Annotated in this window: 215 protein-coding genes, 6 tRNA genes, 3 pseudogenes and 1 riboswitch (2 of these 225 cut by a window edge); of the genes and pseudogenes, 68 read left to right on the top strand and 156 right to left on the bottom strand. The window is 75.2% G+C overall.

The window, feature by feature from the left end:
- On the top strand, positions 1-617 hold the 3' portion of the coding sequence (locus tag ACWPWW_RS14455) for an NADP-dependent oxidoreductase (protein ID WP_454051047.1). Its footprint begins 322 nt before the window's first position; 617 of the gene's 939 nt are visible here — the last part of the coding sequence; its start codon lies beyond the left edge, outside the window; the stop codon is at positions 615-617.
- A gap of 38 nt (positions 618-655) precedes the next feature.
- Here ACWPWW_RS14455 and ACWPWW_RS14450 read toward each other — a convergent pair whose 3' ends face one another.
- The 9 genes and pseudogenes from ACWPWW_RS14450 to ACWPWW_RS14410 all read right to left on the bottom strand — a co-directional run bounded on the left by ACWPWW_RS14450 (position 656) and on the right by ACWPWW_RS14410 (position 11,206).
- Positions 656-2,713: a DEAD/DEAH box helicase gene (locus ACWPWW_RS14450; RefSeq protein WP_454051046.1), complete on the bottom strand. Its 2,058-nt coding sequence runs from the start codon at positions 2,711-2,713 to the stop codon at positions 656-658.
- A 285-nt stretch (positions 2,714-2,998) separates the two neighbouring features.
- Positions 2,999-3,071: transfer RNA gene (locus ACWPWW_RS14445), tRNA-Arg, on the bottom strand.
- A 337-nt stretch (positions 3,072-3,408) separates the two neighbouring features.
- Entirely contained in the window at positions 3,409-4,110 is a 702-nt protein-coding gene (locus ACWPWW_RS14440) for a GAF and ANTAR domain-containing protein (protein ID WP_454051045.1), read from the bottom strand.
- 68 nt (positions 4,111-4,178) lie between these two features.
- On the bottom strand, positions 4,179-4,817 hold the full coding sequence (locus ACWPWW_RS14435) for a hypothetical protein (protein WP_454051044.1): 639 nt from the start codon (positions 4,815-4,817) through the stop codon (positions 4,179-4,181).
- Positions 4,818-4,842: 25 nt separating this feature from the next.
- Positions 4,843-5,952 (bottom strand): fibronectin type III-like domain-contianing protein, encoded by a 1,110-nt coding sequence (locus ACWPWW_RS14430; protein WP_454051043.1) that lies wholly within the window; start codon positions 5,950-5,952, stop codon positions 4,843-4,845.
- A gap of 100 nt (positions 5,953-6,052) precedes the next feature.
- Positions 6,053-6,778, bottom strand: a pseudogene (locus tag ACWPWW_RS14425) (glycoside hydrolase family 3 N-terminal domain-containing protein); the annotation flags it as partial.
- Between the two features lie 70 nt (positions 6,779-6,848).
- Positions 6,849-7,022, bottom strand: a pseudogene (locus tag ACWPWW_RS14420) (glycoside hydrolase family 3 N-terminal domain-containing protein); the annotation flags it as partial.
- A 311-nt stretch (positions 7,023-7,333) separates the two neighbouring features.
- Positions 7,334-10,279 (bottom strand): glycoside hydrolase family 3 N-terminal domain-containing protein, encoded by a 2,946-nt coding sequence (locus ACWPWW_RS14415; protein ID WP_454051042.1) that lies wholly within the window; start codon positions 10,277-10,279, stop codon positions 7,334-7,336.
- A gap of 219 nt (positions 10,280-10,498) precedes the next feature.
- Entirely contained in the window at positions 10,499-11,206 is a 708-nt protein-coding gene (locus ACWPWW_RS14410) for a LytR/AlgR family response regulator transcription factor (RefSeq protein WP_454051041.1), read from the bottom strand.
- A 139-nt stretch (positions 11,207-11,345) separates the two neighbouring features.
- Here ACWPWW_RS14410 and ACWPWW_RS14405 point away from each other — a divergent pair, with 139 nt between their 5' ends.
- On the top strand, positions 11,346-11,996 hold the full coding sequence (locus ACWPWW_RS14405) for a TetR family transcriptional regulator (RefSeq protein WP_454051040.1): 651 nt from the start codon (positions 11,346-11,348) through the stop codon (positions 11,994-11,996).
- 18 nt (positions 11,997-12,014) lie between these two features.
- Here ACWPWW_RS14405 and ACWPWW_RS14400 read toward each other — a convergent pair whose 3' ends face one another.
- The gene (locus tag ACWPWW_RS14400; RefSeq protein ID WP_454051039.1) at positions 12,015-12,995 is read right to left on the bottom strand and encodes an alpha/beta hydrolase; all 981 of its coding nucleotides are present in this window, start codon (positions 12,993-12,995) and stop codon (positions 12,015-12,017) included.
- A gap of 135 nt (positions 12,996-13,130) precedes the next feature.
- Between ACWPWW_RS14400 and ACWPWW_RS14395 the strand changes: the two genes are divergently transcribed.
- Entirely contained in the window at positions 13,131-13,802 is a 672-nt protein-coding gene (locus tag ACWPWW_RS14395; protein ID WP_454051038.1) for an ArsR/SmtB family transcription factor, read from the top strand.
- Positions 13,803-13,805: 3 nt separating this feature from the next.
- The gene (locus ACWPWW_RS14390; RefSeq protein WP_454051037.1) at positions 13,806-14,012 is read left to right on the top strand and encodes a hypothetical protein; all 207 of its coding nucleotides are present in this window, start codon (positions 13,806-13,808) and stop codon (positions 14,010-14,012) included.
- A 2-nt stretch (positions 14,013-14,014) separates the two neighbouring features.
- Here the strand turns inward: ACWPWW_RS14390 and ACWPWW_RS14385 are convergent, their stop codons facing one another.
- The 3 genes from ACWPWW_RS14385 to ACWPWW_RS14375 form a co-directional block, all read right to left on the bottom strand.
- Entirely contained in the window at positions 14,015-14,698 is a 684-nt protein-coding gene (locus ACWPWW_RS14385) for a response regulator (protein ID WP_454051036.1), read from the bottom strand.
- Complete coding sequence (locus tag ACWPWW_RS14380; RefSeq protein WP_454051035.1) at positions 14,686-15,939, bottom strand: sensor histidine kinase; 1,254 nt, start codon at positions 15,937-15,939, stop codon at positions 14,686-14,688. The genes ACWPWW_RS14385 and ACWPWW_RS14380 overlap by 13 nt, the downstream gene beginning before the upstream one ends.
- A gap of 80 nt (positions 15,940-16,019) precedes the next feature.
- The gene (locus ACWPWW_RS14375) at positions 16,020-17,207 is read right to left on the bottom strand and encodes a sensor domain-containing phosphodiesterase (RefSeq protein ID WP_454051034.1); all 1,188 of its coding nucleotides are present in this window, start codon (positions 17,205-17,207) and stop codon (positions 16,020-16,022) included.
- Positions 17,208-17,381: 174 nt separating this feature from the next.
- Here ACWPWW_RS14375 and ACWPWW_RS14370 point away from each other — a divergent pair, with 174 nt between their 5' ends.
- Complete coding sequence (locus ACWPWW_RS14370) at positions 17,382-17,885, top strand: OsmC family protein (protein ID WP_454051033.1); 504 nt, start codon at positions 17,382-17,384, stop codon at positions 17,883-17,885.
- On the top strand, positions 17,885-18,655 hold the full coding sequence (locus tag ACWPWW_RS14365; RefSeq protein WP_454051032.1) for a hypothetical protein: 771 nt from the start codon (positions 17,885-17,887) through the stop codon (positions 18,653-18,655). Before ACWPWW_RS14370 ends, ACWPWW_RS14365 begins: the two co-directional genes overlap by 1 nt.
- An 87-nt stretch (positions 18,656-18,742) precedes the next feature.
- Here ACWPWW_RS14365 and ACWPWW_RS14360 read toward each other — a convergent pair whose 3' ends face one another.
- Positions 18,743-19,735, bottom strand: a complete 993-nt coding sequence (locus ACWPWW_RS14360; protein WP_454051031.1) for an aldo/keto reductase — start codon at positions 19,733-19,735, stop codon at positions 18,743-18,745.
- Positions 19,736-19,909: 174 nt separating this feature from the next.
- Between ACWPWW_RS14360 and ACWPWW_RS14355 the strand changes: the two genes are divergently transcribed.
- The 3 genes from ACWPWW_RS14355 (at position 19,910) to rocD (ending at position 22,712) form a co-directional block, all read left to right on the top strand.
- Complete coding sequence (locus ACWPWW_RS14355; protein ID WP_454051030.1) at positions 19,910-20,464, top strand: hypothetical protein; 555 nt, start codon at positions 19,910-19,912, stop codon at positions 20,462-20,464.
- A 147-nt stretch (positions 20,465-20,611) separates the two neighbouring features.
- Entirely contained in the window at positions 20,612-21,442 is an 831-nt protein-coding gene (gene ddaH / locus ACWPWW_RS14350; protein WP_454051029.1) for a dimethylargininase, read from the top strand.
- A gap of 28 nt (positions 21,443-21,470) precedes the next feature.
- Positions 21,471-22,712 carry an ornithine--oxo-acid transaminase gene (gene rocD, locus ACWPWW_RS14345; RefSeq protein ID WP_454051028.1) on the top strand — a complete coding sequence of 414 codons (1,242 nt, stop codon included), beginning with the start codon at positions 21,471-21,473 and terminating at the stop codon, positions 22,710-22,712.
- Positions 22,713-22,718: 6 nt separating this feature from the next.
- Here the strand turns inward: rocD and ACWPWW_RS14340 are convergent, their stop codons facing one another.
- A complete protein-coding gene (locus tag ACWPWW_RS14340) occupies positions 22,719-23,984 on the bottom strand; it encodes a hypothetical protein (protein WP_454051027.1) in 1,266 nt (421 codons plus the stop codon).
- 186 nt (positions 23,985-24,170) lie between these two features.
- On the opposite strand from ACWPWW_RS14340, the gene ACWPWW_RS14335 reads away from it, so the two are divergent.
- The gene (locus ACWPWW_RS14335) at positions 24,171-24,647 is read left to right on the top strand and encodes an Lrp/AsnC family transcriptional regulator (RefSeq protein WP_454051026.1); all 477 of its coding nucleotides are present in this window, start codon (positions 24,171-24,173) and stop codon (positions 24,645-24,647) included.
- Positions 24,648-24,654: 7 nt separating this feature from the next.
- Here the strand turns inward: ACWPWW_RS14335 and ACWPWW_RS14330 are convergent, their stop codons facing one another.
- The 4 genes from ACWPWW_RS14330 to ACWPWW_RS14315 form a co-directional block, all read right to left on the bottom strand.
- Positions 24,655-25,629, bottom strand: coding sequence for a universal stress protein (locus ACWPWW_RS14330; protein WP_454051025.1), 975 nt, complete (start codon positions 25,627-25,629; stop codon positions 24,655-24,657).
- Positions 25,630-25,732: 103 nt separating this feature from the next.
- Positions 25,733-26,170 carry an HNH endonuclease gene (locus ACWPWW_RS14325; protein WP_454051831.1) on the bottom strand — a complete coding sequence of 146 codons (438 nt, stop codon included), beginning with the start codon at positions 26,168-26,170 and terminating at the stop codon, positions 25,733-25,735.
- 263 nt (positions 26,171-26,433) lie between these two features.
- Positions 26,434-27,213, bottom strand: a complete 780-nt coding sequence (locus ACWPWW_RS14320; protein WP_454051024.1) for a C40 family peptidase — start codon at positions 27,211-27,213, stop codon at positions 26,434-26,436.
- A gap of 2 nt (positions 27,214-27,215) precedes the next feature.
- A riboswitch (cyclic di-AMP (ydaO/yuaA leader) is annotated at positions 27,216-27,383 on the bottom strand.
- A gap of 283 nt (positions 27,384-27,666) precedes the next feature.
- Complete coding sequence (locus tag ACWPWW_RS14315) at positions 27,667-28,389, bottom strand: metal-dependent transcriptional regulator (protein ID WP_454051023.1); 723 nt, start codon at positions 28,387-28,389, stop codon at positions 27,667-27,669.
- Between the two features lie 87 nt (positions 28,390-28,476).
- On the opposite strand from ACWPWW_RS14315, the gene serC reads away from it, so the two are divergent.
- A complete protein-coding gene (serC, locus tag ACWPWW_RS14310) occupies positions 28,477-29,613 on the top strand; it encodes a phosphoserine transaminase (protein WP_454051022.1) in 1,137 nt (378 codons plus the stop codon).
- A 7-nt stretch (positions 29,614-29,620) separates the two neighbouring features.
- Here the strand turns inward: serC and ACWPWW_RS14305 are convergent, their stop codons facing one another.
- The 4 genes from ACWPWW_RS14305 to ACWPWW_RS14290 all read right to left on the bottom strand — a co-directional run bounded on the left by ACWPWW_RS14305 (position 29,621) and on the right by ACWPWW_RS14290 (position 34,293).
- Complete coding sequence (locus ACWPWW_RS14305; RefSeq protein ID WP_454051021.1) at positions 29,621-30,340, bottom strand: peptidase; 720 nt, start codon at positions 30,338-30,340, stop codon at positions 29,621-29,623.
- A 313-nt stretch (positions 30,341-30,653) separates the two neighbouring features.
- The gene (locus tag ACWPWW_RS14300) at positions 30,654-32,450 is read right to left on the bottom strand and encodes a DUF4012 domain-containing protein (protein ID WP_454051020.1); all 1,797 of its coding nucleotides are present in this window, start codon (positions 32,448-32,450) and stop codon (positions 30,654-30,656) included.
- 72 nt (positions 32,451-32,522) lie between these two features.
- A complete protein-coding gene (locus ACWPWW_RS14295; protein WP_454051019.1) occupies positions 32,523-33,845 on the bottom strand; it encodes an MFS transporter in 1,323 nt (440 codons plus the stop codon).
- A gap of 10 nt (positions 33,846-33,855) precedes the next feature.
- Positions 33,856-34,293: a MarR family winged helix-turn-helix transcriptional regulator gene (locus tag ACWPWW_RS14290; protein WP_454051018.1), complete on the bottom strand. Its 438-nt coding sequence runs from the start codon at positions 34,291-34,293 to the stop codon at positions 33,856-33,858.
- 644 nt (positions 34,294-34,937) lie between these two features.
- Between ACWPWW_RS14290 and ACWPWW_RS14285 the strand changes: the two genes are divergently transcribed.
- The gene (locus tag ACWPWW_RS14285) at positions 34,938-35,090 is read left to right on the top strand and encodes a hypothetical protein (protein ID WP_454051017.1); all 153 of its coding nucleotides are present in this window, start codon (positions 34,938-34,940) and stop codon (positions 35,088-35,090) included.
- Positions 35,091-35,838: 748 nt separating this feature from the next.
- Here ACWPWW_RS14285 and ACWPWW_RS14280 read toward each other — a convergent pair.
- The 29 genes from ACWPWW_RS14280 to ACWPWW_RS14140 form a co-directional block, all read right to left on the bottom strand.
- Positions 35,839-37,164 (bottom strand): UDP-glucose dehydrogenase family protein, encoded by a 1,326-nt coding sequence (locus ACWPWW_RS14280; protein WP_454051016.1) that lies wholly within the window; start codon positions 37,162-37,164, stop codon positions 35,839-35,841.
- A 78-nt stretch (positions 37,165-37,242) separates the two neighbouring features.
- Positions 37,243-38,727, bottom strand: coding sequence for an NCS2 family permease (locus ACWPWW_RS14275; RefSeq protein WP_454051015.1), 1,485 nt, complete (start codon positions 38,725-38,727; stop codon positions 37,243-37,245).
- Positions 38,728-38,849: 122 nt separating this feature from the next.
- Entirely contained in the window at positions 38,850-39,338 is a 489-nt protein-coding gene (locus ACWPWW_RS14270) for a hypothetical protein (protein ID WP_454051014.1), read from the bottom strand.
- Positions 39,335-39,697, bottom strand: coding sequence for a response regulator (locus tag ACWPWW_RS14265; RefSeq protein WP_454051830.1), 363 nt, complete (start codon positions 39,695-39,697; stop codon positions 39,335-39,337). The genes ACWPWW_RS14270 and ACWPWW_RS14265 overlap by 4 nt, the downstream gene beginning before the upstream one ends.
- A 73-nt stretch (positions 39,698-39,770) precedes the next feature.
- Positions 39,771-40,226: a chemotaxis protein CheX gene (locus ACWPWW_RS14260; RefSeq protein ID WP_454051013.1), complete on the bottom strand. Its 456-nt coding sequence runs from the start codon at positions 40,224-40,226 to the stop codon at positions 39,771-39,773.
- Positions 40,223-40,606 carry a response regulator gene (locus ACWPWW_RS14255; RefSeq protein ID WP_454051012.1) on the bottom strand — a complete coding sequence of 128 codons (384 nt, stop codon included), beginning with the start codon at positions 40,604-40,606 and terminating at the stop codon, positions 40,223-40,225. Before ACWPWW_RS14255 ends, ACWPWW_RS14260 begins: the two co-directional genes overlap by 4 nt.
- Positions 40,603-41,589 (bottom strand): CheR family methyltransferase, encoded by a 987-nt coding sequence (locus ACWPWW_RS14250; RefSeq protein ID WP_454051011.1) that lies wholly within the window; start codon positions 41,587-41,589, stop codon positions 40,603-40,605. The genes ACWPWW_RS14255 and ACWPWW_RS14250 overlap by 4 nt, the downstream gene beginning before the upstream one ends.
- A complete protein-coding gene (locus ACWPWW_RS14245) occupies positions 41,586-42,770 on the bottom strand; it encodes a protein-glutamate methylesterase/protein-glutamine glutaminase (protein ID WP_454051010.1) in 1,185 nt (394 codons plus the stop codon). Before ACWPWW_RS14245 ends, ACWPWW_RS14250 begins: the two co-directional genes overlap by 4 nt.
- 105 nt (positions 42,771-42,875) lie before the next feature.
- Positions 42,876-44,483: a methyl-accepting chemotaxis protein gene (locus ACWPWW_RS14240; protein WP_454051009.1), complete on the bottom strand. Its 1,608-nt coding sequence runs from the start codon at positions 44,481-44,483 to the stop codon at positions 42,876-42,878.
- Positions 44,483-45,466 carry a multiple monosaccharide ABC transporter substrate-binding protein gene (chvE, locus tag ACWPWW_RS14235; RefSeq protein ID WP_454051008.1) on the bottom strand — a complete coding sequence of 328 codons (984 nt, stop codon included), beginning with the start codon at positions 45,464-45,466 and terminating at the stop codon, positions 44,483-44,485. Before chvE ends, ACWPWW_RS14240 begins: the two co-directional genes overlap by 1 nt.
- 359 nt (positions 45,467-45,825) lie before the next feature.
- Entirely contained in the window at positions 45,826-47,430 is a 1,605-nt protein-coding gene (locus tag ACWPWW_RS14230; RefSeq protein ID WP_454051007.1) for a methyl-accepting chemotaxis protein, read from the bottom strand.
- A gap of 189 nt (positions 47,431-47,619) precedes the next feature.
- Positions 47,620-49,347, bottom strand: coding sequence for a methyl-accepting chemotaxis protein (locus ACWPWW_RS14225; RefSeq protein ID WP_454051006.1), 1,728 nt, complete (start codon positions 49,345-49,347; stop codon positions 47,620-47,622).
- Positions 49,348-49,532: 185 nt separating this feature from the next.
- On the bottom strand, positions 49,533-51,137 hold the full coding sequence (locus ACWPWW_RS14220) for a methyl-accepting chemotaxis protein (RefSeq protein WP_454051005.1): 1,605 nt from the start codon (positions 51,135-51,137) through the stop codon (positions 49,533-49,535).
- Positions 51,138-51,362: 225 nt separating this feature from the next.
- Positions 51,363-51,779 (bottom strand): chemotaxis protein CheW, encoded by a 417-nt coding sequence (locus ACWPWW_RS14215; protein ID WP_154728810.1) that lies wholly within the window; start codon positions 51,777-51,779, stop codon positions 51,363-51,365.
- Positions 51,776-54,142, bottom strand: coding sequence for a chemotaxis protein CheA (locus tag ACWPWW_RS14210; RefSeq protein ID WP_454051829.1), 2,367 nt, complete (start codon positions 54,140-54,142; stop codon positions 51,776-51,778). The genes ACWPWW_RS14215 and ACWPWW_RS14210 overlap by 4 nt, the downstream gene beginning before the upstream one ends.
- 189 nt (positions 54,143-54,331) lie before the next feature.
- Complete coding sequence (csrA, locus tag ACWPWW_RS14205; RefSeq protein WP_454051004.1) at positions 54,332-54,601, bottom strand: carbon storage regulator CsrA; 270 nt, start codon at positions 54,599-54,601, stop codon at positions 54,332-54,334.
- 49 nt (positions 54,602-54,650) lie between these two features.
- Positions 54,651-55,883 (bottom strand): hypothetical protein, encoded by a 1,233-nt coding sequence (locus ACWPWW_RS14200; RefSeq protein WP_454051003.1) that lies wholly within the window; start codon positions 55,881-55,883, stop codon positions 54,651-54,653.
- The gene (gene flhA, locus ACWPWW_RS14195; protein WP_454051002.1) at positions 55,861-57,924 is read right to left on the bottom strand and encodes a flagellar biosynthesis protein FlhA; all 2,064 of its coding nucleotides are present in this window, start codon (positions 57,922-57,924) and stop codon (positions 55,861-55,863) included. Before flhA ends, ACWPWW_RS14200 begins: the two co-directional genes overlap by 23 nt.
- A 55-nt stretch (positions 57,925-57,979) precedes the next feature.
- Entirely contained in the window at positions 57,980-59,161 is a 1,182-nt protein-coding gene (locus tag ACWPWW_RS14190) for an EscU/YscU/HrcU family type III secretion system export apparatus switch protein (protein WP_454051001.1), read from the bottom strand.
- Positions 59,158-59,916: a flagellar biosynthetic protein FliR gene (locus ACWPWW_RS14185; RefSeq protein WP_454051000.1), complete on the bottom strand. Its 759-nt coding sequence runs from the start codon at positions 59,914-59,916 to the stop codon at positions 59,158-59,160. The genes ACWPWW_RS14190 and ACWPWW_RS14185 overlap by 4 nt, the downstream gene beginning before the upstream one ends.
- A gap of 6 nt (positions 59,917-59,922) precedes the next feature.
- Positions 59,923-60,195 (bottom strand): flagellar biosynthesis protein FliQ, encoded by a 273-nt coding sequence (gene fliQ, locus ACWPWW_RS14180; RefSeq protein WP_454050999.1) that lies wholly within the window; start codon positions 60,193-60,195, stop codon positions 59,923-59,925.
- Positions 60,195-61,046, bottom strand: a complete 852-nt coding sequence (gene fliP, locus ACWPWW_RS14175) for a flagellar type III secretion system pore protein FliP (protein WP_454050998.1) — start codon at positions 61,044-61,046, stop codon at positions 60,195-60,197. The genes fliQ and fliP overlap by 1 nt, the downstream gene beginning before the upstream one ends.
- Positions 61,043-61,942: a flagellar biosynthetic protein FliO gene (fliO, locus tag ACWPWW_RS14170; protein WP_454050997.1), complete on the bottom strand. Its 900-nt coding sequence runs from the start codon at positions 61,940-61,942 to the stop codon at positions 61,043-61,045. The genes fliP and fliO overlap by 4 nt, the downstream gene beginning before the upstream one ends.
- The gene (fliN, locus tag ACWPWW_RS14165; RefSeq protein WP_454050996.1) at positions 61,942-62,658 is read right to left on the bottom strand and encodes a flagellar motor switch protein FliN; all 717 of its coding nucleotides are present in this window, start codon (positions 62,656-62,658) and stop codon (positions 61,942-61,944) included. The genes fliO and fliN overlap by 1 nt, the downstream gene beginning before the upstream one ends.
- Positions 62,658-63,605 (bottom strand): FliM/FliN family flagellar motor switch protein, encoded by a 948-nt coding sequence (locus ACWPWW_RS14160; RefSeq protein WP_454050995.1) that lies wholly within the window; start codon positions 63,603-63,605, stop codon positions 62,658-62,660. Before ACWPWW_RS14160 ends, fliN begins: the two co-directional genes overlap by 1 nt.
- A gap of 209 nt (positions 63,606-63,814) precedes the next feature.
- Positions 63,815-64,336 carry a flagellar basal body-associated FliL family protein gene (locus ACWPWW_RS14155; RefSeq protein ID WP_454050994.1) on the bottom strand — a complete coding sequence of 174 codons (522 nt, stop codon included), beginning with the start codon at positions 64,334-64,336 and terminating at the stop codon, positions 63,815-63,817.
- Positions 64,337-64,340: 4 nt separating this feature from the next.
- Positions 64,341-65,249, bottom strand: coding sequence for an OmpA/MotB family protein (locus ACWPWW_RS14150; protein ID WP_454050993.1), 909 nt, complete (start codon positions 65,247-65,249; stop codon positions 64,341-64,343).
- Positions 65,246-66,019: a motility protein A gene (locus ACWPWW_RS14145; RefSeq protein WP_454050992.1), complete on the bottom strand. Its 774-nt coding sequence runs from the start codon at positions 66,017-66,019 to the stop codon at positions 65,246-65,248. The genes ACWPWW_RS14150 and ACWPWW_RS14145 overlap by 4 nt, the downstream gene beginning before the upstream one ends.
- Position 66,020: 1 nt before the next feature.
- Positions 66,021-66,350, bottom strand: coding sequence for a flagellar FlbD family protein (locus tag ACWPWW_RS14140; protein WP_454050991.1), 330 nt, complete (start codon positions 66,348-66,350; stop codon positions 66,021-66,023).
- Between the two features lie 227 nt (positions 66,351-66,577).
- On the opposite strand from ACWPWW_RS14140, the gene ACWPWW_RS14135 reads away from it, so the two are divergent.
- Entirely contained in the window at positions 66,578-67,849 is a 1,272-nt protein-coding gene (locus ACWPWW_RS14135; protein WP_454050990.1) for an ATP-binding protein, read from the top strand.
- 51 nt (positions 67,850-67,900) lie between these two features.
- Here the strand turns inward: ACWPWW_RS14135 and ACWPWW_RS14130 are convergent, their stop codons facing one another.
- The 17 genes from ACWPWW_RS14130 to ACWPWW_RS14050 form a co-directional block, all read right to left on the bottom strand.
- Complete coding sequence (locus tag ACWPWW_RS14130; protein WP_454050989.1) at positions 67,901-69,097, bottom strand: flagellar hook protein FlgE; 1,197 nt, start codon at positions 69,095-69,097, stop codon at positions 67,901-67,903.
- Between the two features lie 40 nt (positions 69,098-69,137).
- Positions 69,138-69,797 carry a flagellar hook assembly protein FlgD gene (locus ACWPWW_RS14125; RefSeq protein ID WP_454050988.1) on the bottom strand — a complete coding sequence of 220 codons (660 nt, stop codon included), beginning with the start codon at positions 69,795-69,797 and terminating at the stop codon, positions 69,138-69,140.
- A 171-nt stretch (positions 69,798-69,968) separates the two neighbouring features.
- The gene (locus tag ACWPWW_RS14120; RefSeq protein ID WP_454050987.1) at positions 69,969-71,066 is read right to left on the bottom strand and encodes a hypothetical protein; all 1,098 of its coding nucleotides are present in this window, start codon (positions 71,064-71,066) and stop codon (positions 69,969-69,971) included.
- Positions 71,063-71,794 carry a C40 family peptidase gene (locus ACWPWW_RS14115; protein WP_454050986.1) on the bottom strand — a complete coding sequence of 244 codons (732 nt, stop codon included), beginning with the start codon at positions 71,792-71,794 and terminating at the stop codon, positions 71,063-71,065. Before ACWPWW_RS14115 ends, ACWPWW_RS14120 begins: the two co-directional genes overlap by 4 nt.
- On the bottom strand, positions 71,791-72,234 hold the full coding sequence (locus ACWPWW_RS14110) for a flagellar export protein FliJ (protein WP_454050985.1): 444 nt from the start codon (positions 72,232-72,234) through the stop codon (positions 71,791-71,793). Before ACWPWW_RS14110 ends, ACWPWW_RS14115 begins: the two co-directional genes overlap by 4 nt.
- Positions 72,231-73,631, bottom strand: coding sequence for a FliI/YscN family ATPase (locus ACWPWW_RS14105; RefSeq protein ID WP_454050984.1), 1,401 nt, complete (start codon positions 73,629-73,631; stop codon positions 72,231-72,233). The genes ACWPWW_RS14110 and ACWPWW_RS14105 overlap by 4 nt, the downstream gene beginning before the upstream one ends.
- Positions 73,628-74,272, bottom strand: a complete 645-nt coding sequence (locus tag ACWPWW_RS14100; RefSeq protein WP_454050983.1) for a FliH/SctL family protein — start codon at positions 74,270-74,272, stop codon at positions 73,628-73,630. The genes ACWPWW_RS14105 and ACWPWW_RS14100 overlap by 4 nt, the downstream gene beginning before the upstream one ends.
- Positions 74,262-75,269, bottom strand: coding sequence for a flagellar motor switch protein FliG (gene fliG / locus ACWPWW_RS14095; RefSeq protein WP_454050982.1), 1,008 nt, complete (start codon positions 75,267-75,269; stop codon positions 74,262-74,264). Before fliG ends, ACWPWW_RS14100 begins: the two co-directional genes overlap by 11 nt.
- A gap of 1 nt (position 75,270) precedes the next feature.
- Complete coding sequence (fliF, locus tag ACWPWW_RS14090) at positions 75,271-76,872, bottom strand: flagellar basal-body MS-ring/collar protein FliF (protein ID WP_454050981.1); 1,602 nt, start codon at positions 76,870-76,872, stop codon at positions 75,271-75,273.
- Positions 76,872-77,201, bottom strand: a complete 330-nt coding sequence (locus tag ACWPWW_RS14085; RefSeq protein ID WP_454050980.1) for a flagellar hook-basal body complex protein FliE — start codon at positions 77,199-77,201, stop codon at positions 76,872-76,874. The genes fliF and ACWPWW_RS14085 overlap by 1 nt, the downstream gene beginning before the upstream one ends.
- Positions 77,198-77,602, bottom strand: coding sequence for a flagellar basal body rod protein FlgC (gene flgC, locus ACWPWW_RS14080; RefSeq protein ID WP_454050979.1), 405 nt, complete (start codon positions 77,600-77,602; stop codon positions 77,198-77,200). The genes ACWPWW_RS14085 and flgC overlap by 4 nt, the downstream gene beginning before the upstream one ends.
- Positions 77,602-77,943: a flagellar basal body rod protein FlgB gene (locus ACWPWW_RS14075; protein WP_454051828.1), complete on the bottom strand. Its 342-nt coding sequence runs from the start codon at positions 77,941-77,943 to the stop codon at positions 77,602-77,604. Before ACWPWW_RS14075 ends, flgC begins: the two co-directional genes overlap by 1 nt.
- A gap of 371 nt (positions 77,944-78,314) precedes the next feature.
- Entirely contained in the window at positions 78,315-78,728 is a 414-nt protein-coding gene (locus ACWPWW_RS14070; RefSeq protein ID WP_454050978.1) for a hypothetical protein, read from the bottom strand.
- 19 nt (positions 78,729-78,747) lie between these two features.
- The gene (locus ACWPWW_RS14065; RefSeq protein WP_454050977.1) at positions 78,748-79,191 is read right to left on the bottom strand and encodes a flagellar export chaperone FliS; all 444 of its coding nucleotides are present in this window, start codon (positions 79,189-79,191) and stop codon (positions 78,748-78,750) included.
- 28 nt (positions 79,192-79,219) lie between these two features.
- Positions 79,220-80,578, bottom strand: coding sequence for a flagellar filament capping protein FliD (gene fliD, locus ACWPWW_RS14060; protein ID WP_454050976.1), 1,359 nt, complete (start codon positions 80,576-80,578; stop codon positions 79,220-79,222).
- Between the two features lie 171 nt (positions 80,579-80,749).
- Complete coding sequence (locus tag ACWPWW_RS14055) at positions 80,750-81,949, bottom strand: flagellin N-terminal helical domain-containing protein (RefSeq protein WP_454050975.1); 1,200 nt, start codon at positions 81,947-81,949, stop codon at positions 80,750-80,752.
- A 253-nt stretch (positions 81,950-82,202) separates the two neighbouring features.
- On the bottom strand, positions 82,203-83,081 hold the full coding sequence (locus ACWPWW_RS14050; protein ID WP_454050974.1) for a sigma-70 family RNA polymerase sigma factor: 879 nt from the start codon (positions 83,079-83,081) through the stop codon (positions 82,203-82,205).
- A 351-nt stretch (positions 83,082-83,432) separates the two neighbouring features.
- On the opposite strand from ACWPWW_RS14050, the gene flgN reads away from it, so the two are divergent.
- From flgN to ACWPWW_RS14020, 6 genes are read left to right on the top strand one after another with little or no spacing between them, the layout of a single operon-like run.
- On the top strand, positions 83,433-83,918 hold the full coding sequence (gene flgN, locus ACWPWW_RS14045; protein WP_454050973.1) for a flagellar export chaperone FlgN: 486 nt from the start codon (positions 83,433-83,435) through the stop codon (positions 83,916-83,918).
- 14 nt (positions 83,919-83,932) lie between these two features.
- Positions 83,933-85,366 (top strand): flagellar hook-associated protein FlgK, encoded by a 1,434-nt coding sequence (flgK, locus tag ACWPWW_RS14040; protein WP_454050972.1) that lies wholly within the window; start codon positions 83,933-83,935, stop codon positions 85,364-85,366.
- The gene (flgL, locus tag ACWPWW_RS14035; protein WP_454050971.1) at positions 85,363-86,256 is read left to right on the top strand and encodes a flagellar hook-associated protein FlgL; all 894 of its coding nucleotides are present in this window, start codon (positions 85,363-85,365) and stop codon (positions 86,254-86,256) included. The genes flgK and flgL overlap by 4 nt, the downstream gene beginning before the upstream one ends.
- A complete protein-coding gene (locus tag ACWPWW_RS14030; protein WP_454050970.1) occupies positions 86,253-86,678 on the top strand; it encodes a flagellar assembly protein FliW in 426 nt (141 codons plus the stop codon). Before flgL ends, ACWPWW_RS14030 begins: the two co-directional genes overlap by 4 nt.
- Positions 86,679-86,693: 15 nt before the next feature.
- Positions 86,694-87,959, top strand: coding sequence for an EAL and HDOD domain-containing protein (locus ACWPWW_RS14025; protein WP_454050969.1), 1,266 nt, complete (start codon positions 86,694-86,696; stop codon positions 87,957-87,959).
- A 32-nt stretch (positions 87,960-87,991) separates the two neighbouring features.
- Positions 87,992-88,234 carry a DUF2530 domain-containing protein gene (locus tag ACWPWW_RS14020; protein ID WP_454050968.1) on the top strand — a complete coding sequence of 81 codons (243 nt, stop codon included), beginning with the start codon at positions 87,992-87,994 and terminating at the stop codon, positions 88,232-88,234.
- A 50-nt stretch (positions 88,235-88,284) separates the two neighbouring features.
- On the opposite strand, the gene ACWPWW_RS14015 is transcribed toward ACWPWW_RS14020, so the two are convergent.
- From ACWPWW_RS14015 to ACWPWW_RS13990, 6 genes are all read right to left on the bottom strand, one after another.
- The gene (locus tag ACWPWW_RS14015; RefSeq protein ID WP_454050967.1) at positions 88,285-89,496 is read right to left on the bottom strand and encodes an MFS transporter; all 1,212 of its coding nucleotides are present in this window, start codon (positions 89,494-89,496) and stop codon (positions 88,285-88,287) included.
- The gene (locus ACWPWW_RS14010; RefSeq protein ID WP_454050966.1) at positions 89,493-92,693 is read right to left on the bottom strand and encodes a sacsin N-terminal ATP-binding-like domain-containing protein; all 3,201 of its coding nucleotides are present in this window, start codon (positions 92,691-92,693) and stop codon (positions 89,493-89,495) included. Before ACWPWW_RS14010 ends, ACWPWW_RS14015 begins: the two co-directional genes overlap by 4 nt.
- Entirely contained in the window at positions 92,690-93,598 is a 909-nt protein-coding gene (locus ACWPWW_RS14005; RefSeq protein WP_454050965.1) for a DUF3027 domain-containing protein, read from the bottom strand. The genes ACWPWW_RS14010 and ACWPWW_RS14005 overlap by 4 nt, the downstream gene beginning before the upstream one ends.
- A gap of 1 nt (position 93,599) precedes the next feature.
- Positions 93,600-93,983, bottom strand: coding sequence for a cold-shock protein (locus ACWPWW_RS14000; RefSeq protein WP_454050964.1), 384 nt, complete (start codon positions 93,981-93,983; stop codon positions 93,600-93,602).
- Positions 93,984-94,087: 104 nt separating this feature from the next.
- Positions 94,088-95,377: an EAL and HDOD domain-containing protein gene (locus ACWPWW_RS13995; protein ID WP_454050963.1), complete on the bottom strand. Its 1,290-nt coding sequence runs from the start codon at positions 95,375-95,377 to the stop codon at positions 94,088-94,090.
- Between the two features lie 107 nt (positions 95,378-95,484).
- A complete protein-coding gene (locus ACWPWW_RS13990; RefSeq protein WP_454050962.1) occupies positions 95,485-96,723 on the bottom strand; it encodes a M20 metallopeptidase family protein in 1,239 nt (412 codons plus the stop codon).
- Positions 96,724-96,933: 210 nt separating this feature from the next.
- Here ACWPWW_RS13990 and ACWPWW_RS13985 point away from each other — a divergent pair, with 210 nt between their 5' ends.
- From ACWPWW_RS13985 to ACWPWW_RS13970, 4 genes are all read left to right on the top strand, one after another.
- Positions 96,934-99,366 carry a helicase-associated domain-containing protein gene (locus tag ACWPWW_RS13985; RefSeq protein ID WP_454050961.1) on the top strand — a complete coding sequence of 811 codons (2,433 nt, stop codon included), beginning with the start codon at positions 96,934-96,936 and terminating at the stop codon, positions 99,364-99,366.
- On the top strand, positions 99,363-101,066 hold the full coding sequence (locus ACWPWW_RS13980; protein WP_454050960.1) for a DNA repair helicase XPB: 1,704 nt from the start codon (positions 99,363-99,365) through the stop codon (positions 101,064-101,066). Before ACWPWW_RS13985 ends, ACWPWW_RS13980 begins: the two co-directional genes overlap by 4 nt.
- Positions 101,067-101,163: 97 nt before the next feature.
- The gene (locus ACWPWW_RS13975; protein WP_454050959.1) at positions 101,164-103,200 is read left to right on the top strand and encodes a TPM domain-containing protein; all 2,037 of its coding nucleotides are present in this window, start codon (positions 101,164-101,166) and stop codon (positions 103,198-103,200) included.
- Positions 103,201-103,242: 42 nt separating this feature from the next.
- Positions 103,243-104,007, top strand: a complete 765-nt coding sequence (locus ACWPWW_RS13970; protein ID WP_454050958.1) for a PspA/IM30 family protein — start codon at positions 103,243-103,245, stop codon at positions 104,005-104,007.
- A gap of 172 nt (positions 104,008-104,179) precedes the next feature.
- Here the strand turns inward: ACWPWW_RS13970 and ACWPWW_RS13965 are convergent, their stop codons facing one another.
- On the bottom strand, positions 104,180-104,932 hold the full coding sequence (locus ACWPWW_RS13965; protein WP_454050957.1) for a type 1 glutamine amidotransferase: 753 nt from the start codon (positions 104,930-104,932) through the stop codon (positions 104,180-104,182).
- 79 nt (positions 104,933-105,011) lie between these two features.
- Here ACWPWW_RS13965 and ACWPWW_RS13960 point away from each other — a divergent pair, with 79 nt between their 5' ends.
- The 4 genes and pseudogenes from ACWPWW_RS13960 (at position 105,012) to ACWPWW_RS13945 (ending at position 108,464) form a co-directional block, all read left to right on the top strand.
- A complete protein-coding gene (locus tag ACWPWW_RS13960; RefSeq protein WP_454050956.1) occupies positions 105,012-105,746 on the top strand; it encodes a response regulator transcription factor in 735 nt (244 codons plus the stop codon).
- Complete coding sequence (locus ACWPWW_RS13955; protein ID WP_454050955.1) at positions 105,743-107,359, top strand: ATP-binding protein; 1,617 nt, start codon at positions 105,743-105,745, stop codon at positions 107,357-107,359. Before ACWPWW_RS13960 ends, ACWPWW_RS13955 begins: the two co-directional genes overlap by 4 nt.
- Positions 107,360-107,444: 85 nt before the next feature.
- On the top strand, positions 107,445-108,191 hold the full coding sequence (locus ACWPWW_RS13950; RefSeq protein WP_454050954.1) for an HD domain-containing protein: 747 nt from the start codon (positions 107,445-107,447) through the stop codon (positions 108,189-108,191).
- A pseudogene (locus ACWPWW_RS13945) lies at positions 108,188-108,464 on the top strand (DUF4031 domain-containing protein). Before ACWPWW_RS13950 ends, ACWPWW_RS13945 begins: the two are co-directional and overlap by 4 nt.
- Positions 108,465-108,709: 245 nt before the next feature.
- On the opposite strand, the gene groL reads toward ACWPWW_RS13945, so the two are convergent.
- Positions 108,710-110,338 carry a chaperonin GroEL gene (gene groL, locus ACWPWW_RS13940; protein WP_454050953.1) on the bottom strand — a complete coding sequence of 543 codons (1,629 nt, stop codon included), beginning with the start codon at positions 110,336-110,338 and terminating at the stop codon, positions 108,710-108,712.
- Positions 110,339-110,602: 264 nt separating this feature from the next.
- Between groL and ACWPWW_RS13935 the strand changes: the two genes are divergently transcribed.
- Positions 110,603-111,892, top strand: coding sequence for a glycoside hydrolase family 15 (locus ACWPWW_RS13935; protein WP_454050952.1), 1,290 nt, complete (start codon positions 110,603-110,605; stop codon positions 111,890-111,892).
- 71 nt (positions 111,893-111,963) lie between these two features.
- Here ACWPWW_RS13935 and ACWPWW_RS13930 read toward each other — a convergent pair whose 3' ends face one another.
- The 3 genes from ACWPWW_RS13930 to ACWPWW_RS13920 all read right to left on the bottom strand — a co-directional run bounded on the left by ACWPWW_RS13930 (position 111,964) and on the right by ACWPWW_RS13920 (position 113,351).
- Positions 111,964-112,167: a cold-shock protein gene (locus ACWPWW_RS13930; protein WP_454050951.1), complete on the bottom strand. Its 204-nt coding sequence runs from the start codon at positions 112,165-112,167 to the stop codon at positions 111,964-111,966.
- A 121-nt stretch (positions 112,168-112,288) separates the two neighbouring features.
- Positions 112,289-112,924 carry a LytR C-terminal domain-containing protein gene (locus ACWPWW_RS13925; protein ID WP_454050950.1) on the bottom strand — a complete coding sequence of 212 codons (636 nt, stop codon included), beginning with the start codon at positions 112,922-112,924 and terminating at the stop codon, positions 112,289-112,291.
- Between the two features lie 91 nt (positions 112,925-113,015).
- A complete protein-coding gene (locus tag ACWPWW_RS13920) occupies positions 113,016-113,351 on the bottom strand; it encodes a DUF3263 domain-containing protein (RefSeq protein WP_454050949.1) in 336 nt (111 codons plus the stop codon).
- Between the two features lie 159 nt (positions 113,352-113,510).
- On the opposite strand from ACWPWW_RS13920, the gene ACWPWW_RS13915 reads away from it, so the two are divergent.
- Complete coding sequence (locus ACWPWW_RS13915; RefSeq protein WP_454051827.1) at positions 113,511-114,185, top strand: uracil-DNA glycosylase; 675 nt, start codon at positions 113,511-113,513, stop codon at positions 114,183-114,185.
- Between the two features lie 55 nt (positions 114,186-114,240).
- Positions 114,241-115,041: an SGNH/GDSL hydrolase family protein gene (locus tag ACWPWW_RS13910; RefSeq protein ID WP_454050948.1), complete on the top strand. Its 801-nt coding sequence runs from the start codon at positions 114,241-114,243 to the stop codon at positions 115,039-115,041.
- 11 nt (positions 115,042-115,052) lie between these two features.
- Here the strand turns inward: ACWPWW_RS13910 and ACWPWW_RS13905 are convergent, their stop codons facing one another.
- From ACWPWW_RS13905 to ACWPWW_RS13885, 5 genes are all read right to left on the bottom strand, one after another.
- Entirely contained in the window at positions 115,053-115,472 is a 420-nt protein-coding gene (locus tag ACWPWW_RS13905; protein WP_454050947.1) for a hypothetical protein, read from the bottom strand.
- Between the two features lie 120 nt (positions 115,473-115,592).
- A complete protein-coding gene (locus ACWPWW_RS13900; RefSeq protein ID WP_454050946.1) occupies positions 115,593-116,687 on the bottom strand; it encodes a hypothetical protein in 1,095 nt (364 codons plus the stop codon).
- Positions 116,684-117,310, bottom strand: a complete 627-nt coding sequence (locus ACWPWW_RS13895) for a S24/S26 family peptidase (RefSeq protein WP_454050945.1) — start codon at positions 117,308-117,310, stop codon at positions 116,684-116,686. The genes ACWPWW_RS13900 and ACWPWW_RS13895 overlap by 4 nt, the downstream gene beginning before the upstream one ends.
- A gap of 78 nt (positions 117,311-117,388) precedes the next feature.
- Positions 117,389-117,835, bottom strand: coding sequence for a hypothetical protein (locus tag ACWPWW_RS13890; RefSeq protein WP_454050944.1), 447 nt, complete (start codon positions 117,833-117,835; stop codon positions 117,389-117,391).
- A gap of 252 nt (positions 117,836-118,087) precedes the next feature.
- Positions 118,088-118,456 carry a sensor histidine kinase gene (locus tag ACWPWW_RS13885; RefSeq protein ID WP_454051826.1) on the bottom strand — a complete coding sequence of 123 codons (369 nt, stop codon included), beginning with the start codon at positions 118,454-118,456 and terminating at the stop codon, positions 118,088-118,090.
- On the opposite strand from ACWPWW_RS13885, the gene ACWPWW_RS13880 reads away from it, so the two are divergent.
- From ACWPWW_RS13880 to ACWPWW_RS13870, 3 genes are all read left to right on the top strand, one after another.
- On the top strand, positions 118,449-118,985 hold the full coding sequence (locus tag ACWPWW_RS13880; protein WP_454051864.1) for a hypothetical protein: 537 nt from the start codon (positions 118,449-118,451) through the stop codon (positions 118,983-118,985). The two genes, ACWPWW_RS13885 and ACWPWW_RS13880, sit on opposite strands and share 8 nt — an antisense overlap.
- Positions 118,882-119,997, top strand: a complete 1,116-nt coding sequence (locus tag ACWPWW_RS13875; RefSeq protein WP_454051825.1) for a LuxR C-terminal-related transcriptional regulator — start codon at positions 118,882-118,884, stop codon at positions 119,995-119,997. The genes ACWPWW_RS13880 and ACWPWW_RS13875 overlap by 104 nt, the downstream gene beginning before the upstream one ends.
- A gap of 188 nt (positions 119,998-120,185) precedes the next feature.
- Entirely contained in the window at positions 120,186-120,563 is a 378-nt protein-coding gene (locus ACWPWW_RS13870) for a YybH family protein (protein WP_454050943.1), read from the top strand.
- A 162-nt stretch (positions 120,564-120,725) separates the two neighbouring features.
- Here ACWPWW_RS13870 and ACWPWW_RS13865 read toward each other — a convergent pair whose 3' ends face one another.
- The 9 genes from ACWPWW_RS13865 to ACWPWW_RS13825 form a co-directional block, all read right to left on the bottom strand.
- On the bottom strand, positions 120,726-120,890 hold the full coding sequence (locus tag ACWPWW_RS13865) for a hypothetical protein (protein ID WP_454050942.1): 165 nt from the start codon (positions 120,888-120,890) through the stop codon (positions 120,726-120,728).
- An 84-nt stretch (positions 120,891-120,974) separates the two neighbouring features.
- Positions 120,975-121,529 (bottom strand): RBBP9/YdeN family alpha/beta hydrolase, encoded by a 555-nt coding sequence (locus tag ACWPWW_RS13860; RefSeq protein ID WP_454050941.1) that lies wholly within the window; start codon positions 121,527-121,529, stop codon positions 120,975-120,977.
- Between the two features lie 22 nt (positions 121,530-121,551).
- Positions 121,552-123,192: an MFS transporter gene (locus ACWPWW_RS13855; RefSeq protein WP_454050940.1), complete on the bottom strand. Its 1,641-nt coding sequence runs from the start codon at positions 123,190-123,192 to the stop codon at positions 121,552-121,554.
- Positions 123,189-124,205 (bottom strand): glutaminase A, encoded by a 1,017-nt coding sequence (glsA, locus tag ACWPWW_RS13850; protein ID WP_454050939.1) that lies wholly within the window; start codon positions 124,203-124,205, stop codon positions 123,189-123,191. Before glsA ends, ACWPWW_RS13855 begins: the two co-directional genes overlap by 4 nt.
- A gap of 175 nt (positions 124,206-124,380) precedes the next feature.
- A tRNA-Thr gene (locus tag ACWPWW_RS13845) sits at positions 124,381-124,454 on the bottom strand.
- A gap of 53 nt (positions 124,455-124,507) precedes the next feature.
- Positions 124,508-125,791 (bottom strand): MFS transporter, encoded by a 1,284-nt coding sequence (locus ACWPWW_RS13840; protein ID WP_454050938.1) that lies wholly within the window; start codon positions 125,789-125,791, stop codon positions 124,508-124,510.
- Between the two features lie 107 nt (positions 125,792-125,898).
- Positions 125,899-126,768, bottom strand: coding sequence for a DsbA family protein (locus tag ACWPWW_RS13835; RefSeq protein ID WP_454050937.1), 870 nt, complete (start codon positions 126,766-126,768; stop codon positions 125,899-125,901).
- A gap of 37 nt (positions 126,769-126,805) precedes the next feature.
- Positions 126,806-127,330 (bottom strand): hypothetical protein, encoded by a 525-nt coding sequence (locus tag ACWPWW_RS13830; RefSeq protein WP_454050936.1) that lies wholly within the window; start codon positions 127,328-127,330, stop codon positions 126,806-126,808.
- A gap of 59 nt (positions 127,331-127,389) precedes the next feature.
- Positions 127,390-129,246: a protein kinase domain-containing protein gene (locus ACWPWW_RS13825; protein WP_454050935.1), complete on the bottom strand. Its 1,857-nt coding sequence runs from the start codon at positions 129,244-129,246 to the stop codon at positions 127,390-127,392.
- Between the two features lie 136 nt (positions 129,247-129,382).
- On the opposite strand from ACWPWW_RS13825, the gene ACWPWW_RS13820 reads away from it, so the two are divergent.
- The 5 genes from ACWPWW_RS13820 to ACWPWW_RS13800 all read left to right on the top strand — a co-directional run bounded on the left by ACWPWW_RS13820 (position 129,383) and on the right by ACWPWW_RS13800 (position 135,896).
- A complete protein-coding gene (locus ACWPWW_RS13820) occupies positions 129,383-130,834 on the top strand; it encodes an alpha,alpha-trehalose-phosphate synthase (UDP-forming) (RefSeq protein WP_454050934.1) in 1,452 nt (483 codons plus the stop codon).
- The gene (gene otsB / locus ACWPWW_RS13815; protein WP_454050933.1) at positions 130,827-131,657 is read left to right on the top strand and encodes a trehalose-phosphatase; all 831 of its coding nucleotides are present in this window, start codon (positions 130,827-130,829) and stop codon (positions 131,655-131,657) included. Before ACWPWW_RS13820 ends, otsB begins: the two co-directional genes overlap by 8 nt.
- A gap of 9 nt (positions 131,658-131,666) precedes the next feature.
- Entirely contained in the window at positions 131,667-133,244 is a 1,578-nt protein-coding gene (locus tag ACWPWW_RS13810; RefSeq protein WP_454050932.1) for an outer membrane protein assembly factor BamB family protein, read from the top strand.
- 173 nt (positions 133,245-133,417) lie between these two features.
- Positions 133,418-134,542, top strand: a complete 1,125-nt coding sequence (locus ACWPWW_RS13805) for an ABC transporter ATP-binding protein (RefSeq protein WP_454050931.1) — start codon at positions 133,418-133,420, stop codon at positions 134,540-134,542.
- Positions 134,543-134,624: 82 nt separating this feature from the next.
- Positions 134,625-135,896: a DUF4032 domain-containing protein gene (locus ACWPWW_RS13800; RefSeq protein ID WP_454050930.1), complete on the top strand. Its 1,272-nt coding sequence runs from the start codon at positions 134,625-134,627 to the stop codon at positions 135,894-135,896.
- Between the two features lie 22 nt (positions 135,897-135,918).
- Here ACWPWW_RS13800 and ACWPWW_RS13795 read toward each other — a convergent pair whose 3' ends face one another.
- From ACWPWW_RS13795 to ACWPWW_RS13780, 4 genes are all read right to left on the bottom strand, one after another.
- A complete protein-coding gene (locus tag ACWPWW_RS13795; RefSeq protein ID WP_454050929.1) occupies positions 135,919-136,404 on the bottom strand; it encodes a pyridoxamine 5'-phosphate oxidase family protein in 486 nt (161 codons plus the stop codon).
- A gap of 166 nt (positions 136,405-136,570) precedes the next feature.
- On the bottom strand, positions 136,571-137,572 hold the full coding sequence (gene rlmB / locus ACWPWW_RS13790) for a 23S rRNA (guanosine(2251)-2'-O)-methyltransferase RlmB (protein WP_454050928.1): 1,002 nt from the start codon (positions 137,570-137,572) through the stop codon (positions 136,571-136,573).
- A complete protein-coding gene (gene cysS, locus ACWPWW_RS13785) occupies positions 137,572-139,011 on the bottom strand; it encodes a cysteine--tRNA ligase (RefSeq protein ID WP_454050927.1) in 1,440 nt (479 codons plus the stop codon). The genes rlmB and cysS overlap by 1 nt, the downstream gene beginning before the upstream one ends.
- An 11-nt stretch (positions 139,012-139,022) precedes the next feature.
- Positions 139,023-139,946, bottom strand: coding sequence for a LysR family transcriptional regulator (locus tag ACWPWW_RS13780; protein ID WP_454050926.1), 924 nt, complete (start codon positions 139,944-139,946; stop codon positions 139,023-139,025).
- A gap of 72 nt (positions 139,947-140,018) precedes the next feature.
- On the opposite strand from ACWPWW_RS13780, the gene ACWPWW_RS13775 reads away from it, so the two are divergent.
- Positions 140,019-140,966 (top strand): EamA family transporter, encoded by a 948-nt coding sequence (locus ACWPWW_RS13775; RefSeq protein ID WP_454050925.1) that lies wholly within the window; start codon positions 140,019-140,021, stop codon positions 140,964-140,966.
- 11 nt (positions 140,967-140,977) lie between these two features.
- On the opposite strand, the gene ispF is transcribed toward ACWPWW_RS13775, so the two are convergent.
- The 3 genes from ispF to ACWPWW_RS13760 are packed head-to-tail and all read right to left on the bottom strand — an operon-like array spanning position 140,978 to position 142,725.
- Complete coding sequence (gene ispF, locus ACWPWW_RS13770; RefSeq protein WP_454050924.1) at positions 140,978-141,475, bottom strand: 2-C-methyl-D-erythritol 2,4-cyclodiphosphate synthase; 498 nt, start codon at positions 141,473-141,475, stop codon at positions 140,978-140,980.
- Positions 141,472-142,209 carry a 2-C-methyl-D-erythritol 4-phosphate cytidylyltransferase gene (gene ispD / locus ACWPWW_RS13765; RefSeq protein WP_454050923.1) on the bottom strand — a complete coding sequence of 246 codons (738 nt, stop codon included), beginning with the start codon at positions 142,207-142,209 and terminating at the stop codon, positions 141,472-141,474. The genes ispF and ispD overlap by 4 nt, the downstream gene beginning before the upstream one ends.
- Before the next feature lie 33 nt (positions 142,210-142,242).
- On the bottom strand, positions 142,243-142,725 hold the full coding sequence (locus ACWPWW_RS13760) for a CarD family transcriptional regulator (RefSeq protein WP_122148867.1): 483 nt from the start codon (positions 142,723-142,725) through the stop codon (positions 142,243-142,245).
- A 422-nt stretch (positions 142,726-143,147) separates the two neighbouring features.
- Between ACWPWW_RS13760 and ACWPWW_RS13755 the strand changes: the two genes are divergently transcribed.
- Positions 143,148-143,750 (top strand): hypothetical protein, encoded by a 603-nt coding sequence (locus ACWPWW_RS13755; RefSeq protein WP_454050922.1) that lies wholly within the window; start codon positions 143,148-143,150, stop codon positions 143,748-143,750.
- A gap of 120 nt (positions 143,751-143,870) precedes the next feature.
- Here ACWPWW_RS13755 and pstB read toward each other — a convergent pair whose 3' ends face one another.
- From pstB to ACWPWW_RS13725, 6 genes are all read right to left on the bottom strand, one after another.
- Positions 143,871-144,650, bottom strand: a complete 780-nt coding sequence (pstB, locus tag ACWPWW_RS13750) for a phosphate ABC transporter ATP-binding protein PstB (RefSeq protein ID WP_454050921.1) — start codon at positions 144,648-144,650, stop codon at positions 143,871-143,873.
- Positions 144,651-144,696: 46 nt separating this feature from the next.
- On the bottom strand, positions 144,697-145,671 hold the full coding sequence (gene pstA, locus ACWPWW_RS13745; RefSeq protein WP_454050920.1) for a phosphate ABC transporter permease PstA: 975 nt from the start codon (positions 145,669-145,671) through the stop codon (positions 144,697-144,699).
- 1 nt (position 145,672) lies between these two features.
- Positions 145,673-146,689, bottom strand: coding sequence for a phosphate ABC transporter permease subunit PstC (gene pstC, locus ACWPWW_RS13740; RefSeq protein WP_454050919.1), 1,017 nt, complete (start codon positions 146,687-146,689; stop codon positions 145,673-145,675).
- Between the two features lie 130 nt (positions 146,690-146,819).
- On the bottom strand, positions 146,820-147,935 hold the full coding sequence (pstS, locus tag ACWPWW_RS13735; protein ID WP_454050918.1) for a phosphate ABC transporter substrate-binding protein PstS: 1,116 nt from the start codon (positions 147,933-147,935) through the stop codon (positions 146,820-146,822).
- Between the two features lie 156 nt (positions 147,936-148,091).
- On the bottom strand, positions 148,092-148,811 hold the full coding sequence (locus tag ACWPWW_RS13730; RefSeq protein ID WP_454050917.1) for a response regulator: 720 nt from the start codon (positions 148,809-148,811) through the stop codon (positions 148,092-148,094).
- Positions 148,808-150,031: a sensor histidine kinase gene (locus ACWPWW_RS13725; protein WP_454050916.1), complete on the bottom strand. Its 1,224-nt coding sequence runs from the start codon at positions 150,029-150,031 to the stop codon at positions 148,808-148,810. Before ACWPWW_RS13725 ends, ACWPWW_RS13730 begins: the two co-directional genes overlap by 4 nt.
- A gap of 190 nt (positions 150,032-150,221) precedes the next feature.
- Here ACWPWW_RS13725 and phoU point away from each other — a divergent pair, with 190 nt between their 5' ends.
- Positions 150,222-150,887, top strand: a complete 666-nt coding sequence (gene phoU, locus ACWPWW_RS13720) for a phosphate signaling complex protein PhoU (RefSeq protein ID WP_454050915.1) — start codon at positions 150,222-150,224, stop codon at positions 150,885-150,887.
- A gap of 75 nt (positions 150,888-150,962) precedes the next feature.
- On the opposite strand, the gene ACWPWW_RS13715 is transcribed toward phoU, so the two are convergent.
- Positions 150,963-151,703 carry a phosphoglyceromutase gene (locus ACWPWW_RS13715; RefSeq protein WP_454050914.1) on the bottom strand — a complete coding sequence of 247 codons (741 nt, stop codon included), beginning with the start codon at positions 151,701-151,703 and terminating at the stop codon, positions 150,963-150,965.
- An 88-nt stretch (positions 151,704-151,791) separates the two neighbouring features.
- Here ACWPWW_RS13715 and ACWPWW_RS13710 point away from each other — a divergent pair, with 88 nt between their 5' ends.
- A complete protein-coding gene (locus ACWPWW_RS13710; RefSeq protein ID WP_454050913.1) occupies positions 151,792-152,232 on the top strand; it encodes a nitroreductase family deazaflavin-dependent oxidoreductase in 441 nt (146 codons plus the stop codon).
- Positions 152,233-152,336: 104 nt separating this feature from the next.
- On the opposite strand, the gene mshA is transcribed toward ACWPWW_RS13710, so the two are convergent.
- From mshA to ACWPWW_RS13690, 4 genes are all read right to left on the bottom strand, one after another.
- On the bottom strand, positions 152,337-153,575 hold the full coding sequence (mshA, locus tag ACWPWW_RS13705; protein WP_454051824.1) for a D-inositol-3-phosphate glycosyltransferase: 1,239 nt from the start codon (positions 153,573-153,575) through the stop codon (positions 152,337-152,339).
- Between the two features lie 108 nt (positions 153,576-153,683).
- A complete protein-coding gene (locus ACWPWW_RS13700; protein ID WP_454050912.1) occupies positions 153,684-155,120 on the bottom strand; it encodes a sugar porter family MFS transporter in 1,437 nt (478 codons plus the stop codon).
- Entirely contained in the window at positions 155,117-156,172 is a 1,056-nt protein-coding gene (locus tag ACWPWW_RS13695; protein WP_454050911.1) for a lactonase family protein, read from the bottom strand. The genes ACWPWW_RS13700 and ACWPWW_RS13695 overlap by 4 nt, the downstream gene beginning before the upstream one ends.
- A 43-nt stretch (positions 156,173-156,215) precedes the next feature.
- On the bottom strand, positions 156,216-157,505 hold the full coding sequence (locus ACWPWW_RS13690) for an ROK family protein (protein WP_454050910.1): 1,290 nt from the start codon (positions 157,503-157,505) through the stop codon (positions 156,216-156,218).
- Positions 157,506-157,581: 76 nt separating this feature from the next.
- Between ACWPWW_RS13690 and xylA the strand changes: the two genes are divergently transcribed.
- Together xylA and xylB are read left to right on the top strand one after the other, a co-directional pair.
- Positions 157,582-158,769, top strand: a complete 1,188-nt coding sequence (gene xylA, locus ACWPWW_RS13685; protein WP_454050909.1) for a xylose isomerase — start codon at positions 157,582-157,584, stop codon at positions 158,767-158,769.
- Positions 158,770-158,893: 124 nt separating this feature from the next.
- The gene (gene xylB, locus ACWPWW_RS13680; protein ID WP_454050908.1) at positions 158,894-160,324 is read left to right on the top strand and encodes a xylulokinase; all 1,431 of its coding nucleotides are present in this window, start codon (positions 158,894-158,896) and stop codon (positions 160,322-160,324) included.
- 195 nt (positions 160,325-160,519) lie between these two features.
- Here the strand turns inward: xylB and ACWPWW_RS13675 are convergent, their stop codons facing one another.
- From ACWPWW_RS13675 to dacB, 19 genes are all read right to left on the bottom strand, one after another.
- Positions 160,520-160,861, bottom strand: coding sequence for a histone-like nucleoid-structuring protein Lsr2 (locus ACWPWW_RS13675; RefSeq protein ID WP_454050907.1), 342 nt, complete (start codon positions 160,859-160,861; stop codon positions 160,520-160,522).
- Positions 160,862-160,981: 120 nt separating this feature from the next.
- Entirely contained in the window at positions 160,982-161,155 is a 174-nt protein-coding gene (locus ACWPWW_RS13670; protein WP_454050906.1) for a hypothetical protein, read from the bottom strand.
- 46 nt (positions 161,156-161,201) lie between these two features.
- The gene (gene lysS / locus ACWPWW_RS13665) at positions 161,202-162,737 is read right to left on the bottom strand and encodes a lysine--tRNA ligase (RefSeq protein ID WP_454050905.1); all 1,536 of its coding nucleotides are present in this window, start codon (positions 162,735-162,737) and stop codon (positions 161,202-161,204) included.
- Positions 162,738-162,771: 34 nt separating this feature from the next.
- The gene (gene nadC / locus ACWPWW_RS13660) at positions 162,772-163,671 is read right to left on the bottom strand and encodes a carboxylating nicotinate-nucleotide diphosphorylase (RefSeq protein ID WP_454051823.1); all 900 of its coding nucleotides are present in this window, start codon (positions 163,669-163,671) and stop codon (positions 162,772-162,774) included.
- Positions 163,672-163,709: 38 nt separating this feature from the next.
- On the bottom strand, positions 163,710-165,413 hold the full coding sequence (locus ACWPWW_RS13655) for an L-aspartate oxidase (protein WP_454050904.1): 1,704 nt from the start codon (positions 165,411-165,413) through the stop codon (positions 163,710-163,712).
- On the bottom strand, positions 165,410-165,967 hold the full coding sequence (panD, locus tag ACWPWW_RS13650; RefSeq protein ID WP_454050903.1) for an aspartate 1-decarboxylase: 558 nt from the start codon (positions 165,965-165,967) through the stop codon (positions 165,410-165,412). Before panD ends, ACWPWW_RS13655 begins: the two co-directional genes overlap by 4 nt.
- Before the next feature lie 2 nt (positions 165,968-165,969).
- Positions 165,970-166,857 (bottom strand): pantoate--beta-alanine ligase, encoded by an 888-nt coding sequence (gene panC, locus ACWPWW_RS13645; protein WP_454050902.1) that lies wholly within the window; start codon positions 166,855-166,857, stop codon positions 165,970-165,972.
- Positions 166,854-167,912: a Rossmann-like and DUF2520 domain-containing protein gene (locus ACWPWW_RS13640; protein WP_454050901.1), complete on the bottom strand. Its 1,059-nt coding sequence runs from the start codon at positions 167,910-167,912 to the stop codon at positions 166,854-166,856. The genes panC and ACWPWW_RS13640 overlap by 4 nt, the downstream gene beginning before the upstream one ends.
- Positions 167,909-169,489 carry a PH domain-containing protein gene (locus tag ACWPWW_RS13635; protein ID WP_454050900.1) on the bottom strand — a complete coding sequence of 527 codons (1,581 nt, stop codon included), beginning with the start codon at positions 169,487-169,489 and terminating at the stop codon, positions 167,909-167,911. Before ACWPWW_RS13635 ends, ACWPWW_RS13640 begins: the two co-directional genes overlap by 4 nt.
- 17 nt (positions 169,490-169,506) lie before the next feature.
- Positions 169,507-170,082 carry a PH domain-containing protein gene (locus ACWPWW_RS13630; RefSeq protein WP_454050899.1) on the bottom strand — a complete coding sequence of 192 codons (576 nt, stop codon included), beginning with the start codon at positions 170,080-170,082 and terminating at the stop codon, positions 169,507-169,509.
- A 48-nt stretch (positions 170,083-170,130) separates the two neighbouring features.
- Positions 170,131-170,628, bottom strand: a complete 498-nt coding sequence (locus tag ACWPWW_RS13625; RefSeq protein ID WP_454050898.1) for a DUF3180 domain-containing protein — start codon at positions 170,626-170,628, stop codon at positions 170,131-170,133.
- The gene (gene folK, locus ACWPWW_RS13620; RefSeq protein ID WP_454050897.1) at positions 170,628-171,899 is read right to left on the bottom strand and encodes a 2-amino-4-hydroxy-6-hydroxymethyldihydropteridine diphosphokinase; all 1,272 of its coding nucleotides are present in this window, start codon (positions 171,897-171,899) and stop codon (positions 170,628-170,630) included. The genes ACWPWW_RS13625 and folK overlap by 1 nt, the downstream gene beginning before the upstream one ends.
- Positions 171,896-172,714, bottom strand: a complete 819-nt coding sequence (gene folP / locus ACWPWW_RS13615; protein WP_454050896.1) for a dihydropteroate synthase — start codon at positions 172,712-172,714, stop codon at positions 171,896-171,898. Before folP ends, folK begins: the two co-directional genes overlap by 4 nt.
- A gap of 115 nt (positions 172,715-172,829) precedes the next feature.
- Positions 172,830-173,432, bottom strand: a complete 603-nt coding sequence (gene folE / locus ACWPWW_RS13610; protein ID WP_454050895.1) for a GTP cyclohydrolase I FolE — start codon at positions 173,430-173,432, stop codon at positions 172,830-172,832.
- A gap of 2 nt (positions 173,433-173,434) precedes the next feature.
- Positions 173,435-175,462, bottom strand: a complete 2,028-nt coding sequence (ftsH, locus tag ACWPWW_RS13605; protein ID WP_454050894.1) for an ATP-dependent zinc metalloprotease FtsH — start codon at positions 175,460-175,462, stop codon at positions 173,435-173,437.
- Between the two features lie 118 nt (positions 175,463-175,580).
- Entirely contained in the window at positions 175,581-176,120 is a 540-nt protein-coding gene (gene hpt / locus ACWPWW_RS13600) for a hypoxanthine phosphoribosyltransferase (protein WP_454051822.1), read from the bottom strand.
- A gap of 11 nt (positions 176,121-176,131) precedes the next feature.
- Positions 176,132-177,184, bottom strand: a complete 1,053-nt coding sequence (tilS, locus tag ACWPWW_RS13595; RefSeq protein WP_454050893.1) for a tRNA lysidine(34) synthetase TilS — start codon at positions 177,182-177,184, stop codon at positions 176,132-176,134.
- Between the two features lies 1 nt (position 177,185).
- The gene (locus ACWPWW_RS13590; RefSeq protein ID WP_454050892.1) at positions 177,186-178,166 is read right to left on the bottom strand and encodes a zinc-dependent metalloprotease; all 981 of its coding nucleotides are present in this window, start codon (positions 178,164-178,166) and stop codon (positions 177,186-177,188) included.
- A gap of 23 nt (positions 178,167-178,189) precedes the next feature.
- On the bottom strand, positions 178,190-179,596 hold the full coding sequence (dacB, locus tag ACWPWW_RS13585; protein WP_454050891.1) for a D-alanyl-D-alanine carboxypeptidase/D-alanyl-D-alanine endopeptidase: 1,407 nt from the start codon (positions 179,594-179,596) through the stop codon (positions 178,190-178,192).
- Positions 179,597-179,761: 165 nt separating this feature from the next.
- Between dacB and ACWPWW_RS13580 the strand changes: the two genes are divergently transcribed.
- Positions 179,762-180,259 (top strand): inorganic diphosphatase, encoded by a 498-nt coding sequence (locus ACWPWW_RS13580; RefSeq protein WP_213281274.1) that lies wholly within the window; start codon positions 179,762-179,764, stop codon positions 180,257-180,259.
- Positions 180,260-180,350: 91 nt separating this feature from the next.
- On the opposite strand, the gene ACWPWW_RS13575 is transcribed toward ACWPWW_RS13580, so the two are convergent.
- Positions 180,351-181,736 carry a C40 family peptidase gene (locus ACWPWW_RS13575; RefSeq protein WP_454050890.1) on the bottom strand — a complete coding sequence of 462 codons (1,386 nt, stop codon included), beginning with the start codon at positions 181,734-181,736 and terminating at the stop codon, positions 180,351-180,353.
- A gap of 493 nt (positions 181,737-182,229) precedes the next feature.
- Between ACWPWW_RS13575 and ACWPWW_RS13570 the strand changes: the two genes are divergently transcribed.
- The 5 genes from ACWPWW_RS13570 to ACWPWW_RS13550 all read left to right on the top strand — a co-directional run bounded on the left by ACWPWW_RS13570 (position 182,230) and on the right by ACWPWW_RS13550 (position 187,652).
- Positions 182,230-183,549 carry a bifunctional o-acetylhomoserine/o-acetylserine sulfhydrylase gene (locus tag ACWPWW_RS13570; protein ID WP_454050889.1) on the top strand — a complete coding sequence of 440 codons (1,320 nt, stop codon included), beginning with the start codon at positions 182,230-182,232 and terminating at the stop codon, positions 183,547-183,549.
- A gap of 85 nt (positions 183,550-183,634) precedes the next feature.
- Positions 183,635-184,825, top strand: a complete 1,191-nt coding sequence (gene metX / locus ACWPWW_RS13565; RefSeq protein ID WP_454050888.1) for a homoserine O-acetyltransferase MetX — start codon at positions 183,635-183,637, stop codon at positions 184,823-184,825.
- A gap of 29 nt (positions 184,826-184,854) precedes the next feature.
- Positions 184,855-185,679, top strand: coding sequence for a maleylpyruvate isomerase N-terminal domain-containing protein (locus tag ACWPWW_RS13560; RefSeq protein ID WP_454050887.1), 825 nt, complete (start codon positions 184,855-184,857; stop codon positions 185,677-185,679).
- A 27-nt stretch (positions 185,680-185,706) separates the two neighbouring features.
- Positions 185,707-186,669: a zinc-binding dehydrogenase gene (locus tag ACWPWW_RS13555; RefSeq protein ID WP_454050886.1), complete on the top strand. Its 963-nt coding sequence runs from the start codon at positions 185,707-185,709 to the stop codon at positions 186,667-186,669.
- A gap of 14 nt (positions 186,670-186,683) precedes the next feature.
- The gene (locus ACWPWW_RS13550) at positions 186,684-187,652 is read left to right on the top strand and encodes an alpha/beta hydrolase (RefSeq protein ID WP_454050885.1); all 969 of its coding nucleotides are present in this window, start codon (positions 186,684-186,686) and stop codon (positions 187,650-187,652) included.
- A 7-nt stretch (positions 187,653-187,659) separates the two neighbouring features.
- On the opposite strand, the gene ACWPWW_RS13545 is transcribed toward ACWPWW_RS13550, so the two are convergent.
- Positions 187,660-188,850, bottom strand: a complete 1,191-nt coding sequence (locus ACWPWW_RS13545) for a restriction system modified-DNA reader domain-containing protein (protein ID WP_454050884.1) — start codon at positions 188,848-188,850, stop codon at positions 187,660-187,662.
- 219 nt (positions 188,851-189,069) lie between these two features.
- On the bottom strand, positions 189,070-189,363 hold the full coding sequence (locus tag ACWPWW_RS13540; protein ID WP_454050883.1) for a thiamine-binding protein: 294 nt from the start codon (positions 189,361-189,363) through the stop codon (positions 189,070-189,072).
- Positions 189,364-189,524: 161 nt separating this feature from the next.
- On the opposite strand from ACWPWW_RS13540, the gene ACWPWW_RS13535 reads away from it, so the two are divergent.
- Positions 189,525-189,941, top strand: coding sequence for a DUF4383 domain-containing protein (locus ACWPWW_RS13535; protein WP_454050882.1), 417 nt, complete (start codon positions 189,525-189,527; stop codon positions 189,939-189,941).
- Positions 189,938-190,603 carry a hypothetical protein gene (locus tag ACWPWW_RS13530; protein WP_454050881.1) on the top strand — a complete coding sequence of 222 codons (666 nt, stop codon included), beginning with the start codon at positions 189,938-189,940 and terminating at the stop codon, positions 190,601-190,603. The genes ACWPWW_RS13535 and ACWPWW_RS13530 overlap by 4 nt, the downstream gene beginning before the upstream one ends.
- A 124-nt stretch (positions 190,604-190,727) precedes the next feature.
- On the opposite strand, the gene rplA is transcribed toward ACWPWW_RS13530, so the two are convergent.
- From rplA to ACWPWW_RS13505, 5 genes are all read right to left on the bottom strand, one after another.
- Positions 190,728-191,447 carry a 50S ribosomal protein L1 gene (gene rplA / locus ACWPWW_RS13525; protein ID WP_454050880.1) on the bottom strand — a complete coding sequence of 240 codons (720 nt, stop codon included), beginning with the start codon at positions 191,445-191,447 and terminating at the stop codon, positions 190,728-190,730.
- 99 nt (positions 191,448-191,546) lie between these two features.
- The gene (gene rplK, locus ACWPWW_RS13520) at positions 191,547-191,978 is read right to left on the bottom strand and encodes a 50S ribosomal protein L11 (protein WP_454050879.1); all 432 of its coding nucleotides are present in this window, start codon (positions 191,976-191,978) and stop codon (positions 191,547-191,549) included.
- Positions 191,979-192,060: 82 nt separating this feature from the next.
- Positions 192,061-192,882: a transcription termination/antitermination protein NusG gene (nusG, locus tag ACWPWW_RS13515; protein ID WP_454050878.1), complete on the bottom strand. Its 822-nt coding sequence runs from the start codon at positions 192,880-192,882 to the stop codon at positions 192,061-192,063.
- A 76-nt stretch (positions 192,883-192,958) separates the two neighbouring features.
- A complete protein-coding gene (secE, locus tag ACWPWW_RS13510) occupies positions 192,959-193,243 on the bottom strand; it encodes a preprotein translocase subunit SecE (protein ID WP_454050877.1) in 285 nt (94 codons plus the stop codon).
- A gap of 114 nt (positions 193,244-193,357) precedes the next feature.
- A tRNA-Trp gene (locus ACWPWW_RS13505) sits at positions 193,358-193,430 on the bottom strand.
- Positions 193,431-193,766: 336 nt separating this feature from the next.
- Between ACWPWW_RS13505 and ACWPWW_RS13500 the strand changes: the two genes are divergently transcribed.
- Entirely contained in the window at positions 193,767-194,924 is a 1,158-nt protein-coding gene (locus ACWPWW_RS13500) for a pyridoxal phosphate-dependent aminotransferase (RefSeq protein ID WP_454051821.1), read from the top strand.
- Between the two features lie 37 nt (positions 194,925-194,961).
- On the opposite strand, the gene ACWPWW_RS13495 is transcribed toward ACWPWW_RS13500, so the two are convergent.
- Genes ACWPWW_RS13495 through ACWPWW_RS13485 form a run of 3 tightly spaced genes read right to left on the bottom strand, consistent with a single transcriptional unit; the run spans position 194,962 to position 197,836 of the window.
- Positions 194,962-196,806, bottom strand: a complete 1,845-nt coding sequence (locus ACWPWW_RS13495; protein ID WP_454050876.1) for a hypothetical protein — start codon at positions 196,804-196,806, stop codon at positions 194,962-194,964.
- Positions 196,803-197,573 (bottom strand): ABC transporter ATP-binding protein, encoded by a 771-nt coding sequence (locus tag ACWPWW_RS13490; protein ID WP_454050875.1) that lies wholly within the window; start codon positions 197,571-197,573, stop codon positions 196,803-196,805. The genes ACWPWW_RS13495 and ACWPWW_RS13490 overlap by 4 nt, the downstream gene beginning before the upstream one ends.
- The gene (locus tag ACWPWW_RS13485; RefSeq protein ID WP_454050874.1) at positions 197,570-197,836 is read right to left on the bottom strand and encodes a hypothetical protein; all 267 of its coding nucleotides are present in this window, start codon (positions 197,834-197,836) and stop codon (positions 197,570-197,572) included. The genes ACWPWW_RS13490 and ACWPWW_RS13485 overlap by 4 nt, the downstream gene beginning before the upstream one ends.
- A gap of 123 nt (positions 197,837-197,959) precedes the next feature.
- Between ACWPWW_RS13485 and ACWPWW_RS13480 the strand changes: the two genes are divergently transcribed.
- The 5 genes from ACWPWW_RS13480 (at position 197,960) to ACWPWW_RS13460 (ending at position 202,793) form a co-directional block, all read left to right on the top strand.
- Positions 197,960-198,874 carry an ABC transporter ATP-binding protein gene (locus ACWPWW_RS13480; RefSeq protein WP_454050873.1) on the top strand — a complete coding sequence of 305 codons (915 nt, stop codon included), beginning with the start codon at positions 197,960-197,962 and terminating at the stop codon, positions 198,872-198,874.
- Positions 198,871-199,713 carry an ABC transporter permease gene (locus ACWPWW_RS13475; RefSeq protein ID WP_454050872.1) on the top strand — a complete coding sequence of 281 codons (843 nt, stop codon included), beginning with the start codon at positions 198,871-198,873 and terminating at the stop codon, positions 199,711-199,713. Before ACWPWW_RS13480 ends, ACWPWW_RS13475 begins: the two co-directional genes overlap by 4 nt.
- A 67-nt stretch (positions 199,714-199,780) precedes the next feature.
- Positions 199,781-201,052: a sensor histidine kinase gene (locus tag ACWPWW_RS13470; protein WP_454050871.1), complete on the top strand. Its 1,272-nt coding sequence runs from the start codon at positions 199,781-199,783 to the stop codon at positions 201,050-201,052.
- 95 nt (positions 201,053-201,147) lie between these two features.
- On the top strand, positions 201,148-201,714 hold the full coding sequence (locus ACWPWW_RS13465; RefSeq protein WP_454051820.1) for a response regulator: 567 nt from the start codon (positions 201,148-201,150) through the stop codon (positions 201,712-201,714).
- Between the two features lie 38 nt (positions 201,715-201,752).
- On the top strand, positions 201,753-202,793 hold the full coding sequence (locus ACWPWW_RS13460; protein WP_454050870.1) for an adenosine deaminase: 1,041 nt from the start codon (positions 201,753-201,755) through the stop codon (positions 202,791-202,793).
- Between the two features lie 25 nt (positions 202,794-202,818).
- Here the strand turns inward: ACWPWW_RS13460 and ACWPWW_RS13455 are convergent, their stop codons facing one another.
- From ACWPWW_RS13455 to ACWPWW_RS13445, 3 genes are read right to left on the bottom strand one after another with little or no spacing between them, the layout of a single operon-like run.
- Entirely contained in the window at positions 202,819-203,913 is a 1,095-nt protein-coding gene (locus ACWPWW_RS13455; RefSeq protein WP_454050869.1) for a UDP-N-acetylmuramate dehydrogenase, read from the bottom strand.
- Positions 203,910-205,142 carry an MFS transporter gene (locus tag ACWPWW_RS13450; RefSeq protein ID WP_454050868.1) on the bottom strand — a complete coding sequence of 411 codons (1,233 nt, stop codon included), beginning with the start codon at positions 205,140-205,142 and terminating at the stop codon, positions 203,910-203,912. Before ACWPWW_RS13450 ends, ACWPWW_RS13455 begins: the two co-directional genes overlap by 4 nt.
- A gap of 28 nt (positions 205,143-205,170) precedes the next feature.
- Complete coding sequence (locus tag ACWPWW_RS13445) at positions 205,171-206,667, bottom strand: MFS transporter (protein WP_454050867.1); 1,497 nt, start codon at positions 206,665-206,667, stop codon at positions 205,171-205,173.
- A gap of 273 nt (positions 206,668-206,940) precedes the next feature.
- Here ACWPWW_RS13445 and ACWPWW_RS13440 point away from each other — a divergent pair, with 273 nt between their 5' ends.
- Positions 206,941-208,008, top strand: coding sequence for a LacI family DNA-binding transcriptional regulator (locus tag ACWPWW_RS13440; protein WP_454050866.1), 1,068 nt, complete (start codon positions 206,941-206,943; stop codon positions 208,006-208,008).
- 13 nt (positions 208,009-208,021) lie between these two features.
- On the opposite strand, the gene ACWPWW_RS13435 is transcribed toward ACWPWW_RS13440, so the two are convergent.
- From ACWPWW_RS13435 to ACWPWW_RS13410, 6 genes are all read right to left on the bottom strand, one after another.
- The gene (locus tag ACWPWW_RS13435; RefSeq protein WP_454050865.1) at positions 208,022-208,447 is read right to left on the bottom strand and encodes a MaoC family dehydratase; all 426 of its coding nucleotides are present in this window, start codon (positions 208,445-208,447) and stop codon (positions 208,022-208,024) included.
- Positions 208,447-208,896, bottom strand: coding sequence for an FAS1-like dehydratase domain-containing protein (locus tag ACWPWW_RS13430; protein ID WP_454050864.1), 450 nt, complete (start codon positions 208,894-208,896; stop codon positions 208,447-208,449). The genes ACWPWW_RS13435 and ACWPWW_RS13430 overlap by 1 nt, the downstream gene beginning before the upstream one ends.
- A 17-nt stretch (positions 208,897-208,913) precedes the next feature.
- Positions 208,914-209,084 carry a 50S ribosomal protein L33 gene (rpmG, locus tag ACWPWW_RS13425; RefSeq protein ID WP_066582309.1) on the bottom strand — a complete coding sequence of 57 codons (171 nt, stop codon included), beginning with the start codon at positions 209,082-209,084 and terminating at the stop codon, positions 208,914-208,916.
- A gap of 83 nt (positions 209,085-209,167) precedes the next feature.
- Positions 209,168-209,241 (bottom strand) — tRNA-Met (locus ACWPWW_RS13420).
- Positions 209,242-209,288: 47 nt separating this feature from the next.
- A tRNA-Thr gene (locus ACWPWW_RS13415) sits at positions 209,289-209,360 on the bottom strand.
- Between the two features lie 168 nt (positions 209,361-209,528).
- A tRNA-Tyr gene (locus tag ACWPWW_RS13410) sits at positions 209,529-209,610 on the bottom strand.
- A 127-nt stretch (positions 209,611-209,737) separates the two neighbouring features.
- On the opposite strand from ACWPWW_RS13410, the gene ACWPWW_RS13405 reads away from it, so the two are divergent.
- Positions 209,738-210,238 (top strand): YajQ family cyclic di-GMP-binding protein, encoded by a 501-nt coding sequence (locus tag ACWPWW_RS13405; protein WP_454050863.1) that lies wholly within the window; start codon positions 209,738-209,740, stop codon positions 210,236-210,238.
- 63 nt (positions 210,239-210,301) lie between these two features.
- Here ACWPWW_RS13405 and htpX read toward each other — a convergent pair whose 3' ends face one another.
- Positions 210,302-211,177 carry a zinc metalloprotease HtpX gene (htpX, locus tag ACWPWW_RS13400; RefSeq protein ID WP_454050862.1) on the bottom strand — a complete coding sequence of 292 codons (876 nt, stop codon included), beginning with the start codon at positions 211,175-211,177 and terminating at the stop codon, positions 210,302-210,304.
- Positions 211,178-211,303: 126 nt separating this feature from the next.
- Between htpX and ACWPWW_RS13395 the strand changes: the two genes are divergently transcribed.
- Genes ACWPWW_RS13395 through ACWPWW_RS13385 form a run of 3 tightly spaced genes read left to right on the top strand, consistent with a single transcriptional unit; the run spans position 211,304 to position 213,803 of the window.
- Positions 211,304-212,158 (top strand): ABC transporter substrate-binding protein, encoded by an 855-nt coding sequence (locus ACWPWW_RS13395; protein ID WP_454050861.1) that lies wholly within the window; start codon positions 211,304-211,306, stop codon positions 212,156-212,158.
- Positions 212,158-213,063, top strand: coding sequence for an amino acid ABC transporter permease (locus tag ACWPWW_RS13390; protein WP_454051819.1), 906 nt, complete (start codon positions 212,158-212,160; stop codon positions 213,061-213,063). The genes ACWPWW_RS13395 and ACWPWW_RS13390 overlap by 1 nt, the downstream gene beginning before the upstream one ends.
- On the top strand, positions 213,060-213,803 hold the full coding sequence (locus ACWPWW_RS13385) for an amino acid ABC transporter ATP-binding protein (protein WP_454050860.1): 744 nt from the start codon (positions 213,060-213,062) through the stop codon (positions 213,801-213,803). The genes ACWPWW_RS13390 and ACWPWW_RS13385 overlap by 4 nt, the downstream gene beginning before the upstream one ends.
- Positions 213,804-213,914: 111 nt before the next feature.
- Here the strand turns inward: ACWPWW_RS13385 and ACWPWW_RS13380 are convergent, their stop codons facing one another.
- Positions 213,915-215,333, bottom strand: a complete 1,419-nt coding sequence (locus tag ACWPWW_RS13380; protein ID WP_454050859.1) for an FAD-dependent oxidoreductase — start codon at positions 215,331-215,333, stop codon at positions 213,915-213,917.
- A gap of 201 nt (positions 215,334-215,534) precedes the next feature.
- Here ACWPWW_RS13380 and rarD point away from each other — a divergent pair, with 201 nt between their 5' ends.
- Positions 215,535-216,509 (top strand): EamA family transporter RarD, encoded by a 975-nt coding sequence (rarD, locus tag ACWPWW_RS13375; protein WP_454050858.1) that lies wholly within the window; start codon positions 215,535-215,537, stop codon positions 216,507-216,509.
- Between the two features lie 9 nt (positions 216,510-216,518).
- Here rarD and ACWPWW_RS13370 read toward each other — a convergent pair whose 3' ends face one another.
- From ACWPWW_RS13370 to eccD, 3 genes are read right to left on the bottom strand one after another with little or no spacing between them, the layout of a single operon-like run.
- A complete protein-coding gene (locus ACWPWW_RS13370; RefSeq protein ID WP_454050857.1) occupies positions 216,519-217,769 on the bottom strand; it encodes a S8 family serine peptidase in 1,251 nt (416 codons plus the stop codon).
- Positions 217,766-219,160 carry a type VII secretion protein EccB gene (eccB, locus tag ACWPWW_RS13365; RefSeq protein WP_454050856.1) on the bottom strand — a complete coding sequence of 465 codons (1,395 nt, stop codon included), beginning with the start codon at positions 219,158-219,160 and terminating at the stop codon, positions 217,766-217,768. The genes ACWPWW_RS13370 and eccB overlap by 4 nt, the downstream gene beginning before the upstream one ends.
- A gap of 3 nt (positions 219,161-219,163) precedes the next feature.
- Positions 219,164-220,513, bottom strand: coding sequence for a type VII secretion integral membrane protein EccD (eccD, locus tag ACWPWW_RS13360; RefSeq protein ID WP_454050855.1), 1,350 nt, complete (start codon positions 220,511-220,513; stop codon positions 219,164-219,166).
- A 382-nt stretch (positions 220,514-220,895) separates the two neighbouring features.
- Here eccD and ACWPWW_RS13355 point away from each other — a divergent pair, with 382 nt between their 5' ends.
- The 4 genes from ACWPWW_RS13355 to ACWPWW_RS13340 form a co-directional block, all read left to right on the top strand.
- Positions 220,896-221,207, top strand: a complete 312-nt coding sequence (locus tag ACWPWW_RS13355; RefSeq protein ID WP_454050854.1) for a WXG100 family type VII secretion target — start codon at positions 220,896-220,898, stop codon at positions 221,205-221,207.
- Between the two features lie 18 nt (positions 221,208-221,225).
- A complete protein-coding gene (locus ACWPWW_RS13350) occupies positions 221,226-221,510 on the top strand; it encodes a WXG100 family type VII secretion target (RefSeq protein WP_454050853.1) in 285 nt (94 codons plus the stop codon).
- 143 nt (positions 221,511-221,653) lie between these two features.
- A complete protein-coding gene (locus ACWPWW_RS13345) occupies positions 221,654-222,028 on the top strand; it encodes a hypothetical protein (protein ID WP_454050852.1) in 375 nt (124 codons plus the stop codon).
- A gap of 5 nt (positions 222,029-222,033) precedes the next feature.
- Positions 222,034-223,225, top strand: partial view of a S8 family serine peptidase gene (locus tag ACWPWW_RS13340; protein WP_454051818.1) — the 5' portion only. It continues 92 nt past the right edge of the window; only the first 1,192 of its 1,284 coding nucleotides appear in the window; it begins with the start codon at positions 222,034-222,036; its stop codon lies off the right edge, out of view.

Raw genomic sequence — 223,225 nt, 5'->3', positions numbered from 1 at the left:
AGCGCCTGGCGCCCGCGCCGACGAGCATCCCGCTGGCCGACGCGGCCGCGCTGCCCGTCGTCGGGCTCACCGCGTGGCAGGCCCTCGTCGACCACGCCGCCCTGCGGCCCGGGCAGCGGATCCTGATCAACGGGGCCGGCGGCGCCGTGGGCGGCTACGCGGTCCAGCTGGCGAAGGCGATCGGCGCGCACGTCGTCGCCACCGCCGGCCCGCGCAGCAGCGCGAGCGTCACGGCGGCGGGCGCGGACGAGGTGGTCGACCACACGACCACCGACGTGACCGCCGCGGTGGCCGAGCCGGTCGACGTCCTGCTCAACCTCGCGCCGATCGAGCCGGAGGCGTTCGCGGCGCTGGCCGGCCGGGTCCGCGACGGCGGCGTCGTGGTCAGCACCACGGTCTGGATGCCCGCGCCCGCCGACGAGGGGCGCGGCGTGCGGGGGGTGGACCTGTACCTGCGCAGCGACGTCGCGCAGCTGTCGGAGCTCGTCGCCCGCGTCGACCGCGGAGAGCTGACGGTCGACGTGGCCGAGCGCGTCGCGCTGGCGGATCTCGCGACGGTGCACGCCCGCGCGGCCGCCGGCACGCTCACGGGCAAGGTCGTGGTCGTCCCGGCCTGAGTCCCCGGGACCGGGTCCCCGCGAGCCCGGTCACCCGGTCAGGCGGCCGCCCCGGAGGCCAGCGCGTCCGCGAGCAGCGCGACCAGCGCCTCGACCTGGACGTCCGCGGACGAGGAGACGTCCTCGTCCGCGGCCCCGTCCAGCGCCCGCGCGGCCAGCCCCGACTTGCTGTCGATCAGCTCGGCGATCTTCGCGTCGATGGTCTGCGCGGCGATGATCCGCCAGGCGGTGACGGGCTCGGACTGGCCGATGCGGTGGATCCGGTCGATCGCCTGGGTCTGCTCGGCGTCGGTCCAGGACAGCTCGGCCAGCACCATGTTGGACGCGACCTGCAGGTTCAGCCCGACGCCGGCGGCCGTCAGCGAGCAGACGACGACCTGCACCTCGGGGTCCTCGACGAACGCGGCGATGTTCCGCTCGCGCACCTTGGGCGTCTGGTCGCCGCGGATCGAGGCGTACCGGATGCCGCGCTCCGCGAAGAGCTGCTCGGCCTGGTCCATGACGTCGACGTGCTTCGCGAAGAACACGACCTTGCCGACGTTGCGTGCGAGCTGCGCGGCGTAGTCCGCGGCGGGCCCGGCCTTCGCCTGGCCGATCCGGCGGATCACGGTGAAGACGTTCTCGCCCTTGGTCTTGCCGCTCGAGTCCTTGAGCTCCGTCGCGGCGATCCGGCGGGCGAGCTCGAGGTCGATCCCGTCGGGGACGCCCTCGGCGGCGCGCGCCTCGACGGCGTACCGGTAGCGCTCGACCAGCCGCTGCGTGAGCGCGACCTCGGCGGCGCGGATCGAGCGGCCGGCCGCGCCGTCGAGCTCGACCGGCAGGTCCGCCACCCGGCGCGCGGGGATGTCGTCGACCACGTCGACCTTGCGGCGGCGCACGATGCCCATGTCGATCACGGCGGCGCGCGCGGCGGCGGCGAACCCGCGGTCGGCCGGGGTGAGCCCGGTCTCCTCCAGCGCGGCCAGCAGCGCGCCCACGGGCTTCTTGTCGTCGATCCACCCGAGGAACTGCCAGATCGCCCGGAAGTCCTCGATGTCGTTGATCAGCGGCGTGCCGGTCAGCGCCATCATCAGCGGCCGGGCCGTGCGGGCGCGGATCCGGTCGGCGATCGCGAGGACGTGCTGGGACCGCTGCGAGCTCTTGTTCTTGATGAAGTGCGCCTCGTCGACCACCATGCCGCGGAAGCCCATGTCCCCGAGCCAGCCGACGTGCCGGTCGAGGATCTCGTAGTTCACGATCACCACGTCGGCGAACCCGTCGACCCGGTCGCCGTCGCCGTGCACCACGGTGGACCGGCGGAACGGCGTCCACAGCCCGACCTCGTGCGCCCAGTTGGTCTTGACCACGTTCGGCGCCACGACCAGCAGCGGGAAGGCGTCGGCCGCCTGCGCGGCGAGCAGCGCCTGCGCGGTCTTGCCGAGCCCGGGCTCGTCGGCGAGCAGGAACGTGCGGTGGCCGGCCGCCGTGGCCGCGACGAGCTGGGCCTGGTGCGGCATCAGCTCCCGCCCGTGCGGGCCGCGGACCATGTGGCCGTCGGGCAGCGGCATGCAGGCGGGCGCACCGGTCGCGGCGACCTCGAAGGACCGGAACAGCGGCTCGAGCAGCTCCCAGTTGGCCAGCCGGCGGGGCCGCGCCGCGACCCGGGCGGCCGCGGCCTCGAAGTCCGGGGCGAGGAACGGGTTGGACCGCTGGCGCTGCAGCACCGACACCGGGACCACCCGGTTGTCGACGCCGGGCGCCGGCGCGACGGGCTCGGGCGGCGCGACCTCCTCCGGCGGCTCCAGGCCGCCGGCGCGCATCATCGTGGCCTTCAGGGCACGGGCGGCGTCGGTGACGCGGGCGTCCTCGGCGAGCAGCTGCAGCAGCGAGGTGTCCCGCGCGGCGATCCGGGCCAGCTGCGTCGCCACCCCGTCGAGCCGCTTGAGCTGCTCGGTGCGCTTCGACGCGCTGAGCTCGGCGTCGGCGTTCACCCGGGCGCGCTCCTGGCGGACCAGCAGCGCCACGACCTGGAACTTCGTCCGCACGGACGGCCGGATCGGCGACTTCCGCACGGCGCTCTCGACCTCGCGGGTGGCCTCGGCGAGCACCGGGATCATCCCCTGCTCGGTGCGGCGCGGCGCGCGGCGACGCTGGGCGCCGCCGTCCGGGCGCGTACCAGCGGACCGACGTCGGCCTGGACCTGCCACATCTCCTCCTTCGCAGCATCCGCGCCGCGAGTGCGGTGCGGAGCGCCCTGCTGTGCCGTCGTGCAGCGCCCTGGCCCGAGCCCACGACGGCCCCGTGCTGCCGACGGCCCCGTGCTCCCGCGGGGCGGCGACCTCGCTCGGTGCCGGTGCGGGCCCCGCCCGCACCTCGCGGGCACGACGTGCACGACCAACCTGTGCGCCTGGGCAGATTCGAACTGCCGACACCCGCTTTAGGAGAGCGGTGCTCTATCCCCTGAGCTACAGGCGCGCGGGGCGGGCGAGAAGCGTGGTCGAGACCCGGCGCAGATCGCGACCGGCACGTCCGTGGGTGTTCTCGTCGACCCGTGCGGCGCCGGCCGGGCCCGGAGGGGCCGTTCGGCGCGGGTCCAGCCTACCGGGGCGAGCCTCGGGGGTGCGCCAGCAGCCTCTCGCGGGGCTGAGGCTGCTGCTCCGGGGCTCGGGGTCCGGGCCGCGGGTGCGGTCGCACGCGCTGCTCGAGCGCTGGGCGTTCCCCTCGATGACGGCGGGCCCCGGCGCCGTCACCGAGGCCGACGTCGCGGGCCCCGCGACACCACGTGCCCACGCCGGGGCGCCGCGGGCGGGCCTCAGTCGGCGTCCGGCCCGGGGTCCCGGGGCACGAGCGACTTCAGCACGGTCGCGGCGACCTCGGTCAGCTCCACGTTCTGGCTGGCGGCCCCGTTGCGCAGGAGCATCAGCGCGGTCGCCGCGTCGCACCGGTTGTTCACCATCACCGCGCCGATCGCGTGGTCGATGGACCGCTGGGCCTGCATCGCGTCCTCGAGCTCCGCGCGCTGGCTCTCGAGGGCGCCCAGGTTCTGGCACAGGTCCAGCACCCGGGCGACCTGCTGCGCGTACATGTCGGCCCGGACGACGTCGTCGCGCAGCCAGGGCCCGACCTCGTTCCGGTAGACGTTGACCGCCACGCTGCCGCCGGACTGCGTGTGCCCGGGGAAGGCGCCGGCGGAGCGGAACCCGGCCGCGGCCGAGGTCCGGGTCCACGCCGGCCAGGACCGCTCGAGCAGGATGTCGTCCACCATCACCACCTGGCGCGTGACCATCGCGTCGAGGCAGGGCCCGGCTCCCGACGCCACCTCGATGTCGTCGCACGCGGCGGACAGGGGGTCGCTGCTGGCGGTGCGTCTCGGGTGCCCGTCCAGCTCCATCGTGATGGAGCACGACGACGCCCTCCCCAGGGTGGCGGCGGCGTGCAGGGCGAACTCCGTGAGCTGCTGGTCGACGAGCAGGATCAGCATGCTGGGGCTCGAGCTCTGGGGGTTGCGGTCCATGCCGCCCGCCTCTCTCCGACCCGGAGGCCGCTAGACCTCGATCCTCCCACCCCCGGGGGTGTCCGGCGTCACTCCGGGCGCGACGCCGTCGGCTCGAGCCCCGCGGCGGGCGTGCCCGTCAGGGGGTCGGACCGGAAGATGACCTTGAAGATCGGGAAGAACACCCAGAACGAGATGGCGCTGTTGATGATCACCACGACGAGGTCGGCGAGGGTCTCGCCGGCCCCGCCGAGGCCCCACGTGTCGATGAGCAGGTCGTAGATCGGCGCCTTGTACAGGCCCTGCAGCGCCGCCGCGAGCAGCGTGATCACGACGTAGGCGATCGCGTACCAGGCCGCGGCCTTCCCGACCGACGAGCTCGACTTGAACGTGATGCTCCGCTGGGCGAAGAAGTTGATCACCTGGGCCACCAGGAGCGTCAGCTGGACCGCCAGGAAGTACGCGAGCCCGCCGCCGCCGGCCGGGAGCGCGCCCGCGGCGTAGTCGAACACGAAGTACTGCGAGCCGTCCGGGTTGGACCCGACGGGCCAGACCTGGAACGTGGTGTCGACCAGCGACGTCATGCCGAACACCCACTTGGACAGCGGCATCAGCGCGAGCTGCAGGGCGGTGATGCCGTTGCTCAGCACCAGGAACACGACGAACTGGGCGACGCCGGGGCGCTTCGCGGCGAAGCGGCCCCAGGCGTCCTTGACACGGGTGAGCATGCGAGCGGGTCTCTCTTCCGGGAGGTCAGGCGTCGCCGCGGAGCGCGCGGGCGGTGCGGCGGTCGGCGCGGCGGTTGCGGACGAACCCGCAGATCGTGGCGCCGGCGCCGGCGAGGAACTGGCCGTTGACGATCCGGACGATGCCGTCGACCATCTCGGCGCTGACCGCGCCGCCGGTCATCTTCCCGATCGCGCGGAACGGCATGTTGAGCAGGAACAGGATGTTCAGGTCCGGCTTGCCCCGACGGTCGGCCCGGTCGCGCAGGAACGCGAGCACCCGGTACGCGAGCCGGGCCAGCGGGGAGCGGGCGGTCTGCATCCGGCCCAGGGCGTCGTTCACCCCGAGCGGACCGGACCACGCGGCGGTCGGGACCGGCCGGCCGAGCAGGGCCGCGAAGTCGGCCTCCGGCACGTCCCGCACGTCGCCGGTCCGGTACCGCGCGGGCGCCGGGTCGTCGGTGACGGCCGGGATGGTCCCGGTCACGGCGACCGTGGCGGACAGCGGCAAATCGTCCACGTGCGCGCCGGCCAGCACGGCGAACTCGCCCTGCTCCACCTGCCAGGCGCCCGTGCGCACGTCCCAGTGCCGGAACGCGCGGTCACCCAGCGGCACCGTGACCGTGGTGGACTCCCCCGGCGCGAGCTCGACCCGGGCGAACCCGGCCAGCGTGCGGTCCGGACGGTGCACGCCCGGGCTGAGCCGCCGCACGTAGACCTGGACGACGTCCGCGCCGGCGACCGGGCCGGTGTTGGTCACGGTGACGGTCGCGGCGTCCGGGGTGGCGACCAGACCGCTGTACGCGAACGTCGTGTACGACAGGCCGAACCCGAACGGGAACGTCACCGGCACGCCCGCGGTCGTGTAGTACCGGTACCCGACGAACAGGCCCTCGCGGTACTCCGCGGTGCGCTGCCGACCGGGGAACGTGTCCGCGGTCGGGGTGTCCGCCAGCCGCACCGGGACCGTCTCGGCCAGTCGGCCCGAGGGGTTCACCACCCCCGTCAGCACGTCGAGCAGCGCCCCCGCCCCGGACTGCCCCGCCAGGTACCCGTGCACCACGGCGCGCGCCGAGCCGAGCCACGGCATCTCCACCACCCCGCCCGCCGACAGCACCACCACGACGTTCGGGTTCACCGCGGCCACCGCGGCCAGCAGGCTCCGTCTGCGCGGCGTGCAGCGCGAGCGTCGACCGGTCCAGGCCCTCGGACTCGGCGATCTCGTCCAGGCCCAGGAACAGCACCGCCACGTCGGCGCCACGGGCGGCCTCGACCGCCGCGTCCCGCAGGTCCGCGTCCGGCGTGCCGTCGCGGCGGAACCCGCGCACCTGGGCGACCACGTCGAGGGTGGTGTCCCCCACGAGGTCCACGACCGTGTCCAGCCGGGTGGGGTTGACCGCGGAGGAGCCGGCGCCCTGGTACCGCGGGGCGAACGCGAAGTCGCCGATCAGGGCGACCCGGGTCCCGCGCGCCAGCGGCAGCAGCGACTGGTCGTTCTTCAGCAGCACCGCGGACCGGCCGGCGACCCGGCGCGCGAGCGCGTGGTGGGCGTCGAGGTCCACGGCGGGCGCGGTGCCGGGCTCGCGCGCGTCGGCGACCAGGCGCAGCACCTCGGCCGCGCGGGAGTCCAGGTCGGCCTCGGACAGGCGGCCGTCCCGGACCGCGGTCACCAGGCGCCGCGCCGAGTCCAGCCCGGCCGCAGGCATCTCGAGCGTCCCGCCCGCCGCCGCCGCGGCCACGACGTCGTCCGAGCCGCCCCAGTCCGAGACGACCAGCCCGTCGAAGCCCCACTCCTCGCGCAGCACCGTGCCCAGCAGGAACGGGTCCTGATGCGCATACGTGCCGTTCACCCGGTTGTACGCCGACATGATCGTGCGTGGGCGGGCCTCCTCGACCACGATCCCGAACGCCGTCAGGTAGATCTCCCGCAGCGTGCGCTCGTCGACCACCGAGTCCGACGCCATCCGCCGCAGGCTCCTGCGAGTTGGCCGCGAAGTGCTTCGGGCTCGCCGCCACCCCCTGCGACTGGATGCCTCGGACGTACCCCGCGGCCATCCGACCCGCCAGCAGCGGGTCCTCCGAGAAGTACTCGAAGTTCCGCCCGCCCAACGGCGACCGCTTGATGTTCAACCCCGGACCCAGCAGCACGTCCACGTCCTGCGCCGCGGCCTCCGCACCCAGCGCCCGCCCGACCTCCTCGGCCAGCACCGGGTCCCACGTGCTCGCGACCCCCGCCGCCGTCGGGAAGCACGTCGCGGGCTGGGACTCCGCGATCCCGAGGTGGTCGGCCGCACCGGTCTGCTTGCGCACCCCGTGCGGGCCGTCCGCCAGCCACAACGACCGCACCCCGCGCCGCGGCAGGTCGTGCGTCTCCCACACCGACTTCCCCGTCAGCAGGGCAGCCTTCTCCAGCAGGGTCAGGTTCTCGATCGTCACGCAGGTGTCCTCGGGTGCGGTGGTGGGGTCGCGGGCGGCCGGGTCCCGGCCGGCTCGGAGGGGAGCCGGCCGGGACGCGGCTCTCAGCGGGCCGGGGTGCCCGCGGGGTCCTCGGCGTGCGTGCCCGTCGCCGCGTCGTCCTCGCTCCCGGGCCGCGCAGCCGCGCCCTGCCGCCGCTGCCGGACCAGCTTGCGGGTCACCAGGAAGACGGCGGCGACGATCGCCAGCCCGAGCAGGACGTCCAGGGCGTAGAGCGCCCACTTCCACAGCGGCGTGACCGCGACCAGCTCCGAGCCGGCCGACAGGCCGTTCATCGCGTTGCTGTGCACGACCGCGTACGCGATGTTGTGCGACGCCCGCTGCATGTTCGTCAGCACGGTCGGGGTCATCTCGTCGTCCGCGAGCTTCCACAGGCTCGCGTCGGTGTTGAGCCAGAGGTCGGTCCCGGCGGCCAGGCCGGCGCGCAGGTCCTCGTAGGCGAAGACGTCGAACGACGCCTGGTCGGTGACGACGACGCCCTGGAAGCCCCACTCGTCACGGAGCGTCGCGGTCATCAGGCCCGCCTCCGCGCCGGCCCAGGTCGCACCCAGCCGGTTCATCCCGGCCATCGCGCCGCGGGCGCCGGCGTCGCGCACCGCCACCTCGAACGGCGCCAGGTAGAGCTGGCGGACCGTCTGCTCGTCGGCGAACGTCGCGAGGCCGATGCGGTCGGTCTCCTGGTCGTTCAGCGCGAAGTGCTTCATGAACACCAGCACGCCCTGGGACTGCGCGCCCTCGACGACCGCGGCGCTCATCACGCCGGAGAGCCGGGAGTCCTCGGAGAAGTACTCGAAGTTGCGGCCGCTGTACGGGGACCGGTGGATGTTCATCGCCGGGCCGTACCAGCCGGCGACGCCGAGGTCGAGCGAGTCCTCGCCGATCGCGGCGCCGAACTCCTCGGCGAGCGCCGTGTTGAACGTCGACGCGAGCACGATGGCCGGCGGGTAGCCCATGCCGGACTGGCCGCCGACGAGCGTGTCGGAGATGCCGGCGGGGCCGTCCTTGTCGACGGTCGCGGGCAGCTGGATCGAGTCCACGCGCTTGGTCGCGTAGCCGCCGATGCGGACGAGCTCGTCGAGCTCCGTCGCGGACATCTGCCCGAGGAGCGCGTCCCACGACGGGGAGTCGTAGTCCTCGCCGACCAGCATCGCGGCGTTCAGCTCGCCGTAGGCGTCGTCGACCGTGTCCAGGGTGGGCTCCGTGGCGTCCGGGTCCTCGACGTCCGGGATCTCCAGGTCCAGCAGGAGCTGCTCGGGAGCGGTCCACGCCCCGTCGGAGTACGTCGCGGGCCAGGTGCCGGTCCAGTCGGAGCGGCTCAGGTACGTGAAGCCCTGGTCGTAGGTCTGCAGGTCCGTGCCGTCGAACTGGTTCGTGATCGGCTCGCCGGTCACCTGCGAGGTCGCGTAGGTGGTGGCGTCGAGCTCCGCGACGGTGACCTCGTGCGTGAGCGCCGCGTCGCCGTCCGCGTCCATCCCGTCGGCGGTGGTGTAGCCCTTGGCCGCGAGGATGTTGTTCAGGGCGGCGTGCGCGTCGGTGCCCGCGGCCAGGTAGTGCTCGCCCGCGTCGACGACGTACGTGCCCGCACCGTCGGCGTCGTAGGACCGCATCAGCTCGCGCGGCACGGAGACGGTGACGGTCTCGGACGCGCCCGGCTCCAGCGACGCGGTCTTGCCGTAGCCCGCCAGCTCGACCGCCGGCTTCTCGATGCCGTGCTCGCGGTCGTAGTCCGTGTACGGCTGCTGCAGGTAGACCTGCACGACGTCCTTGCCCGCGACGTCGCCCGCGTTCGTCACGGTGACCGCGACCTCGAACGCGTCCTCGCCCTCCGTGACCGTGTAGTCCGACCACTCGAAGCTCGTGTAGGAGCCGCCGTAGCCGAACGGGTACTGCACCTCGGCCGGGTAGTCGAAGTCACCGGCGTTCCCGGTGCCGAGCACGACGTCCTCGTAGCGGGTCTCGTAGTACCGGTACCCGACGTACACGCCCTCCGCGTAGACCATGTACTTGTTGCCGCGGTCGACGGTGCTGTTCACGATGTCGTACGAGCCGAGGTTCGCGGTGCTCGGGGCGCTGAGGGAGTCGTAGGCGTAGGTGTCGACCAGGGCGCCGGAGGGGTTCACCTCGCCGGTGAGCACCTGGCCCACCGCCGCGGCGCCGGTCTGCCCGTACGCCCCGACCCAGAGGGCCGCGCTCACCGGGTACTCGTCGAGGAAGCCGAGCTCGACCGGGTTCTGCGTGTTGAGCAGCACCACGACCGAGTCGAACTCCGCCGTGACGGTCGCCAGGAGCTCGCGCTCCTCGGCGGTGGGCTGCAGGTAGGTGCCCTGCCCGCCGTCCTCGGTCGAGATGAGGTCCTTGCTCTCGCCGCCCGAGCGGGCCAGCACGACCACCGCGGCGTCCGCGTAGTCGGCGTAGGAGGCGCGGACCTCGTCGGTGTACGCGCTCTGCGGCACCTCGTTCACCGCGAACTCCCCCACGCCGTACACGTCGGGGATCGTGCGGCGGTACTCCGAGCCGGCGCCCGACTCGTAGAAGTCCAGCAGCGTCGGGTTCAGCTCGAGGCCGGCGTCCGTGAGCGAGTCCTCCAGGCTGACCGCCTGGGAGGCGTCGAGCGAGCCGGCGCCCGTGCCGCCGTAGACCGGGTCGACCGCGCTCTGGCCGAACACGCTGATGCGCGCGCCGCCGGCCAGCGGCAGCGCGCCGTCGTTCTCCAGGAGGGTGATGCCCTCGGCGGAGATGCGGGTGCCGACCTCGGCGAGGTACGCCTGGCGGTCCGCGTCGGAGGTGAAGTCGCTGGTGAAGTACTCGGCGTCCTCGCCCTCCGCCGTCACGACCTTCTGCGTCGGCTGGTCCAGGTACACCGACACCAGGTCGGAGTACTTCGTGGCGTAGGCGTTGCCGACGACGACCCCGCCGGCGAGCGCGGCGCACAGGACGTACGTGCCGATCGCGACCGGCGTGGACAGCCGTCGTGGTTGCTTCTTGGACATCGTTGGCCTCATCTCGGGCTGGGGACCGCTGTCGCGCTGCGGCCCGCGCCGGCTGCGGCAGGCGCTGCGCTACGCCTGCTCGCTCCGGACCGCGGGACCTGCGTCGTGCGCGCCGGCCACATCGCTTCAGTTCGTGCGGTGGCATCGAAACACCAGCACGCTCGATTTCCGGTGGCGGTGACACAACCTGCGGGGCCGGGCGCACAAACTGTCGCGCCGTCACCCCCGCGCGAGGGCCAGGTGGTCCGTGAGCGCGGCCAGGAACGCCGAGCGGCGGGGGCGGCTGACGGGGACGGTCCGGCCGGTCACCAGCGCGCAGGTCTCCTGCCGGGCGGCGACGACGTGCCGGAGGTTGACGACGTACCCGTGGTGGCACCGGAAGAACCCGAGGTCGGCGACCGACGCCGCCACGTCCTTGAGCGGGCCCCGGACGACGTACCTGCCGTCCAGCGTGTGCACGACCACGCGTCGACCCGCGGCCTCCAGCAGCACGATGTCGTCGGCGTCGAGCCGGAGGTGGCGCCCCTCGGCGGGCAGGAGCACGGACCGCGTCCGCGGGCTGCGGGCGAGCACCCGGTCGACCGTCCGGGCCAGCGCCTCGTACCGGACCGGCTTGACCAGGAAGTCGAGGGCCTCGACCTCGAACCCCTGGGCGGCGCGGCCCGCCGCGTTGGTCACGAAGGCGATGGCCACCCGCTTGTCCCGGCTGCGGATCTCGGCGGCCGCGGCCAGGCCGTCCGCGTCGGGCAGCTCGACGTCCAGCAGCAGCAGGTCCGCGTCGCTGTCGTAGCCGGCGAGGAGCCCGGCCCCGTCGGCGTGGTGCGTCACCGCGATCGGCACGCCCCGCTCCCGGGAGTACCGGCGCAGCGCCCCCGCCAGGAGCGCCGTGTCGTGGGGAGCGTCCTCCGCGATCACGATCGTGAGCACTGCCGCCCCTCCGTCGCCCCGGCCCTGCCCCGGGCCGCTCGGGCGGTCGTCGGGGACGATGCCGGCGCGGTGCCGGCGGGCGCCAAAATACACCGTGCTCGCTTTTCGACGCACCGGCGCCGGACGGTAGCCTCCGGGGATGACCACGACCACGGGCGCGCGGCGTGGTCCCTACGCCAAGACCCGCGGCCGCGTGGACGCGGTCCGGCGGACCGCCTACGAGCTGGTCGTCGAGGGCGGGCACCGGCGCCTGACGCTCGCCGAGGTGGCGCGCCGCTGCTCGCTCACCGAGGCGCAGCTGCTCTACCACTTCCCGTCCCGGGACCACCTGCTGGTGGCGGCGCTCGAGCACGCCGACGGCCGGTCGGCCGACGAGGCTGCCGCGCGCGACGAGGCCGCCGCGCGCGAGCCCGGCGAGGCTGACCCCGAGGCGGCGCTCGCCGCGGCCGTGACCGCACGGCTCGCCGAGCCGAACGTCCTGCGCCTCTTCGTCACGATGTCCGCCGAGGCCGCCGACCCGGACCACCCCGCCCACGACTGGGCCGTCCGCCGCCGCGAGCGGGTGACGGCGGCCTACGGGCAGATGCTGCGCCGGCTCCAGGAGCGCGGCTGGGCGCACCCGGACGTCGACCCCGCCCTGTTCGCGCACCGCCTCATGGCGCTGTGGGACGGGCTCCAGGCCCAGTGGCTCGTCGAGCCGTCGTTCGACCTGGGCGCCGAGGTCGCCGCCGGGCTGCGCGCGCTCGCCGGGCACGACGTGCCGCCGCCGCACCCCCGCGCGGACCGCTGACTCCGGCGGGCCGTCGGCTCAGGGCGCGACGGCCGCCAGCGCCGCGAGGCTCGCGTCGACGATCTGGGCCTGCGCGTCCGCGCGCGACACCCCGGGCGTGCCGTCACCGGGCTGCGGCCCGTAGTCGGCGAAGTACGCGTGCACCGCGCCGGGGACCTCGACGAACGTCGTGCCGGCCGGCAGGTCCGCCCGGGAGGCCTCGACGTCGTCGGCGGTGGTGAGGCCGTCGCGCGAGGCCCAGACCGACGTCACGCGCACGCCGGCGTCCGCCAGGTCGCCCAGCGGGTAGGACGCGTGCAGCAGCAGGCCGTCGACCACGTCGTCGTGCGCGGCCGCGAACGACGACGCCGCCACACCGCCGAGGGAGTGCCCGCCCACGACCCAGGCCCGCACGCCGTCGAACGCGGCGATCGCCGACGCGGACTGGTCCGGCGAGGTCAGCGCGATGCCCAGCGGCTCCTTCAGCGCGACGACGAGGTACCCGGCCTCGGCGAGCGGCCGCAGCACGGCGGCCGTCGCGCGCACGTCGACGCGCGCCCCGGGCGAGTACACCAGGCCGGTGGCCGGCTCGGCACCGCGCGGGACGAAGGCGTACCAGCCGGAGGTCTCCCGCACCTCGACGGCGTCGTCGCCCGCGAGCGCGTCCAGCGCCGCCGACGTCGCCGGGAACGGGCGCAGCCACGCGGCGGCGCCCGCCAGGACGGCGAGGAGCACGAGGCCGGCCCCCGCGGCGACCGCACGGAGCACCGGGCGGCGTGCCGGCCGGGTCGTGCGCCGCCGCGACGCCCGGGCCGTCGCGACGAGCAGGACGACCCCGGCGAGCGCACTGGCGCCGAGCAGCAGCGCGAGCGTCACGTGCTGGTGCGCGACCGCGTCGCCGGTGCTGAGCACGGTCCAGGCCGGTGCGGCGACGAGCGCCAGACCGACCAGCGCCCGCAGCACCAGCCACGCGGACCGGGCGCGGGTCGTCGGGCGGGGGTCGTCCTGGCGCGGGGTCACCGGGCCACTCTAGGCGAGACCCTCAGCATGCTGAGGTTCTCGCCTCGATGGCCGACGCGCCGCGGCCAGCCGATTCGCAAGACCTCTTTCGCAAGATCTCTTGCGCAACGGGTCTTGCGTCTCTACGGTGGACCCATGACCACCACCGAGCAGCCCGTGGACCACGCCCCCGCCGGCGCGCAGGCGTCCGAGGCAGGCCTCAGGGTCAGCGACCCCACCCGGGTCCGCGCGCTCGCCCACCCGGTCCGGCTGGACCTGCTGTCGTTCCTGGACGACGTCGGCGAGGCCACCGCGACGGAGTGCGCCGTGCACCTGGGGCAGACGGTCGCCAACTGCTCGTTCCACCTGCGCACGCTCGCCAAGGCCGGCTACATCGAGCCGGCCGAGCCGCGCGGCCGCGAGCGCCCGTGGCGCGCCGTGTCCCGCGAGCGCACGTTCACCGCCGACCCCCTCGACCCCGCCTCCCGCCGCGCCGTCCTGGAGCTCGGGGAGATCGCGGTCCGCCGGGAGGCCGACCGGTACATCGACCACCTGCGGCACGCCGACCAGAGCGGCGCGACCGACCCGGACCTGGTGCCGCTGACCCAGTCGCTCAGCTCCGCGTTCTGGGCGACGCCCGAGGAGACGCAGGAGCTGGTGTCCGCGCTGCGCGCGCTCTTCGACCGGTTCGAGGGCCGCACCGTCGACGCCGCGCGCCGACCCGCGGGCGCGCGCCTCATGCGGATGTTCTCCGCGATCAACCCCGACATGGCCTTCGAGCCGACCGCCGGAGCCACCCCCGCAGCACCGCAGCAGCAGGAGGACTGAGCCATGACCACCGTGAGCTTCGACGTCAGCTACGGCACCCGTGCCGTCCCGCTGCGCCTGCCGTACCTGTCCGTCCGCCGCCGGGCCGCTGCCGGTGGCACCCCGCGGCAGCGCCGGGACCCGGACGCGACCCGGGCCGTCCTGCGCGCGCTGGCCGAGCGCGAGCGCGCGGCCGACCGCGCCCTGGCGGCACGCGGCCTCGGGATCTGACCTCAGCCGAGCCCGGCGTCGTGCACCAGCCGCGCGATCTGCACGCGGTTGGTCACGCCGAGCTTCGCGAACAGGTGCGCGACGTGCGTCTTGACCGTCGCCAGCCCCAGGTACAGCCGCTCGGCGATCTCCTGGTTGGACAGCCCCTCGGCCACGGCGACGGCGACGTCCCGCTCCCGCGGGGTCAGCGGCTCCAGGGCACGCACGGCCGCCGCCCGGCGGTCCTCGTCCCCCGGCCTCGTCACCGAGGCGATGAGCTGCGCGGTGACGGTCGGCGACAGGATCGGCTCCCCGGCGGCGACGCGGTGGATGCCGTCCACCAGCTGCGCGGGCGGGGTGTCCTTGAGCAGGAACCCGGCCGCGCCCTCCCGCAGGGCGCGCAGGACCAGCTCGTCGGCGTCGAAGGTCGTCAGCACGATGACGCGGGCCGTCGACCCGGCCGCGACGAGGCCGCGCAGGGCGGTCAGCCCGTCGACGCGCGGCATCCGCACGTCCATCAGCACGACGTCGGGGCGCAGCCGGCGGACGACGTCGACCACCTCGGCACCGTCGGCGCACTCGGCCACGACCTCCAGGCGCGGGTCGCCGCCGAGGATCATCCGCAGGCTCGCGCGGACCAGCGCGTCGTCGTCGACCACGACCAGGCGCACGGGAGCAGCGGGCGCGTCGGGGGTCAGCTCGGCCACGGCAGCCACACTCTCACGGCGAACCGCCCGTCGGCGTCGACCCCGTGCTCGAGCGAGCCGCCGAGCAGCTGCGCGCGCTCCCCGACCCCGACCAGGCCGAGGCCGGCACCCGGCGCCCCGGCGGCCACACCGACCGTGACCGGGTTGCGCGCCTCCACCAGCAGCCGCTCCCCCGGTGCGCCGGCCAGCCGGACGCGCACCTCCTGACCGGGGGCGTGCTTGCGGGCGTTGGTCAGCGCCTCCTGCAGGATCCGGAACGCGGTGCGGGACGAGGTGCCCGGCAGCACCGCGAGCGCCGCGCGGTCCGCGCCGGGCAGCCCGGTGAGGTCGAGGTGCACGGGGGTGCCGGCCTCGACGGTGTCGGCGAGCAGCGCGGGCAGCTCGGCGAGCGTCGGCTGCGGCGCCTCGTGCTCGGTCGGCACCGGCGCGTCGTCGGCGCGCAGCACGCCGAGCACCTCGCGCAGCTCGCCGAGGGCCTGGTGCGCGCTGTCCCGGATGGTCTCGGCGGAAGCGGTGATCTGCGCGCGGGTCAGGTCGTCCCGGTAGGCGAGGGCGCCGGCCTGCATCGCGACCAGCGAGATGCGGTGCGCGAGCACGTCGTGCATCTCCCGGGCGATCCGGGTGCGCTCGGCCTGCCGGGCCTCGGCCGCCCGGGACTCCTGCGCCCGCTCGGCGGCCTCCGCGCGCTGCCGGAGCGTCTGGAGCAGCTCGCGCCGGGCGCCGACGTAGAACCCCGTCGCGACCAGCAGGCCGAGCAGCAGCAGGCTGAGCGCGACCCCCAGGCCCAGCGCCAGCACGCCGCTCATCTCCGTGCTGGAGCTGCCCTCGTACAGCAGCTCGTAGACGACCGCCGCGACCACCCAGACCGCGCCGGCGGGCAGCACCTCCCGCCAGCGGCGGCGCGTGCTGAGCGACACCAGCGCCAGCATCGCCGGACCGATCGCGAACGCGGAGACCGCGGTCAGCGCGGCGAGGACGACGGCGATCGGCACCGGCCGCCGGCGCCGCAGCGGCAGCAGCGCCACGGCCACCAGGCCCAGCAGCAGGTCCAGCAGCACGAAGGCACCGGCGCGACCCTCGTCCCCGGGCGCCACGGCGGAGGTGACGTCGAGGGTGACGAAGAACCACAGCACCAGGCCGACGCCGACGGCGAGCAGATAGCGCCACGTCCTCGACCACGGGCCGAGGCGCGGTGGCACCGGCGGGGCAGCCGGGGCAGCCGGGGCAGGGAGAGCGGGCATGTCGACGAGCGTAGGCGCGGGGTGCACGCGGACGGATCGGCCCCGGGGCTCGGCCGTCTCCCCCTTCCGGCGGATCGCCCTCAGCCCGGCGGACCGCCGGTCAGCGCCTGCTCCCACGGCCCGGGCCGGCCGAGCAGGTAGCCCTGCCCCAGCCGGATCCCGAGGTCGAGCAGCGTGTCCCGCTCCTGCGGCGTCTCGATGCCCTCCGCGACGAGCCACGCGTCGATCCCGGCCGCGAACTCCGCCACGGCCCGGACCAGCGCGCGCCGGACCGGGTCCCCGTCGATGCCGCGCACCAGGGCGAGGTCGAGCTTGATGGCGGTCGGCCGCAGCTGCAGGACGTGCCGCAGGCTGGCGAACCCCGCGCCGGCGTCGTCGACGGCGACCTGCAGGCCGGCCGCCTTGAGCCGGTCCGTGACGGCGGTCAGCGCGGGGTAGTCCTGCACGGGCGTGTGCTCGGTGACCTCGACCCCGAGCGCCGGCCCGCACGGCAGCAGCAGGTCGGCGGTGCGCGGGTCGGTGAGGGCCTCCGCCGACAGGTTCACCGACATCGACATCCCCGCCGGCAGCTCCGGGACCCGCCGGATCGCCGACCGCACCGCGAGCAGCTCCAGGTCGACCGTCACGCCGGCGGCCGTCGCGGCGGCGAACGCCTGCACCGGGCTGGGGAACCACGCCGGGTCGAACCGCGACAGCGCCTCGAGCGCGACGACCGTCCCGGTGTCGAGGCGCACCACGGGCTGGAACACCGTCCGCACGTCGCCGGTCGCCAGCACCGAGCGCACCCAGCGGACCCGCTCGGACTCGACCGGCCGGTGCGGCAGCCCGTGCGCGCCGAGGCGGTCCTCCACCAGCGCCGCCGCGAGCCCCATCACCCGCAGGGCGGACTCGTCGAGCAGCGGGTTCGGGCCCTGGCCCAGGCAGCACAGCATCCCGACCGGCTCGCCGTCCGGCCCGCGCAGCGGCGCGCCGACGTAGGAGCCGATGCCGAGCTCGGTCGTCGCGGCGAGCTCGCGCGCGACGGGGTGCCCGCGGGCGTCGGGCAGCACCGGCGGCAGCAGGCCCGCCAGGACCCGGACGCAGTAGGTGTCGTCCAGCGCGGCCTCGTCGCCGACGGCCATCTGCATCGGGCCGGTCTCCGTGCTGGTCGCGAGCACCACCTCGGCCGAGCGGGTCAGGCCCGAGAGGAACGCGATGTCCATGCCCAGGTGCTCACGGACGCGGTCGAGGATCTGCTGCACCCCCGGCTCCCCGGCGTGCGTCGTCACCGGCGCCTCCCGGTCCTCGTCCACGCTCAACCCGGCCCCCGCCCCCTCGCTCGGACACGCTCCGGTCAGCCTAGTGACGCGCCCGGTACCGGCCAGCCGAGCGCCCGGACGGGTGGCGCGCACCACCCGGGCGGACCACCTGCCGACCCGCCGGGCGCGTGACAGGATCGGCGCATGGAGAGCCCGCAGACCACCGGCACCGCACCCGGCGCGTCCACCCAGCCCGCAGCGCCCGCCGTACCCGCACCGGCGCACGAGGTCCCCGCCCAGGCCGACCGCCTCTGGGTGGAGCGCACGGGGACCCGCGAGTACACCGGCCGCAACGCGCGCGGCGCCGAGGTGCTGATCGGCCCCGTCGGCTCCGGCGCCGTGTTCACGCCCGGCGAGCTGCTGAAGATCGCCCTCGCCGGCTGCTCGGGCATGAGCGCCGACCACGCCCTGAGCCACCGGCTGGGCGACGACGTCGCGGTGACCGTCGAGGTCGAGGGCGCGAACCTGCAGGCCGAGGACCGCTACCCCGAGCTGCACGAGCGGATGGTCGTCGACCTGTCCGGGCTCGACGACGCCACCAAGGAGCGCCTGCTGCGCGTCGTGCACCGCGCGGTCGACGAGCACTGCACGGTCGGCCGCACCCTCAAGGCCGGCGCGACGATCGAGATGGAGGTGACGGGCGAGTGATGGCGATGCGCCGGACCCCGCTGGTCGACGCGGCGCTCGACCGGGCCGTGACGATCCCGTCCGCCACCATCCACGCGCACGTCGACTCCGTGCGCCGCCGGAACCCCGAGGCCAGCCCGCAGGAGATCGTCGAGGCGCTCGAGCGCGAGTACCTGCTGGTCGTCCAGGGCACCGGCGGGGCGGTCGGCGCGGCGGCCGCGGCACCGGCGGTCGGCACCGGCGTCGCGATGGCGCTGACCATCGGCGACGTCGCGACGTTCTTCGGCGCGTCGGCGGCGTTCGCCCTGGCCGTCGCGAGCGTGCACGGCATCGACGTCGAGGACGCCGAGCGCCGCCGGGCGCTGCTGCTGGCCACCATCCTCGGCGAGTCCGGGGCGAAGGCGGTCACCGACGTCGGCACGCTCACGGGGCTCCGCGGCGTGAACGTGGCCCGGCAGCTGCTCACCCGCATGCCCACCGGGACGATCCGCCGGGTCAACGCCCGCCTCACGCGGCAGCTGTTCCGCAAGCAGCTCGCGCGGCAGAGCGGGCTGGCGCTCGGGCGGCTGGTGCCGTTCGGCATCGGCGCGGTCATCGGCGTCACCGGTGCCCGGGCGCTCGGCCGGACCGTCGTGGACGGTGCGCGCCAGGCCTTCGGTCCGGCCCCGGCCCGGTTCGTGGACCGGGTGATCGTGGTCGAGACCGGCGGGGAGCCGCGCCTGATCCCCGGCGCCCCGCAGGACCCGCCGTCCGAGCGCGCCCCCCGCCGCCTCCTGCGCCGCAGGGGCTGAGCCCGTCGAGACTGCGGCAGCCGTGGGGTCCGACCGCCCGGAACCCCGCAGCTGCCGCAGTCTCAGCGCGCGCCTGGCCCGCGCGGGCTACCAGCGGTCGTGGACGTGGGGGCGGATGCGCGCGTCGTAGATGTCGCGGAGGCGGGCCTGCGTCTGGTCGTCCAGCGGGGGGAGGGTCGCGGCCGCCGCGTTGGCGCGGGCCTGCTCGGGGTTGCGGGCGCCGGGGATCACCGTGGACACCCCGGGCTGGTCGACGATCCAGCGGAGCGCGAGCTGCGCCGTCGTCGCGCCCTCGGGGGTGAGCGCCGTGACCTCGCGGGCCGCCGCCACGCCGACCTCGTACGGCACGCCGGAGAACGTCTCGCCGACGTCGAACGCCTCGCCGTGCCGGTTGAACGCCCGGTGGTCGGTGGCGGCGAACTGCGAATGCTCGTCGTACTTGCCGGACAGCAGGCCGCTGGCGAGCGGCACGCGCGCGATGATCCCGACCCCGGCCTCGGCCGCCGCGGGCAGCACGCGCTCGAGCGGCTTGCGGCGGAAGGCGTTGAGGATGATCTGCACCGACGCGACGTGCGGCCGGGCGATGGCGGTGAGCGCCTCGTCCACGGTCTCGACGGAGACGCCGTAGGCGGCGACCCGGCCCTCGTCGACCAGCGTGTCGAGCGCGTCGTAGGTCGCGTCCCGGTCGAGCACGACCCCCGGCGGGCAGTGCAGCTGCACCAGGTCCAGGGTGTCGACGCCCAGGTTGCCCCGGGACCGGTCGGTCCACGCCCGGAACGCGTCCAGGGTGTACGCCTCGGCGACGTGCGGGTCCGCGCGCCGGCCCATCTTGGTGGCGACGGTGATCCGCGCCGCGTCGGCCGGGCGCTCCCGCAGGAACCGCCCGATCAGCGTCTCGCTGCGGCCGTCGCCGTAGACGTCCGCGGTGTCGAAGAAGGTCACCCCCGCGTCGGCCGCCGCCGCGAGCACGCCCAGCGCGTCGTCCTCGGCCACCTCGCCCCAGTCCGCACCGAGCTGCCAGCACCCCAGCCCCACCACCGACACGTCCCGCCCGGTCCTGCCCCACGTCCTCGTCTGCATGCCGCGAGATTACCCGCGCCACCTTCACCCGGCCGACCTGGGTGCCTGCACCCACCAGGCAGCTGCGCACAGGGACGCGGGGCTCGGTCCCGGGAGAGGATGGGCGGACGCGCTCGAGGTCGATGCGGGGGCACGTCGTCCCCGGCGCACGGGCGCGCGACGAGGGGGCCGACCGTGATCACGCGAGACCGCGAGCGCATGCTGTGGGCGCGGGCGTCCCGTGACCTCCCGCTGGACGCCGACGCCGCCTGGCACCTGGTCGCCGACGCCCGCCACCACGCCCGCTGGGTGCCGCTGACCCGCGTCGACCTCACCCGGCACGCGCCCGGCGCCCCGGCCTCCGGCTGGACGATCTGGCCCGGCGGGGCCGCGCCCGAGGAGGGCGACGACGTCGTGGCCGTCAGCGGGCCGTTCGCCCGCCAGGGGGCGCCCGGGCTCGTGGACCGGATGCGGATCGAGCGGTTCGAGCCGCCGCTGGGTGCCGTCCCCGGCGTGGCCGTGTTCGTGAAGCTGGGGCCGCTGCTGCTCGGCACCGCGCGCATCGAGGTGGAGCCGACCGGGCTGACGACCTCCCGGGTCACCTGGTCGGAGACGGTCCACCTGCGCGGGCTGCGCCCGGGAGCGACCCGCTGGGCCGGGGTCGCGCTGGTCGACCAGATGCTGCGCCTGGTGCTGCGCCGGGCCGGGCGCGAGGCCGACCGTCTCGCCACGCAACGATCCGCCGCCTGACCGCCGATCGACGCAACGATCCGCCGGGGTCGGCGCAACGTCGCGCCATGATGCGCGCGCGCCGGGGCTCGTAGGCTTGCCGGGACGTGCCCCGACGAGGTGGCCCGACGTCCACCGCCTGTGAACCCCGGACCCTCGAGGAGCGCCATGACCGCCACCCCGCAGCAGACCCGCCGGCACTACCTCATGTGCGAGCCGACGCACTACACGGTCTCCTACGAGATCAACCCGTGGATGGACTCCACGCGGTACACGGACGCGGGCCTCGCGGTGCAGCAGTGGCAGGTGCTCAAGGAGACGTTCGAGTCCCTGGGCCACGTCGTCGAGACCATCGACCCGATCCCCGGGCTGCCGGACATGGTCTACGCGGCGAACGGCGCGACGGTCGTCGACGGCCTCGTGTACTCCGCGGCGTTCCGCTACCCCGAGCGCCAGCCCGAGGGCCCGGCCTACGAGAAGTGGTTCGCCGACCACGGCTACGTCACGCACACCGCGGAGCAGGTCAACGAGGGCGAGGGCGACATCCTCGGCGTCGGCGACGTGCTGCTCGCGGGCACCGGCTTCCGCACCGACCGCGCCGCGCACGACGAGATCGCCCGGGTGACCGGCCGCGAGGTCGTCAGCCTGGAGCTGGTCGACCCGCACTACTACCACCTGGACACCGCGCTGGCCGTGCTCGACTCGACCGCCGGCCGCGAGCAGGTCGCGTACTACCCGCCGGCGTTCTCCGACGCCTCGCGCGCCGAGCTCGAGCGCCGCTACCCGGACGCCGTCATCGCCTCCGAGGCCGACGCCGCGTGCCTGGGGCTCAACGCCGTCAGCGACGGCCTCAACGTGGTCGTGGCGCCCGGCGCCGTCGACCTGGCCGCGCAGCTGACCGCGCGCGGCTTCCGTCCGCACCCCGTCGACACGAGCGAGCTGCTCAAGGGTGGCGGCGGCGCGAAGTGCTGCACGCTGGAGATCCGCCCCGCCCGCTGAGCCCGCTCCCGACGCCGAGGTGACCGCCATGACGACCACGATCCCCGCGATCCCCGAGCAGAGCGCCGAGACGGCCGCCTCGGGACCGCTCGCGCAGAACTACCACCCGTTGCCGGTCACGCTCACGACGGGTGAGGGCGCGTGGGTGCGCGACACCGACGACCGGACCTACCTGGACCTGCTCGCCGGGTACTCGGCGCTGAACTTCGGGCACCGGCACCCGGGCCTGCTGGCCGCCGCGCACGCGCAGCTCGACCGGCTCACGCTGTCGTCGCGGGCGTTCGACCACGACCTGCTCTACCCGTTCGCCGCCGCGCTGTCCGACCTGGCGCGGCCGGTGGTCGCGGGGCCGGGGACGCCGATGGTGCTGCCGATGAACACCGGCGCCGAGGCCGTCGAGACCGCGATCAAGGCGGCGCGGAAGTGGGGCTACGACGTCAAGGGCGTCGCGCCCGACACGGCGACGATCGTGGTGGCCGCCCACAACTTCCACGGCCGGACGACGACCATCGTGTCGTTCTCCACCGACCCGGAGGCCCGCGACGGCTTCGGCCCGCACACCCCGGGCTTCCGCATCGTGCCGTTCGGCGACGCCGACGCGCTGCGGGACGCGATCGACGACACCACCGTCGCCGTGCTGCTCGAGCCGATCCAGGGCGAGCAGGGCGTCGTCGTCCCGGGCGCCGGGTACTGGCCCGCCGTCCGCGCGATCTGCGACGACGCCGGCGTGCTGCTGGTCGCCGACGAGATCCAGTCCGGTCTCGGCCGCACCGGGACGACGTTCGCGCTGGAGCTCTGGGGCGTGCGCGCCGACCTCGTCACGCTCGGCAAGGCCCTCGGCGGCGGCGTGCTGCCGGTGTCGGCGGTCGTCGGCCGGCCGGACGTGCTCGGCGTGCTCACCGCCGGGACCCACGGCTCGACCTTCGGCGGCAACCCGCTCGCGTGCGCCGTCGGCCTGGCCGTCGTCGACCTGCTGCGGCCCGGCACGTTCCAGGAGCGCGCCCGGACGCTCGGCGCGCACCTGCACGAGCGGCTCGCGACCCTGGTCGACACCGGGCTGCTGGTCGGCAGCCGCGGCTTCGGGCTGTGGGCCGGGCTGGACGTCGACCCCGCGCGCATGACCGGCCGCGAGCTGTGCGAGCGGCTGCTGCGGCTCGGCGTGCTGGCCAAGGACACGCACGGGTCGACCATCCGGCTGGCCCCGCCCCTGGTCATCGAGGCGGACGACCTGGACCTCGCCCTCGACCGGCTGACCCAGGCGCTGCGCTGACGCGGGTCAGCTGAACCGCATCGCGGTGTAGAGCCGCCCGTTGATCGTCACCGCGCCGATCGACACCGTCGACCTGCCCTCCTTGAGGATCCACGCCCGGTGGCCGGGCGAGTTCATGTACGCCTGGATCATCTGCGCGTCGCCGGCCGGCTGCACCCAGCCGACGATGTGGTCGCTGCCGGAGTGCCAGATGCTGCCGGCGGCGGCCATCGCCGCGGCGTGGTCGGCCAGCGACGCCGAGCCGGTGACGCTCAGCGCCGGCAGCCCGTTGGCCGCCCGCGCGGCGTTCAGGGCCGCGCCGAGCCCGCCGACGCCGTAGGAGGAGACGCCCGGCGCCCACGCCGACGCCGCGGGGGCGGCGGGCGCGGCGGCACCGCCGGCAGCCGCCGGGGCGGCGGCGCTGCGGCTGCCGGTGGCCCGGGGCGCGGCGGCCCGCGGGGCGGCCGCGGCACGGCGGGCGGCCTCCGCGGCGGCCTGCTCGGCGGCCGCGCGCTCGGCGGCGACCCGGGCGGCCTCCGCGGCCTGCCACGCGGCCTCGGCGTCCACGGCGACCCGCTGCGGCGCGGCGACCGAGGCGGTCACCGCGCGCAGCTCCGCGACGCTGGTGCCGCTCCCGACCGCGGCCGCAGCGGTGGCGACGGCGTCGGCCGCGGACCGGAGCGTCGCGAGGTTCTGGTCCCCGGCGTGCGGGGCGGCGTCGGCCGCGGTGCGGGCACCGGTGACGACGGCGGACGCGCGCTCGACGGCGGACGCGCGCAGCGTCGCGTACCGGTCGGCGACCACCGCGGCGCGCACCTCGGCGAAGAAGGCCTCGTCGGCCTGCCGCGCGGCGACCTCGACCGCCACGCGGGCCTCGGCGTGCGCCCGGGCGGCGGCGCGCGCGTCGGCGCGGAGCTGGACGACCACGCCCGTGGCGACGACGCCGACCAGGGCCACGCACAGCGCGGTGACGGCGATGCCGCGACGGCGACCGCGGTGCGCGGGCCGGCGGGACGGCTCGGGCCGGGTCGGCGCCGGGGCCGAGGTGCCCGGGGACCCCGGGGCCGGCGCCACGGCCGGGAGGAGGGCGGGTGCGGGCGCCGCCACCGGGGCGGCGGTGTCCACGAGGGTGCGCCGCGGCGACGGGAGCGTCGTGGTCGCGCGGCGGGTGCGCTGCGTGGGGAGCGCGCCGGGGACCGTCCCGTGCGCTGCCGGCGGCGGCGGCACGGTGCCTCCGCGCGCGGTCGTGCTGCCCGACGTGCTGTCGCGCTCCTCGGTGCCGGTGGCCGGCATGGTCGTTCCCCCTCGCTCCTTCTCCCTGTCCCTGCACCCATCGGCGTCCGCGGGGGCGGGGTGAAGGCTCGGGAGGACGTTCATCCGGGCCGCTCGCGAAGCCGCAGGTCACCGGCGCGGCCGTCGCCCGGTCGGCGGCACCCGTCCGGCACGTGCCGTTCGCCTGGCGTGCGCGAGGATGGGCCCGTGCCCCCGACGTACCCCGGTGCCCTCGACCCCATCGACGAGGCGATCCTCCGCGAGCTCGCCGTGGACGCCCGCGCGTCCTACGCCGACATCGGCGGCGTGGTCGCGCTGTCCGCGCCCGCGGTGAAGCGCCGCGTCGACCGGCTGCGGGAGCGCGGCGTCGTCCGCGGCTTCACGGTGCTGCTCGACCCGGCGGCGCTCGGCTGGGAGACCGAGGCGTTCATCGAGCTGTTCTGCCACGGCTCCACGAGCCCGGCCACCATGCGGGCCGCCGTGGACCGCTACCCGGAGGTCGTCACCGCGAGCACCGTCACGGGCGACGTCGACGTGGTCGTGCAGGTGCGCGCCCGCGACATGCGGCACCTGGAGCAGGTCGTCGAGCGCCTGGCCGCGGAGCCGTTCGTGGCCCGCACCCGGTCCACCATCGTGCTGTCGGCCCTGGTGCGGCGCCCCGACGTCCCGCCGCCCCCGGCCTGACCCCGCGTCAGCCCGCGGCCTGCTCGCCCCGGGCGGCGCCGCCGGTGGTCGCCAGGCGCTCCTGGCACCGGTTGGTCACGACCATCACGGGGCACGCGGCGTGGTGCAGGACCGCCTGGCTGGTGGACCCGAGCAGCAGCCCCGTGAACCCGCCACGCCCGCGCGACCCGAGGACGATGAGGTCGGTCGCCGTCGAGAACTCGGTGAGCAGCTCCGCGCCCGTGCCGTCCAGGACGTGCCGCTTCACGGTGAACCCGGGGTGCTCGGCGAGCGCCCGGTCGACCACGACGTTCAGCCCCTCGGTGACGTCGGCCAGCACCTGCGTCTGGTCGATGGTCGCCGGCAGCCACGCCATCACCCCGGAGCCGCTGCCGACGGGGACCCCGGCGACGGCGGTGAGCTCGGCGCCCCACGCGATCGCCTCCTGGACGGCGTACCGGAGCGCGAGGTCCGCCTGGGGGGACCCGTCGACCCCGACGATCATCCGCCGCACGGGCCGCACCACGGGCGACGACTCGTCGGCGGGCACGACGCCCCCGCGACGCTGGTCGCGCAGCGGGACGACGACGGTCGGGCAGTAGGCGTGCGCCGGCAGGGTCGACGACACGGTGCCGAGCAGCCGGTCCGCGAACCCGCCCTTGCCGCGCGTGCCGACCACGGCGAGCGAGGCGTCGCGGGACATCTCGACCAGCACCGCCGCGGCGTCCCCGGTGGCGACGGTCGTGACGATCTCCAGGTCGGGAGCGGCCGCGCGCTGGCGGGCCTCGGCCAGCACGGCGCGCGCACCCTGCTGGATGGCGGTGTCGTCGAGGGCGGCGTACCCGCCGTCCAGGGAGGCCGCCGTGAACGACGGCAGCGTGTAGGAGCAGACGACGTGCAGCGGCCGGCGCCGGGTGCGCGCCTCCGCGGCGGCCCAGTCCAGCGCGTGCATGCTCGCCGCCGACCCGTCGACGCCGACCAGGATCTCCGCGTCTCGCCTCATAGCCGTGACCTCCTTCGGTGCACACCTCAGTGTGCCCCCGATCATGCCTCCTCCGCACCCGCCGTGGAGGGTGACGTGGCAGGCCCTTGACGGTCTCTTGGGGTCAGGCGGCGAGGTAGGCGGACCACGCCGGCTCGTCGGCCGCCGTGCCGCGCAGGAACGCCGTCGCCCCCCGAGGTGGCGACGGCGTGTACCGCAGCTCCCAGCCGATCTCCCCCAGCAGGTGGTCGGCCTTGCGGTGGTTGCACCGGCGGCACGCCGCGACGACGTTGCCCCACTCGTGCCGGCCACCGCGCGAGCGCGGATGGACGTGGTCCACGGTGTCGGCGTGCGACCCGCAGTAGGCGCACCGGTGGTCGTCGCGCTGCAGCACCGTCCGGCGGGTCGGCGGCAGGGGCCGGCGCATCGGGACGTGGACGTAGCGGGTGAGCGAGAGCACCACGGGCAGGGGCACCGCGGTGTGCTCGGAGTGCAGTAGGCGGCCGTCGGACTCGAGGACGGTCGCCTTGCCGGTCATCACGAGGGTCACGGCCCGGGGCATCGTGACGACGCAGAGGGGCTCGAGGCTGGCGTTCAGGAGCAGCGTCCTGAGCGGAGGGGCGGTCAGCAGCACGGCGTCACTCCTGGATCCATCGAGGACCCGGACTGGCTGTCCGGGTCCGCTGGTGCAGGCAAGCAGTTGCAGGGTACGCGCACCTCGGCGGGAACGGCCCTCCCTTTGTGCGGGATCACGGGCCGGAACGCCACGACCCCCACGGCCCGGAGGCCGTGGGGGTCGTGGTCAGGAGTGCTGCGAGGCGGGTCTCAGCCGACGCGGAGGAAGACCGGCGAGCTCTGCCAGATGCTGCGGAACTGCACCGTCTTGCCCGGGCGGGGCGAGTCGATCTGCTGGTTGCCACCGGCGTAGATCGAGATGTGGCCGGGGCTCCAGATCAGGTCGCCGGGCTGCGCCTCGGCAGCGGAGATCACGGTGCCGGCGGCCTTGATGGCGGACGACGTGCGCGGCAGGGAGATGCCGAGCTGCGCGTAGACGTAGGACACGAAGCCCGAGCAGTCGAACCCGGCGGGCGTCGTGCCGCCGGAGACGTACGGGGTGCCGACGTAGCGGGCGGCGACCTCGAGCACGGCGTTGCCGGCCACCGACTGCGGGACGGCGGCGGCGGTGGCCTCCACGGTCGCGGTCGCGGCCGTCGCGGCGCGCTGGGCGCTGCGGGAGACGACGGGCTCGGGCTCCGGCTCGGGCTCCGGCTCGGGGACCACGGCGGTCGCGGCGGGGGCCTCGAAGGTCCACGCGGCGTCTGCCGGGGCGGTCACGACCGGGGCGGTCTCGAGGACGGTCTTCGCGGACGCGGTCAGCGCGGCGGTGTCCACCGAGGGCAGCGCAGCCTGGTCACCGGAGGTGGTGGCGGCGGTGGCCGGGGCGGCGGCGACCACGGAGACCATGAGGCCCGTGGACGCGGCGACGACGCCTGCACGACGACCGGCCTGGGCGAGGGAGCCCGTGGCAGCGGTCGCGAAGTCGGTCAAAGGGGTGACGGGGCGACGCGCGGAACGGTGTCGAGCGCGCACAGCACTAGCGGTCACGTACAGCCTCTCCTGGCGCCTACGAGGTGAGCTGTCGGGTTCGGGTGGAGTTACCCGGCCTCGCTCCGCGCCCGGACGGATCCGGACCGCATCGCGTGGCTTCACCCCAAGGACACCGTCTGCACGGTGCCCGCATGTGGTTCCCCCGCCCCTGCCGGCGAAGTCGTTCGGACCTCGGGCGGCGGCAGGGCTCGGCGTACCGTCCAAGGGCTCTGACGTGAGGAGGGTTCCGTCTGAGCAGGACTGAACGTACCCGACCGTCCAGCCGATTGTCACGTTCCGGTCACGACCAGTTCGCCCGGTTCCGGCCCGGCCACGAGAACGCTCACATCGCGGCCGTGGAGCCCTGCAGGTCACCGGCGGGTCGGGCCCACGCGCGAGCCCCGCGCGTGGCATGCACCACAGCGCGGGGCCCGGGGGCGAACGGGTGACGGGAGCGGGCGCCCGCCGGCGTCAGGAGGCGGCGGGGGCCACGGCCCTCGGGACCGTGAGGAACACGTGCCGGGCGATCTCCTGCGGGAGGTCCAGGACGGTCTCGGCGCCGACCAGGCCGACGCTGACGACGCCGTCGGACTTCTGCACCGACACCTCGCTGCCGGGCCGCACGCCGGCCTCCGCCAGCCGGGCGAGCAGGTCGACGTCGACCTGCAGCGGCTCGCCGATCCGGGCGACCACGCCGGTGGTCGACCCGCCGGCCGTCGTCACCGCGGCCACGATCGACTCGACCCCGTCGAGGAAGCCCACGGGGGTGCGCTCCTCGCCGATCTCGTCCAGCCCGGGGATCGGGTTGCCGTAGGGGTCGAAGTGCGGGTGGTCGAGCAGAGCCGCCAGGCGTCGCTCGACGCGCTCGCTCATGACGTGCTCCCAGCGGCACGCCTCCTCGTGCACGTACTCCCAGTCGAGGCCGATCACGTCGACCAGCAGCCGCTCGGCGAGGCGGTGCTTGCGCATCACGCGCATCGCCTTGCTGCGGCCGGCCTCGGTGAGCTCGAGGTGGCGGTCGCCGGACACGACCAGGAGCCCGTCGCGCTCCATCCGGGCGACGGTCTGCGACACCGTGGGGCCGCTGTGGCCCAGGCGCTCCGCGATGCGGGCGCGCAGCGGGGTGATCCCCTCCTCGGTGAGCTCGTAGATCGTCTTCAGATACATCTCGGTCGTGTCGATCAGGTCACTCACGCCGGTGCCCTCCTGTGTGCGCGGACGTCCGTCCACAGGCTAGTTGGTCGCGGCCGCGGCCGGAGGCGGGTGGGTAGGGTGCGGCGCGTGACCGCGACCACGCCGCCCCCCGTGCAGATCCCCGCGCACCTCCTGCCCGCCGACGGCCGGTTCGGGTCCGGGCCCGGGAAGGTCCGCGACGCGCAGGTCCGGGCGCTGGCCGCCGCCGGCCGGTCCCTGCTCGGCACGTCGCACCGGCAGGCCCCCGTCCGCTCGCTGGTCCGTCGCGTCCGCGCGGGGCTCGCCGAGCTGTTCGACCTGCCCGACGGCTACGAGGTCGTGCTCGGCAACGGCGGCTCGACCGCGTTCTGGGACCTCGCGACGCTCTGCCTGGTGGAGCAGCGGTCGGCCCACGCCGTGTTCGGGGAGTTCGGCGGGAAGTTCGCCGCCGCCGCCGCGCGGGCCCCGTTCCTGGGCGACCCGGTGCTCACCGAGGCGGCGCCGGGGACCTCCGCCGTGCCGACCGCCGTCGACGGGGTGGACGCGTACGCCTGGCCGCACAACGAGACCTCCACCGGGGCGATCGCGCCCGTGCGGCGCGTCCCCGGCTCGGCCGACCAGGGGGCGCTCGTGCTGGTCGACGCGACCTCGGGCGCCGGCGGGCTGGCCGTGGACGTCGCGCAGACCGACGCCTACTACTTCGCCCCGCAGAAGTCGTTCGCGTCCGACGGCGGGCTGTGGCTGGCGCTGCTGTCCCCCGCCGCCGTCGAGCGCGCCGCGCGGGTCGAGTCCGGGCGGTGGGTGCCGGAGTTCCTGTCGCTGACGACCGCCGTGCAGAACTCCCGCGCGGACCAGACGCTGAACACCCCGGCGATCGCCACGCTCGTGCTGCTGGCCGAGCAGGTCGACTGGATGCTCGCCAACGGCGGCCTCGACTGGTGCGCGGCGCGGACCGCCACGTCGGCCGGCCACCTGTACGGCTGGGCCGACGCCCGGGACTACACCACGCCGTTCGTCGCCGACCCCGCGCAGCGGTCCCCCGTCGTCGGCACCATCGACCTGGCGCCGGAGATCGAGGCGGCCACCGTCGCCGCGGTGCTGCGCGCGCACGGCGTCGTCGACGTCGACCCGTACCGCAAGCTCGGCCGCAACCAGCTGCGCGTGGCGATGTTCCCGTCGGTCGAGCCGGACGACGTGCTGGCGCTCACCGCCTGCGTCGACTACGTGGTCGACCGCCTGGGCTGAAGCCCGCTCACCGCGTCACGCGGCGCCGGCGTACCGACGTCGTCACCAGGCCGGCACCCAGCAGGAGCAGGGCGCCCGCCCCGGCGAGCAGCGGCCAGGAGTTCGCGCCCGTGACCGCCAGCACCTGGGACTGCGTGACCTCCGGGGCGGCCAGCACGTCGGAGGTCACGGTCACGCCCGCCACCTGCTCCGCGCGCGTCGGCGGGTTGGCGCAGACGGCCGTCTCCGGCGGGTAGGTGATGACGGTGCTGGCCTCGGGGTTCACCGAGAAGATGACCTGCACCTCGGGCCGCGTGAAGTCGTACGCGTCGTGCTCGGTCCAGGACCCGTCCGGTGTCGGCGTCCACCCCGGCCAGTCCACGACCACGCCGTCCTGGACGACGGTCCCGGGCCAGAACACCCGCCCGCTCAGCGGCAGGCCCTCGTCGACCAGGTCCTCGCCGTCCGGGTTGACCCAGGTGATCGTCACCGTGCTGTCCGTGGTGCCGACGGCCTCGACCGCGTAGTCGAGCACGGGTGCCGCCGCCAGGCAGATCGCCTCGGCCCGGGCGATCAGCAGCTCGCAGCGGGCCGGCGGGGCGTAGCCGTCGCCGGGTGGGGTGTCGCACCCGTCTCCGGGGTCGACGACGGCCGGGGCGGGCGGCGCCGCGAGTGCCGGGGCCGCACCTCCGGCGACGACGAGAGCCGCCGTCAGGATCCCGATGAGAGTCCGTCGCGTGCGTCCCATGTCGCCACCTCCACCCGGCCCGGCGCCTTTGCCGGGTTCGTGATCCGATTCGTACAAATCGGACATTTCGTACATGGTAGGCACGCGTGGCGAGCCGCCGTCGCGGGGGAGATCGGGTGAAACTTCCGCGTGATCGCGCGGTGATCGGCCGCTCGGGACCGCGCGGCAGGGCGCCCGGGACCGTGACCTGCGGGGCGACAGCGAGGGGAGCTCGGCGGGCGTCCCCGGCGCCGGGGAGGCCCCGACCCGGGGCGGGTGCGCCGGGCGGCGTGTCGGGCACGTGCGCGCCGTCCGCCCGCCGCCGCGGGGCGGATCAGTCCCCGGCCGGGCACTCCCCGGTGACGACCCCGGGCCCGGTGAGGGTCGGCGTCGTCCACACGCTCAGCACGCCGCGCGGCGCCGGCACCGTCACCGTGTACGTCTCCCGCACGCCGGGCGCCAGGCGCGACGTCAGCACCGCCACGTCCCGCCGCGCCACGGCCGCGGTCTGGCCGCCGACCACGGCGTCGTCGCGGCGCACCTCGCCCAGCCGCCCGTCGCGCGCCGAGTAGAGCGACACGTTGGTCGCGAGCCACCCCGCGGGCACCCCGGACCGGCCGTCGCCGAGCACCTGCGCCGGGTAGGTCCCGACGTCGGCGGGCGGGTGGTAGTCGAGCACCACGTCCACGCGGGCCCGCGGGTCGGCCGTGCCGCAGCCCGCCATCGTCACCGCGACGGCCGCGGTGAGGTCGTAGCCGAGCTTGCCCGCCGTCGCGTCGTCGAGGAACACGCCGACGGCCTCGCCGACGCGTCCCGTCGGCGTCGTGGCGTCACCGGTGAGGAACGCGCCGCCGAGGGGCGTGGCCGCGAGCCGCGCCTGCTCGTCCGGGCGGGCCGACCAGAGCGCCACCCGGCGGTCCGACACGGCCGCCATCCCGGTCGTCGCCGCGGCCCGTGCGGCCACCGGGTCCACCGCCGCGTCCCGGAGCACCTCGAACGCCGCCGCCGCGACCTGGGCGTAGAAGGCGTCGCCCATCCGGGGGTCGCCGTACGCGAGGTAGGCGTCGCGCAGCAGGGCCCGCAGCAGCGTGTCCCCGCCCAGCTCGGCGCCGTCGGCCTGCACCGTCCGCCCGGTGGCGGCCAGCAGGTCGGCCACCACCACGGGGTCGGTGGCGAGCACCCCGTCCACGGGCTGCCCCGTCGACTGCTGCCAGAACGCGGCGGCGACCTCGGCGGCCCGCGGGAAGTCGGGAGTCAGGACGCTGTCCTGCACCCAGCGGCCGAGCCGGTCGCCGTACAGCGCCAGCTCGGCCTCGGTCAGCGGGACGACCGACGCGGGCAGCTCGGGGAGGTCGGCGGTGCTGCGCTGCCCCGCCAGCCCCACGGCGCCGTCGCTCACCTGCAGCACCGCGACCGCGCCGACGATGCCCCCGGGCGCGCGGAGCTCCGCCGGGTTGAGCGACAGCAGCAGGTACGTCCGCGGGCCGTCCGCGCCGAGCAGGCCGGGCAGGGCGTCGGCGAGCTCCTGCGCGGCGTCGAGCGCGGCGGCCGACCCGTCCAGCGCGGCGTCCAGCTCGGCCACCGGGCGGGCCACCGGGCCCACGAGCGACGCGGGGTCGAGCCCGGCCAGGTCCGCGCGCAGGGTCTCGAGCACGCCCGCCGCGCGGGCCAGCGCGGGCGCCGCCCGGACCACGGGAGCCAGGTCGACCCACCCGGCGGGAACCGCCCTCGCCGCGGCCGGCTCCGCGTCCCCGGCGTCCACCACCGCGCCGAGGGCGTCGAGCAGGTGGGGGGCGGCGTCGGCCGTGAGGTCGTCCGCGGCGGTGGACACGGCGGCCACGGCGGCCAGGTCGTCGCCGACGAACGGCAGGTGCTGCGCCGCGCGCCAGACCGGGTCGTCGACGGCGTCGGCCGCGCGGGACGCCGCGTCCTGCAGGGCGGGCAGCCGGGCACGCAGGGCCCCGACGTCGAGCGCGTCCGCCTCCGGGCGGGCCCCGTCGGCCGCGGCCTGCAGGTCCCGCAGGGCGCCCGCCGCCTGGACGACGCGGGACGTCAGCCAGCCGCCCGCCAGGAGCCCACCCGCGAGCAGCACCGCCGTCGCCACGAGGAGCACCCGTCGTCGGACTGCCATGCCCGATGGTCACATACGGACAAATCGGGCGATAGGGGGTGCGCCGGGTGGGATCCGCGAGCGCCGGCGGGCCTAGAGCGCCGCGTCCGCCGCCTCGCGTGCCGCCACCTGGTCGGCGGCCCGGCGCGGGGCCGGCACCTCCGGGTGCAGGACCTCGAGGTGCGGGCGGCTGCGCACCCGGTAGCGCACCTGCACGTGCCAGTGCTTCCGCGCCCAGAGTGCGGCGAGCACCGAGACCAGCAGCGCCGTGATCGACCCGATCCCGATGGACCAGCGCGGGCCGAACGTCTCCCCGATCCAGCCGACGATCGGCGAGCCCACCGGCGTCGCCCCCAGCATCACGATCATGTAGAGCGACATCACGCGGCCGCGCACGGCCGGGTCCGTCGACATCTGGATCGTGGTGTTCGCGGCCGTCATCATCGTCAGCGACGCCAGCCCGACCGGGATGCACGCGATCGCGTACGACGCGTACGTCGGCATCAGCGCCTGCACGCCCGTCGCCACCCCGAACGCGAACGCCGCGCCGATCACCAGCCGCACCCGAGGCCGCTCCCGGCGCGCCGCCAGCAGCGCGCCCGCCAGGGAGCCGACCGCCAGCACGGAGCCGAGGATCCCGTACTCCCCCGCGCCCTTCCCGAACTCCGCCCGGGCCATCAGCGCGCTGGTCATCTGGAAGTTCAGCCCGAAGGTCGACACCACGCAGATCACCGCCATGATCACGAGGATGTCGCTGCGCCCCCGGACGTACCGGATGCCCTCGCGGATCTGGCCCTTCGACCGCGGGGCCACCGGCATCGGGTGCAGCTCGGCCGTCCGCATCAGCGTCAGCGCCAGGATCGTCGCCGCGAACGAGACGCCGTTGATCACGAACACCCAGCCCGTGCCGACCGCCGCGATGAGCAGCCCCGCGAGCCCCGGCCCGATCAGCCGCGCCGCGTTGAACGAGGTGCTGTTCAGGCCCACCGCGTTGGACAGCCGGCCCGCCGGCACCAGCTCCGCCACGAACGTCTGCCGCACCGGCTGGTCCAGCGCCGCCACCGCGCCCAGCCCGAGCGCGAACACGTACACGTGCCACAGCTCCGCGTGCCCGGACAGCACCAGCGCGCCGAGCCCGAACGCCAGCACGCCCATCCCGCCCTGCGTGAGCATCAGCAGCTTGCGGCGGTTGACCCGGTCGGCGATCACCCCCGCCCACGCCGACAGCAGCAGCGTCGGCGCGAACTGCAGCGCGGTCGTGATGCCGACCGCCAGCCCGGAGTCGTCGGACAGCACGGTGAGCACCAGCCAGTCCTGGGCGACGCGCTGCATCCACGTGCCGACGTTGGCCACGAGCGCGCCGGCGAACCAGAGCCGGTAGTTGAAGATGCGGAGCGACGCGAAGGTCGAGTTCATGCGGGCGGCCTCATCCTGCCGCGATCCGGCGCAGCAGCACGGCGGCCTGCGCGAGAGTCTGGCGTTCGTCGGTGGTGAGCAGGGCGAGCTGGCCGGCGAGCCACGCGTCGCGGCGGCGGCGGGTCTCGCGGACCTCGGCCTCCCCCGCGGCGGTCAGGCTCACGACGACCTGCCGCCCGTCGGTGGGGTGCTCCGACTTCTGCACGAAGCCGAGCGCCACCAGGGCGTTCACGGTGCGGGTCATGGAGGGCGGCTGCACGTGCTCGGCGTCCGCGAGCGCCCCCGGGCTCAGCGGCCCCTCGCGCAGCAGGATCGCCAGCACGTTGAACTGCGGGTCGGGCAGGTCCGCGGCACCGCGCCGGGACCGGATCCGCCGCGTCGACTTCGCGAGCGCCACGCGCAGCTCGGAGGCGAGCGTCGGCTCCACGGCCAGGGCTAGGTCCGTCACGATCCTTACCTTAACTCATTACCTCCGCTAACCACCTCCCGCGCCCGCGAGCTCCCCGCGCCGCTCCTCGCGCCCGGCAGCGCCGAGACTGCTCCGGTTGCGTGGTTCCGCCGCGGTGAACCCCACAACGCGCGCACTCTCGGTGACACGCGAGCCCATGGGCGCGGCGGAACCACGCAAGGGTGGAGCGGGCCGCGGTGGGGCCCGGGCGGAGCAGGGCGAGGCGCGGGGGCGGCCGGGCGAGGCGCGGGGGGCGGCCGGGCGAGGCGCGGGGGCGGCCGGGCGAGGCCCGGGGCGGCGCGGCGAGGCGCGGGGGTGGCGGGCGTGGGGATGTCCACAGGGGCGGTAGGTGTGCTGCGTCCCCAGGGTCGCGGCCCCGGGTCGTCCGACACGGGGGCGCGTGCTCGACCGTGGCGGGATGCCCCACCTTCGCGGCCCGCTGCCTGCGCACCTCGAGCGCCTCCCGTTCACCGTCGCGGAGGGCCGCGCCGCGGGGCTGACCCCCGCCCGGGCTGCGGCGGTCGTCGCTCCGGGCTCCGGCACACGGAGTGCGCACCAGCGCTCCCGCACCCGGGCCCGACGACGTACCGGCACGATGCCGCGAGGTCCTGCCGGTCCTGCCGCCGGGTGCGGTGTTCTGCCACGTGACCGCGCTGCTCCTGCTGGGGGTGGACCTGCCGCTCGGGCTGGACCCGTCCGATGCGCTGCACGTGCAGACGGGACCCGGCACGGCGTGGCTCCGCCGGGCGGGACTCGTCGGCACTCGAGGTCGACGGCGGCTGTCCCGTCGCGCGTGATCCGGGGTCTCCGGGTCCTGGCTCCGGAGGCTGGTGTGGGCGCAGGCTCGCCACGACCTTGACCGAGCGGGAGGCTCGTGGTGCTCGGTGACGCCCTCACCCGACGCCGCCGCCCGCCCTCGTCCGTGGCGGCGATGCGGGCGACGGTCGACGGGCTCCCGGCCGGGACGCGCGGTGTCCGGCGGCTGCGCGCGGCGCTCGAGCACGTCCGTCCCCGCACCGACTCCCCGATGGAGACGCGGCTGCGGTGGCTGCTCGTGCAGCCGGGCCTCCCCCAGCCGGCAGTGAACGCTGTGGTGCGGACGCCGGGCGGCCGACTGGTCGCGATGCCGGACCTGACCTACCCCGAGCACCGCGTGGCCGTGGAGTACGACGGCGACGTGCACCGCACCGACCGCGCGGTCTGGCGGCGGGACATCGCGCGCCGTCAGGGCCTGGAGGCCCTCGGCTGGCGGGTGGTCACCTCACCGCGGACGACGTCCTCCGCCGCCCCGACCGGGCGGTTGCCTGGGTCCGCCGCGCCCTCGCGCAGTAGCGACCGGCGCCGAGCCTGCGGTAGGCGCGGGGTCGAGTGGTCCGGAACCCCGCGGATGGCGCAGTCTCGGCGGATCCTGCGCGCGGGATGCGAGGAAGAGCGGGGGCGGGGGCGCGGGGTGGTGCGGGTGCGCGGGGCGGGGGCGCGGGGTGGTGCGGGTGCGCGGGGCGGGGCGGGGGCGCGGGGCGAGGCGGGTGCCCGGGGCGCGGCGGGTTACGGGCGGCCGAGGGCTCGGTAGGTCCAGCCGGCGGCGCGCCAGGCGCGGGGGTCGAGGACGTTGCGGCCGTCGAGGATGCGGCGGGTGGCGACGAGCGCGCCGACGGCCTCCGGGTCGAGGGCGCGGTACTCGGGCCACTCGGTGGCGAGCAGCACGACGTCGGCACCGGCGACGGCCTCCTCCGCGGTGGCGGCGAACGCCAGCCCGGGCCAGGCGGCGCGGGCGTTCGGCACGGCCTGCGGGTCGGTGACCACCACGTGCGCGCCCTGCAGCTGCATCTGCGCGGCCACGGACAGCGCGGGCGAGTCGCGGATGTCGTCGGAGTCGGGCTTGAAGGCGGCGCCGAGCACGGCGATGCGCCGGCCGACGATGGAGCCGTCGCAGACCTCGCGGGCCAGGTCGACCATGCGGACGCGGCGGCGCATGTTGATGGCGTCCACCTCGCGCAGGAAGGACAGCGCCTGGTCGACGCCGAGCTCCCCCGCGCGGGCCATGAACGCGCGGATGTCCTTGGGCAGGCAGCCGCCGCCGAACCCGAGGCCGGCGTTGAGGAACCGCCGGCCGATCCGGTCGTCGTACCCGATGGCGTCGGCCAGCCGGGCGACGTCGGCACCGGTCGCCTCGCACAGCTCGGCCATCGCGTTGATGAACGAGATCTTGGTGGCGAGGAACGAGTTCGCCGCGACCTTGACCAGCTGCGCGGTGGCGTAGTCGGTGACCACCAGCGGGGTGCGGTCGGCGAGCGGGGCGGCGTACACCTCGTCGAGGACCGCGCGGGCGGCGGCGCCCTCGGCGGTGGGCTCGCCGTCCTCGTCGGTGGGCAGGCCGTAGACCAGGCGGTCGGGGTGCAGCGTGTCCTCGACGGCGTACCCCTCGCGCAGGAACTCGGGGTTCCACACCAGCGTCGCGCCGGTGGGCGCCAGCCGCGACGCCAGCGCCTCGGCGGTGCCGACGGGCACGGTGGACTTGCCGACGACGAGGTCACCCGGGCGGACGTGCGGCAGCAGCGCCTCGAACGCGCTCTCCACGTAGGACAGGTCGGCGCGGAACTCGCCGTGCTGCTGCGGGGTGCCGACGCACAGGAAGTGCACGGCCGAGCCGGCGGCGTCCGCCATGTCGGCGCTGAAGGCGAGGCGGCCGGTCGCCTGGGTCTCGGCGAGCAGCTCGGGGAGGCCGGGCTCGTAGAACGGGGCGGTGCCGGAGGCGAGCAGCGCGATCTTCGCCCGGTCGACGTCGATGCCGACGACGGTGTGGCCGAGCTTGGCCATGCTCGCGGCGTGCACCGCGCCCAGGTAGCCGCACCCGATGACCGAGACCTGCATGTGTGCTCCTCCTGCGAACGACGACGACCCCGGTCGAACCTACCGAAGGTCGACCGGGGCCCGTCGCACGCAGCAGGATCAGACGCCGAGCAGGTCCTTGATCGGCGCGATCAGGAAGTACACGACGAACAGCGCGCCGGCCACCCACATCAGCGGGTGCACCTGGCGGACCTTGCCCAGCGCCAGCTTGATGACGATGAACGAGATGACGCCCGCGCCGATGCCGACCGTGATCGAGTACGAGAACGGCATGAGCACGATCGTGAGGAACGCCGGCACGGCGACCTCGAAGTTCTTCCAGTCGATGCCCGACACCTGCATGACCATGAGGAAGCCGACGACGACCAGCGCGGGCGTGGCGGCCTCGAACGGCACCATGCCGACCAGCGGCGCGAGGAAGGTCGCGAGCAGGAACGCGATGCCGGTGGTGACCGACGCGAGACCGGTGCGCGCGCCGTCGCCGACGCCGGCGGCGGACTCGACGTACGAGGTGTTGGACGACACGGAGCCCGCACCACCCGCGGCTGCGGCCAGCGAGTCGACGATGAGGATCTGCTTGGTGCGCGGCGGGTTGCCGGCCTTGTCGAGCAGCCCCGCCTCGCCGCCGACGGCGACCATCGTGCCCATCGTGTCGAAGAAGTCGGCGATCATCACCGAGAACACCAGCAGCACGACGGCGACGACGCCGATCTTCTCGATCGAGCCGAACAGCGAGAACTGGCCGAGCAGCGAGAAGTCGGGCGCGGCGACGATCGAGTCGGGCACCGCGGGCACGGCGAGCGACCAGCCGTCGGCGTTGTCCGCGCTGCGGGCGCCGATGTGGAAGATCGCCTCGGCGGCCACGGCCAGCACGGTCGAGGTGATGATCGCGATGAGGATCGCGCCGTGCACCTTGCGGGCCATGAGGACGATCGCGAGGAACAGGCCGATCACGAAGATCAGCAGCGGCCAGGAGCCGAGGGAGCCGCCGATGCCGAGCTCGACCGGCGTCGCCTGGCTGAACGGGATCCGCACGAACCCGGCGTCGAACAGGCCGATGAACGCGATGAACAGGCCGATGCCCACGCTGATGGCCGTCTTGAGCTCGACCGGCACCGCCCGGAACACGGCCTCGCGGAACCCGGTGAGCACGAGCACCAGGATGATCAGGCCCTCGAGCACCACGATGCCCATGGCGTCGGCCCAGGTCATGTCGGGCAGCGTCGCGATGGAGTAGGTGACGACCGCGTTCAGACCGAGGCCCGCGGCGAGCGCCAGCGGGAAGTTGGCGACGACGCCCATGAGGATCGACATCACGCCGGCGACCAGCGCGGTGGTGGCGGCGATCATCGGGATGTTCGGCTCGCTGCCGCCCCCGAGGAAGCTGCCGGTGCCGTCCTGCACGGTGCCGATGATCAGCGGGTTCAGCACGATGATGTAGCTCATCGTGAAGAAGGTGACGAGGCCGCCACGGATCTCGGTGCCGACGGTCGAGCCGCGCTCGGAGATCTTGAAGAACCGGTCGACGGCGTTCTTCGGTGCCGTGGGCGCCGGCGCGGACGCCCCCGTGGAGGTGGTGGACATGGGGGGAAGTGTGGCAGACGGGTGGGTACCCGGTCGTCGCCGTCCGGGAAAGGTTCACACCCCGGAAACACGCGGCGGCCCGGCTCCCCGAGGGGTGCCGGGCCGCCGCCGCGCGGGACGCCTCAGATGACCAGGACCGACGCGGTGCCCTTGCCGTAGCCGGACACCTCGACCTCCAGGTCGAGCCGCCGCACGTAGGCCAGGACCCACTGCGCGACGTCGGCGGGCAGCGGCTCGCGCGGGGCGTACCACTGGTCGAGCTTGAGGTGCGGGGCGTCGCCGACGTTGAACAGCGCGGCGGTGACGTTGAGGATCTCCCCCGCGTTCTCGGCGAGCGCCGGCGGCAGCTGCTCCTCCTCGGCGGCGAGCTTCGCCGTCGCGGCGGGCACCAGCGCGATGGACGCACCCAGGTGGGCGGCCAGCGGCAGGTCGAACAGCACCAGCGCCGACAGCTTCATCAGCTTGTCGACGTAGACGCCGACCAGCGCGCCGCCGTTGAGCACGGGGTCGACCATCGGGCCGCCCGTGGCCACCTCGACGTCGCGGCCGATGAGGCCCTCCCAGTGCTCGCGGACCTCCTTGGCGGAGGGCAGGGGCGTCGCCTCGCTCATGCGAGCACCGGCTCGATGGCCTCGCGGAACGTGTCCGCCGTGAACGGCTTCGCGATGAGGAACAGCGCGCCGGCCTCGTCGGCCTGGGTGCGCATCTCCTCGGAGCCCTCGGAGGTCACGAACCCGAACGGGGTGCCGAGCCCCTCGGCGCGCAGGGCGCGGAGCAGCTCGATGCCCGTCATGTTCGGCATGTTCCAGTCGGACAGGACGACGTCGGGCTCGTCGGCACGGATCGCCTCCAGCGCCTCGGCGCCGTCGGCCGCCTCGCGGACGTCCCAGTCGTAGCCGGCCTGGCGCAGCGTGCGGATCACGATCTGCCGCATCACCCGGCTGTCGTCGGCGATGAGCACGCGGATCATGCTCGTCACTTCCCTTCGGTGGCGGGTCCCGCGACGGTGGTCGCGGGGGGAACGGGGGTGCTGCCGGCGTGGCTCACTGGAACAGCCAGACCACGACGACGATCGCGCGGCCGCGCCAGTCCAGGCGCAGCTCGTGCGTGAGCGAGGTCCCGGTGACCTCCGGGAGCTCGGTGGCGACCTGCGGCAGCGTCAGCGTGCCCTGCGACGGCAGGAGCGCCTTGACGTTGCCGCCGACCACGTTGGCGACCTCGCCGAACGCGTCGGTGAGGTCCTCGGGGCCGACGGGCTCGTCGGCACCCATCCCGAGCAGGGCCCGGGTGAGCTCGTGCGCGGTCGGGACGTCGGTGCTGACGGCGGCGCGGCCGGCGAGCTCGCCGTGCACGTCCACCCAGGCGACCAGCGGCTCGGCGGGAGCCGGCACCTCGCCCTCCCAGGGGCGCAGGTAGCCGGGCTCGCCGTCGATCATCGCGGCGAACACCTCCTCGGCGATGGCGTACACCTGGTCCTGCTCGACGGCGGCGGCGGTCATACGGTCTCCTCGGCAGGGACGAGCCCGAGCAGGTCGAGCTTGTCGCGGATGGCGTCAGTGGTGAACGGCTTGATCAGGTACTCGTGGGCGCCGGCCGCGAGCGCGCGCACGATCTGGCCGTGCTCGCTCTCGGTGGTGACCATCATCAGCGTGATGTTGCGCCAGGCCGGGTTGGCGCGGACCTTCGTCACGAAGGTCAGGCCGTCCATGACGGGCATGTTCCAGTCGATGCAGGCGAGGTCGACCTCCTCGCCCTGCTCGAGCAGGTCCAGCGCCTGCTGACCGTCGCCGGCCTGGAGCGTGCTGAACCCCAGGTTCTCCAGCGCACCCGCGACGATGCGCCGCATCGTCCGCGAGTCGTCGATGACCAGTGCTCTCATCGCGAAACTCCTTGCTCGAACGCCGGGCCGGCGGGGCGCGTGCGCGCCGTGGTGGGAAGGGTGGTGGTGGGCCGGGCCGTGGCGGGCCGGCCGAAGACGGGGGCTGCGAGGGCAGCGGGGGCGGTCGTCGTGGACGCCACCGGCGCCGTCCGCTGGCTGGGCACGGCGCCGGCGTGCGCGGGCCGGTAGACCGACCCCCGCTCGACGGGCACGCGCTCCCAGTCGCCGTCGACGCCGATGGTCGTCTCCGCGGCCCCGAGCACGAGGAACCCGCCCGGCCGGAGCACGCGGTGCACCCGGGACAGGATCGAACGCTTCGTCTCGAGGTCGAAGTAGATGAGCACGTTGCGCAGGAACACGATGTCGAACGGCCCGGCGGGCGGGGCGTCCAGCAGGTTGTGCTTCTGGAACGTGATCGTGCGGCGCAGCTCGTCCGCGATCTGCCAGTCGTGCCCGTTGCGCTGGAAGTAGCGCACCATCAGGGGCGCGGGCAGGCCGCGGTTGATCTCGAGCTGCGAGTACCGCCCGGAGCGGGCCTGGGCGAGCACCCGGTCGGACAGGTCCGTGGCGGTGATGTCGAACCGCGCGCCGACGCCGAGGACGTCGGCGAGCGTCATCGCGAGCGAGTACGGCTCCTGCCCGGTGGAGCAGGCGGCCGACCAGACCCGGAGCGTGTCCAGGACCGGTCGCTCGGCGCGCAGGGCGGGGACGATGTGCGTCCGCAGCGCGCTGAACGGGGTGTTGTCCCGGAACCACGACGTCTCGTTGGTGGTGAGCGCGTCGACGATCTGCGCCAGGTCCTGCTCGCGGTTCGCGGCGCGCACCGCGCGGACGTAGGCGTCGACACCGGGGTGGCCGGCGTCGCGGGCGAGGGGCAGGAGGCGGCTCTCGACGAGGTACTCCTTGCCGGCCTCCAGCTGGATCGCGCTGCGGCGCCGGACGACGTCGGCGACGAACGCGAAGGTGTCCTGGGTCAGGCTCACGGCCGACCTCCGATCGGGGCTGCGGGACGTCCGGCACGGGCCAGCACGGACTCGAGGGTGGGGGCTACTTCCCCGAGAGGGAGCACGCGGTGGGCGAGCCCGGCGGCAGCGACGGCACCCGGCATCCCCCACACGACGGAGGTCGGCTCGTCCTGCACGAGCACGGTGCCGCCGGCGGCGACGACGTCCTCGCAGCCGGTGCGGCCGTCGGCGCCCATGCCGGTGAGCACCAGGGCGAGCAGCTGCCCCCCGAGCTCGCGGACGGCCGAGCGGAACAGCACGTCGACTGCCGGGCGGCAGAAGTTGACCGGCGGCGCGTCGGTCAGGTGGGTGCGGAGCTGGCCCGCGGACCGGCTGACCTCGAGGTGGTGGTCCCCGGCGGCGATGTACACGGTGCCCGGCTTGAGCACCTCGCCCTCGCTCGCCTCGACGACGGTGGCGGGGCCGAGCCGGTCGAGCCGCGCGGCGAGCTGCCGGGTGAACACCGGCGGCATGTGCTGCACGACGAGCACGGGCACCGGCGGCGGCGCGGACAGCGCGCCGAGCACCTTGGACAGCGCCTCGGGGCCGCCGGTCGACGAGCCGATGATGACGGCGCTGACCGGGTGCGGCGCGGGGGCCGGGCGGGTGACGACGGGGCTGCGGCCGTGGCCGTGCAGCGGCGTGCCGACCGGGCGGGACGCCGCGGGTCCGGGGAGCCCGCCGGGCTGGCCGGCCGTCCGCGCGGGGGCGGCGGGGGCCGCGGCCGCGGCGGGCCCGGAGGAGCCCGCGCGCCGCGGCACCAGCGCCTTGATCTTCGGGATGATCTCGCTCGCGACGCGGTCCAGCGACTCCTGGACGCTGCCGACGTTGGCCGGCTTGGTCACGTAGTCCGTCGCGCCGGCGACGAGGGCGTCCAGCGTGGCCGACGCCCCGCGCTCGGTGAGCGTCGAGAACATGATGATCGGCATGGTGTGCCGGTTGCGGCGCAGCGCCCGCACCGCCTCGATGCCGTTCATCTCCGGCATCTCGATGTCCATCGTCACGAGGTCGGGGGCCAGCTGGTCGACCTTCGCCAGCGCGATCCGCCCGTTGGAGGCGAAGCCCACCACCTCGATGTCGGGGTCGCGCGAGAGCGAGTCCGTCACCAGCCGGCGGATGACGACGGAGTCGTCGACCACCAGCACGCGGATCCTGGTCACGTGAATTCCCCTTACGTGCAGCACCGGCCGCACCGGCCGGGTTCGTGGTTCTGATCGGTCGGTGCGGCCGGTTCCTGAGTGGCCGGGCCCCGTGAGGGGCCGTCGTCAGTAGGTGAAACGCGCGACCCGCTCGTGCAGGTCGCTGGACAGCGTCGCGAGGTCCTCGACCTGGTGCGACACCCCGTCCAGGACGCTCGCGGAGCGCGCTGCCGCGTCCGCCACGCCCGTGATGTTCTGCGCGATCTCACCCGATCCCGTGGCCGCCTCGGCGACCGAGCGGGACATCTCGTTGGTGGTCGCCGTCTGCTCCTCGACCGCGCTGGCGATGGTCAGCTGGTAGTCGTTGATGCTCGCGATGATGTGCGCGATCTCGCCGATGGCGACGACCGCGGCGGTGGTGTCGGACTGGATGGCCTCGACCCGGCGGGCGATGTCCTCGGTGGCGCGCGCGGTCTCCTGCGCGAGCTCCTTGACCTCCCCGGCGACGACGGCGAAGCCCTTGCCGGCCTCCCCCGCGCGGGCCGCCTCGATCGTCGCGTTCAGCGCCAGCAGGTTGGTCTGCTCGGCGATGGTCGTGATGACCTTGACGACGTTGCCGATCTCCTGCGACGAGACGCCGAGGCGGGCGACCTGGTCGTTGGTGTTGGCGGCGACGTCGGTGGCCTGGCTGGCGACCTTGGCGGCCTGCGAGGCGTTCTGCGCGATCTCCCGGATGGAGGCGCCCATCTGCTCGGCGCCGGCGGCGACCGCCTGCACGTTGCGGGACACCTGCTCCGCGGCCGCCGCGACGACCCCGGCCTGGGCGGAGGTCTCCTGCGAGCCGGCCACCACGTCGCCGTTCGACGCGGTGAGGCTGGCGGCGGTGGTCTCGACCGAGCCCGCCGCGGTCACCACGCCGGCGAGCGTGCTGCGCAGCGACGTCTGGGCCTGCGCCAGCGCGTCGGCCATCCGGCCCGTCTCGTCGTGCCACGGCACCTCGGCCGGCACGGTGAGGTCGCCCTCGGCCATCGCCTCGAGCGAGCCCTGCACGCTGCGCACCGCCTGGGTGATCCGGCGGATGACGAGGACGGCGAGCAGCCCGGACAGGGCGGCGCCGACCACGAACGCGATCAGCAGCGTGAGGATCGTGCGGTCCACCTCGGCGCGGCTGTCCGCGAGGATCTGGTCCACCTGGGCGTCGACCTGGCCCTGCGCGAGCGCGAGCGCCCGGCCGGCCCAGTCGGGGTCCGCGGCGGCGTCCGCGCCGAGCGCGACGGCCAGGCCGTCGACGTCGCCCGCGGAGACGAGCGGCAGCAGGGTGGCGTCGCGGTAGGCGACCCACGCGTCCCAGCGGGTCACGAAGTCGGCCCACTGCCGGGTGTCGGACTGCGGGTAGGCGGCGATCCGGTCGATCTGCGCGGCGACGTCGCGGTCGTTCCAGTCCGACGAGGTCAGCAGCTGGGTCCGCACGGTGGCGTCGGACGCCTCGGCCGCGCGGTGCACCAGCAGGTGGCTGCGGGTCTGCGCGGTGCGCAGCTCCGACATCGCCGACTGCAGGTCGCCGGTCAGGCCGGACATCTCCTCGAGGTTCTGCCCGGCGCGGTACAGCGCGACGGCGCCGACGCCGCCCACCAGGGCGAACGTGCCACCCAGGACGAGCAGGGAGACGGCGATCTTCAGGGCGACGGGGCGGTCCCAGAACCAGGACGCGCGCCGCTTCGACGTGGTGGCCATCAGCCCAGCTCCTCCGCGGTGTAGTAGCCGCCGCCCACGAGGACCTGGCGGTAGTTCTGCGCGTCGACGACCATCGGCGCCAGCAGGTACGACGGGACGACCTTCACGCCGTTGTCGTACGAGGTGAGGTCGTTGGTCTCCGGCTCCGCGCCGTCGAGCAGCGCGCGCACCATCGAGACGGCGACCTCGGCCAGCTGGCGGGTGTCCTTGTAGACCGTGCCGTACTGCTCGCCGGCACCGATCGACTTGGCGGACGCGAGCTCGGCGTCCTGGCCGGTGACGACGGGCAGCGGCTGCGCGCCGGAGCCGTAGCCGGCGCCCTTGGCGGCCTCGAGGATCGCGATCGACAGGCCGTCGTAGGGGGACAGCACGCCGTCGAGGCGCTTGTCGCCGTACAGCGGCAGGAGGGTGGCCATCCGCGCCGCGGCGTTCTTCGGGTCCCACGCCTCGGTGGCGATGGTGGTGAAGTCCGTCTCCCCCGACGGCACGACGAGCACGCCGGCGTCGAGGTACGGCTGCAGCACCTGCATCGCGCCGGCGTAGAAGACGGTGGCGTTGTTGTCGTCGGGCGACCCGGCGAACAGCTCCACGTTGTAGGGGCCGACGTCTCCGGTCGGGTCGCCCGCCGCGTCCACGACGCCGAGGCCCTGCAGCAGCTGCGTCGCCTGCTGCACACCCACCCGCGCGTTGTCGAAGGTGGCGTAGTAGTCGACGTCCGGCGACCCGTTGATCAGCCGGTCGTACGCGATCACCGGGATGTCGGCGGCGGCGGCGTCGGCGAGCACGTCCTTGAGGGCCACGCCGTCGATGGAGCCGATGACCAGCGCGTCCGCGCCGTCCGCGACCATCGCCTCGAGCTGCGCCACCTGCGTCGGCACGTCGTTCTCGGCGTACTCCAGGGCCACGTCGTACCCGAGCGCCTCGAGCTGGGCCTGGACGTTCTCGCCGTCCCCGATCCAGCGCTCGGACGTCGTGGTGGGCATGGCCACCCCGACGAGCGGCCGGTCCCCCGACGCCGCCGCCGTGGCTGCCGTCCCGGCGTCCGCGCCCGGCTGTGCCTCGCTGGTGCCGGCCGAGCCGCAACCCGCGACCGCTCCGACCGCCACCAGCACCAGGGACGCGGCAAACGCATTCCCCGGGCGGTGACGCTTCCCGTGCCTCATCTCGACTCCTTCGTCCGCACCGGCAGCGACGCTCCCTGTCGTGCCGTGCCACCTGGATCGTCCGGGCCGGGGTGGATGTGAGCCCTCCACCGCGTGAACAGCGGGTGGAAAACACGGACCGCCCGGTCGGGTTGCCCGGGCGGTCCGTGGTGGTGCGTGCGGTCCTGCAGTCGCGGCGCTCAGTAGGTGAAGCGCGCCACCCGGCCCCGGAGGTCCTCGGACATCCGGGCCAGCTCGCCGATGGAGTCGCCCATCTGACCGAGCGTCTGCGAGGACGTGGCCGTGGCGGACGCGACGCCGGTGATGTTGGTGGCGATCTCGCCGGAACCGGTCGCGGCCTCGGCCACCGACCGGGACATCTCGGTGGTCGTGGCGGTCTGCTCCTCGACCGCGCTGGCGATGGTGAGCTGGTAGTCGTTGATGCTGGCGATGATGTGGCTGATCTCGCCGATCGCCGTCACCGCGGCACCGGTGTCGGCCTGGATCGCCTCGACCCGGCGGACGATGTCCTCGGTCGCCTTGGCGGTCTCCTGCGCCAGCTCCTTGACCTCCCCGGCGACGACCGCGAAGCCCTTGCCGGCCTCGCCCGCTCGTGCGGCCTCGATGGTGGCGTTGAGGGCCAGCAGGTTGGTCTGCTCGGCGATGCTGGTGATCGCCTTGACCACGTTGCCGATCTCCTGGCTGGACTCGCCCAGGCGCGTGACCTGGTCGTTCGTCGCCGCGGCGACGTCGGTGGCCTGCGTGGCGACCTTCGCGGCCTGCGAGGCGTTCTGCGCGATCTCCCGGATGGAGGCGCCCATCTCCTCGGCACCCGCGGCGACCGTCTGCACGTTGCGGGACACCTGCTCGGCGGCCGCGGCGACCACCCCGGCCTGCGCGGAGGTCTCGTCCGAGCCGGCCACCACCTGGTGCGAGGCGACCGACAGCTCCTCGGCTGCCGCGGCGACGGTCTGGGCCGTCTCCACGACGCCGGAGACCAGACCGCGCAGGCTCTGCTGCGTGCGCTCGAGGTCGACGGCCAGCCGGCCGATCTCGTCCCCGCCGACGACGCCCGACGGCACGGTGAGGTCGCCGTCGCCGGCCGCGGCCAGGCTGCGGGACACGCGGCCGATCCGGTCGACGATGCCGCGCGCCACGACGTACGCGAGGACCGTGGCGGCCAGGGCGCCGAGCGCGGCGACCAGGACCGTGATCCACACCGAGCGCGCACCGAGCGCGTCGGTCTCGGCGGCGAGGGCGGCGGCCTGCTCGCCCTGCGACGCGGTCTCCAGCTGCATGGCGTCCATGACGGCCGTCGTCAGCGGGCGGACCGTGTCGTTGAAGTAGGTGCCGAAGCCCTCCGTGTCACCGGCGTCGGCCATGGGGAACAGGTCGCCCTCGGCGGCCGAGTAGTACGCGGTCAGCGCGGTCTCGAGTGCGGCGACGTCGTCCGGGTCCACCGCGTTCGGGCGGTACTCCTCGATCTGCGCGGCGAGGTCCTGCTGGCGCGTGGTGAGCTCGTCGAGCAGGGTCGCGCGGGTCTCCTCGTCGGCGATCCCGTACTGGATGACCCGCGCGCGGTCGCCCTGGAACGAGCGCTGGATCTCCGTCAGCTGCTGCAGCGGCGTGACGTTGCCGGCGTACATCTCGGCGGCGTCGGCGCGCAGCGTGCGCAGCGAGCCGACCGCGACGGCCGTGACGACCGCCGTCATCGCCACCATCACGGCGACCGCCGCGAGGATCTTCACCAGCACCGGGCGGTCGGCCCAGAGCCGTCGCGGGGTGCCCTCGTGCTGCACGCTCATCTCTCGTCCTTCGTCTGATCCGGGACCTACGTCCCCTCCATCGGCCGGAGACGCCGCCGACGAAGTGGTCCGGCGCGCGGGACCGGGTGGAAACGTGGCCGCGAGGGCACGTCGCGTACCCCGGGTACGCGTCGAGGGCGCACCCGGGTGGGTGCGCCCTCGACGGGACGGTGCGGGTTCGACGCCGGCTCAGTACCGGAAGTTCGCCACCCGGGCCCGCAGGTCCTCGGACATCCGGGCGAGCTCCGCGATGGAGGTGCCCATCTGCCCCAGCGTCTGCGACGACTGCGCGGCCGCGGCGGCCACGCCCGTGATGTTGCCGGCGATCTCGCCGGAGCCCGTGGCGGCCTCGGCTACCGAGCGGGACATCTCGTTGGTCGTGGCGGTCTGCTCCTCCACGGCCGACGCGATGGTCAGCTGGTAGTCGTTGATGCTCGCGATGATGTGCGAGATCTCGCCGATCGCGGCGACGGCGCCGGTGGTGTCGTCCTGGATCGCCTCGACCCGGCGCGCGATGTCCTCGGTCGCCTTGGCGGTCTCCTGCGCCAGCTCCTTGACCTCGCCGGCGACGACGGCGAAGCCCTTGCCGGCCTCCCCGGCGCGCGCGGCCTCGATCGTGGCGTTCAGCGCGAGCAGGTTCGTCTGCTCGGCGATCGAGGTGATGACCTTGACGACGTTGCCGATCTCCTGGCTCGACGCACCCAGCCGCGCCACCTGGTCGTTCGTCGCGGCGGCCGCGTCCGTGGCCTGGCCCGCGACCTTCGCCGCCTGGGAGGAGTTCTGCGCGATCTCGCGGATCGAGGCACCCATCTGCTCGGCGCCGGCGGCCACGGTCTGCACGTTCCGCGAGACCTGCTCGGCCGCGGCGGCGACCACCCCGGCCTGCGCCGAGGTCTCGTCGGACCCGGCGACGACCTGGCCGGACGCCGCGGACAGCTCCTCGGCGGCGGCGGCGACGGTCTGCGCCGTCTCCACGACGCCGGACACCGTGGCGCGCAGGTTCTCCTGGGCCCGGGTCAGCGAGCGGGCCATCTGGCCGAGCTCGTCGGTGGAGTCGACCTGGGCGGTGACGGTGAGGTCACCGTCCGCCATGGCCTCGACCGCGCGCTGCACCTCGTTGACCTGGCGGCGGATGATGCCGGCGATGACCAGGCCGACCGCACCGACCAGCAGCACGCCGGCGGTCAGGACCCAGATGAGCACCTGCGAGCCGGACCTCGCCTCGGCCTCCGCGGAGTCCGCCACGGTGACCAGGTAGTCGGCCGCCGACTGCTCGGCCGTCTCGAGGCCGGTGATCATCGCGTCGATCGCGGCCTGCGCGTCGCCCGCGGTGATGGCCTCGAACTCGGCGTCCTGGTTCGCGAACGCGGCCGGGACCAGCTGCTCGTCGCGGATCTGCTGCCACTCGGCCCACGCCGCCTCGAAGTCGGCCCAGCCCGGCACCACGACGCCGTTCAGGCCGGCGAGGAACTCGTCGGCCGCCGCCTGCAGGTCGGCGTCGGTCGCGGCGATCGCGTCCAGGTGCCGCTGCTGGTCGGCCTCGGTCTCGGTGACGCCGGCCGCCGCGAGGGCGATCAGCATGCGGGCCTTGATCTCCTCCTGGTGCACGACGGAGATCGGGCCGATCACGTTCGCGCTCACGTCCTCGACGGACGCGGTGCTGGCGGCGAGGTCGTTCATCCGCAGGGCGGCGAACGTGCCGGTGCCGGCGACCACCACGACCACCAGGGCCAGCAGCAGCAGGATCTTGGTGCGCACGCCGCGGTTGGCGAACCAAGCGGTGCCGCGGCGGGTGCGGCCCGCGGTCCGGGCGGGGGCGGCGGGGCGGACGGGTGCGGACCCGCCGGAGCCGCGCGGCGTGGGGACGCGGTCGAGTGCCGACGTGCGCGGCGGCGTCCTCGTCGTCATGACGCTCATGGGGGTCCTTCTTTCGGTGTCCTGGTGTTCCCTGCTGGGCGTCCGATCGTCCGGCGCGGCCTGCGTCTGAGCGCCGCGCAGGGTGAGAACGCCCCGCACGACGCAGGGCCGCGGCTCCCGGCCGTCGAGGGGTCGGGGGCCGCGGCCCTGCGTGGAGCGCTGGTCGCGCTGCTCGGCGTGCGCGCTCAGTAGGTGAAGCGCGCCACCCGGCCCCGGAGGTCCTCCGAGAGCCGCGCGAGCTCGCCGATGGAGTCGCCCATCTGGCCGAGCGTCTGGGAGCTGCCGGCGGCTGCCGAGGCGACCCCGGTGATGTTGTTCGCGATCTCGCCGGAGCCGGTCGCGGCCTCGGCCACCGACCGGGACATCTCCGTGGTCGTGGCCGTCTGCTCCTCCACCGCGGACGCGATGGTGAGCTGGTAGTCGTTGATGCTGGCGATGATGTGGCTGATCTCGCCGATCGCCGTCACCGCGGCACCGGTGTCGGCCTGGATCGCCTCGACCCGGCGGACGATGTCCTCCGTCGCCTTGGCGGTCTCGGAGGCGAGCTCCTTGACCTCCCCGGCGACCACGGCGAAGCCCTTGCCGGCCTCACCGGCGCGCGCGGCCTCGATCGTGGCGTTCAGCGCGAGCAGGTTGGTCTGCTCGGCGATCGACGTGATCGCCTTGACCACGTTGCCGATCTCCTGGCTGGACTCGCCCAGGCGCGTGACCTGCTCGTTGGTCGCGGCGGCGACGTCGGTGGCCTGCGTGGCGACCTTGGCGGCCTGCGAGGCGTTCTGCGCGATCTCCCGGATGGAGGCGCCCATCTGCTCCGCACCGGCGGCGACGGTCTGCACGTTGCGGGACACCTGCTCGGCGGCCGCGGCGACCACGCCGGCCTGGGCCGAGGTCTCGTCCGAGCCGGACACGACCTGGGTCGACGCCGCGGACAGCTCCTCGGCGGCGGCCGCCACGGTCTGCGCCGTCTCGACGACGCCGGACACGACGCCGCGCAGGCTGACCTGGGCGCTGTCGAGCGAGCGCGCCATGTCGCCGAGCTCGTCCGCGCTGCGCACGTCGGCGCGCACGGTCAGGTCGCCCTCGGCCATCGCCTCGAGCGCGTGCCGGACCTCGCCGGCGCCGCGGGCGAGCTTGCGCGCCACGGTGAACCCGACGGCCAGCACGATCGCCAGCCCGACCACCAGCAGGACCACGACGGTGACCAGCGTGCTGCTCACCGTGGACCCGGCCGCGGCGGCGTTGGCGTCCGCGACCTCGGCGACGGACTGGTTCTCCAGCGCGATCGCGTCGGCGGCGATGGTCGTCTGCGGCAGGATCTGCGCGCGGTAGAACGCGGCGGCACCGGCGATGTCGCCCGAGTCGGCCATCGGGAACAGCTCGTCCTGCGCGAGGCGGACCATCTCGTTCCAGCCGGCGTCGAAGTCGGACCACGCCTGGTCGTTCACGGCCAGGTCGTCGTACGCGGCCTGCTGCTCGCTGACCTTGGCGATGTACTCGTCGAGCTGCGTGCGCAGGTCCAGGCGGACCTCCTCGGACGCCGCGGGGTACTCGACCATCCGGGCGCGGCCGGCCTGCAGCGCGCGCTGGAGGTCGCTGACCTGACCGAGCTGCGCGACGTAGCTGCTGCTGCGGCTGACGTCCTCGCGGAGCTGCGTCAGGCTCACCCCGGCGGCGGCGACCACGACGACGCCCACCAGACCGGCGGCGGCGAGCAGGCCGAGGACCTTGCCGGCGATGGACAGCCGCAGGCCGCGGCGGGCGCCGTCCGGGGCGGCGGAGGGGTGGGACATGGTCGCTCCTGTGCGTGCGGGGCGCCGACGGCCGCGCGGTGAGCGCGCGACCGGTCCGGGCGCCGTGTCGCCCTCCCTATCGGCAGCCGACCCCGCCGCGTGACCTTTCACCAGGGCGAACCCTCCCCCGAACGCCGAGTGGAGAGCCCTGCCGGGACACGCGGGGCGTGCCGGGCAGGACTCTCCACTCGGTGCAGGGGGCGCGCGACAGGTCGGCGCCCGGGGTCAGGCGGCGGTGGCCTGGTCGACGTCGAGGACCAGCAGCAGCCGGCCGTCGAGCTTGTGCGCGCCCAGGATCAGCGGGCGCAGCGCGGCGTCCAGCGTCTCCGGGGGCGCCTCGAACGTCTCCGGGCCGACCTCCATGACGTCGCCGATCTCGTCGACCAGCAGGCTGACGGGCTCGCCCGCCACCTGCACGACGACCATCATCGGCTCCGCGTCCTCGCCCAGCGGCTCCAGGCCGAGGCGGGGGCGCAGGTCGACCGTGAGCACGACCTGCCCGCGGAGGTTGACCAGGCCGGCGACCCCGGGCGGGGCCAGCGGCACGCGGGTGCGGACGTGCGAGCGCAGCGCCTCCTGCACCCGGGTGACGTCGACGCCGTACAGGCTGCCGCCGAGGCTGAACGTGACGTACTGGCTCATCGGGTGGCTCCCACCAGCTCGGACCCGCCGACCTGCGTCGGGAGGTCGTCGTACGTGGAGCGGTGCTCGGGCCGCTCGTCGTAGAAGGCCGCGTCGGCGGCGAGGATCGCGCGGCGCACGTCCAGCAGCTCCGTGACCTTCTCCCCCAGCACCGTGGAGCCGACCAGGCCGGCGTCCTCGATGTCGGAGTGCCGGGCCGAGTCGTCGTCGACGATGTCGACGATCTCCTTGACCACCAGGCCGACGCTGCGGCCGGCGCGGCTGTAGACCACCAGCAGCAGCTCGGAGGTGTCCTCGGACCCGTAGGCGCCGAGGATCCGGTCGAGGCGGGCCAGCGGCAGGATCGTGCCGCGGTACTGCACGACCTCGCGGCCGCCGACGTACTCGACCTGCTCGGCCTGCACGTGCTCCAGGCGCGCCACCGACGCGAGCGGCATGGCGACCTGGCGGCCCCCGCCGATCCCGACGACCAGCACCTGCTGCACCTCGTGGTTCTCGGCCTGCCCGGCGCTGGCGTGCGCGTTGCGGGCGGCGACGTCGAGCTCCCCGGCCAGGGCGCGGCGCGCGATGGCCTGCACGTCGAGGATCAGCGCGACGTGGCCGTCGCCCAGCACGGTGGCACCGGCGTAGGCGCCGATGGCCTTGAGCCGGGCCGACAGCGGCTTGACGACGATCTCCTCGGTGTTGAGGACGCGGTCCACCAGCAGGCCGAAGCGCTGCTGGTCGGACTGCACGACCGCGATCACCGCGTTGACCGGGCGCTCGGCCGGCACCTCGAGCACCGAGGACAGCGACACCAGCGGCAGCAGCTCGCCGCGCAGGCGGTACACCGGGGCCTCGTGGATGTGCTCGATGCCGGACTCCGAGCGCTGCGAGTCGAGCGCGACGAGCTCCAGCAGGTTGACCTGCGGGATGGCGTACAGGTCGCCGGCCGACTCGACGGTCAGCGCGGGCATGATCGCCAGCGTCAGCGGGATGCGCAGCCGCCAGGTGGTGCCGCGGCCGACGACCGAGTCGACCTCGACGGCGCCGCCGATGGCCTCGATCTTGGTGCGGACGACGTCCATGCCGACGCCGCGGCCGGACACGTTGGTGACGGCCTCGGCCGTCGAGAAGCCCGGCAGGAACAGCAGCTGCAGCAGCTCGGCCTGGCCCATGGTCGTGACCTGGTCGGCCGTCCGCAGGCCCTTCTGGACCGCCTTGGCGCCGATCTTCTCGGGGTCGATGCCGCGGCCGTCGTCGGCGACCTCCACCACGACCTGGCCGCTGGCGTGGTACGCCCGCAGCGCCAGGACGCCCTTGGCGGCCTTGCCGGCGGCGGTGCGGTCCTCGGCCGACTCGATGCCGTGGTCGACCGCGTTGCGCACCAGGTGCGTCAGCGGGTCCTTCACGGCCTCGAGCAGGCTGCGGTCGAGCTCGGTGTCGCCACCGGACAGCTCCAGCTGCACCTCGCGGTGGCAGGCGGCCGCGATGTCGCGGACCATGCGCGGCATCTTCGACCACAGGTGCTCGATGGGCTGCATGCGGGTCTTCATGACCCCCTCCTGCAGCTCACCGGCGATGAGGTTGAGGCGCTGCGCGGAGCGGGCGAGGTCGACGTCCTCGGTGCCGCCCGCGAGCCGGCTGATCTGGTTGCGGGCCAGGACCAGCTCGCCGACCTGCCGCATGAGGGCGTCGAGCAGCTCGACGTCCACGCGGATCGACGCGTCGGCGGCGCCGCCGCGCAGGGTGCCGAGGCTCCTCGGGGCGCTCGCCGCGGGGGCGGGCGCTGCCGGGGCCGCCGGGGCCGGGGCCGGGGCTGCCGGGGCCGGGCTGGGGGCCGGCGCGGCCGGCGCCGCAGCGACGGGCGCGGGCTCCGGCTCGGTGACGGCCACCACGGGCGCTGCGGGCTCCGGGGCGCGCGGCGTCGGGATCTCGGCCGCGGGTGCGACCGGCTCCGGCGCCGGCTCGGCCGCGACCTCGGCTGCGGCCGGGGCCGCGTCCGGGTCGGTGGCCTGGATCGCCTCGATCGCGGCGATGACCGCGTCGATCTCGACACCGCCCTCGCCGCCGTCGACCTCGATGGCCCGCAGGATCTCGCGGATCGTGTCCACGAGCCGCAGCAGCACGTCGGTGGTCGCGTGGTCCATGGACCGGCGGCCGTCGCGCAGCTCCACCAGCAGGTTCTCGCCCGCGTGGGCCACCCGCTCCAGGCGGGAGAACGCGAGGAACCCGCTGGTCCCCTTGATCGTGTGGATCGTCCGGAACACGCTCGCGATCAGCGAGCGCGATCCTGGTTCGCTCTCCAGGGCCACCAGGTCCTGGTCGAGCTGGTCGAGGTTCTCATGGCTCTCGACCAGGAACTCGCGGACGATCTCGTCCATGTCCTCCACTGCTGCCTCCTACGTGGGCCCCGTCTGAGGTGAGGATCGGCGGCGGCAGCGGCTGCGTGAGGCTTTCTGCCCGGAACCTCGGGTGAACACGCGCGTCGAGGGTGCAGAAGCAGGGGGACGAACGGGACATCGCGCCGGGGTTCCTGCACCCTCGGCGGCCGCGCCGCGAGGAGCGGGGGCTCAGCGCGCGGGGCGGTCCTCGTCGGGCTCGGGGTCGTCGGCCGCGGGGGCCAGGAGGCCGCGCAGGGACTCGACGGCGTCGTCGCCGGCGTCGGTCGCCGCGACGTTCGCGGCCCGGACGGCGTCGAGGACCTCGGCCCGGTGCACCGACACGGAGCGCGGGGCGTCGATGCCGAGCCGCACGCCGTCGCTGCGCACCTCGATCACGGTCACGACGATGTCGTCCCCGATCACGAGTCGCTCCCCGACCCGTCTGCTCAGCACCAGCATGGCGCCGACCCTACCTGCCGGAACCGGGGGACCCGCACCCGACACCGCGTCAGCCCCAGACCGTGCCCTCCGGGAGGTGCTCGCCGAGGGCCGCGGCCCAGGCGACGCGGGAGGCCGGCACCCCGTCGATCCAGGCGACCGGCACGCCGAGCCCGAGCACGGTGCCGGGCTCGCTGGTGTCGAACAGCCCGCCGACGGCGAGCGCGTCGAGCGGCCGGCGCGCGCCGACGCCGGCGATCCACCGGACGCAGTCGCGGGTCTTGCTGCGGGCGTCGATGACGCCCCAGGCCTGGTCGGGCGTGAGGGCCGCGAGCAGCTCGGCGGCGGCGTCCTCGCGGGCGCGGCCGGGGCGGACGCCGAGCGCGACGACGGTGACGCCGTCGGCGGCGGGCCGCTCGGTCCGCCAGCGGGCGGCGGCCGACGGGCTGGTGAGGCGGTGCCCGGCGGCACCGGGCTCGGCGTCGCCGGCGTGCACGACGGCGGGCGCGCCGACGCGCAGGGCGAGCAGGTCGGCCACCCGGCCGGCGTCCTCCGGCGGGCCGGCGACGACCAGCACGGTGCCGGGGTCGCGCGGCAGCGGCGGCGCGGACGGCACGGCGGCCAGCAGCCGGGCCAGCTCGACCGGGCCGTCGCCGCACGCGGCGAGCAGCGCCGCGGGGACGCCGAGGTCGGCGAGCGCGTCGCGGGGCACCCCGGTCGACGACGGGACCGCGGGCGTCGCGGGCGCGGCCGGCAGCTGCTCCAGCACCGGCGCCGGCGCCGGGGCGGGGACCGTCGGCGGCAGCAGCGGCTCGAACGTCCGCTCGGACGCGGGCGGCGGCACCTCCAGGTCGGCCTCGGGCGCGGTCGCCCCGGCCATCGCGCGCATCTGCTCCAGCACGGAGGCGAACGCCTCCTCCCCCGTCGACACCCGCGGCCCGCGGGCCTCGGGCACGGCGGCCGGGGCCGGTGCCAGCACGTCGGAGCCGGGCGGGCCGAACGGGTCGTCGGGGCCGGAGTCGGCGGCGTCCGCGGCGGCGAGCAGCGCGTCGATCCCGCCGCCGCCGGCCGACGCGGTCACCGCGGCCACGCCCCGGCGGCGCAGCAGGCTCTGCGCGGGCGGGACGGGCGCGTCGGGCACGTCGATGGTCAGCTCGTACCGCTCGCGGGCGAAGAACCCGGCGACGCCGCCGGTGCGGATCCGCTCGGCGCGCACGATGCGGGCGGTCGGACCGAACTCGGCGCGCACGTGCACCATGAGCTCGGCCAGGTCGGCCCCCTCAAGCAGCAATCGCGTGGGCACCGCTCACCACCCCGACGGTCTCGATGCGGGCGCCGATGCCGGTGACCTCGGCGTAGGACAGGACGGGCAGCCGCTCGAGCGCCAGGACGACGACCTTGCGCAGCGCGGGCCGCAGCGCCGGGGCGCAGACCAGGACGACGGACCGGCCGGTGGCCTCGGCGTCGGTGACGGACACCCGCAGCCGCTCCAGCATCGCCTCGAGGCGGTTGGGGTCCGTGAGGATCTGCGTGCCGGTGTCGGACGGGCGCAGCGCCTCGACGAGCGACTGCTCGAACACCGGGTCCAGGGTCAGCACCCGCAGGACGCCGTCCTGCACGTACTGGGTGGACAGCGCCGGGCCGAGCGTGCCGCGAGCGGCCTCGACCAGGCCCTCGGGGTCGGTGCCGGCCTTGGCGCGCAGGCTGAGCGCCTCGTAGATCCGGCCGAGGTCGCGGATCGGGACCTCCTCGGCGAGCAGGCCCTGCAGCACGCGCTGGACCTCGCCGAGCGACAGCAGCCCGGGAACGAGCTCGTCCACCACCGACGGGTTGACCTGCTTCAGGCCCTCGGTGAGCACCCGCACGTCCTCGCGGCCCAGCAGGCGCGGGGCGTTGCGGGTGATGATCGAGCCGAGGTGCGTGATGAGCACGGACACCCGGTCGACGACGGTGGCGCCGGCCATCTCGGCGGCGTGCCGCAGCTCGGCCGCCACCCACTTGCCGGGCAGGCCGAACACGGGCTCGACCACGGACTGCCCCGGCAGCGCGGCCAGGTCGTCGCCCAGGGCGAGGATGCGCCCCGGCGGCACCTCGCCGCGGCCGACCTCGACGCCGGCGATCCGCACCACGTAGGTGGAGCGCGGCAGGTCGACGGAGTCGCGGGTCCGGACCGGCGGGACCACGATGCCGAGCTCCATGGCGATCTTGCGGCGCAGCCCGCGGACGCGGTGCAGCAGGTCCTGGTCCGGGCCGTTGCCGACCATGTCGACCAGGTCCGGCGCCAGCAGGATCTCCAGCGTGTGCACCCGCATCTGCTCGATGAGCGCCTCGGGCGTGTCGTTGGACGTCGGCGCGGAGGTCGCGGTGGACGCGGCGGCGGACTCGGCGTCCTTCGCGGCCTTCGCCTCGTTGGCCTTGATCCGCTGCGCGACCACCAGCAGGGACGCGCCCACCAGGACGAACGGCACCTTGGGCATGCCGGGCAGCAGCGCCAGGGCGAGCGCGCCGCAGCCGGAGATCAGCAGGGCGGTCCGGGACTGCGACAGCTGCTTGGACGCCGCGGTGCCCATGTCGCCCTCGGCCGTGGCGCGGGTGACGACGATGCCGGTGGACACCGACAGCAGCAGCGCGGGGATCTGGGTGACCAGGCCGTCGCCGATGGTCAGGAGGCTGAACTTCTCCAGCGACTCGCTGAGGGACAGCCCCATCTGCATCATGCCGATGACGAAGCCACCGATGAGGTTGATCAGCGTGATGACGATGCCGGCGATCGCGTCGCCCTTGACGAACTTGGAGCCACCGTCCATCGCGCCGTAGAAGTCGGCCTCGGCCGTGACGTCGGCGCGGCGCTTGCGCGCGGTGTCCTCGTCGATGAGGCCGGAGTTCAGGTCGGCGTCGATCGCCATCTGCTTGCCGGGCATCGCGTCGAGGGTGAACCGCGCGCCGACCTCGGCCACGCGGCCCGCGCCGTTGGTGATGACGACGAACTGGATGACGACCAGGATCAGGAAGATCACCAGGCCGATCACGAGCGACCCGCCGACCACGAAGTGCCCGAACGCGTCGATCACCGCGCCGGCGTACCCGTCGCGCAGCACCAGCCGGGTGGAGGCCACGTTCAGGCCGAGCCGGAACAGCGTGAACACGAGGATCAGCGACGGGAACACGCTGAAGTCGAGCGGTCGCTGGACGTACATGCTGGTCAGCAGGATGACCAGGGACGCCGTGATGTTCACGGCGATCAGGACGTCCAGCAGCACCGCGGGCAGCGGCACGACGAGCAGCAGCACGATGCCGACGACGCCCACCGGGACGGCGAGCTGGGAGATCTGCCGGTTCTTCATCGCAGGTCCTTGTTCGTGGGGCGGGTGGTCCGGGTCGGGGTGGTGCGGGCGGTGCTCACGCGGCGGCTCCGGCCTTGTCGGCCTTGTCGGCCTTGTCGGCTCTGGCCCGGCGGCGCGCGGCGGCCACCGTGGTCGGGACGTCCTCGGGGGCGACGGAGCCGCCGGGCATCGTGTGCTTGCCCAGGGCGGCGCCGCGGCGCTTCAGCTGCATGACGAAGGCCAGCACCCGGGCGACGGCGGTGAACAGGTAGGCGGGGATCTCCTGGTCGACGGCGCAGGCGGCGTGCAGCGCACGGGCCAGCGGGACGTCCTCGACCATCGGCACGCGGTGCTCGGCCGCCTGCTCGCGGATCTTGGCGGCGACGGCGCCCGCGCCCTTCGCGACCAGCCGCGGGGCGCCGGTGCCGGCGACGTACTTCAGGGCGACGGCGACGTGCGTCGGGTTGACGACCACCACGTCGGCGTCGGCCACCGCGGCCATCATCCGGTTGCGGCTCATCGCCATCTGCTTGGACCGGATCTGGCCCTTGACCAGCGGGTCGCCCTCGGTGCGCTTGTGCTCGTCCTTGATCTCCTGGCGGGACATGCGCGTCTGCTTGCGGTTCCGCTTCATGACGACCAGGACGTCGAACGCCGCGAGCAGCACGCCCGCCGCGACGCCCCAGACCAGCAGCTGCTTCACGCCCGCGCCCGCCACGGCGAGCATGTGCTCCAGCGGGATGCGGCCCGTCCCCATGAGCTGCGGGACCAGCGCCTGCACCGCCGCGTAGAGGACCGCGCCGACGACCGCCGTCTTGAGCAGCGTCTTGGCGCCCTCCCACCAGGCGTGCCCGCCGAACAGCTTCTTCACGCCGGAGACCGGGTTGAACTGCTGGACGTTCGGCTTGAACTTCTTCTTGTGCACGCCGCCCTGCGCGACGGCGACCACGATCACGGTGATCGCGACGACCGCGAGCATCGGGCCGATGGTGCCGACGACCGACCACAGGCCGTCGCCGAGCAGGTTCACGACGGTGCCGGCGTCCGGCGACGCGATCGCCTGGGTCACCGCCGCCAGCTGCTGCTGCGCGGCCGCCGACGCCCGGCTCAGGGTGCTCGGCAGCATGACCGCCGCGGCGGTGAGGCCGAGCCACGCGGACAGGTCCTGGGACCGGGAGAGCTTCCCGTCCTCGTGGACCTTCTTCATCCGCTGGGGTGTGGCCTTCTCGGACTTCTCCCCCGCGTCCCCGCCGCTCACGAGGCCACCTGCAGCACGGCCTGCACGGCCCGCTCGGCGAGCTGGTTCACGACGCCCGGCAGGGCCAGGTACGCGAAGCCGGCGAACGTGACGGTCATCAAGATCTTCAGCGGGAAGCCCATGGCGAAGGCGTTCAGCGCGGGCGACACCCGGGTCAGCAGGCCCAGGCCCACGTCGGTGAGGAACAGCACCACCAGCAGCGGGCCGCCGATCTGCAGGGCCGCGAGGAACATGTCGCTCAGGCCGGTGGTGACCGCGGTGGCCATCTTCTCGAGGTCCAGCCCCGCACCGACCGGCACCGCGTCGAACGACCGGGCCAGCCCGGCGATCAGCACCTGGTAGGCGCCGGAGACGAACAGCAGCACCAGGCAGGTCATGTTGTAGAGCCGGGCGAACTGCGCGCCCGACGTCATGTTCTGCGGGTCGAACGCCTGCGCCAGCTGGAAGCCGCCGAACAGGTCGATGAGGTTGCCCGCGGCCTGGACGGCGGAGAACAGCAGCGAGACCAGGAACCCGAGCGCGGCGCCGACGGTGGCCTCCAGCACGAGCGCCCCGACGAACTGCCCCGTCGACTCCGTCACCGACAGGTCGAGCCGCGGCAGCACGGCCAGGGCCAGCCCCACCGAGAGCATCGCCTTGACGGCGCCGGGGATGCCGCGGTGCGCGAACGGCGGTGCCACCAGGAAGAAGGCGGCGAACCGGACGCCGGCGAGCATCGCCGTCTGCACCGAGGCCAGGGACAGGGTCAGGTCCATCGCGCGTCAGCCGCCCAGCAGCGCGGGGATGCGGTCGAACAGCTGCGTCGTGAACGACACGAGCTCGGCGATCATCCAGTGCCCGCAGACCAGCAGCGCCACGGCGGCGGCGATGGCCTTCGGCACGAAGGACAGCGTCACCTCCTGGATCTGGGTCACGGACTGCACCAGGGAGACCGCGAAGCCGACGACCAGCGCGGTGATGAGCACGGGCGCGGAGAGCTTGGCGGCGACGATCAGGGCGTCGAGCCCGATGTCGAGGACGGCCGAGGTGTCCATCAGCCACCCCCTGCCGACGCGGCGCCCACCAGGGCGGTGACGATCAGGCCCCAGCCGTCGACCAGCACGAACAGCAGCAGCTTGAACGGCAGGGAGACCATGACGGGCGGCAGCATCATCATGCCCATGCTCATCAGGACCGAGGACACGACCAGGTCGATGACCAGGAACGGGATGAAGATGACGAACCCGATGATGAACGCCGACCGCAGCTCGGAGAGCATGAACGCGGGGATCAGCGTGAGCATCGGGACGGTGGCGGCGCTCTCCGGGTTCGGCTGGTCCGCCGCCCGGGTGATGAGGGCCAGGTCCTGCTCGCGGGTGTGGCCGAGCATGTACTCGCGCAGCGGGGCGGAGCCGGCGTCGAGCGCGGTCTGGAAGTCCATGCCGCCGTCGAGGTAGGGCTGCACGGCGACGGTGTTCACGTCGGACAGCACGGGTGCCATGACGAACAGGCTGAGGAACAGGGCCAGCCCCGCGATCACCTGGTTGGGCGGCACGGTGGTGAGGCCGAGCGCGTTCCGGGTGAGGGACAGCACCACGAAGATCTTGGTGAAGCCGGTCATCATCAGCAGCAGGGACGGCGCGACCGACAGCAGCGTGATGCCGATCAGCACGACGATGGAGCTGCTGGGCGTGCCGTTGACGCCGTTGATGGAGACCGAGACCTCGCCGCTGCCGGGGTCGGCCGGGGCCGCGGGGGCGGCGGGGTCGGTGGGCGGCGTCGGCGCGGCGTGCGCGACGCCCGAGCCGAGGACGACCAGCGCGACCGCGAGCGCCAGGACGGCGAGGAGGACCAGGGGCCAGGTGCGGCGAGCCGGGGTGGCGCGCTGCTGCAGGTCGGCGCTCACCGGCGCACCGTCCGCTCGCGCAGGACCGCGACGGCCTGCTTCCAGGTGGAGGGCGCGAGCACGGAGCCGTGCAGCGCGCCGCGGGCGTCGGCGGCCGGGCGGGCGAGGCCCTCGACGCGCTCGGCGTCCGCGACCTCGAGGCCGGCGAGGGCCGGCAGGTCGGCGGTGCCGGTCGTGCCGGTCGTGCCGGTCGTGCCGGTCGTGCCGGTCGTGCTGGTCGTGGCGGCGGCGCCCGGCGTCACGGGGATCGCGGCCGCGGCGGCCAGCGCGGCGGCGGCCGAGGCCGAGGCCGCCGAGGCGGATGCGGCGGCGCGCGCCGCGGAGAAGCCGTCCTCGGACGACGTGGACACCGTGGACACGGTGTCCACGGCCGGAGACGAGACCGTCTCGTCCTCGCGCGGCACCACCGAGACGGTCGCGCCGGTCGACACGCCCTGGGCGGAGGCGAGCACGTCCTCGAACGACGGGCCGGTCGCCGGAGCGGCGGTGGTCGTGCGCGGGGCGCGGGCCGTGCGCGGGGACCTCGGCGTGCGGGGCCCGCGCGGGGTCGGCAGGACGGCCGCGGCCAGCGCGCCCAGCGTCATCGGCGCAGGGCCGGTGCCGTCGGTGTCGGCGGCGGTGAGCGGCGCGAGCGCCTCGGCCGGGGCCGGGGCGAGCTCGGTGAGCATGGTGACGTTCTGCTCCCCGTAGCCCAGCAGCAGCCGGCGGTTGCCGACGGCGATCACGGCGACACCGGCGTGGCGGCCGAGCGCCTGGCGCCCGACGACCTCGACGGCCGGGCCTGCGGGCCGGCGACGGCCCTTGCCCCACCCGGCGCGGCGCGCGAGGACCCAGATGAGCCCGATCACGCACGCCAGCGCCAGGAGGACGCGCAGGCCCAGGACGAGGGTGTCCATCAGATGGTGCCGTCCTCGCCACGCGCGATCTCGGTGATGCGGATGCCGAACTCCTCGTCGATGACGACGACCTCGCCACGGGCGATGAGGCGGCCGTTCACCATGACGTCGGCGGGGCTGCCGGCGGCGCGGTCGAGCTCCAGCACGGCGCCCGGGGTCAGCTCGAGCACCTGGCGGACCGGCAGCTTGGTGCGGCCGAGCTCGGCGGTCAGCGTCATCTCGACGTCGTAGAGCACGTTCAGGCTGGCGCGCTGGGTCGGGACGCCCGCCGTCGCGGCGGTGGGCTCGCTGCGCAGGCGCAGGCCGAACCAGGCCTGGACGCCCTCGTCGGTCGCCAGGGCGACCAGGTGCGCGTCGGCGGGCAGCGCGGCGGCGACGGTCTCGGTGCGGGCGGCCTCCAGGACACCCGCGCCGAGCTCGGCCACGGCGGCCTCGAGCGCGGGGCGCAGCGCGGCTGCCAGGTCCAGCGGGCTGCCGTCGGGGGCGCCGGCGGCGAGCGCCTCGCGGACGGCCTCGTCGGCGACCAGCACCACGTCGGCGCTGTTCGGGCCGACGAACGACGCGACGACCGCGAGGGCATCGGCGTCGGGACGCTGCCCGGCGGGCGCCGGGACCGGCATGAGCGGGGCGACGGCGGGCAGCAGGCGGGCGGCGGCGGTGGCCGCGGCCAGCGCGACCGCGGCGTCCGTGGTCTCGGCGGTGGGGACGGCGTTCATCAGTGCTTCTCCTCGACGGTGACGACCATGCAGGCGAGACGGGAACCGTTGTTCCCCGCGGCGGCTCGCGCGAGCACGACGCCGTCCACCACCACGTCGAGCGGCTGGGACGACGGGTGGGACAGGGGGACGACGTCGCCGACGGACAGGCCGACGACGTCACGGGGGCGGACGACGACCGGCGCAAACCGGACGGCGACCTCGACGGGGACCTCCTCGACGGCGGACTCGAGGTCGAGCACCGCGAGCTCGTGCGCCCGCTGGTCCTCGGCCGAGCGGCCGTTCACGCCGTCGGTCTGGCGGACGGCGGCCAGCAGGAGCTCGGCGGGGAACATGACGGTCGCCAGGTCCTCGCGCTCGCCGACCCGCATCTGGAAGGTGGCGACCAGCACCGCGTCGGAGGCCGGGACGGCCTGCACGAACTGCGGGTTGTACTGGACCGCGCGCAGCGTGACCTCGAGCGGGGTCAGCGAGGAGAACGCGTAGCCGAGGTCGCCGAGGGCCGCCTGCATGACGCCGCGCACCAGGGTGAGCTCGATCTCGGTCAGCTCGCGGTCCTCGCGGACGTCGCCGGTGCCGGGGCCGCCGAGCAGGTAGTCGATCCACACCATCGTGGTGCTCACGGGCACCTGGACGACGGCGGTCTGCCCGCGCTGCTCGATGGTGCACAGCATCATCGCGGTGGTGCCGGGCAGGCTGCGCACGTACTCGTCGTACGACTGCAGGGTGAGCCCGTCCAGGGTCACCTGCGCCATCGCGCGCAGCCGCGCCGTCAGCTGGTTGCCCCACTGCCGGGCGAAGGTCTCGAAGGCCATCTCGAGCACGCGGGCGTGCTCGCGGGCCATCGTCATGGGACGACGGAAGTCGTAGGGCTCGGGTACGTGGGTGCGCCGGCGCGAGCGCGCCGGGGCCTGACCCGTGGTGTGGACCGTCACGCCCACCCTCATCGGCGCGCGAACGGGTGATGTGAGGGGTCCGGCGCTCGCGACGCCCAGAACTTCTCCGCCCTCGGCCCCTCGTGGGCCGGCGTGCTGCGGAGCGACGTGGCGCCCTCCGTGGCGCCCTGGTTCACCGGGTGGTGACGGTCCTGGTCAGAGGACCGGGACCGTCACCGTGGCCGGTCGGACGGGCCGCGCGGCACCGCGCGGCCTGTCACTCACTGCGTGACGTAGTTCGTCAGATAGACGTCCATCACCTCTCCGTGGTAGAGCTCCTCGAGCTCGTGGAGGAACTCGCCCTTGAGGGTCTCGCGCGTCGCCGGGTCGCTGATCTCGGCGACCGTGCGGCCGGAGAACAGGGCGATCGCGGCGTCCACGGCCTTGCCCGGGTCGGGGTCGCCGTGACCGCCGGCCTCGAGGGTCATCTGGAGCGAGAACCCGAGCCGCAGGTAGTGGCCCTGCGCCAGGTTCAGGCTGATCGGCTCGACGGCGACCACCGCGCCCGGCTCGGGCTCCGGCTCGGCCGCCTCGGCGTCGCCGCCGCCCATGCCCAGCAGGACGTACGCCGCGGCACCGGCCAGCACCAGGACGACCGCGCCCAGGATGAGGAAGAGCTTCTTCTTGCCCTTCTTCGGCGCCTCCGGCTCGGGCGCGGGCGCCTCCTTGGCGGTCGCGCCGCCGCCGATCTTGCCGCCGCCGATCTTCTGGCCGCCGCCGATGACTCGCTGCTCGATGGGCATGTCCCTAGCTCCCCGTTCCGCCTGCTGCCACAGCGGGCAGCAGCGCGCGGACCGCTTCCGGCTCCGCGCTCAAGATGACCATGTCGACCCGCCGGTTGGCGGTCATCGCGTCGTCCCCGCCGCCCTGGACGAGCGGGCGGGTGTCGCCGAAGCCCACCGCCTGGATGCGGCTGCCCGGCATGCCGTCGGACTCCACCAGGTGCCGCAGCACCTGGGTGGCCCGGTCGGACGACAGCTCCCAGTTGGTCGCGTACCGCCCGGAGATCGGGATGGTGTTGGCGTGCCCCTCCACGGAGATCGACTCCTGCAGCCCCACGAGGGTGGGTGCCGCGAGGTCGAGGACCTGCATCGCGGTGGGGGTCAGCGTGGCCGAGCCCTGGGCGAAGAACACGTCGTCCGCCACGAGGCCCAGCACGAGGCCGCGGTCGTCGACCCGGAACCGCACGGAGTCCTGCAGGTTCTGGGTGCGCAGCGCGGCCAGGATGTGCTCCTGGACGTCCTCGAGGTGCGCGACCTCCGCCTGCGCCGCGGCGAGCACCGACGCGTCCACCGCCGCCGGGTTCTCCTCGACGACCGGCGACGGGTTCGACGCCTGCATGCCGAGGCCCTCGTCCGCGTCCACGACGCCGGAGGTGCCCGTGTCCGGGGCGTCGGCCGCCGCGCTGGTCCCGTCGAGCACGCCGGCGCTGCCCTCCAGGGCCCCGTTGGTGATGGACCCCTCGCCGAAGCCCTCGGCCAGCGAGGAGCGCAGGGCGATGTACTTCTCCTGGTCCACCTGGCTGATCGCGAACAGCACGATGAACAGCGCCATGAGCACGGTGATCATGTCGGAGTAGGACACCAGCCACCGCTCGTGGTTGACGTGCTCCTCCTCGTGGCCGCCGCGACGGCGGCCCCGGCCCCCGGAGCTCACGCCGCTTCCTTGTCCTTCTCGGCGGGCTCGTCCGGCAGCAGGCTGCGCAGGCGCTCGCCGACCAGGCGCGGGTTGGCGCCGGCCTGCACCGCGAGGAGGCCCTCGAGCGTGACCTCCATCTGCGCGCACTCCAGGTCGGAGAACCGCTTGATGCGGGCGCCGATGGGCAGCCACACCACGTTGGCGGACAGGATGCCCCAGAGCGTGGCGACGAACGCCGCGGCGATGGAGTGGCCGAGCGAGGCCGGGTCGGACAGGTTCTCCAGCACGTGCACCAGCGAGATGACCGTGCCGATGATGCCGATGGTGGGCGCGTAGCCGCCCATGTCGGCGAAGTACTTGGACCAGACCTTCTCCTTGGTCCGCTTGGTCGCGATGCGGTCCTCGAGGATCAGGCGGAGGTCGTCGGGGTCCGTGCCGTCGATGGCGGCCTGGAGACCGCTGCGCAGGAACGGGTCGTCGATGTCCTTGGCGGCGTCCTCCAGGGCCAGCAGGCCCTCGCGGCGCGCGCGGTCGGCGAGGTCGACCAGCGTGTCGACGGTCGTCGTCGGGTCCGGGACCTTGTTCATGAGCGCCCGGGGCACCGCCTTGTACGACGCGATGACGTCCTTCACGGTGTGCCCGGCGATGCCGACACCGATCGTGCCGACCCACACCAGCAGCAGCGGTGCGGGCAGGAAGATGGACATCGGGTCGGCGCCCTCCATGAGGAGGGCACCGAAGATCGCGCCGAAGGCGACGACCAGGCCGATGAAACCGGCGGGATCCATCTCAGCGGCTCCTCGGTCGCAGGGGGACAGGGTCGGCGAGCGGCTCGTCGCCGTCGTCCGGTGCGTCGGCTGCGGTCGCGGCGGCGTCGGTGTCGACGTCGCGGACCAGCTCGACGGCCGGGTGCGGCGAGGCCTGGATCTCCTGGGCACGGGCCAGGAGGTGCGCGCGGTGCTCGTTGACCCGCGCGATGACCTCGGCCATCGACTCGCGGACGATGTACTTCGTCCCGTCGATGAGGGTCAGGATGGTGTCGGGCGCGCTGTCGACGCGCTGGAGCAGGTCGGGGTTGACCCCGAACTGGGCCCCGTTCAGGCGCGTCACGATGATCACAGCAGTGTCCCGTCCCTGGTGGTGCGTGTGCGGCCGGCTGCGCCGCGGCGGCCCGTCCGTGGGCCGTTCCCCCCTCCCATCGGTCGGTCGCGACGCGGGATGAGGCTTTCCTCCGCAGTGCGGCCGGGGGCCGGGGTGAAGCCGCCAGGTCCACACAATGGAGCCTGGACAGTCCGCAAAATGTAGCCTGTGGACGTCGCGAACTGTAGTCTGCGCAGGTCAGCGCAGTGTCGTCCCGGGAGGTCTTCCTGTACCGCACGCGCGTCCTGGACGAGGTGGTGGCCGCGCGGCTGCGGTCCGCCGGAGCGGTCCTCCTCGAGGGCCCCAAAGCCTCCGGGAAGACCCGCACCGCGCAGCAGCACACAGCCAGCCAGGTCTACCTCGACACCGACGACTCGGCGCGCTCCGCGCTCGCGGTCGACCCCGCGCTCGTGCTGGACGGTGCCGCCCCGCAGCTCGTGGACGAGTGGCAGCTCGAGGCCACCCGCGTCTGGAACCACGTGCGGAGCGAGGTGGACCGCCGCGGCGCTCCCGGCCAGTTCGTGCTCACGGGATCGGCCGTCCCCGACGACGACGTGGCGCGGCACACCGGCGCCGGCCGGTTCGCGCGGCTCACGCTGCGTCCGATGAGCCTGTTCGAGACCGGCGACTCGACCGGCGAGATGTCCCTGGGACAGCTGCTGCGCGGCGGACGACCCGCTGCTCGTGACCCCGGCACCTCGGTGCGCGACGTCACCGACGCCCTGGTCCGGGGCGGCTGGCCCCTGCACCTCGGGATGGACGTGGCCGACGCCGCGCGCGCGAACGTCGACTACCTGCGCACCGTCGCGGAGGTCGACATCCCCCGGCTGGACGGGACCCGCCGCGACCCCGCTCGGACGTCGCGGTTCCTGCAGGCGCTGGCCCGCAACACCGCGATGGAGCTGCGCGTGACGCGGCTCGCGGCCGACGTCGACGCCGGGAACGGCCTGCTGGCGCGGACGACCGCCTACGACTACCTGGCGGCGCTGCGCCGGCTCATGGTGCTCGACGAGCTCCCGCCGTGGGCGACCCACCTGCGGTCGCGCGCCGTGCTGCGCACCTCTCCGCGCATCCACCTGAGCGATCCCTCCCTCTCGGCCGCGGCCCTGGGGGCCGGGACCGATCGCCTGCTGTCGGACCTCAACTGCCTCGGTCTGCTCTTCGAGTCGCTGGTCGTCCGCGACACCCGTGTGTACGCGGAGCCGCTCGACGCGCGCGTCCACCACTACCGGGACAGCGACGGGCTGGAGATCGACCTCGTCGTCCAGACCCGCGACGGGGCCTGGGGCGCGTTCGAGGTCACGCTCGGACCCGGTCAGGTGGACGAGGCCGCACGGCACCTGCTGGCGTTCGCCGCGAAGGTCGACACCGACCGGACCGGCGAGCCCGCCGTGCTCGCGGTGATCACCGCGACCGGCTACGGGTACACGCGCCCCGACGGCGTCGTGGTGGTGCCGGTCGGCACGTTCGGCCCCTGACCACCGGCGCCGGGTGCCCCGCCGACGCCCGTCGGCGGGGCACCCCCTGCGTCAGCGCTTGAGGTTGACGAGCTCCTGCAGCACCTCGTCGGAGGTGGTGATGACGCGGGAGTTCGCCTGGAAGCCGCGCTGGGCGATGATCAGCTGCGTGAACTCCGTGGACAGGTCCACGTTGCTCATCTCGAGCGAGCCGGCGGACAGCGTGCCGCGGCCGCCGGCGCCGGCGGCGCCGACCTGGGCGTCGCCGGAGTTCACCGTGGTGGTGAACAGCGAGCCGCCGGCCTTGGAAAGGCCCGAGGGGTTGGTGAACGACGCCAGGGCGATCCGGCCGAGGGCCTGCTTGAGGCCGTTGCTGAACGAGCCCGTGATCGTGCCGTCGGAGCCGAGCGCGAACGACTCGAGGATGCCGGAGGCGTAGCCGTCCTGCTTGCCCGCGGCGACGGTGTCGACGCCCGCCATGCCGGTGACGCCGGACAGGTCGACGGTCACGCCGCCGAGGTCGAACGTGGCGTCGCCGGACGTCGCGTCGGTCCAGGTGAGCTGGCCGGTGCCGTCGAAGGTCAGCGGCGTGGTCGCGTAGGTGGCGGTGCCGTCGGTCGCGCCCATGGTCCAGCCGGTCGCGGTCTTGGTCATGGTGAGCTCGATCTCGCGCTCGGTGCCGATGGCGTCGTACGCCTTCACCGTGAGCGTCTTGACGGTGCCGGTGGCGGCGTCCGACTGCAGGTTGCCCGCGAACGGCGCGGTCGTCGTCGCGTTGGCCGGCATGACGGTGCCGACGGCCACGCGGATGTCGCCGACCTCGCCGCTGGTGTCGATGACGCCGTTCTGCGCGGCCCAGCCCTGCACGATCGCGCCGTCGCCCGGCAGGACCATCTGGCCGGTGGAGTCGAAGTCGAACGAGCCGGCCCGCGTGTAGTACTGCTGCGTGCCCTGGCGGACGACGAAGAAGCCGTCGCCGGAGATCATCATGTCGGTGCTGCGGCCCGTGAGCTGCGCCGCGCCCTGCGTGAAGTTGGTGGTGATGCCGGCGACCTGCACGCCGAGGCCGACCTGCGCCGGGTTCTGGCCGCCGACGCCGTCCTGGGCGCCCGAGGCCGCGTTGAGCATCTGGCTCAGCGTGTCCTGGAACTGGATCTGGGACGCCTTGAAGCCGGTGGTGTTGACGTTGGCGATGTTGTTGCCGGTGACGTCGAGCATCGTCTGGTGGCTGCGCAGACCGCTGATGCCGGAGAAGAGAGAGCGGAGCATGGTGGATCCCTTCGGGGGTTCGTCTGGTGGGCTACCGCGGTCAGGCGGTGGTCGCGGGAGTCGTGGGCGTGGCGGGGGCGGCGTCGGCGGGACGGACGCCGGCGACCGCGTCGAGCGCGATCTTCTCCGTGCCGATCGTCAGCGCGGGCACGGAGCCGGAGTAGTCGACGGAGTCGACGACGCCCGACTTCGTGGCGCCGGTGGCGTCGGTCCAGCTGACCTGCTGGCCGACCAGGTCGGCGGAGGCCATCCGCATCTGCAGCGCGAACTGCTCGCGGGAGGACGCCTGGAGCTCGGTGAGCGACTCCATCATCCCGAGCTGCGTGGTCTGGGCCATCATCTGGCTCGTGTCCATCGGGCTGCTGGGGTCCTGGTTGCCGAGCTGGGCGATCAGGAGCTGCAGGAACGTGTCCTTGTCGAGCTCCTTCTTCGGGGCGGTCCCGGCAGCCGCGTCGGTGCGCGTCTGGCCGATGGTGGACACGGGGACTTCGAGGGACATCGAGGGTCTCCTTGCGGCCCAGACGAGCAGGTCGAGGCCGCCGGCGGTGGCCGGCGAGCGGGTGGCGGTGGGGGCGGCGGCGGTACCGGCGCCGGTGAGGCCCGCGGGCCGGCCGGTCGCCCGGTCCAGCCCGTCGCGGCGGGCCGAGCCGTCGGCGGCGGCACCGCCGGCCGAGCCCTCCGTGTCGCCGCCGAGGCGCACGTCGGAGGACAGGCCGGTCGCGGCGAGGTCGCGGCGCAGGTCGGGCAGCGACTGCCGCAGCGCGTCGCGGGCCGCGTCGGTGGCGCCGACCAGGCTCGACCCGCACGGACTCGGCCGAGATGTGCGCGACGACCTTGACCGGGCCGAAGTGCTCCGGGTCGACGGCCAGCGTCAGCACGTGCTGGCCGGTGCCCGCGGACCGCAGCGCCGGCAGGCTGCTCGGCGATCTTGCCGGCGAGCCTGGTCGGCCAGCGGCGTGCCGGCGGCCTGGGCGGCCGCGGCGACGCGGTGCTGCACGGTGCCGACCTGCAGCGCGCCGGGCTGGACGGCCGGGGCGGTCGCCGGGACCACGGCGGCGTCGTCGGCCGCGGCAGCGGGTGCCGCGGCGGTCACGGCGTCGGCCGGGGCGACGTCGGCGGCGGGCTCGGCGGCGACCGGGGTGGTCGCGGCGTCGGGCCGCGGCGCGGCGGTGGCCGGCGTGGCGGGGGTGCCGGGGGCGGGCGCGGCAGCGGCCGGGTCGGCGGCCGGGTCGGCGGGGACCGCTCCGGTGCCCGCCTCGGCGGGTGCCGGGGTGCCGGGCGCGGGGACCGCCGTCGCCGTGGCCGCGCCCGTCGCCGGGGTGGTCGTGGCCGGGTCCGGCGCCGGGGCCGCCGCGAGCGGGGCCGGGGCGGCGGGGCCGGTGGCAGCGGCGGTGCCGGTGGGGGCGTCGGTGCCGGTGGCAGCGGCGACGGTCTCGGCGGCCGGCGTGCTGCCCGGCGCGGCGGGGACCGCGGCGAGGGCGGACGGCGCGGTCAGGGCGGCCTGAGCCGCGGCGGCCTCCGGGGCGACCGGGAGCCCGACGGCGACGACCGGTGCCGCGGGGACGGCGGCGGCGTCGGCGAGCGCGTCGGCGACGGGGGCGTCCGTGCTGCCGGCGTCGGACGTGCCGGCCGCGGGGGTGGACGCGGTGCCCGGCGTGGCGGGCGCGTCCGGGCCCCCGGCGTGCGGGCGGTCGGCGCGGTCGGTGCGCTCGGTGCGGTCGGCGCGCTCGGTGCGGTGCCGGTCGGTGCGGCAGCGGTCCGGCCGGTCGGCGCCGGGCCGGTCGGTCGCCCGGTCGGTCGTCCGGTCGGGCTGCCGGTCGGCGGGCCGGTCCGCGGGACGCGACGCCGGTGCGGCGAGCTCGCCGGCGAGCACGGCGTCGAAGCCGGATGCGCCGGTCCGGGCCGCGCCGGCGGCGGACGCCGCGGTGGCGGGCCGTGCGGCCACGGCGGTGAGCGTGGTGCTGGTCACGAGGTGGCCCCCCAGAGGGACGAGGTGGTCGGGAGCGAGGACGAGGAGGTGCTGCCGGTGAGGAGCGCGAGCGCGTTCTGCCCGGCGGCGGTGGCCGCGAGCGCGGCGGAGGTGGCGGACGTGGCCGACGTGGCGGTGGCCGACGCCTGCGGCAGGATCCGGCGGATCGTGGTCGGCTCCGCGTAGACGTCGCGGATCGTCACGGCCTTGCCGGGCTTCGGGGCGTCGATCATCTGGCCGTCGCCGACGTAGATGCCGATGTGCTTGCCGCCGTTGAGCACGACCAGGTCGCCGAGCAGGGCCTCGTCCAGGGACGCGACCTCCTGCCCGATCGTCGCCTGGTCGCGGGCCACGCGCGGCACGCCGGTGATCCCGAGGTCGCCGAGCGCGAGCTGCACCAGGCCGGAGCAGTCGAGGCCGCCCTCGGCCAGGGTCTCGCCGCCCCAGACGTACGGGGTGCCGAGGTACTTCTTGGCCGACTCGACCAGGTCCTGCCCGGTGACGGTCGTCGACAGGGCGCCGGCGGGCACGGTCGCGGGGTCGGCGAGGCCGGCGGTGCTGCCGGTGCCGGTGACCTGCGCCAGCGCGGCGGCGAAGGCCGAGCCGGAGGTGGCGGACGCCGCCGCCGTGGACGTGGTCGAGGCGGTCGTGCTCACCGTGGCGAGCGGCGCGGTGTACGACCGGATCTGCGCGATGCGCGCCTGCACGGCGGCGACGGCGTCGGTCATCGGTCCCCCTCCCCCGTGCTCGTGCGGACCCCGGCGCGGCGGCCCGCGATCTCGTCCAGCACGACCTGCTCGGCGCGCTGCTCCTCGACGCGGGCGGCGGCCTCGTGCTTGTCCTGCAGCTTCTCGAGCGTGCGGGTGCGGGTGCGGGCCTCGGCCCACGCGGCGTCGGCGGTGTCGACCTCGTCCTGCGCCTGGTCGACCCGGGCGCGGTGGTCGACCAGCAGCGCGGACAGCGCCAGGCGGCTGGCGACGACGGCCTGCATGCCGAGGGAGTCCATGTCGACGCCGAACTGCGCGTCGCCCAGCGCGGCCTCGGTCGCGCGGCTGCGGGCCGCGGCGGCGTCGCGCCCGCGGGTCCGGTCGGCGAGCGTGGCGGCGGCCTGCTCCTCGGCGATCGAGCGCAGGCGGAGCAGCCCGGCCAGGCGGAAGGCGCGGCTCACGGCAGCTCCCCCATCGCGGCTACGAGCGCGGCGAGGCGCCCCCAGGACTCGGCCGACGGCGCGCGCTCGTCCATGCCCTGGCGGAGGAAGGCGTCGATGGCGGCGCCGTGCGTGACGGCCGCGTCGACCAGCGGGTTGGAGCCGGCGACGTACGCGCCGACGTCCAGCAGGTCCTGGGCCTGGCGGCGGGCGGCCATCACGCGGCGGAGCCGGGTGGCGAGCTCCTTGTGCTGCGGGCCGATCACCCGCGAGGCGACGCGGGAGATGGAGCCGAGCGCGTCGACGGACGGGAAGTGCCCGGCGACGGCGAGCGAGCGCTCGAGCACGACGTGCCCGTCCAGGATGGACCGCGCGGCGTCGGCGATCGGCTCGTTGTGGTCGTCGCCGTCCACCAGCACCGTGTACAGGCCGGTGACGGACCCGGTCGAGGCGGTGCCCGCGCGCTCCAGCAGCTGGGCGAGCAGCGCGAAGGTGCTCGGCGGGTAGCCGCGGGTGGCGGGCGGCTCGCCGACGGACAGACCGATCTCGCGCTGCGCCATGGCGACGCGGGTGAGGGAGTCCATCATCAGCACGACGTCGTCGCCCTGGTCGCGGAACCACTCGGAGATACGGGTGGCCACGAACGCGGAGCGCAGCCGGACCAGCGGCGGCTCGTCGGAGGTCGCGACGACCACCACGCTGCGGGCCAGGCCCTCGGGGCCGAGGTCGTCCTCGAGGAACTCGCGCACCTCGCGCCCGCGCTCGCCGACCAGCGCGATGACGGACACCTGGGCGTCCGTGCCGCGCGCGATCATCGACAGCAGCGAGGACTTGCCGACGCCGGAGCCGGCGAACAGGCCGAGACGCTGGCCGCGGCCGGCGGTGACGAGGGTGTCGAGGACGCGCACGCCGAGGTCCAGCGGCTGGGCGACGCGGGCGCGGGCCAGCGGGTGCGGGGCGTGGCCGGTGACCTCGGCGCGGGAGACGCCGAGCAGCGGGCCCTTGCCGTCGATCGGGCGGCCCAGGCCGTCGAGCACCCGGCCGAGCAGGCCGCGGCCGACGGGGGCGGTCAGCGCGGTGCCGCGCGGGCGGACCCGCATGCCGGCGCGCAGGCCGTGCGTCGGGCCGAGCGGCATCGCGTGCGCGGTGCCGCGGCCGGTGGCGACGACCTCGGCCGGCACCTCGCCGGCGTCGGTGTCGATGGCGACGAGCTCGCCGACCGCGGCGCCGGTGCCGGCGACCTCCACGGTCAGGCCGACGACGCCGCGGACCGACCCGACGCGCTCGGGGCGCGCGGCGGCCAGGGCGGCGGCCCATTCCGGGGCGGCCGGGGCGGCGAGCCCGTCGCCGCGGTGGCCGGCCGGCTCCACGGCACCGCCGCGGGGCGTGGGGAGCAGCGTGCTCGTCGTGGTGCTCATGCGGGCGCACCGCCGTCGGCCAGCGCCGTGCGGGCGCGGTCCAGGGCGGCGCCGATGCGCGCGTCGAGGTAGCCCTCGGGGAACTCGCCGACCGCGTCGCCGGGCGCGAGCGCCGGGTCCGCGACCAGCTCGACGCCGGTCAGGTCGGGCAGCCCCGCGAGGACGTCGGGGACGTCGGCGGCCAGCGCGGCGCGCACGGCGGCCAGGTCCCGCGGGTGCAGGCGCACGGTGTGCACCTCGCGCGCCGGGTCCTGCTCGCGCACGCGGCGGAGCGCGGCCCGGGCGGCCGTCGGGGCGTCCGCGAGCTCGGTGCCCAGCACGGCGGCGGCCAGGTCCAGGCCGGCGGCGTGCAGGGTCGCCTCGGCGGCCGCGAGCACCGGGGCGCTGCGGTCGGCGGCGGCGCGCGCGGCGGCGGCGAGCACGGCGAGGGCGTCGGCGTGCTCGGTGGCCCGCCGCGCGTCGGCCTCGGCCCGCTCCCGCTGCACGCGGACGGACTCGGCCTGCGCGGCGCGGGCGGCCTCGCGGGCACCGGCGGCGTAGCCCGCCGCGTACCCGGCCGCGAAGCCCTCCGCGCGGCGCGAGACGTCGGCCGTCGTGGTGCCGGCGTACGCCTGGGTGAAGGCGCGGGTGTCAGGAGACATACTCGTCCTCGCCCTCGCGCCGGATCACGATCTGGCCGGACTCCTCGAGGCGGCGGATGGCCTGGACGATGCCGGCGCGCGCCTCCTCCACCTGGGACAGGCGGACCGGGCCGAGCAGCTCGATCTCCTCCTCGAGGTTCTCGCGGGCCCGCTCGGACAGGTTGCGCAGGATCTTGTCGCGGACCTCCGGCGCGGCACCCTTGAGGGCGACCGACAGCTCGTTGGTCTCGACCTGGCGCAGCACCAGCTGCATCGCGCGGTCCTCGAGCAGCACGGTGTCGCCGAACACGAACATCCGGCTGCGGACCTCGTCGGCCAGCGCCTCGTCCCGGCTCTGCAGGCCCTCGAGGATGAGCTTCTCGGTGGTCGGGTCGGCGCGGTTGATGATCTCGACCAGCGGCTGCACGCCGCCGACGGCCGACAGCTCGTTCGGGGTCAGCACCGTGGAGGCCTTGCGCTGCATCGACTCGGCGATGACCGCGACGACGTCCGGCGAGGCCCGCTCCATCAGGGCGATGCGGTGCGCGACCTCGGACTGCTGGTCCGCGGGCAGGCCGGCGAGGATCGCCGACGCGTGCTCGGGGCGCAGGTGGGCCAGCACCAGGGCGACGGCCTGCGGGTGCTCGCCGTTCAGCAGCGACAGCACCTGCCGGGCGTCCGCGTGCTGCAGGAACTCGAACGGCTGGCCGGCCATCGAGGTCTGCAGGCGCTCGATCATGCCCGCGGCCTCGTCCCGGCCCAGCGCGCCCTCGAGCAGCTGGGTGGCGAACCCGAGGCCGCCGTTCACGCTCGGGCCGATGGCCGAGGAGGCGTAGAACTCCTCGACGACCTCGTCCGCGAGCGCCGGCTCCACGCGCTCGAGGCGCATGATCTCGGCGGTCAGCTCCTCGATCTCGGCGACCTCGAGCTGCGACATGACCTTGGCGGCGCGCTCGCGGCCCAGCTGCAGCAGCAGCACCGCGGCCTTCTGCGTGCCGGTCAGGGTGGCGGTCGGCATGTCAGCGCCTCCCGGCGGGGGTCAGCCAGTTGCGGAGCAGGTCCGCGACCTCTTCGGGCTGCTCGTCGGCGAGCGCGGCGATCTCCGCGCGCTTGACGACGAGGGACTCGGCCACCGGGTCGATCTCGGCCGGGCCGGGCAGGGCCGGCGGGATCTCGGGCAGCTCCTCGAGCTGCGCGGACTCGTCCGGGCCGTCCATGAGCGGCAGCTCGCCGATGTCGAGCGCCTCGCGCTTGCTGCGGCGCGAGCGGCGGGCCAGGACGATGCCGACGATGATCGCGATCAGCAGCAGGGCGCCGGCGATGACCACCTGGCGGAGCATGCTCGCGCGCTCGGCGGCGGCGGCGGCCTCGTCGGCCGCGGCCAGCGCCTCGGCGGCGGCGTCCGCCCCGGTCGTGTCGAAGGCCATCGCCTGGACGGCGATCGTGTCGCCCCGGGCGGTGTCGATGCCCGCGGCGGCCGTGAGGCTGGCGGTGAGCTGCGCGAGGTCGATGCCCGCGGCGGCGGTCTGGTCGACCAGGACGGCCAGCGACTGGCGCTGCACCGTGCCGGGGGCGACCGTGGTCACCTCGGTGACCTTGTTGACCGCGTTGGTGACGTCCTCGGTGGTCTTCAGGTAGTCGCCGTCGGTGCCCGCGGCGTCACCCTCCGGCACCGCGATGTTGTCGGGGCCGAGCACGCCGGTGGCGTTGCCCGTGCCGGTGCCGCTGTACTCCTCGGACGTGGTGGACGACGCGAGCGGCGGGGCGTCCGCGGCGGGCGCGAACTCCTCGGAGGTGCGCTGCGTCTGGTCCTGGTTGAGCGCGGCGGTGACGGTGACCGTCGAGTTCCCCGCGCCGACCACCTGGTCGAGCATCGCCTGGACGGCGCTGGTGACCCGCTGCTCGTAGGCGGAGGTCGCCTCGTCGCCGGAGCCGGAGGTGATGCCGGTGCCGACCTCGGACAGGACCTTGCCGGTCGAGTCGACGACGGCGACGTCGGTGGCCTTCATGCCCTCGATGCCCGCGGACACCAGGTGCACGATCGCCTCCACCTGCGGGGTGGTCAGCTCCTTGCCGGCCCGGGTGCGCACGAACACCGACGCGGTCGGGTCCTGCTGCTCCGAGACGAACACGGTCTCCTGCGGCAGCGCGAGCTTGACCGAGGCCGTCTCCACGCCCTCCATCGCACCGATCGTCTTGGCGAGCTCGCCCTCGATCGCGCGCTGGTAGGTGGTCTGCTGCTGGAACTCGCTGGAGGTCATCGACATGCCGTCGAGCAGCGAGTAGCCGTCGCCCTCGGCGTTGGCGGGCAGGCCGGCGGCGGCCAGCGACAGCCGCAGGTCGTACAGCTTGTCCTGCGGGACCATCACGGTGCTGCCGCCGTCGGTCAGCTCGTACGCGACGCCCTCGGCCGAGAGCTGCTCGACGACCGCCGACGCGTCCGTGGCCGACAGGCCGGAGAACAGCGGGCTGAGCGACGGCTTGCTCGCCCAGGAGTACAGCGCGAACCCGCCGAGCAGCAGCGCGGCGAGCGCGATGATCGCGAACGTCTTCTGCGGCAGGGAGAACTGGCCCACCGCGCCGCCCATGCGGCCGAACAGGGACTTCACCTGGGCGGGCATCAGGCCTGCATCCTCATGATCTCGGTGAACGCGTCGACGGCCTTGTTGCGCACGGCGGCGGTGAGCTCGAGCGCGAGCTTCGCCTCGGACGACGCGACCGTGTAGTCGTGCACGTCGTCGAGGTCGCCGGTGACGGCCTGGACCGCGAGCGCGTTGCTCGTGGACTGGAGCTGCTGGACCTGGTCGACCGCGCTGAGCGCGGAGGCGAAGCCGCCGTCACCCGCGCCGGTGGTGCCGGTGGCGGCGCCGGCGCCCGTGAGGCCGCCCAGGTCGCCGATCTCGGACAGGTAGGAGGTCGGGGTCACGCCGCCGACGGGCTGGATGCTCATGAGCTGCGTCCGATCTGGAGTGCCGCCTCGTACGAGGCCTTCGCGCGGTCGACGACCGCGGCGTTCGCCTGGTAGCCGCGCTGGGCGATGATCAGCTGGGTCATCTGGCTGGCCATGTCGACGTCGGGGTACCGCACGTACCCGTCCTCGTCGGCCAGGGGGTTGGTGGGCTCGTAGACCAGGCGGCCCTCCGCCGAGCCGAGCGCGATCCCCGACACCTGCACGCCGCCGCCGTTCTCCGAGCCGATCTCGGTGGCCACCACGTACTTCGCGCGGTAGGCCTCCTCGTCGGTGCCCGTCACGGTGTTCTGGTTGGCGAGGTTGTCGCTCACGGCGTCGAGCCACTTGCGGTGCACGGTCATGCCGGTGCTGGCGATGCCGATCGCCCCGAACGTCCCCATCAGCTGGTCCTCATCGCGGTGCGCACGCTGGAGAAGGTGCCGTCGACCGCCTGGGTCGCGAGCTGGTAGCGCAGGTTGGTGTCGACGTTGAGGAGGGTCTCCTCGTCGAGGTTGACGTTGTTCCCGTCGGTGCGGGTGGGCTCCAGGGAGCGCGCCACGGTGGCCGTGGTGGCGCCGGTGCCGCCGTCGACCGCCCGGGCCAGCTCGGCCTCGAAGGCGACCTTCTTGGCCTGGTAGCCGGGAGTGTTGATGTTCGCCACGTTCTCGGCGATCGCGCGCTGGCGCAGGGCCAGGCCGTCGAGCGCGCTGTTCAGCGCGACATAGCTCACGGAGTCGAACATGCCCATGGCAGGGTCACCCTCACCGAGGTTGGTCCTGGTTCGGCCCGTCCGTGGCCTGCTTGGTGAGCGATCCGTGCTCAGACCTCCCATCGGCGGGAGGGGCGGGGCGCTGAGGCGCCCGGGAGGACTTTTTCCCCGGTCACCCGGGCGGCGGACGCGATTCGCCGAGGAATGTCCGGCTTTGCCGAGGATTGTCCCCGGCGCGTTCTGGGTGCTACCACCCGACCCGTCCGCGCCAGACTTCCAGAATGTCCGGTTCGCGTCGTCGCACCCCGTCGAGTGGATGGTTCGGGCGGACACGCCGTCGGCGTGTCCGTCCGAACCATCCACCGGACCGCGTGACGTCGTGACCGCGGGCGGGGAGGAGGGGGTCAGCCCTCGATGTCGAGGTAGACCGGGGCGGCGGCGGCGCGGGTGCGCAGGCCGTCGGAGGTGCGCAGGCGGCGGCGGTGCTCGCCCAGCTGCTCGGCGGTGCGGCGGACCAGGTCGCGCTGGCGCTCGACGAGCGCGGCGGCGCGCGGGGCGAGCGCCAGGGGCAGGGGGCCGAGCCCGCGCGGCGTGCGCCAGGGCTCGGTGACGGCGACGTCGACGTCGACGTCGGGGGTGCGGGCGACGCGCAGCAGGTCCTCGGCCCGGTCGGCGACGCCCTCCATCTCGGCGAGCGCCCGGACCCAGGCGGCCTCACGCGCGGCGCGGGCGTCCTGGTCGCGGGGGCCCTCGTGGTCGGGCAGCAGGCCCGGGCCGGTGCCGTCGGCGTCGAGCGCCGCACCCTCGGTCGTCGCCACGGCGGCGACGGCCGGTGCGCTAGCCGACACCGAGCACCCCGGCACCGGCGCCGAGGCCCTCGTACACCGGCGCGGGCCGGGGCGTCGGGACGTCGGCCGCGACGACGGTGGCGGCCTCCCGCCAGGCGTCGGCCAGCGGCGCGACGACGGTGCGGCACGCCGCGGCGCGGTCGGCGTCCCCGGACAGGCCGGCGCCGATCATCTCGGACAGCAGGTAGGTGTAGATGGACAGCAGCCGGTCGCCGCCGTCCCACTCGCCCACGTTCAGGTTGGCGATGAACTCCGCGACGATCTCCTGCGCGTGCGCCAGGTGCTGCGTGCCCTCGGCGCGCGAGCCGGCGCGCAGCGCCACCTCGGCGCGGTCCAGGTCCAGCAGCAGCCGGTCGTAGAGCATGGTGAGGAGCTTCGCGGGGCCGGCGGTGGCGACCGCGTCGGCGAGGTACCGGTTCCGGACGTCGTACACGACGGTCCTCCCTCCGTTCGGGGGTGGGTCAGCTCGACGAGCTGTCGGTGTTGAGCTGGGCGAGCTGCTGGCTGAGGAAGTTGGAGGTCGACTGCATCTGCGACATCGAGACCTCCATCGCGGTGTACATGCGCACGAGGGTGGCGCGGCGGGTCGCGAGGCGGTCGTCCCAGCCGGCGATCCGGTCGGCGAGGTCGCTGACCTCGCCCTCGTAGGACGTGATCTGCGCGGTCAGCGAGCCCTTGGTGGTGTCCGACGCCGACGTGGCGGCGGTCTCGAGCGCCGCGGCCACGGCCTGCACGATCTTCTGCGTCCGGACCGGGTCCTCGTTGTAGGCGGCGGTGAACGCGGCCTCGTCGTACGTGTACGTGCCGTCCTTGCCCAGCACGATGCCGACGGAGGCCGGCGACTTGCCGTCGACCTCGATCGCCCCGGCGGCGAGCACGCTCTGCTGCAGCACCCGGACCGCCGTGTTGCCCGACAGCAGCCCTCCCTTGAGGATCGAGCTGCCGTCGTCGGCCGTGCCGGTCGAGGACTTGGTGCGATCGGCGATGTCGCCGAGCACCGCGGTGAGGTTGGTGACGAGGTTCGACGCGAGCTTGCTCATCGAGGCGGAGCTGCGGGCCACCGTGACGGTGACCTCGTCGGTGCCCGCCTTGCTGACCGTCAGGTCCACGCCCGTGAGCAGGCCCTTGAACGCGTTGGTCGAGGAGGTGACCTCGGTCTGGCCCGGCGTGCCCGGCCAGAGGGTGACCTTCGCGTCGGACGCGGCGCGCAGCTGCTGCCCGCTGAGGGTCGTCCCGTCGTTGGGGTTGTTCGCGGTCAGGGTGAACGCGTTGTCGGCGCCGGTGCTGGTGCCGGTCAGCTGGAGCCTGTAGACCGGGGCGGCGGCGGTGCCGACGTTCACGGCCGAGGCGGAGACGCCGGTGCCCTCCGCGTTGAACGCCGCGACGACGTCGCCGATGTGCGTGCTGGAGGCGACGATCGTCTTCTGCTCGCCCCCGACGGTCAGGGTGAAGCTGGGCTTGTCGGACGTGTACGACGTCGGCAGCGTGTAGAGCGTGGACTGCGAGGCGGCGAGCTTGTCCACGGTCAGCGTGAGGGAGGACGGCGTCGCGTCCGTCGACGTCACGGCGGTGACCGCGGTGGACGACGCCGTCGCCGTCGTGGTCTGCCAGGACTCGGTCTTGAGCGCCGCGGTGGCAGCCGTGCCCAGCGAGGCGACCTTGGTGTTCAGCGACTGCAGCGCGCTGACGACCGACTGCAGGCCCGTCCGCTTGGACGCCAGCAGGGTCTGCTGGTTGCCCTCGACCGCCATGAGCTGGTCGATGATCGCGGTGGTGTCCAGGCCGCTGATCAGGCCGTCGATGCCGATGCTGCTCACCATGCTGGTCCGGTCCTCCCCGGTGGAGCGGTTGCTCGTGCGCGGCGGTGCCGGCACGCGACAGGCGGTGGGTGGACGGTCGTCCACCCACCGCCTGTCAGGTCGTGCGGTGCCTCCCGCTGTCACCAGCGGAGGGCGGTACCCCCCACCGGGTCACCGGCCGGGGGCGTCAGCTCACTGGAGGAGCTGGAGAACGCTCTGCGGCAGGTTCTTGGCCTGGGCGAGCATCGCGGTACCGGCCTGCGACAGGATCGAGGCGCGGGTGTAGCTGACCATCTCGGACGCCATGTCGGTGTCGCGGATGCGGCTCTCGGACGCGGTCAGGTTCTCCACCGCGACGTTGAGGTTGTTGATGGTGTGGTCGAAGCGGTTCTGGACCGCACCGAGGGAGGAACGGACCTGCGACACCGAGGTGATGGCGTCGTCGATCAGGTCGATCGCCTCGGTCGCACCGGACGCCTGCTTGAAGCTGGCCTCCGAGGCGGCGACCTCGGCCGCCGTGCCCGTGACGGACGCGGTGGTGATCTCGATGCCGGCACCGCCCGAGGCGTCGGCCGTGGCCGCGCCCGCACCGAAGGTCGCGGTCAGCGCGGCCTGCAGGGCCGTCTGCGCCGACGCGGCGTCGGTCGCGGCGGAGTAGTCCACCGACGTCAGGTCGAGGGACTTGTCACCGATGGTGATCGTGCCGTTGAGCTTGCCGAACTCGGCCACCGCGGTGGCGTCGTCGGAGTAGTCCGCGGCCGCACCGAGCGTCAGGACACCGGCGGTGCCGGACTCGGCGTCGGTGGTGTTGGTGCCGGTGGTGGCGTTGGCGGCGACGGCGGTGACGTCGACGCCCGACAGGCCGAGGCCCTCGGTGCCGAGGCCCTTGCCGCCCGCGAGGGCGATCTTGACGTTGATCTTGTCCTGCGCCGAGGTGTTGGCGCCGACCTGGAACGAGCCGTCGTAGTTGCCGTCCAGCAGCTTCTTGCCGTTGAACGTCGTGGTGTCCGCGATACGGGTCAGCTCGGTCTTGAGCTCGCCCAGCTCGTCCTGGATGTTGGACTTCGCGGTGTCGGACAGACCACCCTCGTTGGACGCCTGGACCGACAGCGTCCGCATGCGCTGCAGGATCGAGTGCGTCTCGGTCAGGGCGCCTTCTGCGGTCTGCACGACCGAGATGCCGTCCTGGGCGTTGCGGACGGCCTGCGTGGTGCCGCCGATCTGGGCGCGGAGGCCCTCGGAGATCGCCAGACCGGCAGCGTCGTCAGCAGCGCGGTTGATGCGCAGGCCGCTCGACAGCTTCTCGAGCGACTTGCTCAGGTCACCCTGCGTGGCGGAGAGGTTGCGGTACGCGTTCAGTGCCGCGATGTTCGTGTTGACGGAGAGCGCCATGGTTCTCTTCTTCCTTGATCGGGGTACTCGTGGCCCATCCGTGGGCTCACCCTTGAACTTCGACCGGCGCCGGGCGCCTCTGAGGGATTCGCGCGGGTTCACCCGATAGGGCCAACCCGACCGCGATGCAGGTCGCTGACCTGCGGTGATGCTCCCGGAAGACCGGAGCAGGCGCCGGCCGCGGTGTCGCGGTCCGGCGCCTGCTGCGCTGTGAACGGTTCTGGTGCTCCGGGTGGAGCGGGTGCGCCGCCGGTCAGACGGCCAGGGCGCGGGCGCCCCGGGTGTCGCCGTCGTACGGGGTGGGGACGACGCCGGCGGCCTCGACCTGGTGCCCGGCGGCCGACATCGCGGCGCGCGAGGCGACCGCGGCGAAGTACGTGCGGCGGCGGCGCTCGGCCACCCCGTCGGGCCGCTCGGCCGCCGGGACCATCTCGGGGTCCAGGCTGGCGTTGAGGCCGTCCTTCATGAGCGCCAGGCCCTCGGTGCGCAGCTGGCTGATCCGCGACTGCGTGACACCCAGCTCCTCGGCGAGCTCGGCGACGGACCGGTCCTGCAGGAACAGGCCCTCGATGACGGTGCGGAGGCGGTCGGGCAGCGTCTCGACCGCGGCGCGGAGGTAGCGGAGGCGCTCGCCGAGCAGGACGTTGTCCTCCGGGCCGGGGGCGTCGTCGCGGACCAGGTCGGCGACGGGGTGCACGGTGGCGTCCATCGAGAGCACGCGGCGCTCGGCGTCCTGGCGGGCCTGGTCGACGGCCGCGAGGTCGGTGCCGAGGGCGGCGGCCAGCTCGGCGCGGGTGGGCGTGCGGCCCAGCGTCGCGGTGAGGCGGTCGCTGGTCGCCGACAGCTCGCGGGCGCGGTGGCGGGCGCCGCGGGAGGCCCAGTCCATCGAGCGCAGCTCGTCGATCAGGGCGCCGCGGATGCGCAGCGCGGCGTAGCGGGGGAACGGCACGCCCGTCTCCGGGTCGTACGCCCGCGCGGCGAGCACGAGGGCGAGGTGGCCGGCGGACACGAGGTCCTCCCGGCTGACGGTGGCGGGGACCCGGGAGAGGACCTCGCTCACGTGGTAGCCCACGAGAGGCATGTGCGGGACGACGAGGTCGTCGGCGCTGGGGGCGGCTGCAGAACTGTTCACGGTCCGGTTCTCGGTCCGGGTGAAACAGGCCTTGAGTTTTTCTCATCAAGTTCTCAGAGACCCGAACTATGCGACTTCAAGGCCATTTCGGACGTTCCGGTCTGACAAATCGGACATCCGTTGACATAGTCCCGGGCTACGGCGAACGGGTGTGACGCACGCCACATCCGGGAAGCCGCTGTCCCGAGAAGTTGCCTGTGGGAACCGTCGCCGCGACGCGGACCGGGCCGCCGGCACCACAGACCTGTCCGATTTCGCTCAGGTCCCCGGCCCGCGGCCCGATAGGAGGTGCAAGCCCGCCGGAGCACCCCGGCACCGGCACCACCGCCGAACGGAAAGGGGACTCCCCCGATGGCCCTGAGCCAGCTGTCCGACGTCCTGTGGGCCGAGCGCCGCCTGCTCGAGCTGCTGCTGTTCAAGCTCGAGGAGGAGCAGCTCGTGCTCACGAGCGGACGCACCCGGTGGCTGGCCCACGCCACGCGGGAGGTCGAGGCCGTCCTCGACCAGATCCGCGACGCGGAGCTCGGCCGGTCCGTCGAGGCCGACGCGCTCGCGCTGGAGCTGGGCCTGGAGCCCGGCGTCAGCCTGCGCACCCTCGCCGAGAACGCCCCCGCGCCGTGGGACGACCTGCTCCACGCGCACCGCGACGCCTTCGTCCAGCTGACGACCGAGATCAGCCAGCTCGCCGACGGCAACCGCGAGCTGCTGGCCATGTCCCACCGGGCCACGCAGGAGACGCTCATGTCCCTGCAGGAGACCGTGCAGACGTACGACCCGACGGGTCACACCACCGCCGAGGCCGACCGCAGCGCGCAGCTGCTCGACCGGTCGTTCTGAGAGGAAGAGGATCCGTGAGCACCTTCTCCGGACTGGGGACCGCCCTCAGCTCCCTGATCGCCCAGCGCCAGGCGCTGGAGGTGTCGGGGCAGAACGTCGCGAACGCCAACACGGTCGGCTACACCCGCCAGCGCGCCGCCCTGTCGTCCCTGCCCGCCGCCACCGTCCCGTCGATGTTCTCCAGCTCCGACGGCGTCGGCCAGGGCACCGCGGTGACCGGGTTCGAGCGCCTCGGTGACGTGTTCCTCGACGCGCGGCTCCGCAACGAGACGTCGGGCGCCTCGCGGCTCGCGGCGATCGCCACCGAGTACAAGACGCTCGAGACCACCATCGGCGAGCCGTCCAAGACCGGGTTCTCCAAGGACCTCACCGCCTTCTGGACCGCGTGGTCCGACGTCGCCAAGGACCCGTCCTCGGAGGCGAGCCGCTCGGTGCTGCTCGAGAACGCGAAGGCCGTCACCGACCGCATCGCCACGATGTACGGGGACACCGGCACGCAGTGGTCGCAGGCGCTGACCACCACGACGTCGCTCGTCACGCAGGTCAACACGACCGCGACGAACATCGCCGACCTGAACAACCGCATCCTGTCGATCACCAACGCCGGGGGCTCCGCCAACGAGCTGATGGACCAGCGCGACCTGCTGGTCACCGAGCTGTCCGGCCTGGTCGGTGCGTCCACCCGCACCAACGAGGACGGCACCGTCGACGTGATGGTCGCGGGCAACGCGCTCGTGTCGGGGTCGACGGCCAACGCCCTCGCGGTGTCCGCCGACAGCCCCCCGTCGTTCCAGGCCGCGGTCGACGGCGGGACCGTCTCGATCGTCTGGGCCCGCAACGGCAACCCCGCCGGGCTCGAGGGCGGCCGCGTCGCCGGCCTGCTCACCACGCTGGCCCCGCCGGCGGGCGGCGGCATCCTCACCAGCACGGGCGTCTCCCTGAACGCCCTCGCCACGAACATCGCCGGTCAGGTGAACGCGGTGCACAGCACCGCCTACACCGTCGACGGGTACGCGACCGGCACGACCGGTGGCGACTTCTTCACGCTGACCGCCGGCCAGCCGGCCGCGCTCGGCCTGACGGTCGCCGTCACCGACCCCGCGGGCATCGCGGTCGCCGCAGCGGGCAAGGGCCCGTACGACGGCAGCCTCGGCACCGCGATGGCGAACCTCGCGAACGCCACCGGCAGCCCCGACGCGCAGTGGTCGGCCTTCGTGGTCGACCTCGGCGTGAAGTCGGCCAGCGCCTCCTCGCGCGCCACGGTCGCCGAGGCCGCCCGGTCCACCGCCGCGGCCGCGCAGCTCGCGCAGACCAGCGTCGACACCGACGAGGAGTCGGTGAACATGCTCGCCTACCAGCGGGCCTACGAGGGCGCGGCCCGCGTCCTGACCGCCATCGACGAGATGCTGGACACGCTGATCAACCGGACGGGGGTGGTGGGCCGATGAGCACGATCGGACGCGTCACGCAGTTCACGGTGCGGAACTCGACGCTCGAGAACCTGCAGAACAACCTGCACAAGATGTCGACCCTCCAGGCGCAGATGTCGTCGGGGTCCAAGATCAACCTCGCCTCGGACGACCCCGCGGCCACCGCCGACGTCCTGCGCCTGCAGGGCGAGCAGCGCGTGCTCGGCCAGTACCAGCGGAACGCCGACGACGGCGAGGCCTGGCTGACCACCGTCGACAGCGCGCTGCAGACCTCGCTCTCCTCGGTGCGCAAGGCGAGGCAGCTCACGATCAACGGCGGCGACGGCGCGCTCGGCGACACCTCGCGCATCGCGCTCGCCCAGGAGATCGAGGGCATCCGCGACGCCCTGCTCGCCCAGGCGAACACCACCTACCTCGGGCGGCCGGTGTTCGCCGGCACGTCAGCCGGCCCGGCGTTCTCGGGCACCGCCGACGGCTACGCCTACAACGGCGTCGCGGCCGGCACCGTGGACCGCACGGTCGCCAGCGGCACCACGATCCGCGTCGACTCCACCGGCTCGGACGTCTACGGCCAGGGCGACGACTCGATCTTCGCCGTGCTGGACGGCATCAGCGCCACGCTGCGCGCCGGCGGCGACCCGACCGACCAGCTGGACGCGATCGACGGGCACATCGACAACATGCTGTCGGAGGTGTCGTCCGTCGGTGCCCGGCAGAACCAGGTCGACGCCGCCCAGGCACTCATCACCGAGAACCAGCTGACGTCCACGACCCGCCTCTCGGCGATCCAGGACGTCGATCTCGCGCAGATCATCCTCGACCTCGGGTCGCAGGAGGTCGCGTACAAGGGCGCCCTGAGCGCCGCCGCCAAGGTACTGCAGCCGACTCTCCTGGACTTCCTCCGATGACCGCTGACCTGGTCGACGCCCCGCGTCGCACCCACCTGCCCGAGCACCTCCACCTCGCCGCGCCCATGCCGGGCCTGGTCGGGTACGAGGACTTCACCCTGACCCCGCTGGACGACGACGGCGTGCTCTACGCGCTCCGGTCCGAGCCCGACGGCGCGCGCCCCGTGCGGCTGTTCGTCGTCGCCCCGGACGCGTTCTTCCCCGACTACGCCCCCGCGATCGACGGCGCCGTGCTGGCGTCCATCGGCGCGGAGCGCGACCGGGCCGTGCGGCTCGTCGTCGTGCGCCCCGCGGACGGCGCCGAGCCGCCGACCGCGAACCTGCTGGCCCCCCTGGTCCTCGACCCGGCGAGCGGCGCGGCCGTCCAGACCGTCCTGACGGAGGACTGGCCGCTGCGCGCCCCGCTCGGCCGGGCCGCCTGACGCGACGGAGATGTCATGACCTCGACCCTGGGCGCCGACGCGGGGACCACCCCCGTCCCCGGCGAGCGCGCCGCGAGCGGCAGCACGACCCCGATCGGCGGCGGCGAGACCACGGTCCTGCGGCAGCCCGTGGTGCTGCCCGACCGGTCCGTGTACGGCTACGCCGTGCGCGTGCTGGTCAGCGGGCCGACCGGCGCGCCGCTGCCCGACGAGGCGACGGAGCCGGCCGTCGAGACCGCCTACAAGCGGCTCGACCTGACCGGCCTGGCCGGGGACAAGCCCGTCCTCCTGCGCGCCACCGCGGGGCTGCTCGCCGGCACCACGGCCGTCTGGTACGACGCCGAGCGCCTGCTGCTCGAGATCACGCCGGCGCTCGCCCGGCGCCCCGACATCGAGGCCCTCGTCGACGCCGCCGCCGCCCGCGGCAGCCGGCTCGCGCTGGCCGACTTCGACGGCTCCCTGCCGCAGGAGCAGCTGCTCGACCGGGTCGCGCTGGTCAAGGTCGACCTCCAGCGGGGCGCCGAGGCCTGCGTCGAGCTGATCGCCCGCGCGCACGCCGCCGGCGCGACCGTGGTCGCCGAGCACACCGACAGCACCGAGCGCCTGGAGCTCGCGCAGCAGGTCGGCGCCGACCTGCTGCAGGGGCCGATGTTCCACCGCGACCAGGCGCCCACCCGGCGCTCGTTCTCCGCGGGCGAGCTGCAGTGCCTGGAGCTGCTCCGGGTGCTGTCCGGCGACCAGGTCGACCAGCAGACCGTCGTGCGGACCGTCGCGTCCGACCCCGAGCTGTCCATGCGCGTCCTGCACCTGGTGAACTCGTCGGCCTTCGGGCTCCGGCGCGAGATCGACTCGGTGCTGCAGGCCGTCGTCCTGGTCGGCCCGCGCCAGCTGCACGCCCTGGCCATCGCCTCGCTGATCGACGCCAAGCCGGCGTCGGTGGGCACGCTGTGGTCGATCCTCACCCGCGCGATCACCTGCCACGCCCTGGCCGGGGAGGACGTCGGCTACACGGTCGGCCTGCTCTCCGCCGTGGCCGCGCAGCAGGCGATCGACCTCGCCGAGCTGGTCGAGCGCACCGGTGTCTCCGACCAGCTGGCCGGCGCGCTCCTGCGGCACGAGGGCCGGCTCGGCCAGGTGCTCGCCGCCGTGCTCGCGCACGAGGAGAACGACACCGCCGCGGTCGCCGCCACCGGCCTCGAGCCGTGGGACGTCGCGCACGCGTACCTCGCGGCCGTGCCGAACGCGCTGGCCACCGCGACCGCGCTCGCGTTCGGGGAGTGAGGGCGTCCCGCCCGAGGTCCTAGGCTGGGCCCGTGCCGTCCTTCATCCAGCTCGCCCTGCGCCCCGAGCGCCGCAAGCCCGCGCCCGACCCCGTCCCGGTGAGCCTGCGGCCGGTGTTCCTGGTCGGCATCGGGGCGTGGCTGGTCGCGCTGGTCGTGGCGGTGGTGCTCTGGCTGACGGGCTCGGCCGCCCCGCACGGCGTCTGGACGTGCGCCATCGGCGCCGCGCTGGGCGTGGCCGGGCTGGTCTGGACGCAGCAGCGGCCTGGTCGGTAGCTGCCGGTAGCAGCCGGTAGCTGCCGGTAGCTGCCGGTAGCCCGTCGCCCTCAGCCGCCGGCGCGCGCCGCGGCCGCCCGGGCCCGGGTCCGGCCGTTCGCGTGCTCGGACCACCGCGGCACCCACAGGCCGAGCGCGCCGGCCGCGACCACCCCGGCGGCGCCCATCGTGACGATGCCGGCGGCGAGGCTGCCCGCGGCCGCCACGGCGGACACGACCAGCGGGCCCGCCGCCGCGCCGGAGTCCTGGAACACCCGCCACACGCCGAGGAACTGCGCGCGGTTCCCGGGCGGCGCGACGTCGGCGCCCAGCGTCATGAGGATCCCGGACCCGATGCCGTTGCCGAACCCCATGACCATCGCGACGACGGCGACGCCGGTCAGCGTGCTGGTGAGCGGCAGCACCGCGATCGCACCGCCGAGCACCAGCATCGACGGCACCGCCACCCACAGCCGGCCCCGGCGGTCCATCACCTTGCCCGCCGGGTAGAACAGCAGCATGTCGACGGCGCCGGAGATGCCGAAGACCAGGCTCGTGGTCGCCGGTGCGAAGCCGAGGTGCTCGGACCACAGCGGGAGCACCACCTGCCGGGTCGCCCGCACGGCGCCGACCAGCACGACCGCGAGCCCGAGGGTGGCGAGCAGCCGCCGGTGCCGGCGGACCAGCTCGCCGGTGGACACGACGGGCCGCGCCCGGTCGGCCGCGGGGTGCCGGTCGTCGATGTCGCGGGCCAGCCCGACGACCACGGCCGCGGCGACGGTGGTGCCGACCGCGAGCCAGAACACCGCCTGCAGGTCGCCGACGTGCAGCACCGCGGCCCCGAGGAACGGGCCGAGGAAGATGCCGATCCGCGAGATCCCGCCGAGGGTCGACAGCGCGCGGGCCCGGTTCACGACCGGGACGACGTCCGACAGGTAGGCCTGCCGGGCCAGGTGGAACACCGCCGACGCGCTGCCGACCACCAGGACGCCGGCGGCCAGCACGCCGAGGTTCGGCGCCAGGGCGCAGGTCGCGAGCGCGACGCAGGCGAGCGCCGCCGCGGCGATCATCGCGCGCCGGTCGCCGATCCGGGCGGCGAGCGCGCCCGCGGGCACGTCGCCGAGGATCTGGCCGATCCCGAGCAGGGCCACCACGAGCGCTGCCTGGTCGAGGCCCGCGCCGAGGCCGGCGGCGACCAGCGCGACGACGGGGACGATGGCGCCCATGCCGGTCTCGTACAGGAGCGCGGGCAGGTAGGCCGAGGTGATCAGGCTGCGGGTCATCGACCGCCCATCATGCCCCCGCCGTCGGCGACCTGCTCCACGGCGAGCTCGGCGGCCCGCCCCGGCTCGACCAGCGCCAGCTCCACCGCGTGCCGCCGCCGCCACGCGCCGGCGGCCTGCGCGAGCCCGCGCGCCAGCCCGGCCAGGTGGGTGGCGTGCACCGTGGCGTCCGGGCCGGAGCCCTCGACCCACCAGTCCACGGGCACGCCGTCGACGCGCAGCGTCTCGTGCTCGACCCAGGTGGCCGGCGCGTCGGGCAGCAGCGGCCGCACGGCGGGCGGGGTGCCGGCCAGGCTCCCGACGTCGTCGCCGTCGGCCTCGCCCACCCGGCCGTCGGCCAGGTCGACGGCCAGGGGCAGGCCGAGGGCCTCGGCGAGGTCCGCCGGGTCGGCCGGCCCGGTGACGGGCACCATCGCCGCGACGTCGGTGCGCTGCCACCACATCGGTGCGGGGGCGACGGCGGCGTCCTCGGCGTGCACCAGAGCGACGCGGTCCGGCGCGACCAGCGCCGGGAGCACGTCCAGGTCCGGGAGGCCGTCGCCGGCGGCGGCGAGGCCGGTCCACGCGGACCAGACGGCCGCGGCGAGCGGGAGGTCGACGGGCCCGCCGACCGCGGCGGCCGCGCGCAGCAGGCGGTTCCACTCGGCGGCCGGCACGGCGGCGAGCCGGTCGACGCCGCCGAGCGCCGCCTGCGCCACGGGGTCGAGCCCGGCGACCTCCGGCGGGGCGCCGGGGAGCAGCCGCGCCACGGCGGGCTCGGCGCCGGCGACCGCGAACGGCGCCTCCAGGTCCAGGCCGGACCGGTGCCGCAGCCACCACGCGGTGTAGCCGGGTGCCGTCGCCGCGCCGGCGCGCACGGGGTCCAGCAGGGCGCCACGCAGCGGCCCGGGCTCCGTGAGGCGCGCGAGCACGGCCGGCCAGGCACCGGGGTCGACGGCGTCGAGGTCGGCGACGGCGACCACCTCGGCGAGCGTCTCGCCCTCGCCCACCAGCGCGGCCACGGCGGCGACGTACTCGTCCCAGCCGTCGAGGGCGTCGGTGACCAGGTCGGTGTCGTCGTCGAGCCCGAGGTCGTCCACGCCGGCCACGACGTCGGTGAGCAGCAGCGGCACCAGGTCGCGACGGACGCCGACGGCGGCCAGGGTGTCGGCGCCCCAGCGCTCGACGGCAGCGTCGTCGACCGGGGCCAGCACCCGCGGGTCCAGCAGCTGCTCGGCGGCCGACCCGGGCAGCACCAGGCCGTGCGCCGGCGTGGGCTCGTCGTCGTCGGCGCGCAGGGTCAGCAGCCCGAGCACCGCCCGCGCGGCGGGCACCGGCGCGTCGTCGGGGGCGCTGCCGTCATCGGCCAGCGCGGCCCGCACCAGGGTCAGCACGGCGTCGCTGACCTGCTCCGCGAGCTCGAGGTCGTCCTCGTCCGCCTGGTCGAGGACGGCCTGCCGCACGCCGGGGTGCGCGAGGAGCGCGGCCGGGTCGGCCGGCGTCGCGCCGAGTCGCTCCAGGACGTCGTGCGCCGCCGCCGGGTGCACCAGCCGGACGCCCCAGCGGCCCAGCGTCGCGAGCGACCGGGCCACCGGGCCGGACGGGTCGAGAGCGCCGGCGACGGGCAGCAGCAGCCCGCGCGCACCGCGCACCACCCGGCCGTCGGCCAGCGGCACGGGCAGCCCCGCGAGCTGCTCGCGCACGAGGGGGTCGGCGACGGCCGGCGCGAGCGCGGCGTACAGCGCCCGCCAGCGCTCCGGCGGGAGCCCCGACGCGGCGGGCAGCTCGTCGACGACCTCGCCCACCTCGCGGACCTCCACGCCGAGCGCGCGGGCCGCCGGCAGCCCGCCCGCGGGCAGCACCGCCAGGCCGGCGAAGAACGGCGCCAGGGCCCGGGTCAGGTCCGCTGCCGACGGGCCCGCCAGGGCGACCGCGCGGTGCGGCTCGACCAGCACGGGACCGTCTCCAGCGCCGGCCGGCCCGTCCGCCACCCCGGGCGCCGCGGGCACCAGCAGCGGCGTCCGGCCGAGCACGGCGACGACCCGCCCGCGCAGTGCGGCGTCGACGTCGCTCGCCGGCAGCCCACCCGGGACCAGGCGCAGGGCGTCCTCGCCGTCGGCCGCGCAGGCGGCGGCCAGCCGCGCGTAGGCCTCCGCGACGACGTCGAGCAGCGCGTCCGTGGCCCGGCCGCGCGCGACGTGCCGGCGGGTGGGGTCCAGCGGGACCGTGGCGACGAGCAGCGCCGGCAGGTCCAGCGCGTCGTCGGTCGGCGTCGGGGCGTGCAGGACCCGGTCCCACGGCGGCACGCCGGCGCCGTCGACCGGCAGGGCCCACGTGACCCGCCACCGGCGACGCGCCCGCTCCTCGACCGGCCGGTCCGCGACCAGCGCCGGGTCGAGCTCGCCCTCGACCGTGAGCCGCCGCCAGCGCCGGTCGACGTCGGCCACCCGACGGCGCCGCCCGGTGGTCTCGTCCTCGACGACGACCTCGGTCAACCCGGGCAGGGCGAGCAGCAGCGGGTCCCCGACCTCGGCCAGCATCGCGCGCACCGCGTCGAGCGCGACGTCGTCCCGCAGGTCGAGCACCACCGCGGTGTCGTAGCCCTCGGGCGGGCGGCCCGCGTCCTCGCCCACGGGGTAGGGCAGCCGCAGGGCGGGCAGCGAACCCTCCCGCCGGGCGACCTCGTCCGCGAGCCGCGGCGCGTCGGCCGCGGCGAGGGCCAGCTCGGCCCGGGCGTCGGCCAGCGAGAACCGCACCGAGCCCGACGTCGACAGCACCCGCACGTCGTCGGCGACGGCCCGCACCGCCGAGAACCCGACGCCGAACCGGCCGACCAGCGCCAGGCCGGACGACCCGCTCCCGGCGGCGGGCAGGCCCTGCCAGTCGCGCGACGACGACGCCCGCATCGCGGCCATCGACGCGACGCCCGCGGCGTCCAGCGGCGCACCGGTGTTCGCGGCGAGCAGCACGCCGCCCCCGGAGCCGGCCCCGGAGCCGTCGCCCGCGGTCAGGCGGAGCAGCAGCCGCCCGGGCACGCCCGCGCGCACGGCCGCGTCGGCGGCGTTCTGCGCGAGCTCGACGACCACGCGGTCGCGGTAGTACCCGCGGGCGTGGTCCTCCTCGGTGTTGGCGTCCTCGCGCAGCCGCGCGGGATCGGCCCGCCACGTCCCCAGCACCCGCTCGCGCAGCGCGCGCGTGCCGTGGACGTCGGCGGTCACGGCTCCGGCTGCTCGCCGGGCTGCTCGGGTGCCGGTTCGCCGGCGGGCTCGATGGTGACCTCGACGTCCAGCGTCGTGGTCTCGACCGTCACCTCGTCGGCGGCGTGCTCCACGACGACCGGCTCGACGACGGCGGGCTCGGCGACGTCCACCTGGCGGACCGGCGCCGTCGGCTCGACCACGAGGTCGGAGGCCACGGGCACGTCCGGCCACTCGGACGGCCGGTCCTCGACGTCGGTCTCGGAGTGCGCGCCGCAGCCGTGCTCCAGGGCGACGACCTTGCCGTCGTCGGGCGACCACTCGTTGACGCACACGCCGAACACCGTGCCGAGCGACCCCTGCAGCGGCACGAGGAACCCGCACGTCATGCAGGACTGCGCGGACGCGATGGAGCCGGCGCTCGTCGGGCCCTGCTTGCCGCGGTACCAGCGCTCGGCGGCCTCGGAGATGCCCAGGGGCGACAGCACGCGGTTGCGGGCCAGCGCGAGCTCGCCGATCGCGACCTCGTCCAGCTCGGGGTCGCCGGTGGGCGTCCAGCCCGGCTCGAGGCGGGGGTCGTCGGCCTTGAACGGCAGCACGTCGCCGGGGCCCAGGTCGCCGGGGCGCAGGCGCTCGTCCCACGGCAGCCAGGCGGGCGCCAGGATCGCGTCGTCGCCGGGCAGGAGCACGGCCTCGCACACGGTCGCCTTCCGGGCGCGCGGCACCCGGGACAGCGTGACCGTCCAGACCCAGCCGCGGTAGCCCTTCATCGTGCAGGCGAACCGGTGGGAGACGAGGCGGTCCCCGTCCACGGTGTACCCGAGGTGCTCGCCGACGTCGGCGGGGTGCTCGGCCAGCTCGAGGGCGGCCTCGCGGGCGAGGTCGACGGCACCGGCGAGGACGGCGTCCTGGGTCGCGGCAGCCATCTCAGGCCTCGAGGTCGTCGGCGACGGCGCGCAGCAGGGTGGCGACCTGCTCGGCGCGGGACTTCTCGGGACGGCGGCCGCGGCGCAGGTCGTTGCCGACCCGGTCGAGCACCTTGATCAGGTCCTCGACGATGACCGCCATGTCGTCCACCGGCTTGCGCGTGACCGCGGCGACCGAGGGCACCGGGTCGAGCAGCTTGACGGCCAGCGCCTGCGGGCCGCGGCGGCCGTCGGCCACGCCGAAGTCCACCCGGGTGCCGGGCTTGGGGGCGCCGATGCCCGCGGGCAGGGCGGACGCGTGCAGGAACACCTCGGTGCCGTCGTCGGCGGCGATGAAGCCGAACCCGCGATCGGTGTCGTACCACTTGACCTTGCCGGTGGGCACTGCGTTCCCCGTGTCTGTCGTCGGTCTGCCGTCGGTCGCCCCTGGCGTGCAGGGCGTGCGGACCGGCGTCGGCCCGCACGTCACCAGGTTACCGGTCCCGCGACTCACCCGTACGCGACGTCGCCCTCCACCCCGTCGCCGCCCGGGACCGCCTGCAGCCGCGGCACCGGCTGGTAGACGGTGGCGAGCAGCGCCCGGGCCTCGCGCAGCGCGGTGAGGTAGACGAGCGAGACGTGCAGCGCCGAGTAGGGCGAGCGGATCGCCGGGGCGTGCTCCTCCGCGATGGCGTCCAGGTACGCGTCGAGCACGTCGCACGCGGCGACCACGCGGGCGCTCGGCTGCGAGCGGTGCAGCTCGGGGTCGAGGTCGGCGACGGGCACGTCCAGCAGCTCGGACACGATGCGCACCAGCGCCTCCGTCGACGCCTCCAGCGGGTCCTGCGGCGCCAGGATCTCGGCGGCGCGCGTGCGGGCGAGCGCCATCAGCGGGATCTCGTCGTCGTGGTGCCCGGCCGTGGCCAGCACCTCGAGGATCAGCATCGCCCGGAACCGCTCGCGGCCGAGCAGGACCAGCGCCTGGTGCAGGTTGCGGACCGTGCGCCCCGCACCGGAGACGGAGTTGACGACGCGGAACACCTTGAGCGCGATCGCCGGGTCGGCCGCGGTGAGCCGCGCGAGCCGGCGGTAGGAGACCTGCGGGTCGCCGAGCTGCACGAGCAGCCGGCCGGCGACCATCGCGTGGTGCGCGAGCGCGGGCCGGGTCAGCACCGTCGGGCGGCGGAAGTGGTAGCCCTGGAACAGGTCGAACCCGGCGTCCTGGGCGGCGAGGAAGTCGGCCTCGTCCTCGACGTGCTCCGCGACCAGCGCGGCGTGCGGGGCCGCCGTGCGCAGCTCGTCCGCGAACGCGGCCAGCCGGTCGCCGACGTCGGACATGTCGACCTTGACGTAGTCGCACAGCGGCAGCAGGTCCCAGCGCTGGTCCCCCGGCACGAAGTCGTCCAGCGCGATGCCGAACCCGAGCCGGCGCAGGCGCTCCACCCCCGCGACCACCTCGTCGTCGGCGGGCACCTGCTCCAGCACCTCGAGCACGACGCGGTGCGGGTCGAGGGCGACGGGCAGCTCGTCGACGATGAACGACCGCGGGACGTTGACGAACAGGTCGCCGTTGCCGGCCAGGTCCTCGACGCCGAACTCGGTCAGGGTCGCGACGATCACCGTCGCGGTGGCGCGGTTGTCGTCGATCCCGGGACGGACGCCCGACGCCTCCGCGTCGGCGCTCGCCCGGAACAGCAGCTCGTGCCCGATCGGGCGGCTGAGCACGTCGTAGATCCCCTGGCGCGCCACGCACACCTCGTGCGTCGCACCGGGCAGGTGCCCGGCCGTGATCCCCGTCATGCGTGTCCCTCCGCTGAGCGCGCACCGGCACGTCCCGGCGGACGTGCCGACGTGTTCATCGGCACCGGTCGGGCCGACCTGAGCGCTCGACCGGGTGGACCCGCTGATCAGACGGGCGACACGGGGCTCCCGGCGTCCGCCAGGCGGTCCAGCGCGAGCGCGGCGAGGAGGGCCGGCCCGACCGCGAGCGCCCCGTCCTCGAACCGTGCCTGCGCCGAGTGGTTGTACGGCGCGGTGCGCGGGTCGGCGTCCGCGAGCGTGGCCCCGACCCCGACGTAGGCGCCCGGTACCGCCTGCAGCACGTAGGAGAAGTCCTCGGCGCCGGAGAGCGGCTGCGTCGCGGTGACGTAGGAGCGCTCGCCGAACAGCCCGGCCGTCAGGCGGGCGGCTCGGTCGACCTCCGCCGCGTGGTTCGACGTCACCGGGTAGCCCCGCCGGTAGTCGACCGTCACCGACAGCCCGTGCGCGGCGGCGACGCCCTCGCACACCCGGGCCAGCCGCTCGGGGACCGCCGCGTGCACGGCCTCCGAGAACGTCCGGACCGTGGCCTCGATCCGGGCGTCCGCGGCGATGACGTTGTCCGTGGTGCCCGCCTCGATCTTCCCGACGGTGACCACGACGGGGTCGAAGACGTCGAACTGGCGCGTGACCATCGCCTGCAGCGCGAGGACGATCTCGGCGGCCACCGGCACGGGGTCGAGCGCCAGGTGCGGCATCGAGCCGTGCCCGCCGCGCCCGTGCACCGTCACGTGCACCGTGTCCGCCGCCGCGAGCAGCGTGCCCGGGCGGCTGGTGACGGCGCCGGTCGGCAGCAGCGCGGACAGGACGTGCAGGCCGTAGGCGGCGACGACCCGCTCCCCCGCCGCGTCGAGGACGCCCTCCTCGATCATGAGCCGCGCGCCGTGGTCCCCCTCCTCACCGGGCTGGAACATCAGCACGACCGACCCGGCGATCTCCTCCCGGCGCGCGGCGAGCAGCCGGGCGGCGCCGACCAGCCCGGCGACGTGCAGGTCGTGGCCGCAAGCGTGCATGACGCCGGGCACCTCGCTGCTGAACGGCTCCCCGGTGTCCTCCGTGACCGGCAGGGCGTCCATGTCGCCGCGCAGCAGCACCGCCGGCCCGGGACGCGCGCCGCGGAGCACCGCGACGACGGAGGTGAGCCCGGTGCCGGTGCGGACCTCGAGGCCGAGGGGCTCGATCGCCTCCAGGACGAGGGCCTGCGTGCGGGGCAGCTGCAGGCCGATCTCGGGCGTGCGGTGCAGCGCGTGCCGGAGCGTGGCGAGGTCCGGCAGCAGCGCCCGGGCGTCGGCGCGCAGGTCCTCGAGGGCGGAGCGGTCGAGCGGCATGTCAGACCTCCGTGGGGTGGGGCGCACGGGTCCTCGGCGACCTCGGCGCGGGTGCGGCGGCGCAGCGGGGAGCACGGGCACCGGTCGCGCGGCGCCCTCGCCAGATCAGCCACTCGGCCACGCAGACGAACGTACCGCCGAACACCCCGCCGGCGTCGGCCGGCGACCTCCACCCCCGCCGGTGGTCGGGCGGAACGTATCGTGGTGCGGATGGCCACGTTCAGCGAGCACCTGCGCGGCAGGTCGGACGACGAGCTGGTGCGCCTGCTCCTGCGGCGCCCGGACCTCGCGCACCCGTCCCCCGCCACCCTGGCGTCGCTCGCCGCCCGGGCGACCAGCCGGCCCAGCCTGGAGCGCGCGCTGGCCGGCCTGGACGCCGCCGTGCTGCAGACGGTCGAGGCGGTCGTCGCGCTGCTCGCCGCCGCCGAGCCGGGCGCCGGCGTGCGCGCGAAGGACGTCGTGGCCGCGGTCGGTGCGGACCGGCGGGACGCCGCGGGCGTCCGGGAGGCCCTGGCCACCGCCACCGGGCTCGCCCTGCTGCACCCGGTCGGCGGGCGGGCGTCCGACCCGCTCCTGCGACCGGCTCCCGGCGTCGCCGAGCTGCTCGGGCCCGGTACCGCCGGGCTCGCCGCCCCCGCTGCCCACGACCCCGCGCCGTCGGCGGTCGCGGGCCTGCTGGAGCAGGCGCCCGGTGCCGGCCGGGCCGTGCTGGACGCGCTCACCTGGGGGCCGCCCGTGGGCGTGCGCCCCGCCACGGGGCCCGCCGCCGACACCGTGACCGAGCTGGTCCGGCTGGGGCTCCTGGTCCGCGCCGACGAGCGGCACGTGCTGCTCCCGCGCACCGTCGCGCTCGCGCTGCGCGACGGCCGCACCCACCGGGCGCCCGCCGCCCCGCCGTCCACCGACGACCTGCCGCGCCGCGACCCCGCGCTCGTGGAGGCCGAGCACGCCGCCGCGGCGGAGCGGGCCGTGCGGCTGGTCGCCGGGCTGATCCGGCTCTGGGGCGCCGGCCCGCCGGCCGTGCTCCGCGCCGGCGGCCTCGGCGTGCGCGACCTGCGCCGCACTGCGGTCGCTCTGGAGGTCACCGAGGCCGAGGCGGCGTTCGTCGTCGAGCTCGCGGGCGTCGGCGGGCTGGTGCGGGACGACGGCGACGAGTCGCCGCACTACGTGCCCAGCACCGCCGCCGACGAGTGGCTGGCCCTGGACCTGGCCGACCGGTGGGCGCGGCTCGCCGCGTGGTGGGCCGGGACGCCGCGGTGGCCCGCGCTGGTCGGCACCCGCGACGAGAAGGGCGTCGTCCGCCCCGCGCTCGGCCCCGAGCTGGGCCGGCCGTGGGCGCCGCGGCTGCGCCAGGCCGTCGTCGGGCTGCTCGCGGAGGCCGGGCCGGGCGCGGCCCCCGACGGCGAGCGCGTCCGCCACGGCCTCGCCTGGCGCAGCCCCCGGTCGGTCCCGCCCCGCGACGCCGTCGACGCCGTGCTGCGCGAGGCGGGGTGGCTCGGCGTGCTCGGGGCCGGCGCGCTGGCCGTCGCCGGGCGCGCCCTCCTCGACACCGACGTCGACCCCCGTGCCGGTCTCGCCGCCGGGCTGGCCGCCGCGCTCCCCCCTGCCGTCGACGACCTGCTGCTGCAGGCCGACCTCACCGGCATCGTGCCCGGGCGGCCCAGCCAGGACCTCGAGGCCCTGCTCGACACCTGCGCGCGCGTCGAGTCGCGCGGCGGCGCCGTCACCGTCCGGTTCACCCCGGAGTCCGTGCGCGACGCGCTGGACTCCGGCACCACCGCCGACGACCTGCTGGCCGACCTCGCCGCCCACGCCCGCGGCGGCGTGCCGCAGCCGCTGGAGTACCTCGTGCGGGACGCCGCCCGCCGGCACGGGCGGCTGCGCACCGGGGCGGCGTCGTCGTACGTGCGCACCGAGGACCCCGCGCTGCTCGCCGGGCTCGCCGAGGACCCGCGGCACGCCGGGCTCGGGCTGGTCCGGCTCGCGCCGACCGTGCTCGCCGCGCAGGCGCCGCTGCACGAGCTGCTCGCCGCGCTGCGCGCGCACGGCCTCGCCCCGGTCGCCGAGACGCCCGACGGCCAGGTGCTGCATGCCGCGCCGACCGTGCGGCGGGTGGCCGCGAGCCGCTACCGGCCGACCGAGGTCCCCCGCGGCGCCGTGCCGCCGGCCGAGCGGGCGGAGGCGCTGGTCGGGGTGCTGCGCCGGGCGGACGAGGCGCGCGCCGAGTCGGCGGGCACCGGCGGGACCGGAGCCGTGGGCGGTGCGGTGGGCGGTGCGGTCCCCCCGGCGGCCCCGGCGGCCCCGGCGGCCCCGACCCTCCGCGACCGCGCCACCGGCGTCACCGCGGGCACCGCGGCCGCCCGCGCCGGCCGGGCAGGTCCGGTCCGGACGGGAACAGCCGACCCCGTCGAGGCGTTGGGGATGCTGCGCGAGGCGGCAGCCGGGCACACCGAGGTGTGGCTCGACCTGGTCGGCTCGCGCGGCGCCCTCGAGCGACGCCGCGTACGGCCCGTCCGGGTGGACGGCGGCCGGGTACGCGTCGTCGACACCGCCCGGGACGCCGAGATCGTGGTCGCGGCGCACCGCGTCGCCGCCGTCACGCTGATCGACCCGCAGCCCTCGTCAGGACAGGACACCGCATGACCGACGGACCCCTGATCGTCCAGAGCGACAAGACCCTCCTGCTCGAGGTCGACCACGACCAGGCGGAGGCCTGCCGCCGCGCCATCGCCCCGTTCGCGGAGCTCGAGCGCGCGCCGGAGCACGTGCACACCTACCGGCTGACCCCGCTGGGCCTGTGGAACGCCCGTGCCGCCGGGCACGACGCCGAGCAGGTCGTCGACGTCCTGCTCGAGTACTCGCGCTACCCGGTGCCGCACGCCCTGCTGGTCGACGTCGCCGAGACCATGTCCCGGTACGGCCGCCTCCAGCTGATGGCGCACCCGGTGCACGGCCTGGTCCTGCACGCCCTGGACGCCGCGGTCCTCGCCGAGGTGCTGCGGTCCAAGCGCACGGCCGGCCTGGTCGGCGAGCGGATCGACGCGACCGACGTCGTCGTGCACCCTTCCGAGCGCGGCACCCTCAAGCAGGCGCTGCTGAAGCTCGGCTGGCCCGCCGAGGACCTCGCGGGCTACGTCGACGGCGAGGCGCACCCGATCGACCTCGACACCTCCGGCGAGTCGAACCCCGGCCCCGACGGCGCCCCGCGCCCGTGGACGCTGCGGCCCTACCAGGCCGAGGCCGCCGACGGCTTCTGGCACGGCGGCAGCGGCGTCGTCGTCCTGCCCTGCGGCGCCGGCAAGACGCTGGTCGGAGCCGCGGCGATGGCCCGGTCCAAGACCACCACGCTGATCCTCGTCACCAACACCGTGTCCGCGCGGCAGTGGCGCGACGAGCTGATCCGCCGCACGTCCCTCACCCCGGACGAGATCGGCGAGTACTCGGGCGCCCGCAAGGAGATCCGCCCCGTCACCATCGCCACCTACCAGGTGCTGACGATGCGCCGGAAGGGCGTGTACCCGCACCTGGAGCTGCTCGACGCCCGCGACTGGGGCCTCGTGGTCTACGACGAGGTGCACCTGCTGCCGGCGCCGATCTTCCGGATGACCGCCGACCTGCAGGCCCGCCGCCGCCTCGGCCTGACCGCCACGCTGGTGCGCGAGGACGGCCGCGAGGACGAGGTGTTCAGCCTGATCGGCCCCAAGCGGTACGACGCGCCGTGGAAGGACATCGAGTCCCAGGGCTACATCGCGCCGGCCGACTGCGTCGAGGTCCGCCTCACGCTGCCCGAGCGCGACCGGATGCTCTACGCGACCGCCGAGCCCGAGGACAAGTACCGCCTCGCGGCCAGCGCGCCCGGCAAGTCCCAGGTGGTGCGCCGCCTCGTGGCCAAGCACGCCGGCGAGCCGACCCTGGTGATCGGCCAGTACATCGACCAGCTCGAGGAGCTCGCCGACGACATCGGCGCGCCCGTCATCACCGGCTCGACCTCCGTGCCCGAGCGGCAGCGGCTGTTCGACGCGTTCCGCGCCGGGGAGATCACCACGCTCGTGGTGTCCAAGGTCGCGAACTTCTCGATCGACCTGCCCGAGGCCTCGGTCGCCATCCAGGTGTCCGGGTCGTTCGGCTCGCGCCAGGAGGAGGCCCAGCGCCTCGGCCGGCTGCTCCGCCCGAAGGGCGACGGCCGCACCGCGCACTTCTACGCGGTGATCGCCCGCGACACGGTCGACCAGGACTTCGCGCAGCACCGGCAGCGGTTCCTCGCCGAGCAGGGGTACGCGTACCGGATCGTCGACGCCGAGGACCTGGACCAGGCGACCGAGACCCCGGCCGACCCGGCCTGATCCGCGCCCACCCGGCCGCCCGGCTCGCCGGGCGCGGGGAACCTCTGGGGGGACGGCTGCGTTGCGACGGGTGCACGCCCTGAGAAAGGATCAACGGGTGCCGTCGTCGCTGCGTGGTCTGCCCCTGCTCGTCCCGCTCCTCCTGGGCGCGCCCCTGCTCGCGGGCGCCGCGCCCGCGCCCCAGGCGCTGCCTGCGACCGTCCTGTCGAGCGAGATCACCGACGAGGTCGGCGCGCTCGGCGGCCAGGAGAGCACCGCGCAGGCCGCGCTCGACCAGCTGGCCGAGGAGACGGACTACCAGCTCTACGTGGTGTACGTCGCCGACTTCGACGGCCAGACGCCCGAGGCGTGGACCACGGCGGCGCGGACGTCCTCCGGGCTGGGCGACTCCGACCTCACGCTGGCCGTCGCCACCGAGGCGCGGCAGTACTACCTGGCGCCGGGCTCCGTCCCCGGCCTGACCAGCGACCAGCTGGACGACGTCGCCGCCGACGTCGAGGACCAGCTGCGCGACAGCGACTGGGCGGGCGCCGCCGTGACCGCCGCGGACGGCGTCCGCGAGGCCGCCACCGGGACCGGGTCGGGCGGCTCGTCGTCCTCCGGCGGCAGCGTCCTCGGCTTCGTGCTCGTCCTCGGGCTCGTCGCGATCGCCGTGGTCACCTTCGTGGCCTGGCGCCGGTCGAGGAACCGGATGCCGCAGCGCGTCGGTGCGGGGCAGCAGGGGCGGGCCCCGGGCGGGCCCGCAGGCGAGCTGGCCGCCCTCCCGACGCCCGAGCTGGACCGCCGGTCGGCCTCCGCGCTGGTGGGCATCGACGACGCGCTGCGGGCCTCCGAGCAGGAGCTCGGGTTCGCGCAGGCGCAGTTCGGGCCCGAGGTCACCGGCGAGTTCGAGCGTGTGCTCACCCAGGCGAAGGCGCAGGTCACCGAGGCGTTCCGGCTCCGGCAGACCCTGGACGACGACGTGCCCGACACCGAGCCGCAGGTCCGCGAGACCGCGACCCGCATCCTGCACACCGTCGGCCAGGTGTCCGCGGCGCTGGACGCGCAGAAGGAGGGCTTCGACCGGCTGCGCGACATCGAGTCCCGCGCGGGCGAGGCGCTCGACGCGCACGAGCGCGCGGCCACGGCGCAGCGCGCGCGGGTCGAGGCCGCCCGCGGCACCCTCGCCCAGCTCGCGGCGACCTACCCGGCCACCGTGCTGACGTCCGTCACCGGCAACCCCGGCCAGGCGCTCGCGCTGCTGGACGAGGTCGGCACCGCGATCGCCCAGGGCCGGCAGGCCGTGGCCGCCGGCGACCGCGGCGTCGCCGTGCGGTACGCCCGTGCTGCCGAGGAGGCGCTCGGCCAGGTCGGCACGCTCCTGGACTCGGTGGACCGGGCGCGCACGGACCTCGCGACCATCGGCTCCCGGCTCGACGCCGCGGTCGCGTCCATCTCCGCCGACGTCGACGACGCCGAGCGCCTGGCCCCGCGGCACCCGGAGGTCGCCGCCCGTGCCCAGGACGCCCGGGCCGCCATCACGGCCGGGCGGGCCGCGCGCGCCGGCGACGGCGACCCGCTCGCCGCCCTGCGCGCCCTCACCGACGCCGAGGCGGCCATCGACGCCGCGCTCGCCCCGATGCGCGAGGCCCAGGACCGTGCGCGGCGTGCCCGCCAGCTGCTCGACCAGACGCTCGGCCGGGTCGACTCCGCCGTGCGCGGCACCACCGACTACATCGAGACCCGGCGCGGCGCCGTCGGCCCCGAGGCCCGGACCCGGCTCGCCGAGTCCCAGCGCCTGCTGCGGACCGCGATCGACCAGCGCGACACCGACCCCGAGCGCGCCCTCGGCGCCGCGCAGCAGGCCGACGGCCTGGTCCGCGAGGCGCAGGCCCTCGCCCAGCGCGACGTCGACTGGTACGACCAGCAGCGCCGCGGCGGCCCGGGCGGCCCCGGCGGCGGCATCGGGAACGTCGGCGGCATGGTGCTCGGCGGGATCCTCATCGACTCGATCCTGCGCGGCGGGGGCGGCGGCTGGGGCGGCGGCGGCGCGCACGGCGGCTTCGGCGGCGGCGGGGGCGGCTTCGGCGGCGGGGGTCGCGGTGGCGGCTTCGGCGGCGGCGGGGGCGGCGGGGGCCGCGGCGGCGGGTTCTAGGACATGTTCGGCAGAGGCAAGAGACGAGAGAGGCACCAGGCGATGACCGAGAAGCAGAGCATCTTCGGCCGGATCACCCAGCTCGCGCGGGCGAACATCAACGCCCTGATCGACCAGGCCGAGGACCCGCAGAAGATGCTGGACCAGCTGGTGCGCGACTACACCAACTCCATCGCGGAGGCGGAGAAGGCCATCGCGCAGACCATCGGCAACCTGCGCCTGGCCGAGCAGGACTACAACGAGGACGTCGCCGCCGCCCGCGAGTGGGGCGCCAAGGCCCTCGCCGCGTCCGCGCGCGCCGACCAGTACCGCTCGGCGGGCGACGCGGCCAACGCCGACAAGTTCGACAACCTGGCCAAGGTCGCGCTCGGCAAGCAGATCAGCGCCGAGGGCGAGGTCCGGGACTCCGCGCCGCTCATCGAGTCGCAGCGCGAGACGGTCGAGAAGCTCAAGTCCGGCCTCGCGCAGATGAAGGACAAGCTCGGCCAGCTCAAGCAGCGCCGCGACACGCTCGTCGCCCGGCAGAAGTCGGCGCAGGCGCAGCAGACCGTGCAGACCGCGATCTCCTCGATCAACGTGCTCGACCCGACCAGCGAGCTGGCCCGGTTCGAGGAGAAGGTGCGCCGCGAGGAGGCCATGGCGATGGGCCAGGCCGAGATCGCCGCGTCCTCGCTCGACGCGCAGTTCGCGGAGCTCGAGTCCTCCGGCGCGGAGATCGAGATCGAGGCCCGCCTCGCCGCGCTGAAGTCCGGCGGCCAGCCGCAGCAGCTCGGCAGCACCCCGGTCACCCCGCAGATCGAGGCCTGACCCCCGCAGCACGCCGACGGCCCGGCACCCCGCGGGGTGCCGGGCCGTCGCGCTGCCGGGCCGCTCGCGCCGTCGCGCGAGGTCGTCACCTGCGCACGAGGTCGTCAGTCCGGCGGGACGACCTCGTGCACGTGTGACGACCTCGGCGGGGGCACGCCGCCCGCCGGAGGCGTCAGGCGGTGACGCGCTGGGCGACCCGCGCCCGGACCAGGTCCGCGAACGTCGCCGCGAGCACCGCGCCGTCGGCGCGCACGCGCTCGTCGGCCGCCGCCACCGCCGCGTCCACGGCCGCGGTCTCCTCGGCGGAGTCGCCGTCGTCGACCGACCAGGCGTGCATCGTCGCCGGCGACGCCTCGGGGTGGAACTGCACGCCCCACGCGCACTCGCCGACGCGGAACGCCTGGTACGGGTACATCCGGGACGCGGCGAGCCAGGCGCCACCGCGCGGCAGGTCCACGATCGCGTCCGAGTGCATCGTCGGCATCGGGGTGCTGCGGCCGTCCGCCGCGGCCGCCGCCAGCCCGCCGAGCAGCGGGTCGGTGAGGGCCTCGGGGCGCCACCGGACGTCGACCACGCCGGACTCGCGCCCGGGAGGCGCGTCCACGTCGACCCGGCCGCCGGTCGCGACCGCGAGCAGCTGCGCGCCGAGGCAGATGCCGAGCGTGGGGACGCCCGCCGCTGCCGCGTCGGTCAGCAGCGCGCGGGTCTCGGCGATGCCCGGCTCGTGCTCGTCGTGCGCGGACATCTGCCCGCCCAGCACGATCAGGCCGTCGAGGCCGGTCGCCGGCGCGAGCGGCTCGCCCGCGTACGCGCGGACCAGGTGGACGCGGACGCCGTCGAGCTGCTCGGCGAACCGGTCGAGGGGCACCGTCGCGTCCAGCTGGACGACGGTGACGACGGGGAGGGAGGAGGAGTCGGCACTCACGAGGCAGCACCGTACCGTGACCGCGCGGCGACCAGGCCGCTCCCAGGAACTCCCCAGGCTCGGGGAGCACACTGGATCCGTGACCACCGCAGCCCAGAACCCCGAGGCACGGCTCCTCGTCGTCGACGACGAGCCGAACATCCGCGAGCTCCTCGCGACGTCGCTGCGGTTCGCGGGCTTCGAGGTGCACGCGGCCGCCGACGGCGGCGCCGCCCTGCGCCTCGCCCGCCAGGTCCAGCCCGACCTGCTCGTGCTCGACGTGATGCTGCCGGACATGGACGGCTTCACCGTCACCCGCCGGCTGCGCGAGAAGGGGCAGCACGTCCCCGTGCTGTTCCTCACCGCCCGCGACGACACGGCGGACAAGATCACCGGCCTCACGGTCGGCGGCGACGACTACGTCACCAAGCCGTTCAGCCTGGAGGAGGTCGTCGCCCGCATCCGCGCCGTGCTGCGCCGCACCCAGGCGGGCGAGGTCGCCGGCGCGAGCGTGCTCGGCTACGAGGACCTCGAGCTCGACGAGGACAGCCACGAGGTGCGCCGCGCCGGGCAGGTCGTCGACCTCTCCCCCACCGAGTTCAAGCTGCTCCGCTACCTGCTGCTCAACCCCGGGCGCGTGCTGTCCAAGGCGCAGATCCTCGACCACGTGTGGCAGTACGACTGGGGCGGCGACGCGAACATCGTCGAGTCGTACATCTCCTACCTGCGCCGCAAGGTCGACCAGGTCGAGCGCCCCGACGGCTCCAGGGTCGACCCGCTGATCCAGACCAAGCGCGGGGTCGGGTACATGCTGCGCAAGCCGAGCGGGTCGTGAGCGCGCGGACGACCGAGGGCGTCGAGGTCCCGGTCCCGGAGCCGGTGACCGAGCCCTCCGTCGACCGGCTCGACGGCGTGCTGCGCCCGGTGCGGGACCTCTGGTCGCGCACGCCGCTGCTCGCGCGCCTGGTCGGCATCACCACCGTGCTGCTGGCGACGGGCCTGACGATCTCCGGGTTCGCGACCACCACGCTGCTGTCGACGTACCTCGTCGGGCAGGTGGACAAGAAGCTCAACGAGGAGGCCGCGACCTACACGGGCCCGATCGTCAAGATCTACAACGAGGACCAGGGCCTCGGCCGCCTGAGCTCGGCTCAGCCCGTGTGGGGTGCGGTCGACTACGCGCTCAGCGCCGAGATCCGCGGGGAGACGGGGGAGATCTCCCCGACAGGGTCCACCCTCGACCGGTACGGCACGCCGCGTCTGCCCTCCGTGGACGTCGACACGCTGGACCGGGTCACCTACCGCACCGTGCCGAGCACCGTGCGGGGCGCCTCGTGGCGCGCGGTCACCGTGCCGGTCACCTCCGGCGCCGACGACACGACGGTCGGGTACGTGACCTTCGCGCAGCCGCTCGGCGACGCGCAGGACGCCGTCCGCCGCGCCGCGCTCCTCCTCTGGTCCAGCGCCCTCGCGATCCTCGTCATCGGCGTCGTCGTCGGGACCTGGGCCGTGAAGCGCTCGCTGCGCGGTCTGCGCGAGATCGAGTCCACCGCCGCGCAGATCGCCGACGGCGACCTGTCCCAGCGCGTGCCGCCCGCCCCGGAGACCACCGAGGTCGGCCGGCTCGGCGCCGCGCTGAACAGCATGCTGACCCAGATCGAGACGGCGTTCGACGCCCGGACCCGGTCCGAGGAGCGGATGCGCCGGTTCGTCGCCGACGCCTCCCACGAGCTGCGCACCCCGCTGGCGGCGATCCGCGGCTACGGCGAGCTCTACCGGATGGGCGCGCTGACGGAGAAGGACCAGGTCGACGACACGATGCGCCGCATCGAGCAGTCCGCGACCCGGATGGGCGGCCTGGTCGAGGACCTGCTCGCGCTGGCCCGGCTGGACGAGGACCGGCCCGGCCGCACCGAGCCGGTCGACCTCGCGGTGCTGGCCACCGACGCCGCCCACGACCTGCGGGCGATCGACCCGGCCCGCGAGGTGCGCGTCGGCGCGCTCGACGGCGCGGCGGGAGCCGTGGACGACGACCTGCCGGCCACCGTCGTGCGCGGCGACGAGGCGCGGCTGCGCCAGGTGCTGGCGAACCTGGTCGGCAACGTCGCCCGGCACACGCCGGCCGGCACCCCCGCGGAGATCGCCGTCGGACGGCTCGGCGACCAGGTCGTCGTCGAGGTGCGCGACCACGGACCGGGCATCGCCCCGGAGCACGCGCGCCGCGTGTTCGAGCGGTTCTACCGGGTCGACCCGAGCCGCACCCGCGAGGGCAACGGCACCGGAGGCGGCGCCGGGCTCGGCATGGCGATCGTCGCCGCGATCGTCGACGCGCACGGCGGCGACGTCGCGATCTCCGAGACCCCGGGCGGCGGCGCGACGATCCGCGTGGCGCTCCCCGCGGGCGATCCGGACCCGCTCGACGGCCCGGAGGATCACCCGGAGGGGTGACCCCGGGCGGGTGCACGAACTGTCCGCGCCTGGGGCTACGATGGCGCGTCCGAGCAGGGTCGTCTGTATGCAGTGAGGCTGTTCCATGGGCGTCTACGACGCACCACAGTGGCTGTTGTCCGCGTTCAAGCGCAGTGCGCTGGGGGCCGGGGCCACGGCTCCGACCGAGCGCGTCGTCGAGGTCGGGTCCGACCTCCTCGAGCGGTGGAGCGGCACCGGCCGGACCTACCACAACCTGCGCCACCTCTGCGACGTGCTGGCCCGGGTCGACGAGCTCGCGGAGGAGACCCACGAGCCCGACCTGGTCCGCCTGGCCGCCTGGTACCACGGCGCGGTGTTCGACGCCGCGCAGGTCGCCGCGTACGCCAACCGCGGCGGCGAGGACGAGATCGCGTCCGCCCGCCTCGCGCGGGAGCAGCTCACCGAGCTCGGCGTCCCTGCCGCGAGCGTCGACCGCGTGCACCAGCTGGTGATCGCGCTGGTCCGGCACGCCGCCGACCCGTCGGACTTCGACTGCGCCGTGCTGTGCGACGCGGACCTGGCGATGCTCGCCGCGGAGCCGCAGCGGTACAAGGCGTACCTGCACGACGTCCGGGAGGAGTACGCGGACATCCCGACGGCCGACTACCTCCGGGCGCGGCAGCGGATCGTCAACAAGCTCCTGAAGCGGCCGAGCCTGTTCGTCAGCCCCCTCGGCGCCGCCTGGGAGGAGCCCGCGCGGCAGAACCTCGGCGCCGAGCTGCACAAGCTCGACAAGGTGCTCGCGCAGATCGACGCCGACGCGCCGGCCGAGGCCGACCGCGAGCCCCTGCCGCACGGCGCGGGGGCGTGACGGTCCTCGTCGACCCGCCGCTCTGGCCCCGGCACGGCCGGTTCTGGTCGCACCTGGTCAGCGACACCTCGCTCGCGGAGCTGCACGCCTTCGCCGAGCGCGCCGGGCTCCCCCGCCGCGCCTTCGACCTGGACCACTACGACGTCCCCGACGAGCGGCACGCCGACCTCGTCGCGCTGGGCGCCGAGCCGGTGACGGCCGGCGAGCCTCATCCGCCGCCTCCGCGCGAGCGGCCTGCGGATCCCGGCCCACGCCCGCCCCCGCCACCACTGACCCCCTGCCCCCGCACGGCCTCGCGCCGGGTCGGGTCGGGTCGGGTTGCCGAGACGACACTCCGCGCCTGTGCGCGCGCCCGGAGCGGCCGGCGCGAGCTGCCATCTCGACGGAGGCACCCCGCGAGCGCCGTCCCGGGCAGCGGCGCGGGCGCGGCGTCCCGGGACGACGACGGGCCGGACACCCTGGGGTGTCCGGCCCGTCGTCGTGCGGGTGCGGGGCTCAGCGCCCCGCGCGCGGCTGGATCAGAAGTCCATGCCGCCCATGCCGCCGTCGGCACCCGGGCCGGCCGGAGCGGCCTTCTCGGGCTTGTCGGCGACGACCGCCTCCGTGGTGAGGAACAGCGCCGCGATGGACGACGCGTTCTGCAGCGCGGAGCGGGTGACCTTGACCGGGTCGTTGACGCCGGCGGCCAGCAGGTCCTCGTACACGCCGGTCGCGGCGTTCAGGCCGTGACCGGACGGGAGGTTGCGGACCTTCTCCGCCACGACGCCGCCCTCGAGGCCGGCGTTGATGGCGATCTGCTTCAGCGGCGCGTCGATCGCGATGCGCACGATCTGCGCACCGGTCGCCTCGTCGCCCTCGAGCTCGAGCGTCGCGAAGGCCTTCTCGCCGGCCTGGATGAGGGCCACGCCACCACCGGCGACGATGCCCTCCTCGACGGCCGCCTTGGCGTTGCGCACGGCGTCCTCGATGCGGTGCTTGCGCTCCTTGAGCTCGACCTCGGTCGCCGCGCCGGCCTTGATGACGGCGACGCCGCCGGCCAGCTTGGCGAGGCGCTCCTGGAGCTTCTCGCGGTCGTAGTCCGAGTCCGAGTTCTCGATCTCGGCGCGGATCTGGTTGACGCGGCCCTGGATCTGGGCGGCGTCGCCGGAGCCCTCGACGATGGTGGTCTCGTCCTTGGTGACGACGATCTTGCGCGCCTGGCCGAGGACCTCGAGGCCCACGGTGTCGAGCTTCAGACCGACGGTCTCGGACACGACCTGGCCACCGGTGAGGATCGCCATGTCCTGCAGCATCGCCTTGCGGCGGTCGCCGAAGCCGGGCGCCTTGACGGAGACCGACTTGAAGGTGCCGCGGATCTTGTTGACGACGAGCGTGGCCAGGGCCTCGCCCTCGACGTCCTCGGCGACGATGAACAGCGGCTTGCCCGACTGGATGACCTTCTCCAGCAGCGGCAGCAGGTCCTTGACGTTCGAGATCTTCGACTCGACGAGCAGCACGTAGGCGTCCTCGAGGACGGCCTCCTGGCGCTCCGGGTCGGTCACGAAGTACGCCGACAGGAAGCCCTTGTCGAAGCGCATGCCCTCCGTGAGCTCGAGCTCCAGGCCGAGGGCGTTGGACTCCTCGACCGTGATGACGCCCTCCTTGCCGACCTTGTCCAGCGCCTCGGCGATGAGCTCGCCGATCGCGGTGTCGCCGGCGGAGATCGACGCGGTGGCGGCGATCTGCTCCTTGGTCTCGATCTCCTTCGCCTGCTCGAGCAGGGCGGCGGTGACGGCCTCGACGGCCTTCTCGATGCCGCGCTTGAGGGCGATGGGGTTGGCGCCGGCGGCGACGTTGCGCAGGCCCTCGCGCACGAGCGCCTGGGCGAGCACGGTGGCGGTGGTGGTGCCGTCACCCGCGACGTCGTCCGTCTTCTTGGCGACCTCCTTGACGAGCTCCGCGCCGATCTTCTCGAACGGGTCCTCGAGGTCGATCTCCTTGGCGATGGAGACGCCGTCGTTGGTGATCGTGGGGGCGCCCCACTTCTTGTCCAGGACGACGTTGCGGCCCTTGGGGCCCAGGGTGACCTTGACGGTGTCGGCGAGGACGTTGAGTCCACGCTCGATGCCGCGACGGGCCTCCTCGTTGAAGGCAATGATCTTGGCCATGGGGCTATCGATCCTTCACTGTGGCTCGTGGTTCGGCCGGTCGGTGCCCGCGACGGACGGCCGCGCCGCTGCGACGGTCATGTCCCGTCGTGCGGCGGACCTCACCGGATCGGCCTCGCTTCTCATTCTGTCACTCTCGACCCGAGAGTGCTAAGTCCATGGTTAGCACTCGACCTGGGTGAGTGCAAGACGCTCCACTCCCGGCGAACGCGCGCGGGGTCCCGCCGACCGGGCGCGCCCAGCCCGGCCCGCTAGCCTGCCGGGATGTCCGCCCGCACCGCTGCCGTCGCCGCCACGCTCGTCGTGGTCGCCGGCGGGCTGATCGCCTGGGGTGCGACGGGACCCGCGACCGCGACCATCGACCTGTACGCCGAGGGCGTCGTCGCCACCCCCGACGGCCCGGAGTCGGTCCCGGCCGGCACGACCCCGGTCCTGCACGCCGGCACGCGCGTCGTGGACGACCCCGGCAGCACCGCGGACGACCGGCTCGCCGAGGAGCAGCGCGCCTGGCTGGCGGCCGGCACCGTGCCCGGGGCCGGCGGCCCGTACGCGGACCTGGTGGCCGACGCGCTGCTGGACCTGCGGACGCTGGTGCTGGACGACGGGGCCGCCGTGGCCGCGTGGACGCCGCACTGGCGCTACGTGTGGCCGCGCGACGCCTCGTTCGTCGCCGTCGCGCTCGCCCGCACGGGGCACCTCGACGACGCGCTGGAGATCCTGGACTTCCTGGCCGGCGTGCAGGCCGCGGACGGGTCGTTCCAGGCGCGCTACCTGGCGGACGGGTCGGGCGGCGTGCCGGACGACCGCGCCGCGCAGACGGACGGGACCGGCTGGGTGCTGTGGGCCGCGGCCGAGGTCGTGGCCGCCGCGGGACCCGAGGAGGAGCTCGCGACCGCCGAGCACCTGGCCCCGATGATCCGGCGCGCGGCCGACGGCGCCGTCGCGCTCGTCGCCGGCGACGGCCTGCCGGCGGCCTCCCCGGACTACTGGGAGCGCCCCGAGCGGGAGCTGACGCTCGGCACCGTCGCGCCGCTGCTCGCGGGCCTGGAGTCGGCCGGCGCGGTGCTCACCCTGCTGCGGGACGACGCGGCGGCCGCGGACGCCCGGGACGCGGCGGTGCGGACGCGTGCGGCGGTGGAGCGGGAGTTCGGCGACGCGACGGCGTACGGCCGGTACGCGGACGGGGCGGTGGCGGACGCGGCGAGCGCGTTCACCCTTCCGCCGTTCCAGCCGACGCCGCTCGCCGGCGCGACGGACGCGTGGCTCGCCTCGGCCGACGCCATGGCGCGGCCCGCCGGTGGGCTGGCGCCGGGTGCGGGCTGGCGGCAGGACGGCATCTCGTGGACGCCCCAGACGTCGCTGTACGCCCTGACCGCGGCCACGAACGGCTTCGACGCGGACGCGCGGGCACGGCTGGACTGGCTGGACGCCCACCGGACCACGATGGGCGCGCTGCCGGAGAAGGTGCTGGCCGACGGCTCCCCCGCGGCGGTGGCGCCGCTCGCGTGGACCGCCGCGTGCGTGGTGCTCGCGGTCACCGCCCTGGAGGGCTGAGACCGCCGGTACGGGCCGAGGCCGGGACCTGCGGGGCCGCGCCGTGACGGCCGCGACCCCGCACGCCGGTCTCAGAGCGGGCGGACCTGCTCCGCCTGCGGGCCCTTGGTGCCCTGCCCGACCTCGAACTCGACCGACTGCCCCTCCTCGAGGCTGCGGTACCCGCTCGACTGGATGGCGCTGAAGTGGACGAACAGGTCCTGACCGCCGTCGGCCGGGGTGATGAACCCGAAGCCCTTCTCGGCGTTGAACCACTTGACGGTGCCCTGCGGCATGCGGTGCTCCTGAAGACGGCGTGACTGGTCACCGCGGGTGGCCGAGATCCCCCCGGGTGGCCGGAGGGCGGTCACCGCGACGCGGCCGACACTAGCGGCGCCCTCCCACCTGCGGAAGGGGTCAGTTCGCGAAGTCGCGGAGCAGCAGGACGACGACGCCGTCCGGCGCCACCTCCGCGGACTCGACCACGTCCGTGATCCCGAGCGTCGAGGCGACCTGCTGGGCGGTCGCCGCGAGGTCGGCGTTCGCGTAGAACACGGTCGTCGCGGTGCTGCCGCCGGCGTTGCCGTTCCCGGCGGTCACGTTCGTGAAGCCGGCGTCCTCCAGGTCCTCCTGGGCGCCACCGGCCAGGCCGGAGACGTTCGCGGCGTTGAGCACCCGCACGGACGCCGTCAGGTCGGGCACCGGCGCGGCCGGCTCCTCGACGGGGGGCTCCTCGGTGGCCGGCTCCTCGGTGGCGGGCTCCTCGGCGCCCTCGGTGCTCTCGGTCGCAGCGGGGTCCTCGACGGGGGCGCTGGTGCTCGGCGCGGCCGCGGCCGGCTCGTCCGTGCCGCCGAACCCGGGGATGCGCCCGTCCCACGACGACGCCCACAGCACGAAGACCACGGTCAGGGTCGGGACGACCAGGACGACGGCCACGAACGGCCACCACCGGCTCCACCAGCTGCGGGGTGCGCGGTGCACGCCGATCGGCACGTCGTGCGCCGGCTCGGCGTCGAACTCGTCCTCCGGGTACCGGTCGCTGCCCTTGGTCACGGCGGACAGGCTAACGGGTCGAGCAGTGCAGCCCGGCACCCACGCCGCGCCGCCGCCGGGTCGCCGCGCCGCCGCCGGGTCGCCGCGCTGCTCAGGCGTCGGTGCCGAGCCGCCGCGCGCTGCGGGCGCGCTGACGGGTGGACCGCATCCGGCGCAGGCGCTTGACCAGCATCGGGTCGTGCGCGAGCGCGGCGGGCGAGTCGATGAGCGCGTTGAGGACCTGGTAGTACCGGGTCGCCGAGAGGTCGAACAGCTCGCGGATCGCCTGCTCCTTGGCGCCGGCGTACTTCCACCACTGCCGCTCGAAGGCGAGGACCTGCTGGTCGCGCTCCGAGAGGTCGCCGTCGGCGCGCTCCTCCGCCGCCGGGCCCGTGGCCACCAGGGCGAGCCGGTCGGCCGTGCGGTCGAGCTCTGCCGTCGCGTCCATCGGTGCCGTACCTCCCCTGGCGCTGCGCGGGCGTCCGGTGCCCGCGCGTCCGGCGCCCATCGTACGGCCGGAATGACACGGGTGTCATTCCCCGCGCGGGCGATCCGCGAGCCCCGTGCGGACCTCCCCGACCGGTGTCGGCTAGCCTCGGGGCCCGTGATCGCCGCACCGCTGCAGGAGCTCGTCGCCCCCGACTGGGCGGCCGCGCTGGCGCCCGTCGAGCCGCTCGTGCACGCCGCCGGCGACTACCTGCGGGCCGAGGTCGCCGCCGGCCGGGAGTACCTGCCGGCGGGCCCGGACGTGCTGCGCGCGTTCACCCGGCCGCTCGCGGACGTCCGTGTGCTGGTCGTCGGCCAGGACCCGTACCCGACCCCCGGGCACGCCATGGGGCTGTCGTTCTCGGTGCAGCCGCACGTGCGCCCGGTGCCGCGGTCGCTGGCCAACATCTTCACCGAGCTGCAGGCCGACCTGGGGGTGCCGCAGCCGAGCACCGGGGACCTGTCGCCCTGGGCCGACCGCGGCGTCATGCTGCTCAACCGCGTGCTCACGGTCCGGCCCGGTGCGGCCGCCTCGCACCGCGGCCGGGGCTGGGAGGCGGTGACGGACCGCGCGATCGCGGCGCTGGTCGAGCGCGGCGGCCCGCTGGTGGCGGTGCTGTGGGGCCGCGACGCCCAGTCGCTGGCGCCGGCCCTGGGCGACGTCCCGGTCGTCGCCAGCCCGCACCCGAGCCCGCTGTCCGCGAGCCGCGGGTTCTTCGGCTCGCGCCCCTTCTCCCGGGTGAACGCGCTGCTGGTCGAGCAGGGCGCCGAGCCGGTCGACTGGACGCTCCCGTGACGACGCCCGGCCCGACCCGCTGACAGGCACGCCGCGCCCGAGGCACACTGCGACGGTGACGACGCACGAGGGAGCCCCGGTCTGGCAGCGCTACGTCGCGGTCGGCGACTCGTTCACCGAGGGCCTGTGGGACAGCCCGGAGGGCGAGGACGGGCCGGTGCGCGGCTGGGCCGACGTGCTGGCCGGGCTGCTGTCGGAGCGCCGCCGCGCGGCCGGCGCCGAGCCGCTCCGGTACGCGAACCTGGCGGTGCGCGGGCGCCTGCTGCGGCCGATCGTCGCCGAGCAGCTGCCCCAGGCCCTCGCGATGCGGCCGGACCTGGTCAGCCTGGTCGGCGGCGGCAACGACATCCTCCGGCCCGCGGCCGACCCCGACCGGCTGGCGCGGACGCTGGAGCAGGCCGTGGCCCGGGTCCGCGCCACCGGTGCCGACGTGCTGCTGGCGACCGGGTTCGACTCCTCGGGCTCGGCGATCGTGTCGACCACCCGGCCCCGCGTCGGCGTGTACAACGCCCACATCTGGTCGATCGCCCGGCGGCACGGCGCGCACGTCCTCGACCTGTGGGGCATGCGGCACCTGCGGGACATCCGGATGTGGGCCCCCGACCGGATCCACCTGACGACCGAGGCGCACGCCCGGGTGGCGCAGGGAGCGCTGGTCGCGCTCGGCCTGGAGCCGGACGACGACACCTGGGACGAGCCGCTCACCCCGCGGCCGCGCCTGCCCCGCGGCGAGCAGGCGCGCCTCGACGCGCGGTGGCTGCGGCTGTACGCCTACCCGTGGGCGACCCGGCGGCTGCGGGGTCAGTCGTCCGGGGACACCCGCACCGCGAAGCTGCCGGCGCTCACCGAGGTCTGAACCCGCAGGGCTCAGCCGGTGGTCCCGGGACCCGCGTCGGTCACCAGCGCCAGCGACACCCCGGCCAGGTCCGCGACGGCCACCTCGGCCCCGTCCAGCGGGACGGTCGTGCGCGGCGCGACGACGGGCGTGCGCGCCTGGGCCAGCGCCTGGTCGTCGGACCCGTGCAGCGTGACGGCGACCTCGCGCCCGGCGCAGCCGTCGGGCACGTCCGACAGGGAGGCCGCGACCACCCCGTACCCGGCGAGCGCCGCGACGTAGTCGACGTCGTAGTCGACGGTGATCCGGCTGACCACGCAGGCGCCGGCGGGTGCGGACTCGCCGCCGTCCCACGTCAGGGCGCGGGCCATCGAGACCGCCAGACCGGCACAACCCAGCCAGGCCAGGGTCACTCCTGCCGCGCGGCGCGCGCGGACGTGCTCGTGCGCCATCGGCGCCCCCTCCGTGGACCAGCCCGGTCGATCCGTCGACCTGGGTGTCCCATCGTCGGACCGGGGGCGCGTCTGAGCACCCGGAGCGCGGGACCACCCGTCCGGGGTAGGCCGGACGGGTCAGCCGCGCAGGCAGAGCTGGAACGTGCGCGTGGTGTCGTCGCGCACGCCCCAGGTGTCCCAGGCGGTCGGCGTGACGCGGTAGACGGTGCCCCCGCGCGCCGTGACCGTGTGGTTGCCGGGCGCGGTGAGGGTGCGCAGGTCGGGGGTGACGCCGCGCGCGGTGAAGTACGCGACGAGCGGCGCCACGTCGACGTCCGCCCGCCAGCCCGCGTAGAACTGCGGCGTCCCGGACACTCCGACGGTCGTGCTCGTGCAGGCGTACCCGCCGCTGCCGGTGACCGCCGTGGTGCTCTGGGTGTACGGCAGCGCCGGGTCGTAGACCGGGGCCGGCAGGCCGTAGTGGCAGACGGTGACGGAGAGCGTCTGCCCGGGCGAGAGCGTGCCGGACCCGATCCAGGCGCCGACCGACACCACCCCGTCGACCGGCCGGACCGACTGCACGCGCGCCCACCACGGGTCGGTGACGACGAACCCGGCACCCGACGTCACCCCGTTGAACGGGCGCTGGTCCAGGTGCAGGTCCACCCGCCAGTCGGTGCCGGGCGTCGCCTGGAGGGCGACGGTGACGCACGCCTGCGTCCCGGACGCCGCGAGCTGGCTCCACGTGACGGAGGTGAACGTCGTGCCCGGGCCGGGCGTCACGGGGCCGGTGACCGCACCGGCCGGCGTCGTCCAGGACGTCGGGAGCGACCACGTGCCGACGGTCAGCGCCACGCCCGCCACCCGCGCGGCCGGGTACGACGGGACGGTGACGGTCGTCGAGTCCGCGGCGGCCAGGGTGACGGTCGTGTCGGCCGCGGCGAGCGCGGAGCCGTCGGCGGCGAACAGCCGCACCGTGGCGACCTGCCCGCGGCAGGCGGCGGGGACGCCGGTGAGCAGGACCTGCGTCGCGGTCCCGGACGACCCCGCCGCCCCGGGAGCCGCTCCGAGCGAGGTCGCGGCGCACGGGGCACCGGTGCCGGTCATCAGCTGGCCGCCGGTCAGCGGGAGGCGGGCGGCGCTCGCCGGCCGCAGGGCGAGGCTCACCACCGCCACCAGGACGACGGCGAGCAGGACGGCGGGCAGCGCACGACGGCGCGCGGCGGGGGTCACGCGGCGCCGACCGGGGCGGGCGCGTCGGCTCGGTCGGGGGCCGCGGCCGGGTCGGCACCGTCGGCCGGGTCGGGGGCGTCGTCCGCGGCGGTGCGGTCGGCCGCGTCGGCGGCGTCGGGCTCCCGGTCGGCGGGGTTCGGCCACAGCAGGACGCCACCCGCGACCACCACGAGCGAGAGCCACGCCCAGGGGTCGAGCAGGATCGACGCGACGCGTCCCAGGCCCGGCACGTGCAGCCGCGCGATCCCGAGCACGTCGGCGGCGTGCGGCCGCCACGGGTCGAGGAAGTCGTTGTTGTCACCCTGGATGACCCAGCCGTCCGCCGCGTCACCGCCGACGACGCGGTGGATGATCCGCCCGCGCTCGAGGTCGGGCGGCGTGTAGACGACGACGTCGCCGACGGCCGGGCTGCCGCAGCGGGAGACCACGAGGTCGCCGGTGTAGTACGTGGGCTCCATCGAGTGGCCGGACACGATGGTCAGGGTCGTGCAGCCGCCGAGCGTGCTCGGCCAGCCGAACCAGACCAGGACCGCGACGATCCCCGCCGTGCCGGCCCAGCCGAGCGCGCTGCGCAGCCGGTCGCGGGGGGTGCGCGGCGCGGGAGCCGTGCGCGGTGCGCGCACGCCGACGAGCCGGCGCAGGGCAGACGTGCTGCCCCGGCCGGCCCGGTCGGCGTGCCGCGCGCGGATCGGAGGTACCCGTCAGCTCGCGATGACGACGGCGACGCCCTTGACGTCGGCCGCCTTCACGGAGCCGGGGACGGCGAGGGTGAGCGTGGTGCCCGAGACCGTGGCGGTCATCTGGCCGAGCGAGGCGCCGGTGGAGCCGTCGGTCGGGTCGGTGTTGAGCAGGTCGACCTTGGCGGTCTGGCCCGAGCAGCCGGCGGCGACACCCGTCAGCTTGACCTCGGTCACCGTGTAGCCCTTGGCGGCCGCGGCGAAGGCGTTGGTGAACGCGACGGCCACGCCGTCGGCGTCGCACGAGGCGACGACGGTGGTGCCCGCGCCGAGCGCGCCGGCGGTCAGGTTCAGCTGGGCCGCGGACGCCAGGCCGAGGCCGGCGATGCCGAGCCCGGCGACGGTCAGGGCGACCACCTTGCGGCGGACGGTGCGGCGGGGGCGGGCGGAGGGGGCGGTGGACTCGGACATGACTCTCCTGGTGGACGACGGCTCTGCGGACACGGCGCACCCCACGGAGCCGGTGACGGGGGCGGGCCTTCCGCGGCGTCGGGGCAGGGGAATCCCGGCGATGCGGCTCGCGCACAGTAGGGCCGCGGCGGGCGACCTCGGCACCACTCTTCTGGGTGCCAGCACCCACCCCCTGCACGGGCGAACGAGTGACGCAACATTTATCCGGACGATCCGGACAAAGCGGGTGGGTGAAAACTGGGCTTCCGCAGGTCAGGCCGTTGTATGGCGCAGGGATTCCACCGGAAGGCGGGCGACCACCTGGGTGCCGTCACCCGGGACGGACGTCACCCGGAAGTCGCCACCCACCAGGCGCAGCCGATCGGCCAGACGGGCGGTCCCCGACGGCGCCCCGGCGTCCGCGCCGAAGCCGGTGCCGTCGTCGGACACCCGCACCTCGACGGCGTCCTCGTCGACGGACACCCGCACGTCGACCACCTGGGCGCGGCCGTGCCGCAGGGCGTTGCTGATCGCCTCCTCGACCACGCGCACGGCGAGCAGCCGCTCGCTGCGGGTCAGCCGGGAGGACGCCGGGTCGTCGAGCACACGGACGTCGTCCGTGACGCCCAGCCGGGTGTTCACCGTGCTCGGGATGCGGCCGAGCAGCGCCCGGATCGCCGGCACCATCCCGACCTCGAGCCTGCTCCGGGTAGAGCATCCGGCTGGTGGCGCGGACGTCGGCCTCCCGCACCGTCTCGATCTCCTCGCGCATCTCCCGGAGCAGGGCGACGTGCGCGTCGGTCACCGGAGGCCGGTCGGGCCCGCCGATCCCGTCCAGCAGGCTGTCGAGCCGGGCGACGACCAGCACCAGCCGCTGCTGCATGCTGCCGTGCAGCCCCTCGGCGACCTCGCGGCGGACCCGCACCTCCTCGTGCTGCAGCGCCGCGAGCGCCAGGCTCGATCTGGAGGCGCCCTGCGCGGCCTCGGCGACCTCGTTGCGCAGCCGCCGCTGGGACAGCATCGCCGCCAGGCCCATGCTGGCCGCGACCCACGCGACCACGGCGCCGCTGCTGAGCTCGGCCACGATCGTCGACCGCGGCGGGTCCACGTACACGTCGAGCAGGAGGCTGGGAGGCGAACCGCACGCCCGACGCGGTCACCCCGGCGCTGAGCACCCCGACCACCAGCGCCGGGGCCCCGCGCTGCGGCAGCGACACCCCGGTGACCGCGAGGATCAGCAGCATCGAGGCGACCGCGGTGAGGTTCGCCAGGATGCGGGACGTGACGGGCACCTCGCCGCCCTGGTTGCCGTACACCCACGCGGTCTGCACCGCGGCACCGACGGCGAAGGCGGTCATCACGGTGCCGGCCGCGAGCAGCAGGGCCCGGCGGTCGGCCCGCACCGCCTCCGCGTCCCGCGTCAGAGCCGTCGGCATCCGTCACCACCTGTTCGGCGGGCGGAGCCCGCGTGCCGTCTCCCACTTCCGGGGCCGGGCCACCATACTGTCCGCGATGTCCGAATCCGCACCCGAGACGACCCGCGTGGTCGTCGTCGAGGACCAGCCGCTGTTCCGGTCGATGCTCGAGCCACGCTCGGCGCGGCGGACGACGTCCGCGTCGTCGCCTCCGTCGGCACCGTCAAGGAGGGCCTCGCCGCGCTGCGGCCCGGTGCCGCCGACGTCGCCGTGCTCGACATCGACCTGCCCGACGGGAACGGGATCGCGCTCGGCGTCACGCTGCGCCGCAACCAGCCCCACCTCGGCATCCTGCTGCTCTCCGCGCACGACGCGATGGACCTGCTGCTCGACCTGCCGCCGGACGTCGCCGCGGGGTGGTCCTACCTGTCGAAGACCTCCTCCACCAGCGCCGAGACGCTGATCACGGCCATCAAGGCCGCCGCCGCGGGCAGGACGACGCTCGACCCCGCACTGCTCGACCGGGTGGCGCCGCGCGCCGGGTCCGCCGTGTCGCGGCTGACCGACCGGCAGTACGCCGTGCTGCGGCTGCTGGCCCAGGGGCTGTCCAACTCCGGTATCGGCGAGGCCCTGCGGATCACCGAGAAGTCCGTGCAGAACCACATCAACGGCGTCTACGCGACGCTCGGCATCGACGCGGACCCCGCCCGCAACCCCCGCGTCACCGCCGCCCTCCGCCTCCTCGAGGAGACCGGCCCCGCGTCCTGACCGACCGGGCCCTGCCGCCCCGCGCCGGCACCGCACGGCACCGCACGGCACCGCACGGCACCGCACGGCACCGCACGGCACCGCACGGCACCGCTTGGCTCGGCGCGGGCAGACGCGCGTGGGCGCGGGGTGTGGCGGGGCAGGGAGGCGCGGGGGACGATGGGCGTCCGATCGGACGGGGAGGCACCGTGGAGCGTGCGGACGTGATGGCCTGGGTCGCCGCCTACGAGCGCGCCTGGCGCGAGGACGACGCGGGGTCGGTCGGGTCGCTGTTCACCGACGACGTGCGGTACCTGCGCTCGCCGTACGAGCCGCCGCTCGACGGTATCGACGCCGTCCGGGACTTCTGGTCCGACCCGACGCCGTTCACGATGGACGCGGAGGTCGTGGCGGTCGAGGGCCGGGACGCGGTCGTGCGCGCCGAGGTGCGCTACGGCGGGGACGAGCCGCAGGAGTACCGGGACCTGTGGGTGCTGCGGTTCGCGCCCGACGGGCGGGTGCGGCACTTCGAGGAGTGGGCGTACTGGCCCGGGAAGACCTTCACCGCCTCGGACGCTCCCGGCTGACGCCGCACGGTTGGCATCCGATCGGGTGAGCCGTCTGGCAGCGCTCCCCCCGGGTGGGTTACATTGGGCAGGCCCTCGGTCGCCTGCCCCCTGCGCGGCCGAGGGCTTCTTCATGCCCCGCGCCGGTCCGGCCACGGCCGGTGGTGCGGGGCTCGGGCGCAGTCAGCGGGCGCGCCACTCCATCGCCCCGCACAGCGTGCAGCGCGCGACGACCACGCCGAACCGGACGGGGCTGGTGTCGAGCCGCCAGCCCGGCCGGTTGCACGACGGCGCGTGCTCGGCGGGGTCCAGCGGGTGCAGCGGGCGGGCGATCGACGTGCGGCTCATGGTGGTCCTCCGGGACGGGTGCGTTGCCCGGCCTGTTCGGCCGTCCCGACGCGGATGTGAGCGGTCCGGCCCGGCGGGCCGCGCTCAGAGCACGAGCCGCTCCAGCAGCGGGAACTCCGGGAACGGCTGGTCCACGTCGCCGAAGTGCCCGTCGTCCCGGACGACGAGGGTGCCGCCGGCGCGGTCGCGCATGGCCCGGCCCTGCTCGGCGTCGCAGCCGTAGGGGTCCCGCACGGAGTTGACGAAGACCAGGTCGCCGCCGTTCGCGCGGATCCGGTCCCAGTCGTAGGACTCCTGCAGCACCGGCTCGTCGGAGTCGTTCGGCGGGGTCGCGTACCCCGCCACCAGCACCGCCTGGGCGACGGGCGCGTCGAGGTGCTCGAGCAGCGCCAGCAGCAGCGCGGCCCCGCCCGAGTGGCCGACCAGCACCGTGCCGGCGTCGAACGTGTGCGCCGCGAGCACCCGCGGCAGGAACGTCGCCACGGGCTCGACGTTGAGGTCGGGGTAGTGCGGGCGCTCCACGGCGTAGCCGCGGGCGGTGAGCCGCTCGGCGAGCCACGGGTACCAGACCACGCCGGGGTGGCCGCCGGTGCCGTGGAACACGATCGCGCGGGTGGGGCGGACGGGGCTGGTGGGCACGTGGGTTCCTCCGGTGCGGTCGTCAGTCGGTCCCGGGCGAGGGGTCGGGGATCTCGCCCGGACGGTAGCGCGGCAGGCGGCTCGCGGGCAGGACCGCCGTGGCGCTGATCCCGGCCAGGATCAGCAGCCCGAGGCGCAGGGTGTCGAGCCGGGCCTGCTCGTTGACCGCCACCGCGGCGTCGACCTGGGCGTCGTCGGCGTCGGTCCGCGCGAGCACCTCCCGCAGCTCGTCGTTGCTCACGAAGTTCACCGCGTCCAGGTCGACCTGCTCGACGAGCGCCGCGGGCAGCTCGGGCTCCGCGACCACCGCGCGGCCGACGTTCACCCCGAGGATCGTCACGAGCAGCGCGCCGACCAGCGCGGTCCCGACGGCGGACGCGAGGTTCTGGGTCGTGCCGCGGATCGACCCGACGTCGCCGGCCAGCCGCTTGGGCACCGCGGTGACCAGCACGTTGAACACGAGCGTCACCAGCGCGCCCTGCCCGACGCCGAACACGAACAGCCCGAGGATCGTCGGGAGCGTCTCCCAGTTGTTCGTGACGACGAACGCCAGCCACGTCAGCGCCACCGTCGTCAGCACGAACCCGAAGACGCCGATCCTGCGGGGACTGAACCGCCCGTAGAACCGAACGACCAGGGTCGCCGTGAGGAACACCGTCAGGTTGAACGGCATCATCGCGAGCGCCGTGTCGAAGGGCGTGCGGCCCTGCACGATCTGGATGTACAGGGGCACGGTGAAGTTCAGCGCGGCCTCCAGGGCCACCACGACGAACATCGCGTACACCGCGGCCCGCTCGCTGGCGGAGCCGAGCACGCTGAGGTCGACCAGGGGCGTCCGCCCGCTCGCCGCGCGCCGCCGGGTCCACCAGAAGAAGGTCTGCCCGAGCACGACGCCCAGGACCACGAGCAGCGGTGCGGGCGAGGCGCCGGACACGGAGAACGGCGCGTCCGGCGTCGCGACCAGCAGACCCCACGAGCTGAGGTTGTTGAAGCCGAGGGTCAAGCAGACGATCCCCACCCCGATCAGCAGGGCCGCCACGAGGTCGATCCGGATGCCGGGGTCGCCGCGGTCCGAGCGGAGCCGGAAGCTGAGGACGAGCACCACGACGGCGAGCACCAGCACGATGCCGAACACGGGGCGCCACCCCACGAGCGTGCCGAGCGAGCCGCCGACGAAGAACGCCGTGACGCCGGAGATCGCCCGCGCGGACCCGAGGGAGCCGATCGCCGTGGCCTGCTGCGCGCCGTGGTAGTTCTCCGCGATCAGCGCGACCAGCGAGGGGACGATGATCGCCGCCGACGCGCCCGCGACGGCCTGGCCGGCGATGGCCCAGCCGACGCTGGGCGCGAGGATCATCATCAGCGCGGAGACCGCGAACGTCGCCACGACCACGCGGAACACGACGACCCAGCCGATCCGCTGGCCGAGCTTGGCGCCGGTCATGACCAGCGCGGCGACGGACAGGCCGTAGACGACGATCGTCGAGCTGACCACCGTCGGCGGGACGCCGAAGTCCTCGACCATGCCGCCGAGCGACACCGGCAGCGCCGCCACGTTGAAGGACATGAGGACCTGCGCCAGGAACAGGCCCACCATCGGCACCCAGGAGCGGCGCTGCTCGACCTCGTCGCGGGTGCTGGTGGTGCTGCTCGTGCTGCTCATGCGGTCGGCGCCTCTCGCTCGGGGACGTGCACGGACGACGCGAAGACGTTCAGGCCGAGCGTCCGGGACAGGCGGGCGGTCGCCCGCCGTCCGCGGACGCTGTTCCCGGCCGGGTCGAGCCGCGGGGAGAACGTGCCGATCGCCCCCTTGCCCGGCGCGACCGCGACGATCCCCCCGGTGACGCCCGACTTGGCGGGCAGGCCGATCTCGAACAGCCACTCCCCCGAGCGCTCGTACATGCCCGTCGCCGCGAGGACGGCGAGCGTGTCCCGGCAGACCTGCGCGGAGACGACGCGCTCCCCCGACACCGGGTTGACCCCGCCGTCGGCGAGCGTCGCGCCCATCACCGCGAGGTCGCGCGCGCTCACCCGCAGCGCGCACTGCCGGGTGTAGACGTCGACCGCCGCCAGCGGGTCCGTCTCGATCCGTCCGTAGCTCTCCAGCAGCCGGGCGATCGCGCGGTTCCGCTGGTTGGTCGCCGACTCCGAGGCGAGCACGACCTCGTCCACCTCCAGCGGCCGGCCGGCGAACCGGGACAGCCCGGCCCGCACGTGCTCCCACTGCTCGGCGGGCGTGGACCCCGGCACCAGCGCGGTCGTCGCGATCGCCCCCGCGTTCACCATCGGGTTCATCGGGTGCCCGTCGTTCAGCTCCACGGCGATCACCGAGTTGAACGGCAGGCCGGTGTTGTTCACGCCGACCCGCTCGAGCACGCCCTCGTGCCCGTACGCGTCGCAGACCAGCGCGTACACGAACGCCTTGGAGATCGACTGGATCGAGAACTCCGCGTCCGCGTCGCCGGCCACGTGGACGTCGCCCGTGCTCTCCGCCACGCACACCGCGAACTGCGCCGGGTCGGCCTCCGCGAGCACCGGGATGTAGTCGGCCACGACGCCGTCGTCGTCGTCGCGGTAGCGCTCGTGCGCGTCGTGGACCAGCCCGTCCACCCGGTCCCAGCCCGGCAGCGACCCGGTCGAGACCTCCTGCTCCAGCCCGTCGGGTCCGTCCGGCACGTCCGCTCCCCTGCTCGCCTGCCTCGCTGCGGCGATCCTGGCACGGGGTGGGCGGGTTGCCCAGGGGCGCGGGGGCGGAACGGGTTCGGGCATGCCCGCACCCTGCCCGCCGAACGGCCCGCTGAGGGGCGCGGGCGGCGACTGAGTACCAGCACCTACCCCGACCGGCGCACGGAGCCCCCTGTCGGATTCGAACCGACGACCTGCTGTTTACAAGACAGCTGCTCTGGCCAGCTGAGCTAAGGAGGCGTGCGCGCCCGCGGGCGCGCGGCGACCAGCCTACCGGCCGGCGACCCGCCCGATCACGGCTGCGGGTCGTGCGCGTCGTACCGCCAGAACCCCCGCTGCCAGCGCACCAGCACCCAGAGGATCACCACGCACGCGAGCCCGCCGACCAGGGCAGCGCCGCCCTCTCCCAGGTGCGTGGACACCCCGCCGAGCAGCAGCTCGCCCAGCCGCGGCCCGCCGGCCACCACGACGACGAACACGCCCTGCAGCCGACCGCGCATGTCGTCCGGGGTGGCGGTCTGCAGGATGGTCTGCCGGAACACCGCGCTCACCGCGTCGGCCGCGCCGGCGGCCGCGAGGGTGACGACGGCGAGCGCGAGCGCCAGCCACAGCACGTCGTCCGGCTCGCCCCGCCCGGCCGCGACGAGGACCGCGCCGAACGCGGCGACGGCCAGCCCCCAGACCGTGATCGCGACGACGATGATCCGGCCCTGCCAGCGCACCCGCGCGAGCCCGCCGGAGAACAGGCCGGCGAGCATCGCACCCGCGGCGACGGCCGCGACCAGCACCCCGGCGGTGGTCTCGCCGCCGCCCAGGTAGACGATGCCGACGGCGGGGAAGAGCACCCGCGGGGAGGCGGTGATCATCGCGACGAGGTCGACGAGGAACGTCATGCGGACGTTCGGCCGGGTGCCCAGGTACTTCAGGCCGTCGAGCACGGACGCCAGACCCGCGCGGGCGCGACGGTTCGCGGAGGCCTCCGGCGGCATCGGCGGGAGCTGCAGCAGCGCGGTGAACGCGAAGGTGAACAGCACGGCGTCGAGCGTGTAGACGATGCCGTAGTCCAGGGCGGCGACCAGCCCGGCACCCAGCAGCGGGCCCAGGGTGAGCGCGACGTTCCAGCCGACGGTCTGGAGCGCGTTCGCGGCCGGCATCAGCCGCGGCTCGAGCAGCCGCGGGATGATCGCCGACCGCGCGGGGGCGTTCACGGCGCCCGCGCCGGACTGCAGGGCGACGAGGGCGTAGAGCACGCCGACGTGCGTGTTGCCGCCCCAGCCCTGGATCGCGAGCCCGACGGTCGCGACCCAGCTGACGCCGGAAGCCACGAGGGCGACGGTGCGGCGGTCGGCGTGGTCGACGATCGCGCCGCCGTACAGCCCGAAGACCACGAGCGGGATCAGCGCGCACAGCCCGACGACGCCGACCGAGAACGTCGAGCCGGTCAGCGCGTAGACCTGCAGGCCGACGGCGACGACGGTCAGCTGCGCGCCGAGGTTGGCGACCGACAGCCCCCACCACAGCCGGCGGAACTCGGGGCTGACGCGCAGCGGGGTGACGTCGACGAGCAGGGAGGGCACCGCGGGAGTCTACGTGCCCCGTACAGGCACCGGCGGAGCGCGAGGGCCGCGCCGCCGGGGAGCTCCCGGTGCCGCGGCCCTCGCGCTGGTGCGGGTGGTGCGGGCGGTCAGCCCTTGGCGGCCTCGACCGCCTCGGTGAGCGGGCCGGCGGTGTACAGGTCGCCCTCGAACTTCTCGCCGTCGATCAGCACGGTCGGGGTGCTGAGGCCGTTCAGGTCGGTGTTGGCCTGGTTCGTCGTCGCGACCAGCCACGGCGCGAACGTCCGCCACTCGGCGTCGTCGGCCGTCGCGGTGAACGCGTCGACGACGTCGCTCGGCACGCCGACCTCCGTCGCGATGTCGGCGATCTCGTCGTCGGACAGGCCCTTGGTGCCCTCCTCCGGCTGGTTCGCGAACAGCGCGGAGCTGAAGGCGGCGAAGCTGTCGGGGTCCTGGTCCGCGACGACGGCCGCGGCGTTGCCCGCGCGGGTGGAGTACTCGCCGCCGGCGGACTGCCCGTCGAGGAACGAGATCGGGTGGTACTCGACGGTGACCCCGCCCTCCTCGCGCAGCTGCGCGAGCTCGGTGTCGTTCGCGGCCTCGAACATGCCGCAGTAGGGGCACATGTAGTCGTAGTAGACGGAGACGACCACGTCGTCCTCGGCGGCGGGGACGCCCGCGACGCCGTCCTGGCCGACGGGGATGGCGCCGTCGTCCTCGGCCGTGGCCGGTGCGGTGACGTCGGCCAGCGCCAGCGACTCGGCGTCGTCGCCCGTGTAGGCGATGCCGGGGCCGAGCGACGGCACGATGATGATCGCCGCCACGACGATCAGCGTGATCACGGCGGCGGACAGCCCGCCGATGGCGATGAACTTGTTCCGCCGGTCGCGCTTGGCCTGCTGCTCGCGCAGCACGCGGGCCTGCTCGCGGGCGGCGTCGCGGCGCTCGTTCTTGCTGGGCCGGGCGCCCTTGCCGGGGTTCGGGGTGGGGCTGGTCATGACGGGTCCTGCTTCCTGCGGGTTCCGGGTGGTGGGCTCAGGCGAGCGCCACGGGCGGACCCCGGTGGGGGTGCAGGGCGCGGGCCAGGACGGCCGGGCGCAGGTGGTCCTCGTGCCAGGCGGGCGCGGGCCGGTCGGAGCGCACGGGCCGCGGCCCGGTGGCACGCGGCAGGGCGTGCACGACCGCACCGAGGACGGCGCGCACGGTGCGGGAGGCCCGGAGCAGCAGCGCGGTCAGCCCGAGGCCGAGCGCGCCCAGCGCGGCGTGCGCGGCGGCGACCGGCAGGACCAGGCCGAGCGCGAGCACGGCGCCGTGCGAGGCGGCCGGGGTCAGCGCGAGGGTGCCGGTGGGGCAGTCCGCGACGTCCTGCAGCAGGGTGAGCCGCACGCCGAGCAGCGCGAGCGGGCCGTCGACGGCCAGGCAGTGGTGCACGACGGTGCGCGCCGCACCGAGCCCGAGGGCGCCGCCGAGGGCGAGCACCGAGGCCAGCGCGGTGAGCAGCGGCAGGACGGCACCGGGCACGACGGCAGCGCGCAGGCGCGCGGCAGCCGTCCCGGTCATGCTGCCCAGCGTACGGGGCCTACCTGGGCCGGACCTGGGATCTGCGTCCGACGACCGCGTCAGGTGCCGACCGGCAGCGTCGGCTCGGTCAGCGGCGTCCAGTCCACCCCGGCCCCCGTGGCCGCGAGCGCGACGAGCACCCCGGCGCCGAGCAGCGCCAGCAGCACGACGACCGTCGCGCCGCCGCTCCCCGGTGCGAGGCCGCCGAGCAGCCGGCGCGCGCCCGTCCGGGTGGTCCGGGCCAGCGGTCCCCACCAGAGCGCGGCGAGCCCCGCGGCGGTGGCGGCGGCGAGCAGCACGGCGACGGCGTCGGGAGCCGGGGCGTCGTCCACGGCGCGCAGCGGACCGGCCACGAGCGTCCCCGAGCCGACCAGCCACCAGCCGACGCCGAGCACGATGACCAGCACGCTGGCCGCGACCAGCAGGGACGGCAGCAGCGTCACGAGCGACCGCACCAGGTGCCAGGGGCTGGAGGCGACGGCGCGCAGGGCGTCGGAGCGGCGGGCGCCCACCCGCTCCCGGCGCCGCGCGAGCGACTCTCCTACCGACCCGACCGTGCGGGCGAGCAGCACCAGCGGCACGAGCACCAGCAGCGCGATCCCGGGCCGCAGCGCGGCGGCGGCCACGGCCAGCAGGGCGAGCGCGAGCAGCGACCCGGCCCGCCGCGGGGGCTCGGGAGCGGGCTCGGGCTCGAGGGGGGTCTCGTCGTCCCACGCCTGGGTCGGGGCGCCGTCGTCCTCCCAGCCCCGTCCGTCGTCGTCACCCGGGCGGCGCGGCGCGAGGCTCGGCGGCAGGCTCACCGGCTCACCGGCCCGGGGCGACCCCGGCTGGAACGCGCGGGTCGACCCGTCCTGCGCGGGCACGTCCGCGGGTGCGAGCACCGCGGTGCCCTCGGGTCCCAGCACGGCCGTGGCCCCGCTCGCGACCGCCGCGGCCCCCGCGGGCAGCGGTCCGGTCGCGGCGGGCTGGGCGATCGTCGGCGTGCCGTCGGCCGCGCCGAAGGCCACCGTGCTGCCGGCGGCCGTGGCGGCCTGACCCCCGCGCCCGGCGCCGGGTCCGCCGGCGGACGTCAGCGCCTGCGTCGCCGCCTCCGGCGCGTACGCCTCGCCGCGCCGCACGGCCTCCGCGAGCGCCTCCACCACCTGCCCCGGCTCGGCGCGGTCGGCGGGGTCGGCGGCGAGGGCGTCCCACAGCGCGCCGGCGGTGACGGGCCCGAGGCCGGCCAGGTCGGCGTCGCCGCTGCGGGTCCGGACCAGCACGGCCTCCAGCGGCCGGGTGCCGAACGGCGCGCGGCCCGTGGCGGCGTAGGCGAGCAGCGCCGCCCACCCCCACCAGTCGGTCGCGGGCGTCGGCTCGGCACCGTCGACCAGCTCGGGCGCGAGGTAGCCGGGGGTGCCGACGACGAACCCGGCGGACGTCACGCGGGTCTCGTCGACGGACTGCGCGATGCCGAAGTCGATGATCACCGGGCCGTCGGCGGTGACGAGCACGTTGCTCGGCTTGAGGTCCCGGTGCACCACCCCGGCGGCGTGCACGGCCGCGAGCGCGTCGTGCAGCCCGGCCGCCAGGCGGTGCAGCGCGCCGGCGTCCAGCGGCCCGCGCAGCCGTACCAGCTCGGCCAGGTCGTGCCCGGGGACCAGCTCGGTGACGAGGAACGCCTCCGTCGAGTCCGCCTCGGCGTCCAGCACGGCGGCGACGCCGGGGTGCCGCAGCCGCTGCAGGGCGAGCACCTCGCGCCGCAGCCGCTCCCGGGACGAGGGGTCCGCGCCGACGTGCGGGTGCAGCAGCTTGAGGGCGACGGGCGTGCCGCCGCCGTCGACCGCCCGGTACACCGTGCCCATGCCGCCGGAGCCGAGGGGCGCCAGGATGGTGTACCCGCCGACCTCGGCGCCCGGTGACAGCCCCATGCGCTCCATGTCGGCACGGTAGCCGCCGTGCGCGGGCGTGCCGTGTCGGCACGCGGCGCGACGTGTGAAGGCCGGCCGCGCGCACCGCGGGCGACCGCGCGGGGGTCACGTTAGGGTCAGGACGACCCCAAGGAGCTGAGCATCAGTGACATCTGCTGGTTATGACCTGGTCGTCGTCGCCAACCGCCTCCCGGTCGACGTGACCGTGGGCGAGGACGGCGAGCCGAGCTGGACCCGGTCCCCCGGCGGTCTGGTGACCGCCCTCGAGCCCGTCGTGCAGAAGTCCGACGGCGCGTGGGTCGGCTGGGGCGGCTCGGCCGACCTCGAGCTGGAGCCGTTCGACGCCGACGACATGCGGCTGGTCCCGGTCAGCCTCACGCAGGACGACCTGACGTACTACTACGAGGGCTTCTCCAACGACACGCTGTGGCCGCTCTACCACGACGTGATCCAGCCCCCGACGTTCCACCGGCAGTGGTGGGACGCGTACCAGCGGGTGAACCGCCGGTTCGCGAACGCGGCCGCCGCCCAGGCGGCACCGGGCGCGACGGTGTGGGTGCACGACTACCAGCTGCAGCTGGTGCCGAAGTACCTGCGCGAGCTGCGCCCGGACGTGCGGATCGGGTACTTCCACCACATCCCGTTCCCCCCGCTGGAGATCTTCGCGCAGCTGCCGTGGCGGCTCCAGGTCGTCGAGGGCCTGCTCGGCGCGGACCTGATCGGGTTCCAGCGCGGCGGGGACGCCGCCAACTTCGTGCGGATCGTCCGGCGGCTCACCGACCTGTCGACCCGCGGCCAGATGATCTCCCTCACCGACGGCGAGGGCCGGGTCGAGCGGCACGTCCGCGCCGCGGCGTTCCCCATCTCCATCGACTCGCACGCCTTCGACCGGCTGGCCCGCACCCCCGAGGTGCAGCAGCGGGCCAAGGAGATCCGGCACGAGCTCGGCGACCCGGAGGTGCTGCTCCTCGGCGTCGACCGGCTGGACTACACCAAGGGCATCCGGCACCGGATCAAGGCCTTCGGCGAGCTGCTCGAGGACGGCCGGCTGACGGTCCCGGAGGCGACGCTGGTGCAGGTCGCGTCCCCGAGCCGCGAGAACGTCGGCGCCTACCAGCAGCTGCGGGACGACGTCGAGGTCCTGGTCGGGCGGATCAACGGCGAGCACGGCGAGTTCGGCCACCCCGCCGTGCAGTACATGCACCACTCCTACCCGATGGAGGAGATGGCGGCGCTGTACCTGGCGGCCGACGTCATGCTCGTCACCGCGCTGCGCGACGGCATGAACCTCGTCGCGAAGGAGTACATCGCCGCGCGCTCCGACGACCGGGGCGCCCTGGTGCTCAGCGAGTTCACCGGGGCCGCGGACGAGCTCGGCGGTGCGGCCATCCTGGTCAACCCGCACGACATCGTCGGCCTGAAGAACGCCATCCAGCACGCCGCGAACATCGACCCGCGCGAGGCGCGCAAGCGCATGCGCCGGCTGCGGCGGCGGGTGCTGGAGAACGACGTCGCGCACTGGTCCGACTCGTTCCTGTCCGTGCTGGGCGCGGTGCCGGTGCGCGACCAGCACGCCGGGGAGGACGACCGTGGCTGAGACGCCCGACGACCTGACGACGGCGCTGCGGGACCTGCTGGCCGACCCCGCGCGGCAGCCGGTGCTGGTCGCGCTCGACTTCGACGGGACGCTGGCCCCGCTGCAGGACGACCCGCAGGCCTCGCGCGTGCTGCCCGAGGCCGTCACCGCGCTGCAGCGCCTGGCGACCCGGCCGGACGCCGTCCGGCTGGCCCTGGTCTCCGGCCGCTCCATGCAGGACCTGCACCGGCTGGCCGAGGTGCCCGTCGGCACCGTGCTGATCGGCAGCCACGGCGCCGAGCGCGCCCGCGTCGTCGACCACGGCCTGGACCGCGCCGTCATCACCCTCACCGACGAGCAGGCGGACCGGCTGGCCCGGCTCGGCGGCGAGATGCAGTCCGTCGCGCGCGGCCGCGACGGCGTGTGGGTCGAGACGAAGCCCGCCGCGGTCGCGGTGCACACGCGGATGGCCGACGCGGCGACGGGCGACGAGGCGGAGCGGGAGGCGCTCGTCGTCGGCGAGCGGCTCGGGTCCAAGGTGCTGCACGGCAAGAAGGTCGTCGAGGTCTCGGTGCTGGACGCCGACAAGGGCGCCGCCCTGGTCGCGCTGCGGGACGAGCTCGGTGCGGGCGCGGTCGTGTGCGCGGGCGACGACGTCACCGACGAGCACGCCTTCGAGGCCCTCGGCCCGGACGACCTGACCGTGAAGGTCGGCGCCGGCGAGACCCACGCACGGTTCCGGGTGCCGGACCCCGAGGGGTTCGCCGCGGTGCTGTCGCGGCTCGCCGACGACCTGTCCGGCTCGACGCCCGACCCCGCGCGGGGAGCGACCTCCGGGGCATAGGTTGCGGCCATGAGGCGGTCGCGGGACGCGATGCAGGACGTCGAGCTGGTCGACGTCGCGACCGACCTGCCGCTCCTCCCCGTCGCCGCCGACCCGCAGGCCGACGCCGCGCACGCCCGGCGGGTCGCCCGTCGCCGGCGCCTGGCCCGCCGGTGGTGGCCCCTGCCCGTCGTCCTGGTCGCCGCCGTCACCGGCACGCAGCTGGTGCTCGACGCCCGCGAGGACGCCCGGGTCGCCGCCCGGCAGGAGGTCCCGGGCGTCCTGCGCGCCGTCGAGCCCGGCCTGCCCGCCGCCCGCCGCTTCGACCAGGACACCGCCTCCGTCGTGCTGTCCGGGGTGGTCGTGGGCGACCTGCGGGTGGGCGTCGCGTCGCCGCCCTGGGACGCCGCGCGCGAGCTGGTCGCCCTCGACCGGCAGGGGGACCAGGTGTGGTCGACGTCGCTGGAGGACGGGGAGGCCACCGCGCCGGACACCGGCATGGAGTACCCGCTCTGCGTGGCCGACGCCGAGCCGGTCCAGGTGGTCCGCTGCCTGGTCCTCGACCGCAGCGCCGCCGACGCGCCCGACGACTCCGGCACCTGGTCGCCGGTGCCGCCGTCGGCCGCGCGGCTGGTCTCGCTCGACGCCACCACCGGCGAGGTGCGCGGCACCCGCGACGTCGAGCCGATGTCCGGCTGGGGCGGCGCGGGCGGCGTGCAGGTGCTGACGTCCATCACCGACGGCACGATGCGCGTGACGGCCTGGGACACCGCCGCCGACCGCGACGGCCCCGAGGACCCCGCCGCGGCGCCGCTGTGGCGCACCGACGTGGCGCTCGGGGACGGGGACGCCGTGGAGCGGCTCTTCTACCCGCCGAGCGTCACCGTGACCCCCGAGCGGGTGCTGGTCCAGGGCGACCTCGGGTCGTGGTCGTTCGCCGCCGACGACGGCCGGCTGCAGGCCGCGGAGCGGCAGTACCTGTCCGTGTCCCGCACGGGCCGCCTGCTCGCGGCGGACGGGCAGGGCGCGCACCTGGTGGACGACACCGGCGCGGTCGTCGTCGAGCTGGCGGGCACGCCGCTGTACCTCGACGTGGACGACGGCACGGTCCCGGGCCTCGAGCTCATCACCGCGGTGCGCGACGGCGGCCGCGTGCTCGCCGCCGTCGACGTCGAGACCGGCGTCGAGCTCTGGAGCGCGCCGCACCCCCGGTGGACCGAGGCGTCGGTCGTGCTGCTGGAGGGCGTGCTCTACGGCTCGGACCAGGACGCGCTGTGGGCCGTCGACGCCGCCACAGGGCGCGAGCTGTGGCGCACCGTCGTCGACGTGTCCGGGGACGGCACCTCGGTGATGACCGACGGCCGCTACGCCTTCGTCCTGGCCCGGCCCGACGACCTCGCCGAGGTCGGCGTGACCGTCGGGCCGCCGGCCGGCGAGCAGGGCGGCCCGGCCGGGGAGACCGTCCCGCAGCGGGCGCTCGCGGCGTTCGACCTGGGCACCGGCCGGCCGGCGTGGGCCACCCGCCTGCCCGCCGACGTGCAGGGGGTCTGGCCGTGGCAGGGCGACCTGCTCGGGTACGGCGACGCCGACGTGGTGGTCCTGAACTGAGTGCTGCACGTCGGCGCCCGGGTCCATCCCCGCAGGCAGGGGACGTGTGGCAGGATGTGCCGTGGACCGAGGGGGGTCACCGACCTCCCTCGACCCGTGTCAGCGCAGACACTCTGACACTCTTCACGACGGATCGTCCGGCACGTACCTGCCGGTGAAGGGATTGATGAATCATGGCTACGGTCACGTTCGACAAGGCCACCCGGGTGTACCCGGGGACGGAGCGCCCCGCGGTGGACGCCCTGGACCTCCACATCGAGGACGGCGAGTTCCTCGTCCTCGTCGGCCCCTCCGGCTGCGGCAAGTCGACCTCGCTCCGCATGCTCGCGGGCCTCGAGGACGTCAACGCCGGGCGCATCCTCATCGGCGACCGCGACGTCACCGACGTCCAGCCGAAGGACCGGGACATCGCGATGGTGTTCCAGAACTACGCGCTCTACCCGCACATGACGGTCGCCGACAACATGGGCTTCGCGCTCAAGATCGCCGGCACCCCGAAGGCGGAGATCCGCACCCGCGTCGAGGAGGCCGCCAAGATCCTCGACCTCACCCAGTACCTCGACCGCAAGCCGAAGGCCCTCTCCGGTGGCCAGCGTCAGCGCGTCGCCATGGGCCGCGCCATCGTCCGCCAGCCGCGCGTCTTCCTCATGGACGAGCCGCTGTCGAACCTGGACGCCAAGCTCCGCGTGCAGACCCGCACGCAGATCGCCTCGCTCCAGCGCCGCCTCGGCGTCACCACGGTCTACGTCACCCACGACCAGACCGAGGCGCTCACCATGGGCGACCGCATCGCGGTGCTCAAGGACGGCCTGCTCCAGCAGGTCGGCACGCCGCGCGACATGTACGACACCCCGGCCAACGTGTTCGTCGCCGGCTTCATCGGCTCCCCGGCCATGAACATCGGCACGTTCCCGCTGACGGAGGGCGTCGCGAAGGTCGGCACCGCCGGCATCGCCGTCCCGCGCACCGCGCTCAGCGCGCTGGCCTCGGACGACAACAACACCATCACCATCGGGTTCCGCCCCGAGGCGCTGGACGTCGTCCCCGAGGGCACCCCGGACGCGATCCCGGTCGTCGTGAACATCGTCGAGGAGCTCGGCTCCGACGCGTTCGTCTACGGCTCCCTGGCCGTCGAGACCGGCGCCGCGCAGGTCACCTCCGGTGCCGGCGACTCGCAGGTCATCGTCCGCGTCGACCCGCGTCAGGTCCCCGCCAAGGGCGAGAAGATCTGGGTCCGCATCCGCACCGGCGAGCAGCACCTGTTCCACGCCGGCTCGGGCGAGCGCATCGCCGTCTGACGCACGGCACCTCCACGCCGAAGGGGCGGGACCGGCACACCACCGGTCCCGCCCCTTCGCCGTCCGATGGGAGAATCGGAGCATGACCCCTCGCACGCGCCTGCAGATCACCGCGGCCGCGCCCGACCCGGCGCTGCTCGACCTCCCGTGGGACGTGCCGCTCGCCGACTGGCCCGCCGACCAGCTCGCCGCGCTCCCCCGCGGCATCTCCCGGCACACGGTGCGGTTCGCCCGGCTGTCGGGGCGCGTCATCGCGATCAAGGAGATCGGCGAGACCGTCGCCTACCGCGAGTACGAGCTGCTGCGGCAGCTGAGCAAGCTCGACGTCCCGAGCGTCGACCCGGTCGGCGTCATCACCGGCCGCACGGCACCGGACGGCGAGCCGCTCGAGGCCGTGCTCATCACCCAGCACCTGCGGTTCTCGCTGCCGTACCGCGCGCTGTTCAGCCAGTCGCTGCGGCCCGACACCGCGACCCGGCTCATCGACGCCCTGGCCGTGCTGATGGTGCGGCTGCACCTCGCCGGCTTCTACTGGGGCGACGTCTCGCTGTCGAACACCCTGTTCCGCCGCGACGCCGAGACCTTCGCCGCGTACCTGGTCGACGCCGAGACGGGCGACCTGCACGACACCCTGACCCCCGGCCAGCGGGCATACGACCTCGAGGTCGCGCGGGTCAACATCATCGGCGAGCTGATGGACCTGCAGGCGGGCGAGTTCCTCGAGGAGGACGTGGACGCCGTCGCCATCGGCGCGATGCTGGTCGAGCGCTACGACGAGCTCTGGACCGCGCTCACCACGGCCGAGCAGTTCGGCCTGGACGAGCGCTGGCGCGTGCAGGCCCGCATCGAGCGGCTGAACGACCTGGGCTTCGACGTCGGCGAGCTCGACATCACCACCGACATCGACGGCACCAGCGTCCGCATCCAGCCGAAGGTCGTCGACGCCGGGCACCACTCGCGCCGCCTCATGCGGCTCACCGGCCTCGACGTGCAGGAGAACCAGGCGCGCCGGCTGCTCAACGACCTCGACCAGTACCGGGCCGCGACGGACCGGCAGAACGACGACGAGACGTTCGTCGCGCACGACTGGCTGACCGAGGTGTTCGAGCCGGCGGTCCGGGCCGTGCCGCGTGCCCTGCGCCCGAAGCTCGAGCCGGCGCAGCTCTACCACGAGCTGCTCGACCACCGGTGGTTCCTGTCGGAGCGCAAGCGCCGCGACGTCCCGATGCGCGAGGCCGTCGCGTCCTACGTGCAGGACATCCTGCCGAACCGGCCGGACGAGGAGTCGGTGCTCGGCGTCTCCGCGGCCGATCTCCGCGAGGACACCGACACGATCCCGGTCGTCCAGGACTGACCCCGGCGGGCCCGCCCGAGGGTCAGAGGTCGACGCGCGCGTTCTCGCCCTCGAGCCGGTCGCCGGTGACCTTGGACTTCACGAAGCTCAGCAGGGTCGCGACCCGGCCGCCGGGGGCGTCCCAGTACTCCGCCGACTCGGCGCGCACGCGCACCAGCACCGACTGCGGGGACTCCGGGCCCTCGGGCAGCCACGCCTCGACGCCCGCGCTCCACAGCTCGCGCTTCTTCGCGACGTCGTCGAGCACGGAGGCCGTGCCGGCGACGGACACCCAGGTGGCGCCGGACCCGACGGCGACGTTCACGCCGGGGTGGGCGGCGATGTGGTCCACCTTGCGGGAGGCCCGCTCGGCGAAGAACCACAGGTCGCCGTCGAACTCGACCTCCTGCAGCGCCATCGGGCGCGCGACCAGGGTGCCGTCGGGCGCGACGGTGGTGAGCACGCCGAGCCGCTGGTCCTGCAGCAGCCCGGCGACGGTGCGGACGGGGTCGGTGCTCTCGGTGCTCATGCCCCCATCGTGCGGCGCCCCCGCCGGCACCGCACCCGGGCGTCGGCCCGCCGCGGGAGGGCCGCCGCGCGAGGGAGGCACCGACACGTCGAGGGAGCAACCAGCGGCTGCTCCCTCGACGCGTCCCGTGCTCGCTCGCGGCCGGCCCGCGGGCCGGGCCTGCGCGTCAGGCGGTGCGCTGCCGGGCGACCTCGTACAGGGCGATGCCCGCGGCCACGCCGGCGTTGAGGCTCTCGACCTCGCTCGCGATCGGGATGGAGGCGATCGCGTCGCAGTGCTCGCGCACCAGACGGGACAGCCCCTTGCCCTCGGAGCCGACGACCAGCACCAGCGGGTCGGCGGAGTACGGCAGCTCCTGCACGGAGACGTCGCCGCCGCCGTCGAGCCCGACGACGAAGCAGCCGGCCTCGTGCAGCCGCTCGAGCGCGCGCACCAGGTTGGTGGCGCGGGCGACCGGCACGCGGGCGGCGGCACCGGCCGACACCTTCCACGCCGACGCCGTCACGCCGGCCGAGCGACGCTCGGGCACGAGCACGCCGTGCGCGCCGAACGCGCCCGCGGACCGCAGGACGGCGCCGAGGTTGCGGGGGTCGGTCACGCCGTCGAGCGCGACGATCAGCGGGGCGCGGTCGCTCGCGGCGGCCACGTCCAGCAGGTCCTCGACGTCGCGGTACTCGTACGGCGGCACCTGGAGGGCGACGCCCTGGTGCACGGAGCCGTCGGTCAGCCGGTCGAGCTCGGGCTTGGTGACCTCGAGCAGCGGGTAGCCCGCGTCCGCGGCGGTGCGCAGGATCTCGCGCGTGCGGTCGTCCGCCTCCAGCCGGCTGGCGATGTACACCGTCGACACGGGGATGCCCGCGCGCAGCGCCTCGACGACCGAGTTGCGGCCCGCGACCACCTCGGTGGCACCGGCGCCGCGGTTGCGGCCCGCAGCAGCGCCGCCGCGACCGGCCGGGCGGTTGCCCGACGTGCGGCCGCCGGCGACGTTCTGCCGGCGCTCGGTCGCGGCCTTCTTCTTGCCGGCCGGGTGGTAGGTCCGGTCCTCGGCCTTGGGGGTGGGGCCCTTGCCCTCGAGCCCGCGGCGGCGCTGCCCGCCGGACCCGACGCTCATGCCCTTCTTGCTGCCCGGCTTGCGCGTCGCGCCCCGGCGCTGGGAGTTCCCGGCCATCAGTCCTCGTCCTCGGTCGTCGGGCGCGCGGCGAGTGACCAGCGCGCGCCGGTTGCGTTGTCCTCGACGGCCACCCCGGCGGCCGCGAGTCGGTCACGGATCGCGTCCGCGGTGGCCCAGTCCCGGGCGGTGCGGGCCGCGGCCCGCGCGTCGAGCTCGGCGCGCACCAGGGCGTCGAGCGCCTCGGCGTGCCGGTCGTCGGTGCGGCCGGCAGCCCACTGCTCGCCGGCCGGGTCCAGGCCGAGCACGTCGAGCATCGCCCGGACGGCGACCAGCCCGGCGCGCACGCCGGTGTCGTCGCCCGCGGCGAGCGCGGAGTTCCCGGCCCGCAGGTGCTCGTGCACCACCGCGAGCGCGGCGGGCACGTTGAGGTCGTCGTCCAGCGCGACCCCGAAGCCGGCCGGCAGGTCGGCCGCCGCGAGCTCCGCGGCGGTGACGTCGCCGACCCGCTCGGTCGCGCGGTCGACGAAGCCGGCGAGCCGGTCCCAGGTGGCCTCGGACTCGGCGAGCGTGTCCGGCGTCCACTCGAGCATCGACCGGTACTGCACCGCCGTCAGCGCGTAGCGCACGACGGCGGGCCGGACGGTCTCGAGCAGCGTGCTGACCAGCAGCCCGTTGCCGAGGGACTTGCTCATCTTGGCGCCGGACTGGGTGACCCAGCCGTTGTGCAGCCAGTACCGGGCGAACCCGTAGCCGGCCGCGCGGGACTGCGCCTGCTCGTTCTCGTGGTGCGGGAACCGCAGGTCCAGGCCGCCGCCGTGGATGTCGAAGGTGTCGCCCAGGTAGCGCTGCGCCATGGCGGAGCACTCGAGGTGCCAGCCGGGGCGGCCGCGGCCGAACGGGGTGTCCCAGGCCGCGGTCTCCGGCTCGCCGGGCTTCGCGGCCTTCCACAGCGCGAAGTCGTGCGGGTCGCGCTTGTCGCCGCCCGCGCCGTCGGGCGCGGGCGCCATGTCGTCCAGGCGCTGGCTGGTCAGCGAGCCGTAGTCGGCGTACGAGCGGACGTCGAAGTAGACGTCGCCCTCGGCCGCCACGTACGCGTGCCCCGTCTCGACCAGCCGCTCCATCAGGGCGACCATCGCCGGCACGTGGCCGGTGGCGCGGGGCTCGTAGGTCGGGGGCAGCACGCCGAGCGCGTCGTAGGCCGTGGTGAACGCCCGCTCGTTCTGCATCGCCCACGCCCACCAGGCGACGTCGGCCTCGGCCGAGCGCGCCAGGATCTTGTCGTCGATGTCGGTGACGTTGCGGACCATCGTCACGTCGTGCCCCGTGCGGCGGAGCCAGCGGACCAGCACGTCGAACGCGACGGCGGACCGCACGTGGCCGATGTGCGGCGGTGCCTGCACCGTCGCCCCGCACAGGTAGATGCCCACCTTGCCCGGGACCACGGGGACGAAGTCGCGCACCTCACGGGTGGCGGTGTCGAACAGGCGCAGGCTCACGAGGGTCAAGGCTACCGGTCGGGGCGGTCCGGGCCGCCGGGGTCGTCGTCGAACCGCGCCGCCTCCGCCCGCAGCGCGTCGAGCACGCGGCGGACCACGCGGCGCTCGGCGCGGTCGGGGCGGACCAGGGCGTCGACCCGGCGACCCGCCCGGACACCCGCCAGCGGCACCAGGACGGCGCCCCGCCGGCCCGCGGTGTGCCGGGGCAGCAGGCTGACGCCGTGGCCGGCGGCCACCAGCGCCTCCACCACGCCGAAGTCGTTGAACCGCTGGACGACCCGGAGCGGCGCGCCCGCGGCCGCCCCCACGGCGTCGAGCACACCGGCCACCGGGAAGCCCTCGCGGACCGCGATCCAGGGCTGGTCCACCAGGTCCGCCGGGGTCAGGACGTCCCGCCCGGCCAGCGGGTGCCCGGGCGGGAGGGCCACGTCCAGCGGCTCCCGGAGCAGGGGCACGGCGCGCACGTGCGCAGGCCAGGCGGCCGCGGCGTCGGGTCGGTGCGCGACGACGACGTCGAAGTCCGCGGTCAGCCCGGGGAACTCGTCCTGGGCGACGTCCTCGTCCCCGAGCTCGACCCGCACGCCGTCCATCGCGGCGACCCGCCGCAGCAGTCCCGGCAGCAGCAGCTCGGCGCCGGACTGGAACGCCGCGACCCGGACCAGGCCGTGCGGGGCGGACCGGAACGCGTCGACCGCCGCCTCGGCGCGCTCCAGGGCGACCGCCACGTCCGCCGCCGCGTCGGCGAGCGCGTGGCCGGGGCCGGTGAGCCGCACCCCGCGACCGACCCGCTCGACCACCTCGACGCCCGCGTCCCGGGCGAGCGCCCGCAGCTGCTGGGACACCGCGGACGGCGTCAGGTGCAGCTCGGCGGCCGCCGCCGTGACGCCGCCGCGGTCGCGGACCGCGCGCAGCGTGGCGAGGTGACGGGTGTCCATGCAGCGACGCTACAGGGTCGGTGCGCGAATACTCGATGGTGCTGCACGGTCGTGGTGCCGCACGATCGGGGCATGCCGCTACGTGATCGTCTGCTCGCCCTCGTCGTCGCCGTGCTGTGGGGGCTGAACTTCCCGGCGATCCACCTGTCGCTCGAGCAGTTCCCGCCGTTCTTCCTGGTGGCGCTCCGCTTCGCGCTGCTGGCGGTGCCGACGCTCCTGCTCGTGCCCCGGCCGCAGGCTCCCGTGCGCTGGCTGATCGGGTACGGGGTCGGGTTCGGCGTGCTGCAGTTCGCGTTCCTCTACCTGGCCATGGACACCGGGATGCCGACGGGCCTGGCCTCGCTCGTGCTCCAGGCGTCGGCCCCGTTCACGGTGCTGCTCGGCGCCGTCTGGCTGCGGGAGCGGATCTCGGCGCGGCAGGCCGTCGGCGTCGCGGTCGCGATCTGCGGGCTGGGCGGCATCGCGGCGCTGCGGGCCGGCGACGGCGCCTCGGCGGGGCTGCTGCCCGTGGTCCTCACCCTGTGCGGCGGGCTCGGCTGGGCGTTCGGCAACGTCTCCAGCCGCCAGGCCCACCCCGACAGCCCGATGCGGTTCATGCTGTGGATGTCGGTCGTCCCGCCGCTGCCGATGCTCGCGCTGTCGCTCGTCGTCGACGGGCCGGCGGCCATCGGCCGGTCCCTCACGACGCTCGGGACCCCCGTCGCCGCCTGGGCGCTGGGCGGCCTCGCCTTCACGGTGCTGATCGCGACGGTGATCGGGTCGGGCATCTGGACCACGCTGCTGGCCCGGCACCCCTCCGGGGTCGTGGCGCCGTTCTCGATGCTGGTCCCCGTGGTCGGCATCGGGGCGTCGTGGCTGATCTTCGACGAGCGCCCGGCCGCCGGCGAGCTGGTGCTGGGCGCGGTGATCGTCGCGGGGGTCCTGGTGGCGACCCGGCCCCCGCGCACGCCCCTCCGTCCGCTACCGGACCCGCTGCCCGCCCCGGACCCGCTGCCCGCCCCGGACCTGCGCCCGGCCTGACCCGGCGGCGGTCAGCCCCGCGGCACGACCAGGGCGGTGGCGATCGCCGCGACGCCCTCGCCCCGGCCCGTCAGCCCGAGGCCGTCGGTCGTCGTCGCACTCACCGACACGGGAGCGCCCGCGGCGGCGGACAGCGCCGCCTCGGCCTCGGCCCGGCGCGGGGCGAGCCGCGGGCGGTTGCCGATCACCTGCACGGCCACGTTGCCGACGTCGAACCCCGCCGCCCGCACCAGCCGGGCCGCCTCCGCGAGCAGGGCGGTCCCCGCGGCCCCGGCCCACTCCGGGCGCGACGTCCCGAACTGCGACCCGAGGTCGCCGATCCCCGCCGCGGACAGCAGCGCGTCGGCGGCGGCGTGCGCGGCGACGTCCGCGTCGGAGTGCCCCGCCAGCGGCCGCTCCCCCGGCCAGGCGAGACCGGCCAGGTGCAGCACCGCGCCGGGGGCGGGGTCGGGATCGTCGGCGTGCACGTCGACGCCGATGCCCGTCCGCGGCAGGACCGGCCCCGTCACGCGCGCACCGCCGCGCCGTCGGTCCGCGCGAGCAGCTCGGCGACCGCCAGGTCGCGGGTGGTGGTGATCTTCATCGCGGACTCCTCGCCGGGGACGACCCAGACCTGCTCGCCGAGCGCCTCGACCAGGGCGCCGTCGTCCGTGGCGGCGGTGGCCTCGTCGGCGGCGCGGTGCGCACCCGCGGCGTGGGCGGCGTCGAGCAGCGCGCGGTCGAACCCCTGCGGCGTCTGCACGGCGCGCATGCTGGCCCGCGCGACGGTGGCGACCACCGGGGCGACGCCGTCGACGTCGTCGCCGACCTGCTTGATGGTGTCGGCGACCGGCAGGCCGGGGACCACGGCGCGGTGGCCGGAGCGGACGGCGTGCTCGACGGCGCGGACCAGTGCCGGCGACGCGAGGGCGCGGGCCGCGTCGTGGACCAGCACGACGTCGACGTCGGGCGGCAGCGCGGCGAGGCCGGCGGCCACGGAGGCCTGCCGGGAGGCGGCGCCCTCGACGACGGTCACGGGGACCCCGAGCCCGGGCCGGACCGGGCCGGCCAGCAGCGCGCGGAAGCCCGCGACTCGGCCGGGCGGGGCCGTGACGACGATGGACGCGACGACGCCCGACGCCGCGAGGCGCCGGGCGGCGTGGAGCACGAGCGGGACGCCCGCGAGCTCGACCAGGGCCTTGGGCCCGGAAAGACCGAGCCGCGTGCCACTGCCGGCGGCGGTGAGGACGACGGCGGTGGGCACGCGGCGGCGGTCAGGTCGAGGGGCGGCGCGTCGTCAGGACGCGAGCACCTCGTCGAGGATGGCCTCGGCCTTCTCCTCCTCGGTGTGCTCGGCCAGCGCGAGCTCCGAGACGAGGATCTGCCGGGCCTTGGCGAGCATGCGCTTCTCCCCCGCGGACAGGCCGCGGTCGGCGTCCCGGCGGGACAGGTCGCGCACGACCTCGGCGACCTTGATCACGTCGCCGGAGGCGAGCTTCTCGAGGTTGGCCTTGTAGCGGCGCGACCAGTTGGTCGGCTCCTCGGTGTAGGGGGCGCGCAGCACGTCGAACACGCGCTCCAGGCCCTCCTGGCCGACGACGTCCCGCACGCCCACGAGGTCGACGTTCTCCGCCGGCACCTCGATGGTCAGGTCCCCCTGGGCGACCTTCAGCTTGAGGTAGATCTTGTCCTCGCCGCGGATGGTCCTGGTCTTGATCTCCTCGATCAGCGCTGCACCGTGGTGCGGGTAGACAACCGTCTCCCCAACAGTGAAAGTCATCTGCAGGTGTCCCCTTTCGCGGAGTGCCAGTCTACCACGTGGTCAGGTGGGGACTTTGTGCAGATCCACCGCGTTTGCGCAGGTCAGAGCGTTGTGGGCCACGTCAGCGATCCGACACGCCGTGCGCCGGGGGTGCCTGACGGGCCCGACGTGGCTAGTCTCCGACGAGGGCCTCGTGCGGCTCGCGGACGTCCCCGCGCTAGCCTGCGCCACCCCGGCTGACCTGCGACGACGCCAGGGGCGACCTCCGTCGTCGAGGGCTCGCGGACCCGTGCCCGACCGACACCGCGCCGCCACCTGTGCGCCGCCCCGGCGACGCCACGTAGGCTCGTCCTCGCACGCCGCGCGCGTGCGCCCGCTCCCGCGCGGCACCGCCGCGCACCCGCCCCCGTGCACCGCACCAGCCCCACCGAGGAGTCACCGTGGCCCGCAGCCGCACGTCCGCCCGCCGCCCCGTCGTCGTCGGCGCGATCGCCCTGGCCGCCGCGGCGGTCCTCTCCGGCTGCTCCGCGACCAACCAGATCACCACGGAGATGGCGTACGCGGCCTCCGACGGCGTGCGGGCGTCCCTCGGGGACCTCACCGCCGAGAACCTGCTGCTCCTCGCGGCGGCGGCGGACGAGCCCGGTGCCCTCCAGGGCGCGCTGACCAACCGCGGCGACGACGCGCTCACGGTCGAGGTCGCCACCGAGGCGTCCTCCGAGCGGGTCCGGGTCGCGGCGGGCGAGACGGTCCTGCTGGGCGGGACCGAGGGCGAGGAGATCCTCCTCGAGACGCCCGGCGCCCCCGGCTCCACGGTCGCGCTGACCCTGAGCACCGACGCCGCGGGCACGGAGACGCTGCAGGTGCCCGTGCTGGACGGCACGCTCCCCGAGTACGCGGGCCTGGTCCCGGAGGAGGTCCTCCCCAGCGCGACGCCGACCGAGGAGGCCACCGAGCCGGCGGTCGAGGAGACGACCGAGGCCACGGAGCCCACCGGCACCGAGACCGAGGACGCCGAGCAGGCCGGCGGCAACGAGGGCTGACGCGCCCGCACCCCCCACGACGCAGCAGGCCCCGTCCAGGAGGACGGGGCCTGCTGCGTGCCGGCCCGGTGGCGCCGCGGGTCCCTCCCGACCCGTGGCGCCGCCCGGCCCCCCCGCGGCTCAGCCGAAGCGGCCGGAGATGTAGTCCTCGGTCGCCTGCTCCTTGGGCGAGGAGAACATCGTGGCGGTGTCGTCGATCTCGATCAGCCGGCCGGGCTGGCCGGTGCCGGCGATGTTGAAGAACGCCGTCCGCTCGGAGACGCGCGCCGCCTGCTGCATGTTGTGCGTGACGATCACGATCGTGTACTCGGACTTCAGCTCGGCGATCAGGTCCTCGATGGCGAGGGTCGAGATCGGGTCGAGCGCGGAGCACGGCTCGTCCATCAGCAGCACCTGCGGCTTCACCGCGATGGCGCGGGCGATGCACAGGCGCTGCTGCTGGCCGCCGGACAGGCCGGAGCCCGGGCGGTCCAGGCGGTCCTTGACCTCGTTCCAGAGGTTGGCGCCGCGCAGCGACTGCTCGACCAGGTCGTTCGCGTCGCCCTTGGACATCCGGCGGTTGTTCAGCCGCTGCCCGGCGAGCACGTTCTCGGCGATCGACATCGTCGGGAACGGGTTGGGGCGCTGGAACACCATGCCGACCTGACGGCGCACGGCCACCGGGTCGATGTCCGAGCTGTAGAGGTCGACGCCCTCGACCGCGACGGTGCCCTCGACGCGCGCGCCGGGGATGACCTCGTGCATGCGGTTGAGGGTGCGCAGGAAGGTCGACTTGCCGCAGCCGGACGGACCGATGAACGCGGTCACCGAGCGCGGCTCGATGGTCATGTTCACGTCGGCCACGGCCCGGAAGCTGCCGTAGTAGATGTTCAGGTCCTTGACGTCGATGCGCTGAGCCATCTCGGTCGTCTCCTTGGGTGTGGGGAAGGTCGGGAGGGGCGGCGGGTCAGCGGATCTTCGGGGCGAAGAGCCGGCTGACGAGGCGCCCGATGAGGTTCAGCACCATCACGATGAGGAACAGCGTCAGGGCGGCCGCCCACGCGCGCTGCAGGTTGATGTCCGGGATGCAGGCGGCGTCGCCCTCGGCGCACGGGACCAGACCCTGAGCGTACTGCCGGTACACGTACACCGGCAGGGTCATCATGCGGCCCTCGAACAGGTTGAAGTTGATCGAGTCGACCACGCCGACGGTGAGCAGCAGCGGGGCCGTCTCGCCGATGACGCGGGCGATCGCGAGCATCACGCCGGTGGTGAGGCCGGCGACCGAGGTGCGCAGGACGACCTTGATGATGGTCAGCCAGCGCGGCACGCCGAGGGCCAGGGAGGCCTCCCGGAGCTCGTTCGGCACCAGGCGCAGCATCTCCTCGCTGGACCGGATGACCACCGGGATCATCAGCACCGAGAGCGCCACGGACCCGATCGCCCCGAACTTGGCGCCCGGGCCGAGCAGCAGCGCGAACAGCGCGTACGCGAACAGGCCGGCGACGATCGACGGGATGCCCGTCATGACGTCGACCAGGAACGTGATGAGCTTCGCGAGCGGCTTCCCGCCGCCGTACTCCACCAGGTAGATCGCGGCGAGCAGGCCGATCGGCACCGAGATCAGCGCGGCGAACAGCGTGATCTCGAGGGTGCCGACGATCGCGTGGTAGATGCCGCCGGCGTCCATGCCGCCGAACACGCCGCGCATGGAGTTCAGCAGGAAGTAGCCGTCGAGGCGGCCGATGCCCTGGGACACCACCGTGTAGGTGAGCGACAGCAGCGGCAGCATCGCGACGACGAACGCGGCCGTGATGAGCACGCGCATCGTGATGTCGGTGCGCCGGCGCCGGCGGTCGTTGCCCTGCAGCAGCTCGCGCAGCGAGGCCGAGCCCTGCGGGACCTCGGGGGACGGCGTCGGGGTGGGGGTGGTCGCGGTCATGTCAGTTCGCCCCCGAGAAGTCCTTGCGCCGCGCGACGATCGCGCGGGCGGCCATGTTGACGGCCAGGGTGATGATGAACAGCGCCAGGCCGGTGGCGATCAGGGTCGCGACGCCGGTCTGGTTGGCCTCGGGGAACTGCGCGGCGATGTTGGCCGCGATCGTCTGCTGCTGCCCGGCGGCGAGCAGCTGGAACGAGTAGAGGAACCCGGGCGACAGGATCATCAGCACGGCCATGGTCTCGCCGAGCGCGCGGCCCAGGCCGAGCATGGCGGCGGACACGATGCCCGAGCGGGCGAACGGCAGCACGGCCATCCGCACCATCTCCCACTGCGTCGCGCCGAGGGCCAGGGCGGCCTCCTCGTGCAGGCGCGGGGTCTGCAGGAACACCTCGCGGCAGATGGCGGTGATGATCGGCAGGATCATCACGGCCAGCACCACGGCCACGGTCATCATCACGCGGCCGGTGGTGGACACGGTGCCGTCGAAGAACGGGATCCAGCCGAGGTAGCGGCCGATCCACTCCCAGACCGGCTGCACCATCGGGCTCAGCACCAGGCCGCCCCACAGCCCGTAGACGACCGACGGGATCGCCGCGAGCAGGTCGACGACGTAGCCGAGGGCGCTCGCCAGCCGGCGCGGCGCGTAGTGCGAGATGAACAGCGCGATGCCGATGGCGATCGGGGTCGCGATGACCAGGGACACCGCCGCGGCGAGCAGGGTGCCGAAGATCAGCGGGCCGATGAACCCGAGCAGCGTGGTGTCGTCCGGGAACCAGCTGATCTTCTCGGCCAGGAACGAGGCGTCGGCCGTGAGGGCCGGCCACGCGCGCTGCACCAGGAAGATCGCGACGGCGGCGAGGATCACGAGGATCAGCACACCGGCGCCGGTGGCGATCCAGCGGAACGTGCGGCTGCCGCCGCGGTCGCCGTGCCCGGAGCGCAGGCGCTTCGCGGTGGTGCCGGCGGGGACCGCGTCCGGCTCGGTGTTCCCCGTCGTGCGGGGCTGGGTGCTGGTCACGCTGTCTCCAGGGGGAGGCGGAGGAGAGAGGGCGTTCTTCGCGCCGACGGCCGGCCCACCCGCGGGTGGACCGGCCAGGGCCCGGGTGGAGGGGCGGCGACCGGGTCGCGGCCGCCGCTCCTCCCCCGTGTCAGGAAGCCAGCTCGATCGCGTCGATCGAGGCCTGGACGTCGGTGCGCAGCGCGTCGGAGATCGGCGCGGAGCCCGCGGCCGACTCGGAGGCCGCCTGGCCCTCGGCGGAGGCGACGTAGGTCGCGAACGCCTTGACCAGGTCCACGTCCTCCTGGGTGTCGTACGCCTGGCAGACGACGAGGTAGGAGGCGAGGATCAGCGGGTAGGCGCCGGCCTCGGTCGTGGTGCGGTCGATGTCGATGACGATGTCGCCCTCCTCGCGGGAGTCGTCGCGCGGCGAGACGTCGAGCGCCGCCGCGGCCGCCTCCTCGGTCGGGGCGACGAACTCGTCGCCGACGCCGATGGAGACCTTGCCGAGGTTGCCGGCCTTCGAGGCGTCGGCGTAGCCGATGGTGCCCTGGCCACCCTGGACGGCCTGGACCAGGCCGGAGGTGCCCTGGCCGGACTCCCCGCCCTCGATCGGCCAGTCGCCCGAGGCCTCGTCGGCCCAGGCGCCCTCGGACGCGGCGGCGAGGTACTCGGTGAAGTTCTCCGTGGTGCCCGACTCGTCGGAGCGGTGCACCGGCGTGATCGCCAGGTCCGGCAGGGTCGCGTCCGGGTTGGCCTCGGCGATGGCCGGGTCGTTCCAGTTCTGGATCGTGCCGTTGAAGATGTTCGCGACCGTCGCGGCCGAGAGGTTCAGCTCGGTGACGCCCTCCAGGTTGAAGATGACGGCGATCGGGGAGACGTAGACCGGCAGGTTCACGGCGGAGGCGCCGAAGCAGCGCTCCTGGGCCTGGGTCAGCTCCTCCTCGTCGAGCGCGGCGTCCGAGCCCGCGAACTTCGCCGAGGCGTCGAGGAACGCGGTGCGGCCACCACCGGACCCGACCGGGTCGTACGACACGGTGACGTCGGGGTTCGCGCTCTGGAACCCGGCACGCCAGGCCTCCATCGCCGACTCCTGCGACGACGCACCGGCGCCGACCAGCTCGCCGGAGAGGCTGCTCTCGGCGGTGTCGCCGCCGGAGGTCTCCGTGGTGCTGCCGGTCGGGTTGTCCGAACCACATGCCGTGAGGGAGAGGGCGACGACGCCAGCGAGGGCGAGGGCACCCGTACGACCGCGGTTGAGCTTCACAGTGTTCCGTCCTGTCGTGACGCGGCGCGCACCCGTCTGTGCGCGACCTGCGGCAGACGCTAAGCAGGCGAGGTGACCAGCCTGCCGTCCCCGGGTGAACCCCAGGTGAACGACGGGCCAATCCTCCGGGCGCGGACGGGCCCCCGCGCGCGTCCGTCAGGCCGGCTCGTCGTCGAGCAGCTTGTAGCCGAGGCCGCGGACCGTGACCAGCAGGGCGGGGTTGGCGGGGTCCGGCTCGATCTTGGCGCGGACGCGCTTGACGTGCACGTCGAGCGTCTTGGTGTCGCCCACGTAGTCGGTGCCCCAGACGCGGTCGATCAGCTGGCCGCGGGTGAGGACGCGCCCGGCGTTGCGGAGCAGCAGCTCGAGCAGCTCGAACTCCTTGAGGGGGAACGCCACCGGCCGGTCGTCGACGGTGACCGTGTGCCGCTCGACGTCCATCTTCACCGGGCCCGCGTGCAGCACGCCGTCGTCGGTCTCGTCCTCCTCGGCCGCGACCGGCACCGAGGAGCCGACCTGGCGGCGGCGCAGCACCGCGCGGACACGGGCGAGCAGCTCGCGGGACGAGTACGGCTTGGTGACGTAGTCGTCCGCGCCGAGCTCCAGGCCGACGACCTTGTCGATCTCGCCGTCCTTCGCGGTCAGCATGATGACGGGCACGTCGCTGCGCTGGCGGATCTGCCGGCACACCTCGGTGCCGGACAGCCCGGGCAGCATCAGGTCCAGCAGCACCAGGTCCGCGCCCTGGGCGTCGAACGCGGTGAGCGCCTCGGGCCCGGTCGCGGCCGTCGTGACCTCGAAGCCCTCCCGGCCGAGCAGGTAGGCCAGGGGGTCGCGGTAGGACTCCTCGTCCTCGACGAGCAGGATGCGGGTCACGGGGTCATGCCTCCGGGTGCGGTCTCGACGCCCGGCTGGTCCGGGACGATCAGGGGGACAGGCCGGTCGTCCTGCGCCGGGGCCGGCACGGCCCCGACGGCGACCGGGAGGCGCAGCGTGAAGGTGGAGCCGCGGCCGGGCTGCGACCACACCTGCACGTCGCCGCCGTGGTCCGCGGCGACGTGCTTGACGATGGACAGGCCGAGGCCCGTGCCGCCGGTCTCCCGGCTGCGCGCCGGGTCGACCCGGTAGAACCGCTCGAACACGCGGTCCTGCTCCTCGGCGGAGATGCCGATGCCCTGGTCGACGACCGCGATCTCGACGATCCCGTCGCGGGACCGCACGCCGACGCCGACCGTCGTGCTCGGCGGCGAGTACCGGACCGCGTTGTCCAGCAGGTTCCGCACCGCCTGCACCAGCATCGCGGGGTCGCCGAACACCTGGGCGCCCGACTCCCCGCCGACGTGGAACGACATGTCCTTCGCGGCCGCACCGGTGCGGGCGCGGTCGACCGACTCGGCCACCACGGCGTCCACCTCCACCAGCGCGATGTCCTTCAGCGCCCCGGCGACCTGCAGCCGGGACAGCTCGAGGATCTCCTGCACCAGGGCTGACAGGCGCTGGGACTCGCTGATCATCCGGCCCGCGAACCGGCGCACCGTCTCCGGGTCGTCCGCGGCGTCCTGCACCGTCTCGGCCAGCAGCGACAGCGCGCCGACCGGGGTCTTCAGCTCGTGGGACACGTTCACCACGAAGTCGCGGCGGATCGCCTCGAGGCGGCGGGCCTGCGTCCGGTCCTCGGCGAGCACGACCAGCAGGCCGGGTCCGACCTGGGCCACGCGGACCTGCAGCATGATCGTGCCGGGGCCGAGCGGGCCGCGCGGCAGCTCCAGCTCCTCGTCGCGGATCACGCCGCTGCGGCGCACGTCGGCGATCAGGTCGCGGATCGCGGCGTGCACGACCATGCCGTCCCGGACCACCCCGAGCGCGAACGCCGGCGGGCTCGCGCGGATCACCTGGTCGTCGTCGTCGAGCACCACCGCCGCGGAGCGCAGCACCGCGAGCACCCGGACCACGCCCTCGTCCAGGTCCGGCTTCGCCCGCTCGGGCACGGCACGCTGCACCCGCTCGCTGAACCGGAACGCGAGCGTGGCGCCGATCCCGGTGACCAGTCCCAGCGCCCCGGCGGCCAGCACGATGAGACCGTTGATGCCCTCCACGCGGTCAGCGTACGGTCGAGCCGGACCCCGGACGACCACCCCGACCCGCCCGAGCGGCGACCCGCACCGAGTGTTCACCGCCGTTCACCCGCCGGTGGCGTGGCGTTCACCGGCGCGTTCACGTCCGCGTGCGAGCGTGGGCGGCCGGACAGATACTGCGCGCACGGGTGTGCGCGGACGAGAGGACACCATGCGCGAGATCTTCGACGCCGAGCTGAAGCAGGTGCAGGACGACCTGGTGGCGATGAGCCGCCGGGTCGAGCACGCGATCACGGCTGCCGGGGAGGCTCTGCTGCACCAGGACCTGGCCCTGGCCGAGTCCGTGATCGCCGACGACCTGGCGATCGACGCCCTGGAGCGCGACCTCGACGAGCGGTGCGTCCTGCTGCTCGCCCAGCAGCAGCCCGTCGCGACCGACCTGCGCGTCGTCGTCTCCGCGCTCCGGATGAGCGCGACCCTCGAGCGCATGGGCGACCTCGCCCGGCACGTCGCCCAGGTGGCGCGCGGCCGCTACCCGCGGGCCGCCGTGGACCCGGCGCTGACCGGCGTGTTCACGGAGATGAACGAGGCCGCCCGCCGCGTCGCGCAGCGCACCACGCACGTCCTCACCTCCCACGACCTGGCCGAGGCCGAGGGCATCGAGCGCGACGACGACCTGCTCGACTCGCTGCACGAGGAGACGTTCCGCATCCTCCTGGCGCCGGGCTGGACCGGCGACGCGCAGCAGACCATCGACATCACGCTGCTCGGCCGGTACTACGAGCGGTTCGGCGACCACGCCGTCTCCGTCGCCCGCCGCATCGTGTTCCTCGTGACCGGCGAGTTCGCCGCGGAGCGGGCGGCCGGCACGCGCTGACCCCCGGACCCCCGGGAACGCCGAAGGGCCCGGACCGACTCGCCGTCGGTCCGGGCCCTTCGTCGTGCGGGTGGGTCAGCGACCCTGGTTCGCCACCGCGGCGATCGCCTCGGCGGCCGCCTCGGGGTCGAGGTACGTGCCGCCCGGGTTGGTGGGCTTCAGCGTCGTCTCGTCCAGGTGGTAGACGAGCGGGATGCCCGTCGGCACGTTGATGCCGGCGATCGTGGCGTCGTCGACGTCGTCCAGGTACTTGATGATCGCGCGGATCGAGTTGCCGTGGGCGGCGACCAGCGTGGTCTTCCCGGCCTGCAGGTCCGGCACGATGTCGGAGTTCCAGTACGGCAGCGCGCGGTCGAGCACCTGCTTGAGCGCCTCGGCGCGCGGGATCGGCTCACCGGCGTAGCGGGCGTCCGAGTCCTGCGAGAACTCGGAGCCGAGCTCGATGTCCGGCGGCGGCACGTCGTACGAGCGGCGCCAGAGCATGAACTGCTCCTCGCCGTACTCGGTGAGCGTCTGCTTCTTGTCCTTGCCCTGGAGCGCGCCGTAGTGCCGCTCGTTCAGGCGCCAGGAGCGCTTGACCGGGATCCACAGGCGGTCGGCGGCGTCCAGCGCGTAGTTCGCGGTGGTGATCGCACGGCGCAGCAGCGAGGTGTGCACGACGTCCGGGAGCACGCCCGCGTCGGTCAGCAGGGTGCCGCCGCGCTTGGCCTCCGCGACGCCCTTCTCGGACAGCGCGACGTCGACCCAGCCGGTGAACAGGTTCTTGGCGTTCCATTCGCTCTCGCCGTGGCGGAGCAGAACGAGGGTGTAGGTCATGGGTCCCATCCTGCCGCACCCGGCGCCGCGGCGTCGGGGGACGTTCGGCCCGCGGAACACGGCGCACGGGTCCCGCGTTGTCGCCGGTATGCCGATCACCGGAGAGTACGAGCCGTCCACCGACACCCGCAGCCGGAAGCAGGTCGAGCTGATCGAGCGCTCGGGCGGCACGCAGGGCACCACGATGCGCGGCATGCCCGTGGTCGTCGTGACGATGCTGGGGGCGAAGTCGGGCAAGGTCCGCAAGATCCCGGTCATGCGGGTCGAGCACGACGGCGTGTACGCGGTCGTGGCCTCGCTCGGCGGCGCCCCGAAGCACCCCGTCTGGTACCACAACCTGCTGGCGCACCCGCTGGTGGAGCTGCAGGACGGACCGGCGCGCGGCGACTACACCGTGCGCGAGGTGCAGGGCGCCGAGCGCGACCTCTGGTGGGACCGCTCCGTCGCCGCGTACCCGGACTACGCCGACTACCAGCGGCGCACCGACCGGGTGATCCCGGTCCTGGTCCTGGAGCCGGTCACGGCCTGAAGCCCCGGGCCGTCCCGGCCGCCCCGCCCGCCGGCTGGAGAGTCCTGCCCGACACGCGCCGGCATGTCGGGCAGGACCTTCGACCCGGTGCGGCGCGCCTGGGGTCAGACGAGGGCGCGGAGGCGGTGCTCCGTCGCCAGGGCGTAGACCTTGAGCACCTGCTCGGCCGTCGCGTCCCAGCCGTACTGCTCCGCCACCCGGCGCGCGTTGGCCCGCCAGGGGCCGCGGGCGGCCGGGTCCGCGAGCGTCGCCGCCAGCGCGTCCGCCCACACCGCGGGGTCGTGCCCGCGGACCTGCCGCCCCGACACCCCGTCCTGGACGACGGAGCGCAGCCCCCCGACGGCCGAGGCGACGACCGGCGTGCCCGCGGCCTGCGCCTCCACCGCGACCAGCCCGAACGACTCGCTCCGGGACGGCATCGCCACCAGGTCGGCCGCGGCGAACCAGCGCGCGAGCTCGGCCCGGGTGACCGGAGGGCGGAACACCACGTCGTCGCCGAGCCCCGAGGCCGCCGCGAGCGCCTGCAGCTCGGTCAGCGCGCCGGCGCGGCCGCTCGGACCGCCGAGCACCACCAGCAGCGGCACCGGCCGGCCCGTGGCGCGCAGCACCCCCAGCGCGCGCACCAGGACGTCGGGCGCCTTCAGCGGCTGCACGCGGCCCGCGAACAGCACGACGTCCCGGTCCGCCGGCAGCCCGAGGTCGCGGCGCAGCGCCGCGCGGTCCCCCGGCCGCGGCCGGAACGTCGTGAGGTCGACCCCGGGGGCCACGACGTGCACGCGCTCGGGGTCGGCGTCGTACATCCCGACCAGGTCGTGGCACTCCTCGGCGGTGCTCGCGACGAGCGCGTCGGCGGCGGCCACCACCTGCTCCTCGCCGATCACGCGGGTCGGGGGCTCCGGGCTGTCGCCGGGGGCGAGCGCGGCGTTCTTCACCCGCGCCATCGTGTGCATGGTGTGCACCAGCGGCACGTCCCACCGCTCGGCGGCGAGCCAGCCCACCTGCCCCGACAGCCAGTAGTGGCTGTGCACGACGTCGTACCAGCCGGCCGGCCGGGCCGCGGCCAGGCGCAGCACGCCCGCGGTCACGGCGCAGAGCTGGGCCGGCAGGTCGTTCTTGTCCAGCCCCTCGTACGGGCCGGCGGGCACGTGGTGCACCAGGACCCGGTCGTCGCCGTCGTCGAGCTCGACCGACTCCGGCAGGGCCGACGACGTCGCGCGCGTGAAGATCTCCACCGCGGCGCCGCGGCGCGCGAGGGCGCGGGACAGCTCGGCGATGTAGACGTTCATCCCGCCCGCGTCGCCCGTGCCCGGCTGGTCCAGCGGCGACGTGTGCACCGACAGCATGGCGATGCGCTGCGGCTCGTGCGGCACGACTGCTCCTGCGGACGACGACGGTGGACTCCCACCATTGTCGGCCATCACCGGCATCGCGCAGCCCGTGAGCCGCGCCACTCAGGCCGGGCTGGCCGCGCGGAAGTCCTGCTCCAGCTGCTCCAGCGACCGGTCGCGGGTCTCGGGCAGCACGAACCGCACGAACAGCCACGACAGCACGTTGAGCCCCGCGAACGCGAGGAACGTGCCGTTCACGCCGATGCCCGCGACCACCGAGGGGAAGAAGCCGCTGATCACGGCGTTGGCGGTCCAGTTCCAGAACACGCAGAGCCCGATGGCGAACCCGCGCACCCGCAGCGGGAACAGCTCGGCGAGGATCACCCAGCAGACCAGCCCGACGGACGACTGGTTGAAGCCGACGAACAGCACCAGGAACGCGGTGACGGCCACCGAGCGGGCGGTGCCCTCGGGGATCGCGGCCGAGCAGACCGCGATCATCAGGTGGGACGCGATGATGCCGGTGAGCCCGACCAGCAGCAGGCCGCGCCGGGTGACGCGGTTGATCACGCGCAGGCCGATCAGCATGCCGAGCACCGAGAACACGCCGTTCAGCACGTTCGCCACCAGGGCGACGTCCCCGCTGAACCCGGACTCGCGCAGCAGCTGGGTGCCGTAGTACATGACGGCGTTGATGCCGCCGAGCTGGTTCACCACCGCCACGCCGACGCCGACGAGCACCAGCCGCCGGACCCACGGCAGCCGCAGCTCGGCCCAGCCGCCGCTGCCCCGGACGGCGTCCGCGCGCTCGGCCTCGACCAGCGCGCGGACCTCCCGGAGCTCGGCGGCCGCGCGGCCGGGGTCGCGCACCTGGCGCAGGACCGCGAGCGCCTCGTCCTGCCGCCCGCGGGCCAGCAGCCAGCGCGGCGACTCCGGCATCCGCAGCATCCCCGCGAACAGCGCCACGGCGGGCACCGCCTGCACGGCGAGCATGTACCGCCAGACGTCGGGCTGGTCCGACCAGACGGTGCCGATGACGGCGTTGACCACGAACGCGGCGAGCTGCCCGACGACGATGGCGATCTCGTTGCGGCCGGTGATCGCGCCCCGGCGCTCGGTGGGCGCGAGCTCGGCCAGGTAGACCGGGACGGTGACCGACGCGCCGCCCACGGCCGCGCCCAGCACGAACCGCATCGGCAGCATGACCTCGAGCGTCGGCGCGAGCACGCTGCCGACCGCGCCGAGGAAGAACACGACCGCGAGCGCCACCAGCGCCCGGCGCCGGCCGATCCGGTCGGCCAGCCGTCCGCAGGCCAGCGCACCGAGCGCAGCGCCGACCAGCAGGCTGCTGGTGACCAGCCCCTCGGACGCGGGGGTGAGCCCGAGGTCGGCGACCATGGGGTCGAGGGCGCCGTTGATGACGCCGGTGTCGTAGCCGAACAGCAGGCCGCCGAACGTGGCGACGACCGTGATGACGTCGAGCCGCCGCAGGTGCGGCCCGGGCAGCAGGGGCGGGAGCGCGCGGGCGGCGGGCCCGGGGGCGGGGGCGGCGGTCGTCACGCCGGGACGACGCAGGCCGGGGCCGGCAGCGGCACCCGTGACACGACGGCGCCGTCGCGGAGCACGGTCAGGGTGTCGGAGAGCTGGTCGGCGGTCACGGTCCAGCCGTCGACGACGGCGAAGTGCCGCGGCCAGGCGCCCGGCAGCGCGACCTGCCCGGCCGGGGCCAGCGTGCCGTCCGCGCTCGCGCCGAAGGTGGCGAGCACGTCGGAGCCGCGGGTGGCGACCAGGACGCGGTCCCCGACCCGGGTGATGTGCGACGGCAGCGCGCGCTTCTCGGGACCGGAGCCGTCCTCCACCGCCGGGACGTGCTGCACGACCCGGCCGGACACGTGCGCCACGTCCCAGGCGAGCACGGCGACGGTCACGTCGAGCTCGCAGACGACGTACGCGATCCGGCCGTCGGCGGAGAACACCAGGTGCCGCGGTCCGGAGCCGGGACGCAGCGTGGCGGCGACCCCGTCCTCGGTCAGCCGGCCCGTCGCCGGGTCGCGGCGGTAGCGGCGGATCTCGTCGGTGCCGAGGTCGCACACCAGCACGTGCGTGCCGCCCGGGGCGAGCGCGGCGAAGTGCGCGTGCGGGCCCTCCTGGCGGTCGGTCACCGGGCCGGAGCCCGCGTGGCCGAGCACCTGCACCGGGGCGTCGCCCAGCAGGCCGTCGGCGGTGCGCTCCAGCACCGCGAGGGTGCCGGAGGAGTAGTTGGCGACGTACGCGACGCGTCCGGTCGGGTCCAGGAGCAGGTGGCACGGGTCCGCCCCGCCGCTGCTCGCCGTGCCGGCCGGGGTCAGCGTCGGGCGGCCGTCGGCGCTGCCGACCCGGAACGCGGAGACCGTGCCCGCGGCGTCCTCGCCGACCGCGAGCAGCACGCCCGCCTGCCGGTCGACCGCCAGGAACGACGGGGCGGGCGTCTCGACGACCAGCTCCGGCTCCGCCAGCGCGCCGGTCTCCGGGTCGAGGCCGACGCGCCAGACGCCCTCGCCCAGGCCGGCGGGCGTTCCCGCGCCGGCCGAGGGGTACGTCCCGATCCACAGGTCGCGCAGCTGCTCCGTCACGGCGAGGACTGTACGCAACGCCGTGCCCGGGCGGCGACCGCGGTCAGGCGGCGGGCGGAGCCACCTCGAGCCAGGCCGCGGGGTCGTCCGCCACCGCCCGTAGGACCACGACCGCCGCGCCGGTCATCGCCGCGTGCGCGCCGCCCGCCGCGACGCCGACGCGGGCGTCCTCCCAGGCCGCGGCCAGCACCCGGGAGCGCAGCTGCGCGACGACCGCGTCGGTCAGCCACGGCGCGAGGGGCGCGTAGATCCCGCCGAGCACCACGGTCTCGACGTCGACCAGGTTGATGAAGTTCGCCAGCGCGACGCCGAGCGCCTCCCCCGCCGACCGCAGCGCCCGGGCCGCCCGCTCATCCCCCGCGCCCGCGGCGGCGAGCAGCGCGTCGACGGGCTCCTCGACGTCGCGGCCTGCGGCGCGCAGCAGCGCGTCCTTGCCCGCGTACTGCTCCAGGCAGCCGCGCGCCCCGCAGGTGCAGCGCGGCCCCTGCTGGTCGACGACCGTGTGCCCGAGCTCACCGCTCCAGCCGTGCCGGCCGGCGAACACCTCGCCGTCCAGCACGATCGCGGCACCGATGCCGACCTCGCCCGAGACGTAGAGGAAGCTCTGCCCGGCCACCCCGGCGCGGGCCTCGGCCCGGGCGGCGAGGTTGGCCTCGTTGGCCAGGCGCACGGCCAGCCCGTCCACCTCGGGGTGCGCGGTGAGCAGCGCGACCACGTCGACGTCCCGCCAGCCGAGGTTCGGCGCGAGGCGCAGCGGCCCGGTGACGCGGTCGACGAGCCCGGGCAGCGCCAGGCACATGCCGGCCAGCCGCGCGCCGGCGGGCAGCTCGGCCCGGACCTCCCCGACCAGCCGCGCGAGCAGCCCGAGCACGCGGGCGGGGTCGCTGTGCCGGAAGTCGCCGGCGGTGGTCCGCTGCGCCAGCACCGCCCCCGTGAGGTCCAGCGCGCGCACGCCGATGTAGTCGACGTTCACCTCGGCGCCCAGGCCCACGACGGTGCCCGGGGCGGGGACGAGCGGGACGGCGGGCCGGCCCGCGCGGGCCGTGACCACGGGGGGCAGCTCGGCGACCAGCCGCGCGCCGATCAGCAGGTCGACCAGCGCGGACACCGAGCCGCGGGTCAGGCCGGTGGCGGTGGCCACGTCGGCCCGCGACGGCGGTGCTGCCTGCGCCGCGGCCGCCGCGGGGGCCGCGGCGTCGAGCACGTGGCGGAGCACCAGGGCCAGGTTGTGCTCGCGGAGCGAGCCCTGCCGCGCCGGGCTGCGACGACGGCCGACGGCGCCCCGGGCGGGGTCGGCCGGGCCGGCACCGGCAGCGCTCGCGAGGTCCGTCACGCGGTTGACCCTAGCCGGTGGCCGCTATAAGTTCATCCACAAGACAAACCCGCAGGATCTCGATGAGGAGCAGACGATGGTGCGCACGCCCACCCGCGACGACAAGTTCTCCTTCGGTCTCTGGACCGTCGGCTGGAACGCCCAGGACCAGTTCGGCTCCGCGAGCCGGCCGTGGCTCGACCCGGTGGAGTCGGTGCACAAGCTCGCCGAGCTCGGCGCCGCGCACGTCACCTTCCACGACGACGACGTCGTGCCGTTCGGCTCCGACGCCGCCGAGCGCGACCGCATCCTCGACCGGTTCAAGCAGGCGCTGGCCGACACCGGCGTGACCGTCGAGATGGTCACCACCAACACCTTCAGCCACCCGATCTTCAAGGACGGCGCGTTCACGTCGAACGACCGCCGCGTGCGCCGCTACGGCCTGCGCAAGGTCATCCGGAACGTCGACCTGGCCGCCGAGCTCGGCGCCGACACGTTCGTGATGTGGGGCGGCCGCGAGGGTGCGGAGTACGACTCCGCCAAGGACCTCAACGCCGCGCACGACCGGTACGCCGAGGGCATCGACACCGTCGCCGCGTACATCAAGGAGAAGGGCTACGGCCTGCGCATCGCCATCGAGCCGAAGCCGAACGAGCCCCGCGGCGACATCCTGCTGCCGACCATCGGCCACGCGCTCGGCCTGATCGCCAAGCTCGAGCACGGCGACATCGTCGGCCTCAACCCGGAGACGGGCCACGAGCAGATGGCGGGCCTGAACTACACGCAGGGCATCGCCGAGGCGCTCTGGGCGGGCAAGCTGTTCCACATCGACCTCAACGGCCAGCGGTCGATCAAGTACGACCAGGACCTGGTGTTCGGCCACGGCGACCTGTTCTCCGCGTTCGCCACCGTCGACCTGATCGAGAACGGCTTCCCGTCCGGCGGCCCGCGCTACGACGGCCCGCGCCACTTCGACTACAAGCCCTCGCGCACCGAGGACTTCGACGGCGTGTGGGAGTCGGCCAAGGCCAACATGTCCACCTACCTGCTGCTGAAGGAGCGGGCGCAGGCGTTCCGCGCCGACCCCGAGGTGCAGGAGGCCCTGGAGGCGTCCGGCGTGCTCGAGCTCGCGCAGCCGACCATCGCCGAGGGCGAGACCCTGGCCGACCTGCTGGCGGACCGCTCGGCGTTCGAGGACTTCGACGTCGAGGGCGTCGCGGAGCGCGGCTTCGGCTTCGTCCGCCTCAACCAGCTCGCGCTGGAGCACGCGCTCGGCGCCCGCTGACCCGAGCCACCACCGCCGAGGTCGAGGGTTCGGCGCGAGGTCGAGGGTGTCCAGCCCCCGTCCCGCGTGGAACCCTCGACCTCGCGCGTTCCCCGTTCCCTGAGCACAGCAAGGACGCATCCTCATGGCCCTCGTCGCCGGGGTGGACTCCTCCACCCAGTCCTGCAAGGTCGTCGTGCGTGACGCCGAGACCGGCGCGCTGGTGCGCTCCGGCCGCGCCTCGCACCCCGACGGCACCGAGATCGACCCCCGGCACTGGTGGGACGCCCTGCAGCAGGCCGTCGCCGACGCCGGCGGGCTGGACGACGTCGACGCCGTGGCGGTCGGCGGCCAGCAGCACGGCATGGTCGCGCTCGACGCCGACGGCGAGGTCGTCCGCGACGCGCTGCTGTGGAACGACACGCGGTCCGCGCCCGCGGCCGTCGACCTGATCGGCGAGCTCGGCGGTCCGCAGGCCTGGGCCGACGCGATCGGGTCCGTGCCGGTGGCCTCGCTGACGGTCACCAAGCTGCGCTGGCTGCGGGACGCGGAGCCCGACGCCGCCGCGCGCGTCGCGGCCGTGGCCCTCCCCCACGACTGGCTGACCTGGCGCCTGGCCGGCCACGGGCCCGGCGCCGCCGACCTCGCGGCGCTCACCACCGACCGGTCCGACGCGTCCGGCACGGGCTACTGGTCGCCGTTCACCGAGGACTACCGGCAGGACCTGCTCCGGCTCGCGCTCGGCCACGACGCCGCGCTGCCGCGGGTGGTGGCCGCGCACGCGTCCGCCGGCACCGTCGCGCCCGGCGGGCTCGCGCGGGCGGGGGCGCAGCTCGGCGCCGGTGCGGGAGACAACGCCGCGGCGGCGCTCGGCCTGGGCATGGTCGCCGGCGACGTCGCCATCTCGATCGGCACCTCCGGCGTCGTCTCCGCCGTGTCCGCGACGCCGACGGCGGACGGCTCGGGGCTGGTCACCGGGTTCGCCGACGCCACCGGCGCCTACCTGCCGCTCGCGTGCACGCTCAACGCCTCCCGCGTGCTGGACGCGGCCGCCCGGATGCTCGGCGTCGACCACGCCGGCCTGTCCGCGCTCGCGCTCTCCGCCCCGGCCGGCGCCGACGGCCTGGTGCTGGTCCCCTACCTGGAGGGCGAGCGCACCCCCAACAAGCCCGACGCCACCGGCGCCCTGCACGGGATGCGGCTGGCGAACACCACGCCCGCGCACCTCGCGCGCGCCGCCGTCGAGGGCATGCTGTGCGCCCTCGCCGACGGCCTCGACGCGCTGCGGGCGCAGGGCGTGCCCGTCGAGCGCGTGCAGCTGATCGGCGGCGGCGCCCAGTCGGAGGCCGTGCGCCGGATCGCCCCGGCGGTGCTCGGCCTGCCCGTCACCGTGCCGACCCCCGGCGAGTACGTGGCCGACGGTGCCGCCCGCCAGGCGGCGTGGGTGCTCGGCGGCGCGGCCCAGCCGCCGGCGTGGACGGCCGCGGGCGAGCCCGAGGTCTACGACGCCGAGCCGGCCGACGTCATCCGCACCCAGTACGCCGCCGTCCGCGAGCTGACGGCCACCCGCCCCTGACGCCGGGCCGCCCCTGACGCAGGGCCGCCGCGGTCGTCACATCGGCACGAGGTCGTCACGTCGGCCCGAGGTCGTCCGTCCTGCGGGACGACCTCGTGCACGACTGACGACCTCGGGCGGCAGAGGTTGGTCGACCGGACGGCAGGAGGCCCGGCACCCCTCGGGGTGCCGGGCCTCCTGCGTGCGTGCGCGGGGTCAGCCCTGCGCGGCCTCGTAGGCCTCGCGGATCTCCGCGGAGATGCGGCCGCGCTCGGAGACGTCGTGGCCGTTCTCCTTGGCCCAGGCGCGCACGGCGCCGGCGTCGGACGAGCGGCGCGGGCGGCTGGTGCCGGCGCTGCTGCTGCGGCCCGACCCGGAACGGCCGCCGACCTTGCGGGCGTGGCCCACCCAGGTGCCGAGCGCGTCGCGGAGCTCGGCGGCGTGCTCGGTCGTCAGGTCGATCTCGTACGAGACGCCGTCGAGCGCGAACGTCACCGTCTCGTCGGCGGTCCCGCCGTCAATGTCGTCCACGAGCAGGACCTGAACCTTCTGTGCCATTTCGCCCTCCCGAGCCGTAGGCCGCTGCTGCTGCCCCCAGATGGCGAGCGGCGTGAATCACGCGTTCGGGAAAAGCATGGCATCCGAGAACGCCTCGCGTCAAAGGTCGGCCGAAATTGTTCAGCTTTCGGCCGGGTTCTCCGTCTTATCCGCTCGTGCGTCCTCGGCGTCCATCCGCGCCAATGCAGCGCGTTCGGAGCGGTCGGCGTTCACGAGCGCGCGGATGACCAACCAGAAGATGAGCCCGACTCCGACGGACGGGAGCAGCGCGGCCAGCGCGGGACCGATGTTCATGGGGCGCAGCCTACGCCGCGAAAATGCGCACCCCGGCAGCCGGCGCTCAGGCCTGCGGCTTCACGAGCGGGAACAGGATCGTCTCCCTGATGCCGAGGCCGGTGAGCGCCATGAGCAGGCGGTCGACGCCCATCCCCATGCCGCCGGTCGGGGGCAGCGCGTACTCGACGGCAGCGAGGAAGTCCTCGTCCACCTGCATGGCCTCGTCGTCGCCGGCGGCGGCCAGCAGCGCCTGCGCCTCGAAACGCTGCCGCTGGATCACCGGGTCGACCAGCTCGGAGTAGGCGGTCGCGAGCTCGAAACCGCGCACGTACAGGTCCCACTTCTCGACCTGGCCCCGGATCGACCGGTGGTCGCGGGTCAGCGGGCTGGTCTCGACCGGGAAGTCCCGCACGAAGGTCGGGGCGTGCAGGTGGTCCCCCACCAGGTGCTCCCAGACGACCTCGACGAGCTTGCCGTGGCTCACCCGCTTCGGGTCGAGCTGCACGTCGAGCCGGTCGGCGATCGCCTGCAGGTGCGCGACGGAGGTGGCGGGGGTGATCTCCTCGCCGAGGGCCTCGGACAGCGAGCCGTACATGGTCAGCTGGGCCCACTGCCCGCCGATCTCGTACTCCTCGCCGTCGGGCAGCGTGATCGACGTCGTGCCGAGGACGTCCTGCGCGGCCGTCTGCACGAGGTCCTGCGTGAGCGCCGCCATCGTGTCGTAGTCGCCGTAGGCCTCGTACGCCTCCAGCATCGCGAACTCCGGCGAGTGCGTGGAGTCCGCGCCCTCGTTCCGGAAGTTCCGGTTGATCTCGAAGACGCGCTCGAGCCCGCCGACCGCGGCGCGCTTGAGGAACAGCTCCGGCGCGATCCGCAGGTACAGGTCGATGTCGAACGCGTTCATGTGGGTGACGAACGGCCGGGCGGCGGCGCCACCGGGCTGCGTCTGCAGCATCGGCGTCTCGACCTCGAGGTAGCCGCGGCGGTGGAAGTTCTCCCGCAGCGAGCGCACGACACCGGCACGCAGCCGCACGGCGTCGCGGGCGGCCGGGCGCACGATCAGGTCGACGTAGCGCTGCCGGACGCGCAGCTCCTCGGACAGCTCCGGGGCGGCCTCGTCGCCCTTCGCGTAGAGGTTGGGCAGGGGGCGCAGCGACTTGGCCGCGAGCGTCCAGGAGTCGGCCATCACGGACAGCTCGCCGCGGCGCGAGGCCACGACGACGCCGTGCACGAAGAGGTGGTCGCCCAGGTCGACGTCGGCCTTGAACGCGGCCAGGCGGTCCTCGCCGACGTTCGCCAGGCTGAGCATCGCCTGCAGCCGGTTGCCCTCGCCGTCCTGCAGCGTGGCGAAGCACAGCTTGCCGGTGTTGCGCAGGAAGACGACGCGGCCGGCGACGCCGACCACGTCCTCGGTCTCCTGGCCCGGCTCCAGGTCGGGGTGGGCGGCGCGGACGTCGGCGATCGTGTGCGTGCGCGGGACGCCGACCGGGTAGGGCTCGACGCCCTCGGCCAGCATGCGGTCGCGCTTCTCGCGACGGACCCGGAGCTGCTCGGGGAGGTCGTCGGCGGTCGTCACGGGCACAGCGGGCGTCTCGGTCACCGGGCGATCCTATCGACCGCCCGACCCGCTCCCGTCACGCCGGGGGACGCACGCCCTCGACCAGGTCCAGCGCCAGGTCGAGGATCGGCGACGAGTGCGTGAGGCCCCCGACCGACAGGTAGTCGACGCCCGTCGCCGCGACCTCGGCGGCCCGCTCCAGCGTGAGGTTGCCGGTGGCCTCGAGCTCGACGCGCCCCGTGGTGGGCTCCTGCGCGCGGACGGCGGCGACGGTCTCCTCAAGGACGGGGGTCGGCATGTTGTCGAGCAGCAGGAACCGGGCGCCCACGCCGACGGCCTCCAGCGCCTGCTCGACCGTGTCGGCCTCGACCTGGATCGCGACGTCCGGGAACCGCGCGCGCACGGCCTCGACCGCCGCCGCGACCCCGCCGGCCGCGACCACGTGGTTGTCCTTGACCATCGCGACGTCGTAGAGGCCCATCCGCTTGTTGGTGCCGCCGCCCGCCCGCACGGCGTACTTCTCCAGCTCGCGCAGCCCGGGGGTGGTCTTGCGGGTGTCGAGCACCTGCGCGCCGGAGCCCGCGAGCGCGTCGGCCCAGCGGCGGGTGTGCGTGGCGACGCCCGACGCCCGGGACGCCAGGTTGAGCGCGGTCCGCTCGGCGACCAGCAGCGCCTGCACCGGTCCCGTCAGCACCGCCAGCACGTCGCCGGGCGCGACGGCCGTGCCGTCGGGGACCCGCTGGTCGACGGTCGCCGGGGCCAGCCCGAGCCGTGCGGTGACCTGGGCCAGCACCTCGGCGACGACGGGCAGCCCCGCGACGACGCCGGCGTCCCGGGCGACGAGGTGCGCGATGCCGTCGACGTCGGGGGCGACGGTGGCCTGCGTGGTGACGTCCCGGCCGGGGGCGGCCCCCAGGTCCTCGTCGAGCGCGAGGGCGACGGTGCGGGTGAGCCAGGTGGGGTCGAGGGCGTCGATCACACCCGCCACCCTAGGTCCGCCGACCGGTGCCCCCGTCAGACCAGGGGGGTGGGGTGCTGGCGCAGGGTGCCGTCGGGAGCGAGCGTGGCCTCGACGCGGAGCAGCCAGGCCGCGTCGTCGCGGGCCGGGAAGTCGCTGCGCAGGTGCCCGCCGCGGGTCTCCAGCCGGGTGGCGGCGGTGGCGGTCAGCACGGTCGCCACCTGGTGCACGTTGGTGGTCTCCCACTCGGCGACCTGCGGGTCGGCCACGGGGTGCTCGCCGCCGGCGACGGCGCGGTGCGCGTCCGTGCGGACCCCGCGGAGCGCGACGGCCGCGGCCTCCAGCCCCGCCGCCGACCGCAGCACGCCCGGGCCGTCGCTGGCGATCCGCTGGACCCGCGAGCGGGCCGCGCCGGCGACCAGGGCCTCGGGTCCGGGCCGCTCGACGGGCTCGGCCGGGCGCAGCGACCCGGCCTCGACGCGCCGGGCGATGTCGTGCGCGGCACGGTGGGCGAACACGAGCCCCTCCAGCAGCGAGTTGGACGCCAGGCGGTTGGCGCCGTGCACGCCGGTGCAGGCGACCTCGCCGACGGCGTACAGGCCCGGCACGGACGACCGGCCGACCAGGTCGGTGACCACGCCGCCCGAGTGGTAGTGCTGCGCGGGCGCGACGGGGATCAGGGCGGTGGCCATGTCGAGGCCGTGCTCCGCCAGCCGCTCGCCGATGGTCGGGAACCGCCGGCGCAGCCGCTCGGCGCCGAGGTGCCGGGCGTCCAGCAGCACGTGGTCGGCGCCGGTGCGGGCCATCCGGCGGACGATGGCCTTGGCGACGACGTCGCGGGGCGCGAGCTCGGCCAGCGGGTGCACGGCGGGCATGAACCGCTGCCCGTCGGTGTCCAGCAGGTGCGCGCCCTCACCGCGCACGGCCTCGGAGATCAGCGCGAGCTGGCCCTTCACGCCCGCGCCGAGCCACAGCACCGTCGGGTGGAACTGCACGAACTCGACGTCGCCGACGACCGCACCGGCCCGCAGCGCCGCCGCCAGCCCGTCGCCGGTCGCCTGCACCGGGTTGGTCGAGGAGCGGAACACCTGCCCGATGCCACCGGTGGCCAGCACGACCGCGGGCGCCAGCACCGCGCCGACGCCGTCGCGGCTGCCCGCGCCAATGACGTGCAGGGTGACGCCGCACACCGCCCCGGGCCGACCGTCGCGCCCGGGGGCGCCGGTCAGCACGTCGAGCACCAGCGCGTTCTCGATGACCTCGATGCCCGGGTCGGCGTGCACGGCCGCGAGCTGGGCGACCAGCGCGCGGGAGATCTCGGCGCCGGTGGCGTCACCGCCGGCGTGCGCGACGCGGTCGGCGCGGTGCCCGCCCTCGCGGGTCAGGCTGATGCTGCCGTCGGCCTCGGTGTCGAACACGGCGCCGCGCGCGACCAGCTCGCGGACCCGCGCCGGGCCCTCGGTGACGAGCACCTCGACCGCCCGCGGGTCGCACAGGCCGACGCCGGCCTCCAGGGTGTCCCGCAGGTGTGCGGCCGGGGAGTCGGCGGGGTCGAGCGCCGCGGCGATGCCACCCTGCGCCCACACGGTCGACCCGGAGACCAGCTGGCCCTTGGTGACCAGCAGCACCCGCGGGACCCGCGTGCGCAGCTCGAGCGCGGCGGTCAGCCCGGCGATGCCCGAGCCGACGACCACCGCGTCGGCGCGCGAGGTCCACCCCGGTGCGGGAGCGGCGAGCCGGCGCGCGAGGCGCGCGGTCACCGTCCGGCGCCTGCGTCCCGCCCGGCGTCGTTCGCCCCCGCCCGCTCCTCGCCCGCCTCGCCGTCGTGCGCGTCACCGTGGTGCGCCTCGCCGTCGTGCGCCACGAGGGACCGGCCCTGGTCGAACGGCACGCCGCTCGGGTGCAGCCCGGACGCGGCGGTCCACTCGGCGGGCACGGTGCCCGGGTCGTGCCCGGTGTCCATGACGCGGTTGTCGGCGTCGACCAGGACGACGTGCGGCTCGTACGTGCGCGCCTCGGCGTCCGAGAGCATCCCGTAGGCGATGAGGATCACGGTGTCGCCGGGGTGCACCAGGTGCGCGGCGGCGCCGTTGATGCAGACCTGGCCGGAGCCGGCCTCGCCCGCGATGACGTAGGTGGTCAGCCGCGCGCCGTTGGTGACGTCCACGACGTCGACCTGCTGGCCGGGCAGCAGGTCGGCCGCGGCGAGCAGGTGCGCGTCCACGGTGATCGAGCCGACGTAGTGCAGGTCGGCCTGCGTCACGGTCGCGCGGTGGATCTTGCCGATCATCATCGGCCGCAGCAGCGAGGTCATGGTCACGCCCACCTCACGTCGGTGTTGTCGATCAGCCGGGTGGCGCCCACGGTCGCGGCCACGGCCAGCACGGCCGACCCCTCGACCGGCACGGCGGTGACGTCCTCGAACGAGGCGACGTCGACCAGCGCGACGTAGTCCGTGCCGACGCCCGCGGCGTCCAGCACGGCCCGGGTGGCCGCGCGGACCTGCTCGGGCGCGCCGCCGTCGGCCGCGGCGGCCCGGCCGGCGGCGAGGCCGCGGCTCAGCGCCAGCGCCTGCTCGCGCTCGGCGGCCGACAGGTAGACGTTGCGGGAGGACAGGGCGAGCCCGTCGGCGTCGCGGACCGTCTCCACGCCGACCACCTCGACCGGCACGTCCAGGTCCCGCACCATGCGGGTCACGGCGACCAGCTGCTGCACGTCCTTGCGGCCGAACAGCGCGACGTCGGGCGCGGTCAGGTGCAGCAGCTTCAGGACGACGGTCAGTGCGCCGTCCAGGTGGCCGGGCCGGGTGGCGCCCTCGTAGACGGTGCCGATGCGGCCGGCGTGCACGCGCACGACGGGGTCGCCGTCCGGGTACATCACCTCCGGGCCGGGCGCGAGCACCACGTCCCCGGCGCCGAGCAGGTCGGCCGCGGTCAGGGCCGCGAGGTCCCCCTCGAGGTCCCGCGGGTAGCGGTCGAGGTCCTCGGCGGGCCCGAACTGCAGCGGGTTGACGAAGATCGACACCACCACCTGCTCCGCGCGGGCGCGGGCCTCGCGCACCAGCGCCAGGTGCCCGGCGTGCAGGGCGCCCATCGTCATCACGACGGCGCGCGTCGTGCGTCCGCCGGCCCCGGGGCGCAGCGCGTCCGCGAGCTCGGCGGCCGTGCGGGCCACCGTGGGGGCACCCGTCCGTGCCTCGGTCATGCCTGGTCCTCCTGGTCGGCGCCGGGCGCGGCCGGACCGCTCCCGTCGCCCTCGTCGTCGTGCGCGCCGTGCACCGTACCTCCGTCGGGACCCGGGGCGTGAGCCGGGCCGTCGGCGGCCGCGGGCTCGCCGGCCGCGAGCGCGTCCAGGAGGGCCTGGCCCTGCTCCGCACGCAGCAGGCCCGCGGCGAGGGCGCGGCCGGTCGCGGCCCGGGACAGCGCGCGGTAGGACGCCACGACGTCCGTGGCCCCGGTCCGCACGCCGAGGCCGGTCAGCTCGTCGAGGTGGTCCCGCACGGTGCCCGCGTCCCCGCGCCGGACCGGCCCGGTCAACGTCGTCACCGCGCCGGCGGTCACCTCCCCCTCGGCGTCCCGGCCGCCGCCGGCCGACTCCGCGCGCAGGGCGCCGTCGAGGGCCGCGGTCAGCAGCGGGCGCAGCACGGCACCCGGGTCGGCGACCCCTGCCGCGGCGAGCGCCTGGCCGGCCTGCGCGACCAGCACCACCAGGTGGTTCGCGCCGTGTGCCAGGGCCGCGTGGTACAGCGGTCGGGCTGCCTCCTCGACGACGACCGGCTCACCGCCCATCTCCACCACGAGCGCCTGCCCGATCGGCAGCACGGGGGTCGGGGCGGTCACCGCGAAGGTGGTCCCGACCAGGCGGGACAGGTCGAGCGAGGTCCCGGTGAAGGTCATGGCGGGGTGCAGCGCGACGGGGATCACGCCGGCCGCGCGCGCCGGGTCGAGCACCGCGGTGCCGTACCGCCCGGCGGTGTGCACGACGATCTGGCCGGCCTGCCACGCCCCGGTCGCGGCGAGCCCGGCCACCAGGTCGGCGAGGGCGTCGTCGGGCACCGCGAGCAGCACGAGCTCCGCGCGGCGCACCACCTCCGGCACGTCGAGCACGGGCACGCCCGGCAGCAGGGCGTCCGCGCGGTCGAGCGACGCCGCGGACACGGCGCTGACCCCGACCACCGGGTGGCCGGCGGCGCGCAGCGCGCTGCCCAGCACCGCGCCGACGCGGCCCGCGCCGACGACGCCGATCCCCAGCCGGGTCATCCGCGCATCCACTGCTCGGGGCCGGCGCCGGCCCGGGCGGTGCGGGCGCGCGTCGCCTGCTCGTCCAGGAGCCCGGCCGCCACGCGGGCGTCCAGGTGGTCGACGCGGGGCGCGACCGGTCCGGGCGTCGAGTGCAGCTGGAACGACGCGAGCCCGAGCCGGCGCTGCAGCGGCCCCTGCGCCAGGCCGAGGGACTGCGTGCGCTCGTGCGGCACGACGACCAGCTGCCGGGTGAGCACGCCGGAGCGCAGCACGAGGGCGCGCTCGGTCACCGCCACGCCGTGCCGCCGCCACCCGACCGGGTCCAGCCAGCGGGACCGCCGCGGCGCGACCGCCCAGCCCCCGCCGCCCTCCGTGCCGGTGAGGCCGGCGTCGACCAGGGCGCGCGGGTCGGCGGTGCCGAGGTCGGGCAGCACCAGCCACAGCGCCAGCAGCGCCTCGTCGCGCGTGCCGACGGGCAGCAGGACGTTCTCGCTCTGCGTCTGGTCGGTGCCGCTGCCGTAGCCGGCGACGTTCACCTCGACCCGCCACCAGTCGGGGCGCCGCCACAGCAGGCCCTGCGTGACCCGCACGGCCTGCACCCGGCCCGGCGGCACCGTCTGCGCCCGGGACTCGGTCAGCCCGTGCCGCAGCCGGATGCCGTCCGGGGAGATCGCCGCGCGGAAGTTCGCGCCGCGGTTGAACCGGGTCCACGTGTACGAGACGACGCCGAGGAGGGCCGGGAGCAGCGCGAACGCCGACTCGAACCGGCCGGACGTCACGATCAGCACGACGACGCCCGCGATCAGGACCACGAGCCAGAACGTGGTCGACGACAGCAGCGTCGACGCGAGCAGGCGACCGACCGGGACCTCGTACACCGGGCGCTCGGGGGCGACGGGCGCGACGTCGTCCCAGTCGTCGGCGGGCTCGACGGGGAGCGTGACCGCGGCGTCCTCGGTGCCCACGGTGCCCACGGTGCCCACGGCCTCCGGCACCGCGCCCGGCTCGGCGGTGCCGAGCGGCGCGACCTCGGGCAGCACCGGGGCGGCGGCGGGCGGGGCGGTGGCGGGCCGCCGTCCCCGGTGGATCCCCGCCGCCCGCGCGAGCAGCTCGGCGCGCAGCTGCTCCGCGTCGGCCTCGCGCAGGAACGCGAGCGACACGGCCGACCCGGCCCCGCCCGCGACCTCCAGGCGCAGCTCCGACAGCCCGAGGATGCGCGCGAGCAGCGGCTGCACCACGTCGACCGCCTGCAGCCGGTCGAGGCGGGCCTGCCGCTGCTGCCGGAACAGCACGCCGGAGCGCAGGTGCACCGCGTCGTCGGTGACGGCGTACCGGGTCATCCGCCAGGCGATCGCGGAGTAGCCGAACCCGATCAGCGCGACGAGCACGACCGCGCCCGCCACGTAGAGCCACGCGCGCGCACCGAGCCACTCGGCCAGGTCCCGGACGTCGTCCGCGGCGTTCCAGGCGACGATCGCGAGCACGGCCGCGAGCACCTTCCAGCCCTTCACCGCCGGGGTCACCGGGTGCATCCGGCGCCAGACCAGGTCGTCCGCCGGCGGCTCCGGCAGCGGGGCGGCGTGGGCGTCGGTCACGGCGGGCCGCTCGTCGGTCACAGCCCCGCCAGCCGGGCCTCGCCCCGGGACGCGAGCTGGTCGCGCAGCCGGGCCGCCTCGGCGGTCGGCAGGCCGTCGATCGACGCGTCGGTGCCGGGCGACGCCGTGTGCAGCTGCACGGACGCGATCCCGAGCTTGCGGGCCAGCGGCCCGGCGGACACGTCGACGTACTGCATGCGCCCGTAGGGCACCACGACCATCGACCGGAACAGGATGCCGCGGCGCAGCAGCAGGTCGTCGGCGCGCTCGGCGTACCCGAGCGCCCGGACCTGGCGCGGCACGAGCCACAGCGTCCAGACGACGAACGCCGCGAGCACCGCCACGCCGATCCACAGCCACACCACGCCGGACAGCACCGCGGCGACGGCCAGCCCGACCAGCGGGACGCCCAGCCAGATCAGGGCGACGAGCAGCCGCGCGCTCGCGAGCCGCGGGGACACCGCGGTCCAGTCGACGCCCGACGGCTCGAACGGCTCGCTCTCGTGCACGGGCTCGACCGCGGGCGGCGCGGCGTCGGGCTGCGGGCGGGCGGCGGCGGCGCCGGGCACCTCGGGCACGTCGGGCGTGGTCATGCGGCTATCCTCGCACCGCCGAGCAGGCAGGTGGTGGGCCGTCCGGGCTCAGCCGGCCGCGGTGCCCGGGGCGGCGTCGGGAGCGGGTCCGGCCGCCTTCTCCGGGTCCTCCGGCGGCGGGACGCGGCAGAACCACTCGACCACCAGGCCCACGACGGCGAGCACCACGGCCCCGAGCACCGCGAGCCCGGCGGCGACGGCGCGGTCGCGCTGCGCCTCGATGCCGAGGTCGCCCAGGACGTCGAGCACCTGCGCCGCGTACCAGCCGGCCAGGAGGGCGCCGGTGTAGCAGGACGCCTTCGCGAGCACCGCGGTGCGCGCGGCGCGCATCGGGTCGAGCGTCGGGTGCTTGCCACGGAGGTACTGCCGGACCGACCAGCCCATCGCGAGCACCACCGCGGCGATCAGCACCAGGACCGCGACCATCGCCCACGGCACCGCGGGCAGCACGACGCCCCGGGACGCGAGCAGGCGGACCACCAGCCAGCCGAGCGCCGCCGCGGCGACGAGGACCAGCACCAGGGTGCGGACGCGGGTGCGCTGCATCAGGGGTCCAGCCGGACGGGGCCGGAGCCGCCCAGGGGGTCGTGCAGGGGGTCGTGCAGCGGGCCGGACAGCGGGTCGAGGGCCGATGCCCCGTCGACCTCCGCCGGGTCCGGCTGCGCGGCCGGGACCGGCGTGGTCAGCCAGTCGAGCGCGAGCCACCGCACGCCGTCGCGGTCCGGCGCGGTGGCCGCGAGCTGCGCGACGGGGCCGCCGCCGAGGCCGGGCAGCACCGCGCCGGGCCGCACCTGCGCCCACGGCTGCAGCACGAACGCCCGCTCGTGGGCGCGCGGGTGCGGGAGCTCGAGGTCGTCGGTGGCGGCGGAGACCTGGCCGTACACGATGATGTCGACGTCGAGCGTCCGGGGGCCCCAGTGCACGGTGCGCTCGCGCCCGTGGATCCGCTCGACCTCCGCGGTCGCCCGCAGCAGGTCGCGGGGCGACAGCGTCGTGCGCGCGATGACCACGGCGTTGAGGAAGTCGGGCTGGTCGGGCCCGCCCACCGGTGCCGTCCGCGCGAGCGCGGAGACGTCCACGACCTCGATCCCGGGCGACGCGGCCAGGTCGGCGACGGCGTCCCGCAGCGTGTCCTGCGCCGCGCCGAGGTTGGAGCCGATCGCCAGCACCACCTCGACGGGCCCGTCCGGGGTGGCGTCCATGGTGTCCTGCACGAGCTCCGCGTCGACGACCTCGTCGTCGGTGCCGGGCGCCGGGGGCGGCTCGGGCGCCTCGGGCAGCGCGGGCACCGGCTCCGGCGCCGGCGGCAGCGCCAGCTCCGCGACCGGCACGAGCACCTCGGCCGGCTCCGGCTCGGCCTCGGCACCGGGCGCCCAGCGCGGCGCGTCCGCGGCCACGGGCTCGGCCGCCGGCAGCCAGGACCGGTCCCGGCGCACCTCGACCACGACGTCCCCGAACGGCACGGTGATCGGCGCCTGCGGCTTGTGCACCGCGACGTCGACGCACTGCACCTGGGGGTGCGCGAGGACGGTGGCGGCGATCCGCTCGGCGACGGTCTCGACCAGGTCCGCGGGCTCGCCCGCCAGCACGGTGACGACCTGCTCCGCGAGCGTCCCGTAGTTCAGCGTGTGCACCAGGTCGTCGGTCGCGGCGGCGCGGCGCGTGTCCAGGTGCGCGACGACGTCGGCGACGAAGGTCTGCCCCTCGCGGCGCTCGTGCGGGAACACCCCGTGGTAGCCGGTGGCCGTCACGCCCAGCAGCCGGATCCGGTCCAGCCGGTGGCCGTCGCGGCCGACCACGTCCGCCTCGTCGCTCATCGGTCGTCCTCCCTCGTCGGCGCTGCCGCCGTCCACCGGGCCGCGACGCGCACCGCGTCGGCCGTTCCCCGCACCTCGTGCACGCGCACGCACCACGCCCCCGCCGCCGCCGCCAGCGCCGACACCGCCGCCGTGGCCGCGTCCCGCTGCGCGGGCGGGACGGGCACCCCGTCGTCGCCGGCCAGCAGGTGCCCGAGGAACCGCTTGCGGGACGCCCCGACCAGCACCGGGAACCCGTCCGCGACGAGCTCCGGCAGGCGGGCGAGCAGCGGCCAGTTCGCGGCGCCGGGCTTGGCGAACCCCAGGCCCGGGTCCAGCACGACCTGGTGGTCGGCGACCCCGGCCGCGCGCAGGTCGGCGACCCGGTCGGCGAGCTCGCGGCGCACGTCGGTCACGACGTCGTCGTAGTCGGCCAGCTCGTCCATCACGTCGGCGTGGCCGCGCCAGTGCATCGCCACGTACACCACGCCGGTGCGGGCGACGACCTCCCGGATCGCGGGGTCGGCCAGGCCGCCGGACACGTCGTTGACGACCGCGGCGCCCGCCGCGACCGCGGCCTCGGCGACCTCCGCGCGGGTGGTGTCCACGCTGACCACGGCGCCGCGGGCGGTGAGCTCGCGGACCACGGGCAGCACGCGGTCGAGCTCCTCGGCGACCGGCACGCGGGCGGCGCCGGGCCGGGTGGACTCGCCGCCGACGTCCAGCAGGTCCGCGCCGTCCGCCAGCAGCGCCAGCCCGTGCGCGACCGCCGCGTCGGGGGCGAACCAGCGCCCGCCGTCGGAGAAGGAGTCGGGCGTCACGTTCACCACGCCCATGACCAGCGTCCGGCCGTCCTGACCGGCGGCGGTCAGCGCGGGCGGGAGCGGCGAGGGGGACGCACGGGAGTCAGCCTAGGCGGTCGCGGGAGGGGGTGGAGCCCGTCCGGGCCGCTCAGCGCCCGCTGACGAGGCTCATCGCCTCGGCCCGGGTGGCGGGGTCGCGCATCTGCCCGCGCACGGCGGACGTGACGGTGCGCGAGCCGGGCTTGCGGACGCCGCGCATCGACATGCACAGGTGCTCGCACTCGACGACGACCAGCACGCCGCGCGGCTCGAGCACCTCGACCAGCGCGTCGGCGATCTCCCCGGTCATCCGCTCCTGCACCTGCGGCCGGCGCGCGTACACGTCGACCAGCCGGGCCAGCTTGCTCAGGCCGGTCACCCGGCCGGTCGGGCCGGGGATGTAGCCGACGTGCGCGACGCCGTGGAACGGCACGAGGTGGTGCTCGCAGGTGGAGTACACCTCGATGTCCTTGACCAGGACCATCTCCTCGTGGCCGATGTCGAAGGTCGCGCTGAGCACGTCGCGGGGCTCCTGCCGCAGCCCGGCGAAGATCTCCCGGTACGCCCGGGCCACGCGGGCGGGGGTGTCCCGCAGGCCCTCGCGCTCCGGGTCCTCGCCGACGGCCAGGAGCAGCTCCCGGATCGCGGCCTCGGCGCGCGGGGCGTCGTAGGGCGGGACCTCGCGGTGCTGCCCCCTGCCGTCGGCGGCCACGATCAGGCGTCCGGCGTCTGGTTCGGCGGGACCTCGACCGCGACCTGGGCGGGGTGCTCGTCCTTGGCGGCGGCGGCCTCGTCCTCCGGGACCACGTGCCCGTTCTGCTGGGCCTTCTCGGCCTCGGTCAGCACCGGCGGGCGGTCGGAGACGGCGCGCTGCTCGCTGGACAGCCACACCTGGCGCGGCGGGCGCTTGGTGATCGGCTCGAAGATGACCGCCAGCTCCTGCTGGTTCAGGGTCTCCTTCTCGAGCAGCTCCAGCACCAGGGCGTCGAGGACGTCGCGGTACTCGACGAGGATCTCCCACGCCTCGGTGTGCGCGGCGTCCATCAGCTTGCGCACCTCGACGTCGACCGCGCCGGCGACCGACTCGGAGTACTCGCGGCCGTGGCCCATGTCGCGGCCCATGAAGACCTCGCCCGAGTCCTGCCCGAGCTTCACGGCGCCGATCAGCTCGCTCATGCCGAACTGGGTGACCATCTTGCGGGCCGTGGCGGTGGCCTTCTCGATGTCGTTGCTGGCGCCGGTGGTCGGGTCGTGGAAGACCAGCTCCTCGGCCACCCGGCCGCCCATGGCGTACGCGAGCTGGTCGAGCAGCTCGTTGCGGGTGGTGGAGTACTTGTCCTCCGTCGGCATGACCATCGTGTAGCCGAGGGCACGGCCGCGGGGCAGGATCGTCACCTTGGTCACCGGGTCGGTGTACCGCAGGGCCGCCGCCACCAGGGCGTGGCCGCCCTCGTGGTACGCGGTGATCTTCTGCTCCTTGATCTTCATGACGCGGGTGCGCTTCTGCGGGCCGGCGATGACGCGGTCGATCGCCTCGTCCAGCGCGCGGTTGTCCACGATCTGCGCGTTCGACCGGGCAGTCAGCAGCGCGGCCTCGTTCAGCACGTTCGCCAGGTCGGCGCCCGTGAAGCCCGGGGTGCGGCGCGCGACGGCCTCGAGGTCGACGTCGGTGGCCATCGGCTTGCCCTGCGCGTGCACCTGGAGGATCCGCTCGCGGCCCTTGAGGTCCGGCGCCTCGACCGAGACCTGGCGGTCGAACCGGCCCGGGCGCAGCAGCGCGGGGTCGAGGATGTCGGGGCGGTTGGTCGCCGCGATCAGGATGACGTTGGTCTTGACGTCGAAGCCGTCCATCTCGACCAGCATCTGGTTGAGGGTCTGCTCGCGCTCGTCGTGACCGCCGCCCATGCCCGCGCCGCGGTGCCGGCCGACGGCGTCGATCTCGTCGATGAAGATGATCGCCGGCGAGTTCTCCTTGGCCTGGTTGAACAGGTCGCGGACGCGGCTGGCGCCGACGCCGACGAACATCTCCACGAAGTCCGAGCCGGAGATCGAGTAGAACGGCACGCCCGCCTCGCCCGCGACGGCGCGGGCCAGCAGGGTCTTGCCGGTCCCGGGCGGGCCGTACAGCAGCACGCCCTTGGGGATCTTGGCGCCGACGGCCTGGAACTTGGCGGGCTCGGAGAGGAACTCCTTGATCTCCTGCAGCTCCTCCAGCGCCTCGTCCACGCCGGCGACGTCCGCGAACGTGACCTGCGGGGACTCCTTGGAGACGAGCTTCGCCTTGGACTTGCCGAAGGACATCACCCGCGAGCCGCCGCCCTGCATGGACGACATCAGGAACCAGAACAGGCCCAGGATGATGACGAACGGCAGCACCAGGGTGAGCAGGCTGCCCCACCACGACTGCTGCGGGACGTCGGAGGTGTAGCCGCCCTCGGGGTCGGCGTCGGCGATGGCCTCGACCACGGCCGGGCCCTGCGGGACGACGTAGTAGAACTGCACGCTCTGGCCCAGGTTCTCGTCGTCCTTGACGAAGTCCTCGGTGAGCGTGAGGTCCACGCGCTGCGAGCCCTCGGTGATCTTGGCCTGCTCGACCTTGCCGGTCTGGATCAGCTCGAGGCCGTCGGAGGTGTCGATCCGCTGCACGCCCGTGGACATGAAGGCGCTGGCCGCGACCCAGAGGATCACGACGGCGACGATGATCCACAGGACGGGCCCGCGGGTGAGGCGCTTGAGAGTCATGGGCAGACGGGGGCGTGCCCCCTCGTCCCTCCGGTCGCAGGGGTGGAGGCTCCGAAGTTACACGCTGGACCTGGGGCAGCCGGGGCTTGTTCGCCCAGGGCTGGACGCACCCGCGGGCTCAGGACGAGTAGACGTGGGGCGCGAGCGTGCCGACGAACGGCAGGTTGCGGTACTTCTCCGCGTAGTCGAGGCCGTAGCCGACGACGAACTCGTTGGCGATGTCGAAGCCGACGTACTTCACGTCGACCTCCACCTTGGCGGCGTCCGGCTTGCGCAGCATCGTGGCGATCTCGACCGAGGCCGGGCCGCGGCTGCGCAGGTTCGCGAGCAGCCACGAGAGCGTCAGCCCCGAGTCGATGATGTCCTCGACGATCAGCACGTGCCGGCCGGTCAGGTCCGCGTCCAGGTCCTTGAGGATGCGCACGACGCCCGAGGACTTGGTGCCGGAGCCGTAGGACGACACCGCCATCCAGTCCATCGCCAGCGGGGTGCTGATCCGGCGCGCCAGGTCGGCCATCACCATGACCGCGCCCTTGAGGACGCCGACCACGAGGATCTCCCGGCCCGCGTAGTCCACGTCGATCTGCGCGGCGATCTCGTCCAGCCGCGCACCGAGCTGCTCCTCGGTCAGGAGCACCCGCTCCAGGTCCGCGCCCATGTCGTCCACGTTCACCGCTGCCGGTCTCCCTCGTCGTCCCACCCGTGCAGCGCAAGCCTGCCACACGAGCGGTGCCCCTCGACGTGCCCCGGCAGGTGCACCGGTCCCTGTCCGCGCCAGTCCGTCACGAGCGCGGCGAGGGCGGCGACGTGGGCCCGGGTGACCGCGCCGGCGGGGGCGCCGGCGCGGACGGCTGCCGCCCGCAGCGCGCGGTGCCGGAGCGCGGCGGGGGCGGCGGCCAGCACGGCGACGTCGAGCGTGCCGGGCGCCGCCGGGTTGCCCGCCAGCGCCCGCTCCAGCAGGTCCGCGGCGAGCGCGTCGAGGGCGTCGGCGTCCTCGCGCAGCAGGTCGGCGGTCCGGGCCAGCGCGGCCGCGACGCCGGGGCCCAGCTCGGCCTCGAGCACGGGCAGCACCCGGGCGCGCACCCGCGAGCGGGCCGGCGCGCCGTCGTCGCCGTCGTCGGGCGTGTTGGTCGGGTCCTGCCACGGGTCCAGGCCGAGCGCCGCGCACGCCGCCGCCGTCTGCGCCCGGGTCACCCCGAGCAGCGGCCGTCGCAGCACGCCGCGGGCCGCGGGCATGCCCGCCAGCGACCGCGCCCCCGATCCCCGGGCGAGCCCGAGCAGCACGCCCTCGGCCTGGTCGTCCCGGGTGTGGCCGAGCAGCACGGCGGCGGCGCCGTGCCGGTCGGCCGCCGCGTGCAGGGCGGCGTACCGGGCGTCGCGGGCGGCGGCCTCCGGACCGCCCGCGCCCGGTCCCCCGGGCGCCGCGTCCACCCGCAGCACCTCGACCGGCTCCAGCCCGAGCGCGCGGCACGCACGGGCGGCCGCGTCCGCGACCTCGGCGCTGCCCGCCTGCAGGCCGTGGTCGACGACCACGGCACCGACGACGCGCCCGCCGCCGCGACGCCGCTCGCGGCCCGCGAGGAACCCCGCCGCGGCCGCGAGCGCCAGGGAGTCGGGACCGCCGGAGCAGGCGACCAGCACCGCCGCGCCGGCGGGGAGGTCGGCCAGCGCCGCGGCGACGGCGCCGCGGACGGCGGCGACCGCGGGGTCGGGCCCGGCCACGTCAGGCGTGCACCCGGCGCACCCAGGCGACCGGGTCGGCGATCTCCGCGGCCGTCGGGAGCGCGGCGGCGGAGCCCCAGACGACGTTCAGCCCGTCGACGCCCACGCGCCGCCGCACCGCGCGCACGAAGGCGGCGCCGTCGCGGTACTGCGCCAGCTTCACGTCCATCCCGAGCACGGAGCGCAGCACGCGGCGCATCCCGCCGGTCCCGGCCGCTCCGTCGCGCCGCGCCTCGAACCGCCGGCGGATGCGCCGCACCGACGGCACGACCGTCCGGCCGACGGCGTCCATCGTCACGTCGGCGTGCCCCTCGAGCAGCGCCATCACCGCGCCCACCTCGTCCAGCACCACGCGCTGCCGGGGGTCGAGCAGGTCCAGCAGCGACCGGGGGCGTCCGCGGGCGGGCACGGGCGCCCGGCCCGCCGGGTGCTCCTCGTCGAGCAGCACCCGGAGGCGCGCCGCGAGGTGGTCGGCCAGCCACGGCGCGGCGGCGAACTGCAGCGCGTGGGTCTGCTCGTGCAGCGTCACCCACAGCCGGAAGTCGTCCGGGTCCACGCCCAGTGCGCGCTCGACGGCCAGGACGTTGGGCGCGACGAGCAGCAGGGTCCCGCGGCCCGACCACGGGTCGAACTGGCCGAGCACGGCACCGGACAGCATGCCGAGCACCGCCGCGACCTGCCCGGCGCCGGCGGTGCCGCGCAGCCCGCGCTCCCCCGCGACCCCCACCCGGGCGGAGAGCCCGCGCAGGGACTCCACGTTGGCCCGGGCCCAGGAGGCGCGGTCGACGACCCGGACGTCGGGCGGCACGTCGGCGACCGGCTGCATGCCGGAGATCCGGGCGACGTGCTCGGCGGCGGCCGGCGCGGCGGACCGGAGCGCGGCGACGACGTCCTCGCGCTGCGCGCGCGTCGCGGCCGGCCCGGACCGCACCGCGCGGGCGGCGAGCCGGGCGGCCAGGTCCCAGTCGACGGCCGGCTGCACCCGACCACCGTAGCCAGCCGGGCTCACCCGGAGCAGCCGCACCCGGCGAGCTGCTGCACGAACCCGTCCAGGGCCTGGCGCGGCTGGTACTGCCCGACGGCACCCGTCTGGTCGGCCATCAGCACGAAGAGCAGCAGCCGCCCGTCGGCGTCCAGCACCGACCCGGCCAGCGAGGTCACGCTCGCGAGGCTGCCGGTCTTGGCCCGCACGAGCCCGGTGGCGGCGCCCGACGTGAACCGGTCCGCCAGCGTGCCCGTGAGCCCGCCGACGGGCATGCCGGTGCCGATCTCGCGGAGCTCCGGGTGCGCCGGGTCCACCACCAGCTGCAGCAGGCCGAGCAGCAGGTCCGGCGGCAGCGCCGAGCCCTCGGCCAGGCCGGACGCGTCGGCCAGCACCGCACCGGTGGTGTCGGCGCCGAGCGTCTGCACCGTGCGGAGCACCGCCTGGGTCGCGCCCTCGAAGCTGCCCGGGAGGTCCAGGTCCAGCGCGACCATGCGGGCGACGACCTCGGTGATGGTGTTGTCCGAGGTGTCGAGGAAGTACTGCGTCACCTCGGACGCCGGCGCCGAGGACACCACGCCCAGCACGTCGCCCGTGGCGGCCTCGCGCACCCGGGTCGGGGTGCCGGTGACGGTGACGCCGAGCTCGCCGAGGCGGGCGGCGAGCTCCGTCGCCGCGTGCATCGCGGGGTCCCCGCGTCGCGGCGGGTACTCGCCCGGGGAGATCTTCGCGGTGTCCACGGCCAGCGGCGCGACGGGCGCCACGAAGCCGTTGGTCACGTCCGACGGGTCCCAGCCCGGCGCCAGCGCCGGGCCCGAGAACAGGGTGTCGTCCAGCGCCAGGGTGACGGTGTCCCGGCCGACCAGCTTCAGCTGCAGCGCGACCTGCGCGGCGAGGTCCGCCAGCCCGGCCCGGCCGTTCACCGCGTCGGGGTCGCCCTCGCCCGCCGCGAGCATCATGTCGCCGCCGCCGACCAGCACGACCTGGTCGCCGGGTCCCTGCCGCACGGTGGTGTCGAACGTCCGGTCGGCCCCGAGCCGGGTCAGCGCCGCGACCGCCGTCACCAGCTTGGCCGTCGACGCGGGCGTGCGCGCGGCGTCCGCCGCGTTCCCGGCGAGCACCTCCCCGGTGAGCGCGTCGGCGACGACGACGCCGACGCTCGGGCCGAGCCGCGGGTCCGTCACCAGGGCCTGGACCAGCGCCTGCACCTGCGCCGGGGCGGGCACCGGCGCGGCCGGGTCCAGGTCGGCGAGCACCTCCGCGCCGACGCCGACCGTGCCCGCGGCGGGCGCCTCCGGGAACGGGGCCGCCGGGTCCGGCTCGGGCGCGAGGGTCACGACGCCCGGCGCGACGTCGTAGGCGTCGGCGGTGGCGTACGCGCCGCCCGCGAGCACCACCACGAGCGCCGTGACGCCGATCGTCCTGCCCACGCGCGCCACCGGCCACCCGCTCCCGCACCTCGTCGGCGCCGCGGGCCACCCCCGCGCCGTCCGTGCGTCACACTAGGTCCTGAAGCGCGACGGGCCGACACCTGGCACGCCGCCGTGATCAGCTGCGCGCCGCGCCCACCGGCCGGCGGCGACGAAGGAGCGGGTGTGGAGTTCGACGTCACGATCGAGATCCCGAAGGGCCAGCGGAACAAGTACGAGGTGGACCATGCGACCGGCCGCATCCGGCTGGACCGCATGCTCTTCACCTCGACCCGGTACCCGGACGACTACGGCTTCATCGACGGCACCCTCGGCGAGGACGGCGACCCGCTGGACGCGCTGGTGCTGCTCGAGGAGCCCACGTTCCCGGGCTGCCTGATCCGGTGCCGCGCGCTGGGCATGTTCCGCATGCGCGACGAGGCGGGCGGCGACGACAAGGTGCTGTGCGTGCCGACGGGTGACCAGCGCGCCGCGTGGCGCCAGGACATCGACGACGTGTCGGACTTCCACCGCCTGGAGATCCAGCACTTCTTCGAGGTCTACAAGGACCTGGAGCCCGGCAAGTCCGTCGAGGGCGCGCACTGGACCGGCCGCGCCGAGGCCGAGGCCGAGATCGAGCGCTCCCGCCAACGGGCCATCGACGCCGGCTACGACCAGCACTGAGCCCGGCGGCACCAGCGCCGCCACGCACGAGGGCCCCCGCCGCGCAGCACGCGCAGCGGGGGCCCTCGTCGTCCGGGGTCGCGGACGACGGTCAGGGGCGACCGGCGTAGGTCATCGTCCCGGCGTACCGCATCGACGTGATGCGGACCGGGGTGCCGGGCTTCGGCGCCTCGATGATCTGCCCGCCGCCCAGGTACATGGCGACGTGGTAGACCGAGCTCGCGTCGTCGGGGTTGCTGCCCCAGAACACGAGGTCGCCGGGGCGCAGCTCGGAGTAGCTGATCTTCTTCACCTGGCGGTACTGGTCGCGCGACGTGCGGTTGAGGCTGACGCCCGCCGAGCGCCAGGCGCCCTGCGTCAGGCCGGAGCAGTCGTACCCGTTGGGCCCGGTGCCGCCCCACACGTAGGGCAGGCCCAGCTTGGTCTTCGCCCACGCGATGGCGGCCTCGGCCGACGAGGTGGACCCGGAGGACGACCCGCCGGTCGGCGGCGAGGTCACCGGCGGCGTCGTGACCGGCGGGGTCGTCGTGACCGGCGGCGCGGTGACGGGCGGGGTCGTCGTGACCGGCGGCGAGGTGACGGGCGGCGTCGTCGCCGGCGGCGTGGTGGCCGGCGGGGTGGTCGGTGTGCTCGGGCTCGCGGTGCCCGTGCCCGCGCCGGGTGCCGACGGCGTCGTCGCGGCCGGTGCGGTGCGCGCGGCCTGGGCCGCTGCCTCCGCCCGCTGGCGCCGCTCGGCGTCGATCTGGTCCTGCCGGGCCTGCTCGACCTCGGTGCTGGTGCTGCGCGCGGCAGCGAGCTGGACGATCAGGTCCTGGCGCTGGGTCTGCGCGGAGGCGACCGCGGCGTCGGCGTCGGACTGCGCCTGCTCCGCGGCGTCGAGGGCGGACTCGGCGTCGGCGGACGCGGCCTGCTGCGCCGCCGCGGCGGACTCGGCCTTCGCCTTCAGGGTGGTGGCGACCTGCTCGGCGGCGCGGTAGCCCTGCACCGCCTGGTCCGCCTTGCTGCTGACGTGGGACAGGCCCTCGCTGCGCGCGACGACGTCCTCGAGCCCGTCGGCGGAGAGCAGCGCCTGCAGCGTGTCCATCGAGCCGCCGGACCGTGCGGCCTCGCGGGCGATCGCGACGAGCGTGGCGCGTGCGGACTCGAGCTGCTCCGTGGCCTGGTCGTACTGCTGCGCGGCCTCGGCGGCCTCCTGCTCCGCGGTCGCCAGGTCGGCCTGCGCCTGGGCGTACGCCTCGCCCGCCTGCAGGACCGTGATCTCGGCGGTGTCGGCGCGGGTGCTCAGCTCGGCCAGCTGCACCTCGATGCCGGCGACGGCGCTCGAGGCGGAGGTGACGGCACGCCGGGCGTCCCGCACGTCCTGGTCGGTCACGTCGGGGTCAGCCAGCGCCGCACCACCCGCGGGCACCAGGAGCACCGCCGCCGTGATCAGCGCGGCCGCACCGCGAGCCGCACGTGCTCGTCCGGTCGTCCGCACGAGGTCCACCCTTCGTCGTCTTGGTCCCGCCGGTCCAGCCGGCCTCGCCCCTGCGGGACGCTACCCGGTGGATTCACAGAAGTGAACACGAGTCACACCGTTCACATGAGTCACATCGGCGTGGTTCGGGACGAACTGGACATCTCACCGGGCGAATCACCCGCGCGGGCGATCCTCGCCACCCCGCCGGCCCGTCGCAGCCACGGATATGGACAGGCGGTCCCACGATGCGAGACGGCTGTTCCGGTGCCGCACCGCCCCTCCGTACTGTGGGCCGCATGTCCTGCCGAATGTGTCGCTGATCAGCGCACGCTCGGCTGTGCCCGCAGACCGGTCCTCCGGCCCCGCGGAACCGGCAGCCCCCGACGCCGCGACACCTGCCGTCGCACCGGGGACGCCGCACACCGGCACCTGACGCCCCGGGACCCCCTCCTGGCACGACGCGCGTGCGCACCGCCCCGACCCCCGCGAACCGCCGCCCCAGGAGAACGCCATGACCCAGCCGCAGTGGTCCTTCGAGACCCGCCAGATCCACGCCGGCCAGACGCCCGACGCCGCCACCGGTGCCCGCGCCCTGCCGATCTACCAGACCACGTCCTACGTGTTCCCCGACGCGGGCGTCGCCGCCGACCGGTTCGCGCTGAAGGACCTCGGGCCGATCTACACCCGGATCGGCAACCCGACGGTGCAGGCCGTCGAGGACCGGATCGCCTCGCTCGAGGGCGCCGTCGGCGCGCTGCTGCTCGCGTCGGGGCAGGCCGCCGAGACCTACGCCATCCTCAACATCGCCGAGGCCGGCAGCCACGTCGTCGCCAGCCCGTCGCTGTACGGCGGCACCTACAACCTGCTGCACCACACGCTGCCCCGGTTCGGCATCGAGACGACGTTCGTCACCGACCCGACCGACCCGCAGGCCTGGCGCGACGCGGTCCGCCCGAACACCAAGGCCTTCTTCGCCGAGACCGTCCCGAACCCGCGGCAGGACGTCCTCGACATCGAGGCGGTGGCCGGCGTCGCCCACGAGTCGGGCGTGCCGCTGATCGTCGACAACACGGTGCCGACGCCGTACCTGATCCGGCCGCTGGAGTGGGGCGCCGACGTCGTCGTGCACTCCGCCACCAAGTACCTGGGCGGGCACGGCGCGGCCATCGGCGGCGTCATCGTCGACGGCGGCACGTTCGACTACGGCGCCGACCCCGAGCGCTACCCGTCGTTCAACCAGCCCGACCCGTCGTACGACGGCCTCGTGTTCGCCCGCGACCTGGGCGAGGGCGGCGCGTTCGGCGTCAACCTGTCGTACGTCCTCCGGGCGCGGGTCCAGCTGCTGCGCGACCTCGGCGCCGCGATCAGCCCGTTCAACGCGTTCCTCATCGCCCAGGGCCTCGAGACGCTGTCGCTGCGGGTCGAGCGGCACGTGGCCAACGCGCAGCAGGTGGCGGAGTGGCTCGAGGCGCGCGACGACGTGCTGTCCGTGACCTACGCCGGCCTGCCGTCCCACCCGCAGCACGCGCTCGCCCGCAAGTACGGCCCGCGCGGCACCGGTGCGGTCGTCGCCTTCGAGATCGCCGGCGGGGCCGAGGCCGGGCAGGCGTTTGTGTCCGCGCTGGAGCTGCACTCCAACGTCGCGAACATCGGCGACGTCCGCTCCCTGGTGATCCACCCCGCGTCCACCACGCACAGCCAGCTGACCCCCGCCGAGCAGGCCCTCTCCGGTGTCACGCCCGGGCTGGTCCGGCTCTCCGTCGGCCTGGAGGGGATCGAGGACATCCTCGCCGACCTCGACGCCGGCTTCCGCGCCGCCAAGGGGGCCTGAGCCGCCCGTGCCCACCCGATCCACCACCCCGACGGGCGCCGTCACCACGGCGCCCGTCGGCGCGAGCCCGTCAGGACGGACCAGCGTGCCCGACCGCAGTACCCCCGACGCCCCCAGCGCCCCCAGCACCCGCACGCTCCGTCCCGAGCCCGGGACCCCGCCGCGCGCGTCGTCCGCGTGGCGCGAGGGCGACCCCGTCGGCCGCCGCCGGTTCGCCGACCTCGGCCCGCTCGACCTGGAGGCCGGCGGCCACCTGCCCCGCGTCCGGCTCGCGTACGAGACGTGGGGCACCCCGGCCCCGGACGGGAGCAACGCGGTCCTCGTCCTGCACGCCCTGACCGGCGACTCGCACGTCACGGGCGATCCCGGTCCCGGGCACCCGACCGCCGGCTGGTGGTCGACGCTCGTCGGGCCCGGCGCCCCGGTGGACACCGACCGGTGGTTCGTCGTCGCCCCGAACGTGCTGGGCGGCTGCCAGGGCAGCACCGGCCCGGCGAGCCCCGCCCCGGACGGGGCCCCCTGGGGGAGCCGGTTCCCGCAGCTCACCGTCCGGGACCAGGTCGCAGCCGAGCTGCGGCTGGCCGACGCGCTCGGCATCGGGTCGTGGGCGCTCGTCGTCGGCGCCTCGATGGGCGGGCAGCGCGCGCTCGAGTGGGCGGTCACCGCGCCGGACCGGGTGCGCCGCCTCGCCGCGATCGCCACCTCCGCGCAGACCTCCGGCGACCAGATCGCCTCGTTCCACACCCAGCTCACCGCGCTGACGGCGGACCCGCGGTTCCGCGGCGGCGACTACTACGACGCCCCCGACGGCGACGGCCCGCACGTCGGGCTCGGCCTGGCGCGGCAGATCGCGCACCAGACCTACCGCAGCGCCGCCGAGCTGGACGCCCGGTTCGGCCGCATCCCGCAGGGCGGCGAGGAGCCGCTCGACGGCGGCCGGTTCGCGGTGCAGTCCTACCTCGACCACCACGGCGACAAGCTCGCACGGCGGTTCGACGCCAACACCTACGCGGTGCTCACCCGGTCGATGATCACGCACGACCTCGGTCGCGACCGCGGCGGGGTCGAGGCCGCGCTGGCCGGGGTCACCGCGGACACGCTGGTCGTGGCGGTCGACTCCGACCGGCTGTTCCTGCCCGCGCAGTCGGCGCGGATCGCCGCCGGCGTCCCGCACGCCCGGCCGCTGCAGACGCTGCGCACGCCCTACGGGCACGACGGGTTCCTCATCGAGCACGAGCAGCTGGGCCCGATGGTCCGGTCGCACCTCGAGGGCTGAGGCCGGCGGGCGTCTGGCACGCTGGCCCCATGACCGGAGGCATCGGGGACACGACCGCGCGCACCGAGGTGCTGCGGCAGCAGTGGGACACCCTACGCGGGTGGGTCGGCGACGTGCTGGACGCGGACACCGCCCACGTCGCCACCGTGCTCGACGGGTGGGACGTCGCCGAGCTCGTCGCGCACCTCGGCCGGGCCATGGACGCGCTCGCCGTGTGCGAGCCCGCGCCGCCGGGAACCGTCCCGCTCAGCCTGGCGGAGTACCTCGGGTCGTACGCCGGCCGCGCCGCGGACATCGACCGGGTCACCAAGGAGCTCGCGGCGGAGATCGCCGACGACCCCCTCCGGCACGTCGACGCGATGGTCGGGCGGGCGCTGCGCCGGGCGGGCGAGCTCGGGCCGGCCGACCGCGTGGTGCAGGCCCGCCGCGGCCCGGTGCTGCTGTCGACGATGCTGGCCTCCCGGGTCCTCGAGCTGGTCGTGCACGCGGACGACCTGCAGCGCTCCCTCGCCCGCGCCCGCGGCGCCGCCCCGGGATCCCGCGCCGAGCTCGGCACGGGCGTCGGCCCGCTGCCCGGCGTGCGCGGCGGGCTCGCACCGGCCGACGCGCTCGGCGACGGCGTCACCGCCGGCGGGCCGGTCGACGGCGACGCGCTGGACCTGGTCGCCCGCGAGCTGCTGCGGATCGTGCAGGCGCGCGGCGGGTGGGACCTGGAGATCGTCCAGCCGCTCACCTGGGTCCGCCTGGCCGCGGGGCGGGTGCCGTACGACGTGGACGTCCTCGCGGCGGCCCTCGCCCCGCGGTTCACCTCCGACGGGGTGCCCGACCTCGGGCGGATGCTCCCGCTGCTCTAGCACTGCCCCCGGGGGTACGGTCGGGGCGTGCTTGCCGCCTCGGTGTCCGCGTTCTCCCCCGACGACCCGCTCGCCGGCCTGGCCGTCGGGGAGCACCCCGAGCCGGCGGCCCGCGAGCACTGGACGACCGTCGACGTCCGGGCGGCGGCGCTGAACCAGCACGACCTGTGGTCCCTGCGCGGCGTCGGCCTGCGGGCCGGGCAGCTGCCGATGGTGCTGGGCACCGACGGCGCCGGCGTCACCGCCGACGGGCGCGAGGTCGTGGTGCACGCCGTGGTCGGCGGAGCGAGCGGGCACGGCGTCGGCCCGGCCGAGCCCCGATCCCTGCTGTCCGAGCGCTACCCCGGCACCCTCGCCGAGCGGGTGGCGGTCCCCACGTGGAACCTCGTCGACAAGCCGGCGGAGCTGTCGTTCGTCGAGGCCGCCTGCCTGCCGACCGCGTGGCTGACCGCGTACCGGATGCTGTTCACCACCGGCCGCGCGCAGCCGGGCCAGCGGGTGCTCGTCCAGGGTGCGGGCGGCGGCGTCGCCACGGCCGCGGTCCTCCTGGCGTCGGCCGCCGGGCTCGAGGTCTGGGTGACCAGCCGCGACGAGGGCCGCCGCGCCCGGGCCCTGGACCTGGGCGCCGCCGGGGCCGTCGCCCCCGGCGAGCGGCTGCCCGCGCGGGTGGACCTGGTGATCGAGACGGTCGGCGCGGCCACCTGGTCGCACTCGGTCCGGTCGGTCCGGCCCGGCGGCACGATCGTCGTCGCCGGCGCCACCACCGGGGAGCCGCCGGCGATGGAGATCCAGCGGATCTTCTTCCTCGAGATCGCCGTGCTGGGCGCGACGATGGGCAGCCGTCAGGACCTCGAGCAGCTGCTCGCCATGCTGGTGCGGACCGGCGTGCGGCCCGTGGTCGACTCCACGATCGCCCTGGCCCGGGTCGGGGACGGCCTGGCACGCTTGGCCCGCGGCGCGCAGTTCGGCAAGGTCGTCGCCGAGGTCTGAGGAGGCGATCACCGGTGGCCGGACGCTGGCGTACCGACGTCCTGGGCGAGGACTACCGCGTCCGCACGCTCGAGCTGGAGCCGGACGACGAGGGCGAGGTCGTCGCGAGCCTGGTCCGGTACGCGCCCCCGACGCCCGAGCCGCTGCGCCCGTCGCGCGCCGTGCTCTACGTCCACGGGTGGTCCGACTACTTCTTCCAGACGGGGCTGGCGGAGTTCTGGCACGCCCAGGGTGCCGCGTTCTACGCCCTCGACCTGCGCAAGTACGGCCGCAGCCTGCGCCCGCACCAGACCCCGGGCTACGTCGACGACCTCCGCACCTACGACGAGGAGATCGAGGCCGCCCTCGACCAGGTGCACCGCGACCTCGGGCGGCGTGCCCGGGTCATGCTCATGGGCCACTCGACCGGCGGGCTGATCACCGTCCTCTGGGCGAACCGGCACCCCGGCCGCGTGCACGGCCTGGTGCTCAACTCCCCGTGGCTGGAGCTGCAGGGCGCTGCCGTGCTGCGGCACGTCAGCGCGCCCGCGGTCGCCCGCCTCGCCCGGCTGCAGCCCAAGGCCCCGCTGCCGAACATCGACCCCGGGTTCTACGCGCGGACCCTGCGCGCCGCCGACGGCGGCGAGTGGACGTACGACGACACCTGGCGCCCGGTGCCCTCGTTCCCGGCGCGGGCAGGGTGGCTCGCCGCCGTGATGGCGGGGCACGCGGAGGTCGCCCGCGGCCTGCACATCGGCACGCCCGTGCTCATGCTCGCGTCGTCGCGCACGGTGATCAGCCCCCGGTGGAGCGAGGACATGCGCGCCGCCGACGTGGTGCTCGACGTCGAGCTGCTGGCGCGGCGCGCGGTCCAGCTCGGGCCGGTGGTGTCGGTGGTGCGGATCGCCGGCGGCCTGCACGACCTCACGCTGTCCCCCGCCCCGGTGCGGGCGCGGCTCTACCAGGAGATCAGCCGCTGGACCACGGCCTACGGCTGGTCCTGACGGGACGTCAGCGGCCGACGCCCTCGCCGAGGGTCGGGCCGTCGTCGCCGAACCGCCACACCCGCCAGCCGTCGGTCGGGGTCTCGAGGTCCGCCGCGACGGACGCCGCCGAGCCGGGGTCGGCGTGCACGCTGCCGTCGGGCAGCTCGATGAGGCCGTCGGCGCGCAGCGTGGCCACCAGCCGCTGGCCGCGGCGGACCCGCAGCCAGACGAGCTCGAGCGCCTGGCGCTCGGCCGCGGCGAGCGCAGCCAGCTCGGGCAGGGGCTCCGTGTCCTGCACGTGCCGGTGCGGCACGGAGGCGTCCTCGGCCGGGACCGGGGCCATGAGGGTGGTCTCGTCGGCGCGCGGCGCCGCCGGGCGGTCGGCCGGCACGGGCGCGACGTGCCGGTGCGGTCCGGCGGTGTCGGGCGCCGGCTGCGGGACGGCCACCACCGGCGTCGGGTCCGTGACCGCGGCCGGGCGGCGCTGCGGGACCGTGACCCGCGCCGGGGCGGCGGGCTGCGCCGTGGGCTGCCCCGTGGCCTGGCCCGTGCCCTGGGCCGTGCCCTGGGCCGTGCCCTGCGCCGGGACCGGCTGGTCCGCGGCGCGGACGGCGGGGACCGCCCCGGTGCGCGGGCCGGGCTCGACCGCGCGGCGCTGACCCGTCGACCAGGTCAGCGGGGACACGTCGACGTAGCGCCGGCCGCCGGGGCCCTGCGTGACACCGACCCGCAGCACCTCGACGTCGCCGGTGGCGGTCACATGGTCGACCGCGTCGGCGACGTCCTCGGCGACGTCCGCGCACACGACGACCAGCCGGGCGCCCGCGCGCGGCGCGGCCTGCGCCTGCAGGAACGGCGCGCGGTCGCGGAACACGGCGAGGTCCGCCTCGAACGACTCGCGGCCGCCGTGGTACATCCGGGCCAGGTCGGCACGGCTCAGCCTGGCGGCGCCGCCGGCGTGCCGCAGGGCCCGCACGAGGCCGGCCTCGTCGAGCAGCTGCACGACCTCGACCACGACCGGCCGTGCCCCCGCGTCCAGGGCCAGCAGGTGCGGTCCCCCGGCGCCGCCCTCGCGGACCGTCAGCACCTGCTCCCCGAGCAGGTCGGAGACGTGGTCGGCGACCAGGGTGGCGGAGTCGGCCTCGAAGGAGTCGGCGCGCGGCCGCATCGGCTGGACGAGGGTGCTGCGCCCGCCGTCGAGCTCGAAAGTCGCCATCAGTACGCTGCTTCCTTCCCGCGGCCGCTGCTGGACCGCCTGCCGCCGCGTCCCCGCGGCGTGACGGTCGTCGCCGCCCTCGCCCGTGCTTCCTCGCGTGCCGTCCCGACGCACGCCACCGCACGGCAGTCTGTCAGGTCCCGACCCGGGTCCGGCCCGGAACCACCCATCTGCACCAGATGTCCACGCCCCCGGGCCCGCGCCTCGCGGGTCCCGGCGTCACGAGGACAGGTGCGCCTCCAGCCGGTCCACTTTCCCCGTGAGCTCGCCGGTGTGCCCCGGACGGATGTCCGCCTTGAGCACCAGGCTGACCCGCCCGGCGTGCCGGCCGACGGCCTCGGCCGCACGGCGCACCACGTCCATGCACTCGTCCCACTCGCCCTCGACGGTGGTGAACATCGCGTCGGTGCGGTGCGGCAGGCCCGACTCGCGGACGACGCGCACCGCGTCCGCCACGGCCTCGGTCACGGACTCGCCCGCACCGAGCGGGGACACAGAGAAAGCCACGAGCATCCCCCCACCCTGGTGCAGGTCCGCGCCCGCGTCCAGCCCCGGGCCGCCGACGACCGTTCGCAGGTCCGACCCATCCGGACGCGCAGCCGCTCCGAACCCCCGGCGTACGACCGTTCAGCACGCACCGGACGCGGGGAGCACGTCCCCGGGAGGAGAACACCATGGGCCAGTCAGCCAACCGCCTCGTCGGCGGCATCTTCGGCGCCGTCTACCTGCTCGTCGGGATCGCCGGCTTCTTCGTCAGCTCCGGCGCGGACTTCGCCGGGACCGAGGGTGGCACGCTGATCTTCTTCGAGGTCAACCCGCTGCACAACATCGTGCACCTGGCCATCGGCGCGGTCCTCCTGGCCGCCGCGACCTCGTCGGTCCGCGCCGCCCGTGCCGCCAACACCGCCGTCGGCGCCGTCTACCTGCTGGTCGGGCTGCTCGGCCTGTTCCTGGTCGGCTCGTCGGCGAACATCCTCGCGCTGAACGGCGCGGACAACGTCCTGCACTTCGGCAGCGCTGTCCTGCTGCTCGGTGTGGGTCTCGCCGCCGACCGCGCGGCCGCGAGCACGCCGGCCGCACGCCGCGCATGACCGTCCAGCAGCACCCGCTCACCGCCGGGCACCGCGCGGACCGGGTGCTGCTGAGCGGTCCTCCGGTCGGCCGGGTCCGGCCCGTGGGCGCGGCACGCCGCAGCGCCGTCGCGCCCGTGGCCGGGCCTGCCGTCGGACCTGCCGTCGAGGGCGCGCTCGCACAGGGCGCCCGGATGTGGGCGGCGCTCGGGGCCCTCGGGTTCGGGCTGGTGGCGAACGGCATCGGCGCCGGGCACCTGGAGCACCACCTCGCGGTCGGCGTCGCGCTGGCCGTCGTGGGGCTCGTCGCCGCCGGCTGGGCCGTCCTCGCGCTGCGGGGACCGGTACCGGCAGCGCGCGCGGCGGTCGCCGGCCTGCTCGTCGCCGGCCCGACGGCGCTGCTCAGCGCGCCGCTCACCGGCACCGCGCCCACGACGGCGGAGGCGGCGGCCCTCGTGCTCGGGCTCGGCGCGGCGATCGTGCTCGCGCTCGGCGACCGCGCCGCCGCCACGCCCGGCCCGCGCCGCCTGGGCGGACCCGGGCAGGCCGGGGTGCTCGCCGCCGGGGCACTGCTCGTCGCGCTGGTGACGGTGCCAGGGCTCGCCGCGACCGAGGCCGGCGCCCACGCCGTGCCGCACGGCTCGCACGGCCTGCCGGCCGAGACCGGCCACGCCGGGCACTAGCCCGGCCCCCAGACCCGCGCGGCGCCGGCCGGGACGGCTCCCCCGGCGCCGCGCGGCCAGCACGGACGCCGCAGGCCCGGTCCCCCGAGGGGGCCGGGCCTGCGGCGTGCGGTGGGGAGGCGGGTCAGGCCGCCTCGTCCTCCGAGGTGAGGTTCCGGGTCTTGCTCTGGTCGACCAGGATGCCGGGGCCGTTCGTGGTCGAGACGGTCGCCTTGGTGATGTAGCGACCCTTCGACGCGGACGGCTTCAGACGCAGGATCTCCTCGAGCGCCGCGGCGTAGTTCTCGACGAGCTGGACGTCGGAGAACGACGTCTTGCCCACGATGAAGTGCAGGTTCGCGTGCTTGTCGACGCGGAACTCGATCTTGCCGCCCTTGATGTCGGTGACGGCCTTGGCCACGTCCATCGTCACGGTGCCGGTCTTCGGGTTCGGCATCAGGCCACGGGGACCGAGCACCTTGCCCAGACGGCCGACCTTGCCCATGAGGTCCGGGGTCGCGACCGCGGAGTCGAAGTCGGTGTACCCGGCCGCGACCTTCTCGATGAGCTCGTCGCCGCCGACCTCGTCCGCACCGGCGGCGCGGGCCTGCTCGGCACGCTCACCCGTCGCGAACACGATCACGCGGGCCGTCTTGCCGGTGCCGTGGGGCAGGTTGACCGTGCCACGGACCATCTGGTCCGCCTTGCGGGGGTCGACACCGAGACGCATCGCGACCTCGACGGTCGCGTCGTACGTGGTGGTCGAGGTGGCCTGCGCCAGGCGGACGGCCTGCAGCGGGTTGTAGACCTCGGTCGCGTCGAACTTCTCGAGCGCGGCGCGGTACGCCTTGCTGTGCTTCGTCATCTGCTCTCTCTCTTCTTCAGCAGTCGTGGTCGTCGGGCCGCACAGGGCCCTGCCACTGCCCCGCCCGGGACGCTCCCGGGCGGGGGTCGTGCGAGGGGGTCAGCCCTGGACGGTGATGCCCATCGAGCGCGCGGTGCCGGCGATGATCTTCTCGGCGGCGGCGAGGTCGTTGGCGTTCAGGTCCTCGAGCTTGGTCGAGGCGATCTCGCGGACCTGGTCCGCGGTCAGCGTGGCGACCTTGACGGTGTGCGGCGTGGGCGAGCCCTTGTCGACACCGGCGGCCTTCTTGATGAGCTCCGCGGCCGGCGGGGTCTTCGTGATGAAGGTGAAGGAACGGTCCTCGTAGACCGTGATCTCCACCGGGATCACGTTGCCGCGCTGGGCCTCGGTCGCCGCGTTGTAGGCCTTGCAGAACTCCATGATGTTGACGCCGTGCTGACCGAGCGCGGGGCCGATCGGCGGCGCGGGGGTCGCCGCGCCGGCCTTGATCTGGAGCTTGATGAGGCCGGTGACCTTCTTCTTCGGGGGCATGAGCCACCCTTTCTTCTCTCGTGGGCCGACGCCGTGGGCGATGACCCGGTTGCAGTGCTGACGAACCCGCCCGGGGGCAGGGTCAGATCTTGGCGACCTGGCTGAACGACAGCTCGACCGGGGTCTCCCGGCCGAAGATGGAGACGAGGACCTTGAGCTTCTGGTTCTCGGGGGTGATCTCGGAGATCGTCGCCGGCAGCGTGTCGAACGGGCCGTCGGTGACGGTCACGGACTCGCCGACGGTGAAGTCGACCTCGATCGGCGTGGCGGACTTCTGCGCGCCGGCGGCGGCGGGCGCCGAGGGCTTGGCCTCGATCGTCGGCGCCAGCATCGAGAAGACCTCGTCCTGGGTCAGCGGGACGGGCTGGTGGGTGTGGCCCACGAAGCCGGTCACGCCCGGCGTGTGCCGGACGGCGCCCCACGACTCGTCGGTGAGGTCCATGCGCACGAGGACGTAGCCGGGGATCCGGACGCGGCGCACGACCTTGCGCTGCGCGTTCTTGATCTCCACGACCTCCTCCATGGGGACCTCCACCTGGTAGATGAAGTCCTCCATGTTGAGGCTCTGCGTGCGGTTCTCGAGGTTCGTCTTCACGCGGTTCTCGTAGCCCGCGTAGGAGTGGATGACGTACCAGTCGCCGGGCTGCGTCCGCAGCTGCGCCTTGAACGCCGCGACCGGGTCCTCCTCGACGTCGACCTCGTCGTCCGCCGCTGCCTCGTCCTCGGCCTCGTCGTCCGACGCGACCTCGGCGTCGGCGACCTCGTCGGACTCGACCTCGTCCGTCACGTCGGCGGGCTCGTCGGAACCCGCCGCGGGGGCCTCGACCGCCTCGATCGACGCGAGGGCGTCGTCGAGCTCGGACTCGGCGGCACCCAGACCGGGCTCCTGCGATTCCTGCGACACGGGCGAACCTGCTTTCTGCTTGCGGAGGGAGGTGCTGAGGGGGCGGGCGATCCGGCGAGCGGGACCCGGCGGAGGCTCAGCCCCCGAAGATCCAGCGCGTCGCCTGGCCCACGCCGAGGTCGACCACGGTCACGAAGGCCATCACGACCGCCACGAACACCAGCACGACCCCGGTGTAGGTGACGAGCTCGTTCCGCGACGGGCGGACGACCTTCTTGAGCTCGGCGACGACCTGGCGGACGAACAGGGCGATGCGCGCGAACAGGCCGCGCCGCTTCTCCGGGCGTCCGGGCTTGCCGGCGTCGGTCCGCTGGGCGGGCTCGCCCGCGTCGGACGCCGCCACGGGTGCCGAGTCGCTCACCTGATTCGTTCCCCTACGTCTCGCGACGCCGACCGTCGCCGGACGTCTCATGTCCCCGCGAGCCCGGCCCGAGGGGAACCTCGAGGGGGGAGACGCGGTCCGTGACCACACGCGCAGGGCAGGCGAGACTCGAACTCGCAACCGCCGGTTTTGGAGACCGGTGCGCTACCAATTGCGCCACTACCCTTCGGTTCGCGACGCCTCCGTGACCCGCCGACCAGGGACCTGCCCGGGCACGGCTCATCATGGCGGACGTCAACCACCGAGGGACCACTGTACGCGACGCACGGACGCCGGTCGAACTGCGTCCCGCAGGGTGTGCCCGCGCTGTCCCGCACCGTGTCCGGCGCGCGCCCCCGACCGGCGGGGCTGCGAGGAAGACCGCGGGTGCGCGCCCGCTCCCGCCCCCGTCTCTTATAAACAACTCCCAGCCCCCGAGACCGGACTAGAACTCGTATGCCGGCTTCTGCTTGGAAAAAAAAAAAAAAAAGCAAAGTGATGACGAATAGATTAGCGAGTATGTATCACCACGCTGGCGGTGGACGCCAAGGCGAAGGCCCTCAAGGCCGCCGGCCGCCCCGTGATCGGGTTCGGCGCCGGCGAGCCGGACTTCCCGACGCCGGACTACATCGTCGAGGCCGCGGTCGCCGCCGCCCGGGACGCCGTGAACCACCGGTATTCGCCCGCCGGCGGGCTCCCGGTGCTCAAGGAGGCGATCGCCGCCAAGACGCTGCGCGACTCCGGCTACGCGATCTCCCCCGCCGACGTGCTGGTCACGAACGGCGGCAAGCAGGCGGTCTACCAGGCGTTCGCGACGCTGCTCGACCCGGGCGACGAGGCGCTGCTGCCCGGGCCGTACTGGACCACCTACCCCGAGGCCATCCGCCTGGCCGGCGGCGTGCCGGTCGAGGTCATCGCCGGCGTCGACCAGGGCTACAAGGTCACCGTCGAGCAGCTCGAGGCCGCACGCACCCCGCGCACCAAGGTGCTGCTGTTCTGCTCGCCCTCCAACCCGACCGGCGCGGTGTACTCCCCCGAGGAGACCGCCGAGATCGGCCGCTGGGCGCTGGAGCACGGCGTCTGGGTCGTGACCGACGAGATCTACGAGCACCTCACCTACGACGGCGTCGTGTCCACCCCGGTGCTGCGCGCGGTCCCCGAGCTCGCGGACACCACCGTCGTGCTGAACGGCGTCGCCAAGACCTACGCGATGACCGGCTGGCGGGTGGGCTGGATGGTCGGCCCGTCGGACGTCGTCAAGGCCGCGACCAACCTCCAGTCGCACCTGACCTCGAACGTCGCCAACGTCTCGCAGCGCGCGGCCGTCGCGGCGCTCACCGGTGACCTGTCGGCCGTCGCCGCCATGCGCGAGGCGTTCGACCGGCGGCGGCGGACGATGGTGTCGATGCTCTCGGAGATCGACGGCGTGGTCATCCCCGCACCGGAGGGCGCGTTCTACGCGTACCCGGCCGTGCACGGCCTGCTCGGCCGCACGTTCCGCGGCGTCACGCCGACCACCTCCGCGGAGCTCGCCGCGCTGCTGCTCGACCAGGCCGAGGTCGCGGTCGTGCCCGGCGAGGCGTTCGGGCCGAGCGGGTACCTGCGGCTGTCGTACGCGCTGGGCGACGACGACCTGGCCGAGGGCGTCGGGCGGATCCAGGCGCTGCTCGCCGAGGGCTGACGCCCGCCGCGCGCGACGAGAGCCTGGTCGTGGACAGCTAGAGCGCACCGCGGCTCAGGCGCCACCCGGCCGCGAGCGCGGTGACCAGACACGCGCATCCCATCGCCAACGGCACCCAGACGAAGCCGTAGGCCTCGGGCGGCAGGGCGGTGCCTACCGCCGTTTCTGAGACGACCGGCCTGAGCGCGACACCGACCAGTCCGACACCCGTGGCCCCGGCGACAGCACCGACGCCCCACGTGTCGGCAAGGGTGTGCCGCACGACGAGCTGCACGAGGTGTCCCCGACTCGCTCCTGTCGCCCGCAACGCCCGCAGGTCGTCTGATCGACCGAGCGTCGTCGACGCCGTAGCCGCCACGGCGAGGGCCAGGCACAGCGCCAGCGGCGCGCCGACGAGCAGAGGGGTCTCCTCCGTGCCCGCGCCCCCCGAGTTCGAGGTCGCTGCACCGGCCGGCAGCTCGCGCACCCACCGGTCACCCGACGTCGTGGACCACCCCCTGGGCGCCGGCGCTCCAGCCGGCAGAAGAATGCGAGCGGACCCGGTCGAGCTCCCGGACAGCTCTCCCGAGCGATCCATCAGGAGGTATTCACCGAGTGCGCCGGGCATGTCGGCGACAGCGGCCACCTCGTGCTCGACCGCGGGCGTCGGTCGGTTCTCGTCCGCGAACCAGACGGGGTCGCCGGTGGCCAGCCCCGAACGCCCCGCCTCGACCGCCGGCACGACCACGCCACCCTCGACCGGCGCGGCGATCGGCGCCAGGCCGGCCAACCACCCGGCGGCTCCCTCACCACCGACCAACGTGATCGGACGGGACATGCTGCCGTCCGGCACGGAGGCCCTCGCGGTCACGACGACCGCCGTGGCGTCGGCCAGAACCACACCCGGCGAACGGCCGAGCAGCTCGGTCACCTGCGCCTCGGTCAAGGCCGAGCCGTCCGTCGGCTCGGCCACGTCCAGGCCCTCCAGAAGCTCGGCGAGCCGGGTCCGAGCGACGGCGTCGTTCGCCGCCGGGTACCCGCCCATGAAGACGGCGACCAGCGTGGCCACCGCCGTGGCCAGCACCACGGTCGACGGGTGCCGCCGGGTGCGCCACGCAGTGCTCACCAGTGCGGCGGGTCCCACCCGGAAGGGCATCAGGCGTCTCGCACGTGCGACTCGGAGGACCACGAACGTCCAGCCGGAGCTGATCGCGACCACCGCCGGTACGAGGGCGACCAGGCACCACACGTACGCGACGAGGTCAGAGGTGGCCGTGATCGCCGCTCCGACCGCCGAGAGCCCCGCGGCGAGCGACACCACGACAAGCGCCGACCTCGCGCCTCTCGTGGCCGTCCTGCCGCGCGGTGGCTCCGTCGCGGACGGTTCGGCGCGGGCGAGGGTCCGCGCGGCACCGCACGTCCCCAGGACCGACGCGGCCACGACGACGCCGACGGTGCTCAGCAGTGCGACCGGGCTCATCCCCGGTGCGATGTCCGCCGGCACGATCTCCAGCCGCGCCAGCCACGGGAGCAGCAAGGGCACCGCCGCACTCCGGGCGGCGACGATCGCGAGCACCGAAGCGACCGTTGCGATCGCTGCCGCTTCGGTGAGGCGCACGAGGACGAGCGTGCGAGCCCCGAGCCCGACGATGCGGAGTCGTCGGCTGGTCGGCCACCGCTCTTCGACGGCGTGCCGAGACACGGCTCGCAGGACCACCACCGTGTACAGCATCGCGATCACGCCGACCGACACCAACGACGAGACGTCGCCCGTCCCCTCCGTCAATGCAGCCGCCAGCAGCGCCAGGGCGGCCGTCACGATCGCACCGGTGAACAGCACGCCGAACGTGGCCGCGTGCACGGCCCGTTCGCGCCAGGCGACCAGCACCAGCGCCCGGATCACGCCGCAGTCCCCGTGACGGATCGCAGAGCGGACATGACGTCTCGTGGGTCCTGGGAGACGATCTCCTGCACGATGCGGCCCCTGTCGACCACGAGCACCCGATCCGCGGCCGCGGCGAGGGGAACGTCGTGCGTCGCGACGAGCAAGGCGCGCGATTCGCGGACCAACGGGTCGAGCAGGACCGACAGGACCTCCTCGCGAGTCACGGGGTCGAGAGCACCGGTGGGCTCGTCCGCGAAAAGCACCCGGGCGCCGCTCGCTACAGCCCTCCCCACCGCGACACGCTGGCGCTGTCCGCCGGAGAGCTGCGACGTCGGCCGTTCCACGAGCTCGCCGATGCCGAGGCTATGCGCGATGTCCGTGATCAGAGCCGGTGGCGTCGCTGCACGCGACATCCGTGCGGGAAGCGCCATGTTGTCGCGCACCGAGAGGGCGTCGATGAGCGTGTAGTCCTGGAAGACGAACCCGAACTCCTCGCGACGAAGCCGGGCGAGTCGCTCGTCGGACAGGCGGGTGATCTCCCGCCCGGCGTACCGGACCACGCCTCGGGACGGACGCGCCAAGCCTGCTGCGCAGTGGAGCAGTGTCGACTTCCCCGAGCCCGACCGCCCGACGAGCGCGGTCACGGTCCCGCATCGCAAGGTGAACGTCGCCGGCCCCAGACGCCGGGGGTCCCGGCGCCTCCCGTAGGTCTTCTCGACCTCTTCGACGACCAGCAGATCCTGGGGGTCGTCCGGCGAGCCCGACCACGCGGCGCGGTTCGTCATGTTTCTCCTTCGTTGGCGAGCACGCGAAGCGGCCCGTCGTCGTCGCCGATCACGCTTGGAAGGCCGACCTGGACAAGTCGGCCGTTCTCCAGGACTGCGACCCTGTCCGCCGCGCGAATGGTCGCCGGCCGGTGCGAGATGGTGATGACGGTGACGTCGCGCGGCACCGTCTCGATCGCGGTGCAGATCGAGCGGTCCGACGCGACGAACGGGCGGATGCGCGAGTGGACCCGAGTCTTCTGGTGCGCGTCTACCGGCGGCAATGGGTCCTTGGTCCTCGTGCATCGCACACAAGCGGCTGAGCCGGCCGTCCACCGAACGGTGGACACCCGTCCCCGTCCGCCGGTCGTCGCGCCACCGCGTGCCCCGCGGCCAGGCTGGCTGCCATGGACGACAGCGACCTGGCGGTCCGGGTGACCGGGCTGCAGAAGCGGTACGGCGAGAAGCGCGCCGTCGACGGGCTGGACCTCACGGTCGGCCGGGGCGAGATCGTCGCCGTGCTCGGGCCGAACGGCGCGGGCAAGACGACCACGGTGGAGATCCTCGAGGGGTACCGGCGGCGGGACGCGGGGGACGTGCGCGTCCTGGGCGTCGACCCGCAGACCGCGGACCGCGCGTGGCGCTCCCGGATCGGCATCGTGCTGCAGACCAGCAACGACCTGGCCGAGGCGACGGTCTCCGAGCTGGTGCACCACTTCGCCCGGTACTACCCCGCCCCGCGGGACCCCGACGAGGTGATCGACGCCGTCGGGCTGCGGGAGAAGGCGCGCACGCGCAGCCGGCAGCTGTCCGGCGGTCAGCGGCGGCGCCTCGACGTGGCGCTCGGCATCGTCGGGCGGCCCGAGCTGCTGTTCCTCGACGAGCCGACGACCGGGTTCGACCCCGAGGCGCGGCACGCGTTCTGGGACCTGATCGCGGGACTGCGCGACGGGGGCACCACGATCGTGCTGACCACGCACTACCTGGAGGAGGCCGAGCACCTGGCCGACCGGGTCGCCGTCGTCCGGTCCGGGCACGTCGTCGCCGTGGACACCCCGGCCGACCTCGGCGGGCGCTCCGCCCGGCGCGCGGTCGTCCGGTGGACCGAGGGCGGCGCGCACCGGCAGGAGCAGACCGACTCCCCGACCGCGCTGGTGTCGGCGCTCGCCGCACGCCTCGGCGGGCCGGCGGGCGAGGTGCCCGGGCTGCAGGTGCTGCGGCCGACGCTCGAGGACGTGTACCTGGGGCTGATCGCCGACGACGAGGCGGCCGCCGCCACCGCAGGTCAGCCCGCACTCGTGACGACGGAGGCCACCCGATGAGCGCCGGCACCCTGTCCCCGGCGGCCGGTCCCCGGCTGCCCGGCACGCTGCGCCTGGGCGTCGAGCGCGCCCGGTACGAGATCCGCGGGTTCTTCCGCGAGCGGGACGCGATCGTCTTCATCTTCGCGTACCCGATCATCATGCTGGCGATCTTCGCGACGGTGTTCGGCCAGGACGGCGCGGAGGTCGCCGACGGCGTCCCGTTCGCGCAGTACTTCCTGCCCGGGATGATCGCGACCGGCGTGCTGCTGTCGTCGTTCCAGTCGCTGGCGATCTCGATCCCGGTCGAGCGCGACGAGGGCGGGCTGAAGCGCCTCGGCGGCACGCCGCTGCCGGCGGCGGCGTACTTCCTCGGCAAGGTCGGCCAGGTGCTGGTGGTGTCGGTGGTGCAGGTGGCGCTGCTGCTGGTGGTGGCCGCGACGCTGTTCGACGTGCCGATGCCGGGCACCGCGGCGCTGTGGGGCACGTTCGCGTGGGTGTTCGTGCTGGGCGTCGCGACCGGCGCGGTCTGCGGCGTCGGCTTCTCCTCGCTGCCGCGCTCCGGCCGGTCCGCGAGCGCCGTGGTGACCCCGGTGGTGCTGGTGCTGCAGTTCATCTCGGGCGTGTTCTTCACGTTCTACGACCTGCCGAGCTGGATGCAGCAGGTGGCGTCGGTGTTCCCGCTCAAGTGGATGGCCCAGGGCATGCGGTCGGTGTTCCTGCCGGAGGAGGCCGCCTCGCTCGAGGTCGGCGGGTCCTGGCAGCACGGCGCGACCGCGGCGGTGCTGATCGCCTGGCTCGTCGTCGGGCTGGTCGTCGGGGTGCGGACGTTCCGGTGGCGCCGGCGTGACGACGGCTGAGCTCCCGCCCCCCGGCCCTGGGCCACACTGGGGGCGTGGCCGCAGCCGGGACCTGGCGGGCGACGCGGTGACCGCCGCGTCGCCCGCCGGCGTGCCCGCCGCCGGCGCACGTGCCGCCGACCGCACGGAGTTCTGGCGCCGGGCGATGCGCGGCTGGGACCTCGCGTTCTACGCGCTGCTGGGGATCAGCGCGGTGTCGATGGTCGCGGTGGACCACGCCGTCCCGCCGTCGGGGCTGACGCTGGTGGTGCTCGGCGGGCTGGTCGTGCTGCTCGCCGCCTACCTGCTGCTCGGGCGCCGGGGTGCCCGGCGCGGCGACGTGCGGCTCACCCGGGCGTACCTGGTCGTGCTGGTCGCCGTCGTCGCGCTGGCCAGCGGGGTGAACTCGCTGGGGTCGATCCTGCTGTTCATCGGCTTCTCGCAGGTGTGGTTCTTCGCGACGAGCCTGCGCGCGGGCGTGGTGGCCTCAGTGCTGCTCGCGGTCGCCAGCTCCGCCGCCATGGCGGTCGGCGCCTCCGCCGCGGGCGAGTCGCCGTCCACCGGGGACCTGCTGGTGCTGGCCGGGCAGATGGCCATCGGGCTGATCTTCTCCCTGGCCCTCGGCTTCTGGATCACGCGCGTCGCCGAGCAGTCCGAGGAGCGCGCCGGCCTCATCGAGCGGCTGGAGGCGGCGCAGGCCGAGCTCGCCGCGAGCAACCACGCGCAGGGCGTGCTGGCCGAGCGGGAGCGGGTGGCGCAGGAGATCCACGACACCCTCGCGCAGGGCTTCACCAGCGTGGTGATGCTCGCGCAGACCGCGCAGGCGCAGATCGAGGTCGGGCAGACCGAGCAGGCGCGCGACCGGGTCACCCAGATCGAGCGCGTCGCCCGGGACAACCTGGCCGAGGCCCGGGCGCTGGTCGCGGCGTTCGGGCCCGCCGCCCTCGCCGACGCCACCCTGGCCGAGGCCCTGGAGCGGCTGGCCGAGCGGTTCCAGGCCGAGACGGGTGTGCAGGTCGACGTCCGGCTCGACACCGCGGGCGCGGCGGGCCCGGCCGGGCGGGACACCGAGGTGGTGCTGCTGCGCGCCGCGCAGGAGGCGCTGGCCAACGTCCGCAAGCACGCGGGCGCCCGCCGGGTGCTGCTGCGGCTGGCGCAGGACGAGGGCGGCGTCGAGCTGGAGGTGCTGGACGACGGGCAGGGCCTGGCCGCCGGCACCGCGGAGGGCGTGGGGCTGCGCGGCATGCGGGACCGGGTGACCGCCGGCGGCGGGACGCTCGAGGTGGCCGGGGAGCCCGGCCGCGGGACGCGCGTGCGGCTCGCGCTGCCGCTGCGCGACGACGGGACGGGGACGGCGTGACGGGCGGGCAGGAGCAGGACGGGCGCGGACCGGACGGGCGGGTCCGGGTGCTGGTGGCGGACGACCACCCGGTGGTCCGGTCGGGGCTGGTCGGCATGCTGACCGTCGAGCCGGACGTCGAGGTGGTCGGCGAGGCGGCCGACGGCGCCGCCGCGGTGGAGGCGGCGCGGGCGCTGCGGCCCGACCTGGTGCTGATGGACCTGCGGATGCCGGTCCTGGACGGTGCCGCGGCCACCGCCCGCATCACCGCCGAGCTGCCGGGCGTGCACGTGCTGGTCCTGACGACGTACGAGACCGACGCGGACATCCTGCGCGCCGTCGAGGCGGGCGCCACCGGCTACCTGCTGAAGGACACTCCCCGCGAGCAGCTGGTGGCGGGGGTGCGGGCGGCCGCGCGGGGCGAGTCGGCGCTGTCGCCGTCGGTCGCGTCCCGGCTCGTGCAGCAGGTGCGCCGGGACGCCGACCGGCTGACGGCCCGCGAGCTCGAGGTGCTGGCCGGCGTCGCGCGCGGGCTGTCGAACGCCGGGATCGGCCGGGAGCTGTTCATCGCGGAGGCCACCGTGAAGACGCACCTGCTCCGGTCGTTCACCAAGCTCGGCGTCGACGACCGCACCGCGGCGGTGACGGTCGCGATGCAGCGCGGCCTGCTGCCCGCGCCCTGACGCGCGCCGCGAGCGCCGGGATCAGGCAGACTCGCCTGGTGCGAGACCTGGCCCTGCTCCCGAAGGCGCACCTGCACCTGCACTTCACCGGCTCGATGCGCGTGTCCACCCTGGCCGAGATGGCGGTCGACCGCGGCGTCCGGCTGCCCGCCACGCTGCTCGACGGCGAGGGCCTGCGGGTGCCGGCCGACGAGCGCGGCTGGTTCCGGTTCCAGCGGCTGTACGACGCGGCGCGCGCGTGCGTCCGCGGCGAGGCGGACCTGCGCCGGATCGTCCGGGAGGCCGCGGCCGACGACGCCGCCGAGGGATCCGGCCGCCTCGAGATCCAGGTGGACCCGACGTCCTACGCGCCGCCCGTCGGGGGCATCACCCCGGCGCTCGAGATCGTGCTGGACGAGGCGCGCGCCGCGAGCGCGGAGCTCGGGATCGAGGTCGCCGTGGTGGTCGCCGCCTCGCGGATGCGGCACCCGCTCGACGCGCGGATCCTCGCGCGGCTGGCGGCGCGGTACGCCGGGGACGGCCCGGGCGAGGTGATCGGGTTCGGCCTGAGCAACGACGAGCGGCGGGGCGAGACGTCCGAGTTCGCGCCGGCCTTCCACATCGCCCGGCGCGCGGGACTCGCCTCCGTCCCGCACGGCGGCGAGCTGCTGGGGCCCGCGCACGTGGAGGACGTCCTGGAGGCGCTCGTCCCGGACCGGCTGGGCCACGGCGTGCGGTCGGCGGAGGACGGCGCGCTGCTGCGCCGGATCGTCGACCGCGGCGTCGCCCTGGAGGTGTGCCCGGCGTCGAACGTCTCGCTCGGGGTCTACCGGGAGGCGGCCGACGTCCCGTTGCGCCGGCTGGTGGAGGCGGGCGCCACGGTGGCGCTGGGCGCGGACGACCCGCTGCTGTTCGGCTCCCGGCTGGTCGAGCAGTACACGACGGCGCGCGAGGTGCACGGGTTCACCGACGAGGAGCTGGCCGAGCTGGCCCGCGGGTCGATCCGGGCGAGCCGCGCGTCGGACGCGACCCGGGCGCGGCTGCTCGCCGGCGTCGACGCCTGGCTCGCGAACGAGCCGGTTGGCCAACCCGTCAGTTGACCGATGGCCGCGTTGGCGGCGCTGGTCAGAGCGCCGTGCCGACGACGACCGGCTCCGCCTCCAGCGTGATGCCGAACCGCTGCGCGACACCGTCCCGCACGGTCCGCGCGAGCGCCAGGAGGTCGCCGGCGTTGGCCCCGCCGCGGTTCGTCAGCGCGAGGGTGTGCTTGGTCGACAGCGCCGCCGGCCCCGGCAGGCCGTAGCCCTTGGTGAAGCCGGCCTGCTCGATGAGCCACGCGGCGCTGGTCTTCACCAGGCCGTCCCCGGCGGGGTAGCGCGGGGCGCCCTCGGGCAGCTCGTCCGCATCGGCCGCGGTGAGCACCGGGTTGGTGAAGAACGAGCCGGCCGACCGGGTGTCGGGGTCGGACGCGTCCAGCACCATGCCCTTGCGCCCGCGCAGCGCGAGCACGGCGGCGCGCACGTCCGGCAGCGGCGCACGCTCCCCCACGGCGATGCCCAGCTCCCGCGCGAGCTCGGCGTACCGGATCGGCTCGGACAGCTGGGCCACGCGGAGCTGGAACGTCACGTCGAGCACCACGTACCGCGGCGTCGGGAACCAGGGCGCACCGGGGTCGGCGGCGTCCGGCAGCGCGCGCATCGACCGCTTGAGCAGCGACGTGCGGTAGCCGAACTGCAGGTCGACCAGCGGCAGCGTCCGGACGCGGGCGCGGCTGCGGTCCCAGACGCGCACCGTGGCGATGGTCTGGGAGACCTCCTGCCCGTACGCGCCGACGTTCTGCACGGGCGTCGCGCCCGTCGACCCCGGGATGCCGGACAGCGCCTCGATGCCCTTGAGCCGGTGCGCGGCGGCGTGCGCGACGACGTCGTCCCAGGGGGTGCCGGCGACGGCGGTCACGGTGACGCCCGCGCAGGCGGAGTGGTCCGGCGTGGTCAGGTCCTGGCGCACGTCCCGGACGACCACGCCGTCGAAGCCCGCGTCGGACACGAGCAGGTTCGAGCCGCCGCCGAGCACCAGCAGCGGCGTGCCCTCGTCGTCGGCGGTGCGGACCGCGTCGATCAGCTCGGCCTCGGTCGTGGTCTCCACGAGCCGGCCCGCGGGGCCGCCCACCCCGAAGGTGGTCAGCTGGCTGAAGGTCGCGGACTGCACGTCGGTCGTCACGGGACGAGCGTAGGCCGGTCGACCGGCTCCCGCCGCGCCGGCGCCGCGGCGTTCACGACCAGCAGACCGACGACGACCGGCACCGCGATGGCGAGCAGCGCGTGCCGGTACCCGACGTGCTCCGCCAGGAGCCCGAGCAGCGGCGGGCCGGCCAGGAACGCGCTGTACCCGATGGTCGACACCACGCTCACGCGGGCGGCGGCGTGCAGCGGGTCGTCGCTCGCGGCGCTCATCCCCACGGGGAAGCCCAGGGCCGCGCCCATCCCCCACAGCACCGCGCCGGCCAGGGCCAGCCACAGCATGTCCTCGGGCACGAGGCCGAAGACCAGGAGCCCGACCAGCGCCAGCGCGGCGCACAGCCGCAGCACGGCGACCCGCCCGTACCGGTCGAGCAGGCCGGTGCCGAGGAACCGCATGACCGTCATCGCGGTGACGAAGACGGCGAACGACATCGCGCCCACCGCGTCCGCCTGGTCGAAGCCGTCGACGACCGCGAGGCTCAGCCAGTCGTTGCCGGCGCCCTCGGTGAGCGCGGCGGCCAGCACGACCAGGCCGATGAGCAGCGTCCGGGGCTCCAGCCACGCGGCGAACACCGAGCGGTGCGGCCGTGGCGCGTCCCCGTCCGCGGCCGGCGCGTGCTGCCCGGCGGGCAGGAACGAGCGCACCGCGACCAGCACCCCCACCGAGGACAGCGCGACGGCCACCGGCACGTGCACCTGCACGGGGACGTGCGCGGCCGCGAGGCCGGCGGCCAGGCCCGCGGCGACCACCGTCCCCAGGGAGAACCCCGCGTGGTAGCGCGGCATCACGGTCCGGCCCAGCTTCTGCTCGACGATCGCGCCCTCGAGGTTCATCGCGGCGTCCCAGACGCCCGTGCCGACGCCGAACACCACGAGGCCCGCCGCGGTCACCACGACCTCGCCCAGCGCCGCGCCGACCGTGGCGATCGCCAGGCCCGCGGCGTTCAGCAGCGCGAACCAGGCGACCGCGCGCACCGCGCCGATCCTGGTCACGACCAGCCCGGACAGCGGCAGCGCCACCAGCGACCCGCAGGAGCCGACCAGCAGCAGCAGCCCCATCTGCCCCTCGGACAGCCCGAGCGCGTCCCGGACCGCCGGCAGCCGCGCCGCCCAGCTCGAGAAGTTGAAGCCGGACAGCGCGAACACGACGAACACCGCGGTCGAGGCGGTGCGGACCGTGCGGGGGTCGAGCGGGGCGGGGTGCGTCATCGCGGGCTCCACGTCGTGCGGGTACGGGTCAGGACGGGTGGACCGGCTGCGGCGCGTGGTCGGGTGCGTGCTCCCGACGGACGCTACCGGACGGCACCACGCAGCCGGCGTCGTCCGCGGAGGCGACGTCGAGCGCCGGGACGGCGGCGGGCTCGACCGTGGCCACGACGGGCGCACCGGGGTCGTCCGCGGGGACGACCGTCGCCGCCACCGCGTCCGGGCGGCGGACCGTCCGGGCCAGCAGCACCGACGCGATCATCGCGACCGTGATCAGCAGCAGGGCGTGCCGGGTGCCCATCAGCTCCGCCGCGAGGCCGAGCAGCGGCGGCGCGGCCAGCGACGCGGTCGACGAGAACGCGGACACCACGGCCACCCGGCTCGCCGCACGCAGCGGGTCGTCCGACGCGGCGGCGATGCCCAGCGGCACGGTGAGCGCGGCGCCGAAGCCCCACGCGACGATCCCGACGGCGGCGACCGGCAGCGACGGCGCGAAGCCGAACAGCAGCAGGCCGCCGAACGACACCAGGCCCGAGGCGCGCAGCACCGCGACCCGGCCGTACCGGTCGATCAGCTTCGTGCCCAGCAGCCGCACGGCGGTCATCGCGCCGACGAAGACGCCGAACATCGCGGCGCCGACCGCCTCCACCTGGTCGAACCCGTCGACGACCGCGAGCGCGAGCCAGTCGTTCGCCGCGCCCTCGGACAGGGCGGCGGACATGATGACGACGCCGATCAGCAGCGTGCGGGGCTCGCGCCACGCACCCAGCGCCGAGCCGGGGCGGGCGACGCGGCGCACGCGGGCCGCGCGCAGGCGGCCGGCGATCCCGGCCTCGCGCGGGCTGCGGCCCTCGGCCCGGGCGTCCCGCGCGGCACGCTCGGCGGCGCGGTCCGTGGGCAGCGACTCGATCACGGCGCCCGGCACCGACAGCAGGCGCCACACCGTGCCGACCACGGCGGTCGCGGTGAACTGCGCCAGGAGCGGCACGTCGGCCACCGCGCAGAGCGCGCCGATGCCGGAGCCGAGCACCGAGCCGATGGAGAAGGCCGCGTGGAACTGCGGCAGCACGGTGCGGCCCATGCGGCGCTCGACGGCGGCGGTCTCCACGTTCAGCGGGACGTTGCCGATCGCGAAGCCGACGCCGGACAGGAAGATGCCCGCGGTCAGCACCGGCACCGACCCCACGGTCGGGCCGAGGCCGATCAGCACGTACGCCGCGGCGAACGCGACCATCGAGATGTAGAGGACGACCCGTCCGCCGTACCGGTTCACCAGCGCGCCGGCGACCGAGACGGTGGCCAGCGAGCCGACGGAGCCCGCGATGAGCAGGCCGCCGAGCTCCGCGGTCCCCAGGTCCAGCGCGTCCCGGACCGCGGGCAGCCGCGCGAGCCAGCCCGAGAGCATCAGGCCGCTCAGCGCGAACAGCCCCATCAGCAGCCAGCGCGCCCGCTGCACGGCCGGGTCGACGGGCAGGTGCGGCGTCGCGCCCCGGCCCGAGCGGCCCGCGGGCCGGCGGCTGCCGGTCACGGGACCTTCAGGTCGGGGTCGGCGGTTGGCCGGACGGAGAGGGGCGCGCCCGGTGCGGGCCCGCGGCTGGCTCACGGCAGCTCCAGTTCAGGACGAGGTGGGGTCAAGCAGAGGTATGGCGTGTCTCGAATCGATTCGATCCGCGCGCCGAGCGGGTCGGTCGAATCGATTCGGGGGATGCAGCAAGTCTGCGGGTACGCTGGCGGCGGCGTCAACAGACTTCATCCGCGTGTGATCGGCGCCTCTCCTCGACCCACCCCCGGAGGCCCGCCGGTGTCCCAGCGACCGACCCTGGCCGACGTGGCGGCCGCCGCGGGGGTGTCGGTCTCCACCGCGTCGCTCGCGTTCTCCGGCGCCGGCCCCATCGCGGACGCCACCCGGCAGCGGGTGCTCGACGCCGCCGCCGGCCTCGACTACTCCGGCCCCAACCCCCTCGGGCGGCAGCTCCGCAGCGGCCGCTCCGGCATCGTCGGCGTGGTCGTGGGCGACGCGCTCAAGCGGGCGTTCCGGGACCCGATCGCCGTGCAGCTGCTCGACGGCCTGGTCGACACGCTCGGCCCGCTCGGCCTCGGCGTCCTGCTGGTCCCCGGCCCCACCGACCCCGGCCAGCCCGCCGTCGACCCGCTGGTCGAGTCCGCGGCGATGGACGTGGCCGTGATGATCTGGGGCGGCACGCTCGACGACCCGACGCTGCGGGCGCTCGAGCGGCGCGGCATCCCCGCCGTCGTCGTCGAGGGGCACGACCTGCGCGACGTCGTCACCGTCGGCATCGACGACCGTGGCGGCGTCGCGGACGTCACCCGGCACCTGGTCGGGCTCGGTCACACCCGCATCGCCGCCGTCACGCTCCCGTTCGGCCCGGAACGCCGGCTCGGCCTGGCCGACGCGGCACGGCAGGAGCAGATCACCTGGACCGTCGCGCGCCGCCGGATCGACGGCCTCCTGGACGCCGGCGTCACGCCCGCCGCCGTCTACGAGACGCCCGCCTCGCTGGTCGAGCACGGCGCCGCCGCCGCGCGCACGCTGCTGGCCGGGCCGGCGGAGAACCGCCCCACCGCGGTGGTCGCGCACTCGGACCTGCTGGCCTCGGGCGTGGTGCTCGGCGCACGGGAGATGGGGCTGCGCGTGCCGGAGGACGTGTCGGTCGCCGGGTTCGACGGCCTCGACCTGCCGTGGCTCGCGCCCGACGTGCTCACGACCGTGGTGCAGCCGATCGCCGAGAAGGGCGCCGTCGTGGGACGCGCCGTCGAGGGCCTGCTGGCCGGCGCGACCCCGCCGGACGCGGTGCTGCCGGTGGAGCTCCGGGTGGGGACGACGACCGGTCCGGCGCCGCGCGCCTAGCCCGCGTCGGGCGTCAGGAGAGCCGGACGAGCGCCTGGCACTTGGCCAGCACGCGTGCGCCGCCGGCGGTGACGGTCAGGTCGACCCGCGCCGTGCGCGTCCCGGCGTCGAGCGCACCGACGGCCGCCACGACCTCGACGGTCGCGGCACCCGGGTCCGGCACCGGCACGGGCCGCGCGAACCGGGTCTGGTAGTCCAGCACCGCGCCGGGGTCGCCCAGCCAGTCGGCGACGACGCCGACGGCCGCGCCCATCGTCCACATGCCGTGCGCGATGACGCCGGGCAGCCCGACCTCGGTCGCGAACCGCTCGTTCCAGTGGATGGGGTTGAAGTCGCCGCTCGCACCGGCGTACCGGACCAGGCGGGACCGGTCGACGAGGAGCTCGCGGCGCGCGACCTCCTGGCCGACGGCCAGGTCCTCGAACGTGGGCAGCGCCATCAGGCGTCCTCCCCCCGGACCGCGAGCGTCGACGTCACCGTGGCGACGGGCTCCCCGTCCTCCGCGGCGATGACCGCGCGCGTCGTCACCATCGACAGCCCCGCGCGCTCGGTCACCGCGTCCACGTGCAGCACGGTGACCAGGCGGTCGCCGGCGTGGATCGGGCGGTGGTGGATGAACCGCTCGTCGGCGTGCACGACCCGGCTGAAGTCGATCCCCGCGTCGGGATCCTGGATCAGCTGGGCCTCGGCGCGCTGCGCCACGACGACGGCGAACGTCGGCGGCGCGATCACGTCGGGGTACCCGAGTGCTCGCGCCGCGTCGACGTCGGTGTGGGCCGGGTGCTGGGCACCGACCGCCTCCGCGAACTCGCGGAGCTTCTCGCGGCCGACCTCGTACGCCTCGTTCGGCGGGTACTGACGTCCCGCGTACTCGGGGTTGACGGCCACGACGATGTGCTGAGAGGTCAGCGGGTCTCGCGGTGGACCGTGTGACGGCCGTCGCGCGGGCAGAACTTCTTCATCTCGAGCCGGTCGGGGTCGTTCCGACGGTTCTTCTTCGTGATGTAGTTCCGCTCCTTGCACTCCGTGCACGCGAGCGTGATCTTCGGACGGACGTCCGAGCTCTTGCTGGCCATGGTCTTGCCACCTCTCGCGCCGAGACAGCGCTTGCGATCTTCGTCGACGCGCGCCGGCGGACGCGCGACTGGTTCAGTCCTTGTAGCGGGGGCGGGGCTCGAACCCGCGACCTCACGATTATGAGTCGTGCGCTCTCGCCAACTGAGCTACCCCGCCTCGGATGCACCGGCCAGGACGGGTCCTGACCAAGCGGCACACCACAGAGCCCCGAACGGGATTCGAACCCGTGACCTCTTCCTTACCAAGGAAGTGCTCTACCACTGAGCTATCGGGGCAGCGCGGACTAGGCTACACGGTGCTCCGGGCCGGTGCGAAATCGGCCCCTCGGCACGCGCGGTCGCGCCTGCCGGAGCCGGTCCCACCCGTCGCCAGGAGCAGGTCGAGCCTGCCCGTGCGTGCCGACGGGGCGCCCTCCCGGAGGAGAGACGCCCCGTCGACGTGCGTGGCGGGTGAGGGATTCGAACCCCCGTAGGCGTTGCCAGCTGATTTACAGTCAGCCCCCTTTGGCCACTCGGGTAACCCGCCAGGGTGCGCGCCACGGTGACTGCGTCTCCGGGGTGCGGATGGAAGGATAGCAAGGGATCGGGCCCGGACCGAAACCGGGGCCGTCGAGGGCACAGCAGCACCGGAGCACCACACGTCAGGAGGAGTCATGGCGAGCGAGTCGTCGTTCGACGTCGTCAGCAAGGTGGACCGCCAGGAGGTCGACAACGCGCTGAACCAGGCGGTCAAGGAGATCGCCCAGCGGTACGACTTCAAGGGAGTCGGCGCCTCGATCGCGTGGAGCGGCGAGAAGATCGTCATGATCGCGAACTCCGAGGAGCGCGTGCGCGCGGTGCTCGACGTCTTCCAGACCAAGCTGATCAAGCGCAACATCTCCCTGAAGGCGCTCGACACGGGCGAGGGCGACCCGAAGCCGTCCGGCAAGGAGTACCGCCTCGAGGGCGTCATCAAGGAGGGCATCTCCACCGAGAACGCCAAGAAGGTGACCAAGCTGATCCGCGACGAGGGGCCCAAGGGCGTCAAGACGCAGATCCAGGGCGACGAGGTCCGCGTGTCCGCGAAGTCCCGCGACGACCTCCAGGCGGTCATCGCGCTGCTCAAGGGCGCCGACGACATCGACGCGGCGCTGCAGTTCATCAACTACCGCTGACCCGCGGCACGACCGAGGCCGGGCACCCCGCGGGTGCCCGGCCTCGTCCCTCGCCCGGGTGGGTCAGTAGCGCTCGATCCCGCCCGTCCCCGCCATCCGCTCCAGCCGCGCGATGCGGTCGGCCATCGGCGGGTGGGTGGCGAACATCTTCCCGATGCCCGCCCCCGTGAACGGGTTGGCGATCATCAGGTGCGACACGTCGACCAGGTCGCGCTCCTGGGGCAGCGGCCGGGCGGCGGTGCCGCGCTCGAGCTTGCGCAGCGCCGAGGCCAGCGCGAGCGGGTCCCCGGTGAGGGCCGCACCGTCCTCGTCCGCGTCGTACTCGCGGGTCCGGCTGATCGCGAGCTGGATCAGCGTCGCGGCGACGGGGGCCAGGAACACCATCAGCAGGGCCGCGATCGGGTTGCCGCCGCGGTCGCGGTCGCTGCCGCCGCCGAAGAACAGGGCGAACTGGGCGACCGACGTGATCACGCCGGCCACCGCGGCCGCGATCGACGACGTGAGGATGTCGCGGTTGTAGACGTGCATCAGCTCGTGGCCGAGCACGCCGCGCAGCTCCCGCTCGTCGAGGATCTGCAGGATGCCCTCCGTGCAGCAGACGGCGGCGTTGCGGGGGTTGCGGCCGGTGGCGAACGCGTTGGGCGCGGCGGTGGGCGACACGTACAGGCGCGGCATCGGCTGCCGCGCGGCGGTGGAGAGCTCGCGGACGATCCGGTACATCCCGGGCTGCTCGATCTCCGACACCGGCCGCGCGTGCATGGCGCGGATCGCGATCTTGTCGGAGTTCCAGTACGAGTACGCCGTCATCGCGAGGCCGGCGAGCGCGAACAGGACGATGAACCGCCCGTTCGCGACGACGGCCCCGATGCCGAGCAGCACGGCCCAGAGCACGCCGAACAGCAGCGCCGTCTTGAGGCCGTTGTAGTGCCGGTGTCCCATGTGCGTCCTTCCCGTGCGAGGTGCCGGACATCTCGTCCCGCGTGGAGGACAACGCCGCGGCGACCTGGGAGGTTCCCCGTACGCTGTCCGCGCACACCCCCGATCAGACCTGCCCGAGGAGACGCCGTGCGCACCACCCGCTTGATCGTCCTGGCCGCTGCGAGCGCGCTGGCGCTCGCGGCGTGCGCCCCCGTCGACGACACCGCCGACGCCGGCTCGACCGGCTCCTCCGCCGCGACCGACGGCGCGCTCGACACCCTGACCGACGGCGTGCTGACCATCGGCACCTCGGACCCGGGCTACGAGCCCTGGGTCGTCGACAACGACCCGGCCAACGGCGAGGGCTTCGAGTCCGCCGTGGCCTACGCGGTGGCCCAGCAGCTCGGCTACGGCGAGGACCAGGTCGAGTGGGTGCCCGTCACGTTCGACCAGATCATCGCCCCCGGCGCCAAGAGCTTCGACTTCGCGATCAACCAGGTCTCGATCAGCCCCGAGCGCGCCGCGAACCTCGACTTCTCCTCCTCGTACTACGACACCGCGCAGGCCGTCGTCACCCTGGAGGGCTCGGCAGCCGCGGACGCCACGTCGCTGGCCGACCTGCAGGACCTGAAGCTCGGCGCGATGGTCGGCACCACGAGCCTGACCGTGGCGCAGGACGCGATCGACCCGAGCACCGACATCCAGGTGTTCAACGACAACGACCAGGTCAAGCAGGCGCTCACCGCCGGGCTGGTGGACGCGATCGTCGTCGACCTGCCGACGGCGCTCTACATCACCGCGGCGGAGCTCGACGGCGGCAAGGTGGTCGGCCAGCTGCCCGCGGGCGACGACGCCGACCAGTTCGGCCTGGTGCTCGACAAGGGCTCGGCGCTGACCGGCCCGGTCACCGAGGCCGTGGACGCGCTGCGCGAGGACGGCACGCTCGCCGACCTCGAGGCGCAGTGGCTGACCGACGCGGCCGGCGCCCCGGTCCTGCAGTAGTGCCCGCGGAGCCGACGACCGCTGCGGAGGGCACCCACCCCGCGTGGGTGCCGTCCGCGCGGCAGCGGGAGCGGGACGCCTACCGGCGCGGGCAGACCCGGCGGTCGACGGTCGTCGCGCTGGTCAGCACCGTGGTCGTCGCGGCCGTGGCGGTGCTCGGCCTGGTCAGCTCGCCGGGCTGGCCGCGGGTGCGGCAGTCGTTCCTGGACCCCGACGTCGCCTGGGCCGCGCTGCCCCACGTGCTCGAGGGGCTGTGGCTGAACGTCCGCGTGATGGCGGTGTCGGCCGTGCTGATCGTGGTCGTCGCCCTGCTGCTGGCGCTGGCGCGGACGCTGCGCGGGCCGGCGTTCTTCCCGCTGCGGGCGCTCGCCACCGGCTACGTCGACGTGTTCCGCGGGCTGCCGCTGATCCTCGTGCTGCTGCTGGTCGGCTTCGGCGTACCCGGCCTGCGGCTGCAGGGCGTGCCGACGTCGGCGGTCGTGCTCGGCGGGCTCGCGCTGGTCCTGACGTACTCCGCGTACGTGGCCGAGGTGTTCCGCGCGGGCATCGAGTCGGTGCACCCGTCGCAGATCGCCTCGGCCCGCTCGCTGGGGCTGACCCGCGGGCAGACCATGCGGCACGTCGTCCTGCCGCAGGCGGTCCGCCGCGTCATCCCGCCGCTGCTGAACGACCTGGTGTCGCTGTCCAAGGACTCCGGCCTGATCTCGATCCTCGGGGCCGTCGACGCCGTGCGCGCCGCCCAGATCCAGACGGCCGCGTACGCCAACTTCACCCCGTACGTCGTGGCGGGCGTGCTGTTCGTGCTGCTGACGATCCCGCTCACCCGGTTCACGGACGCGCTCGCGAAGCGCGGCGGGTGGCTCGGGTCGCAGAGCGGTCTCGCCGGGGCGGGGGCCATGCGATGACCGCGACCTCTCCCCTGCTGCGGGTCGACCGCGTCCGCAAGGCGTTCGGCGACCACGTCGTCCTCGACGACCTGTCGCTCGACGTCTCGGAGCACAAGGTCGTCGTCCTGATCGGCGCCTCGGGGTCCGGCAAGTCGACGCTGCTGCGCTGCGTCAACCTGCTGGAGGACGTCGACGACGGCGTCATCGAGGTGGCCGGGCAGGAGGTCACGGACCCCCGCGTCGACGCGAACGCGGTGCGCGCCCGGATCGGCATGGTCTTCCAGGCCTACAACCTGTTCCCGCACCTGCGGGTGCTGGACAACGTGACCCTCGCGCCGCGGCTGGTGCACAAGGTCGGCAGGGCCGAGGCCCGGGAGCGCGCGGCGGCGATGCTCGAGCGGGTCGGCCTCGGCGCGAAGGCGCACGCCTTCCCCGACGAGCTGTCCGGCGGCCAGCAGCAGCGGGTGGCGATCGCCCGGGCGCTGGTCACCCAACCCGCGCTCATGCTGCTCGACGAGGTCACCAGCGCGCTCGACCCGGAGCTGGTCGGCGAGGTGCTGGACCTGCTCGGCGAGCTCAAGGACGAGGGCACCACGATGGTGGTCGCCACGCACGAGATGGCGTTCGCCCGGCACGTCGCCGACGAGGTGTGCTTCCTGCACCAGGGCCGGATCCTCGAGCAGGGCACCGCGGACCAGGTCCTCGGCGCCCCGCGCGAGCCGCGCACGCAGGAGTTCCTCCGCCGCATCACGGGCTAGACCCGGCCGGCCCCGCGAGGTCGAGGGGTTGCGGCGAGGTCGAGGGGTTGAGCGCCCTGCTGGGCGACAACCCCTCGACCTCACGCGGCGCGGCGGCGCGTCGCCCGCCGGTCAGGACTCGTCGGCCGCCAGGGCCAGGGCGACGCGGACCATCTCCTCGCGGGGGACGACCTTGACCCGCTCGCGCCCGTGCGGCTCGCCGAGCGAGCGCTCGTACGCGTCGAGCAGCTCCCACCCGGCCCACTGGATCGCCTGGACGCCGCGCGCGGCGAGGGCGTCGAGCACGGCCTGCGGGTCGGGCTCGGTCGCGGACAGGAACGGGTTGCCGTCCTCGGTCACGTCGCCGGCGTCCTCGACCAGGTGGCGGATCGTCTCGCTCGCGTCGGACTTGGTGTGGCCGATCAGTCCGACCGGGCCGCGCTTGATCCAGCCGGTGGTGTAGACGCCGGGCACCGGCTCGCCGTCGACGTCCACGACGCGGCCCTCGCGGTTCGCGATGACGCCCTTGCCCTCGTCGAAGGGCACGTCGACCAGCGGCGAGCCGAAGTAGCCGACGGCGCGGTACACGGCCTGCACGGGCCAGTCGTGCAGCTGCCCGGTGCCCGCGACGGTGCCGTCGCCCGCGAGCGCCGTGCGCTCGGTGCGCAGTCCGACGACCCTGCCGTCCTCGCCGAGGACCTCGACCGGCTTGTGCAGGAAGTGCAGGTGGATGCGGCGGCTCGCCGTCATCTCCTCCGGCTCCTTCAGCGTCCAGTCGGTGAGGGTCTTGACGACCTGCTTGGTCTGGTTCGACGAGTGGATCGCGGCCATCGAGCCCTCGTCGAAGTCGAAGTCCTCCGGGTAGACGACGACGTCGACGTCGGGGACGTGCCCGAGCTCGCGCAGCTCCAGCGGGGAGAACTTCGCCTGCGCCGGGCCGCGGCGGGCGAAGACGTGCACGTCCGTGACCGGGTTGGCGAGCAGGCCGTCGTAGACGTTCTGCGGGACCTCGGTCGGCAGCAGGTCCTCGGGGTGCTTGGCGAGCACCCGGGCGACGTCCAGCGCGACGTTGCCGGCACCGAGCACCGCGACGTGCTGCGCCTCGAGCGGCCACGTGCGCGGCACGTCCGGGTGGCCGTCGTACCAGGACACGAAGTCGGCGGCGCCGTAGGAGCCGTCCAGGTCGATGCCGGGGATGGCGAGGTCGGCGTCGCGGATGGCGCCGGTCGCGAAGATCACCGCGTCGTAGTGCCGGCGCATGTCCTCGAGCTTGAGGTCGCCGCCGTAGTCGACGTTGCACAGCAGCCGGATGTCGCCGCGCTCGAGCACCTTGTGCAGCGCCACGATGATCTGCTTGATCCGCGGGTGGTCGGGCGCGACGCCGTACCGGACCAGCCCGAACGGGGCGGGGAGGCGCTCGATCAGGTCGATCGACACGTCCAGGCCGGACCGGCTGAGGATGTCCGAGGCGTAGATCCCGGCGGGTCCGGCGCCGACGACGGCCACGCGGACAGGGCGGTTCGAGCTCACGCAGGTGCCTTCCGTGTACATGGTCCCGGCACGTCGCTGCGGCGCGGCCCCGGCGGCGTCGCGGGGGACGTCACGGCCGGTGCCCGGCGCGGCGCGCGCGGGGTGGAGCACCCAGTGTAGGACGGCCTAACTCTGCCGACCCGCGCGGATCTCCTGCCGTTCTCCGGGACCCCGCCCGCCGCGTGGCGTCCCGGGCCGCGCGGCGGGTCTACCGTCAGCGGCGTGAGCACCCCGTCCCCGTCGAGCCCGTCCGCGGGCCCCGACCTCGTCGTCGTCCCCACCCCGGCTGCACCGTCGGCCCTGGACCCCCGCGGCCTGGCCGCCGGTACCGGCGCGTACCTGCTGTGGGGCGTCCTGCCCCTGTACTTCGAGCTGCTGAAGCCGTCGGGAGCGGTCGAGGTCGTCGCCCACCGGGTGCTCTGGTCGCTGATCTTCTGCGCGGTCGTCCTCAGCGCCACCCGCACGTGGCGCGCGCTCGGCACGGTGCTCCGCGCCCGGCGGACGATGGGCCTGGTCGCGACGGCGGCGGTGCTGCTGGCCGTGAACTGGCTGACCTTCGTGTTCGCCGCGCTGAGCGGCCACGTGGTCGACGCCGCGCTCGGCTACTTCATCAACCCCCTGGTCACCGTGCTGCTCGCGGTGCTCGTGCTCCGGGAGCGGCTGCGCCGGACGCAGTGGGTCGCGCTCGGGTTCGGCGTGGCGGCGGTCGTCGTCATCACGGTGGGCCTGGGCCGGCTGCCGTGGGTGGCGCTGACGCTCGCCGGCTCCTTCGGGATCTACGGGCTGCTGAAGAACCGGATCGGTCGCAGCGTCGCCGCTGCCCCCGGCCTCGCCGCCGAGACGCTCGTCCTCGCCCCGGTGTCGGCGGTCTACCTGATCTGGCTGCAGTCCACCGGCGACGCCACGTTCGGCGTCAGCGGCGGCTGGCACGCGCTCGCGCTCGCGGGGACGGGCGTGGCGACGGCCCTGCCGCTGCTGCTGTTCGGGGAGGCGGCGCGCCGGCTCCCGCTGAGCGTCGTCGGCAGCCTGCAGTACCTGGCGCCGGTGCTGCAGCTCGTGATCGGCGTGCTCGTGCTGCAGGAGACGATGCCGCCGGCGCGGTGGTGGGGCTTCGCGCTGGTCTGGGTGGCGCTGGTGCTGCTGACCGTCGACGGCGTGCGGACCCAGCGGGCGCGCCGGCTGCGCCCCGTGGCCTGACGGGGCGGCTCAGGCCGGCCGGCGCCGTCCGGCGACGCGCGCGCCCAGCGCCGCGAGCAGCAGCATGCCGACGCCGCCGATCCCCCACCAGACGGCGTCCGACCGGGCCGCCGCCAGCGGGTCCTCGCGCGGCGAGACGTCGACGGTGCGGGCCTGCGCGACCTCCCCGGCGGCCGCGGCGTGCACCGGGCTCGGCGGCCCGAGCGCCGTCCCGTCGTCGACGAACGCCAGCGCCTCGTCCGGGCGCACGACGCCCCAGCCGACCAGGTCGTCGCGCGCGGCGGGCTGCGCCCGGGCGGCGGTGACCTCGAGCCGGTGCGCCCACTGCGCCGGCGTCTCCTCGGGGTACCGCTCCGCGAGCAGCGCGGCCGCGGCGCTCACGTAGGCGGTCGCGAAGCTGGTGGAGGCCCCCTCGCCCGACAGCATGCAGTCGCCGGCCGCGTGGTACGCCGTGAGGACGTTCGTGCCCGGCGCGGCCACGTCGACGTGCGGGCCGTGGATCGCGTCGGCGGACGCGCGGTCGTCGACGTCGACCGCCGTGACCGCGAGCACGCCGTCGTAGGCGGCCGGGTAGCGGGGGCCGTCGGTCTCGTCGCTGCTGGTGGAGCGGTTCCCCGCGCTCGCGACGACCAGGGAGCCCGCGGCCGTCGCGCGGCGCACGGCATCCGCCAGGGCGGGCGTGTCGTTCGGGGTGCTCATCGACACGTTGACGACCCGGGCTCCCCCGGCGACCGCGGCGTCGATGCCGGCCGCGATCCGCGTCGCGTCGGGCGCGACGCCCTGCGCGCGGCCCTGGTCGTCGTCGGAGTAGTACACGCGGACCGGCAGGATCGTGGCGTCCGGCGCGAGGCCGACCAGCCCGGACGTCGGCACCGGCCGGGCGGCGATCTGGCCGGCGACCGCGGTGCCGTGCCCCGCCGTGTCCGTGCGGCCGGTCGGCTCGCCCGCGACCCCGACCACGTCGACGCCCGGCACGACGGCGCCCGACAGGTGCGCGTTGCCGGTGTCCACCCCGGAGTCGACGACCGCGACCGTGACGCCGCGGCCGGTGGCGGACGCCCACGCGCGCTGCGCGGCCAGGCGGGGCAGCGCCGGCGGCGTCTGGTCGATGTACTGGACCTTCTCCTGCGTGCACGCGCCACCCGCGGTCGCGGCGGGGACCGCCGGCAGGGCCCAGGCCCCCGGCACGCTGCCCGGGACGGCGACGGCCGCGAGGACGCCCGCCAGCAGCAGCCGGCGGACCGGGCGCGGCACCGTCACGGGGCCCCGTCCGGCTGGGCGGGACCGGTCGCGCCGGGGCTCGCCGCCGCGGTGCCGCCCGACACCTCGGTGGCCGCGGCCTCGACCGTCAGCGTGGGGCCGGTCGGCAGCAGCTCCGCCCAGGCCGGCGGCACCCGGGTCACGTCGCCGGGCGCGTAGCCGAGACGGGCCAGCACCTCGTCGCTCGCGTCCGGGACCGGGTACGCGCGGCCGGAGCCGTCGACCAGCCGGACGGACGCGGCGGCTCCGTCGGCGGTCTGCGCCCGCACGAGCGCGCCGGAGCCCGGGGCGACCCGCACGCCGGACTCGGCCGGCGGGCCCTCGCGCAGCACCAGGTCGACGCGCTCGGTGTCGCCCGTGGTCAGCGTCAGGCACGCGGAGACGCCCGCGCCGGGCAGCGCCGGGACCGTCTCGGGGAGGTCGGCCGGTGCGACGGGGGTGCCCGAGGTGCGGACGGCGGCGATCTCGGCGGGGGTGACGGTCAGCGGCTGCGCCGCCAGGTCGCCCGCGCCGAGCAGGTAGAGCGGGTAGGCGAGGTCGCTCAGCGGGGCGAGCTCGCCCTGCGCGTCCACCACGTACCGGCGCGCGCCGTCGCCGACGCCGGAGACCTCGACGACCGTGCCGACGCGCGTGTCGACCGGCAGGCCGCCCTGGGGCAGCGCCGACGACCCCGCGCCCGCCACGGTCAGCGGCGCCAGGTCGGAGCCCACGGGGACCAGGTTCAGCCAGTCCGCGCCCGCGGTGACGGGCGTGGTGGTGTCCAGGCCGAGCGCGCGCAGCACGGCGGCCTCGTCGCCGGCCGGGATCCGGTGCCGGACGCCGTCCGCGACGAGGTGCAGCGTCCCGGCGACCTCGACCAGCGCGCCGGCGCCCGGGTCGACCGCCGGGGCGTCCGCGTCGGGGTCGACGGTGAGCGACGTCCCGCCGTCGGGCGCCACGCAGGCGAGCCAGCCCGTCGCCGTGAGGCGGCTCGCCAGCGGCAGCTCGTCGGGGGCGCCCGGGATGCCGAGCGTCGCGCCGCGCGGGGCGTCGGTGATGTCGTCCTCGCTGACGTCGACCACGTGGAACGCCCCGGAGTCGAGCACCAGGCGGGCGCTGGTCACGTTGAGCACCGGGTGCAGCGTGCCCTGGATGCCGACGTACCGGCTGCCGTCGCCCTCGACGATCACCAGCGACTGGTCGTCCCAGCCGTCGGGGAGCGTCGGGCTGAGCAGACCCAGGCCCAGGCTGCCGAGCACCAGCAGGACGCTCAGCGAGACGCCCGCCACGACGCCGCGCAGCGGCTTGGTGGGCTCGAGCTCCCGCCCGCCCGGAGCGCCGCTGGTGAAGGCGGTGAGCAGGCGCCGGCGGCTGTAGGACTGCGCCTCGACGAGGTCACGCTTGGACGCCACGGGTCAGACCAGGCCCGCCGCGGTCACGCCGAGCGGCAGCAGCAGCGCCAGGCACGCGATCTCCAGGAAGTCGCCCAGCCGGGCCAGCGCGACCCGGCGGCGCGGGGCGACCAGGCCGAGGCCGACCACCACGGCCGCGGCCGCGCCGGCGAGCACCACCAGCGCGGGGCGCCAGCCCGGGTGCTGCGCGGCGGCGACGACGGCGACCACGACCAGGACCAGCACCGAGATGCCGACCGTGAGCAGCACGTCGAGCCGGGAGTAGGTCTGCCGGGTGGCCAGCAGCAGGCCGGCCGAGGCGAGCACCAGCAGCAGCGTGCCGGCGACGCCGGTGGCGACCACGGCGGGCGCGGACAGCAGCGCCAGGGCGCCGATCGCCACCCGCAGCGACACCTGGACCCGGTGGCCCGCCGCGAGCTGCGCCCGCACGCGCGCGCTCTGCACGGCCGGCGGGTCCGCGAGGATCTCCGCGTCGTTGCGCGGCGACACCACGCGCAGCGGCGTGCTGGACAGCGCCAGCCACGGCACGCCGATGCTGGCCGTCGTCACGACCGCGACCACGACGGCGAGCACCTCGCCCGGCAGCGCGTCGGTCAGCGCGATCGTCGTGCCGGCGACCGCGACCGCGAGCCCGCCGGCCAGCGGTGCCGCGCTGAGCTCCCGCCGGTCGACCAGCGCCGGCATGCCGAGCAGCCCGGCGACCAGCACCCCGGTCCCCGCCAGCGCCGCGGGCCAGCCCCAGGACGGCGGCGCGGTCGTGGCCGTCAGCCCCGCGACGCCCGCCAGCACGGGCGCGACCAGCACGAGCACTCGTCCCGCCGCCGGCTCCGTGCCGACCCGCGCGACCACCGCACCCGCCACCAGCGCGAGCGCCGACGCCAGGGCCGCCACCACGGGCGGGACCAGCGAGGTCTGGTCCGAGCCGAGCAGCAGCGCCGCGCCCGCCAGCAGCAGCGCGCCCGCCGCCCACGCCGCGCTCAGCGCCGAGTCCCGCGGCGTCCACGGCGCGTACTGGCTCTCCACCGCGTCGGCCACGGCCTCCACGACGTCGTCGTAGATCCGCTCCTGCTCCTTGCGCGCCCCCGACTCCAGCGTCAGCACCGCGCCGTCCTCGACGCCCTCGGCCAGCAGGCTGCGGGCGGAGTCGATCGCCGTGCCGTCCGCACGCACCAGGCGGTAGCCGCCGTGCGCGGTGCTCGCGTCGAGCAGGCCGAGCGCGCGCGCCAGGCCCGGGACGACCTCGGCCATCGGCACCGCGCCCGGGACACCCAGGTCCAGGCGGCGCTCCCCCGCGGTCACCGACACCCGCACGAGCGTCCCGACGGACGGCGTGGTGGTGGGTGCGTCTGTCATGGGGGTCCCCTGTGTTCCCTGGGCAGGTCGGCGGTCAGCATAGCGACGGCCCGGGGGTGCGGCCGGGGCACGGTCACGCCGGCGCGGCCGTCCGGGTGGTCGCCCAGGGTGAGATCGGCGGCGCCCCGTCCCCCGCCGGACGTCCTCCCGGGCTGGGCATATCGGGTGATAGTTGACGAATCATCCAGTTCTTCCTGGGCTGAACGGGTGAACCGTGACACCAGTCAGCGTGGTCGTCCACAGGGCGGGGCACCTCACCTGACGTGTGCAGGAGCTGTGAGTTAGCCTCCTAGCGGTTCCGGGCTCACGTGAGGTCGGGCACAGGCGGCGCCGACGGGGCGCAGGCCAAGCAGGCCCACGGGGCCGTGTAGGGGGAGGTGACATGGCAGCAGAGGTTTCCGCAGCAGACGGCGCTCTCAAGCAGGGCGCCGACGCGGTGGCTCAGAGTCGTGGGGAGCTGCAGCGCGAGCTGAGCGCTCTCGAGGGCAAGCTGTCCGGGATCGGGTCGCACTGGCAGGGCCAGGGCGCCGTGGCGTTCAACGCCCTCATGGCCCGCTGGCGCGAGGACGCGAACAAGATCGTGTCCGCGCTCAACGAGTTCGAGTCCAACCTGCTCACCTCGCAGTCGACGTACACCGCGTCGGACGAGGCCCAGCAGTCCTCCTTCAGCCGCCTCCAGGGCCGGCTGGGCTGATCGGGAGAGGATCAGACGATGAGCGACCTCAAGGTCAACTTCGGGGGTCTGTCGACCGCCGCCGCCGACATCCAGTCCAGCGCGAGCAACATCGAGTCGCGCCTCAACGACCTGGACCGCTCGCTGCAGCCGCTGCGCGCCAACTGGTCCGGTGAGGCCTCCACGGCCTACACCGCCGCCAAGGCCAAGTGGGAGGCCGCGCTCACCGACATGAAGGCGCTGCTCGCCGACGTCGGCCGTGCGGTGTCCACCTCGGGCGAGGAGTACCAGTCCACCGAGCGGAACAACGCCGCCCGCTGGTGAACCACCCCGGCGCCGCGCGACGCGCGTGACGCCACCCAGCACGACCCGCGCGGTCGCGCCCGCCGTCCCCGGACGGCAGCGGCGCGACCGCGCGGCATCGGCGCCGCAGGGGCGGCGCCGCGAGACACACGCGGAGGACGGACGTGGCAGGGGACGTCGAGCTCGACACCGAGGTGCTGAGCAACCGGTTGAGCCGGCTCGTGGAGCTGTACGACCAGACCACGACGATCAAGAACCGCATCGTGTCGCTCCGGGCCCAGCAGACGAGCGACGTGTGGCCCGACGTGCCCAGCGTCCAGGACTTCGCGCAGCGGTACCGCGACAGCCTGACGTCGGTCCAGGGTCAGATCGACGCGATCCGCGAGGCCATCGACGCGTGCCGCCAGGCGCTCGCCGACAGCGCGCTCTCGCTGCAGCAGCAGGACGCGGCGATCGAGGAGCAGCTGCAGCTGCTCGCGAACCGCCTGGACCGGCCGGCCGTGGCTGCGGCTCCCGGCGCCGTCCGCAGCGCCTCGTGAACCGGATGGTCGGGCACGTCGTCGCCGCGACGGCGCTGGCGGTGGCGACGGCGCCTCTGCTGGCCACAGCCGCTACCGCCCAGCCCGCGGGCGACATCGACGAGGGCCTCTGGTACTACAGCCAGACCGGGCTCGAGCAGATCCACGATATGACCACGGGCCAGGGCGTCACGATCGCGCTCCTCGACAGCCAGATCAACCCGGACGTCCCCGACCTCGCAGGGACCGGTCTGGTGGTTCGGGAGCCCGCGTACTGCGCCGACAGCGCCGGTGGACCGGCCGTTCCTGCCACCTCGACGACCGACCAGGCCGAGCACGCGACCAACATGGCCGCGCTCGTCGTCGGCACGGGCTCCGGTGCCGGTGGCCAGGCGGGCGTGCGCGGCGTCGCGCCGGGCGTCTCGCTGCGGGTCTACACCGTCACCGACACGTCGAGCGACGCGTGCGCGAACCCGGGCGACGGCGCCACCGAGGACGACGCGGTCCTCGACGCGATCGCCGACGGCGCCGACATCATCACCGTCCCCGGAAACCGCAACATCCACCCCTCGTCCGTGCTCGCCGCGCTCCGAGCCGGGGTCATCGTCGTGGCCGCGGGCGGCAACGACGGCGAGCCGGTCTACGGCTACCCGGCGCTCAACAACGGTGTCGTCGCGACAGGGACCGTCGACTCGAGCATCGCCCTCGATGCGGGCAGCGCCCACGGGCCGTTGCTCTCCGTGGTCGCCCCGGGGTCCGACATCCGCGGGATCATGCCAGGCTGGCAGACCTACGGGATCGCCTCCGGCTCGTCCGCGTCGTCGACGTACACGGCCGCGGCACTGGCCCTCGCGTGGTCGGCGCACCCCGAGGCCTCCGCGAACCAGATCCTCCAGGCTCTGGTCAGGACCACGGACGGGTCGGAGCACGAACCCAGCCGCGACGACGAGTGGGGCTACGGCGTCGTCAACATCCGGCAGCTCGTCGCCGTCGACCCCACGACCTACCCGGACGAGAACCCGTTCCTGTTCGACGCCACGGATCGGGCGCCGACGGTCGCCGAGGTACTGGGGACGCCCGCCGATGCGGACGCACCGCCGCCGGAAGCCGAGGAGGCAGAAGTGCCGCCGGTCCCCGAGCCGGACGAGCAGGCCGACGGCGGTCTGCCCGTCGGAGCGGTCGCCGGCATCGGGGCGGGAGTGCTTCTGCTGGCAGTCG

It is taken from the genome of Cellulomonas sp. Marseille-Q8402 (genome assembly GCF_965119525.1).
The sequence above is the reverse complement of the archived record's forward strand: the minus strand, read 5'-3'. Positions and strand labels throughout refer to the sequence as shown.

What these genes read in the sequence shown, in the direction of transcription:
- ACWPWW_RS14450 (WP_454051046.1), bottom strand. Translation starts at nt 2,713, where the DNA reads ATGATCCCGGTGCTCGCCGAGGCCACCCGCGAGGTCGAGAGCGCCGTG.
- ACWPWW_RS14440 (WP_454051045.1), bottom strand. Translation starts at nt 4,110, where the DNA reads ATGGACCGCAACCCCCAGAGCTCGAGCCCCAGCATGCTGATCCTGCTC.
- ACWPWW_RS14435 (WP_454051044.1), bottom strand. Translation starts at nt 4,817, where the DNA reads ATGCTCACCCGTGTCAAGGACGCCTGGGGCCGCTTCGCCGCGAAGCGC.
- ACWPWW_RS14415 (WP_454051042.1), bottom strand. Translation starts at nt 10,279, where the DNA reads ATGTCCAAGAAGCAACCACGACGGCTGTCCACGCCGGTCGCGATCGGC.
- ACWPWW_RS14405 (WP_454051040.1), top strand. Translation starts at nt 11,346, where the DNA reads ATGACCACGACCACGGGCGCGCGGCGTGGTCCCTACGCCAAGACCCGC.
- ACWPWW_RS14395 (WP_454051038.1), top strand. Translation starts at nt 13,131, where the DNA reads ATGACCACCACCGAGCAGCCCGTGGACCACGCCCCCGCCGGCGCGCAG.
- ACWPWW_RS14390 (WP_454051037.1), top strand. Translation starts at nt 13,806, where the DNA reads ATGACCACCGTGAGCTTCGACGTCAGCTACGGCACCCGTGCCGTCCCG.
- ACWPWW_RS14380 (WP_454051035.1), bottom strand. Translation starts at nt 15,939, where the DNA reads ATGCCCGCTCTCCCTGCCCCGGCTGCCCCGGCTGCCCCGCCGGTGCCA.
- ACWPWW_RS14370 (WP_454051033.1), top strand. Translation starts at nt 17,382, where the DNA reads ATGGAGAGCCCGCAGACCACCGGCACCGCACCCGGCGCGTCCACCCAG.
- ACWPWW_RS14365 (WP_454051032.1), top strand. Translation starts at nt 17,885, where the DNA reads ATGGCGATGCGCCGGACCCCGCTGGTCGACGCGGCGCTCGACCGGGCC.
- ACWPWW_RS14360 (WP_454051031.1), bottom strand. Translation starts at nt 19,735, where the DNA reads ATGCAGACGAGGACGTGGGGCAGGACCGGGCGGGACGTGTCGGTGGTG.
- ddaH (WP_454051029.1), top strand. Translation starts at nt 20,612, where the DNA reads ATGACCGCCACCCCGCAGCAGACCCGCCGGCACTACCTCATGTGCGAG.
- rocD (WP_454051028.1), top strand. Translation starts at nt 21,471, where the DNA reads ATGACGACCACGATCCCCGCGATCCCCGAGCAGAGCGCCGAGACGGCC.
- ACWPWW_RS14340 (WP_454051027.1), bottom strand. Translation starts at nt 23,984, where the DNA reads ATGCCGGCCACCGGCACCGAGGAGCGCGACAGCACGTCGGGCAGCACG.
- ACWPWW_RS14330 (WP_454051025.1), bottom strand. Translation starts at nt 25,629, where the DNA reads ATGAGGCGAGACGCGGAGATCCTGGTCGGCGTCGACGGGTCGGCGGCG.
- ACWPWW_RS14325 (WP_454051831.1), bottom strand. Translation starts at nt 26,170, where the DNA reads ATGCCCCGGGCCGTGACCCTCGTGATGACCGGCAAGGCGACCGTCCTC.
- ACWPWW_RS14305 (WP_454051021.1), bottom strand. Translation starts at nt 30,340, where the DNA reads ATGGGACGCACGCGACGGACTCTCATCGGGATCCTGACGGCGGCTCTC.
- ACWPWW_RS14300 (WP_454051020.1), bottom strand. Translation starts at nt 32,450, where the DNA reads ATGGCAGTCCGACGACGGGTGCTCCTCGTGGCGACGGCGGTGCTGCTC.
- ACWPWW_RS14295 (WP_454051019.1), bottom strand. Translation starts at nt 33,845, where the DNA reads ATGAACTCGACCTTCGCGTCGCTCCGCATCTTCAACTACCGGCTCTGG.
- ACWPWW_RS14280 (WP_454051016.1), bottom strand. Translation starts at nt 37,164, where the DNA reads ATGCAGGTCTCGGTCATCGGGTGCGGCTACCTGGGCGCGGTGCACGCC.
- ACWPWW_RS14275 (WP_454051015.1), bottom strand. Translation starts at nt 38,727, where the DNA reads ATGTCCACCACCTCCACGGGGGCGTCCGCGCCGGCGCCCACGGCACCG.
- ACWPWW_RS14270 (WP_454051014.1), bottom strand. Translation starts at nt 39,338, where the DNA reads ATGAGCGAGGCGACGCCCCTGCCCTCCGCCAAGGAGGTCCGCGAGCAC.
- ACWPWW_RS14265 (WP_454051830.1), bottom strand. Translation starts at nt 39,697, where the DNA reads ATGATCCGCGTGCTCATCGCCGACGACAGCCGGGTGATGCGGCAGATC.
- ACWPWW_RS14260 (WP_454051013.1), bottom strand. Translation starts at nt 40,226, where the DNA reads ATGACCGCCGCCGCCGTCGAGCAGGACCAGGTGTACGCCATCGCCGAG.
- ACWPWW_RS14255 (WP_454051012.1), bottom strand. Translation starts at nt 40,606, where the DNA reads ATGAGAGCACTGGTCATCGACGACTCGCGGACGATGCGGCGCATCGTC.
- ACWPWW_RS14240 (WP_454051009.1), bottom strand. Translation starts at nt 44,483, where the DNA reads ATGGCCACCACGTCGAAGCGGCGCGCGTCCTGGTTCTGGGACCGCCCC.
- chvE (WP_454051008.1), bottom strand. Translation starts at nt 45,466, where the DNA reads ATGCCCACCACGACGTCCGAGCGCTGGATCGGGGACGGCGAGAACGTC.
- ACWPWW_RS14230 (WP_454051007.1), bottom strand. Translation starts at nt 47,430, where the DNA reads ATGAGCGTGCAGCACGAGGGCACCCCGCGACGGCTCTGGGCCGACCGC.
- ACWPWW_RS14225 (WP_454051006.1), bottom strand. Translation starts at nt 49,347, where the DNA reads ATGAGCGTCATGACGACGAGGACGCCGCCGCGCACGTCGGCACTCGAC.
- ACWPWW_RS14220 (WP_454051005.1), bottom strand. Translation starts at nt 51,137, where the DNA reads ATGTCCCACCCCTCCGCCGCCCCGGACGGCGCCCGCCGCGGCCTGCGG.
- ACWPWW_RS14215 (WP_154728810.1), bottom strand. Translation starts at nt 51,779, where the DNA reads ATGAGCCAGTACGTCACGTTCAGCCTCGGCGGCAGCCTGTACGGCGTC.
- ACWPWW_RS14210 (WP_454051829.1), bottom strand. Translation starts at nt 54,142, where the DNA reads ATGGACGAGATCGTCCGCGAGTTCCTGGTCGAGAGCCATGAGAACCTC.
- csrA (WP_454051004.1), bottom strand. Translation starts at nt 54,601, where the DNA reads ATGCTGGTGCTGAGCAGACGGGTCGGGGAGCGACTCGTGATCGGGGAC.
- flhA (WP_454051002.1), bottom strand. Translation starts at nt 57,924, where the DNA reads ATGAAGAACCGGCAGATCTCCCAGCTCGCCGTCCCGGTGGGCGTCGTC.
- ACWPWW_RS14185 (WP_454051000.1), bottom strand. Translation starts at nt 59,916, where the DNA reads ATGGACCTGACCCTGTCCCTGGCCTCGGTGCAGACGGCGATGCTCGCC.
- fliQ (WP_454050999.1), bottom strand. Translation starts at nt 60,195, where the DNA reads ATGGACACCTCGGCCGTCCTCGACATCGGGCTCGACGCCCTGATCGTC.
- fliO (WP_454050997.1), bottom strand. Translation starts at nt 61,942, where the DNA reads ATGGACACCCTCGTCCTGGGCCTGCGCGTCCTCCTGGCGCTGGCGTGC.
- fliN (WP_454050996.1), bottom strand. Translation starts at nt 62,658, where the DNA reads ATGAACGCCGTCCCCACCGCCGAGACCACGGACGCCGCGGTCGCGCTG.
- ACWPWW_RS14160 (WP_454050995.1), bottom strand. Translation starts at nt 63,605, where the DNA reads ATGAGGGTGGGCGTGACGGTCCACACCACGGGTCAGGCCCCGGCGCGC.
- ACWPWW_RS14155 (WP_454050994.1), bottom strand. Translation starts at nt 64,336, where the DNA reads ATGCCCATCGAGCAGCGAGTCATCGGCGGCGGCCAGAAGATCGGCGGC.
- ACWPWW_RS14145 (WP_454050992.1), bottom strand. Translation starts at nt 66,019, where the DNA reads ATGGATCCCGCCGGTTTCATCGGCCTGGTCGTCGCCTTCGGCGCGATC.
- ACWPWW_RS14130 (WP_454050989.1), bottom strand. Translation starts at nt 69,097, where the DNA reads ATGCTCCGCTCTCTCTTCTCCGGCATCAGCGGTCTGCGCAGCCACCAG.
- ACWPWW_RS14115 (WP_454050986.1), bottom strand. Translation starts at nt 71,794, where the DNA reads ATGACCGACGCCGTCGCCGCCGTGCAGGCGCGCATCGCGCAGATCCGG.
- ACWPWW_RS14105 (WP_454050984.1), bottom strand. Translation starts at nt 73,631, where the DNA reads ATGAGCACCACGACGAGCACGCTGCTCCCCACGCCCCGCGGCGGTGCC.
- ACWPWW_RS14100 (WP_454050983.1), bottom strand. Translation starts at nt 74,272, where the DNA reads ATGTCTCCTGACACCCGCGCCTTCACCCAGGCGTACGCCGGCACCACG.
- fliG (WP_454050982.1), bottom strand. Translation starts at nt 75,269, where the DNA reads ATGCCGACCGCCACCCTGACCGGCACGCAGAAGGCCGCGGTGCTGCTG.
- fliF (WP_454050981.1), bottom strand. Translation starts at nt 76,872, where the DNA reads ATGCCCGCCCAGGTGAAGTCCCTGTTCGGCCGCATGGGCGGCGCGGTG.
- ACWPWW_RS14085 (WP_454050980.1), bottom strand. Translation starts at nt 77,201, where the DNA reads ATGAGCATCCAGCCCGTCGGCGGCGTGACCCCGACCTCCTACCTGTCC.
- flgC (WP_454050979.1), bottom strand. Translation starts at nt 77,602, where the DNA reads ATGGGGACGTTCGGGGCGATCGGCATCGCCAGCACCGGCATGACCGTG.
- ACWPWW_RS14075 (WP_454051828.1), bottom strand. Translation starts at nt 77,943, where the DNA reads ATGTTCGACTCCGTGAGCTATGTCGCGCTGAACAGCGCGCTCGACGGC.
- fliD (WP_454050976.1), bottom strand. Translation starts at nt 80,578, where the DNA reads ATGGTGAGCAGCATCGGCATCGACGGCCTGATCAGCGGCCTGGACACC.
- ACWPWW_RS14055 (WP_454050975.1), bottom strand. Translation starts at nt 81,949, where the DNA reads ATGGCGCTCTCCGTCAACACGAACATCGCGGCACTGAACGCGTACCGC.
- flgN (WP_454050973.1), top strand. Translation starts at nt 83,433, where the DNA reads ATGGCCCTGAGCCAGCTGTCCGACGTCCTGTGGGCCGAGCGCCGCCTG.
- flgL (WP_454050971.1), top strand. Translation starts at nt 85,363, where the DNA reads ATGAGCACGATCGGACGCGTCACGCAGTTCACGGTGCGGAACTCGACG.
- ACWPWW_RS14030 (WP_454050970.1), top strand. Translation starts at nt 86,253, where the DNA reads ATGACCGCTGACCTGGTCGACGCCCCGCGTCGCACCCACCTGCCCGAG.
- ACWPWW_RS14025 (WP_454050969.1), top strand. Translation starts at nt 86,694, where the DNA reads ATGACCTCGACCCTGGGCGCCGACGCGGGGACCACCCCCGTCCCCGGC.
- ACWPWW_RS14015 (WP_454050967.1), bottom strand. Translation starts at nt 89,496, where the DNA reads ATGACCCGCAGCCTGATCACCTCGGCCTACCTGCCCGCGCTCCTGTAC.
- ACWPWW_RS14005 (WP_454050965.1), bottom strand. Translation starts at nt 93,598, where the DNA reads ATGGCTGCCGCGACCCAGGACGCCGTCCTCGCCGGTGCCGTCGACCTC.
- ACWPWW_RS13995 (WP_454050963.1), bottom strand. Translation starts at nt 95,377, where the DNA reads ATGACGGGGATCACGGCCGGGCACCTGCCCGGTGCGACGCACGAGGTG.
- ACWPWW_RS13990 (WP_454050962.1), bottom strand. Translation starts at nt 96,723, where the DNA reads ATGCCGCTCGACCGCTCCGCCCTCGAGGACCTGCGCGCCGACGCCCGG.
- ACWPWW_RS13985 (WP_454050961.1), top strand. Translation starts at nt 96,934, where the DNA reads ATGGCCACGTTCAGCGAGCACCTGCGCGGCAGGTCGGACGACGAGCTG.
- ACWPWW_RS13980 (WP_454050960.1), top strand. Translation starts at nt 99,363, where the DNA reads ATGACCGACGGACCCCTGATCGTCCAGAGCGACAAGACCCTCCTGCTC.
- ACWPWW_RS13970 (WP_454050958.1), top strand. Translation starts at nt 103,243, where the DNA reads ATGACCGAGAAGCAGAGCATCTTCGGCCGGATCACCCAGCTCGCGCGG.
- ACWPWW_RS13950 (WP_454050954.1), top strand. Translation starts at nt 107,445, where the DNA reads ATGGGCGTCTACGACGCACCACAGTGGCTGTTGTCCGCGTTCAAGCGC.
- groL (WP_454050953.1), bottom strand. Translation starts at nt 110,338, where the DNA reads ATGGCCAAGATCATTGCCTTCAACGAGGAGGCCCGTCGCGGCATCGAG.
- ACWPWW_RS13935 (WP_454050952.1), top strand. Translation starts at nt 110,603, where the DNA reads ATGTCCGCCCGCACCGCTGCCGTCGCCGCCACGCTCGTCGTGGTCGCC.
- ACWPWW_RS13930 (WP_454050951.1), bottom strand. Translation starts at nt 112,167, where the DNA reads ATGCCGCAGGGCACCGTCAAGTGGTTCAACGCCGAGAAGGGCTTCGGG.
- ACWPWW_RS13920 (WP_454050949.1), bottom strand. Translation starts at nt 113,351, where the DNA reads ATGGACGCGACGGCAGAGCTCGACCGCACGGCCGACCGGCTCGCCCTG.
- ACWPWW_RS13905 (WP_454050947.1), bottom strand. Translation starts at nt 115,472, where the DNA reads ATGGCGCACGAGCACGTCCGCGCGCGCCGCGCGGCAGGAGTGACCCTG.
- ACWPWW_RS13890 (WP_454050944.1), bottom strand. Translation starts at nt 117,835, where the DNA reads ATGTCCGAGTCCACCGCCCCCTCCGCCCGCCCCCGCCGCACCGTCCGC.
- ACWPWW_RS13865 (WP_454050942.1), bottom strand. Translation starts at nt 120,890, where the DNA reads ATGAGCCGCACGTCGATCGCCCGCCCGCTGCACCCGCTGGACCCCGCC.
- ACWPWW_RS13855 (WP_454050940.1), bottom strand. Translation starts at nt 123,192, where the DNA reads ATGAGCAGCACGAGCAGCACCACCAGCACCCGCGACGAGGTCGAGCAG.
- ACWPWW_RS13835 (WP_454050937.1), bottom strand. Translation starts at nt 126,768, where the DNA reads ATGACCAGCCCCACCCCGAACCCCGGCAAGGGCGCCCGGCCCAGCAAG.
- ACWPWW_RS13830 (WP_454050936.1), bottom strand. Translation starts at nt 127,330, where the DNA reads ATGACCGGGACGGCTGCCGCGCGCCTGCGCGCTGCCGTCGTGCCCGGT.
- ACWPWW_RS13825 (WP_454050935.1), bottom strand. Translation starts at nt 129,246, where the DNA reads ATGGAGCGCATGGGGCTGTCACCGGGCGCCGAGGTCGGCGGGTACACC.
- ACWPWW_RS13810 (WP_454050932.1), top strand. Translation starts at nt 131,667, where the DNA reads ATGAGGCGGTCGCGGGACGCGATGCAGGACGTCGAGCTGGTCGACGTC.
- ACWPWW_RS13805 (WP_454050931.1), top strand. Translation starts at nt 133,418, where the DNA reads ATGGCTACGGTCACGTTCGACAAGGCCACCCGGGTGTACCCGGGGACG.
- ACWPWW_RS13800 (WP_454050930.1), top strand. Translation starts at nt 134,625, where the DNA reads ATGACCCCTCGCACGCGCCTGCAGATCACCGCGGCCGCGCCCGACCCG.
- ACWPWW_RS13795 (WP_454050929.1), bottom strand. Translation starts at nt 136,404, where the DNA reads ATGAGCACCGAGAGCACCGACCCCGTCCGCACCGTCGCCGGGCTGCTG.
- rlmB (WP_454050928.1), bottom strand. Translation starts at nt 137,572, where the DNA reads ATGGCCGGGAACTCCCAGCGCCGGGGCGCGACGCGCAAGCCGGGCAGC.
- ACWPWW_RS13780 (WP_454050926.1), bottom strand. Translation starts at nt 139,946, where the DNA reads ATGGACACCCGTCACCTCGCCACGCTGCGCGCGGTCCGCGACCGCGGC.
- ACWPWW_RS13775 (WP_454050925.1), top strand. Translation starts at nt 140,019, where the DNA reads ATGCCGCTACGTGATCGTCTGCTCGCCCTCGTCGTCGCCGTGCTGTGG.
- ACWPWW_RS13760 (WP_122148867.1), bottom strand. Translation starts at nt 142,725, where the DNA reads ATGACTTTCACTGTTGGGGAGACGGTTGTCTACCCGCACCACGGTGCA.
- pstB (WP_454050921.1), bottom strand. Translation starts at nt 144,650, where the DNA reads ATGGCTCAGCGCATCGACGTCAAGGACCTGAACATCTACTACGGCAGC.
- pstA (WP_454050920.1), bottom strand. Translation starts at nt 145,671, where the DNA reads ATGACCGCGACCACCCCCACCCCGACGCCGTCCCCCGAGGTCCCGCAG.
- phoU (WP_454050915.1), top strand. Translation starts at nt 150,222, where the DNA reads ATGCGCGAGATCTTCGACGCCGAGCTGAAGCAGGTGCAGGACGACCTG.
- ACWPWW_RS13715 (WP_454050914.1), bottom strand. Translation starts at nt 151,703, where the DNA reads ATGACCTACACCCTCGTTCTGCTCCGCCACGGCGAGAGCGAATGGAAC.
- ACWPWW_RS13710 (WP_454050913.1), top strand. Translation starts at nt 151,792, where the DNA reads ATGCCGATCACCGGAGAGTACGAGCCGTCCACCGACACCCGCAGCCGG.
- mshA (WP_454051824.1), bottom strand. Translation starts at nt 153,575, where the DNA reads ATGCTGTCGGTGCACACGTCGCCGCTGGACCAGCCGGGCACGGGCGAC.
- xylA (WP_454050909.1), top strand. Translation starts at nt 157,582, where the DNA reads ATGGTGCGCACGCCCACCCGCGACGACAAGTTCTCCTTCGGTCTCTGG.
- xylB (WP_454050908.1), top strand. Translation starts at nt 158,894, where the DNA reads ATGGCCCTCGTCGCCGGGGTGGACTCCTCCACCCAGTCCTGCAAGGTC.
- ACWPWW_RS13675 (WP_454050907.1), bottom strand. Translation starts at nt 160,861, where the DNA reads ATGGCACAGAAGGTTCAGGTCCTGCTCGTGGACGACATTGACGGCGGG.
- ACWPWW_RS13670 (WP_454050906.1), bottom strand. Translation starts at nt 161,155, where the DNA reads ATGAACATCGGTCCCGCGCTGGCCGCGCTGCTCCCGTCCGTCGGAGTC.
- panD (WP_454050903.1), bottom strand. Translation starts at nt 165,967, where the DNA reads ATGACCTCGCTGCTGCGGCCGATGATGATCGGCAAGATCCACCGCGCG.
- panC (WP_454050902.1), bottom strand. Translation starts at nt 166,857, where the DNA reads ATGACCGAGGCACGGACGGGTGCCCCCACGGTGGCCCGCACGGCCGCC.
- ACWPWW_RS13640 (WP_454050901.1), bottom strand. Translation starts at nt 167,912, where the DNA reads ATGACCCGGCTGGGGATCGGCGTCGTCGGCGCGGGCCGCGTCGGCGCG.
- ACWPWW_RS13630 (WP_454050899.1), bottom strand. Translation starts at nt 170,082, where the DNA reads ATGACCACGCCCGACGTGCCCGAGGTGCCCGGCGCCGCCGCCGCCCGC.
- ACWPWW_RS13625 (WP_454050898.1), bottom strand. Translation starts at nt 170,628, where the DNA reads ATGCAGCGCACCCGCGTCCGCACCCTGGTGCTGGTCCTCGTCGCCGCG.
- folK (WP_454050897.1), bottom strand. Translation starts at nt 171,899, where the DNA reads ATGAGCGACGAGGCGGACGTGGTCGGCCGCGACGGCCACCGGCTGGAC.
- folP (WP_454050896.1), bottom strand. Translation starts at nt 172,714, where the DNA reads ATGGGCGTGGTGAACGTGACGCCCGACTCCTTCTCCGACGGCGGGCGC.
- ftsH (WP_454050894.1), bottom strand. Translation starts at nt 175,462, where the DNA reads ATGACTCTCAAGCGCCTCACCCGCGGGCCCGTCCTGTGGATCATCGTC.
- hpt (WP_454051822.1), bottom strand. Translation starts at nt 176,120, where the DNA reads ATGGGCGCGGACCTGGAGCGGGTGCTCCTGACCGAGGAGCAGCTCGGT.
- ACWPWW_RS13570 (WP_454050889.1), top strand. Translation starts at nt 182,230, where the DNA reads ATGACCCAGCCGCAGTGGTCCTTCGAGACCCGCCAGATCCACGCCGGC.
- ACWPWW_RS13560 (WP_454050887.1), top strand. Translation starts at nt 184,855, where the DNA reads ATGACCGGAGGCATCGGGGACACGACCGCGCGCACCGAGGTGCTGCGG.
- ACWPWW_RS13545 (WP_454050884.1), bottom strand. Translation starts at nt 188,850, where the DNA reads ATGGCGACTTTCGAGCTCGACGGCGGGCGCAGCACCCTCGTCCAGCCG.
- ACWPWW_RS13540 (WP_454050883.1), bottom strand. Translation starts at nt 189,363, where the DNA reads ATGCTCGTGGCTTTCTCTGTGTCCCCGCTCGGTGCGGGCGAGTCCGTG.
- ACWPWW_RS13535 (WP_454050882.1), top strand. Translation starts at nt 189,525, where the DNA reads ATGGGCCAGTCAGCCAACCGCCTCGTCGGCGGCATCTTCGGCGCCGTC.
- ACWPWW_RS13530 (WP_454050881.1), top strand. Translation starts at nt 189,938, where the DNA reads ATGACCGTCCAGCAGCACCCGCTCACCGCCGGGCACCGCGCGGACCGG.
- rplA (WP_454050880.1), bottom strand. Translation starts at nt 191,447, where the DNA reads ATGACGAAGCACAGCAAGGCGTACCGCGCCGCGCTCGAGAAGTTCGAC.
- rplK (WP_454050879.1), bottom strand. Translation starts at nt 191,978, where the DNA reads ATGCCCCCGAAGAAGAAGGTCACCGGCCTCATCAAGCTCCAGATCAAG.
- ACWPWW_RS13490 (WP_454050875.1), bottom strand. Translation starts at nt 197,573, where the DNA reads ATGACGAACCGCGCCGCGTGGTCGGGCTCGCCGGACGACCCCCAGGAT.
- ACWPWW_RS13480 (WP_454050873.1), top strand. Translation starts at nt 197,960, where the DNA reads ATGGACGACAGCGACCTGGCGGTCCGGGTGACCGGGCTGCAGAAGCGG.
- ACWPWW_RS13475 (WP_454050872.1), top strand. Translation starts at nt 198,871, where the DNA reads ATGAGCGCCGGCACCCTGTCCCCGGCGGCCGGTCCCCGGCTGCCCGGC.
- ACWPWW_RS13465 (WP_454051820.1), top strand. Translation starts at nt 201,148, where the DNA reads ATGCTGACCGTCGAGCCGGACGTCGAGGTGGTCGGCGAGGCGGCCGAC.
- ACWPWW_RS13450 (WP_454050868.1), bottom strand. Translation starts at nt 205,142, where the DNA reads ATGACGCACCCCGCCCCGCTCGACCCCCGCACGGTCCGCACCGCCTCG.
- ACWPWW_RS13435 (WP_454050865.1), bottom strand. Translation starts at nt 208,447, where the DNA reads ATGGCGCTGCCCACGTTCGAGGACCTGGCCGTCGGCCAGGAGGTCGCG.
- rpmG (WP_066582309.1), bottom strand. Translation starts at nt 209,084, where the DNA reads ATGGCCAGCAAGAGCTCGGACGTCCGTCCGAAGATCACGCTCGCGTGC.
- ACWPWW_RS13405 (WP_454050863.1), top strand. Translation starts at nt 209,738, where the DNA reads ATGGCGAGCGAGTCGTCGTTCGACGTCGTCAGCAAGGTGGACCGCCAG.
- htpX (WP_454050862.1), bottom strand. Translation starts at nt 211,177, where the DNA reads ATGGGACACCGGCACTACAACGGCCTCAAGACGGCGCTGCTGTTCGGC.
- ACWPWW_RS13385 (WP_454050860.1), top strand. Translation starts at nt 213,060, where the DNA reads ATGACCGCGACCTCTCCCCTGCTGCGGGTCGACCGCGTCCGCAAGGCG.
- ACWPWW_RS13380 (WP_454050859.1), bottom strand. Translation starts at nt 215,333, where the DNA reads ATGTACACGGAAGGCACCTGCGTGAGCTCGAACCGCCCTGTCCGCGTG.
- eccD (WP_454050855.1), bottom strand. Translation starts at nt 220,513, where the DNA reads ATGACAGACGCACCCACCACCACGCCGTCCGTCGGGACGCTCGTGCGG.
- ACWPWW_RS13355 (WP_454050854.1), top strand. Translation starts at nt 220,896, where the DNA reads ATGGCAGCAGAGGTTTCCGCAGCAGACGGCGCTCTCAAGCAGGGCGCC.
- ACWPWW_RS13350 (WP_454050853.1), top strand. Translation starts at nt 221,226, where the DNA reads ATGAGCGACCTCAAGGTCAACTTCGGGGGTCTGTCGACCGCCGCCGCC.